Below are 226639 nucleotides of genomic sequence, written 5' to 3' on the forward strand. Positions count from 1 at the left end.
ATCGCCGAGCCGCCGACCGCGATCGAGCGCGAGCCATACGTGCCCATGCCGAATGGAATGCGGCCGGTGTCGCCGTGGACGATCTCGACGCTTTCCAGTGAGATGCCGAGCCGGTCGGCCACCACTTGCGCAAAGGTCGTTTCGTGTCCCTGGCCGTGACTATGCGAGCCCGTGAACACGGTGACCGAGCCGGTGGGATGCACGCGAATCTGACCGACTTCGAACAGGCCGGCCCGCGCGCCCAGCGCGCCCGCGATATTCGAAGGTGCGAGACCGCAGGCTTCGATGTAGCACGAATAGCCAAGGCCGCGCAGTTTGCCGTTCTTTTCGGATTCCTGTTTGCGCGCCGCGAAGCCTTTGACGTCCGCGAGTTCGAGCGAGCGGGCGAGGAGGGTATCGTAATCGCCGGTGTCGTAGGTGAGGCCGACCGGCGTCGCGTACGGAAACTCGTGGATGAAATTGCGGCGGCGAATCTCTGCCGGGTCGAGCTTCATCTCACGCGCGGCGGTTTCCACCAGCCGCTCCACCACGTACGTCGCTTCGGGGCGGCCCGCGCCGCGATAGGCATCGACGGGAACGGTGTTGGTGAAGACCGCTTTCACTTCCGCGTAGATCGCGGGCGTGGCGTACTGGCCGGCGAGCAGCGTGGCATACAGAATGGTCGGCACGCTCGACGCGAACGTGGACAGATACGCGCCCATGTTGGCGGTCGTGTGGATGCGCATGCCGAGGAATTTGCCGTCCGCGTCCATGGCCAGTTCGGCCTTGGTCACGTGATCGCGGCCATGCGCGTCCGAGACGAACGCTTCCGAGCGCTCGGCCGTCCACTTGACCGGACGGCGGATTTTCTTCGACGCCCAGGTCAGCGCGACGTCTTCGGCGTACAGGAAAATCTTCGATCCGAAGCCGCCGCCGACGTCCGGCGCGATCACGCGCAGTTTCGATTCTGGCAGCGACAGCACGAATGCCGCCATCAGCAGGCGCTCCACATGCGGATTCTGGTTCGCGACGTAGAGCGTGTAGCTGTCGTCCTGCACCGAATAGCTCGCGTTGACCGCGCGCGGTTCGATCGCATTCGGAATCAGCCGGTTGTTGACGATGTCGAGCGTGGTGACGTGCGCGGCTTTGGCGAAGGCGGCGTCGGTGGCGGCTTTGTCGCCGTGGCCCCAGTTGTAGCAGATGTTGTCGGGCACTTCGTCGTGCACGGCGGGCTGGCCGGCGTCGGCTGCATGCGCGGTGTCCACGACGGCCGGCAGCACGTCGTAGTCGACTTCGATCAATTCGGCGGCGTCTTTGGCGGCCTTGATCGAATCGGCGATCACGAGCGCGACCTGGTCGCCGACGTGACGCACTTTCGTATGCGCGATGACCGGATGCGGCGGCTCGTTCATCGGCTTACCGTCCGTGCTGTGGATCAGCCAGCCGCACGGCAGGCCGCCGACGTTGTCAGCGGCCATGTCCGTGCCGGTGAAGATCGCCACTACGCCGGGCGACTGCTTGGCCGCGGCAGTGTCGATGCTGTTGATCTTCGCGTGCGCGTACGGCGAGCGCAGAAATACCGCGTAGGTTTGCTGGGGCAGGACGATGTCGTCGGTGTACTGGCCATTGCCGGTCAGGAACCGATAGTCTTCCTTACGTTCGACGGAGGCGCCGATCAGGTGAGTTTCGGGTGCGTTCATCGTCGGCTCCTCAGGCGGTGGCCGGTGCGGTGGCCTGCGCGGTGGCATTGTCGGCGGCGTTGGCGGCGGCGGACTTCATGCTTTCGGCGCCTTCGAGCACTGCTTTGACGATGTTGTGATAGCCCGTACAGCGGCACAGATTGCCGTCGAGCTGGGCGCGTACGTCATCGCCGGTGAGATCCGGCTGGCGCTGGACGAGCGAGACCGCGCTCATCACCATGCCGGGCGTACAGAAGCCGCATTGCAGGCCGTGGCAATGTTTGAAGGCTGCCTGCATGGGATGCAGTGTGCCGTCTTTGGCGAGCCCTTCGATGGTGGTGATTTTCGCGCCGTCCGCCTGCACCGCGAGGATGTTGCAGGATTTGATCGCGCGTCCGTTCAGATGGACCGTGCACGCGCCGCATTGGGCCGTATCGCAGCCGATGTGTGTGCCGGTGAGACGCAACTGATCCCGAAGGAACTGGACTAGCAGGGTGCCAGGATCGATTGAGGCGCTGATGGGCGCGCCGTTCACCGTCAGACTGATGCTGATCGCCATGAAGTTGTCTCCTTATGGGGTGAGACCGGACCTTTTGCGGTTGGTGTTTGCCTTCGGCTGCCTGTTTTTTTGCGGTCCGATTGGGGTGTTGCGGGTTTTCTTATAGGGCTGCCGAAAAGTAAAGCACAAATTGGGCTGGGGCGCTATGAGGGGTTTTTTTTTGACTGCTGGGTGGTTGGGTTGTTGGCCTTTCCTTGGGAGTGTCTGAATTTTTGTGTGCAAGGCAGATAAAAGCCTGCCGTCTGGCAGGTCGTCAATTGCATTCTACAAATGAATCCTGGTGAAGCGATCCTCGTAGAGGATCGCGAACTGGTTCATCGCGGCCTTCCAGTCGTGAGCCGCCCGGCTCCAGTCAGCCGTGATATTACGTAACGCCAGCCACAGCAATTTGGTCGCGGCCTCGTCCGTCGGGAAGTGGCCACGTGTCTTGACGATCTTGCGTAGCTGGGCATTTACACTTTCAATGGCATTCGTAACCGGCATGATATAGCCGGTGCCTCACGGTCCCGCGCCGTGCATTTCTGGCGTATGGTGTGACCATCCGGGACAAGGGGCACCGGGGAGCACTTCGGGTGGGCAGGCCGTTGTTATACGATGAGCCGCGAGCTCGTGTTAGTAGTTGGCCGCCCCTGCGACCCGCCCGGTTGCGCTGCGAGCGCGAATCCGTAGTTGTCGTGCTGTCCCACCGGCTCCCAACATTCATCTGAATGGGAGAACGGTTATGCGAATCGTAGGACTGGATGTTTCGCGCTCCGTGGCCGAGATCGCGTATCTGGAGGACGGCGTGCTGCATGCTGGTGGCCGTGCCGGGCTCAGACGCGACGAACTGGAGCGCTTTGCCGCAAGCCTGCGCAGCACCGATCATGTGGTGCTCGAAGCGACGGGCAATACCGCCGCCATCGTCAACGTACTGCGCCCTCGCGTCGCGCGTGTCGCAATTGCGAATCCACTGCTGGTACGGCTCATCGCCGAGGCACGCGTCAAGACGGACAGGATTGATGCGGCAGTGCTGGCCCAACTGTACGCAAGCCATTTCCTGCCGGAAGTCTGGATGCCCGACGAGAGCACCCTGGCGCTACGCCGACAGGTCTCGCGCCGGTCACAACTCGTGCGGCAACGCACGAGGCTGAAGAACGAAGTTCATGCGGTGCTGGCTGCGCATCTGATCGAGCGGTGCCCCGCTACTGATCTGTTCGGCAGGAAGGGACGCGTATGGCTCACGGCCCAACCGCTGCCGATGGACGAGCGTCTGGGCGTCGAGCAACGCTTGCGGGAGCTGGACCGTCTTGGGGAGGATCTGCACGAGGTCGACAAGGCCCTGGCGCAAGCCAGTATCGGCGACGAGCGGTTGCGCAGGCTGCTGACCATCACCGGCGTCAATGCCACTGTGGCAATCGGCCTGCTGTCGGCAATCGGCGCCGTTGAACGGTTTCCCAATCCGGAGAAGCTGGTGAGCTACTTCGGGCTGAACCCGTCGGTCTATCAGTCGGGCCCAACGCCCGCCAGGCACGGTCACATCACCAAGCGGGGACGTTCGTACGCGCGAGGATTGCTCGTCGAGGCAGCCTGGGGCGCAGCACAGGCGCCCGGCCCTCTGCGCGCTTTCTTCCTGCGCGTACGCGACCGTCGCGGCCAGCAGGTCGCCATTGTCGCGACGGCACGCAAACTGGCGGTCATCGTGTGGTACGTGCTCACGCGCAATGAGCCGTTCGCCTGGGATCGTCCAGCCCTGACCGCACACAAGCTGCGCGCCCTGGAGTTGCAGTCCGGCATGCCGGCACAACATGGCTCGCGCAAAGGATCGGCTGCCGCTTACAGCCTGAAGAGCGTACGCGACCAGGAACGGGCCATAGCCGAGCAGGCCGAGCGCACCTATCAACGCCTGTTCTCACGATGGAAGCAGACGCGTCCCAACAAACGCGAGGTACCACTGGTGTGGCCGGGAACGCCGACCTCATATAAATATCAAGCAGGGGCTTGTCGATTTCATCCGTGGTGTAAATCACTTTGCGTACCGCAGGGGGAAACGCGAAGAACGGGATGACGCGATCCCAGGCGCGGCGCCAGGCCCCCACCACCGTCGGGAATCGCTTGCCCCACTCGCCCTGCTCGAACGCGTCCAGTTCGGCCTGGGCAGCCTCAGCGCTGGCCGCCGTATAAATCGGTTTGATGGCCGCAGCCAGCCCCCTTCGATCCTTCCAGCTCGCGTAGTCCAGCGAGTTGCGGATCAGGTGCACGATGCAAGTCTGCAGGGTGGTGGCCGGAAACACCGCACCCAGCGCCTCAGGCATACCCTTCAGTCCATCGGTGACCGCGATCAGGATGTCCTGCACGCCACGCACCTTCAGGTCGCTGAACACCTTCATCCAGAATTTCGCGCCTTCCGTGTTCTCGATCCACAGTCCCAGGATGTCCCGCGTGCCGTCCGGCAGGATGCCCAGCGCCAGATAGATCGCCTTGTTGCGTACCAGTCCTTCCTCGCGGATCTTGACCCGCAGCGCGTCGAAGAACACCACTGGATACATCGGCTCGAGCGGGCGTGCCTGCCAGGCCATCACCTCGTCCATCACGGCGTCAGTTACCGAGCTGATGAACTCCGGCGACACCTCGGTGCCGTACTGCTCGGCCAGAAACCCCTGGATCTCGCGCACCGTCATGCCGCGGGCGTACATCGCGATGATCTTGTCGTCAAAGCCCGTGAAGCGCCGCTCGTGCTTCGGAATCAGGATCGGAGCAAAGCTACCGTCGCGGTCGCGCGGAATCTCCAGCCGTAGCGGGCCGTCGTCGGTCAGCACCGTCTTGCCGCTCTTGCCGTTGCGCTGGTTGGTCGCGTCTTCGGGTCGCACGGCGCCTGCCGGATACCCCAGATGATGACCGAGCTCGGCACCCAGTGCCCGCTCGATCAATGCCTTCTTGAACGCGGCTGATGCGGCGTGCACCGCCTCGGCCGTCATTGGACCCTTCACGAACTGGTCAATCAGTTCCTTCGGAATGGACGGCAACGCCGTCTGGGCCTCCGTGGCCGTCTTGGGTTTGCGTGGCATACATGCTCCTTAAGCTACATGTTATGCCTTCACACAAAATCTATGACAGGCCCTTGAATTCAAGGAAAGGCCAACAACCCAACACAACAACCCACCCACAAACGCCAAGCAGACAAACCCCCATCACTTGCTCAACTTGGAATGCCTCCGCGAATACCCAAAATAAATAACCATCCCAACGAGCAACCAAACCACAAACGCCACCCACGTAACAGCCTGAAGATTAATCATCAGGAAAAGGCAAGAACCGACCGCCAACACCGGCACAACCGGCACTCCAGGACACCGAAACGCCCGCGGCAACTCGGGATGCGTCTTCCGCAAAACGAGAACCGCAATCGACACCATCGAAAACGCGGCCAACGTGCCGATATTGATCAGCTCAGCCAACACATTCAACGGCACCAGCGCCCCGATCAACCCAAAGAAAATCCCCACGAGCCACGTAGTAAAAAACGGCGTAGCAAACCGCGGATGCACCCGCGAAAGCCGCGCCGGCAACAACCCATCGCGCGACATGGCGAAAATCACCCGAGTCTGGCCATAAGCCATCACCAGAATCACCGTCAACATACCCAGCACGGCGCCGAGGTCGATAAAACCCGCAACCCACTTTTGACCCGCAACCTGCAACGCATACGACACCGGGTGCGAAATATTCGCAAACTGCGCCGACGGCACGATGCCGGTGACGACGGCGGCCACCGCCACGTACAACACCGCGCAAACGCCCAGCGACGCAATGATCCCGATCGGCAGATCGCGCTTCGGATCCTTCACCTCTTCCGCTGCGGACGACACGGAGTCGAAACCGATGAACGCGAAGAACATCACCGCCGCCGCGCCGAACACGCCGTTCCAGCCGTTCGGCATGAACGGATGCCAGTTGGCCGGCGTCACGTGAAAGACGCCCACGCCGATGACCAGCAACACCACGACCACCTTGATCGCGACCATGATGTTGTTGATCCGCGCCGACTCGCGCACGCCGAACGACAACAGCGCGGTGATCGCCATCATCACGAGGAACGCGGGCAGGTTGAAGAGCGTGTCGTGGCCAGGCAACGCGCCCGGCGCCGCCGTCAACGCAACCGGCAAGGACACGCCGAAGCCCGATAGCAACGATTGCAGATAGCCCGACCAGCCCACCGAGACAGCGGAGGTAGCGAGTCCGTATTCGAGCATCAAGTCCCAGCCGATAATCCAGGCGGCGAGTTCGCCGAGCGTCGCATACGAATACGTGTAGATCGATCCCGCCACCGGAATCGTCGAGGCAAATTCTGCGTAGGCGAGCGCGGCGAAGCCGCAGGCGATCGCCGCGATCAGGAACGAGATCATCAGCGCCGGCCCGGCCTGCACGGCGCCCGTGCCGGTCAGCACGAAAATGCCGGTGCCGATAATGGCGCCGACCCCGAGGAAGGTCAGATCGAGCGCGCCGAGCGCCTTCTTCAAACCGGCGTTCTGAGCACTTGCGGCGATCATGTGCTCGACGCTCTTCTTGCGAAACAGGGACATTGGCGGGGGTCTCCAGTAGTGCACGCGTGTTGCGCGCCGAATGTCGGGGAAACCCACGATTTTAGCGGATCGGTACTCTGCACCGTTCTGGAGCGTGCTTTTTACGGCATAGGCGCGGGGCTGAAAATCCCGGCGGATGAGATTCGGAGGGGAGGTTCGTCCGCTGCGCGGCCAATCGCAGCAAGGGTTTCGCGCGACGCGCAGGCGCTCGGGAGGGAATCGCTCTCTTGCAAGCTGGCTATGCCGGATGCGAGTTTTTCAGCACACACAGAGCAGCGCCAGCGGTGAGAGCGGTCAGCCCGCCATCGCGGGATTCAGATCGACGAGCCGATTGCTCATCACGTAGAACGTCAGTTCGGCGTTGTTGCGCAGCTTCATCTTCTCGAGCAGACGGGTGCGGTACACGCTGACCGTTTTCACCGACAGTGAGAGCGCTACGGCGATATCCGTCAGCCGCTTGCCCGACGCGAGCATGCACAGCGTCTGATATTCGCGGTCGGAGAGCTTTTCGTGCGGCATCTGCTCGCCGTCGAAGGATACGTAGTCCGCGAGCGCCTCGGCCATCGCCGGGCTCACGTATTTGCGGCCTGCCGCGACCTGCTGGATCGCGCCGATCATCTGCGCGGTGTCGACGGTTTTCGACAGATAGCCGGCGGCGCCCGCTTTCAGCGCGCGCACGGCGTACTGGTCCTCGCGGTACATCGAAAACATCAGCACGGCTACGCGCGGCGCCTTGCGCTTCAGACGCTTGAGAACTTCGACACCGTTCATGTCGGGCAGCGAAATGTCCAGCAGCACCACGTCATAGCTGAACCGGGCGACGGCGTCGAGCGCTTCGGCGCCGCTTTGCGCTTCGGTCACTTCGCGCGCCACGCCGCGGTCGAGCAGCAACTGACGGACGCCCTGGCGAACCACCGCGTGATCGTCGACGAGCAGAATGCGCAGGCTCATGAAGTCGTGCTCACGATTGCAGGGCGTGCCGGCGGGCGCGCGGCGCGTGCGCCAGCATGGCGTCCCACGCAAAGCGCGCCCGGACGATAGTTCCACGCGACTGCGTGCCGCTGCCGCCGCGCTCCGCATCGGCGCGGCGGGCGCTGACGCGCAGCGTGCCGTCGAAGGCCGCGCAGCGCGCCTGCATGCCGCTCAGGCCGAAATGGCCGCGTCGGCTGCCGGTGTCGCGCGTCACGCCGATGCCGTCGTCGGTCACGATCAGTGTGAGGTGACGGCGGCTGGTTTCGATGCGCACGTCGGCGGATTCGGCGCGCGCGTGTTTGGCAATATTGTTCAGCGCTTCCTGCGCGACGCGGAATACGGCCAGCGCGGCGTCGGCGGGCAGGCGCGTGAGGCGCACGTCGGCGGCGCAGACGAAACTCGTGCGCAATTGCGTGCGCGCGGCGAAGTCGCCGGTCCAGTGGGCCAATGCGCCGACAATGCCTGCATCGAGCGACGGCGCATGCAGTTCCGCGACAGCCTGGCGGCTGGCTTCGCACACGGCATCGAGCGAGCGGTTCGCCACGGCGAGCGCGGCGGCGCACTGCGGCGGGGCATCGGCGGGCAGCCAGGTTTCGACGCCGGCAAGCGCGAAGCGGGTGGCGGTCAGCTCGGCGCCTACGCCGTCGTGCAACTCGCGCGCCACATGGCGGCAAGCGGCTTCCTGCGCCTGGACGAGTTCGGCCGAGAGTTCGCGCACCCGGGCGCGCAACCGTTCGATTTCCTGTTGGGTCGACGAAGACGGCGCAGCGGACGCGTCGGATCCTTCACGTGCCGATGACGTGGGAAGATGGGCGGCGAACGGGACGACAGTCGACGTATCCATGACCTTCCTTCTCAGAATGCAATGCGGACGGCGAAGCGGGTACGCCCTGGCGGCGTGAAGACGAAAGAACGCATACAGGTCTCAGGCCTCCAGGTGCAAGCCGTTGCGCTTAGGGCGCAACCGGTGAATCGCTACAGTATGGCGTAACGAAATTTACATTCAGTAACATGGCGGGCGGGCCATGGCAGGCGTGTCAATTTGACTGACGATGCGCCGCGATGATATCTCATAAATAGAAAAAATGCAGTCGCACCAAGGGTTAGCGCCTTGATTTCACGCAATCCATGATGATTTGTCATGCGATTCCTGTAGGAAGAATGCTGACGCCGAATGTCGTGCTGGAGACGCTGATTTGTAACCGGCAACAAAAAAGGAGCCCGAAGGCTCCTTTCGCTGATTCCGCGGCCAGAGCCGCAAAAATCCAACCGTGGCTTCAGCCAACGAAGGCTTTTTCGACCACGTAGTGACCCGGCGCGTTGTTGCTGCCTTCCTGAAAGCCCAGGTCGTCGAGCAGCTTGCGCGTGTCGCGCAGCATATGCGGGCTGCCGCACAGCATGACGCGATCGTTTTCGAGCGAGAAGCCCGGCACGCCGAGGTCGGCGAACAGCTTTTCGGTTTCGATCAGCTCGGTGATGCGGCCGCGGTTCTGGAACGCTTCGCGCGTGACGGTGGGGTAGTACAGCAGTTTTTCCTGCACCAGCTCGCCCAGATGCTCGTGCGCCGGCAGATGATCCGTGATGTATTCCTTGTACGCCAGCTCGTCGACAAAACGGCAGGTGTGCGTGAGCACGACGCGCTCGTAACGGTCGTAAATGTCCGGATCCTTGATGATCGACATGAACGGCGCGAGGCCGGTGCCGGTGGACAGCAGCCACAGCGTCTTGCCCGGCAGCAGGTTGTCGGCCATCAGCGTGCCGACCGGCTTCTTGCCGATCAGGACTTCGTCGCCGACCTTCAGATGCTGCAAACGCGACGTGAGCGGCCCGTCCTGCACCTTGATGCTCAGGAATTCGAGGTGTTCTTCGTAGTTCGCACTCGCGAGGCTGTATGCGCGGATCAGCGGCTTGCCGTCGACTTCAAGGCCCACCATCGTGAACTGGCCGTTTTCGAAACGGAACGACGGATCGCGCGTGCAGGTGAAGCTGAAAAGCGTATCGGTCCAGTGATGGACGCTCAGGACGGTTTGTGAATTCAGGTTGCTCATGGCTTCTTGGATAGTGCGAAAACAAAGGCGGCCAGTCGTCTTGAGCCGGCCGGCACGGCAAGGGCGATGCTGCGTTAACCCATATGGGAATCAAGCGCAATCCGCTATTTTACCGCGCCTGCTGCCTGTAGCGCCGGCGCGACGGTTGAGCGTGGTCAAGCGGGTGACCGGACCCGGAAGCGTCGGCGCCGGCAGTCGGTAAAACCGGGCGCCGCGAAGTACGTTGGCATGGATGCGGCCGCGCTTCGGAAGGTACGGCGATGAGCGAAAGCCGCGCAGGGCGGCCGCCATCGGCTGTCCGGCATGCGCCGGATAGGCGCGCCGCGCGGGCAGCATTTTCAGGATGATACCGAAACCCGCCATGCGCTGCAGCATTGACCCTGCTGATAAAACTGGCAAGAGTCGCACGAACGGTGAGGAAATGGACGGTGGCGGGATGCCTGGCGTACGCGTGACGGTGTTTTCATCCGGCCCGCGCGGGTGTCGCGGGGTTGGTACACAAAGGTGGGTCAATCGTCGTTAGGCACGCCTGAGTTCCAATTGAAATAAGGCTTTCTGCAATTATCGTTTCGATTACTCCGAAGCGTGCAAGTCGGTGCCAGCGGCGATGAACCTGAACCGCCGCGCCGCCGTGCCGCACAGATCGACAAGGCCGCGTGAATGCGCCGCTCACGCCGGAGCCGCTACCCGCTTTTTCCCGCGCTGTTTCAGCACCCGGGCCTGCAACACGATCACGAGCAGCAGGAACACGCCGCGAATCACCGATTGCCAATACGCCGACAAGCTGATAAATCCCAGCCCGTTTTCGAAGTTCAACAGGTTGAACACTAGCCCCAGCAGCAATACGCCGGCAATCGTCATCCCGATCGAGCCTTCCCCGCCCGTGAGCAACGTGCCGCCGAGCACGACCGCCGAGATGGCGAACAGCTCCCAGCCGACGCCTTCGTTGGGTTGTCCCGCGCCGAACTGCGCGGCGAGGATCACGCCCGCCATGCCGGCGAGCAGGCCGCTCACCGCATAGGCCATCACGAGAGTGCGGTCGACGTTCAGGCCCATCAGCCGCGCGGCTTCCTCGCTGCCGCCGATCGCCAGCGAATGCCGCCCGAAGCGCGTACTGCGCAGCGCGAGCCAGCCGGCCAAGGCCGCCAACACTGCAACGATGCCGGGAATCGGCAGCCCGAACAGATCGCCCTGACCGAAGTTGCCGAAGTTCGATTCGGCGGAAATCGACACCGCATCGTTCTTGCCGAGCAGCAGCGCGACGCCGTGCGCGCCGAGGCTTGTCGCGAGCGTGACGATAAACGGCAGGATCTTCAGACGCGTGATAATCAGTCCGTTCAGCACGCCGACCGCGAGTCCCGCAGCGCATCCTGCCAGCACGGCGACCCAGCCGCCGTACACGCTGGTCAGCGCGGCGACGACGCTCGCCAGCGCGGCCACCGTGCCCACCGACAGATCGATGCCGCCCGTGATGATGACAAACGCCATGCCCACCGAGATGAGCGCGAACATCGAGTTGTAACGCCAGAACGACGTAATGTTGTACGCCGAGCCGAAATGCTCGTAGCGCACGAGGCCGAACACGACGAGGGCGGCCAGCGCGAGCAGGATAGGAAGATTCTTTTTCATCGCATCGAGTCCGGGAATGTCCTTGCCGCGTCAGCGCGAGCGCCGCTGCACATAAACGGCGGCGACGATAATGCCGGCCTTCACCACCAGCGCCGCCGCGTCGGGAATGCCGTGCGCAAGCAGCGTGTAGCGCAGCAACTGGATGATCAGCGCGCCGATCAGCGTGCCGCCGATATACGCTTTGCCGCCGGTGAGCGCCGTACCGCCGACGGCGACCGCCGCGATTGCATCGAGTTCGACGCCGAGCCCGACCACGTTCGCATCCGAGGACGAATTCACCGAGATCGAGATCAGTCCCGCCAGTCCCGCGAGCGCAGCGCACAGCGTGTAGGCGATCAGCTTCACGGTGGCCGTCGGCACGCCGCACAGATAGGCGGCCTTTTCGTTGCCGCCGGTGATCAGCAGATATTGACCGAACAGCGTCTTGCGCACGACCCACACGAACACGGCGACGAGCGCGAGCATCAGCAGCACCTGGAACGGCACGCCCACGACCTTGCCGAGCGCGATCCACTGGAAGGCGGGCGTGTTGAACGCCTGCAGGCTGCCGTCGGTGACGACCTGCGCGATGCCGCGGCCGGCGATGAACAGCACCAGCGTCGCGACAATCGGCTGCACGGATAACTTCGTCACCAGCAAGCCGTTGAAGACGCCGCACAACGCGGCGGCCAGTACCGGCAACACGAACGCGAGCGTAATGCCGGCGGGACCGGCAATGTTCAGGAACAGCATCGGCGCGAGCGCACCGGAGATCGCCATCGACGCGCCCACCGACAGATCGATGCCGCCCGTCGCCACCACCAGCGTCATGCCGATGCCGACGATCACGATCGTCACCACCTGCGTCATGTTGACGTTGAAGGTTTGCAGCGACCAGAAGTGCGGCGTGAAGAACAGATTGAAGAGCACCATCGCGAGCAGGACGATCACTTCGCGCTGCATGGCGAGATGGCGCCATTTGCGCACGGTCGTTGCCGGTGCGGCGCGCGGCGCGGCCGTCATCTGCTGGGCGGTCTCGCCGAGCCGTGGCTCGGTATGCAACGTTTCGGTGGGCAACTTAAGCGCCATGACGGTCGCCCTCCAGCGCGTCTGCGATGTGTGCGGCGTTTGCCGTTTGCGCGGCATCGGCCAGTTGCGAATGGCCGTCGCCGCCGTAGGCAATGGCATCCATGATCGCGGTCTCGCTCATGTCGACGCCGTTCAGTTCGGCGACCGTGCGGCCGTCGCGGATCACCACGGCGCGATCGGCCACCGCCGTCAACTCTTCCAGCTCGGAGGCGGACAGCAGCACGGCGAGGCCCGCGTCGCGCAGTTCACGCACGATCTTCGCCACGTCCGCTTTGGCGCCGACATCGATGCCGCGCGTCGGTTCGTCGAGCAGCAACAGCGATGGCTCGGCCGCCAGCCAGCGCGCCAGCAGAACCTTCTGCTGATTGCCGCCGGACAGTTCGCGGATAGGCTGATCCGGCGAGCGCAGCTTGATGCCGAGCGACGCAATGAAGCGATCGACAATCGCCTGCTGCTTCTTCACGTCGACCACGCCGTTCTTCGCCAGCGTGCGCAGACAGACGAGCGTGAGGTTGTCGCGCACCGAAAGTTCGGGGACGATGCCTTCGGCCTTGCGGTCTTCGGTGAGATAGGCGAGGCCACGCGCGATCGCGTCTTGCGGCGACTTCAGCGCGACGGTTTCACCGCCGATCGTGAGCGAGCCTCGCTCCAGCGGATCGGCGCCGAACATCAGCCGCATGGTTTCCGTGCGACCCGAGCCGAGCAGGCCGGCGAGACCCACGGCTTCGCCGGCATGTACTTCGAGCGAGACGTCGCTCACTTTCGGATGCGCGCTCAGATGTGTTGTCGCGATCATCTGCTTGCCGCGCCGCGCGAGGTTCGTTTCGCGGGCCGCGGTGTCGTCCTGGACGACGGCGGCGAGCGTGCGGCCGAGCATCGTCGTGACGAGCTGCAGTTTGTCCATCTCCGCCATCGTGCTTTGCGCGACCGTCTGGCCGTCGCGCATCACCGTCACGCGGTCGCACAACGCGTACAGTTCGTCGAGCCGGTGCGACACGAAGATCACCGCGCGGCCGTCGTCGCGCAGCTTGCGCACCACCGTGAAAAGCAGTTCCACTTCGCGTTCGTCGAGCGACGAGGTGGACTCGTCCATGATGACCATCTTCGCGTCGGACGACACCGCGCGCGCGAGCGCCACCATCTGCTGGATCGCGGTCGAATAGCGGCCGACCGGTTTCTTCACATCGATCTGCAAGCCGAACGATTCGAGCAGCGCGGCGGCGCGTTGCTGCACCGCGCGCCAATCGATCAGCCCGAAGCGGCGCGGCTCGCGGCCGAGGAAAATGTTCTCCGCCACCGAGCGGAACGGCACCAGATTGATCTCCTGATAGATCGTGCTGATGCCGGCTTCGCGCGCCTGCTTGGGCGTGCGGAAATCGACCTCGCGGCCTTCGAAGCGCACGCTGCCCGAGCCGCGCCGATAGGCGCCGGTCAGGATCTTGATCAGGGTCGATTTGCCCGCGCCGTTCTGGCCGATCAGCGCATGCACTTCGCCGGCGGCGACGCTCAGATTGGCGCCGCGCAGCGCGGGCACGCCGCCGAAGCTGATGCCGATGTCCTGCATGTCGAGCAGCGGCGAACGGGTAAGGGGAGAGTGTGGCGTCTCTTTGCCGGATTCCGTCACGGGTGTCCTCCTGATGCATGTGCTGCTTTATTTGCCGCGTGCGCGCCAGCTATGCATTGCGCGTGCGAGCCGGTGCGGCCCTTCGTTCGGGGCTCTTATGCGGGCGATGTCGCTCAATCATGGTACGCCGCATAAAAGCGAAGCGACGGTTCGTGCTGCCACGAACGCGTCGCTCCGAACCCTTCCCGTCGCCCGCCCCCCGAGGAGACCGATTCGAGGCGGGGACGTCCTGCGAGGCAGTCCCCGATCCCTATGCCTCAAACAGCGCGTGCTTCAGGGCGGGAGACTTCCTTCGGGCGCCGCCGGAGCACGCGGACGCTCCGCTACAGCATGGCGCTCAAACTTCAAGACTGCGCAGACAGCGGCGCCTCGCGATCAATAGCCGTACTGCATGTTCTGCTGCACGTTGCTCTTGTCGTAGAACTTGTCGGACACTTTGACCCACGTCGGGATTTTTTCGCCCTTCGCGTAACGCTGTGCGACGTCGCAGGCGAGCGGGCCGAAGAACGGGCTCGACTGCACGCTCGCGCCTAGTTCGCCCGCCGCGATCGCGTCCATGCCGCCCTTGGTGCCGTCGATCGTGACGATCTGGATGTCCTTGCCCGGCTGCTTGCCGGCGGCCTTGATCGCGGCAATCGCGCCGAGCGCCATTTCGTCGTTATGCGCGTAGACAGCGGTGACGTCCGGATGCGCCTGCAACAGCGTTTCCATGACCTGGCGGCCCTTGTCGCGCGCGAAGTCGCCGCTTTGCGACGCGATGATCGTCATGCCCGGATTCTTCGCGATGACTTCGTCGAAACCCTTCTTGCGATCGTTCGCGGCGGACGCGCCGGTGGTGCCTTCGAGTTCGATGATTTTCGCCTTGCCGCCCGTCGCCTTGACGAGCCAGTCAGCTGCGCGATGGCCCTGATCGATGAAGTCCGAGCCGATGAACGTGATGTAGTCGCGGCCCGCCTTGGCGACCGATTGATCGACGTCGCGGTCGACGAGAATCACCGGAATGCCGGCCTTTTTAGCTTGCAGCACGATCGGTGCAAGCGGCTTTTCTTCGCGTGGCGGGAACACCAGCAGATCGACGTGCTGCGCGATCATGTTCTGGATGTCCGACACCTGCTTGGAGTTCGAACTGTTGGCGTCGGTCATGACCAACTGCCAGCCGCATTTCGCGGCGACGTCCTTGAAGCTCTTGGTTTCCGCGAGACGCCACGGGTTGTTGCTTTCGGTCTGCGCGAAGCCGACCTTCAGCGGAGTCTTGGTGGGCAGCTTCGGCAATGCGTCGTCGGCGTGCGCGGTGGCGACGCCGAAACCGATTGCCAGAGCCAGCAGCGAACCCGCCAGCGGACGAATCTGCTGCTTGCGCGCGTGACTGCGCGACTGCGTGTTGAGCGACGCCATGTCTTCCTCCAGTACCTGGTGAGGTAGGTGTATTTGCTTTTAGTGTTGCTCCTGCCGGCCGGCGGTGTTTGCCTGACCCGACGTGCCGATTATTTCACCTGGAATTATTATCAGTCAATCACTAATAATATTAGTTATTGGCTTTTTTGCCTCGGTAATTACCCTGACCGAAGCACGTTCGACGAGCGGACCGTCGAGCTTGACCATGCGATGCCGGACCGGCGCACCGGCTGCCCGATTGTGTTCTTCCTGTAGCAGGGTTTCGACGGCCCAGCGCCCCAGTTCGTAGTTCGGCAGCACGACGGTCGAGAGCGGCGGATGCGTATGGCGGGCGATTTCCTGGTCGTCGTAGCCCAGCACCGAGACGTCTTCGGGCACGCGCAGGCCGAGTTGTTTCAGGGCTTCGATGGCGCCGATGGCGGTCAGGTCGTTGGCGCAGAAAATCGCGGTCGGCGGATTGGGCTCGCGCATCAGCGAGAGCGTCAGTTCAAAGCCGAGACCCGAACTCCAGTCGCCGTCGCGCACCATTTCCGGCGCGAAAGGCAGGTCGGCGGTGGCAAGCGCGGTGCGGTAGCCTTTCAGACGGTCTTTCGATGCATCCTGCCAGGGCTCGCCGTTGATATAGCCGATCCGCCGGTGTCCGGCCTGCAGCAGATAGTCGGTTGCCAGATGGCCGCCGGCCACTTCCGCGGGCACCACCGACGAAAACCCGCCTTCGCCCGTATAGCAATTCAGCAGCACGGTCGGCACCTGCGAGAGCGCCGCCGGCGGCGTCACCTTGCGCGTATAGACGGTCGCGTAAATCACGCCGAACACATGCGGATTCGACAGCGTGGCGTCGAGCACCTGCTTTTCGATGTCGGCGTTGCCGTGCGTCGAATAGACCGCCAGCATCTTGCCGCTCGCATAGGCCGCATCGCGCGCGCCGTCGACGTTGACGACCGGATGCGGACTGGTGGAAATCTCGTCGGCGAGGTAGACGATCAGATTGCGCTCGTCGCTCGAAGCCGATACCGGCTCTCGCAGCGACAGCCGGTAGCCGAGGTCGTGCGCGGCTTTCAGCACCTTGTTGCGGGTGGCCTCGGAGAACTTCGCGCCAGTCGCGTTGTTCAGCACGAGCGAGACTGTCGATTGCGACACGCCGGTGAGCTTGGCGATGTCGGTCATGGTCGGACGGCGTTGGGTCGATTTTTTCATTGTGCGGGCCGCGCTGCAGCGGCGCTGGAACTGGGGTATGCCGTGGGCATCGTGGTGCTGACGGTACCACTAATAATATGCGCGCGGCAACGCGCGCTAACCCGCCATTTGGGAGGTGTCTATCGACCTTCGTGCAGGGTCGGTTCGACAAATTTATTACTAATAATATTGACGGGTGCGCTTTGGCGTGCGATTCTCGGTCGCGCGGACCCAGACAGTCCGCCGGTCGTGCGCTGTGCGCGGCACGCAACAGGAGACACCGATCGATGGAGACACCGCGACGCGTTCATGCCGCCATCCGCCCGAGCTCCCGTCTTTTCTGACCATGCGCGACGTTTCCTTGAATTCGATCCGGCCGCCCGCGACCGGACTCATGTGGCTCGACGATCCCGCGATCGTCGCCACGGTCGTCACGCTTTCGGCTGGCGCGCTGCGTGTCGTGATCGCGCCCGAAGTGGGCGGCGCGCTGGCAGCTTTCTACGAAACGACGCCCGACGGTCCCTTGCACTGGCTGCGACCGGCGGCGCCGGCCGCTTTCGCCGAACGCGACCCGCTGCGCATGGCGAGTTTTCCGCTCCTTCCGTACTGCAACCGGATTCGCGACGCGCGTTTCGAATTCGACGGCGGCACCATCGACCTTGCCGGCAACGACGCGCGTTTCGCCCACGCGCTGCACGGCAATGCGTGGCGGCATCCGTGGCAAGTGGGAGCGCGCACGGAAAGCTCGGTGGAACTGCACTTCGAACACGAACCGGATTCGCGCTTGCGCGGCGACTGGCCGTTCCGTTATCGCGCTCAGCAGAGAATCGAGTTGAGCGGCGGCGCGCTCCACATCACGCTGTCCGCGCAAAACCTCGCCGCGCGGCCGATGCCGTTCGGTATGGGCCATCACCCGTACTATCCGCGCACCGCGCAAACCCGCGTGTACGCCGAAGTGGGAGCCATGTGGCATGCCGACGCCGACGTGCTGCCCACGCATCTCGGCCCGCATCCGGCGGTGGATGCGTTGCGCGAAGGCATGTCCGCCGACGCCTTCGATCTCGACAACAACTTTGCGAACTGGTCGCGCGAGGCGACCATTGCGTGGCCCGACGAACACCGTCGCCTGACGATGACCGCCGACGCGCCATTCGATCACATGGTGGTGTTCGCGCCGGCCAACGATGCGCAACTGTGCGTGGAACCGGTGACGAACACCACCGATTGCTTCAACGCGGTCGGCATGCGTGAGCATGTAGGCGGCTGCGTGTTGCAGCCGGGCGAGAAGATTGCCGCGACGGTGAAATGGACGCCGCACAAAAACTAGCGTGCAGCGCCTGTGCTTGCGTTTGCCTGCCTTTGCCTATTCGAGCCGCAAGCGGGCCATATACGGCAAGTGATCCGAGAGCCACGCGGTTTCCTGCGTCGGCTGGATCCATTCGACCGGCTGCATGCCGCGCACGAACATCTTGTCGAGCGCAAGTGCCGGTGAGAAAGCCGGAAAGGTGCGGCCCGATTCGCCAAGCAGCGTGGCCACTTCCTGCAGACCATGCTCACGGAAGAGCGGCACTGAATCGTTGCGCCAGTCGTTGAAGTCGCCGGCCAGCACGAGTGGACCTTGCGGTGCTTCCTTCGCGATCCAGTGCGCGATCCAGTTCATCTGACGCAAGCGTGCCGAGCGGGTGAGCGCAAGATGCGCGCACAGCAGCGTGACCGAGTGACCGCCAAAGGTGGCGCGCGCCACCAGTAACCCACGCTTTTCGAAGCGATGCGCGGAGATGTCCCAGCGCCCGCCGAGATCGAGCGGATGCGGCGACAGGATCGCATTGCCATGCCGCCACGACGGTTTGAAAACGTTCGGTCCGAGCGCGATTTCGAGCTCCAGCGCACGTGCGATTTCAGTGGCCTGGCAATGCCAGACATCGTTCAACGGATCGGCTAGCGGCGCGCCGAAACTGCTCGCCAGCACCGGCGCCGGCATGCGCCGCGCCATCGCTTCCTGTAAGAAATAGGCGTCCGCGTGGGTGGATTGCACCCACTGCTGCATGGCCTGCCAGGCCTGAAAGCCGAGCGGCGTGCGGCCCTTATGCAGGTTCCAGCTCACCGCAATGAAATCCTTGGGCGCTACGCTCTCGCGGATCAGTTCTTCGGGGTTTCGCATGCCGCGTTGTCCACGTGTTCTGTTTGGGGGCGTCGGTTAGTCGCGCGCTGTTGGTGTGTTCTCGTGCGTGTTCTTTGCATCGGTTCGATCAGTTTGCCGTGTTTGCACTGTCCGCGAGATTTGCGCGCACGCGGTATACCAGGTTCGGGTCTTTATCGACGATGGTCCAACTGGCCCATTGCCCCGGCGCCACCTTCAGGCCGGGATGGCTCGCGCTCACCTGGCGCGGTTGCGGCGGCAGCTTGCAGCCGGTGCCGGTTTGCCGGGCCGCGTCTTCCTCGAACGTTTCCTGTGCTTCGATCGACAACGTGACTCCGCTCGCGTCCGCCTGCAGTGGCGAGACGGTCAGCGTGCGCGCCAGATCGATGCTGCCGCCGGGCTGATCCTTGCAGCCGACGTTATGCTGCACGACCTTGTGATGCGTGTCCGTGCGCGCCTGACCAACCGTGGTGGTGCCGTCGAACGCGTCGATCTGCTGGCCGTCGCGCATGACCTGCAACTGCCATTGCACGACCTGCTGTGCCGGCCGTGGCGGTGTATTTTGTTGTGTGCCTTGTGCGCTTTGTTGTGCATTCGCAAGCAACGAAGTGCCGAGCAGCACGGCCAAGATACTGGTTTTCCACATAGAAGAAAGTCTCCGGTCACCGGATCCGGCGCCATAGTCAGAGGGCCATCTTACGCCTGATGCGCGCAACGCCTTTCTGACACTTCAAACGGGGCCGGGTTCAGCAACAATCCATTTCAGATAAGGCCCGCAATCCGCAAAAACAACCCGCTGTTAGCAGCAGAGCAGCACGACTGCTGGCTTGCACGCGAATATGTCCTCGCTACACTGGACCTGAAACGGCGCCCATCAGGTGCCTCAGCAGCAGGACTAGCCAGACGGGGTGAGCGATGACAACAGCAATGGTCAAACAGGAAATCGCCGTGGCATCTTTCAGTCGGGTGTACGACCTCGATCAGGTCGAGACCGCGCTGAACGATCTCGGTGAAGGTGCGAACGAGGCACTGCGCGCGACATACGAAAAGATGCTGAAAACCGGCAATCTGCGCTTTTGCGTGAAGCCGAACCGCATGCCGTCGATCGACGATCTGATCGACGCGCTGCCCAACTTTTCAGCGCCGCTCGACGACATCCGCAAACAGGTCGCCTTGTGTCTCGAAACAGAAGACCGCCTGGAACTGATGCCGATTCTGCTGCTCGGCGATCCCGGCATCGGCAAGACTCACTTCGCCAAGCAGTTGGCGCGCCTGCTCGGCACCGCGTATCAATATGTGGCGATGAGTTCGCTGACGGCGGGGTGGATTCTGTCGGGCGCTTCGTCGCAATGGAAAAATGCGAAGCCAGGCAAGGTGTTCGATGCGCTGGTGAACGGCAGCTATGCGAATCCGGTGATTGCCGTCGACGAAATCGACAAGGCGACGGGCGATTCGCAATACGATCCGCTCGGCGCGTTGTATGCGCTGCTCGAGCACGACACGGCGCAGACGTTCATCGACGAATTCGCCGAGATTCCGATCAATGCCGGGCACGTGATCTGGATTGCGACGGCGAACGACGAGCGCTCGATTCCCGAGCCGATCCTGAACCGGATGAACGTGTACGAGATCCCTGCGCCGGACCGCGAGGGCGCACGCCGGATCGCCCAGGCGATCTACGACGAGATCCGCTCGGCGCATAACTGGGGGCTGCGCTTTCCCGAGGTGCTCGGCGACGCCGCGCTCGATGCGTTGATGCGGGCATCTCCGCGTGAAATGCGGCGGGCGATTCTCAATGGCTTCGGCGCGGCGCGCATCGACGGGCGTGACCGGATCGAGGCCGGCGACATTCGCCTCGATTACGGAAATCGGCGAAAACCCATCGGTTTTTGAGTATTTTTGCCACTTTTTCGTAAAAAGCCGCCTCCAGGCGGTATTTCGCGAGCCAAATCGGGAATCCGTGCCGGGAACGGAGTGAATGCTACGGCAATTATTGCTGCGATTGAGTTGCCAGGAACCAAGCACTGTCACCTTCGACGGCGTACACTGATTCGGTCCGGCCGATACGTTTGAGACCTGCACAAGACCGAGTGCCCGCAGTGGTTGCCGACTGCGGGCATTTCTGTCTGTACGGCGTCATACAATTTTGCGTAGCGGTTGCGAATGGACGGGAGCGTTGGACAGCGAGCGGTGTACGGCACGCGTCAGCCGCATCCTGTCTTCATCTTGATCGGGCGAACGAGGCAGCGCGCGGCGAAGTTGGCCGCGTCAAGGGACATGGACCAAATCGAATGTGTAGTGATCGGCGCTGGCGTGGTCGGTCTCGCGGTGGCGCGCGCACTGGCGGCGCGCGGGCGCGAAGTGATCGTGCTGGAAGCGGCGGAGGCGATCGGCGTGGGCACCAGCTCGCGCAACAGCGAGGTGATTCACGCGGGCATCTACTATCCGCGCGGCTCGCTCAAAGCGGCGCTTTGCGTGCGCGGCCGCGAGATGCTCTACGAGTACTGCGTCGAGCATAAGGTGCCGCATTCGCGGTGCGGCAAACTACTGGTCGCCACCTCGCGCAACCAGATTCCTCAGCTTGAAAACATCATGGCAAAAGGCCGTGACAACGGGGTGCTCGACCTGATGCGAATCACCGGCGACCAGGCGCAAGCCCTCGAACCCGCGCTCGAGTGTGTCGAAGCGGTGTTCTCGCCGCAGACGGGCATTGTCGATAGTCATCAGTTCATGCTGGCGCTGCAGGGTGACGCCGAACGCGACGGCGCGGTGTGCGCGTTTCATGCGCCGGTGCAGGGGATCGAAGCGAGCAATGGCCGCTTCAACATCAAGGTGGGCGGTGACGCGCCGACCACGATCAGCGCCGCCTGCGTGATCAACAGCGCCGGCTTGCAGGCGAATGCACTGGCCCGCAAGATCCGCGGACTCGACGCGCGGCATGTGCCGCCGCTCTATCTCGCGCGCGGCAATTACTTCGGCATCTCCGGGCGCGCGCCATTCAGCCGCCTGATTTACCCGATGCCGAACGAAGCCGGTCTCGGCGTGCATCTGACCATCGATCTGGGCGGGCAGGCGCGTTTCGGTCCCGATGTCGAATGGGTCGATGCGATCAATTACGATGTCGATCCGCGTCGCGCGGAATCGTTTTACGCGGCGATTCGCGCCTATTGGCCCGCGCTGCCGGACAACGCATTGCAGCCCGCTTACGCGGGGATTCGTCCGAAGCTTTCCGGTCCCGGCGAACCTGCCGCCGACTTCGTGATTCAAGGTCCGGCCGCGCACGGCGTACGTGGGCTGGTGAATCTGTTCGGTATCGAGTCGCCGGGATTGACGGCGTCGCTCGCCATCGCGCAGCGCGTGTGCGAGCTGAGCGGCCGCGCGTAGTTCGCACGCGTTCACGCAGTTCCGGTAGCACTGCGAGGTCACCGCAAGTGCTCGGCTCGCGCGTAATCGATTCGCATTGCGCGCGACCTTCAGACGCGGCGCAGTACTAATTCGCTTATCTCTATCATTTGAGGCGGCACGCGCGACGGCTTCATTGATATCCTTGGGGACCGCTGTCATCAGAACGGCGATCAGTTCAATAAAACGGAGTGAGTCCCCATGAAATCATCACGTCGTACGTTTTTGATCACCAGCATTGGTGTGGCTTCCACCTTTGCTCTGTCGCGCCAGGCATTTGCCGATGCGCCGAAAGTCTCCGAATCCGATCCGACCGCGCAAGCACTCGGCTACAAGGAGGACGCGAGCAAAGTCGACAAAGCGAAATTCGCCAAGTACGCGGCAGGCCAGGACTGCGGCAACTGCAGCTTCTTCCAGGGCAAGCCGACCGACGCCTACGCTCCTTGCCCGATGTTCGCCGGCAAGCAGGTCGCGGCGAAGGGTTGGTGCAGCGCATATAACAAGAAGGCCTGATTACCCGCCAGCCGCGCGCGCAAACGGTGTTGCGCGAAACGCGCCGCAACATGGCGGTGTGCAGTCGAGAGCCCATCATGCAGGCGTCTGCCGCCCCGCGCGGCAGACGCCTTTTTGCTGCTTGAAAACCGCTTGTGCGCTCTTTACACTCCAATGCGACCTTAGCTGCCGGCGTTCTTTTTCTCACTCGCGCCGATGCGCCATTGCACCGAAACGACGCACCACAGGATACTTTTCGCAGGCTGGAGATTCGAATGACACCAGCGTCAAGGAGCCTTCATACGCGGGCGGTCGTCGCGGCTGTGATCGGCAATGCGCTCGAGTGGTACGACTTCACCGTGTTCGGCTTTCTGACGGTGGTGATCGCGCAATTGTTCTTCCCGGCCGGCAACGACTATGCGTCGCTGCTCCTCACCACCGCAACGTTCGGCGTCGCTTTCGTCATGCGGCCGATCGGCGGCATCGTATTCGGACTCTACGCGGATCGCGCGGGACGCAAAGCGGCGTTGTCGCTCGTCCTCGCGCTGATGACGCTCGGCATTCTCATGCTCGCGATCGCCCCGCCGTATTCGGCGATCGGCATCGGCGCGCCGTTGATGATCGTAGTCGGACGCCTGCTGCAGGGTTTTTCCGCCGGCGGTGAATTCGGCAGTTCGACGGCGTTGCTGATCGAAGCGGCGCCGTTCTCGAAGCGCGGCTTTTACGGCAGTTGGCAGATGGCGAGCCAGGCGGCGGCGCTGCTGCTCGGCGCGCTGGTGGGCGCATTGATTACGCGCGGCCTGTCGCCCGAAGCGCTGAAATCCTGGGGCTGGCGCGTGCCCTTCATCCTGGGTTTGATCATTGGACCGATCGGCTTTTATATCCGCCGGAATCTCGCCGACTCGGAAGCATTCCTGCTCGCGCAAAAAACCGCGCGGCGGGCGACGCTCGGCGAAGTTTTCAGAAGCCACAGTCGCGACGTGCTCTGCGGACTCGGTTCGGTGGTCGCACTCACGGTGACGATCTACGTGCTGATCAGCTATCTGCCGACTTTCGCGGTCCATCAACTGAAACTGCCTTACGCACAATCCTTTTACGCGGTGGTCGTCGGCAATCTGCTGTTGACGGTGCTTTCGCCGTTGACCGGCGCATGGTCGGACCGGATCGGGCGCAAGTGGCTGTCGCTGTGGTCGCTGGTGATCACGCTCGTGATTATCTATCCGCTGTTCATGTGGCTCGCGGCGGAGCCGAGCGTGTCGAAACTGATTCTCGTGCAGGCGCTGCTGTCGATCACGCTGTCCGGCTATTACGGCCCGTTCGGCGCGCTGATCGCGGAGCTGTTTCCGGCGAATGTGCGCTCGATTGGTTTATCGCTCGCGTACAACATCGCGGTGATGGTGTTCGGCGGTTTTGGGCCATTCATCGTGACGTGGCTCATCGACACTACCGGTTCGACGCTTGCGCCGATTTACTACGTGATGGGTGGACTGGCGCTGTCGATCCTCGCGGTGGCCTGCATTCCGGGCAAGCGCCACGCGGATCTCGACGCGCAGCGCAAACCGGCTTGAATGACGGCCGGATTGAGTTGCGCGTTGATGTTTGCCGCAGAACTTCGCCGCCGCTTCGCATCGCCGCCTTCATCGCCTTCGCCGTATTTGCTGCCTTCTGCGCCACGCGCAGCGTCTTCGTTCAGTTGCGTGCCTGCATCAACGGCGGCCGCTTGTCGAACCACGGCCGAGCCGTTTCGAGTTGCGCGGCCAGACGCAGAAGCGTGGCCTCGCCGCCCTCGCGCGCGGCAAACTGCACGCCGACCGGCAGCCCGCGCGCAGTCCAGTAAAGCGGTACCGACATCGCCGGCTGACCGCTCAGATTGAACAGTTCTGTGCAACCGGCCCACGTGAATGCCTTGTTCGACGCTTCCGCCAGTACCTTCTTCATCAGCGCTTCGAGCGGCATGGCGGTGACGGCGCGCATCTGCATGCGTTCCGCGGAGGTGGGCTGCATCTCGCCGATCTTGATTGGCGGCGCGGCCAGCGTGGCGCACAGAATCACGTCGTAGCGATTCAGCAGGTCGGTGAGTCGTGCGGTGATGCGGCGCTGTTCTTCGAGCGCGGCGGGCAGGCCACGCTCGCCGAGTTTGCGGCCCACGTGCGCCATCGCCCACGTCGAAATCTCGAATTCGGCGCGCAGCGGTTTGCGGCCGCTGATGCGTTCGGCGTTGAGCACGAGATCTTCCGCTGTCACCGACCAGAGTGTGAGAAACGCATGCCGAACCGCCGCGTAGTCGATGCCTAGCGACACCGGCTCGATGTTATGGCCGAGCGAATTGGCGAGTTGCGCGGCATCTTCGAGCGCGGCGCGCGAGTCGGCGGAAAGCGACGGCGCCAGCATCGGCTCGGTGACGTAGGCGATGTTCAGCGGCTTGCACGGCTCGCGGCTCGCGCTCAGAAACGTGCCCGGCGCGCCGAGCGGTCTGTCCGCATTGCCCGCAAGCAGATCGAGCAGCAACGCACTGTCGCGCACGCTGCGCGACACCGCGTGATCGACGCCGAGTTCACCGGCAGCCGCCGCCGCTGTCGCGCGCGGCACACGTCCACGTGAAGGTTTGAGGCCGAAGAGTCCGCAGCATGAGGCCGGAATGCGGATCGAGCCGCCGCCGTCCGACGCATGAGCGAGCGGCACGATGCCCGCGGCCACCGCCGCCGCCGCGCCACCGCTCGAACCGCCTGGCGTATGGTCGAGATTCCACGGGTTGCGGCACGCACCGAACAGTTCGGGCTCCGTATAAGGCATCTGGCCGAGCTCGGACGTGCTGGTCTTCGCGAAGATGTTGAGGCCCGCCGCTTTCGCAAGCGTGACCACGGGCGCGTCCTGAGCAGGAATGAAATGGCGGTAGTGGCGGCTACCCATTGCCATGCGCAGGCCGGCGACCGGCGCGCCGAGATCCTTGATCAGATAGGGCACGCCCGCCAGCGCGGTTTGCGCGCTTTCGCCATTCGCATTGTTTGCGCCGTTCGCCGCGCGGTTTGCGTCGTCGCGCGAAGCGCGCTGACGGGCTGCATCGTAGTCCTTCAGGACAATCGCATTGATCGCGGGATTGACGGCTTCGGTGCGTGAGATCGCGATGTCGAGCAACTCGCGCGCGCTCGCCTCGCGCTTGCGTATCAGGTCGGCGAGGCCGGTGGCGTCATGGGCGAGATAGTCTGAATGCACGACGGATGGGCCCTCGCTATCGAATGTTGGATCGGCTGATTGTCCATGCGCGCGATGAACCGTTCTGCCGGACGTCACGTCGCCCGGGCTGATCGCCACACAGGGAAGAAGACGGCGTGCCGCTGACACGCCGTCTTTGAGAGAGTAACTGAGTTATGCGCGCGAGTTACTGACGCAAGTAAAGAGCGCCGATAAAAATGCGCAATCGACGCGCGCGATCGGGCGGCGCGAATGGCCGCACAAACAGCGCGCCAATCAGAGGCGCGCGTTACAGACGCTCGCCGAGGAAGGTCAACGTGCGGCCATGCGCCAGCGCGGCGGCGCGCTGGTTATACGACGCGCGGTCCGAGCAGTTGAAGCCGTGATCGGCGTTCGGATAGATGTTGAACTCGGCGTCGGTGCGGCCGGCGAAGCGCTCCTGAATCTGTCCGACAGCCGACACCGGAATATGCGCGTCGAGTTCGCCGTAGTGGAATTGCATCGGCACCTTGATTTTCGCGGCTTCGTCGAGCTGGTTCTGGATGCCGCCGCCGTAGTAGGCCACCGCTGCGTCGAGCGTGCCTTGCGCCGCGGCCAGATAGGCGAGCCGGCCGCCGAAGCAGTAGCCGATCGCCGCGACCTTGCCGGTCACTTCCGGCATGGCACGCAACGCGGCGGCGGCTGCGCCGATGTCGGCCACGGCTTGATCGACGTTGGTCTTCTGCATCAACTCGATGCCCTTCTCGCGATCCGCGCCTTCATACGTCAATTCCACGCGCGGTTGCACACGCCAGAACACGTCCGGTGCGAGCGCGATGTAGCCGTCCTGGGCGTACTGATCCGCGACCGAGCGGATATGGCTGTTCACGCCGAAGATTTCCTGAATGATGATGACGGCCGGTCCCTTGCCGCCTTTGGGCAGCGCAAGGTAGCCGCCGAAACTGTCTTTACCGGCGGGAATGTCGATCCAGCGGGAAGTGGTGCTCATGTTGCTCTCCATTGACTCGCGCGCGGCTGCGCGAGGTCGGTCTGAATGAATGCCCGAGGCCTGAATACCTGAAGCGGGGCGGTCAGTTTGCCATCAAAAGAAACGCCTTGCAGAGCGGTCCCAAACGGGGGAAATCTCGTAAGACGATTGAAACATTCTCGATAATTCATTTCTCTGGCGCTGACTGCCTCGGTACAGTCTTGGGTATCGGCTCGTCCGTGCGACGAGCGCCTTGGCGGAAAAGGAATCCATCATGAGTGAAGTCAATTTTGTGACGCCGTTTGCCGAACGTTTCGCGCTGCGCGTGCCGGTCGTGCAGGCGCCGATGGCGGGCGGCGCGACAACGCCGGCTATGGTCGCCGCGGTATCGAACGCCGGCGGCCTCGGTTTTCTGGCGGGCGCGGCGCTCTCACCCGAGAAGATCGCGAGTGAAGTCGCGGCGATCCGCATGCTGACGGATCGTCCGTTCGGCGTGAATCTGTTCGTGCTCGAACCGGCCGCGCCGGACGACGCCACCGTGCGTACCGCGCTCGAAGCCATCGACCCGCTGCGCCGCGATCTCGGTTTGCCGCCGGGTGGGCCGCTCGCGCGCTACGCGCCGGATTTCCGCGCGCAACTGGACATGCTGATCGAACTGCGCGTACCGCTGGCCAGCTTCACGTTCGGACTGCTCCCGGCCGACGATGTCGCCCGGCTGCATGCCAACGGTCTATATGTAATAGGCACCGCCACGCACGTTGCCGAAGCTGTAGCCTGGCGCGACGTGGGCGCCGATGCGATAGCGGCGCAGGGCGCGGAGGCGGGAGCGCATCGCGGCACGTTTATCGGCGCATTCGAAGAGGCGCTGGTCGGTACGATCGCGCTCGTGCCGCAAGTCGTCGACGCGACCGGGCTGCCGGTGCTCGCCGCCGGCGGCATCATGGATGGACGCGGCATCGTCGCGGCTCTCGCGCTCGGTGCGCAAGCCGCGGTGATGGGCACCGCGTTTCTCACCTGCCAGGAGAGCGCGATACCGCAGGCATGGAAAACCCGCGTACGGTCCATGTCCGACACCTCGACCTCGGTCACGCGCGCGATCACCGGCCGCCATGCGCGCGGCATACGCAATCCGTTGATGCAGCGTTTAAGCGAGGCGCCACAGAAGATCGCGCCGTATCCCGTGCAAAATGCGTTGACGCAGGAGTTGCGGCAAACCGCGAGCCGCGCGGAAAACGGCGACTATCTTTCGCTGTGGTCAGGCCAGGGCGCGCCATTGGGCCGTGCGCGCCGCGAAGGTCTCGGTGCCGCCGAACTGATGGGCCAACTCGAACGTGAATGGCGCGAGGCAACGGCGCGCATCGCTGCGCGCGAACGCTGAGTCAGCAAGGTCCGGACGTCATCCGGACATGGTCCGGGCGCGTCTCGCGGCACCTTCGGCGCGCTTCCTTTTCAGGCACAAAGCCTATTCGGATGATTAACGGTTTAAGGCGCTAAAACCTTTAGGCCGTGCTGTTAGACGCAGGCTTCACATAGCGGAAACCCGCATGGGCTGGTGCTTTCGGGGCAATCTGTCCAGCCGCGATCGGCTCCTGTTGGATAAACGCTATTAGTGTTGATCCCACTTCCTCAAAAAAGTCCCACAAATTAATTTGATGGCCTACACTTGCGCGCAAGTACGGTTTGCCGCCTGCCACAAACAGTCCGGCGAGCGTGCTGGCCAAGTGCATGAACGATGCAACCGGCGTGGTCGTCCACGGGACTGAGCGACACGTGTTGGGGAAGCGGGGGCACAGGGCGATTACGTTGTTTTTGGGACCGAAACTGGAGACTTACATGAACATCAAGATTCAAAAGCTGTTGCCGATCAGCGCTGCGGCGATGCTGTTCGCGACGTTGGCAACAACGGCCGCAGCCGACACGGTCGTCAAGATCGGTCACGTTGCGCCGCTGACTGGCGGTATCGCTCACCTGGGTAAAGACAACGAAAACGGCGCGCGCCTGGCAGTTGAAGAAATCAACGCCAAGGGCCTGACGATCGGTGGCCAGAAGGTCACACTGCAACTGGACGCACAAGACGACGCGGCCGACCCGCGCACCGCAACGCAAGTCGCGCAGAAGCTGGTCGACGACAAGGTCGTCGCCGTGGTCGGCCACTTGAACTCGGGTACGTCGATCCCGGCTTCGAAGATCTATAGCGATGCCGGCATCGTGCAGATCTCGCCGTCGGCAACGAACCCGGCCTATACGCAGCAAGGTTTCAAGACGACGTACCGCGTCGTCGCGACCGACGCTCAACAAGGTCCGGCACTGGCTAACTACGCAGCGAAGGGTCTGAAAGTGAAGAGCGTCGCAATCGTCGACGACTCGACCGCTTACGGTCAGGGTCTGGCAAACGAATTCGAAAAGACGGCGAAATCGCTGGGCCTGAACGTGATGTCGCATGACGCGACGAACGACAAGGCTGTCGACTTCCGCGCGATTCTGACGAAGATCAAGGGCGAAAACCCGGACGCGATCATGTACGGCGGCATGGACGCCACCGGCGGCCCGTTCGCCAAGCAAGCCAAGCAGCTCGGCCTGCGCGCGAAGGTGCTGGCAGGCGACGGCGTATGTACCGACAAGCTGTCGGACCTGGCCGGCGACGCAACCGACAACATCGTCTGCTCGGAAGCCGGTATGGCGCTCGAAAAGATGGCTGGCGGCCCGGCGTTCCTCGCCAAGTATCAGAAGCGTTTCGGTCAGCCGATCCAGATCTACGCTCCGTTCACGTATGACGCTGTGTACATCATCGTCGACGCTATGAAGCGTGCTAACTCGACCGATCCGGCCAAGATCCTGGCAGCAATGCCGAGCACCGACTACAAGGGTGTGATCGGTGAAACCACGTTCGACTCGAAGGGCGACCTTCAGCACGGCGTGATCTCGCTGTACAACTACAAGGCAGGCAAGAAGACGCTGCTCGACGTAGTGAAGATGTAAAAATCGCGTGACCTGGGGCAGCGTTGGTCTGTCTTCGGTCGCATGGTTAAGAAGGCACGCGCGCCGCGAGGTTCGCGTGCCTTTTCTTTTGCCGATCTTTTTGCCGATCCGTATGTTCGGAGAGAATGCCGTGACCACTGTGACCCGTTCGTTCGACGACGCGTGGCGCCGCTGGATTGCCGAGAATCTGCTGCTCGACGCACCGCCATCCGCACTGCATCGCGCGCTGGTGGGCCACGGTTTCGATGCGGCCGATGTCAAACGGGAAATCGAAGCGGTGCTCGCGAGTCCTTATTTTCACGGTGCAGCGCGCTTGCGCAATCGTTTGCGTAAGCGCGAGTGGATTTTGTCGGTGTATGGCGAACTGAATCGCATGCGCGCGGCGAGCGGTGTGATCGAACGGCGCGAACGTTTATCGCGCGACGTGTTCTTTGAGCAGTACTACTTTCAGAACCGGCCGGTCATTATCACCGGCGCATTCGACTTCTGGCCTGCGCGTTCGCGATGGAATTGGGACTATCTTCGTGAACAATGCGGCGATTGCGAAGTGGAAGTACAGTTCGGACGCGAGTCGGATGCGAATTACGAAATCAATCAGCCCAAGCTCCGGCGCATGATGCGCTTTGCCGATTATGTCGATCTCGTCGAGCAGCGCGGCCCGACAAACGATTTTTATATGACCGCCAATAACACCTCGCGCAATCGCGCGGCGCTCGCGGCGTTATGGTCCGATGTGCCGCCAATCGACGAATATCTGGATGCCGTATCGCCCGACACTGGTTTCTTCTGGATGGGACCGGCTGGAACAAAGACGCCGTTTCATCATGACCTGACCAACAATTTCATGGCACAGGTGATCGGCCGCAAACAGATCAAGCTTGTGCCGCTGTGCGACACGCCGCATATGGCGAACCATCTGCATTGCTATTCGCGAGTGGATGGCGGTGCGATCGACTACGACAGTTTCCCGTCGATGCGGCAAGCGCAATTGATCGAATGCACGCTCGCGCCAGGCGAATTGCTGTTTCTGCCGATCGGCTGGTGGCATTACGTGGAAGGGCTCGACGCATCGGTGACGATGACGTTTACCAATTTTCTCCGCAGTAACGATTTCTCGTGTCGCTACGATACGTATCACGGACTGTGACGCGCGGGTGAATGGAGCGCTGTTTTGAAGCGTCGCGGTCGGATGCGATGCTGGTGTGAGAAGCGTCGCGAATCGGCCAGAATCGGCGCAAAGCGGAGAAAAGCGCGGAGAGAAACGAAAGAAACGCGGAGAAAAGCGCGGATAAAAAATCAACGAGCCGGTTGCCCGGCTCGCCGCCCCCTTCGACGCTTGTTTGTTCGCGCCGTTATTTGCTGTCGTTGTCTTTGTTCGTCACTTCTTTGTTGCCAGAGCACCGAGACCGCCGAGCAGGCCGCCGCCGGTCGTGCCGCCTGTTGAAGTCGCCGCACCGCTCAAGGCGCCGGTGACAGTGGTCAGCAGACCGGTGATCGGCGCAAGCGGATTGCTGCTGCCGCTACCCGATCCTGTGGCCGAGCCCAGCGCGCCCGTCAGCGACGACACGGCCGAGGTCACGGGCGCAAGCGGATTGCCGCTGCTGTTCGTCGCGCCGCTCAAGGCACCAGTGACCGAACTCACGACGCCGCTAAGCGGAGCAAGCGGACTACCCGAGCCCGTGCCCCCAAGGCCGCCGAGGCCGCCGGTCAAGCTGCTGACGACATTGGTCAACGGTGCGAGCGGGCCGCCGGCACCGCTTCCGCCCGCCAGGCCACCGCTCAAGGTACCGGGCAGCGCGGTGAGGATGCTGGTCAACGGTGCAAGCGGTGAGCCCGTGCCTGCACCGCTGCCCGGATTCAGAATGCCTGTGATGCCGCCGAGCGGATTGCCGCTGCTCGTGGCGCCCGCCGTCAACAGACCGCCTGCGGACGTAACCGTGTCGCCGAGCTTGGTGACGACGTTGCCGAGGTTCTGGCCGATCGGATTACCGGTCGCGCCGCTGAGCTTGCCGCCGGCGCTGTCGAGACCGTGACCAATCGTCGAAAGCAGACCGTTCAGCGGTGCGCCGAGACCCGTCGTGTCGCCGACGGTTTGGGTCGTCTGCGCGAGCGTGCTCGTGATCGGCGTGATCGCGGTGGCGACCGTCTGCGTGACTTGCTGGATCGGGCCGTTCGTCAACTGCGAACCGAGTTGGGTGCCCAGGCCGCTGACCGCGTTGCCGACCGTCGAGACCGTGCTGCCGAGCGGCGTGGTCAATGGGCTCAGCGGTGCGGTGGGCCCGCTGCCGAGGCTCGTCACCAGTTGACCGGCGCTGTTGACGGCCTGGCCCGCGTCGTAGACCAGGTTGCCACTGCTGCCGAGCGTCGTGCCGAGTGGATCGGTGGAATTGCCAAGCTGGCCGAGCCCGTTCGCCACGCCTGTGCCGACGGCGGTCACGCCGTTGCCGAGATTCGACACCACGTTGCCGAGCGCCGTGGTGGTCGCGGGATTCGCGCCCGGAATCGGCGTGAGTCCGATCTGGCTGCCGACGGCGGACACGGTTTGGCCGGTGGCGGTGACCACGTTGCCAGTGTTTTGCACGACGACGCCGATGGGGTTGGCGCTGGTGGGTGTCGGCGTCGGAGTGGGTGTTGGCGTCGGAGTGGGCGTCGGTGTCGGTGTCGGAGTGGGCGTCGGCGTCGGTGTTGGAGTGGGCGTCGGCGTGCCGCCGCCCGAACCGCCTCCCGAACCTGCACCCGCACCGCTTCCCGTGCCCGGCCTGGTCAGCGTGCTCCCGCAGCCTGTCAGGATGATCATCGACGTGACGCACATGGCGATCGCCGTCAGCTTGAATTTGCGATTCATGGTCCGCTCCCCCGTAGTTTTGGAAATCACTTGCTTGGGGAGCTAACTGCAAGGCCTATGCCATTTTTATCCGTACGCCGGTTGCATGGAATAAGCGTATATAAATCATAGTGTTGTCAACGCGAGCGCGAAAGCTGGCGAAACTCGTTTGAACCGACGTGTCGCGGAACACAACAGTGCGCGGCCCGCACGTAACGTAACGTCAGGCGCGGACGCTTCGCACGGACCTCGCGTGCTTCGACGCAGCAGCGGCGCGCTTGCGCGTCAGATCTTCAAACGCCGCAGCACCTTCGGGCCCGCGAGCGCGATCAACGCGGAACAGATGGCGACCACTGACAACCCGATCGGCAAACTGCTCACCTGCGTCACCGCGCCAATGATCACCGGCCCGAGCAGCAGCCCGAAGTACGCCAGGCCGGCAACGTGCGCCAGTCCTTCCGCCGCGTGAATCCCTTTGACGCTCGCCGCCGCCGCGAACAGCACCGGCATCATGTTCGCCAGACCGAGGCCCATCATCGTGAAACCGATCAGCGCCGCGACCGGATTCGGCAGCAACAGCGCGCCGACCATCCCGACGCAGGCGAGCGTGGCGCTTGCCATCACCAGTTGCGGAGCGCCGAAGCGGGCGCGCACCGCGTCGCCGGCGAAGCGCGCGGCCGCCATGCCGCCCGAGAACGCCGCGTAGGCGGCGCTCGCCAGCGCGGGCGAGGCCAGCACGACGTCACGCATATAGACAGTGGCCCAGTCGTACATCGCGCCTTCCGCGATCAGCGCGACCAGCGCCATCGCACCGAGCGCCCACAACGCCGGCGAGCGCCAGCGGTTGGCGCGCGGCGTGGCGGAGTCGGGATGATCGGCGTGCGGCACGTGCGGCAGCACGGAAGGACAGGCGGCCAGCAGAACGAGCGCGCTGACCGCTGCGGCCAGCGCGAGGTGGACCGCCGGTGCCATGCCGCGCGACAGCAGCGCGCCGCCAACCGCCGCGCCCGCCATCCCGCCGACGCTGAACATGCCGTGCAACGACGACATGATCGGCTTGCCGAGCGCTTTTTCGACGGCGCTGGCCTCGGCGTTCATCGCGACATCCAGCGTGGCCATGCCCGCGCCGAAGGTGGCCAGCACGACCAGCAGCAGCCAGTACGTCGGCACGACCAGGATCAGCGCCGCGCATACCGCCATCACGAGGCCGCCGGTCAGGCAGGCGCGGCGCGTGCCGACCCGCGCGATCCATGAAGCATTGGCCGCCATCGCGCCGATCGAGCCACCGGCTACGGCCAGCAGCGCAAAGGAGAGCATCGCCGCGTTCAGGTGGAAACGGTCGCGCACCGTCGGCACATGCACCCCCCACGACGCGTACATCATGCCGGCGATGAAGAACACCGCCATCGTGGCGATACGGGCGCGCTGCCGCGCAGTGTCGGACAGGTCGCGGTGAGCGGCGGGGAGGGCGGCGTATTCGGAAGAGCGGTCTGACACGGAGATCTCGGAGGGGACGCGGGAGAAAGCGCGTTGAAAGCGAAATTCCGATTCTAACGAAGCATGCTGTTTTATGCTGGAAGGCGGAATTCGCATATTTGCGGTTGTTCGGCTCAGCTCAGCTTGACCGGTCCGGACTCGGGCGCATCTGCCTCGGGCAGTGCGCTTGCCGCTTTTCTGTGATTCGCCGCTGATCTGTCAAGGAACACACACTTGAACATTCCCGCTCACGCCCCGCTGCATCTGTTGCACACCGCCGCCGTCGGCACGCTCGCCACTCACGCGCGGCAGCCGGAAGGCTTTCCTTATCCGTCCGTGCTGCCGTTCGCACCGGATCCGCAACATCGTCCGACGATCCTGGTGAGCCGACTGGCCGAGCATACCCATAACCTGCACGCCGACCCGCGCGCCGGTTTTCTGGCAGTCGACGCCCCCGACGGCGACGTGCTGAGCGGCCAGCGCGTCACGCTGCTCGGCACCTTCGAACCGGTCGACTCGACGCCCGAGGTCGTGCAACGCTATCTGCGCTACCACCCGGACGCGGAGCGCTATCTGGTACTCGGCGACTTCACGTTCTGGGCAATGCGGCTCGAACGGCTGCGCTATATCGGCGGTTTCGGAGCAATGGGATGGCTGGGTGGCGCAGAACTCGATCCATTGCCGCCACTCGATTTCGATGAAGAGAACGCGCTAATCGCCCAATTCACCGGCCATGCCGAAGGAATTCAGCTACTCGGAGTCGACCGATATGGCGCGGATCTGAAAGTGAACGGAATGCGAAGGCGTTTTGTCTTCGACGACGCGAAACTCAATACCGGGAACCTGCGCGCGGCGCTCGAAGATTGCATGCAGCGCTACGCTAATTAGCGCTTTTAGCGCTGTTTTGGGGAAAACACTCATGCGTAATTACGCGACAAACGGCCGTAGCGATATGTTATGGCCGTTCGTGTACAAGCTTTCATGGCATGAGATGTTGACGGCAAATGGCACCTTCAATTTTCATATTTTGAGAGATAATCTCGTAATTATTGATGCCGACTGTGTTTTTCAGCAAAATCTGAAATCAGCTATTTGAAAGGGAGCCGCGCGATACGGAGGCGGCCGGAAATTTTTTGAAACGAATTCAGATTAATTTAACATCTGCGCTTTTGTAGTTTTTCTATTTTGTGTTAATCTCGCTATCAAATTCCGAGGCATGATCACCTTCAAAGGGCAAGCTGGCTTCAGACTGGCAGTCATTTATCCAAACCACAAGGGAACCTATGTCTTCCTACAAGGAACTACTCGCACAGCGCGAGAAGCTCGAAAAGCAGATCGAAGAAGCAAAGTCGCGCGAATACGCGGAAGTGTTGAATGAGATCAAGCAGAAAATGGCCGACTACGGCATTTCACTGACCGAACTCGGCGGCGGCCGTGCCGCCAAGGGCGCTAAAGCCGCTCGTCCGCGCGCAGGTGTCGCACCGAAGTACCGCGACCCGGATAGCGGCAGCACATGGTCTGGCCGCGGTAAGCCGCCGCGCTGGATCGCAGGTCTGGATCGCGAGAAGTTTCTGATCCAGAAGTAAATGCGTTGAGCAGAGGGTAATGCTTCTGCCCATCAGTTAATACGAATAGCTTCAATCAGATGCACTTTTCTTATCGCGTCTGTCATTGCAACAGAGAACCGCGTACCGTTGAGGGCGCGGTTTTTTATTGCCGCGGCAAAACGCCACGATTTTGTCGCGCATACTCCACGAAAGTGGAACGCGAATGCTTTTCGTTTAGATAAGCAGCTGATTTAAAAAGGAATTTTTGATGTGCCCCGGGCGCGTGCCGGGATGCGCCGGGTAGAATGCACGCATTGAACTTTTCAGTCCGCTTCTAACATGCCTGCCGCCGCTGCCCAGTCCGCCGAAAAACATCGCATTGCGCGTAAAACGACTTTTGTCAGTATCGCGCTCAATGCCGTGTTGATGACGCTGCAAATCGTTATCGGCGTGTTTGCCCACTCCCAGGCATTGGTCGCCGACGGCGTCCATTCCCTCGCTGATCTCATTTCCGATTTTGTCGTGCTGATCGCCAATCGACACAGCGGGGCGAAGCCCGACGCGGATCACAATTACGGGCATAGTCGCTATGAAACCGTGGCGTCGTTATTTCTGGGTGCGCTTCTGATCTCGGTGGGCGTCGGTATGTTGTGGCGGGCCGGAACGCGCCTCGCCGATCTGCAAAACATTCCGGCCGTGCATATGAGTGCGCTCGCGGTTGCGGTGCTGGTTCTGATTTCCAAAGAGAGTCTGTTCCGCTACATGCTGCGCGAAGCGCAACGTGCGCGTTCGGCCATGTTAATCGCCAATGCCTGGCATGCGCGCTCGGACGCGGCGTCGTCGCTGGTGGTCGCAATCGGTATTGTCGGCAGCCTCGCCGGCGTGCGCCTGCTCGATCCGATTGCCGCGGCCATCGTCGGCTTCATGGTGGCGCGCATGGGATGGATGTTTGGTTGGGACGCGCTGCAAGACCTTTCCGACCGCGCGCTCGACGACGCCACCACCGCGAATATGCGCGCGTTGCTGCTCTCCACGCCCGGCGTGCGCGACGTGCATGAAGTGCGTACACGCAAGATGGGCGATTTCGCGCTCCTCGACGCGCACATTCTGGTCGATCCGCTGATTTCCGTATCGGAGGGACACTACATCGCCGAGTCTGCGCGTCTGCGCGTGCTGACGGATAGCCGCGTGCTCGATGCGTTGATTCATGTCGATCCCGAGAACGACGCGGTTGCGCACCCGCCCGTCGATTTGCCGACTCGCGAGCGAGTGACCGCGGAGGTGAACGCCGCATTGGCGCCTCACGGCATGAAGTTGGCGGCGGTCAACATCCACTACCTGAGCACGGGGTTGGATGTCGAGGTGGTGCTGCCGGATATGTCGTCGCGGGTATCGGAAAGGGACGTGCAACGGCTTGGGCGAATTGACCTGGCCGCGCTCAGGGCGCGTCTGAGGGCTCGCAGACTGGACGTGTTGCAGGAATTGGGCACGTCGTCAGCCGAAACCGCTTCGGCAATCGAGCCAAAGACCAGCATGGCTGTTGACTACACGAAGGCTACGGAACCTCACAGCGCCACCTGACGGCAGCGTCGCGCGCGCATGCTGCTGCACGGCGCGCGACAAACGACAAACGTCAGCGATCAGCGCGTCACAACGGCAACTGCGTATCGAATTTGATTTCGCGCAGCACGACGCTAGTACGAACCTGCGCGACGGCAGGAATCTTGAAGATGCGTTCGTGCAGGAAGGTGTCGTAGGCCTTGATGTCCGGCGCGACGATCTTCAGGATGTAGTCGGACTCCCCGGTCGTGCTGTAGCACTCGGTGACTTCCGGGCAGGTGGCGATTTCCCGCTCGAACTGTTCCACGCCGCCTTCGGTGTGTCGCGTCAGGTGAATATGCGCGAGGGCGCATACGTGCAGCCCGAGCTTTTCCCGATCCAGCAGCGCCGTATAGCGCTGGATCACCCCCGATTGCTCCATGTCCTTGATGCGCCGCCAGCATGGGGTACTCGACAGGCCGACCTGGTCGGAAATCTCTTGCACCGAGCGGCGTGCGTCGAGCTGCAGCAGGCGCAGGATTTTTTGAGAGAACGTATCGAGTGTCAACTGCGCCTCCGTTTGCGTCGCCGTATCAACGCATGGTAGAGGGGGCGAAAACGAAACGCAATGTAAAACGGCCTCGACGAGGGAGATTACCTAATTTGCCGGTTCCTCAGCGGGGTTTTGTCCTGTGCCGTCCCCATCTTTACCGGCCGCGAGTGTGATCGCCTGACTGGCGCGTAGATCCTTCAACATATTGCAGAAAAGCGCGCCCTGTTCGATCGCGTCATCCAGCGCGACATGCGTATGCGGATGCTCGTCGAACCAGTGTTTCGGAAAGCGCGGCTTGATGTTCTTGCGGTACGGCAGCCCGGTCATGGCGAAGGCCAGCGTCTTGATGTCGAGCGCCGACCACGAAAACGGACAGCGGCCGACAAACCGCATCATGTACCAGAACATGTATGTGAAGTCGAAGCCCGCCGGCATCGCCACGAACACCGGCTTGCCCGGCAACGCTTCGATCCAGTCGACGTACGCCGTCAACGCGGTCACGGGCGTCTGCAAATCCTTGCGGCAGGCTTCCCATGCTTCGGGCTGGGTCTTCCACCACGCTTCCTGCACGGGATGCGGCCTCGCTCCCTCGAGCAGTTCGAGATTCGCCGAGAAGGTTGCGATCAACCGCTTGTCTTCGGTGTAGGCCGCGGAGGCGAAACTGAGCATGGAATGCGGACCGGGAATCGGGCCGTCCGCTTCGACATCGGTGCTCACGTAGATTTCGCTACTCATGCCTCGACTCCATCGGCGACATACGGATTGGTGCGGCGTTCGGCGCCGAACGTGGAAGTTGGGCCGTGGCCCGGGACGAAAGTGACGTCGTCGCCGAGCGGCCAAAGTTTTTCGCGGATCGAGCGCACCAGATCCGCATGATTGCCGCGCGGAAAATCCGTGCGCCCAATCGAGCCGGCGAACAGCACGTCGCCCACCAGCGCTAGCCGATGCGCGCGGCTGAAGAACACCACATGGCCCGGCGTGTGGCCCGGACAGTGATAGACCTCGAGGATTTCGTCGCCGAAGTGCACGGCTTCGCCGTTCTGCAACCAACGGTCCGGTTCGAACGCTTCGGCGGCGGGAAAGCCGAAGCGCGTGCTTTGATCGGGCAGCTTGTCGAGCCAGAAGCGTTCGTCGGGATGCGGACCTTCGATCGGCACGCCATAGTGCGAGGCCAGCGTCTTCGCGCCGGCGCAGTGGTCGATGTGCCCGTGCGTCAGGAAAACTTTTTCGACGCTCACGTTCTGCCTCGAGATTTCGCCCTGGATGATGTCGAGATCGCCGCCCGGGTCGACGACGGCCGCGCGCCCGGTTGCCTCGCAAACGAGCAGCGAGCTGTTCTGCTGGAACGGCGTGACGGGGATCAAGGTGACTTTCATGGATGAGCGCGCCGCTGGAAAAACGTTGATTGTACCGGCCTCTCGTCCATACCCGCCGAGCTGCTGTAGCCTCGTCGCAGCGGGCTTTCCTCTGCCCATTTTTGCAGCAGGAGTGAAAATTCATCAAGGTTTTCAGTCGGTTGTCATCCCGAAATTCTGTTTTAGGTATAATGCTCTCCATGCACAGGGAACTGTGCTGCCACAAGGCGATGCGTCCCCATCAAAAATGGGCACGCGGATCGCCACTCAAGTATGGGCTGTCGCACTTATGGACAGCCATCAGGTATCGATGCATTCGATGCACACGTCTTGCCCAGCCAGGCGCCACGCGCCTGCTACGGATTAAATGCCGTGACGCTGGGTGGGGCCTACGCCGCCGTTCCTGCACGCTGAGTTTCGCGCGCAAGAACGTGTTTGCCACGTTCGATGGCGGCATGTGGGGTCTGGTCAGGCTGCCGGGGACAGGTTGCGCCAGACGTGAAAATTAACCGTGCGGTAGCGGCTAAGTGAGCCGCATCCGGGCTTTGACGTACTGCGCTCATCTGCGTGGCGCGTTGTCGTCCATTGCCGCCGGAGTCGCAGGCAACACGCTCAACTTTCGCGTGATGCGGCTCGACAATGTGATTGCACGTCTTATGAAAACTCGGTTATCCCGTGGTCTGGGGACTCTTTTTGCCTTTTTTGTGCTGGCGGGTTGCGCAACGCCTCCGGGCGCCGGCAACACGTCGGACAGCGGCGTGCCGCAGAGCACAAAAAATACGCAGGCGGGCTCCTTCGGACCGCAAGCTTTCGGTAGCGCGCCGGCCTCCGACGTGACCACCCAAGGCTCTGCGTTGGCCGATGCAAAGCCTCTCACGGATGAGGGTTCCGGCGTTTCGGACTTTCATCAGACGGGGCGCGCTTCGTGGTACGGCCGCGGCTTTCATGGCCGCCGTACCGCCAACGGCGAACGCTACGACATGCACGCGCTGACTGCGGCACATCGTACGTTGCCGCTCGGCTCCTATGTGCGCGTGACGAATCCGGCCACGTCGCGCTCGGTAGTCGTGCGCATCAACGACCGCGGCCCGTATGCGCGCGGCCGGGTGATCGATCTGTCGATGGCCGCCGCCGCCGTGCTCGACATGCGTCACGCCGGTACGGCGCGGGTCCAGATCGAAGGTCTGACGCAGCAGGAAGCACGTGCTGCTCGTGACGAAATGCTGGCATCGAACTCGGATTCGAGCGCCGAGAAGTGATGTAGCGGCGGCGGGCGCGCTTCACGTGTGCGCTTCGCGGTGCCGTGGAGGATGGTGGGCGCTCGCATCGTGTCCGCAGAAAACGCAGGGCCGCATCGCGCGGCCCTTGTTGTTTGCCTGTCAGCTTTATTCTTCGTCTTTCTTCAGCGCCAGCGCGCGTGCGTACAGCGCGTTGCGCGACGCTCCGGTGATAGCCGCCGCTACTTTGGCCGCGCTGCTCACCGTCAACTCTTCCAGCAGAATCCCCAGTAGCGCGTCGTGATCGTGTTCGCCGGCGGTTTCCGGTTGCGCGCCTTCCACTACCAGCACGAATTCGCCGCGCTGCCGGTTCGGATCGGCAGCGAGCCATGCTGGCCCTTCGGCCAGGGTGCCGCGATGCAGCGCTTCGTGTAACTTCGTCAATTCCCGTGCGACGAGCAGCTTGCGCTCGCCGCCGAATGCGTCCGCCAGCGCCTGCACCGTTTCGACGATCCGGTGCGGCGCTTCGTAGAACACCATTGCGTGAGGGTGGTTCGCGAGCGACTGCAGCGTCGCGGCGCGCGCCTTTGCTCTCGGCGGCAGGAAGCCGAGGAACGAGAACGTCGCGACCCAGTCGCCGGCCGCACTCAACGCGGTCGCGAGGGCGCTTGCGCCGGGCAACGGAATGACGGGAAAGCCGGCTTCACGGACCGCGTCGACGAGCTTCGCGCCGGGGTCCGAGATGCCGGGTGTGCCCGCATCGGAGACGTAGGCCACACGCTCGCCCGCTTGCAGATGCTCGATCAGGCGTAGCGCCGCAGCCCGCTCGTTGTGCTGATGCACCGCGACGAGCGGCTTCGAGATGCCGTAGCGCGCGAGCAGTTGGCCCGTGTTGCGGGTGTCTTCAGCTGCGATGCGGTCCACCAGTCCGAGCACATGCAGCGCGCGCAGCGTGACGTCGGCAATGTTGCCGATCGGCGTGGCCACCACATATAGCGCGGCGGTCGGATATTGCTGCCCTTGCGCGAGTTCGGAGAGAGGTGTCATGAGGCAGAAGACGCAAACAGACGGAACGAGGCCGCCATTGTGCCACGCGGTGCCGGGCGACCCAGGCGACCTTGGCGACCGGCAGACGGTGCGCGCGGTAGCGTCGATCGGCGCATTCGGCACGCCGCACAACTTTTCGGCGCCCGTTGGGTCCAAACTCGTCGGCGCGGCCTTCGAGGCGCGCGCGCAGGAATTTTTGCAGCGGCAGCGTTTGCGGTTCGTCGCGCGCAATGTGGCGTGCCGCGGCGGCGAGATCGATCTCGTGATGCGCGAGCGTGACGGCGCGCTGGTGTTCGTCGAAGTGCGGGCGCGCGCGCAGCGCCGGTACGGCGGCGCGGCGGCGAGTATCGGTTGGCGGAAGAAACAGCGCATCGTGCGTGCCGCGCAGCATTATCTGGCGACCCGTAGCTCGCAGTCGCGCGATCAGCCCGCTTGCCGGTTCGACGTGATCGCGTTCGAAGCCGGGCGGCTCGTGTGGTTGCGCGATGCGTTTCGTGCCGACGAAGTCTGACGCCATGCGCGGAGAACGCGCGTGAGTGCGATAAACTTGCGCTCGCGTGCAGGCCACGGGATAACGTCGACAACGCAGGAAGCGGCGCAATTCGTGATGGTTTTGCGCACATGCACTGCGTTGCCGGTCAGCTTCAACGGAGCGGCACGAGTTCGCAATACGACTTCACAACACGGCCGCGCATTGCGGTCCACTCGCGGTAGAAGATAGAGACTCGATGTCAGTCGAACGCATTCAACAACACTTCCGCGACAGCGCGGCAGTCAAACTCGAAGCACTCGAAACCCTGTCGATGCCGATCGCCGCTGCGATCGACACGATGTTCGCCGCGCTGGCCAACGGCAATCGCATTCTTGCGTGCGGCAACGGCGGATCGGCGGCCGACGCGCAACACTTCGCGGCCGAACTGATCGGCCGCTTCGAGCGCGAGCGGCCGGGCTTGCCGGCGATTGCGCTGAGCACCGACACGTCGGTATTGACCGCCATCGCCAACGACTATTCGTTCGAACAGATTTTTTCGAAGCAGGTCTGGGCACTCGGCCAGCCGGGTGACGTGCTGCTGGCGATCACCACGTCCGGCAATTCCGCCAACGTGCTCGCCGCGATCGAGGCCGCGCACGAGCGCGAAATGATCGCGGTCGCGCTGACCGGCAAGGGCGGCGGACGCATGCAGGACGTATTGAGCGATACCGATATTCACGTGTGCGTGCCGTCGGATCGCACCGCGCGTATCCAGGAAGTGCATTTGCTGACTATCCATTGTCTGTGCGACGGCATCGATGCCATGTTGCTGGGCGAAGACTGAGACCGATTCCGAAGGAGAGCTAGTTGATGAGCGTATTCCGCGTCAAGAAGACACTGGTGAGAACCGTGCTGGTGGTTGGGTTCGCGGCGGGGCTGTCCGCAACATTGCAGGGCTGCTTTCTCGCCGTTGCCGGCGCGGCGGGCGGCGGCGCGCTGGTGGCGACCGACCGGCGCACGCTCGGCGCGCAGACCGAAGATCGTGAGTTGCAGGTGAAGGCGCTTTCGCAGATCAGCCAGAACCTGCCCGACAACGCGCACGTGAACGTGACGGTGTTCAATCGCCGCGTACTGCTGACGGGCGAAGTAGCGGGGGATGTGTCGAAGCAGCGCGCGGAGACCATCGTGCGTGGTTTGAACAACGTCAGCACGATCGTCAACGAACTGGCGATCATGCCGGCGAGCTCGTTTTCGTCGCGCACGAATGACACTTACCTCGAGACGCGTGTGAAGACCGCATTGATCGCCGAGAAGAACATTTCGGCGAACAACTTCAAGGTCGTGGCCGAGCGGGGCTCGGTGTATCTGATGGGCCTCGTAACGATGGACGAAGGCAATCGCGGCGCGGATGTCGCGAGCCGCGTGCCGGGCGTGGTGCAGGTGGTGAAGGTGTTCCAGTACATCCAGCCGCAGGAAGCCGTGGCAGCCGCCGCTGCGGCGGGGACGGCGCCCATAGCGGCATCGCAACCGGACGCGAGCGCGGCGACTGTCGGCGCTATTCCTGATTCGTCGGTGAGTTCGCGGCCGCTGGAGCAGCAGGCGCCGGCGCCGGTCAGCAATTCGAATTCGGTACATCCGGGTAATCCGAAGGCGACGACGCCATGATGCGCGAAGTTGCTGTTGCGGTGAGCGTGCTGATGGGTGGTGTGCTGACGGGTTTGGGCGTATCGGCTGCGCGAGCTGCGGATACGCCGCGCGGGCAACTGGTCGCCAACGCGAACGCGTGCATGGGATGTCATGCGGTGGACCGCAAGCTGGTCGGTCCGTCGTTCCAGCAGATCGCCGCGAAGTACAAGGGTGACGCGCAAGCGCAGGCGAAGTTGGCGCGCAAGGTGAAAGAGGGCGGCTCCGGCGTGTGGGGCATGATTCCAATGCCGGCGCATCAGACGATGAGCGATGCGGATATCCGCACGGTGGTGGATTGGGTGCTTGCGGGTGGGGCGTCGAGGTGAGGTTTGGTGCCGCTTTTTGCTGCCTTTTGGGGCTTGGCAAAATGGAAAATGCCTGTGCTAGAATTGCTTGGATGTTGGGGGGGTAGCTCAGCTGGGAGAGCGTCGCGTTCGCAATGCGAAGGTCGGGAGTTCGATCCTCCTCCTCTCCACCACGATCACATCCGAAGTCGTCCGAGATTGTCCGAAAATCCCGCAGCCGAAAGGCTCGCGGGGTTTTTTACGTCCGGCGAAGTCTGGCTACATTCATTGACGTCTCGGGGCATGAGGGGGCACATTCGGGGGCACGTTAGATGCCCCATAGGCTGATGCCCCCACGAAGTTTTGAATGCCCCTCACTGATGTCGAGGTTCGCAGCGCGCGCCCGCGCGAAAAGGCCTACCGTCTTACTGACGGCTCGGGCATGTACTTGGAGTCTCTCCGGCAGGCGGAAAGTACTGGCGGTTCTAATACCGATTTGCAGGCAAGGAAAAGCGGCTGGCGCTGGGCGTCTATCCAGATGTGAACATGAAAGAAGCGCGTGCATGTCGCGATGAGGCTCGTAGGCTGTTGGCCAATGGCGTCGATCCGGGCATTGAGCGCAAGGTGCAGAAAGCAGCAACGGTGGAGCGCGCCGCAAACAGCTTCGAAGCCGTTGCCCGTGAGTGGTTTGCGAGGCATGCGCCGGGATGGGCAAAGACCCGCGCCGACAAGATCATTGCCCGCCTCAGAAGGACGTGTTCCCTTGGCTGGGTGGCCGGGCAATCGCGGAGATTAAAGCCCCTGAAGTATTGGCGGTACTGCACCGGGTCGAAACTCGGCGCGCGCTCGATACCGCCCATCGAGTCCACCAAAACTGCGGTCAGGTCTTTCGCTATTCCGTGGTTGCCGCGATGCGTCGGGACTACTTATCTGTTGTCTCGATATTTTTGCAAAGCACGCACTGTCGAGCGATCGGCGATTGCTTCGCCATGTCGGCTCGCCGCTCATAGAGGTGGGTGTGGCTGGTCGGATCGGAACTCGTACAGGCAGAGCCTGTGACCAGATCCTCTACCAGGGCGACCGCCTGTCACTCCTTCCAAAATGAACCATGCGCGCCCGAGCGTCATTGACTGTGTGCACCGGGGCGGATATGCACGCTGCATAATTCTCAATGCGGGGATTGGCGCGAGCGGCAGGCATCATTGGATCGCTATATCCCGATGCTGTTTAACAAATGTGTGGTTTGGTACGCGTCAAGACGCGCTATCGCCAATGCACCTGATCGGCCAGCCTGGACATGCGAGTTGCACCTCCTGCCTGTATGCTGAAAAGCCGTGGCCAGATAAGAACGGCGCACACTTCCACCCATGCGGCAATCCGCAACGACGGAGCACACATGACTCACTCTTCACGCCCGAGCATCACTCGCCTGCGCAAGACGCCGAGCCAGGCGCGCGCCGAGGAAACAGTGGAATCGATCATCGAGGCGGCTGCTCAGGTTCTGGAAGCCGAGGGGCTCGAAGGGTTCAATACGAACGCGATAGCCCGGCGCGCGGGCGTCAGCATCGGCTCGCTATACCAATACTTTCCTGGCAAGGATGCGCTGACGGTCGCGCTTATCCAGCGAGAAACCAGGCGGTTCTACGACGATGCAGCAGCCGCGCTGACTCAACGGAGCGGTAAAGCCGCGCTCGAGTATCTGATTGGCGCATCGGTGCGCCAGCAGCTACAACGACCTATGCTGGCGAAGCTACTCGACGTGCAGGAGAGCAGCCCTGCATTGCGTGGCGAGGTCGAGAAAGTGGAGTTCGACGCGTTGGTCGTGGCGATCGTCAGGCGTGTGGCACCGCGATTCGAGCATCCTGAAGTGGCCGCAGCCGATCTGCTCGCGATCGTCCAGGGCCTGACGGACGCAGCAGGCGAGCGCGGGGAGCGCGACCTTGAAAGCCTGGAACATCGCGTGCGCGCGGCCGCTTTCGGCTATCTGTCGAGGGTCGCGAGGCGCGGCAAGCATTCGGCGCGAGCGGGCGGAATGTGAGCAATCGGCGCGGCACGATCGTGCCTCCCGGCCCGTCTCGCACACCACACGGGGAACTCGCGGCGCACGATCAGGCGATCGCAATGCGAGTTGTTGAATGCGAGCTTTTACTTATATTCTGACGTCGTCGGGCAGAGGTGCCCACAGTTATTTGAAGAGAGACCGACGATGAATGATCTGATCAGCAACATGAAGCTCAACCACCTGAGCTTTCCCTCGGCAGACACGGCTGCTACCGCGCAGTTCTTTGAACAATACCTCGGCTTCACCGTGTCGGGCGTCTGGGAGAAGTCCTACATACTTAAGCGCCCCGGTTTCGACGTGGTGATCGACCATGCCAGTAACGATGTTCCGGCTTGGCCCCGGGCGTTCCATGCTGGGTTCGAACTCCCGAGCCTGAAAGCCGTGCGGGAATTATATGAACGCTTCAAGGCGGATGGCGTAGAAATGGAGACGGAAGTTTTCAACAATGGCCGCGGTTCACGCTTTTTCTGTCGGGCACCGGGTGGTGTGATGTTCGAACTGAACACGCGTGCAGACGCCGCGCCCGAGTATCGCGATTCTTTCCAGAACGGCTGACAGGGTTGCAGAACTGACTAACGCTACCGTGAATAACGCTAGCTCAACTGTCAACGCCAACACATGCTGTAGCTAACGATGTGTTGGCGTTACCTATTCGCCGAAGAGCAACTTCACCATCAATTCCGCAATGGCGTCCATATCTCTCAGGTCACCAATCCGATGGTTGATAACAAAGCCGTCGAACGCCATCCAGACAACGTGGGCGAGGAGATCGTCACGCACGATAGTTTGCCTTTCCTCCGGCAACGTCTCACGGATCAATGCAGAAATGACTGCTTCCACCCGGGCAAGAAGTGAATTCGGTTTCCCCATTTTCTCGGGCGCGCTCGCGAGCGCTTCGATCAGCGAGTTTGCGAACGAATGGTCCGCGGCCGGGATGTCATTCCAGATTCCAGTGAAGATTCGGCGCAACTTCGTGCGTGGGGTTCGCGCCATCTTCACCGCGTGTTTGAGCTTTTCGAGTTCGCGCATGAGCCAGGGCTCGTAGATCTCGTAAAGGATCAGCAGCTTTGAATCGAAATAGACGTAGAGATTAGCGACCGTCGTTCCAGAAGAACGGGCAATCTCGGTCATGGTCGTCGTCGTGTAGCCCTTGCGGCAGAACAGATCGAACGCGCCGGCTACGATCGCGTTGCGCATCTCGGGTTTTTTGACTTGAGGCACGGTGTTTTAGCTAACGGTATTTGCTATTGAAAGGTACGTCATCATACCGTGGCGCGACCGTCCCGCCAACGACAACGCCAGACAGAGCGGATTTGAACCTTCCGCGGCGCGCCGTGGCGCACGTTTCCGCGTAATTTCCCAACATTCTCGTCATCTTTGGCTGAAACGCCCGCCGTACCTAAGGCAGGGGCCATTCCGTTTTCATCGGCAATCAAAATCTGTTGACACAGCTATTTTTTTAAAAAAGAATGACATTCAGTATTTAAACGATGAGCGCGGATGCTGCGCGTCGCTGAACGAGGCCTGCATCAGGCCCCGCAACGGAGAGAATGAAGATGGAAGGCATGAACCCCGGCGAGGGCCTGACCGCCCGCTATCCCGAGATGGGCACCGGTCCGATTCCAGTCGAGCCCTACGTATCCCCTGAATATTTCGCACGCGAAAAAGAGGCGATCTTCAAGAAAACGTGGATCCACGTGGGGCGTGTTGAGGAAATTCCGAAACCGGGCGATTACTTCGTGAAGGAACTCGCCGCCTGCGATACCTCGATAATCGTCGTGCGTAACAGGCAAGGCGAGATCCGAGCGATGCACAACGTGTGCTCGCATCGATTGAACGAGATCGCGTATGAAAGCTGTGGCAGCGCGCGCAAGTTTTTCTGCAAGTTTCACGGCTGGGCCTACGATCTCGACGGCAATCTCACAGGGGTGCCCGAGGAGCAGTGCTTCTTCGATCTCGACAAGTCGCAGCACGGTCTCACCCGCGTGGCTTGCGACGTCTGGCAAGGCTTCATCTTCGTCAATATGGACCCCAACCCGGCGCTGTCGCTGGCTGGTTTCATGAAGCCGATGTTCGGCAGTATCGAAGGCTATCCATTCGACAAACTGACAGTCGGCTTCGAATGGAGCACGGTCGTCAACTGCAACTGGAAGCTCGCGCTCGATGCGTTCCAGGAGGCGTATCACGTGGCGTACGTGCATGGCCATTCGATTGCTGACGCGATCGACAAGAGCGACGGCGGCAGCATGCCGCCGCTCGACGCGCTGTGCGGCGAGTTTCATCGGCGTCTGTCGCTCGCGGGAAACCAGAAGTCGGTGTATGGCAATCCGAAGGCGCTGACTTCGGGCGGCGACGCGGCGAAAGCCGCGTTGACCGCGACCACGCGGCCCATTGCGGCCGCGGCGCTGCGCAACGGCATGGGCAACACGAAGCACGCGTTTCCCCTCGACGCCTTGCCGGCAGGCGTCAACTGGACCGGAAGCCCGAACTGGCTGTTCGACATCAACGTAGTTTTTCCGGACTTCTATTTATCGTTGCGGCCGAACTATTGCCAGGCCTACAACTTTCGCCCGATCTCGCATAACAGGACGTTTTTCGAGGCGCGAGTCTATTACCCGGAAATGAATGGCGCGGGCGGCCGCTTCTTCCTCGAATACATGAAGGTCGCGCTGCGCGACGTGCTGCTCGAAGACCTGAGTACGCTCGAGCGCACGCAGCGCGCCGCCGAGACCGGCGCCAAATCGCACATGGTGCTGCAGGACAACGAACTGCTGGTGCGCCACAACTATCACGTCGTCGAGCGGATCGTCGCCGCGGCCAACTGATTTCATCCAGGAAGCGAATCATGCAGACCCAGGTCATCGCCATGCCCATTTCGCGCAGCTCGCGCGCCGACGCGGCGCCGACGAGCTTGCCCACGCTGCCGGACGTATTCGCCGATCTCGCGCCGTTCGCGCCGGTGTGGGCGCTCGACACGGAGACGAAGCGCAACATGCAGCGCCATGCTGCGTCGATGGACGAGATCAAGGCGTTCGGCGACGCGATCCTGCCGCGCGTCGACGACATCGTTGCATATCTGAACGGTTTCGCGCTCGACGCGCTTCCGCCCGACTGCGCAGTGCTGATGCAGATGCTGCTGTCGCTTGCCGAAATCGCGCCGGCGCTCGAATTCTATGGGCAACAGGCGGTGATCGACGGATACGATCCACGCCGCTTCGTCGCGAGCGAAACCTTCGTGATGCGCCCGCCGCTGTGATGACAAGGAGAACGACGATGCCCCGATGCCAGGTTTTCACCATCGACGACGCGCTCACCGAAGTCGTGCAAGACGGCCTCTATATGAAGTCGCTGGCAGGCGAGTCGATGAGTGTCGCAGTCGTCAAATTCGTCGAGAAGGCGGGCAGCGAATTGCCGGCCAAGGCGCATAGCCACGGCGAGGAGGCCTCGCTGCAACTGCTCGGCAGCTGCACGATCTACACCGACGATCCGGCGCAGCCGGGCGCCGACGTGCGCATGGACGCGGGTGATGCGGTCGTGATTCCGGCCGGCTTGAGCCACTACGGCAGGAACCGTTTCGGCAGCGAAGGCGTCAGCATGCGGTTGAACGTCGTGAGTCCGCCGCGCCGGGAATACGGCAAGTCAGGCACCCAGGCGTATTACCCGCTCGCCGGTCGCGACGGCGATGGAGCGAAGTCGTGAGCGCCGGGTTCCAGCGTCTGCCCGCGGCCGAACGTCTGAATGGGATGACGGGGCGCACGCTCGACGTGAGCGTGCACGAACTGCGCGACGCAGCGGCACTCGCGTTTGAAGCACCCGGTCCCGGCGAGGAGATCGGCGCGGTGCTGGCAGGCCGGCTCGACGTCGAAGCCGACGACGAACGCTACACGCTCGAAGCGGGTCAGGTGATCGTGATACCGGCCGGCATGGCGCGCCGCTATGTCGCCCGCACGCCGCGCGCGACGCTGTATCGCGTGGTCGTCGCGAAAGTGCGGGAGGACGCGCAATGAGCGACGCCTCACTCGGCGCGCCGCGCGACGCGCGCATTGCGATCGTGGGTGCGGGACATGCGGGCGGGCGCGTCGCACAGCATCTGCGTGCGCTCGGCCATCGCGGCGAGATTGCGTTGATCGGCGACGAAGCGCATGCGCCGTACGAACGGCCCGCGCTGTCGAAAGAATTGCTGCTCGGCGAAAAGACGCCCGCTGATCTGACGCTCGCGCCCGCCGGGTTCTGGGAGGACAACACGCAAACGTCGGCGTGCGCGACGCCGACGCGCCGTTATCGTGCCCGTGCGCGCCGGGTATTCGCCGATCCGCTCGGTGAGCATCGTGCCATCGAACTCGACGACGCCAATTCGACGCGTGTGGACTTTGACACACTGGTGGTGGCGACGGGCGGTAAAGCGCGCATGCCGCGCATCGACGGTATCGATCAGCCGGGCGTGCACAGTCTGCGCACAATTGATGATTGCCTCGCGCTGCGCGAGGCGCTCGCCGGGGCGCGCGACATCGTGATCATCGGCGCCGGCGTGATCGGCATGGAGGTGGCAGCGGCCGCCGCGAAACTCGGCAAGCACGCGACGGTGCTCGAAACGGCCGCGCGGCCGATGGCGCGCATCCTGCCGCCGCCCGTGAGCGACTGGCTCGCCGGCGTGCATCGCGCGCACGGTGTGACGATCGAAACGGGGGTCGCCGTAACGCACATCGAGCGCACCGCCGCGCGCCGTTTTGCCGTGCACGTAGATGGCGTGAGCGGCGCGCATACCTGCGATCTCGTGCTGGTTGCGGCGGGCATCGAGTGTTCGGTGGATTTTCTCGAAGGCACGTCGATCGCGAGTGTCGACGGCATCGTGGTCGATGCGTGCTGCCGCAGTCCGGTCGCGCCGTGGTGCTATGCGGCCGGCGACATCGCGGTTGCATACAATGGCCGTTTCGGACGGATGCTGCGTCAGGAGACGTGGCGCAATGCCGAAAACCAGGCGCGCGCGGTCGCCGGATTCATCTGCGGCCGTGTCGAGCCGTTCAACGAAACGCCGTGGATGTGGACCGATCAGTTCGGTTTCAACATTCAGGTGATCGGCCGTCCCGAAGCGAACCACAGATTCGTTACGCGCGGCGATATCGGCGCGGGACCGGCGACGCTCGTCGCGCTCGACGGCGATTACGTGAGCGGCGCGGTGCTGATCGATTGCGGCCGCAACCGGCGCGCGCTCGAAGCGCTGATCGAAGCGAAAACGCCGGTCGATCGCGCGCGTCTCGCCGATGCCGCCGTCCCGCTCAAGGAGGTGGCGCGATGAACGCGTTGCTGGAACAACGCGTCGCGCGGCTCGAAGCGATCGACGCGATCCGCCGGCTGAAAGCACAGTATGCCGCGCTGGCCGACCAGAAATACACGCGCTGCTATGCGCTCCAGCCCGACCCGGTGATGCATGACGTTGCGCGGCAACAGGCCGAATGCTTCACCGAGGACGCCGTGTGGCAAGGCGGCGACGGTTTCGGTTCGGACCTGGTCGGCCGCGCGGCGATCGAGCAGTGGTTCCGCCGCTCGCCGTGGCGGTTTGCCTTGCATTACTACACGGGCGAGCGAATCGACGTGATCGATGCGGATCGCGCCGAAGCGACATGGCGCCTGTGGCAGATCGCGCTGCTCGACGACAGCGGCCGTGGCGTGCTGCTCGCGGCGATCACCGCCGAACAGTACGCGCGCGGCAGTGACGGCGCGTGGCGCATCAGTCATATGTGCTTCGAACAGTTGCACATGGTCGAGACGGGCGTGCAGCCGCTGCCGTTCGCCGCCGACTTCGCTGGCCTCGATGCGATTCGTGGCCGCACTCATCTCCTGGAGTCCGAATGAAAGAAGTCGAATCGTCGCTCGCGTTGAGCGATCCTGCGCAATGCCGCGATGACGAGGCCGGCTGCGTGCCCGCATGCGCAGCGGAGCGTGAGCTCGCGTTTCCAGTCGCGCAGAATGCGTGCCGCGTAGTCAGCAATCGCTGGGTGAACGCCGAGTACCGGCATCTGATCGTCGAGGCATCGCCCACCGCGCTCGCTGCGCGGCCGGGGCAGTTTTTTCATCTGCATTGTCCGGCCGCGCATGGCGCGATGCCATTCCTGCGGCGTCCGATGAGTGTGTACCGTGTCGATCGCGACCACGCATGTGTGGAGTTTCTATACAAGGTGCAGGGCGCGGGCACGCGCGGACTCGCGATGCTCGAACCCGGCGATACGCTCGACGCGGTGGGCCCGGTCGGCCGCGGCTTCGATGTGCCGGACGGTGCACGCCACGTGCTCCTGCTCGCGCGCGGCGTTGGACTTGCGACGCTCGCGCCGCTCGCGCGCTTCGCGGTTACGCGCGGCGCAAAAGTGACGGCGGTGCTGAGCGCGCGCGATCCGTCGCTGGTGATGTCGGCGGATTATCTGCGCGACGCGGGCGCGGACGTGATCGCCGTGACAGACGCGGAGAACACCAGCAATGTGACTCACGTCGACATGCTGCTCGAACGCATCCATGCGGAGACGCCGTTCGATTTCGTTACGACCTGCGGCTCGAACCGGTTGCTGATGCTGCTGCAGCGTTTCGCCAACACGCACGGCATAGCCGGCCAGATCGCGCTCGAACAGCACATGGGTTGCGCGCTCGGCGCGTGCTATGCGTGCGTGCGACCGTTCCGTAAAACCGACACGTCGGACGAACTGACCTATCGCCGCGTCTGTTGGGATGGACCCGTGTTTGGATTGAAGGAGACCGTGTCATGGTAGATCTCAGCGTGACGATTGGCAGCGTGACGCTCGCCAATCCCGTGATGCCGGGTTCGGGTACTTTCGCCGACGGCTTTGCGCGCGTGTTCGACCTGAATCGCCTCGGCGCGATCGTCACCAAGACGATCACGGACGACGTGCGAGAAGGCAATCCGCCGCCGCGCGTCGCCGAGTTTCGCGACGCAACGCTTTTTTCGATCGGCATTCCGAGCCGGGGCAGCGACTACTATTTGCGGGAAACCGTGCCGTTTTACAGCCGGTATCTGCCGCCGCTCATCGCCAGCATTTCTGCCGATAGCGTCGACGACTTCGGCGCGCTCGCAGCAAAACTCGCCGTGCCGGAAATCGCGGCAATCGAAGCGAACGTGTCGTGCCCGAATCTGAAGGCCGACGGCAAGGCGTTCGGCATGGACGCGCAGGCGACGCACGATGTGGTGCGCGCGATGCGCGAGCGCAGCGGGCTGCCGGTATGGGCAAAGATGACGCCGAATGCGGGCAATGTCGTCGAAGTCGCAAAGGCGGCCGAAGAGGCAGGCGCCGAAGCCATCGTCATGGGTAATGCGATGCTGGCAATGGCGATCGACACGGAAACGTTCCGCCCGAAAGTCGCGAATCTGATGGGTGGTATCACCGGGCGCGCGACGAAGCCTGTGCTTTTGCGCATGGCTTACCAGTGCGCACAGGCCGTGAAGATTCCAGTGATCGGCTGCGGCGGGATCGCCAGCGCGTCGGATGCCATCGAATATCTGCTGGCCGGCTGTACCGCGGTCCAGGTCGGCACGGAGAATTTCGTGAATCCCGGCGTGATGCCCGCGATCATCGACGAGTTGAACGGCTTCTGCGTGCGGCGTGGCATCACGCGCGTTCAGGATCTGACCGGCGCGATGCAGGCGCACGAGCCGATGTCGATGGTATGGAGGGCGTCGCTATGAGCGCGGTGATGCAGGCGGCGGACGACATGCCCCCGTGGCATGAAGTCGGTGCGCTCGAGGCGCTGTTCGCCGAACGCGCGTGTCATGGCGTGACGATAGACGGACGGCGGATCGGCCTTTTTCTCGTGGATGGCGCGGTGCATGCGATCGACGATATGTGCACGCACGGCAACGCGCTGCTGTCCGACGGCGAACTCGAAGGACACGAGATCGAATGTCCGCTGCACGCGGGGCTCTTTGACGTGCGCAACGGACGCGCGATGTGCGCGCCGCTCACGCGCGACGCAGCGGCGCACGACGTGCGCGTCGAGACGGGCAAGGTGTTCGTGCGTGTCGGGAGCGGCGCATGAGCGGCCCGGCGGATTGCGCGCGCCCGAAAATCGCGGTGATCGGCACGGGCGGTACGTTTGCGATGCACGCGCGTGGACCGTTCGACTGGATCGAGTATTCGGAAAGCGGCATCGTGCTGCCGGTCGAGGATCTGCTCGCCAGAATGGGCGATTTAGCGCCGCATCTCGCGTGTGAAGCGGCGAGTTTCCGCCGTCTTGGCAGCACGTCGATCGGACCGCGCGACTGGGTCGAACTCGCGCGGCTGATCGAAACCACGCTTGCCGGCGATCCGCAGATTCGCGGCGTGGTCGTGACTCACGGCACGGCGACGCTGGAAGAGACGGCCTGGTTTCTCGACCTGACGCTCGCCACCGATGTGCCGGTCGTTATTACGGGCGCACAGCGGCCTTTCAACACCACCGGCAGCGACGCGGCGGCGAATCTGCGGGCGGCGCTCGCGGTGGCGTCGTCGGAAGGCGCACGCGGGCTCGGCGCGCTGGTTGCGATGGACGGTCTGGTGTTCGCGGCGCGCGACGCGACCAAGGTCGCGAGTTTCGAACTCGCCGCTTTCGAAGCACCGGGCTTCGGTCCGCTCGCACGCGTCGAAGCGGACGCAAGCGTGAGCTGGCGGCGCAAACCCGTGCTGCGCAACGGCCGGCTCGGTAGGGTGCTTGCCTATGCCGAGCAGCACGGCTGGATGCTGCCGCGCGTCGACATCGCAATGTCGTATGCGGGCGCGGACGGTGCGGCGATCGACGCTTTCGTGGCAGCGGGCGCACGCGCGATCGTCAGTGCGGGCTTGCCGCCGGGACGCCCCGCCGAGCAGGAGGCGCACGCGCTGCAACGGGCGCGGGAAGCGGGCGTCCTGATCGTCCAGTCGACGCGCGCGCTGCGCGGCATGGTGCCGGAGCAGGCCTTTCTGCAGCGCGATGGCTTTCTGGCGGGCAGTGATCTGACGCCGCTGAAGCTGCGTATCCTGCTAATGGCCGCGCTGACGCAGACCGCCGACGCGCGCGAACTGCAAAGCATCGTATTCGCGCATTGATACGCCGATGCCGGTTCGATGCACGGCAGATGAAGCGTTTTTTGGCCGGCGAAAATCACGATCGGCAGGAACACACCACCATGCGGGCGCGGCGCGCGCCGTGAGCCGCACAGCAGCAGGCCCGGAAACGGCGCAGGAGCGGAATATGGAACTGGTAGGCGAGCAACTCATCAACGCGCCGCGCCCGCAGGTGTGGGCGGCGATCAACGATCCGGACATCCTGTCGCGATGCATTCCGGGTTGCGAGGAAGTCAACGCATTGTCGCCGACTGAGCGCGACGCGCGTGTGTTGCTGAAAATCGGACCGGTGCGCGCGCGTTTTAGCGGACGCATTTTGATGTCGGACATCGTCGAGCCGTCGGGCTGCAAGCTCAGCTTTGAAGGTACGGGTGGCGCGGCCGGCTTTGCGAAAGGGCACTCGGAAGTCGCGCTGACTGACGAGGGCGCGCAGACGCGGTTGCGCTACACCGTATCCGCTTCGGTGGGCGGCAAGCTCGGACAGATTGGCGGCCGGTTGATCGACGCGTCCGCACGGAAAGTCGCGGACGAGTTTTTCACCGCGCTCGACGCGGCCTTGACCTCGAGCGCAAGCGAAGGCGCAGCGCCGGGCGTGGAGTCGGCCAACGGCATGGCGCCTTTGCATCCGGCGCCGCCAGACACGCTGACCCGCACACCGGCGAGTACGCCGGCAGGCACGTTCGCCGCGAATCGCAGGCGCTATGCGGAACCCGCTTCTGCGCCCGCGCCGCGTCCGTGGACCGCGGCACTCGGCGGCGAAGCGTCGCGAGCGTTCTGGTTCTGTCTTGGCGTCGGCACGACGCTGCTCGTCCAGTATCTCGCGCGTTGACGCCGTCGCCATGAAAGCCCCAGCCTTTCGCTACGCGCGGCCCGCGACGCTCGACGAAACTTTCGCGCTGCTCGCCGAACACCGGGACGACGCGCGTCTGATCGCGGGAGGACAGACGCTGCTCGCAACACTCAACATGCGCCTTTCCGAGCCGCACATCCTCGTCGATCTGCGCGATGTGCGCGGTCTGCGCGGCATTTCGCTGCAGCGTGATCATGTGCGCATCGGTGCGCTGACCCGGCACAGCGAGATCGAGGATTCGGCGTTGATCGCGCGGCATCTGCCCTTGCTTGCGCTCGCCGCGCCGCACGTGGCGCATCGTGCGATCCGCAATCGCGGCACGATCGGCGGTTCGCTCGCGTACGCCGATCCTGCCGCCGAATGGCCGGCGTGTGCGCTTGCGCTCGGCGCGCGTTTCGTGTTGCGGAGCGCGCGCGGCGAGCGTCGCGTGGATGCGGCCGATTTTTTTGTCGATCTTTATACGACCGCGCTGCAATCCGCAGAAATCCTCACGGCATGCGAGTTCCCGCTCACGCTGGCGAGCACGCGTGTCTACTTCGACGAACTGGTGCGGCGTCACGGCGACTACGCGATCGTCGGCGTGGCCGCGTATGCGGAGATCGACGGCAATATGCTGGTGCGGCCGCGCTTCGCATTCATGGGGGCGAGCACGGTGCCAGTGCTCGCGCGCGACACGGCGGCGGCGCTCGACGGCGTGCGCGTCGACACTCCCTCTAATCTGCGCGCCGCACTCGATGCGGCCTCGGCAGCGCTCGACCGCGAGCTCGAACCGATCGCCGATCTGTACAACAGCGCGGAAACGAAGCGCCATCTCGCACGCGTGCTGCTCAAGCGCGCGTTAACGGCGCTAGCACAACCGGCGCAGCCAGGAGTCCAGAATGAACGAGTCGCATGAAGCCCACGCGGCCTGCTGGGTCACGATCGAAGTGAACGGCGTCGAGCATAAAAAATCGGTGCAGCCGCGCGTGCATCTGGTCGATTTTCTGCGCGAAAACCTCGACATGCGCACGGTGCGGGCCGGTTGTGAACATGGCGTATGCGGCTCGTGCACCGTGCGGCTCGACGGCGACATCGTGCGCGGTTGCCTCGTTCTTGCCGTGCAGGCAGATGGAGGCACCGTCGAGACGATCGATGCGGCGAGCGACCGTGGCGATCTGCTCGAACTGCAACACGCGTTTCATGCGCACAACGCCCTGCAATGCGGCTTCTGCACATCGGGAATGCTGTTCACGGCGGCGGCGCTGATCGAAGAGAAGCCGGACGCTACGCGCGCCGATGTGCGCGAATACATGTCTGGCAATTACTGCCGTTGCACTGGCTATCACGCCATCATCGACGCGATCTGTTCGGTACTCGAAGCACGCCGGCAACGCAGGGCCGAAGGATCATGCGGTCACGCGGCGCCCGTCGTCGCGGGGAGCGATGAGATCTTGCCGCACGAGGAGACGATCGATGGATCGGCATGACGACGGTTCGCTCCAACCCGGTTCGACGCAGGTCGAAGGCACGCGCGCGCGCTATATCGGCACGACGGTCAAGCGCCCGACGGCGCGCCGCCTGTTGCAGGGCCGCGGCACCTATCTCGACGATGTCGTGCTGCCGCGTATTGCGCATGTCGTCTATCTGCGCAGTCCGATGGCGCACGCACGCGTCGGCGTGATTGATACGGAAGCCGCCCGGCGCATGCCCGGCGTGATCGCGATCGTCGGCGGCGAGGAAGTTGCGGCGATCTGCAAACCGTGGGTCGCGACGCTGAAAACACTGGTCGGCATGAAGTCGGCGCCGCAATATCCGCTCGCGCGAGGCACCGTGCACTGGCAAGGCGAACCGGTACTCGCGGTGGTTGCCGAAAGCCGCCGCGAAGCGGAGGACGCGCTCGAGGCCATTTCCGTCGAGTGGCACGAACTGCCCGCGGTGACGAACGCGGAAACCGCGCTCGATCCGCAAACGCCGGTGATCCACCCCTCGCTCGGCGACAACCTGTGTTTCGAGCGCACGATCGACAACGGCGCGGTGGACGACGCATTCGCGCGCGCGGCCGTGACCGTCGAGCAGACGTTTCGCTTCAATCGCCACACCGGCATGCCGCTGGAAACGCGCGCGATTCTCGCCGATTTCGATCCCGCCGATCAGCGGCTGACGGTGCATCAGTCGCATCAGGCGCCGCACAATCTGCAGGATCTGTACGCGCATCATTTCGGCATTGACGAGAATCGCGTGCGGGTAATCTGCAAGGATGTTGGCGGCGCGTTCGGCATCAAGCTGCACACCTATCCCGACGACTTCGCGACGGTCGCGCTGTCCATTCTGCTGCGCCGTCCGGTGAAGTACGTTGCCGACCGGCTCGAATCGTTCGTCAGCGACATTCATGCGCGCGAACACGTGGTGCATGGACGCATCGCGGTGGACGCGCAAGGCCGCATTCTCGCCTTCGATATCGACGACCTTGCCGGCATCGGGCCGTATTCGGTGTATCCGCGCACCAGCGTGACAGAAGGCAATCAGGTCATCAGCGTAATCGGCGGCCCATACCGGCACGAGGCATATCGCGCGCGGCTGCGCGTGGTGTTCCAGAACAAGGTGCCGACCAGCCAGTATCGCGGCGTCGGTCTGCCGATCGCGTGCGCGGTGACCGAAGGTCTCGTCGACGAAGCGGCGCGGCGCCTCGGCATCGATACCTTCGAGATGCGCAGGCGCAACGTATTCGCCGACGTCGCGTATCCGGTGGTCGGCGCCGCGGGCATCCGCATGGAGGGCCTGTCGCATCAGCAATGTCTCGACCGGCTGGAGGCGCTGATGGATTACGGCGCGTTGCGCGCGGAACAGGCGGCGCTGCGCGAGAAGGGCGTTTTTCGCGGAATCGGCATCGCGATGCTGATCGAGATGACGAATCCGGGCGCGGCGTTCTACGGCATGGGAGGTGCACGCATTTCCGGCCAGGACGGTGCGACCGTCCGGCTCGAATCGGGCGGCGGCGTAACCTGCATGGCGGGCGTCGGCGAACAGGGGCAAGGCACCGAAACGATTCTCTCGCAGATCGTTGCGGATGCGGTCGGCGTGCCGATCGACTGTGTGCGGATCGTCACCGGCGATACCGCGGTGACACCTTATGGCGCGGGCACGTGGGCATCGCGCGGCGCCGGCATCGGCGGTGAAGCGGTGTTGCAGGCGGGGCTCGCGTTGCGCGCGAATATCCGTGCGTTTGCGGCGTCTGTTCTGGCGCGCGAGATCGACGAACTGGAAGTGGACGATGGCGCCGTGATCGACGTGCATACGCGCGAAGTGCTCAAAACGCTCGCCGATCTTGCGACAATTGCGTATTTTCGTCCTGACACGTTGCCGCTCAACACGCTGCCCGAACTGACGGTGACGCGTCAGTACACGCAGAACGGCCAGCCGTTCCTGTTCACCAACGGCGTGCAGGCTTCGTATGTCGAAGTCGATATCGAAACCGGCATGGTGAAGCTGCTCAGGCACTGGGCGGTGGCCGACTGTGGCCGCGTGATCAATCCGATGCTCGTCGACGAGCAGATGCGCGGCGGCATCGTGCAGGGGATCGGCGGCGCGATGTTCGAAGAGTGTCTGTACGACGAAGCGGGACTGCTTACCAACGGCAGTTTCGCCGACTATCTCGTACCGATGGCGGCGGAGATGCCCGACATCTTCCTTGCGCATGTCGAAACACCCACCACGACCTCGCAACTCGGCGCGAAGGGCACAGGCGAAGCGGGCACGGCCGGCGCGCCGGGCGCCGTCATGAATGCCATCAACGACGCGCTCGCGCCGCTCGGCGCCAGCGTCACATCACAGCCCGTCACGCCGCAGAAGGTGCTGCGCGCGTTGGGCATCGCCTAATACGTCTATTAAATACTGAAGTTCGTTTTTGGTGCGTGTGACATCCACCCGGATGTCGCGCGCATCGTTGCGTTCATGCGCGCTCCGACATTGTGCGGTTCGTGATTTCATTCCAATAAACTCGCATAAAAAAAGCCACATAAAGAGGCGAACCCATGCTGTACAAACCTCGATGTTGTCGTGCGAAAACACAGGTCAATTTTTATTTCTTGACATGTAAAATCTTCGAAACAAGAATGACATTCGGTTTTATAAGAAATGACGAGAGGTCTGGATGGCACTGGCGGTCTGCGCTCTTCAGACAGGCGAACGAACGCTCAACGATAACTTTCTGGGGAATGACGTATGAAACGCATCATCAAGACGACGCTTGCGACGATGGTCTCGCTGGCGATTCCCGCGCTCGCTCATGCGCAGTCGTCCGTGACGCTGTACGGCGTGATCGACGAGGGCATCACGTACGTGTCGAACGCGGGCGGCAGTCATCTCGTGAAGATGGACGACAGTTCGTTGCTAGCCGATCGCTGGGGTTTGAAGGGGCGTGAGGATCTCGGCGGCGGCCTCGCGGCGATCTTCGCTCTGGAATCGGGCTTCTCGGTGAATAACGGCGCGCTGTACGGCAGCGAGTTCGGCCGTCAGGCGTGGGTGGGTCTCGACAGCCGCTACGGTAAGTTGACGATGGGCCGCCAGTACGATTTTTCACGCGACTACATGTCGCCGTACGGTACTGACGGCTGGTGGCTTTCCGGTTACGGTGTGCACCAGGGCGCGCTCGATCGCGAGGTGTTCGGCCGCTTCAACAATTCAGTGCGCTATGAGAGCAACGACATCCGCGGTTTCCAGTTCGGCGGCATGTATTCGTTCAGCAACGCGGCCGGCAACTTCCACGACGGCAGCGGCTGGAGCGTCGGCGCGAGGTACGCGAACAGCCCGTTCTCCGCAGCGGTCACGTACACGTACCAGGCCAAACCGACAATCGATCCGTATGAACTGCTCGGCGTGAAAACGCTGATGGGTCAGACGACCGTCACGTATGCCGGCGACGCCACCACCGATCCTTACACCGGCAGCACCTTCGATCTGCAGTCGATCGGCACATTCGGTGTGGGTGCGCAGTACAAGTTTGGTCCCGCCACGGTGATCGGCAATTTCACCGATACGGTGCTGAAGGGCATTGGCGCGACGGCGGGACATTCGCCTTCACTGCTCGTGTACGAGATCGGCGCGCTGTACAGGCTCACGCCGTTCTGGACGATCGGCGCGAGCTATCAGCACAGCAAGCTCGAAGCGAACGCGTGGAACGAATACGCGGCCGCAGTCGACTTCACGATCTCCAAGCGAACCTGGATGTATCTGACCGCTGACTATCTGCGCGCGTCCGGCGGCGTCGATCCGGTGATCGGCGCGAGTTTTACGCCTTCGCGCAGCAGCAGCCAGTTGCTTACGCGGCTTGCGCTGGTGCATGAGTTCTGAGCGGTGCGTCGCCATCCGGCAGCACCGTTTCCATTCGTCCCCACGCCGGATCGGCGCCACACTCGGCGCGATCCGGTTCTCAAGAAGGTGCATTGTGAAAACACTGGCGAATCATGAATTACATATTCCGGCGCGCACCACGGGGATCGTGCTGCTGCTGTGCTGGCTCGCGATCCTCTCGGAAGGCTACGACCTTGGCGTGATGGGCACCATCATTCCGGCGCTGCTGAAAGATCCGGTCTGGCATCTGTCGCCGCTCGAAATCGGCACGATGGGCAGTGCGGCGTTGCTCGGAACGCTGATCGGCGCATACGCGTTCGGCGTGCTGAGCGATCTGGTCGGGCGCAAACGCGTGCTGATCGCATGTGTCGCACTGTTTTCGCTGTCGATGCTTGCTGCCGCCAACGCGAGCACTCCGGCGATGTTTTCGTTCGTGCGGCTGATCGGAGGTCTGGGTCTTGGCGGCGTGATTTCGGCGGCGGCGACGCTAACGGTCGAATATTCGGCGGCGAAGTCGAAGAACCTGAATTTCGCGCTGATGTATTCGGGCTATTCGCTCGGCGCGCTGGTGTCAGCTCTCGTGGGCATGGCGTTTATGGCCGCACACGGCTGGCGCGCGATCGTCGCGGTCGGCTTTCTGCCGATCGTATTCGTGCCGTTCATGATGTGGCTGTTGCCGGAATCGCTCGATTATCTCGTGGCGACCAACCGGCTCGATCAGGCTGGCAAGCTTGCGAAGCGGCTCGGCATTTCGCTCGAAGCGGTGGTTGGAAAACGGAACGGTGTCGATCATTCGCTCGCGCTGCGTGATGTGGTCGAAGCGCTCTTCAATCGCGAAACGTTCGTTACGACGATGCTTGTGTGGATCACCGAATTCATGGCGATCCTCGTGATTTACGGACTTGGCGTGTGGTTGCCGCAGATCATGCGCAAATCCGGTTACGACCTCGGATCGAGCCTGCTGTTTCTCGTGGTATTCAGCCTTGCATCGGCAATCGGCGGCGTGCTGCTCGGCCGAATCTCCGATCGCTTCGGTGCGCAAAAGACGATCGGCCTATGGTTTTTCATCGGTGCGCTCGCGATCGCCGGACTGTCGATAAAAAGCTCGTTGCTGGTCAACTACGTACTGGTTTCGCTCGCGGGATTCGGCACAGTGTCAGCGGGGTTGATCTATCTCGGCTTCATTCCGACTTTGTACCCGCTGCACGCACGCACCACGGCGACAGGCTGGGCCGTTGGGTTCGGGCGGTTTGGCGCGATGACCGGGCCATTGGTCGGCGGTGTGATCACGGGTATGAATGTCGGCGTAACCTGGGCGTTCATGATCTTCGCTGGCGCTGCCTTGATCTCGTGCCTCGCGATTCTCTGCATTCCGCGTAAGGCGCCCGCGGTGCAGCAGAGAGCATCCATCGGAGCAACGCTGAATTCGCATTAGATCGTCGCGCGCTGCGCGCATAGAGCAGATGGAGCGCCTCTTGAAACGCGGCGCCGCGACTGAATCGACTGGCAGGCGGGCACGAACCAGTTTGCTATCCTGATTGGTGATTGATTCACGCGGGCGCGCGGAAGATTATTTTATCAACCGCGTCGCCCACCAGAATGCGGACGGGCCCGTCCATACGCTCGGCGCTCGATCAGAGAAGAACGCTCAAAACCGATCCCAGCCGTCGTCCGCACCGGCCGCTACCGCCGCTACAGCCGCCGTCGCCAGCGTGGCAGCCGGCGTCGCAACAGTCGCGGAGGTTGCACGCATGACGCGCCGCACCGGCGCAACAACAGCCGGTTCGCGTCGCGGCCTCTCCTTCTGCAAAGGAGCAACAGAAGCACACGCCCCCGCCGCATCGCCATTCAGAATCTGAAAGAATGCCACGGCTTCATTCAACTGCTCGCCCTGATCTTCCATCGACCGCGAAGCCGCCGCCGCTTCTTCTACCAAAGCGGCATTCTGTTGCGTGACGTTGTCCATCTGCGTGATCGCAAGATTGACCTGCTCGATGCCGCGGCTTTGTTCACTCGACGCCGCCGCGATCTCCGACATGATGTCCGTCACCCGCGCCACCGCCTGGGTGACTTCGGCCATCGTCTTGCCTGCCTCGCCGGCGAGCGTCGAGCCGTCGCGAATCTTGTCCACGGAGGTGGCAATCAGATCCTTGATCTCCTTGGCCGCGCTCGACGAGCGCTGCGCCAGGCTTCTGACTTCGCTCGCGACCACCGCGAATCCGCGGCCCTGTTCGCCTGCGCGTGCGGCTTCGACCGCCGCGTTGAGCGCGAGAATGTTCGTCTGGAATGCAATGCCTTCGATAATGCCCGTGATGTCCGCGATCTTCGTCGAGCTCTCGCTGATATCGTGCATCGTATTCACGACCTGGCCGACCACCTCGCTGCCTTTCCGCGCGACCGACGAAGCATTCGTGGCGAGCATGCTGCCTTGCTGCGCATTGTCGGCGTTCTGCCTCACTGTGGAAGTGAGTTCTTCCATACTCGACGCCGTTTCCTGCAACGACGCTGCCTGCTGTTCGGTGCGCTGGCTCAGATCCATGTTGCCCGCGGCGATCTGGCGTGCCGCGCCGGCAATGCTCGTGCTGCTGTCGCGCACGCGTGCGACGATCGTGGTCAGCCGTTCGTTCATCTCGCGCAGCGCGCTCAGTAGCCGGCTGGTTTCGTCGCTGCCATTCACGCTGATGCGCGTGCGCAGGTCGCCTTCGGACACTGTGCGGGCTACGTCGATTGCCTGGCGCAGCGGTCTGGTGACCGCGCGCGTGATCAGCGCGCAAGCGCCGATTGCGAGTGCCACCGCAATCAGGCTGATTGCGATCAGCAGATTGCGCTGGTTCTCGTAATGTGCCGCGTATTCGTTGATCAACTGTTCCTGGCGGTTACGCGCGTAGTCGGCATATGCGTTGGTCGCGCGAATCAGCGCGGCGAGTAATGGCCGGCATTGATCGTCCATCTTGACGATCGCCTCGTCGTGCTTGCCGGTCAGCGCGAGATTGACGATGTCGGTGGCGACCGGCCCGTACAAAGCCTCCACCCGATTGATTTCGGCGACGAGGCGGCGCCCTTTCTCCGTCGCGTCGGTTGAGGTCGCAATCATGTCGTTGAGCTTCTTCAGATCGGCTTGCACATCTTCATGCGCGCGCAGCACATCGGCTTTCTCTATTTCGAGATCCTGAGGTTTGCTGACGAGCACGAGGTTACGCGCGGCGATGGCCCGCCGATCGACAGCGGTTCGTACTTGCATGACCATGTCCGCGCGTGCGTTGATGCCATGCACGAAGCTGGAAAATCCATCGGTTGAGTCGCTGAGTGCCTTTAGCGCAAGCATGGAAACCGCAACGACGATAAGAGACAGAATGCCGAAGCCGGCAATGAGTTTGGCTTTGATGGTGAGGTGCTTCGATGTCACGATTTTTTCTCCAATAACGAAACGTGAATGCGTTCGCAATGGACTCTCAGGTCCGGGTATGGGAGCGTCTAGGTGGCCGCCGTGCATTGCGGCGGGCCTGCGCGATCTACTCAATCTGGGTCCAACGTCGAACGTGGACACAAATAGGTATCCCATTTACGGAATATCGGATCGAGCCTCCCAAATACTGAGGGTGGCTCGGGTATGTCTCTATAAAGTTTGCGAAAGATGACCGGAGAATGCGTAATTTTGTGCTGAATGAATATATTTGGTCATATGGAGAAAACATCCGATTACGTTTTCATTTCATATTTCTTGGGCTGTCATATCGCGACGCGAAAGCGCACAAAAACGCTTGAACCAAAGCATTGTCAGCGTATATGATTGAGCAATCACTCATTTATGATTCGTCGTCGAACTGAACCCGCATGGCCCGCCCCAAGAGCGAAGACAAACGTAATGCCATTCTCGCTGCCGCAGCGCAGGTCATCGCCGAGCAGGGGCTGGGCGCGCCCACCTCGCGCATCGCCAAGGTGGCGGGTGTGGCGGAGGGAACGCTGTTCACATACTTCGACAACAAAGACGACTTGCTGAATGTCTTGTATCTCGACATCAAGCGCGAACTGCGCGAGGTAATGATGACGGCCTATCCGAAGCACGCCAGCGTGCGCGAGCGCGCGCAGCATGTGTGGAACCGCTTTGTCGACTGGGGCGTCGCGCAACCGCACAAGCGCCGCGCAATGGCTCAACTCGCCGTGTCGGAGCGGTTGACCGACCATACGCGCTCGACAGGCATGCAGTCGTTCGCCGACATCAACGAGATGATTCAGGCGAGCGTCGCGAGCGGAGCGTTGCGGGATCACCCGCCGGCGTTTCTGTCGGCGATCATGGGCGCACTGGCGGAAACGACCATGGACTTCATCGCTCGGGAACCGGCTAACGCCGAGCGCTACCGCCAGGCTGGTTTCGATGCGTTCTGGAATGCGATCGCGCGCCATTGAATTTTTTTGTCACGTTAATGAGTGATTACTTGCTCAACTAAACTGAAGGAGTAAACGATGGCTAAGGTCTGGTTGGTTACCGGCAGCGCCCGCGGTCTCGGGCGGGAAATTGTCGAGGCAGCGTTGCAGGCGGGCGAGCAGGTCATCGCGACGGCGCGCGATCCGCGTCAGCTGGCGGATCTCTCGGCGCGTCATGGCGAACGGGTTCGCCCGGTCGCGCTCGACGTCACCGATCCGCAGGCGGCGCGGCAAGCCGTGCAAGCGGCGCTTGACGCGTTCGGCCGGCTGGACGTGGTGGTCAACAATGCGGGCTTTGGCCACCTGGTACCGTTCGAGCAAACTTCCGAGGACGACTTCCGCTCGCAGATCGACACCAACTTCCATGGCGTCGTCAACGTGACGCGCGCGGCGCTGCCGGTGCTGCGCCAGCAGCGGGCCGGGCACATCATTCAGATTTCGTCGGTGGGCGGACGCGTCGGAATAGCGGGCTTGAGCGCGTACCAGGCGGCGAAGTGGGCAGTGGGCGGCTTCACCGAGGTGCTCCGCCAGGAGCTTGCGCCCTTCGGCGTTCATGTCACTGCGCTCGAACCGGGCGGCATGAAAACTGGCTGGGGCGATCGGGCGGCCGGCGCCACGCCGGAATTGCTGGCGGATTATGTGCCCTCGGTCGGCGCCGTGGCGGATATGCTCTCGCAGTACATCGGCCACGAAGCCAGCGATCCGGCAAGGGTCGCGCAAGTGGTGCTCAAGCTCGCGTATCACGATTCCTTGCCGGCGCATCTTTTGCTCGGCAGTGACGCATTGCACTACTGTGGCGAAGGCGACAAGGCGCGCGCGGCCGACGCGCAAGCGTGGCAGGCCGTCAGCATGTCGACGGATTTCTCCGCGCCGGCGGCGCTGCCGCCATTTCCGGCCGCCTCGGCGAAAGCTTGAGCGCGCTGTCGGGCAGCCGGGCCAGCGCCACCTTATCCAATGCAATCTAAGGAGCAACGATATGGCGAATTGGACCACGGCGGACATTCCGCGGCAGACCGGCCGCCTCGCGGTGATCACCGGCGCGACCGGCGGGCTGGGTTTCGAGACGGCGCTCGCGCTGGCCGGCGCGGGTGCAAACGTCGTGCTTACCGGGCGCAACGAGCAGAAAGCGCAAGCCGCGCTCGCGGCGATTCGCGGGCGATATCCCGCCGCGCAGATTAGCTACGCGCATCTCGATCTGGCGAGCCTCGCTTCGGTGCGCGGTTTCGCCGAGCAATTCGCCGAGGGGCACGCGGCACTCGATCTGCTGATCAACAATGCCGGCGTGATGATGCCGCCCACGCGGCAAACCACCGCGGACGGTTTCGAACTGCAATTCGGCACCAACTATCTCGGGCATTTCGCGCTGACCGAACGGCTGCTGCCACTCTTGCGCGCGGGGCGCGAGCCGCGCGTGGTCAATCTGAGCAGCCTCGCGCACAAGACCCGCGCGGCGATTCATTTCGACGACCTGCAGTGGCAGCGCAGCTACAAGCCGTGGCCCGCCTACGCACAATCGAAGTTGGCCATGCTGATGTTCGCGCTCGAACTGCAACGCCGCAGCGACGCAAACGGCTGGGGTCTGCTGAGCAACGCCGCGCATCCCGGTTATGCGCGGACCGACCTGATCGCCAATGGCCCGGGTGCCGACACGGTCCTGCAAATGCTCAACCGCGTGACGTTCGAACCACTGGCGAGCCAGTCGGCTGCGGACGGCGCGTTGCCCACGCTGTTTGCCGCAACCGCGCCCGAGGCCAGGCCTGCCGGCTATTACGGTCCGAGCGGTTTCTTCGAGTTGAAAGGCCCGCCGGGCGACGCGCAGATCGCCCCCCATGCGCAGGACAAGGCGGTCGCTGCCCGTTTGTGGGCGGTATCCGAAGCACTGACTAACGCGCGCTGGCCGGGCGCGATCGTGGAGCATGCTACATCATGAAGGTTCTTATATTCGGCGCGACCGGCATGGTCGGACAGGGCGTATTGCGCGAATGCCTGCGCGCGCCCGATGTCGAGGCGGTCCAGACCGTCGGCCGCACTCGCAGCGGGCAGCTCGACCCACGGCTCATCGAAGTGATTCAGCAGGACCTGACCGACATTCGCGCGATCGAACCATCGCTGAATGGTTTCGATGCGTGCTTCCTCTGCCTGGGTGTATCGTCGGCGGGCATGCAGGAGGCGGAGTATTCGCGCCTGACCTACGACCTGACGATGGCCGTGGCGCAGACGCTCGCCCGCCTCAATCCGCAGATGACCTTCGTCTATGTGTCCGGCTCGGGCACCGACGGCACGGAGCATGGTCGCAGCATGTGGGCACGCGTCAAGGGCCGCACCGAAAATGCATTGCGGCGGTTGCCGTTCAAGGGCGTCTATCTGTTCCGTCCGGGCGTGATCGAACCGCTGAACGGCGCGCGCTCGAAGACCCGTTCGTACCGGCTGTTCTACACGCTGGCGAAACCCTTCCTGCCGACGCTGCGTGCGCTCCTGCCGAACCAGATTCTGAGCACGGAAGACATCGGTCTCGCGATGCTGGCAGTCGCGCGCCAGGGCGCCGACAAAGCGGTGCTGGAGACCGCCGATATTCGCGCATTGAGCCGCTCTGCATCCAGACCCGTCCTCGGTCTGCACGCAGGCTGAAAGCGGGCGAAGCCATAAAAGTTTGCCCGCTGGGCAAGGCTGCGCCTCGTCGATAATTCTGTGCATCACAGCGTCTGGTAGGCTACAGGTTCACGGTACGCGCCGACCTGGATGCGGCCCTCCTGTTCACGCGCGTTGGTCCGCGCATGCCCGAACGAAAATCCATGGTGACGCGCCGACCGAACATCGTGATTGCGATCAGTATCGTGCTAGCCAGCGCGATTCTCGCGATCGCCGTGTGGGTGCTGGCGCAGATGCGCGACGACGCATTGCGGCGTGCCCAGGACTCCGTATTCAACGTGTCGCTGCTGGTCGAACGCGACGTTTCACGTAATCTGGAAATCTACGACCTTTCGCTGCGTGCGGTGCTCGACGGGCTGAAGCAGCCGGGCGTGCTCGACCTGAAGCCGGCTATGCGCCAGATGGTGCTGTTCGACGGCTCGGCAAGCGCGAAAGACATGGGTTCGATCCTCGTGACCGACGAGGCCGGCAACATCAGGTTCGACTCACAGGCCACCCCGCCGCGCCAGGTGAATCTCGCCGACCGCGATTACTTCAAGGTTCAACGGGACTCGCCCAACGTCGGCCTGTTCATCAGCCACCCGTTCATGCCGAAGGTGGCCGGCAAAGACGTCAGCATCGCGCTGAGCCGGCGGATCACGCGGCCGGACGGCCGTTTCGGCGGCGTGGTGGTCGGCACCATGCGTCTTACCTATTTCCGCAGGCTGTTCGCCGGCATGCATCTCGGCGCCGGCGGCTCGATGGCGCTGATGCTGAGCGACGGCACGATGCTGATGCGGCGTCCGTACGATCCGAAAATTATCGGTATCAATCTGACCGGCACCGTCAATTACTCGCGCTTCACCCAGCAGCCGAGCGGCGACTTCTTCGGCACGGCGGCGATCGACGGCGTCGAGCGCTGGTATGCGTTCCGCCATATCGACATGTATCCGCTGATTCTCGACGTCGCGCTGTCCACGCGTGACATCTACGCGCAATGGCGGCATCGTGCATGGATCATCGGCTCGCTGATCGCCGCGCTCGACGCGACGATCATCGCGCTGGCCGTCCTGTTCTCGCAGCAACTGCGGCATCGCCGCGCGGCTGAAGAAGAATTGCGCGTGCTGGCGCGCACCGACGGGCTGACCGGACTCTTCAACCGCCGGACTTACGAGGAGCAGGCGGAAGAAGAGTGGCGCCGCGCGCGGCGCAACGCGTGGCCGCTATCCATACTGCTGATCGACGTGGACAGTTTCAAGGGTTTCAACGACCTGTACGGTCACTCGGCGGGCGACGAAGCGCTGATCGGCGTGGCGCGCTGCATTTCGCAGAGCGTGCGGCGCCCCGGCGACACGGCGGCGCGCTATGGCGGCGAAGAGTTTGCCGTGCTGCTGCCGGATACCGACGAAGCCGGCGCAACCCGCATCGCCGGGAAGATTTGCGCCGCGGTTGAGGCTCTGCAGCTTCGCCACGTGGCGAGTTCGCATCGCGTACTGACCGTGAGCATCGGAGTTGCAACCACGCGAGGCCAGGCATTCGCCACGAGCCGCGCGCTCGTGGATGCCGCCGACGAGGCCCTCTACGAAGCCAAAGATGCCGGCCGCAATTGCGTGCTGTGCTTCAGCGCGACGACCCGCGCAACCCGTGTGATGCGTGCGACGCTGGGCGCCGCAGCCGGGCCGGGCGCTAAAGCGAACAACCCGATCTGACGCATTGAGCGGAAGTCATGTCCGCGCGCATGCAGGTATCCGCGTTTGCATGAACAACGGATCGTGCGGACGAAAAAAAACCGCTCACGCAGGGGGAGCGTGAGCGGAAAAGTCGGAGAGTTACAACATCGCATGCGCTTGCTCATGGGGATCAACGCAGCAAGCCAAGTTTAGGCTCTTGCCCCCGCTCGACATATCAGACGATTCCCAAAAAATTGGTGCGCGACTTGCGGTCCCATCGCTCTTCTGCGATCCGGCTTCACGCACTACGCGTGACTTACAACATCCTGTCCCGGTTTTTCCGAACATTTCGCGCATCAAGTCCCTGTGAAGGCCGCCGTGAATGGGGTGGGAGCGTCGCTGCGCAGCGGCAAGATCGCGAAATGTTTCGCGATGGCGCGGCGGCACGTGCGTCCCGGAGCGACTCGTGAAGGATGGTGAAATGAAGTGGTTCGACCGTATGCCTGTGTTCAGGAAACTGCAGCTCGCGTTTTTTGTCGTGATCGGTTTTTGCGGCGTGACTGCGCTGGGTATGCTGTCGTCGATGCACGACATTACCGACGCCATCTGCAATAAGCACATGAACGGCCTCTACTGGATGGAAGAGGCGAATCGCCACAAGATCGATTCCGATCCGGCCGTCGCGAATCTCGGCTACGCCGCCGACGACGCCGGCCGTCAAATTTGAAGGACAACATTGTCGGCTCGCTCAAGGAAATGCACGACGCCTACGACCCGTATCGCGCGACGATCGGGACGGGCAAGGGGCAGGAGATGTTCGCCGACGTGCTGCGCAAGTCGGCGGTATGGGAAAGCATCCGTGCATCAGCAGATCGGTCTCGAACCGATTCCAGCCGGCATCGACAACCATGAACTGGTGCGCCGCGCGATTGCGTCGAGCGAGGCGCTGCGCGATCGCATCACGACGCTGACCGACTGTCGCCGCGCACCCACGCCGCGCATTTCCCCGAACTTGCCAGGCCCAATGGCACTCCGTACACTCGCGCGTAATTCATGGGCGGCGCCTGTTCCGGCGCGGTCCACCACCATAAATAACGCCGAACACAGGAGAACCCCCGCCATGGCCGATTCCTATTTTCCCCGCTGGCGCGCGCAGCCCGCGGCTGCCGAGGGCCGCATCGTCGGCACCGACGAGCGGCTCGCGTGGCCGCAGATGTTCGCGATGGGCGTGCAACACGTCGTCGCGATGTTCGGCTCGACGGTGCTCGCGCCGTTGCTGATGGGCTTCGATCCGAACCTGTGCATCTTCATGTCGGGCATCGGCACACTGCTGTTCTTCGTGCTGGTGGGCGGGCGCGTGCCGAGCTATCTCGGTTCGAGCTTCGCGTTCATCGGTCTCGTGATCGCGGTGACGGGATACGGCGGCCACGGTCCGAACCTCAACATTCCGGTGGCGCTGGGCGGGATCATCGCGTGCGGCGTGGTGTATGCGCTCATCGGCCTGATCGTGTCGGCGGTCGGCACGCAATGGATCGAAACGCTGATGCCGCCGGTCGTGACAGGCGCGATTGTCTGCGTGATCGGTTTGAATCTGGCGCCTATTGCCGTGCATGGCGTGAGCGGCAGCAACTTCGATTCGTGGATGGCGCTCGTCACCGTGCTGTGCGTTGGCGCAGTGGCGGTGTTCGCGCGCGGCATGCTGCAGCGTCTCCTGATTCTGGTCGGCCTGCTGATGGCATATGTGATCTACGCGATCGTCACGAACGGTCTCGGCATGGGTAAGCCGATCGATTTCGCGATCGTCGCGAACGCGGCCTGGTTCGGTATGCCGCACTTCACGGCACCGGTTTTCAACATGCAGGCCATGACCCTGCTCGCGCCGATCGCGGTGATTCTGGTGGCGGAAAACCTCGGTCACATCAAGGCGGTGAGCGCGATGACGGGCCAGAACCTGGACCGCTACGTCGGCCGCGCATTTCTCGGCGACGGATTCGCGACGATCGTTTCCGGCTTCGCCGGCGGCACCGGTGTTACGACGTATGCCGAGAACATCGGCGTGATGGCCGTCACCAAGATTTATTCGACGCTGGTTTTCGTGATCGCCGCACTGATCGCGCTGGTGCTGGGCTTTTCGCCGAAGTTCGGCGCGGTGATTCAGACCATTCCGGGACCGGTGCTGGGCGGCGTGTCGATCGTCGTGTTCGGGCTGATCGCCGTGACCGGCGCGCGGATCTGGGTCGTCAACAAGGTGGACTTCTCCGATAACCGGAATCTGATCGTGGCCGCGGTCACGCTCGTGCTCGGCGCCGGTGATTTTTCGCTGAAGCTCGGCGGCTTCGGTCTGGGCGGCATCGGCACCGCGACGTTCGGCGCGATCATTCTCTATGCGCTTCTGAGAAGGAAGCCGGTGCAAGGTCCGGTGGCCTGATTTTTTCTCTCCGGTATCAAGCGGTATCGGCGGGTTCGCCGGCGGCATGGGCTTCTTCTTCGTGATGTCTCATTCGAAGCGAGCACCGGCCGCCGGGACTGCAACCCGCCAGCGCGTCATTTCCTTCGCGCCGTCAGCGCAGTCTCCGACAGATCCACTTCGCGCATGAGCTTGTTCAACGTCTCGTCGTTGATCGCCTGGCTGCTGCGCAGCGCCAGCAGCGTCTTGCGCTCGGCTCGCATGGCCGCGAGCTTCATCCTGAACTCCAGCGCGTCGGCGCGGCGTGCCAGTTCGCGGGGTTCCTGCTCTTCGTCGAGCGTGGCAAGGCGGCGCCGATAGAGATCCATCACGCGCGCGGTGACATCGGCCGCGTACGCCGAGGCGGACTCGTCCAGATCCGCGCACTCGGTGTCGTGCACCTCGTCGACGGCGCGAATCGCGGCTTGCGCGGCCATCGTACGCGCGAGCAACTCCTCGGCGGCATGCGGATCCTTGACGCGCCGCCAGCCGCTCAGCAACAGCGGCAACGCCACCACCGCCACCAGCAGCGAGAGCAGAATCACACCGGACGCAATGAAGATCGCCAGATCGCGGCCCGGCAACGGGACGCCGTCCGGCAACACCTCCGGCAACGAGAGCACGCCCGCGAGCGTCACGGCTCCGCGAACGCCGGCCACCGTCGTCACCGCGACCGTGCGCAAGCCCGGCACCGCATTCGCCATGCCCCGCTTGGTGGCGCCGCGGCTCGCGAACCAGCGCAGCAGCCACACCCACACGAAGCGCATCGCATAGAGGGCAGCAGCCACTGCCGCGATATAACCGATCAGCAGCCCGACCTGCGCGTTGCTCGTCTCGTGCGCGTCGAGCAACGCGCGGCCGAGAATGTGCGGAAACTGCAGCCCCAGCAGAATGAACACCATGCCGTTGAAGACGAACTCGATCATCGTCCACGTGCTGTTGGCGCGCACGCGCGACGACACCGGCCCGGCGTTCGCGAGGGTCGCGTAGTTCATCGTCATGCCGGCGGCGACCGCGGCCAGAATGCCCGACAACTCGAAGCGCTCGGCGATCAGATAGGCGGCGAACGGAATCAGCAGCGTCATCACGACACCGGGCGCCGGATCGCCGTCTTCAGTGAGATTCAGGAAGCGCGCCGACACGAAGCTGAACAGCCAGCTCACTGCCGCGCCTGTCGCGAGGCCGCCCACGGCGATGATCACGAAACTGATCGACGCGTCGCGCAACGAAAACACGCCGGTCAGCGCCGCGGCAATGGCGAACTTCAGCGCGACCAGTCCCGACGCGTCGTTCATCAACGCCTCGCCTTCCAGTATGTGCATGAGCCGCCCGGGAATCTTGCCCTTGCCGACTATGCCGGACAGCGCCACCGCATCGGTCGGCGACAGCACCGCGGCCAGCGCGAACGCCACCGGCAGCGAGATCGACGGCACCAGCGCATGCACGAAGTAGCCGACCACCAGCACCGTCACGAAAACCAGCCCGAGCGCGAGCATCAGGATCGAGCGGCGCGCCATGAAGAACTCGCGCTTGGGAATACGCCACCCGTCCGCGAACAGCAAAGGCGGAATGAACAGCACCATGAAAATTTCCGGATCGAAGGTGACATGCAGCCCGAGCTTCGGCCATGCGAGCAGCGCACCGATCGCGATCTGCACGAGCGGCAGCGGCAACGCGATGGGCAGGATGCGGGTGACGACGCCCGATGCGGCGACGGCGAGCAAAAGAATCAGTACGGTAAAGACAATATCCATCGGTCTATTTCTGGCGATATAACGACTTTGCTTCGGCGGGCTTCAGTGAGTTTCGACGATGCGCCCGCGCGGCGCTGACGAAGTGTAAGGCAGAAGTTTAGCCCGACGACGCGTCGCGCCATCGCCGGCCCGGCATGTGGCGCCGATCCGTGGCGCATGACTGCCTCGAACGGACCGGCGCACCTTAACGGTGCGTGTCACGCCCACAGGCGGCGCATGCTCCCGTCCGCGGGCGCAGTCTTTCGTCTAAATTTCATTGGAATGTGTGTCAGCGTGCGCATGGAGCTTGCTTAAGGTATATCGATGACGCACATTTGAGAGACGGCGCCGAGGTTGTTCGCCTCCGCGTTCGGACCGGCCCGGCTCTCGCGTGAGAGGACTGCATGACGATTGCGCAACAGGAAAGGACGGCCGGCGCGCCGCATGGCTTCGATGTCGAGATGACGTCGGGGCTCGAACGTTTTACGGTGAAGCATGGCGAGCTCACGCTCAGTAGCGTGTTCCAGCCGATTTTCAGCCTCTCGCATATGCGGGCGGTCGGCTACGAGGGCTTGCTGCGCGCGCATGACGCGCTCGATCGGCCCGTGTCGCCGCTCGACGTATTCGGCGAGGCCGCGCGCCTCGGCGAAGTGCTACAGGTGGACAGGCTCGCGCAGACTTTGCATCTGGAGAATTTCAAGGTGCTCGGCGCCGAGCGCGAATGGTTGTTCCTGAACGTGCACCCGGCGGCGCTCACCGATCCGTATCTGGCGGCCGCGTTGCTGGCCACGCTGAAGCGGCTCGACCTGTCGCCGCGGCGCATCGTGCTCGAGGTGCTGGAGCATCGCGCGGAAGATCTGGAGCGTCTCGCCGACGCTGTGCGCCAGTTTCGCGAGCGCGGCTTCCTGATCGCGCTCGACGACTTCGGCGCGGGACACTCGAACGTCGAGCGGATCTGGCAATTGAATCCCGATATCGTGAAACTCGACCGCATCATGCTGTCGCACGCGGCGCACCGCGCAGACATGGCGACGATTCTGCCCGGCCTCGTCGCGCTGCTGCACGAAGCAGGCAAGCTCGTGCTGATCGAAGGCGTGGAAACGGAGCATGAAGCGCAGATGGCGCTCGCCTGCAACGCGGACTTCGTGCAAGGCTTTTTCTTCGGCCGCCCGAATCCGGGGGCGGCCGACGCGTTGCACGCGACCACCTGCATCAGCGAACTGACCGAGCGTTACCGCGACCAGACCGAAGCACGCGAGCGCCGCAATGCCAGCCGGCTCGCGCCGTACTTGCGGGCTTTCGAGCGGGCGGCGGAACGCCTCGCGGCCGGCGAACCGCTCGAAGAGGTGTGCTGGAATTTTCTCGCCCTCGACCATGCCGCACGCTGCTTCCTGCTCGATGCGAAGGGCAAGCAGGCGGGCCGCAACGTCGTGTTGCGCGCCGATCGTGCGGCGCATGAAACGCGCTTTCTGCCGTTGGCCGACGCGCAAGGAGCGAACTGGCTGCGTCGCCCATATTTTCGCGATGCGATCAATGCGCCGGAGCGTGTCCATGTGACGCGCCCTTATCTGTCCATCAACGAGGCTTTGCCGTGCGTCACGCTTTCGGTGGCGACGCGGGTCGGCGAGCAGACCTGCGTGCTGTGCGGCGATATCGACTGGGTGGACGAAGAGCGTTATTGAGTGTGCCGCCTGACTGTCGCTCTGCGACAGTCCCTTCGGGGTGACAAAAATACCTGGGGCGGTCCGGCGTATTTTTGGGGGATCATGTCGGTTTCAACGATCTTCAGCCGTGCTTATGTCCGTTCTTCTGGAAGTCATTGCCACGACCGTTGCCGACGTGCGCCTCGCCGCGCAAGCGGGCGCCAACCGTCTCGAACTCGTCACCGCGACGGGCGAGGGCGGCCTTACGCCAAGCCTCGGCCTGATCGAGGCGGCAGTGGCGGCGGTTGAAATTCCCGTGAACGTGATCGTGCGGCCGCATAGCCGCTCGTTCGTGTACGACGCCGACGACTACGCGGTGATGTTGCGGGACGTGCGGGCGGTCAAGGCAGCGGGCGCGAACGGTGTCGTGATCGGCATGCTGGACGCTGAAGGCGGAATCGACCGCGAAGGTCTCGCCCGCGCGATCGATGCGGCTGACGGACTGGCCGTCACCTTCCATCGCGCGTTCGACGAAGCGCGTGATCTGCGCGAATCGCTCGACGTGCTGCTCGGTTTCGACGCCGTGACGAACGTGTTGACCTCGGGTGGGCGACCGTCGGCACTGCACGCGAAAGCCACGATCCGTGAACTGGTGCGGCAAGCCTCCGGTTCGCATTTGACGGTGCTGGCCGGCGCCGGTTTGACGGTCGAGGCGATCACTGGTTTTGTGAGCAGCACGCAAGTCGAAGCGGTGCATTTCGGTTCGGGCGTTCGGGTGGACGATAACGGTCTCGCGCCGGTAGACGCCGACAAGGTCGCGAGGGTCAGAGCGCTGCTGGACGCGCAGGCGTGAGCGTCCCGACGCATCGCGCGGATAAATCATCGGGCAAAGAAAATGCCGCTTCGGGAGCGATCCCGAAGCGGCATGTATGCACGCATGTCCGCGTGCGACTAACCGCGCGGCTAGTCTTGCGATAACACTACTTCGCGACGACCACCGGAATCCCGCGCAACTGTCCCGCGCCTTTCACCTCTTCCAGCGATTTGCGCACCGACTCACCCGTCGCCGCTTCGATCTGCAAGCGTGCGGCGAGATCGCGCTCGCCACGCTTCACACCCGCCAGATTCGCGAGCTTCACATGACCATAGCCGCGCACGCGGGCGTGCAGGTCCGCCAGCTTCGCCACTTCTTCGAGGTTGTCGGCATCGAGCTTCGCGAGCGCACGCTGCAACGTGGTTTCGTAATCGCCGGCGAGTTCGCGCTCCATCTTGCGCTCCAGCGTGCGGCCGAACGGATCGAGCAGCGTGCCGCGCAGACCGCGGAATTTCGCCAGCGTGCCGAGCACCGGCCACATCCATTGACCGAAGGTTTTCTTGGCCGGATTCTTGCCGGGTTCCGGGCGCGTGAGCGTGGGCGGCGCGAGATTGAACTTGATGCCGAAGTCCTTGCCGGCCACGCCTTCGAATTGCGCTTCCAGTGCTTCACGGAACGCGGCATCGGTATGCAGGCGCGCCACTTCGTATTCGTCCTTCACCGCGAGCAGGCGATAGAACGTGGTCGCCACCGCGCGCGTCACGCGCTCGCTGTTCGCATCCACGGCGGTTTCCGCGCGGCGTGCCGCATCGACCAACGCGCGATAGCGCTTCTGGTAGCTCGCGCCGCCGTAAATCTGGAGACGCCCTTCGCGATGCGCGATCAGTTCGTCGAGCGTATCGACGCGCACAGTCTGCTTCGCCTGATGCCGTGCTTGCCACAGCGATTCGAGCGCGGCCGGATCTTCGGCGGCGAGGCGGCCGATCGAAAACGCCAACTGGTTCATCGGCACCGCGACGTTGTTCAACTCGATCGCGCGCATCATCGCGCCGAACGATACCGGCACCAGACCGAGTTGCCAGGCATAACCGAGCATCAGAATGTTCGCACCGATGGTGTCGCCGAGAAAGCGCGTGGCGAGCGCCTGCGCGTCGCACGTCGACATGCGCTCCGCGCCGGCCGCGTGACGCATCTTGTCGAGCAGCGCGTCGGCGTGCAGCGTTGCGTCCGGATTCGTCACGAACGTCGCGTTCGGAATCGCGTGCGTGTTCACGACAATGCGCGTGCGGCCATGACGCACCGTTTGCAGCGCATCGGCGCTTGCGCCGACCACCATGTCGCAGGCGAGCAGCACGTCGGCCTGTTGCGTGTCGATGCGCACCTGGTTGAGCCACTCGTCGCGCGCGGCAAAACGCACGAACGAGAGCACCGAGCCGCCCTTTTGCGCGAAGCCCATGAAGTCGAGCACCGACGCGCTCTTGCCTTCCAGATGTGCCGCCATGCTGATCAACGCGCCGACCGTCACGACGCCCGTACCGCCAACGCCCGTCACCAGAATGTCGTACGGCGCGGCGTCGAGATGCGTGGCGGGAATCGGCAGCGCATCGACGCGCGCGGCAAGTGCGGCCGGATCGAACGCGGCGCCCGCCGCTTTCTTCAGCTTGCCGCCTTCCACCGTGACGAAGCTCGGGCAGAAGCCGTTCACGCACGAGTAGTCTTTGTTGCACGACGATTGATCGATGCGGCGCTTGCGGCCCAATGCGGTTTCGACCGGTTCCACCGAGAGGCAATTCGACTGCACGCCGCAATCGCCGCAGCCTTCGCAAACCTCTTCGTTGATGAAAAGACGCTTGTCCGGATCGGGGAATTCGCCTTTTTTCCGGCGCCGGCGTTTTTCCGCCGCGCAGGTTTGGTCGTAGATCAGCACGGTCACGCCGTCGGTGTCGCGCAATTGGCGCTGCACGGCATCCATTTCACTGCGATGGTGAAACGTGGTGCCCTTCGGAAAGAGGTCGTGATGGCCGTCGTACTTTTCCGGCTCGTCGCTGACCACGACGAAGCGCGACACCCCTTCGGCTTCCACCTGACGCGCGATCTGCGGCACCGAGATGCTGCCGTCCACCGGCTGGCCGCCCGTCATCGCGACGGCGTCGTTATAGAGAATCTTGTACGTGATGGTGGCTTTCGCGGCGACCGCCTGGCGGATCGCCAGAATGCCGGAATGGAAGTACGTGCCGTCGCCGAGATTCTGGAACACGTGGCGCGTTTTCGTGAACATGGAATGCGACGCCCAGTCCACGCCTTCACCGCCCATCTGGATGAGACCGGTCGTGTCGCGCTCCATCCACGACGCCATGAAGTGACAGCCGATCCCCGCATGCGCGATCGACCCTTCCGGCACTTTGGTGGACGTATTGTGCGGACAACCCGAGCAGAAGTACGGCGTGCGCTTCACGCTGTCCGCCGCGTTGGAGAGAATTTGCGGCGCGACCAGATCGACCACGCGTTCGCGGCGATCGAGCGCGGGCTTGTGCTTCGCGAGCCAGTTGGCGAACACCGGCAGAATGCGCGACGGCCGCAATTCACCGAGCGAGGACAGCAGTAGCGTGCCGTCTTCGGCATTCTTACCGACGACGATCGGCCGCGTGCCTTGCGTGCGGTTGTACAGATAGTCCTTGATCTGCTGTTCGATGACCGGGCCTTTCTCCTCGATCACCAGCACTTCGGACAGGCCGGAGACGAACGCGTCGATACGCGTCATTTCCAGCGGAAACGACAGGCCGACCTTGTAGATGCGCACACCGGCCGCCTCCAGATCGGCGACCGTCAGATCGAGGCGGCGCAGCGTTTCCATCAGGTCCAGATGCGCCTTGCCGCAGGTCACGATCCCCACGTTCGCATGCGGGCTCGGCGCGATCCATTTGTCGATGCTGTTCACGCGCGCGAAGTGGCGCACCGCGTCGAGCTTGGCATGCATGCGCGACTCGATCGTCAGGCTCGGCAGATCCGGCCAGCGATTGTGCAGGCCGCCGGCCGGCGCTTCGAAATCCTGCGGCGCGGCCCAGTCGGTGCGCAGCGCGTCGAGATCGACGGTCGAGCCCGACTCGACCGTTTCGGAGATCGCCTTGTAGCCGACCCACGCGCCGGAGAAGCGCGACAGCGCCCAGCCGTACAAACCGAATTCGAGCATGTCGGCGATGTTCGATGGATTGACGACCGGCATATGCCAGGCCATCAACGCGAAGTCGCTCTGATGCGGCATGGACGACGACACGCAGCCGTGGTCGTCGCCCGCCACCACCAGCACGCCGCCATGCGGCGACGAGCCGTAGGCGTTGCCGTGCTTGAGCGCGTCGCCGGCGCGGTCCACGCCCGGGCCTTTGCCGTACCACATCGCGAACACGCCTTCGACGGTGCGCTCCGGGTCCGATTCCACGCGCTGCGTGCCGAGTACGGCGGTGCCGCCGAGTTCTTCGTTGATGGCGGGCAAGAAGCGGATATCACTCGCCGTGAGCAGTTTCTTCGCCTTCCACAATTGCTGATCGACCATGCCGAGCGGCGAGCCGCGATAACCGCTGATGAAACCGGCGGTGTTCATTCCGCGTGCCTTATCGGCGGCGCGCTGCATGAGCACGAGGCGCACCAGCGCCTGCGTGCCGGTCAGGAAGATGCGGCCGCGCGTCGCGGTGAGGTTGTCGGACAGCTTGTAATCGGCGAGTGCGGGCGTGCCGTCGATGGGCAGGCGAGCGGTCATGGGTGAGTCTCCAATATTTGCATCCGCGCGCGGTGGTGGGGACTACAAACGTCACGCAGCGAAAGAGACTCTATTTTTTAGCGCCGATTGGAGTGGATTTTTTCTACTTCGACCCGCCGTTCACGAATAGGCGAGAAGAGCCGCACGTTTTAACGGAGTTTTGAGATAGATCTGCCGCGCCGTGGCCGTGTTGGGGTATGCCCTGGTGCGTTTCGAGCGCGTCTCGAACGTCTTATTGCGCCGGGGCCGTTGCTCTCGCTGCGGCGATCGGCGCCTCGTCGAGCGGCACGATCTCGTCGAAATGCGAGTAGTCGATATGGCTCACGCCGTCCTGCTCGCTCATGATGTCGACGAAACGGTAATGCCAGCGGATCTGATCGCACGACCACAAGTGGCGCGCCTGCATGGTTTGCGCGGTCGACTCGTCGACGCCTTCCAGCGTGAGAATCAGCGAAGTGTCGCGTTGCTTGAGCGTTTCGGCGGTTTCGCCGAACAGCGGGCTGCTTTCGTCGACGATATGCATGACCGTCCAGCCCAGCTTGAACACCGGGTGCTGATCGCGCACCAGCGTCAGATCATAGAGTTTGCGCAGCGTATAACCTTCGGCCGTGGTTTCCTGGCGCAGAAGGCGCAGCCTTGCGTGGGCTTCAGCGATCACGTTCTGACGCGCGTTGGCCGAGCGCACCATGAGCGTCATGCGGCCGTCGAGCGGCCGGATCACCGCGTGGCGGGCGAACATGATCTTGGCGTGCGGGCGGGAAAAGCGCGCGAAGATCAGGCCGGTCGCCAACGCAATGCCGGACATGCCGACGAAAATTTCCAGCGTGGCGATCCAGTGCGCGTAGACGGTTTGCGGATGCATGTCGCCGTATCCGACCGTCGCGAGCGTTTCGACGCTAAAGAAAAATGCGCCGCCGAAACCGGCGGGAAACTGATTGGCGATCGGCGCGTTGCCCAGCATGTAGAGTGCGGCGAAGGTGGTGTTGAGCAGCAGGAACAGAACCGCGAGCGAGACGAAAAACGTCGGCCAGCGAACCGCGAGCGCGCGGTGATAGAGATCCTGCCAGAGCGGTGTCGGCATGCCGTGGGCGATGATCACGCGATCGTCCAGGCGCAGTTCACGGCTGCCGCGCGGGCGGCGCGTCGGCGCGCGTGCTTCGCCGTTGCCGAAGGCGGAAGGACGGTCCGTTGGTTCTGTAGCCATCGCTGGTTCGTGGAAATGAAAACGGCCAAAGCGTAGCATGCCGCCTGGTTTGCGAAAGGTGATTTTCGGCGGGTGCGCGGGCGCATCGCGGATGTGGCTGGAAGCGCTGCTGCGGTGTGCTGTCGTGCTCACCTCCGGCCTTCTAACACCGTGTGCGCGGATCGCCGGCGCACCGACTGTGCCCGCCACGAACGGCGCTTCGTTCAGGCATGCCGACACGGCGTCATCGCGCTCGGCACCGTGCGCTCACGCAACCACGCCACGGCATACGCGCGCTTCGGCTTTACGGAAAGGCGCGCGGCCTGGGAATACCCGCACCGTGTTCGATATCGTCGACGGCCTGCTGGTGGGCCGCCGCGACCGCTTCGGTCTCGGCACCGTAGCCGTTGTCGCCGCCTACCGTCGTCCACGGTTTGACGGCCTTTTCGCGATGGCGGATTTCGTATTCCGCATCCCAGCGTGCGCCGTTGAGTTCGAGCGGGCGGACGTGAATCGAATACACGCCGTAGAGGAAGAGTTGTTCAGCCATGACCGCCTCCGGCCAGTAGATCCAGGGTGGCGCAACGCGAACGCACATGCAAACACGAAGGGCGCGGCGCCGGTCTGCCTAGAGTTCGATTTCCCCGAGGATGCGATGAGCGAGCGCCTTGGCTTCTTCGAGGGCTTCCTCCGGCGTCGACGAAGTGGCTTCGACTTCGTAGACCGTGGTTTCCTGATCGGCGGTTTCGTCGCCTTCGTCGCGCGAGAGGGTGACCACGCCCTGCCAGGTGTCTTCTTCTATTTCTCTTGTCGAGGCAATGGCCGTGTAGATGCCTTTGGTGTAGGTGATGTCGTCCATGGCGTCTCTCCGTCTTCCAAAGGTTTCGGTTTTTTCATCCTAGCACGATGATGAAGGTTCGGTTCTCCGCGCTGGCGGCGCTCCCTGCCGGTGACAATGCGCGCCGCGCAAGGCAACAGGATTACAGCAACGCGACGACTTCATCGAGCGACGGCGCGTGCGCGCCGGCATGGCGGCACGCGGCCGCACCGGCGGCCAGCGCGAACGCGAGGTGTTCGGGCCACGCCCGTTGCGGGGCGGTCATCAGGCTGAACAGCAGGCCGCCGATCGACGCGTCGCCCGCGCCGACCGTGTCGACGACCTCGACGCGCGGCGGCCGGGCCTCGATCACCATGGCGCCGTCGATCAACACGGCGGTCTCCGGTCCGCGTGTCACCAGCACGGTAGCGGCAGGATTCATGGCCCGCAGTTGTGCAAGGGCGTGGGCTTCGTCGTCGGTCTTGAAGAGCAGGCGCAGGTCTTCGTCCGATACCTTGATCAGATCCGCGAGCGCGGCCATTTTCCGCAACGTGGGTTCGTAGCCGTGCTCCATCAGGTTCCGGTAGTTCGGATCGAAACTGATTTTCACGCCTTGTGAGCGCAACTGGGCCGCGAGCGCTGCGAGCGTGTTGCCGAGCGGTTGCCGCACGAGGCTGATGCAGCCGAAGTGCGCCCACTTTACGTGGTTCGCCCAGCCCCCCGGCAGGCGCGCCGGATCGAAGGCCAGATCGGCGCTGTTTTCGCCCATGAAGAAATACGCGGGCGGATGGGTCTGATGCACGATCGCGAGCAAGGGCGGGCGTTCCACGCGCTGCATGAAGCGCATGTCGAGCCCTGCGGCGACGCTGGCGTTCCACAGTTCATCGGAGAAATTGTCGACGCCCAGCGAGCCGGCGCACGCCGTGGGCAGGCCGAGCCGCGCCACGCAGCGCGCCACGTTCCAGCCGGCGCCGCCGGGACGCGAGAGCCATTGCGAAGGGCCGGTGCGTACGAGATCGGTGAGGATGTCGCCGGCTGAGACGAAGAAAGGGAATTCGCTGTTCGCGCTGGGGTTGCTCATTTTGTCTGCTCCGCGGATTCGGATGCGGCGGCCGCGCCATCGGGCAGCGCGTGGGCCAGAACCTCGTAGCACGCGCCCATGGTGTGATAGTCGGTCTTGCCGGCCGGACTTTTTTCGTCGCTGTACTTGCGGTTGTCGCACGTGAGTATGCGATACCACGCGCCATACTTGTGATCGACGAAATGCGCCCAGCTATAGCGCCAGATCTCGTCGTACCAGTCCCAGAAGCGTTCGTTGCCGGTGCGCTTGCCGAGCAGCGCGGCCGTCGCGAAGGTCTCCGCCTGGACCCAGAAATACTTGTCGTGATCGCACACGGTGCCGTCGGGGCCGAAGCCGTAATAGAGGCCGCCGTGGTCTTCGTCCCACGCGTGCGTCATGGCGGCGTCGAACAGTTCGATGGCGCGCGGCAACAGCCACGGCAACGGACGGTAGCGCTCCAGGATCAGCAGCAGTTTCGCCCATTCGGTCTGATGCCCCGGCTGGAAACCCCACGGGCGGAAAATGTTCGAACTGTCTTCCTCGTTGTAGTGCCAGTCGACCGACCAGTCTGAATGAAAGTGCTCCCACACCAGACCCTGCGACAACTTCGCCTGACGCAGTGTGATATTCGACGCCACCCGTTCGGCGCGATCCAGATAAACGAGATGGCCAGTCGCTTCATGCGCGGCGAGCAGCGCCTCGGTGGTGTGCATGTTCGCGTTCTGCCCGCGGTACGAACTGACTCGCCATTCGGGCGATGCTTCGTCGGCATAGAGGCCCGCGGCGGCGTCCCAGAAGCGGTGCTCCATCAGTTCGAAGGTCGCGCCGATCATGGGCTTCGCTTCCTCGATGCCGGCCATCGCCGCATGCGAATAGGCGAGCAGGACGAACGCGAGGCCGTAGCAGTGGCGCGTCGCATCGAGCGTGCGCTTTTTGCCGTCATGCCATTCGAGTTCCCAGTCATAGCCTTCGTGCTGGGCGTCCCAATGCGCGTCGCGCAGGAACCGCAAACCGTGGCGCGCGTATTCGAGATGCTGCGGGTCGCCGAACTGGCGGTACGCCATCGCGTAGTTGAAGACGTAGCGGCAACTGCTCACCAGATGCCGCGTGGTCTTGTCGTAGACCGAACCGTCGTCGCGGAAGAAATGGAAAAAGCCGCCGCTCGGATCGAGCACGGTCGGCGCGTAAAAGCGCAGCGTGTCCTGCACATGCGAGAGCAGAAAGCCGCGTTCGCGAAAGCTTTCGACGGGCGGCACCGCGGCGGTGCCGTTAGTGGGGTGAAGCGGATCGGATTGCGTCATGGCGTTTTCACCAAAGTACTGGCACGGGCAATGAGATGGACGGGCAGGCGGACTTCCAGTTCGGCGGGTGCGTCTTCGAGCAGGAGCTCGACGCCGCGCCGGCCGAGCGCTTCCTTGTCCACCGAGATGGTGGACAGCGGCGGCGTGGCATGCGCGGCGGCGGGAATGTCGTCGAAACCGATGATGGCGATGTCCTCGGGCACGCGCAGACCACGCGCGAGGCACGCGCGCAGCGCGGCGAGCGCGGCGGCGTCGTTGTAGGCAAACACGGCGTCGGGGCGCGGGCCCGGCGCGTCGAGCAGTTGATGCATCGCGCGCGCGGCGCCGCTGTCGGGGTCGAGGCCTGCGTCGATGGTCACTTCCAGCGACGGGTCGAACAGCAGCCCGGCTTCGAAAAACGCGCGGCGGTAGCCGAGCGCCCGCTGCGCAATGCTGAAGTGCGCAAGCGAGCCGCCGATGAACGCGACGCGCTTGCGCTGCTGTTCGAACAGATGCCGCATGGCGAGCGTGGCGCCCGCGGCGTTGTCGAGATTCACCGAGCGCAGGCCGGGCGCCCACAGGTCGATCAGCACGAGCGGGCGCTGCATTGCTGCCAGCGTGGCCAGCGTTTCCGGTTCGACGAAACCGGCAATCGCCACCGCATCCGGCGCATGCAGGCGCATCTGCTGGATCACGTCCTCGGTCGGGCCGGCGGTCAGCACGGACGGTACGATGCCGCGCTCGCGGCAGGCGTCTTCCACGCCGTGCAGCACGTGCGAAAAGAACGGGCTCACAGCGAAATTGTTGTGCTGACGGTGCAGCAGAAAGGTGAGACGGCGGATGCGCGGGCGCAATTGCGCGGCGTCATAGCCGAGCTTGCGCGCCGCCTCGACGACGCGCTCGCGGGTGGCCTCGGAGAGGCCCGGCTGGTTCTTCAATGCGCGTGAGACGGTGCCGATCGACACGCTGGCCGCGCGGGCGACGTCGCGGATAGTTGTGGCCATCGAATCAGGCGGACGCGCATGGGCGACCGCACGGTGTTTGGGTTCGGGCGATTGTATAGTAAAACTGTGCTAAAACAGCCCGAACAACCGTCGATCGATACCCGTAAATACCCGTAAGATATGGTCTTGGCCCGAAATTTTATGTTTAGTAAAATAAGCTAAACAACCTCCTGAACCGCCTCCGTGAGCCGCATGGTTACTCTAGCGAGGCATGAGCGGCTTCGGCTTGTCCGCGCAGTAACGCCACGCTCTCGTCCGCGTCGATCAGCACGAAACCGCTCGCCTCGTGTTTCGCGCGCCGCTTGGCCAGTGCCGCAACGGAGGCGATTTCCTCGCTGGTATAGAGCGACGGTCCCTCGCCGGGCTCGACGTGCACGCAGCCGATCGCCATCGTCACGAAACCGAAGAAGGTCGGATTGCCGCGCCGGTCCTCGCCGTGAATGCCGCCGGCGAGCCGGTCGGTCGGCGCGTAAAAGCGCTGTGCGCCCTCGTTGAACACGTGGATCGCGCGCAGCACGCGTTCGCGCCAGTCCTCGCTCTGGAACAGAATCAGGAAGTCGTCGCCGCCCACGTGCCCAAGGAAGTCGCGGGTTGGGTCGCACACGTCGGCGAGCACGAGGGCGGCGAATTTCAATACCTCGTCGCCTTGCCAGTAGCCGTATTGATCGTTGAACGGCTTGAAGTGATTCAGGTCCACGTAGCACGCGTAGAAGCCGGCGTCGTTGCCGAGCAGGCGGGCAATGTGCGAACTGATCGGAATATTGCCCGGCAGGAAAGTCAGCGGATTCGCGTAGCGCGCCGCTTCGATGCGCACCTCGGTCACCGCGCGCACGAGGTTCTCGCCGGTGCCGAGGCCGGCGTATTTGCCGTTGTCGGTAATGACGAAGCCGTCGGCAAGATAGCGCTGGTCGTCGCTCGCGAGAAGCTTGGCCATTTGCTCGACTGTCATGGATTTTTCGATGACGACCGGCGACGCATTGGCGAACAGCAGGCAAGGACGCTTGCCGAACAGTTCCCGGTGATACGGCAGCGCGTAGCGGTCCATGAAGCTGCGGCGGTTGATCAGCGCGACCGGCTCGTCGTGCTCGACCACCGCGACCGCGTGCAGGTCGGGCAGACGGTTGAACAGTTCGAGCACGTCGTTGTTGGTGGCCTGGCGCGGCAACGCGGGCGCGTGCACCAGCATTTTCGCGGACGCCATACCGCCCGAAGGCGACGCGCTGCTCACCGTGCGCGTGGTTTCGGGAAACACGGCGATGTGGCCGGCGCGCAGCGCGTCGCGGGCGTCGTCGGTCACCTTGCGGGCCGGCTGCGCGTGCGGACGGCCGAAGAAAAACCCCTGCCCGCAGCCGATCCCCATGTCGCGCACCACGATCAGGTCCGCTTCGTTTTCGATGCCTTCGGCCACGAGCCGCGCACCGCTCGCGCTCGCGAAGTGCTGCATGGCGCGCACCGCTTCGAACTTGAGCGGGTCGCAGGCAATGTCGTGAATGAAGAAGCGGTCGATCTTCACGACGTCCGGTTGCAGCCGCACCCACAAGTTCATGCTGGCGTTCGCGGTGCCGTAATCGTCGAGCGCGAATTGTGCGCCGTCACTGCGCAGCGCCGCGATCACGGGCAGGAAACTGCTCACATCCGGAATCGTGCTTTGCTCCGTCAGTTCGATAACGAGCCGCTGCGGATCGACGCCGTGATGACGCAGGAGAGCATGCGTTTCGTCGCGCGCCTCGGCCAGTTGGCGGAGCGCGCCCGCGCTGAAATTCAGGAACAGCTTGCCGTCGAACTCGAGCCGCGCGAACGCTTCGATGCAGGTGCGCGCGGCGGCGCGTTCGAGTGCGATGCCGCAGCCTTCGGCGAGCGCTTGCGAAAACAGGGCGAACGGCGCCTCGAGCGGCGTGCCGGCCGGCCCGCGAATCAGACCTTCGTAGCCGAGGATCGCGCCGTCTTCGAAATCGATGATCGGCTGGAAAACGGCGGACAGATCGCGCCGGGCTATCAGTTCCTCGATGCGCGGCGCGGCGGATCGGGAGGGCGGGCTAGGTTGCATGGCAGGTGGGGTAGCGATCGACCTTTGGCTTATCGGCCGGACCCGCAGGTAATTAAGTGAACTTTTAGTGACTCGCCGCACCGGGACGGTGCGGTTGGATTTGCGTTTGTGCCGGCGGCCTTCCGTTCGCTGGATTCGCGTTGCCAGGAATTTGCCTATGCCATCCAGCCGAGGCGACAGCGGCGCCGTTTGCGCGTGAAATAACAAAAAAGCCGCGCGAGGCGGCTTTCTTCAAATGACGCTCAGGGAGGGCGCTTATGAATGTCCTGTTTGCATTGCGCGCATATTCAATGGCGCGCGACGGCGGCGGCGGGCCGCTCGCGCGAGGCGGCGTGGGTCTCGCCGCTGGTGTCGCGCGCGCCCCAGCGCTGCGCGAGCGCGGCGCACACCATCAGCTGGATCTGGTGGAACAGCATGAGCGGCAAGACCACCGCGCCCACTGCGTGCGAGGCGAAAATCACCTTGGCCATCGGCACGCCGGCCGCGAGGCTCTTTTTCGAACCGCAGAAGATGATAGTGATCTGGTCCGCACGGCTAAAGCCGAGCCGCTTGCTGACGAACATCGTCACCGCCAGAGCGAGAGCAAGCAGCACGACGCACACCACCAGCAGGCCGCCGAGCGCGGAGAGCGGAATCTGATGCCACAGGCCTTCAGTAACGGCCTCGCTGAACGCGCCGTACACCACCAGCAGGATCGAGCCCTGGTCGACGAATTTCAGCACGCCGCGATTGCGCTCGATCCACTTGCCGATCAACGGGCGCAGCAACTGCCCGGCCACGAACGGCACCAGAAGCTGCAGCACGATATTGCCCACCGTGTGCCACGGCGAAGCGCCGCCGCCGGCCGCCTGATTGGTAATGACGACACTGACGAGCGCGGGCGTGATGAAGATGCCGAGCAGGCTCGAGGCCGACGCGCTGCATACGGCAGCCGGCACGTTGCCTTTGGCAATGGACGTGAACGCGATCGACGACTGAACCGTAGACGGCAGCGTGCAGAGGAAGAGGATCCCCGCATAGAGCGCCGGCGTGACAAGTGGCGAAAGGAGCGGTTTAAGCGCGAGGCCGAGCAGCGGAAAGAGCGCGAACGTGCTGAGCAGCACTACCGCGTGCAAACGCCAGTGCGTCGCGCCCGCAACGATCGCTTCGCGTGAGAGTTTGGCGCCGTGCAGGAAAAACAGCAGGCCGACCGCCACGTTCGTCACCCAGTTGAACCCGACGGCGGCCTGGCCGTGAACCGGCAGGAAGCTGGCCAGGATCACGGTGCTGACGAGGCACAAGGTGAAGTTGTCAGGAAGCAGTTTCGGGCGAGCCATATCGGAATCTCGATTCAGTGACGCGGAAAAGCACGCGGGCCGCGTGTAGTACGTAGGCGCCGCTCCAGCTTATGGGAAACACCTATTGTTGTTGATTTCTGATTGAAAATGCAAATTCATTTACCGAATCGATTAATGAGGATTGTGCATTGTAGAGACACTTTCCGGAAAACTTGCACGGCGTTGCCGGCTGTTTTCAGTATTGGCGACGTCATCTGTTTGGTCCATGCACTTTTAACAATCCAGGTGAAAACGGGACGGTGATTCGTCATACGCAAAGCCTCGTCCGTTATCTCGCTAAGGTCTTGAAAGCAAGCGTTTTCAGGACGTTCGCGCAAGTCCTCTGTCGCAGAAAAACGTCGCAGTAACAAGGTGTTACATCCACGGGCGAGGCCTAACACTTTTTGGCTCGACACCCTTTGCCCGCACCCATAAATTACGGTTCAAAGGCCGTCGGGATGCCTCGCGTTGCGATATCGTCGCAGCGCTCATGCCAGTCCCACAACAAGTCCATCGCAGCTCGAACGGTGGGCTTCAGGCAAGTCTTCGGGCATGAGAGTCACTGGGTGGACGGGTTGTCGAGAACGAGGCACTGGGCGTTGGGCGCGGTTATCGCCGCGCTGTGCTCGTTCGCCTATGCGAAAGTGCCAGGCATGCCACACGGCAGCGGTGGCGGCTATGCGCATGGCCCCACGAATCACGCCGTACGCGGCGACATGCATCACGGTGGCCGCTACAACGGTGCAACTGCGGGATCAGCGCACACCACCATGGTGGATCGCAACGCGCGTCTGCCGCGCGGTGGAGCGAATGTCGCGGGTGGCAATTACGGCAACGGCTTCGGGATCTACAACCCGGGCATGCGCCGCGTCGCCGGACCCGCCGGTTACGCCGGCGACGGCCGCGGCGGCGTGCAGTACGCCGGCGCCATCACGCCGGTGAGTGCCGAGTCGCGTGCCGTACCGCGGCCGCCGGTCAATGCGCCGGTTCGTGCCGGCTCGATCCGGGCAGACGTCGCGCGGTATAACGAAGAACGCGGTTCGACGCGCGCCATGCAGCGCCAGGCGGACGACCCACGCCAGCCGGAAGGCTCGCCGTACCGGAATTAGGCGTGGCGCGGACATCGCGTCCGCCACGCCCGCCGAACCACTTCTCCTCGTCTCCCCGATCGCCCGACAGCGGCGCTGCGCTTCGTCGCGGCTCAAGTCTGCCCGCCAGGTGACGTTTCGACGCCACACTTTTTTGAAAACACTCGGCAGCACAGCCCCTCCCGTCGTCAAATCAGGTCGTTTCTGCGGCGGTGCGTCATTCGCTTGTCATCTTGGGCGTGATCGCACCGCCCGGCGCAGTGTCAGCAATGCTTTGCGCGGTGCGGCAGAGTTTGCGGCGACACCGCGAGCGCACTGCCGGCCGGGGCTTTTATCAGGCCGATAAACAACAAAACTAATCAGAGCGATATACCGGCAATAACCAGCGATATTTTTGTTCATAAAAATGGTCCGCAAAGATGGTCCCGCCCAGATCGGCTCGATGATCGAACGGACAACAACAATGGTTCGCGTGAGCGCCCCTTTCGCACAGCCACACCCCTTTTGACAAAGACAGGAGAACCCATGAAAACAAGCATCAGCAGTGCGCTGAAGACCACCCTCAAGGCAACCGCGTGTGCCGCTCTGCTGGCCAGTGCATCGTCTGCTTTTGCGCAATCGAGCGTGCAGCTTTACGGTCAGGTCGACGAATGGGTCGGCGCGCAGAAATTCCCGGGCGGCAAGACTTCGGTGCAAGTCTCCGGCGGCGGCATGTCGACCTCGTACTGGGGCCTGAAGGGGGCGGAGGATCTGGGCAACGGCTACAAGGCGATCTTCGCGCTGGAAGGCTTCTTCCTCGCGCAGAACGGCCAGTACGGCCGCTTCACGGGCGACACGATGTTCTCGCGTAACGCGTACGTCGGTATCGAATCGCCCTACGGCACGGTGACCGCGGGCCGTCTGACGACGCCGCTGTTCGTGTCGACGATTCTGTTCAACCCGTTCATCGACTCGTACGTTTTCTCGCCGATGGTCTATCACACGTACCTCGGCCTCGGCACGTTCCCGACCTACTCGACGGACCAGGGCGTGACGGGCGACTCCGGCTGGAGCAACGCGGTGTCGTACTCCTCGCCGAACTTCAACGGGCTGTCGGCGACGGCCATGTATGCGCTCGGCAACACGACCGAGAATGGCGCGAAGAAGTGGAGCGGCCAGGTGCTGTACTTCCACGGCCCGTTCGCGGCAACGGCTGTCTATCAGTACGTGAACTTCAACAACGTGCCGAGCGACCTCGGCAGCTTCAGCACGTCGGGCGTTCCCGGCCTGAAGAGCCAGAGCGTCGCGCAGCTCGGCCTGTCCTACGACCTGAAGTTCGTGAAGTTCTTCGGCCAGTACATGTACACGTACAACGACCAGCAGGTGACGAGCTGGCATGTGAACACGGCGCAGGGCGGCGCGTCGGTGCCGTTCGGTCCGGGCACGGTGATGGCGTCGTACGCCTATTCGCGCGACGGCGGCGGCTTCGACCAGACCCGCCAGACGGCTGCGATCGGCTACGACTATCCGCTGTCCAAGCGCACGGACATCTACGCGGCTTATCTGTACGACCACATCAGCAATCAGTCGAGCGGCAACACCTACGGCGTCGGCCTGCGCGCCAAGTTCTAAGCGTCACGGCCGCGCCGCGCGGCGCCTGTTCGCGGGCGTCGCGCACTGGCCGCATCAGCTTGATCTCCCAAGCCCGTCTTCTTCCGAAGGCGGGTTTTTTTGCTTTCTGGGCGCTGGGATTTATTCCTTCGACGCGCGTTTTGCTGACCAGCTTTTGATAAACCCGGCAAAATGCCGTCGATTGATTCCTGAAGCGAGCGATTGAGATGGATACCCTCGTCAGCATGAAAGTGTTCCGGCATGTGGTCGAAGTCGGCAGCTTCGTCGGCGCGGCCGAACGGATGGAGATGTCGGCGGCGATGGCGAGCAAGCACGTGATGCATCTCGAACAGCAGCTCGGCGCGCGGCTCCTGAACCGCACCACGCGGCGGGTCGCGCCCACCGAGGCGGGCCGCGAATACTACGAGCGTCTGAGCCAGGTGCTCGCCGAACTCGAAGAGGCCGAGCAGGTGGTCGGTGCGGCGAGCGTCGTGCCGCAGGGGCGCTTGCGGGTGTCGTCGCTGTCGGCGTTCGGTTTGAGCCATGTGATGGCCGCGGTGGCGGACTACGCCGCGCAGTATCCGCAGGTCACCGTCGATATGACACTCTCCGACCGGGTGGTCGAACTGATCGACGAAGGTTTCGATGTCGCGATCCGGGCTTCGCCGAGCGGGCTCAAGTCTTCTTCATTGATCGCGCGGCAGATCGCGACCGCGCATCTCGTGCTGTGCGCGTCGCCTGCCTATCTGAAACGGCACGGCACGCCGAAGACCGTGGCCGACCTCGCGCGTCACAACTATCTCCAGTACGCAGGCGTGTCGGCGCTCGAAATCGCGCCGGCAACCGGCGATGCCTCTTCGCGCGTGCGCCTGACGGGCAACCTGATCGTCAATCATCTCGAAGCGCAGCGTGTGATCGTGCTGCAGGGCGCGGGCATCGCGATGCTCGGCACCGAAGTGATCGGCGACGATCTGGCCGCGGGGCGCCTCGTGCCGCTGCTGGTGGACGACGTGCCGCCGCGCGAGCTGCCGATTCATGTGGTCTACGCGAGCCGCCGGCATCTGTCGGCCAAGGTGCGCTCGTTTGTCGACTTCCTCGCCGAGCGGTTCGCCAACGAGTCGCTGTGGCCGTCGCTCGAACAGATCAGGGCGTTGGCCGTGCGGTAGGCGCGGAGGACGGTCAAGCGCCGCGAACCGTTTCGCTATACTGGTTGCCAGCACCCATACGCGTAACGATCTGGGGGAGACATGACCGATCTGTCCACGCCGCAGCGCGCGGGCAGCCACAAGCTGCCCGCGGGCCGGCGACTGCGCTTTGTTACCGCGGCTGCGTTGTTCGACGGCCACGATGCGTCGATCAATATCATGCGGCGCATTCTTCAGGCAAGCGGCGTCGAGGTGATTCATCTCGGCCACAACCGCTCCGTCGATGAAGTCGCCACCGCCGCGCTGCACGAGGATGCCGACGGCGTCGCCGTGTCGAGCTACCAGGGCGGTCACAACGAATACTTCCGCTATCTGGTCGACTTGCTGCGCGCACGCGGCGGCGAGCGCATCAAGGTGTTCGGCGGCGGCGGCGGGGTGATCGTCCCTGAAGAGATTGTCGGGCTCGAACGCTATGGCGTCGAGAAGATCTATTCGCCGCAGGACGGCCAGCGGCTTGGTCTGCAAGGCATGATCGACGATATGATCGCGCGCTGCGCCGAAGGTGCGCGCGCGGCGGCGGCCACAGGGGAGAGTCCGGTCGGCGCGTGGGCGGCGGAGTTTTCGGAGCATCGTCTGCCGCGTTTTGATTCGCGCGACGATGCGGGTGTTGACGGTCAGGAGGCCGTAGCGCGCAATCCGTCGAGCGAGGCGAGTCGCGTGGCCGCGGCGGGGCGCGGCGATCATTTGGACAGAGGCGTCCGCGCGGCCAGCACGGCCAACACCGGCGGCGTAGCGGACGCAGCCAGCACAGCCAGCACAGCCAGCACAGCCAGCACAGCCGGCAGCCCCGACCCGGCATCCTTGGTTTTCCGCCGACTCGCGCAACTCATCAGCGCATTCGAAACGGCCGCCATCGACGTCAACACGCGGGACAAGCTGTCCGCTCTAGCAGAAGCAACCGCGATCCCTGTGCTCGGCATTACCGGAACCGGCGGCGCCGGCAAATCGTCGCTCACCGACGAGTTGATCCGTCGCTTTCGCCTCGACTACGGCGACGCCCTCACCATCGCCGTGCTCGCCATCGACCCGTCGCGCCGCAAGTCCGGCGGCGCGCTGCTGGGCGACCGCATCCGCATGAACGCGATCGGCGACTGGGGCGGCGGCGCGCGCGTGTACATGCGTTCGATGGCGACGCGCGAAGCATCGAGCGAAATCTCCGACTCGCTGCCCGACGCGTTGATGCTCTGCAAGGCGGCCGGCTTCGATCTGATCGTCGTCGAAACGTCCGGCATCGGCCAGGGCGACGCGGCGATCGTGCCGTTCGTCGACGAATCGCTGTATGTCATGACGCCGGAATTCGGCGCGGCCAGCCAGTTGGAGAAGATCGACATGCTCGACTTTGCCAGCTTCGTCGCGATCAACAAGTTCGATCGCAAAGGCGCGCCGGACGCGTTGCGCGATGTCGCCAAGCAGGTGCAGCGCAATCGCTCCGACTTCACGAAGTCGCCGGAAGCGATGCCGGTGTTCGGAACGATCGCCTCGCGCTTTAACGATGACGGCGTGACCGCGCTGTACCGGCACGTTGCCGAAGCGCTGCGCAAGCACGGTTTGCGTTCGGGCGGCGGCCGTCTTGCCGCGCCCGAAGGTCTGCGTTTTTCGAGCGGGCGCAACGCCATCGTGCCGCCCGCGCGCGTGCGCTATCTGGCGGATATTGCGCAGACGGTTCACGCTTATCGCGAGCGAGCCGACGCGCAAGCGCGCGTCGCGCGCGAGCGCTGGCAACTGATCGAGGCGCGCAGGATGCTCGTTGAGACGGGCGAGGCTGTCGGCGCAGACTCCGTTGTTGCCGCAAGTGCAAGCTCAGGAGCAAGCGCAAGCTCGAAGGCAGGCGCAAGCCCAGCAGCAAACACAACCGCGAACTCAAACGCTTCCGCAACCAGCGGCACTGCCACCCCAACCGACGCGCTCAACCCAACCCTCTCGCAACTCGACACGCTAATCACCCAACGCACCGCCTCGCTCGGCGAACGCGAGCGCATCCTCCTCGACACCTGGCCGCAAACCGTCGCCGCTTACTCGGGCACGGAACACGTTGTGCGCATCCGCGACCGTGAAATCCGCACCGCGCTGACCGTCACGACGCTTTCCGGCTCCGAAGTCCGCAAAGTCTCCCTGCCGAAATTCGTCGATCACGGCGAGATCTTGCGCTGGCTGATGCTCGACAATCTGCCCGGCTACTTCCCCTTCACCGCCGGCGTATTCCCGTTCCGCCGCGAAAACGAAGACCCGACCCGCATGTTCGCCGGCGAAGGCGATCCGCAACGCACCAATCGCCGCTTCAAACTGCTTTCGGAAGGCATGCCGGCCAAACGTCTGTCGACCGCGTTCGACTCGGTTACGCTCTACGGCGAAGAACCGCACGAGCGTCCCGACATCTACGGCAAAGTGGGCAATTCCGGCGTCTCCGTCGCGACGCTCGACGACATGAAGACGCTCTACGATGGCTTCGACCTCTGTGCGCCGGAAACCTCGGTCTCGATGACGATCAACGGCCCCGCGCCGACCATTCTTGCGATGTTCTTCAACGTCGCGATCGATCAGCAGATCGCGCGCACGACACAGCAGCAAGGCCGCCCGCTCACCGAAGACGAACTCGCCGCGACGCGCCGCACCGCGCTGGAAAACGTGCGCGGCACCGTGCAGGCCGATATCCTGAAGGAAGACCAAGGCCAGAACACCTGCATTTTCTCGACCGAATTCAGCCTGAAGGTGATGGGCGATATTCAGGCGTACTTCGTCGGGCATGGCGTGCGCAATTTCTATTCGGTGTCGATTTCCGGCTATCACATCGCCGAAGCCGGCGCGAACCCGATCTCTCAACTCGCGTACACGCTCGCGAACGGCTTCACCTATGTCGAGGCCTATCTCGCCCGCGGCATGTCGATCGACGGCTTCGCGCCGAATCTGTCGTTCTTCTTTTCGAACGGCATGGATCCGGAGTACACGGTGCTGGGCCGCGTCGCGCGACGCATCTGGGCCGTTGCCATGCGCGAGCGCTACGGCGCGAACGAACGCAGCCAGAAGCTCAAGTATCACGTGCAGACGTCGGGTCGCAGCCTGCACGCGCAGGAGATCGACTTCAACGATATCCGCACCACGCTGCAGGCGCTGATCGCGATCTACGACAATTGCAACTCGCTCCACACAAATGCCTTCGACGAAGCGATCACCACGCCCACCGAGGAGTCCGTGCGCCGCGCGGTGGCGATCCAGTTGATCATCAACCGTGAGTGGGGGCTCGCGAAGAATCAGAATCCGAATCAGGGCAGCTTCGTGATCGAGGAGCTGACCGACCTGGTGGAAGAGGCGGTACTGGCCGAATTCGACCGGCTGACCGAGCGAGGCGGCGTGCTCGGCGCGATGGAAACCGGCTATCAGCGCGGGCGGATTCAGGACGAGTCGATGCTCTATGAGCATCGCAAGCATGACGGGTCTTATCCGATCGTCGGCGTGAACACGTTCTTGAGCGCGCATCCGCACGAAGCGCCGCAGCCGATCGCGCTAGCCCGTTCCACCGACGATGAGAAACAAAGCCAGTTGCAACGCCTGCGCGCTTTTCAGGCGCAGCATCGCGACGCGGCGCCCGCCGCGCTCGAACGCCTGAAGCGCGCGGTGATCGACGATGAAAACGTGTTCGCGGTGCTGATGGATGTTGTGCGTGTCTGCTCGCTTGGGCAGATCACGCACGCGCTGTTTGAAGTGGGCGGGCAGTACCGCCGTAATATGTAAGCGCGGCTGCGTGGTGGTTGCTGCGGCTCTGCGTGAAGCCGGGCCGCAGTCCAAGACCGTCCAGATCAAGCGTCTCAGCTCAAGAGCCCCGAACGAGGCGCCTGCGCCGACGCGCTCCAGGCAAACGCGTAACCCCGACCGCGTCATGCCTTGGCGCACCATCTCAGCGCGCAATCCCCAGCCGCGCCTTCGCGTCGTCATATTCCTTCGACAAACGCTGCACCAGTTCGCTCACGCTCGGCACGTCGTCCATCAGGCCGACGCCCTGGCCTGCGCCCCAGATGTCTTTCCACGCCTTCGCCTTGTCGCTGCCGAAGTTCATCTTGGTCTTGTCCGATTCCGGCAGCGCGTCCGGGTCCAGCCCCGCGTTGACGATGCTTTCGCGGATGTAATTGCCGTGCACGCCGGTGAACAGGTTGGTGTAAATGATGTCCGACGCGGTGGAATTGACAATGGCCTGCTTGTAGCTGTCCACCGCATGAGCTTCTTTGGTCGCGATAAAGCGCGTGCCCATGTAGGCGAGGTCAGCGCCCATTGCCTGCGCGGCGAGAATCGAGCCGCCGTTGGCGATCGAGCCCGACAGCACGATCGGGCCGTCGAACATGCGCCGCACTTCGCCGACCAGCGCGAACGGCGAGGTCGTGCCCGCGTGGCCGCCCGCGCCGGATGCCACCAGGATCAGACCGTCGACGCCCGCTGCCAGCGCCTTTTGCGCATGGCGCAGATTGATCACGTCGTGCAGCACGATGCCGCCGTAGCTATGCACGGCGTCGACGATTTCCCGTGCCGGCGCCCGCAGGCTCGTGATGAAAATCGGCACCTTGTGTTCGACGCACACACGCACGTCGTGTTCGAGCCGCGTATTCGACTGATGGACGATCTGGTTGACCGCGATCGGCCCGATGATCGCGTCCGGGTTGGCCGCCTTGTGCTCGGCGAGCTGCGTCTGAATCTGCGTGAGCCATTCGTCGAGCAACTCGGCCGGGCGTGCATTCAGCGCGGGGAACGAGCCGACGATCCCGGCCTTACACTGAGCCAGCACGAGTTCGGGATAGCTGACGATGAACATCGGCGAGGCGACGACCGGCAGCGCAAGTTTTTGCAGAACGGCGGGCAATGCCATAGTGCGAGTCTCCTGATTTGAGCGAACCGGTGCGAGTTTGAGCGCCCGGCGATGACTGATTTTAGCGGCACATGGTTTGCAGCGCTTTCGCTGGCCGCAGCCACCCGATAATTTAAGAACGGTCGTTCGATTATAGGCGAAGCACGGCGCTCGCGTTCGGCCGCTGCGTTTGGAACAGTTGGAAGGAGTGTTCAGGTTCTATGCTTGCGTGGGCTGTCCCACCTCGCGCGGACACATTGGCCTCCTACAATGCAGTGACTCCAAATCACAAGAGAGACGTCATGGCCTTCGAGAATTTCACGCCCTTTCGCGTCGCCGTGGGCGATGTCGATATTTTCGGAGTGAAGGGCGGAGCGGGCCCGCCTCTTCTGTTGCTGCACGGTCATCCGCAGTCGCATCTGATCTGGCAGAAGTGCGCCGCGCAACTGGCCGAACATTTCACCGTCATCGCGACCGATCTGCGCGGCTACGGCGCATCGGGCAAGCCGCCGAGCGACGCCGACCATACACCGTATTCCAAACGCGTGATGGCGGCCGATCAGGTCGCCGTGATGCGTCATTTCGGTTTCGAACGTTTTCTCGTGTGCGCACACGACCGCGGCGCACGCGTGGCGCATCGAATGGCGCTCGATCATCCCGACGCCGTCGAGCGTCTGATGCTGCTCGATATCGCACCGACGCTCGCAATGTACGAGGCCACCGACCGCACCTTCGCGACGCACTACTTCCACTGGTTCTTCCTGATCCAGCCGGAGCCGCTGCCCGAGACGCTGATCGGCGCGAACCCGGCGGCCTATGTCGATGCGGTGATGGGTGGCCGTCACGCGGGTCTGGCGCCGTTCGATCCCGCCGCGCTCGAAGCCTACCGCGCGGCGCTCGCCCAACCAGGCGCCGTGCACGCGATGTGCGAGGATTACCGCGCGTCGGCGAGCATCGACCTGGAGCACGATCGTGCCGATATCGAGCGCGGTCACAAGATCGGCTGCCCGCTGCGCGTGTTGTGGGGCGACAAGGGCGTGATCGAGAAGTGCTTCGACGCGCTGGCCGAATGGCGTCATGTGGCGCGCGACGTGAGTGGCCGCGCGCTGCCTTGCGGGCATTACATACCCGAAGAAGCGTCGGACGAACTGGTCGCCGAAATGCTGTCTTTTTTCGAAGCGGCCGAGCAGTAAGTCCCGTTCGCCTGCGCCGATCATGCGCGAAGCCGCGCCCGCCGTCGTTTAGCCGAGCGGCGGCAAACGGCGCGCCACCGGCGTTGACTTGACGATGGCGGAACTGGTCTCCGCACGCTCGGCGACCTTCGTCAGAATCTCGTCAAGCTGCTCGATCGAGTGGAGGTACAGGCGGCAGATGAAACAGTCGTCGCCTGTCACCTTGTCGCATTCGACGAACTCCGGAATCCGCCGGATCACCTCTTCGACCAGATGCAACTGGCCGGGCAACGGCTTCACGCGCACGATGGCCTGCAGCGTATAGCCGAGCGCGCGTGGATCGACTTGCACCGTAAAGCGCTCGATCACGCCTTGCGCTTCGAGTCGGCGCACACGCTCCGCCGTACTCGGCGCTGACAGTCCGACCAGCCGCGCCAGTTCGCTGACCGGCTGACGGGCGTCTTCCGCGAGCGCGGCGAGTAGCGCCCGGTCCGTGTCGTCGAGCGGGGAGGGCGTTGAGGGAACAAGGCGTTTGGTCATGACGGCCTTCGATTATTAGGTTGCGTCGCGGGAATGCTTAAGTTTAGCCATGTATTCGGACCATCGGATTAATTACACTGCTCGGCATGCAGGAATCAATTCGAGGATCGAATCATGGCGTCAAATGAAATTCGCCGCGGAGCCGCGGAAATGACCCTGGCGATGCTGATGTCCGGCACCATCGGCTGGCTCGTGGTGTCGTCGCAGCAAAGCCCGTTCAATGTCGTGTTTTTCCGCTGCATTTTCGGCGGCGCGACGCTGGCGCTCGTCTGCGCGGTGCTGGGACTGTTCCGGCGCCGCCTCTTCTCGTGGAAGATGCTCGGCCTCGCCCTGCTCGGCGGGGCGGCGATCGTCATCAACTGGGTGTTGCTGTTCGCCGCGTATTCGCGTGCGTCGATCTCGATGGCCACCGCCGTCTACAACACGCAGCCGTTCATGCTGGTGGCGCTCGGCGCATTGGTGTTTCGCGAGCGCATCAGCCCGTCGGCCGTGGCCTGGCTGGTGGTCGCGTTCATCGGACTCGTGTTCGTCGTGAAGGTCGAGCCGGCGGTGCTGGCGGTGCCGGGGCAATACCTGGTCGGCGTCGCATACGCAGTGGGCGCGGCGGCGATGTATGCCGTGTCGTCGATCATTACCAAGCGGCTCAAGGGCACGCCGCCGCATCTGATCGCGTTGATCCAGGTGTCGCTCGGCGTGCTGATGCTCGCGCCGTTCGTGCGCTTCGACGCGCTGCCCACGAGCGGCGTGCAGTGGCTCGAACTGATCGTGCTAGGCGTCGTCAATACGGGTCTCATGTACGTGCTGCTATACGGGGCGATCCAGAAGTTGCCGACTTCGATGACGGGGGCACTCTCGTTCATCTATCCGGTGGTGGCGATCGTCGTCGATCGGGTTGCGTTCGGGCAAACGCTGGCATGGATTCAGGTGCTCGGCGCGGTGCTGATTCTGCTGGCCGCCGCCGGTGTCAATCTCGGCTGGCGGATCGTGCCGCAAAAGCGCCTGTCGTCGACCTGACGGGTGTTGCGCCGCTGCGGCGTGTCGCAATGCTACGGATTCCAGAGTAACTGGGTGCCCGGATTGTTCGTCAAGGCGGTCTAATACGTTGAAAGCTGTGCGACTACAGGGCTTCGTGGTGTGACGTGTATGCAGCTTTAAAAGCTGGCGTCAAACTTCTGTAGGGAAATTACCGATGCGGCCAAAAAAAACGGCACGCGTATCATGCATCTTGACGCTGATCACGTCCGACAGAATTTCCGCCGCTCGCCTGTAATGGTCGAGCGGCTTTCTTTTTGTGGCGACGGTTCGCGTATTTCAGGTGGTTCGAGTCAGCGGCGGCGCGTCACGCCGCGCGCGCGACAATGCGCTCGCCATCCACTTCCAGCGGCCCATTCCTCGCGGCCAATTCCTCGACGATGTCTTTAACCAGCGCGGGCCACTCGCCGCGCGGCTTGAGCATCGTCGCGGCGGCGCGCATCACGGCGGCGGCGTCGAGCATTTGCAGCAATGTGTCGAAGCGCATCGCGCGGACTTCGAGCAGCTTGAACACGATCAGTACCTTCAGCGCGTTCTTTGCGTTGCGGGCCGGATCGGCACGCAGCCAGGCAACTCGCGAAAACGCGCGCTCCAGCGCCTGTTCGACATTTGTGAAGGGTGCGCCGTGGCCGGGAATCACGAGGCGCACGTCGAGCTTCGCAATGGCTTCGAGCACCGCCTGTTCCTCGGCGAAACCGCTTTCGCCTTCCAGTTCCGGAAAGATCACGCCGAAGCCGTTTTCCCAGAGCGCGTCCGCGCTGATCAGGATGCGTTCGCCCGCGCAATACAGCATCAGCGAGTGTGGATCGTGGCCGGGTGCGCCGAGCACTTCCCAGTCGAGCGCGCCGAGCCGCAACTGCGCGCCGGGCGCGATCGTGCCGGTGAAGGTGAAGCGCTCGCAGGTCTGGCCGGTCGCACGAAACGTGAGGCGTGTCTCGTCCCAGTCGCGCACCGCATCGGCTTCCGAGGCGGGAATCACGGTGCGGCACGGCCACGTGGCCTGCAGCAGCGCGTTGCCGCCGCAGTGGTCCGAATGCAGATGCGTGTTGACGATCAGGTCGAGCGGCCGCGCGCCGAGCGCTTGCCGCACGAGGGCAAGCGTTTGCGGCGCATGCGTGGCGTACCCGGTATCCACAAGCGCGGCGCATGCATCGTCCAGCAGCAGCACGTTGTTCGACGAAAGCCAGCCGCGTTCGAAAACCCGAATCGATTCCGGTAGCGTGATCATGGCGAGTTGGGCGCCGCGTTTGCGTGTGTGTTCTCGGCGGCTTCAGATTTCGGCATGACGAGAATGGTCGACGAACCGGTCAACATGGTGTCGCCGCGCTGATTCACGACCGTGCCTTCAAGATGGGTCAGATCGCCGTTCAGGCTCGGCTTCCAGTAAGCGTCCTTCACACGCCAGGTGATGGTGAGCGTGTCGTTCGCGTGGACCGCTTTCTTCAGCTTGATATCGAATTCGAGACCGAGGGGTTGCGCGTAGGTCGAAAAATGCGTGGCCAGCAGCGCCATGAAATGCGCGGTCGGCTGCGTACCTGATGCGATCAGTCCGCCGAAGCGGCTTTGTGCCGCATACGCTTCGTCGTGATGCAGCGGGTTGTGGTCGTTGACCAGCGAGGCGAACGATTTCACCGATTCCGCCGACAGCTCCAGCGTCGAACTGAACGTCTCGCCGATCGTGACGATGCGCGGCGCGGCGTTCATCGCTGCACCTTCGGCGGGTTCGCGACGAGTTCCGCGTGACGTACCTCGATCGCGTCCCAGACCGCGCGCTTCGCGTCGCCGTCGAGCAGCGACCAGCCGGCGATTTCGTCGATGGTGCGCAGGCATCCTTCGCACCAGCCTGTCGACGCATCCATCCTGCACACGCTGATGCAAGGCGAGGGCACGGCGTGGTCGTCTTCGTTATCGAGGCCCGCTGTCATCGTCGTCATCGTCATCGCGTCATGCCGTCTCGCGCAGCGCCACGTCGATCACCGGCGCGCCCGTCAGCGCGATCAGCTCCTGCGCCGTCAGGTTGAACACCGCATGCGGGTGGCCCGCGGCGGCCCACAGGCTGTCGAGTTCGAGCAGATCCGCGTCGATCAGCGTGACCGGCTCGGTGGCGTGACCGATCGGACAGACACCGCCGATCGCATAGCCGGTTTTTTCGCGGACGAACTTCGCGTCCGCACGGCCGATTTCGCCGACCTGCGCGGCAACTTTCTTTTCGTCGACGCGATTCGCACCGCTCGCGACCACCAGCACCGGCGCGTCGTCTTCACGGCGGCGAAACAGGATCGACTTGGCGATTTGCGCGACAGAGCAGCCGAGTCCCGCCGCGGCTTCGGCGGAGGTTTTGCCGGTTTCCGGCAGCATCACGATCCGGCCCGCGTGACCGCGTTCGCGCAACAGCAGCGCGACGCGGCGTGCCGAGTCCGGCAGCGCGGTGAGATCGTCGGTTTCGGGAGAAGCGTGGTCCGTCATCGTTTCAGATCCTGAGTGTTGGCGTGAGTGCCGAGTGCATGCGTCGAGCCGGCGTCAGACGCAGTTCGCCGCTTCGCTGCGCGCTTTGGCGAGCAGCGCTTTACCGGCGCGCGAAACATTGGGCCGGCCGATCGAGGTCGAGATGAAATCGCCGATCGCGACGACTTGCGCGAGATCGATGCCGGTCTCGATGCCGAGGCCGTTCATCAGATACAGCACGTCTTCGGTCGCGACGTTGCCGGTCGCGCCCTTCGCATACGGACAGCCGCCGAGGCCCGCCACCGAAGCGTGATAGATCTCGATGCCTTCCAGCAGTGCCGCGTAGATATTGGCGAGTGCCTGACCATAGGTGTCGTGGAAGTGGCCCGACAGACGTTTGCGCGGAAACACCCGGGTGACCGCCTCGAACACTTCACGCGTGCGCTTGGGCGTGCCCACGCCGATCGTGTCGGCGATATCGATTTCGTCGCAGCCGAGCGCCGCGAAGCGCTCGACGACATCCGCCACCGACGCCACCGGCACTTCACCCTGATACGGACAGCCCAGCGCGCACGACACGCTGCCGCGAATCCGCACGCCGTGCTCCTTGGCCGCCTGCGCGACGGGCGCGAACCGGTCGATGCTTTCCGCGATGCTGCAGTTGATGTTCTTCTGCGAGAACGCTTCGCTGGCGGCGCCGAAAATCACGATTTCGTCGGCACGCGCGGCGAGCGCGCCTTCGAAGCCGCGCAGGTTGGGCGTCAGCACCGAGTAGATCGTGCCGGGGCGCCGTTCGATACCGGCCATCACGTCGGCGCCGTCCGCCATTTGCGGCACCCATTTCGGCGACACGAACGAAGCGGCCTCGACGTTACGGAAGCCCGCCGCCGACAACCGGTTGATCAACTCGATCTTGGTCGCGGTGGGCACGAATTCTTTTTCGTTCTGCAGTCCGTCACGCGGACCGACTTCGACGATTTTCACTTGCTGAGGTAGGGCCATGATCTGTCTCCATGCAACTTGTTGACGCCGCGCGTGGCGGCGCTTCTTCAATGGGATTGGCTGTGTTCAGTATCCGCGTTCCATATTCACCACTCCGCCAACTGTATCGCCCCGTGCGAGCGCGGTGATTTTCTGCGCGACCTGGGCGACACTTTCCGCGCGCAGCGTCAGCGCTGAGACGTGCGGCGTGATCGTGATGCGCGGCTCGCGCCAGAACGGGTGATCCGGCGGCAGCGGTTCTTCGCGGAACACGTCGAGCGTGGCGGCGGTGAGCTGGCCGCTCGCGAGCGCGTCGAGCAGATCCTGCTCGACCAGATGCCCGCCGCGCGCCACGTTGATCAGATACGCGCCGCGTGCGAGCCTGGCGAAGGTGCGTGCGTTCAGCACGTCGCCGGTATCCGGCGTATGCGGCAGCAGATTCACCAGCACTTTCACGCCGTCGAGAAATGCGTCGAATTGTGCTTCACCGGCGAACGTCTGAATGCCGTCGATCTGCCGCGGGCTGCGGCTGTAGCCGCGCACCGGCACGCCGAATGCCGCTACCGCCTGGGCGACATGCGTGCCGAGCACGCCAAGTCCCAGTACGCCGACGGTGAAGGTTTCACGCGGATGCGGCTCGAGCACTTGCCAGCGGCGCTCGTTTTGCAGCGTCTGATACTCGTCGAAACGGCGCAGATAGCGCAGCACCGCATGCGCGACGTACTCGGCCATTTGCGGCGCCATGCCGGTGTCTTCGAGGCGGATCAACTGCGCGTTGCGCGGCAACGTGCCGGGTTGCGCGTGTTCCAGCGCCAGGATCGCGTCGACGCCCGCGCCCAGATTGAAGATTGCGCGCAGATCGTCGCGTCCGGCCAGCATCTCGCGCGGCGGACGCCATACCACCGCGAAATCGGCCGGCGCGGTGTCGCCCGGCTGCCATTCACGCAGATCGGCCTCCGGCAGCGCGCGGGCGAAGTCGTTCAGCCACGCGGCGGCGTCGGCATGCGGCATGTAAAAGAGGATTTTCATACGGTCCGGAAGGCGCCTGCGAGATCGGGGCGAGTGACGGAGAAGCCACGGCGTGACCGGTGCGACAACTGCAACGCTGCGGACGACACTTGCTGCATGAGGCCTCCTCCTTTTATGGATAGGCTTCATTCTACTTTTTCGACGCGCATCGCGCGCGTTTGCGCACGGGCGTGCGGTTCCGGCGATGGATTTCCCTCCACAGGCCCATATCTGGCGGGGCTTTGCACGCGCATTGGGACGTGTATTTGGCCACGCATCGGGCCGCGTTTTTTATCCCCGGGTTTGCCCGCGTATTTTGTCCGCGCGTTTTGCCCGATAACCAAAGCACAAAAACTTGGTTCGCCCACACGGCGCCCGGCGGGACAATCATTACCCGGATTTCCGCAGCGAGGCACCCACATGCTTTCATGCACCAAATCGACATGGCCGCCACGGCTCGTCACGGTTCCCGGCCTGCACGGCAGCGAGGGCACGCACTGGCAGACCTGGCTGGAGCGGCAGTTCGCGCGCTCGCTGCGCGTCGAGCAAGCCGACTGGGACGCACCGGACCTCGCGCTGTGGTCCAGATCGTTGCGCGATCTGCTGGCGCGCGAGCGCGGGCCGTTCGTGCTGGCCGCGCATAGCTTCGGTTGCCTTGCGACCGCGTATGCATTGCAGCAGGCGTCGTATGCGAACGATGTGGTCGGTGTGCTGTTCGTGGCGCCCGCGAGTCCGCAGAAATTCGCCTTCGCCGGACCGTTCGACGCCCGGCGTCTCGGCGTGCCGTCGATCCTGATCGGCAGCGAAACCGATCCGTGGATGTCGCTCGCCGGGGCGCGCGATCTCGCGCAGCGCTTCGGCAGCGCGTTTGTGAATCTCGGCGACGCGGGGCATATCAACACCGCGGCCGGCTTCGGACCCTGGCCGCGCGCGAAGTATTTCGTCGACACCCTGGTGCATTGCGCGGCGCCGCTGCGTTTTCGCGAAGAGTCGATCGAGGCCGCACAGCACGCATTTATCTGAATGGTCGGGCCGGCGTTCGGGCAGGTGAGGCGCGCGAACGCGGCACAGACCGAGTAAGCGATCCGTTAGAATCCTGCTTCACGCTGCACGTTCGTGCGGCCACTGGTTTTCATCAACGAGAGGCGGGGACAGGATGGCAGGCAAGACGGGGACTTCGCGCTGGCTGGCAGCCGGCATGACGGCAATTACGCTCGCGCTGGCGGGCGTGTCGGCAGCGCACGCAGAGACGTCGCTGCTCAACGTGTCGTACGACGTGACGCGTGAGCTGTACAAGGACATCAACGCCGGCTTCATTGCCGCGTACAGGCAGAAGAGCGGCGAGACCGTGTCGATCCGCCAGTCGCATGGCGCGTCGAGCGCGCAGGCGCTGTCGGTGCTGCAAGGCTTGCAGGCCGACGTGGTGACGATGAACCAGCCGAACGATATCGACCTGCTCGCCGAGAAAGGTCAACTGCTGCCGGCCAACTGGCGCACGCGTCTGCCGAACGACAGCGTGCCCTACACCACGACGATGGTGTTCCTCGTGCGCAAGGGCAACCCGAAGCACATCAAGGACTGGGACGATCTCGCCAAGCCCGGCGTGCAGGTGATCATCGCCAATCCGAAGACATCGGGTAACGGGCGCTATACGTATCTGGCCGCGTGGGGTTATCGCAAGCAGCACGGCGGGACTGACGCGCAGGCACTCGACTTCGAAAAGGCGATCTTCAAAAACGTGCCGGTGCTCGACACGGGCGGCCGCGGCGCGACGACCACGTTTACGCAACGCGGTATCGGCGACGTGCTGGTGACGTTCGAAAACGAAGTGGCGCTGATGGACACGGGCGTGGGCGGGGGCAACTTCGAGGCGGTGTATCCGTCGGTGAGTTTGCTGGCGGCGCCGCCGGTTTCGATCGTCGACAAGGTGGTCGACAAGCGCGGCACGCGCAAGGAAGCGCAGGCCTACCTCGAGTACCTGTGGTCGCCGGCCGCGCAGGAGATCATCGCGCAGCACCATCTGCGTCCGCAGGACAAGGCCGTGCTTGCGAAGCATGCTGCGGAGTTCAAGGCGATCAAAACATTCACCGTCGAAGACATGTTCGGTGGCTGGCAGAAAGCACAGCAAACGCATTTCTCCGATGGCGGCACATTCGATCAGATCATCGTCGACAAGAAGTAATTTCCGGCTTCACAAGTAAAAAGGCTGCCTCGTTTTCCACGAGGCAGCCTTTTTTATTGCACGTGTTCTAGTGCGCGCGACGCTGACGCTCAGTTCGGCGCAGCGTGTTTATCACAGCCGTGCTCGCAGCCGCTTTGATCGAGCGGCATCTGTTGCGCGGCCTCGGCGCGAATGCCGAGACGTTCGAGCAGTTTGCGGTCGGCCTCGGCTTGCGGGTTGCTCGTGGTCAGCAATTGATCGCCGTAGAAAATCGAGTTCGCGCCAGCGAGGAAACACATGGCCTGCAAGGCTTCGTTCATCTGCTCGCGGCCGGCGGACAGACGCACCATTGCGCGCGGCATGGTGATACGCGCAATCGCGATCGTGCGCACGAATTCGAAAGGGTCGATCGCTTCGGTGCCGGTCAGCGGCGTGCCTTCCACCTGAACCAGATTGTTGATGGGCACCGATTCCGGATACGGATCCATGTTCGCCAGTTGCGCGATCAGACCCGCGCGCTCACGGCGCGACTCGCCCAGGCCAACAATCCCGCCGCAGCACACGTTGATGCCCGCGTCGCGCACGCGTTCGAGCGTGTCGAGGCGGTCCTGATACGTGCGCGTCGAAATGATCTGACCGTAGAACTCCGGCGACGTATCGAGATTGTGGTTGTAGTAGTCGAGGCCCGCTTCGCGCAACCCTTGCGCCTGATGCGTTTCGAGCATGCCGAGCGTCACGCAGGTTTCGAGGCCCATTGCCTTCACGCCGCGGATCATGTCCTTGATCGGTTCCAGGTGACGGTCTTTCGGATTGCGCCACGCGGCGCCCATGCAGAAACGCGTCGCGCCGTTTTCCTTGGCGACCTTCGCGGCAGCGAGCACTTCGTCGACCGGCATCAGCTTGTCGGCTTGCAGGCCCGTGTCGTGATGCACCGACTGCGGACAGTACGCGCAATCTTCCTCGCAGCCGCCGGTCTTGATCGACAGCAGCGTGGACAGTTGCACGGTGTTCGCGTCGAAATGCTCGCGATGGGTTTGCTGCGCCTGGAACATCAGGTCGTTGAACGGCAGTTCGTACAACGCGACGATGTCCGCCACGCGCCAGCGCGCGAGCTGTTTCGTGCCGGCTGCGGCGTTGTTGTTGGCGGCGGCCGTGTCGGCGGACGCCGGAGCGATGTTCAGTTGCGTCATGTCGTCAATCCTCATGGATGGATGTGATGGTGGTTCAGCGCTGCGCGTGCGTATGGCGCAGCGTCTGCAGAAGCCGGTTGATGTCGAGTTGCTCCGCCGCGAGCTCGGGCGAAGCCGGGCTCAGATGCGGCACGATGCCGAGCAGCGGTGCGTCGTATTCGCGGGCGAGATGCTCGCGGATCGACGCGATGTTTTCGTCGGGGAAGGTCATGTCCGGATCGATACGGTTGGCGACCCAGCCGGCGAGCGTGAGCCCGCGCGCGGCGATTGCTTCGGCGGTGAGCAGCGCATGGCTGATGCAGCCGAGCCGCATGCCGACCACCAGCACGACCGGCAGCTTCAGCGCGACGGCGAGATCGGCGGTGTCCTGGGTAGCGGTCAACGGCACGCGAAAACCGCCGACGCCTTCCACCACGACGATCTCCGCGCGCTTGAGAGCCTGCGCGTGACAGTCGACGATACGGTCGAGATCCAGCGTGACGTTTTCCAGCGCGGCTGCGATATGCGGCGCGGCCGGTTCCTTCAGCAGATACGGCGTGCGCATCTCGGGCGGCAGCAGGACGTTCGAGGCGGCGTCGAGTTGATCCGCGTCTTCGTTGTGCGGCACGCCGTTCAGTTCGAACGCGCCGGCGGCGATCGGCTTCATCGCGGCGGCTTGCAGGCCTTCGCGGACGAAGCCGCGCAACAGCGCCGCTGAGACGAACGTCTTGCCGATTTCCGTATCGGTGCCGGTGACGAATAAGGACAGTGCGTTTTGACTCGCGCTACTCATGCCGCCTTTGCTCCGAGTTGCTGCAAGCCCGCTTCAAGACGATCCAGGTCTGCCTGCAAGTGCGCGGCCGACAGCGAAATGCGCAAACGCGACGTGCCGGCGGGCACGGTGGGCGGACGGATCGCCGGCACCCACAGACCCGCGCGATCGAGCGTGGCCGCGATATCGAGCGTGGCATCGTTCGCGCCGATGATGAGCGGCTGCACGGCCGTATGCGAATCGACCGGTAGCCACGGCGTTGCCTTGAGCATGGCGCGCGTGCGCTCGATCAATTGCTGAAGATGCGCGCGCCGCGCATCGCCTTCCTCGCCGCCGATGATGCGCAGGCTCGCCGACACCGCATGCGCCGCGGCCGGCACCGACGCCGTGGTGAAAATGTACGGGCGCGCGCGCTGCACGAGCCATTCGATCACCGTCTCATGCGCTGCGACGAACGCGCCGGAGACGCCTGCTGCTTTGCCGAGCGTGCCGATCGAAATGAGGTTCGGCGACCGCAGCGCGGCTTGCGCGATCGCGCCGCGGCCTTGCGGGCCGAGCACGCCGAAACCGTGCGCGTCGTCGACGATCAGCCACGCGCCGTGTTGTTCCGCGAGTTCGAGCAGACGCGGCAGGGGCGCGATGTCGCCGTCCATGCTGAAGACGGTATCGGAGACGATCGCCTTGACGTCGGCGTCCGAGGCTTCGAGCATCGCGCTCAGCGCTTCCGTATCGCAGTGCGGGTAGATCTGCACGTCGGCGCGGGACAAACGCGCGCCGTCGATCAGCGACGCGTGATTCAGCGCGTCGGAGAAGAGCGTCGTGCCGCGGCCCGCGAGCGCGGTGAGCGTGGCGAGATTCGCCATGTAGCCTGTGCTGAAGTAGAGCGCGCGCGCATTCTCGACGAAGCCGCCGACGAATTCGGCGAGATCGTCTTCGAGTTGCGCATGCGCGCGCGAGTGGCCGCCGAGCAGATGCGAGCCGCCGCTGCCCGCGCCATAGCGCTGCGCGCCTTCAGCAATGGCCGCGATGAGTTGCGGATGCGCGGCGAGGCCGAGATAGTCGTTGCTGGCGAAGCCGATGATCGCGCGGCCGTCGACGGTCATGTGCGCCGCGCACGGCGTGTCGGCCGTGCGGCGGCGACGGCGCAGGCCGCGTGCGTCGATGTCCTTCAGCCCTTCGGCGAGTGTGTCGAGCAGATGCATTAGCGGGTCTCCGCGAGCGTGGCTTCGAAGGTCTCGCGCGTGCGCGAGGCGAGCAGCGCGAGTTCTTCGTCGTCGAGGATGTAAGGGGGCATCAGATACACCGTCGTGCCGATTGGGCGCAGCAGCAGTTCGCGCTGCAACGCGTTTTCGAAGAAGCGGCGCGAGAATGTTCTGGCTTGCTGAGCATCGTCGATCACGGCGTCGAACGCGAAGATCGTGCCGCACTGACGCAGATTGCGGACTTGTTCGTGCCCGGCGAGCGGTGCGAGCGCGGCTTTCAGCTTCGCGGACTTCTGCGCGTTGGCGGCGAGCACGTTGTCGGTTGCGAACAGATCGAGCGTGGCGAGTGCCGCGCGACAGGCGAGCGGATTGCCGGTGTACGAGTGCGAGTGCAGGAAGCCGCGCGCGGTGTCGTCGTGATAGAACGCTTCGAAAATTTCGTCGCGCGACAGCACGATCGAGAGCGGCAGATAGCCGCCGCTGATGCCTTTGGACAGACAGATGAAGTCCGGCCAGATGCCGGCTTGTTCGCACGCGAAGAAAGTGCCGGTGCGGCCGCAGCCCACGGCGATTTCATCGGCGATCAGATGCACGCCGTACTGATCGCACAATGCGCGCAATCCGGCGATATACGACGCGTCGTGCATGGCCATGCCGGCGGCGCACTGCACGAGCGGCTCGACGATCAGCGCGGCGATTTTCGTGGCGCGTGCTTCGAATAGCGAGCGAACGTGATCGAGCGCGTGGCGAGCGACATCGGCGGCGGTTTCGCCGGCCTCCGCGAGGCGCGCGTCCGGCGATGCCGCGACGTGCGCGTGGCGGATCAACGGGTCGTAGGCATCTTTGAAGAGCGCGACATCCGTGACGCCGAGTGCGCCGATGGTTTCGCCGTGATAGCTGTTGGCGATGCAGACGAATTCCTGCTTGTCGGCGAAACCGCGATTGCGCCACGAATGGAAGCTCATTTTCAGGGCGATTTCGACGGCGGACGCGCCGTCCGATGCGAAGAATGCGTGGCCGAGCGTGTTGCCGGTGAGCGCGCTGAGGCGCTCCGCGAGTTCGATGGCCGGTTCGTGCGTGCAGCCGGCGAGCATGGCGTGTTCGAGCGTGTCGAGCTGGTCTTTCAGTGCCGCGTTGATGCGCGAATTGGCGTGACCGAACAGGTTGACCCACCAGGAGCTGATGGCATCCAGATAGCGATGGCCGGCGCGATCGTAGAGCCACGCGCCTTGACCGCGTGCGACGGGGACGAGCGGCAGGCGTTCGTGGTGCTTCATCTGGGTGCAGGGGTGCCAGACGGCGCGCAGGCTGCGGGCGATCCAGTCTTCGGGGGCTGCTGATGGTGCTGCTGACTTTTCCAAAGGGGTACTCCAGGGTGCTTTTTTTGCCGCTGCGCGGCGTGGCTTTTTTAGGGCCATTTTTGGGCGTGCTGCGCGTCTTTTTTTGCGCTGCGCGCGGCCCTTGGCGGGCGTGCGGGGTTGAGATTAGCGGTTTATTTCGTGATGTGCACTAGGGGGCGATGTGCGTTTTTTGCCTGCGGCGCTGGGGTTGGTTGGTGTTCGATGCAGGTGGTTTCTGTTCTCGACGGAAGGTTGCTGATCGATGCAGTTGGCGACGGCAAAGTAGTTGGGTTTTACTGGCGGGAATTTGGGGGAGGGTTGGTTGTTTGCCTGTGCAGGGCTTTGTGTCTGTGTTCCTGGGGTGTTGGCCTTTCCTTGCGTTCACGGTGGTCTATTAGCGTTGCCCCTGTGCGGGGCGGCACCTACTTTCTTTGCCGCGGCAAAGAAAGTAGGCAAAGAAAGCCGCTTTACACCGCCAGTTCTTAAGCGAATCCCCTGGCTTGGAGGAGGCAGTGGTGCATCTGGAATCCGTGTTCTCGCGCATTCCGCCCCAGTGACAAGGCAGTCATACCTCCCGCCTCGCACTGCGTGCTCGCCGGAACGGTCCGCTTAAAACACCAGTGGTTCTGCGTGTGTGGTGGGGGCCGTCGGCTTCGCCTCGGCGTGGCGCCGAAAATGCCGTCGCAAGGCGACTAGTGGCTTTAAAACTGGGGATGACGCAAGGCGACTAGCGGCTTGGGAACTGTGGCCGACGCAAGAGGTGACTGGAAGTTGGAGAACTACGACCGGCGTCAGAGGGTCTGCGATTTGAGAAGCCCACTGGCGTTAGAAACGACCAATTGGTTTTAACGAACTACCGCGACGGCGCGCGGAGCGCCGCCGGAAGAATGACGGCCTTGTCACTGGGGCGGAATGTACGAGAACACAGATTCCAGATGCACCACTGGCCCCTCCCAGCCAGGGGGCCCGCTTATGAGCTGGCGGTGTGAAGCCGCTTTCTTTGCTTACTTTCTTTGCGGCATGCAAAGAAAGTAAGTGCCGCCCCGCACAGGGGCAACGCTAATAGACCACCATGAATGCAAGTAAAGGCCAACACCCAAGGAACACAAACACACAAACACACAAACGCCGAGCAGGCCCAAAAACCTTACCCCTCACTCCCGACTGGCAACATCCCGCCGCCCATCGGCGCCACCCGAATTCCCCGCTCCATCATCAGCCGTCTGCGAAGACTGCTCCCCCCAAACAACCGCATTATTCACCGCATACAACCGGCAAGGCGCCGAACTCTGCTTCTGACAATTCGCCACGGCCACCGACATCGGATCATCGCCACCTTCAGCCCAGGACCAGGCCCCCGTGTCAGACACGGCAAACGCCCGGCTAGGATACTGATGCAGGAAATTCCGATACCCATTACGCCCAGCTTCATCGACGAACGGCACGGAGTCGACCGCATCGACGGCGGCAAACCCGCTCGCCTTCGGCGTGGAAGGATCCGCCACGCGATACTGCACGCCAGTCGGCATGCCCACACGCGCAAGGAAAGCCTCGACAGCCGGCCACCACACGTGCACGCCGTCACGGTCGCCGACCAGCCGGTGCGCGTCGTTCTTGTAGTTACCGAAATCCACCATCTTCGTGCTCGCGCCATGCGCCCCATACGCGGCGTACATGCCCGCCACCAGCGGCGCGTTCCAAACCGAATCGTTATCGCCATACATCCACAGCGACGGCACCCTGGTCTTCTCGCCGTATGCGCCGAATGCGCGCGTCAGGTTGCCCTGCCAGTCGCTGCAGGCATCCTGCCGCAAACCGCCCGAGAAATTGATCAGCGCCCTCACGCCCGGCGCGGCTTCCGTGCCGTACGCCATCGTCGCCAGGCCGCCGTGTGAGGTGCCGGCCACCACGATGTGGGTAGCGTCCACGTAAGGCTGCTTCGACATGAAGTCGATCGTTGCGGCAACGTCGCCGGCCTGGCCGATGCCGTTCTTTTCAACGTCGCAACCGTCCTGCTGATAGACGCCGTCCGAGTGGCCGAAACCCTGGCGGTTCGGCGCAACCACCACGTAACCGCGGCGCACGAACTCGCGTGCGAACGGCAGCGGGTCGCTGCGTTCCTGAGTACGCGGGTCGCCGGGAATCTTGCCGTGGTTGAAAACGATCATCGGAAACGGGCCTGCGCCGTCCGGCTTGTAGATCGTCGTTTCGAGGGTGACCGTGCCGGCTGCGTCGACCGGCACGCGGATGATCTGTTCGTTAAGACCTGCGGTGGGCAGATAGACGTCGTCGTCGAGCGCAATGCGCGGCACGCGCGCGCGGGTCAACGGTCCCGCCTGGGTGTCGGCGAGCGGGTCGGCGTGCGCGAGCGCAACCGTGCAGGTAGCCGCTGCACAGATCACCGCACACTTCGTCAGAATCTTGCTGAACACCATTGACCCACCCGCCTCAAAAACTTGCCCTGAACACCGTCATGCCTGTTTGTCGAAAGTCATTTCTGACATTTGCCTTTCGGTCGGGTTTCGACAAACAAAAGCACACTCGCGCACGGAGTGCGCCAAAGGCGCACGCACGCTAATCGAGATCGCACGGGATAAACCCAAACGGCCGACGCGACCCCACGCGCCGATGATGAGCGTCACGCCTGCTGCCTGAAGCCGCCGCCGGACCCACACACTGTCTGGTGCCCGGCAGGGCGCCCTGCGCAATTTGCGGAGTCGGTATGAATCGGCTCTCGCAACGTGACGTCATGAAGCTACGGCCTCATCCTGGCACGACAATTTTGTTTTGTGCAATCAAGGAGAACCCGCGACGCAAAATTTGCCGCGCGCCGATTTGCCGCCTCCGGCCGTTCAATGCGGGGCTCGCGGGTGTTTGGCGCAACGAAGCAATCAGGCGCAGCGCGGGCGTTGTGGCATTGAGCCAACACGAAAAAATGGCCCCGCTATCAGGGCCATATGTGAGCGCGGCGTAGGGACGCGCGTCGTCGCGTAAGGGGCGGGAAGGCTTATTCGCTGACGTCGCCGTCCACGTAGCGCCAGCGGCCGTCTTCGCCGCGCACGAAGCGGCTCAGCTCGTGCAGCCGGTGCGCGCGGCCGCCCACCTTGTAACGCGCGACGAATTCGACCGTCGCGTGATGAGCATCGGTTTCGGTGAACGCCTTGATCTGCAGTCCGAGCCAACGCGGCGCATCGGAGGCTGCCGGGTCCACGTCGAGGTCGGCGGGACAGGTGTGAGCTGCCCAGGTGGCGCGCAGATAATCCGTTGCACCCACAACATACGCGCTATAGCGCGAACGCATCAGTTCAAGGGCTCGTGGCGCCGCTTCGCCGCCGTCGATATAGCGGCCGCAGCATTGCGCGAAGCGGGGCGCCCTGGCGCCGCTGCGCTGATCGGGCGCGGCGCCGCCGCAGGGACAATCGGAAGGTCGTTGTAACGGCAACAGTTGCTTATTCATCAGTCTTTCAGCCAAGACCGCGCGCGATCAGGATTTTCTGGATGTCGCTGGTGCCTTCATAGATCTGGCAGACGCGCACGTCGCGGTAGATCCGCTCGACCGGGAAGTCGCTCAGATAGCCATAGCCGCCATGAATCTGTAAGGCAGCCGAACAGATGCGCTCGGCGGCTTCGGAGGCGAACAGCTTGGCCATCGCGGCTTCGGTGAGGCAGGGTTGGCCGGCGTCTTTCAACGAGGCGGCATGCCAGATCAACTGGCGTGCAGCCTCGAGTTGCGTCGCCATGTCGGCGAGGCGGAATTGTACGGCCTGGTGCGAAAAGAGCGGAACGCCGAAGCTCTCGCGCTCCTTCGCATAGCTCAGCGCGGCTTCGAACGCGGCGCGCGCCATGCCGACGCTTTGCGCAGCGATACCGATGCGGCCGCCTTCGAGCCCCGACAGCGCGATCCGGTAGCCTTCGCCTTGCGCGCCGATCAGGTTGGCGGCCGGCACGCGGCAATCCTCGAAAATGATCTGCGCGGTATCCGACGAATGCTGGCCGAGCTTGTCTTCAACTCGCGCGACGACATAACCCTGCGTATCGGTGGGCACGATAAACGCGCTGATGCCGCGCTTGCCCGCGGCTTTGTCGGTCACGGCCATGACGATCGCGACATGGCCGTTCTTGCCGCTCGTGATGAACTGTTTGACGCCGTTCAGCACGTACGTGTCGCCCTTGCGTGTCGCGGTGGTGCGCAGCGCGGAGGCGTCGGAACCGGCTTGCGGTTCGGTGAGGCAAAAGGCGCCGAGCATTTCGCCGCGCGCCAGCGGCGTCAGCCAGTCGCGTTTCTGCGCGTCGTTGCCGTAGGTCAGCAGGATGCTGCACACCGGGCAGTTGTTGACGGAGATGGCCGTCGACGTGCCGCCGTCGCCGGCTGCGATTTCTTCGAGAATCAGCGCGAGCGCCAGCGCGTCCATGCCGGCGCCGCCGTATGTTTCGGGCACCAGCACGCCATACGCGCCGAGTTCCGCGAGCTGGCGGTGCACGTCTTTCGGAAACGTGCGTTCGCGGTCCCATGTCGCCGCATGCGGCGTGATTGCTTCACGGACGAACGTGCGCAGTGCATCGCGCACCATCAGGTGATCCTGATCAAGCACCATACGTGTGTCTCCTGTCGACCAGAGTTAGCGCTTCAGCGCTTACTCTGGTCCCATGCACTCGTTGCAGTCGACCGGAGCCGGCGCTTTACCACCAACTCCGGCCCCATACAAGCCTCTACTCACCAGTCGAGTAACGTACCGTCGTACTGATAGAAACGCCCGTTGAATGCTTCATGCGCGGCCGCCGCCTGCGCGAGCACTTCGCGCATGCCGGTAACGCTGCGCGCCGGATCGATCGCAGCCTGCGTGCCGCCCATGTCGGTGCGAACCCACCCTGGATGCAACGAAATGCACACGGCGCGCTTTGCCTCCAGCGACGCGACTTTCAGCGCATCGTTCAGCGCCGCCTTGCTCGCGCGATACAGCCAGCCGGTCGCGCCGCTCGCGTCGCCGATGCTGCCCATCTTGCTCGAAATCACCGCGAATACGCCGCCGGACTCTTCGACGAGCGGCAGCAGGATCGGCATCAACTGCATCGGTCCGCGCACATTGGTGTGCATGACGTGGTCGAAGTCTTCGGCGGTGATCGTCTCGATGCCTTCGGTGCGCGGGCCGTAGACGCCGGACACCAGGATCGCCGCATCGAGCCGCTCACCGTCGAGCTTCCAGCCGAGCGCGGCGATTTCCTCGGGCATGCTCACGTCGAGTGCGAACGTTTCCGCGCCGAGTTCGTTCAACGCGTCGAGCGCGGCGCCGTCGCGGGCGGTGGCGAGCACGCGCCAGCCGCTCTTTTTGTACTGCCGCACAAACTCCTGGCCGATGCCACGCGACGCACCGACGATCAACACAGTCTTCATCGAACACCTCAAGCCATCAAAACAGAGCGCCGCGAAAACGCGCGTTACACCAGTTCGATACCCATTGCCGTTGCTTCGCCGCCGCCGATGCACAGCGTCGCGACGCCGCGCTTGCCGCCGCGTTTCTTCAGCGCACCGATCAGCGTGACGAGAATGCGCGCGCCCGACGCGCCGATCGGGTGGCCGAGCGCACAGGCGCCGCCGTTCACGTTGACCTTCTCGTGCGGCAGATGGTGCTCCTTCATGGCCGCCATCGTCACGACGGCAAAGGCTTCGTTGACTTCATACAGATCGACTTCGTCGGCGCGCCAGCCGTTCTTCTCGAACAGCTTGCGAATCGCCCCGACCGGCGCGGTGGTGAACTTCGCCGGTTCCTGCGCGAAGGTCGAGTGGCCGACCACGCGCGCAATCGGCTGGACGCCCAGGCGCTTCGCCGTCGACTCACGCATCATGACGAGCGCGGCCGCGCCGTCGGAAATCGACGACGAGTTCGCCGCCGTCACCGTGCCGGTTTTGCTGAACGCGGGCTTGAGCGTCGGAATCTTCTCGATGTTCGCTTTGAACGGCTGTTCGTCGCGATCGATGGTGACTTCGCCCTTGCGGCTCTCCACCTTCACCGGCGCGATTTCCCAGCCGAACGAACCGTCCTCGTTCGCGCGCTTCGCACGAGCGAGCGACTCGACGGCGAACGCGTCCTGCGCTTCGCGCGTGAAGTCGAACGAAGCCGCGCATTCCTCGGCGAAGGAGCCCATCAGACGGCCTTTTTCGTAGGCGTCTTCGAGACCGTCGTAGAACATGTGGTCGATCACCTGGCCGTGGCCCATGCGCATGCCCGCCCGCGCTTTGGGCAGCAGATACGGCGCGTTCGTCATGCTTTCCATGCCGCCCGCAACGATCACGTCGACGGAACCCGCAGCGAGCATGTCGTGCGCGAACATTGCCGCGCGCATGCCGGAGCCGCACATCTTGTTCACCGTGGTGCTGCCGGTGGCGAGCGGTAAGCCGGCGCCGAGCGCGGCCTGACGCGCGGGCGCCTGGCCGAGGCCGGCGGGCAGCACGCAACCCATCACCACTTCGTCGATCTGTTCGGGCTTCAGGCCGGCGCGCTGCACGGCCGCCTGGATTGCCACCGAACCCAATTGCGGCGCGCTCAGCGTGGCGAAGTCGCCCTGGAATGCTGCCATTGGCGTGCGGGCCACGCCCACGATGACGATCGGATCAGCTTTTGTCCCGCTCATGTTTGTCTCACTCATGTTTAAGCTCCTTGATGACGCCTTCGACAATGGCCGGCACGTCGCCGAGCTGCGCCGCGTCGGCGGCCACCACGTCGTTGTCCGCGTTGTGTGCGCCGCCGGCCGACACTGCCCCCACGCACTTCTGATAGGTTGCATCGAGCGCGCCCGGCTCGCGGATCGTCATGCCGAGATTGCGCACCTTGCCGTCATGCACGCCATACGCCCAGCCGTGTACGGTCAACTCCTGGCCGCGGGCCCACGCATCGTTGACGATGGTGGTGCGGCATACGTTCATCACCTGTTCGATCGCGTTCAGTTCGACCAGACGCCGGTGACGCGCCTCGCCGAGCGGCCATTCCTCGATCAGCGCCGCATGCTTGGTACGCACGTCCTGCACGTGATGCAGCCAGTTGTCCGCGAGACCCACGCGGCGGCCGTGCAGCGCCGCGCCGACGCCCGAGCAGCCGTAGTGGCCGACCACCATGATGTGCTTGACCTTCAGCAGATCGACGGCGAACTGGATGACCGACAGACAGTTCAGATCGGTATGCACCACCACGTTGGCGATGTTTCTGTGCACGAACACTTCGCCCGGCGGCAGGCCGATGATCTGGTTCGCCGGCACGCGCGAATCGGAGCAGCCGATCCACAGATACTCGGGCGTCTGCTGATGAGCGAGACGCGAAAAATACTCAGGGTCTTCGGACAGCTTGCGGGCCACCCACGCTTCGTTGTTGTCGAACAGATGCGAGAGCGGATTGTCAGGAGGCGAAGCGTTAGTGTTCATGGTGCGTCTGAGTGGTTGCTCGACCGCTTGACCGGTCGATGTCGTTACATAAGATTAGGACGAGGCATTCAACGCTGCGAGCAGCGTATGAGTCTCATGCCGCCCGCACGCTGCGCCCGGCATCCGGCGCGGTCGATGCAGCGCCGGCGGCGTCGGCAAAGCGCTCCGGATAGCGCATGCAGAAGCGCACGCTGCCGTCGTACGGGAAAAAGTCGGCCAGTTCGCCTTTCAATAGATGATCCTTGTGCCGTTGCCATAGCGCAGGATCGAAGAAGTCCGCGTGATGCCGCATGAAGGAACGGCGCACGCGTGGGTCGCCGAGCAGAAACGTGCCGTACGTCTCCGGGAAAATGTCGTGCGGGCCGACCGAGTACCACGGCTCGCCGGACATTTCGTCTTCCTCGTTGCGTGGCGCCGGCACCGCGCGCACGTTGCAGTCGGTCAGATATTCGATTTCATCGTAGTCGTAGAACACCACGCGGCCGTGACGCGTGACGCCGAAGTTCTTGTACAGCATGTCGCCCGGAAAGATGTTCGCCTGCATCAATTCCTTGATGGCATTGCCGTATTCCTTGATGCCGTGTTCGACGTCCTCGTCGTTGCCGTTCTGCAGGAACAGATTCAGCGGCACCATGCGGCGCTCAATGTACATATGGCGAATCACCAGGCTGTCGCCGTCGTGTTCGATCAGCGACGGCACTTCTTTTTCGAGTTCACGCACCAGCGCTTCGTCGAGCCGCGAGACCGGCAACGCGACGCTCGAATATTCGAGCGTGTCGGCCATGCGGCCCAGGCGGTCGTGCCGTTTGACGAGCTGATACTTTTCCTTGATCTGCGCGCGCGTGGTTTCCTTCGGCGGCGGGAAGCTGTCTTTGATCAGCTTGAACACGTACGGAAACGACGGCAGCGTGAACACCAGCATCACGAGCCCCTTGATGCCGGGCGCAATGATGAACTGATCGCTCGAATGCGACAGGTGATGCAGCAGGTCGCGATAGAACAGATTCTTGCCCTGCTTCTGCAAGCCCACCGACGTGTAGATTTCCGCTTTCGGTTTGCCCTGCATGATGGTGCCGAGAAATTCGACGTAAGCGGACGGCACTTCCATATCCACCAGGAAGTACGAATGCGAGAAGCTGAAAATGATCAGCAACTGGTCGCGCTTGAGCAGCACCGTGTCGAGCGCGAGCACGCCCGGCTTCACATGACGCAGCGGCACCGCGAACGGCATCAGCAGATCGCCGTTGATGATCCGCCCAATGATATACGCCGACTTGTTCCGGTAGAACAGCGACGAGAGCACGTGAATCTGGAAGTTGGGCGCTTCGTCGAATACGCCGAACGCGTCCTGAATTGCCTGCATCACGCAGCCGACGTCGCGTGTCAGGTCTTCAAACGGCGGCTCCAGCTGGAAGTTCGTGACAATGCGTTCGAGCGTTGCCGCGAGCCCATCCTTGCCGGGATAGTACGCACGGTAGGTCGGCTTCGCGGCCGGTTCGTCGTTCTCGATGTACTCGGTCGAGATGGCCGGGCGCACGAAAATGAAATCGTTGTTGAAGTACGAGCGGTGCAGGATCTTGCAGCACACCGAATTGAAAAACGTCTCCGCGCATTCGGGCTGGCGGTGCGTGGTCAAAAGGCCGATGTAGTGCAGCTTGATCTGCTGCCACACTTCGTCGTCGATATTTTCCGCGTCGTATTCGTCTTCGAGCAGTTCGACGCATTCCTCGACGCGCTCGTCGTACGAGGTAATGCGATCGCGCGCGAGTTTTTGCAGACCGTGCCAGTCGGACTGCTCAAAGAGCGTCTTGGCGTGGATCGCGGCGTCGCGAAAAATCCGGTAATGCCGGTCGAATCCTTCGAGCATCGTCTGTGCGACGTCAAAGCCGATTTGCGACGACAGCAGTTTGGGGAAGTGATTCATGTCGACCGTGCATTCGTCTCATGTCGTGAAGACACCCGTGATTGTATCGCCCGGGTGGGCCCGCGACGCGTCGCGCCGCCAATGTTCATGCCGGCCTGGCTTCGCGTGTGCCGGTCTCCAGCAGCGCGCGCGCCTGGGTTTCGTATTGCGCGAGGTCTTCGAGTGTCGCGTTCAGGTCTTCCAGTTGACGCTCCAGCACTTCGCGATGACGCGCCACCGTGGCGAGGAATGCGTGCAATTGCGGCACCGTGTCCGTCGGCGACTCGTACACGTCCAGCAGATCGCGAATCTCCGACAGCGTGAAGCCGAGCCGCTTGCCGCGCAACGTGAGCTTCAGGCGCGTTCGGTCGCGGCCCGAATAGACGCGCCGCAAGCCGCTCGATCCTTCACGGCTCGGTGAGAGTAAACCCTGATCTTCGTAGAAGCGGATCGCGCGCGGCGTGACGTCGAATTCCCGCGCGAGCTCGGTGATCGTGTATTGCGTGTTCATCGGGGTATTCCGTGGCCAGGCAGAAAATCGGATTGAACGATAGAATCAACGTTTACGTTATCGTCAACTTGAGTTGAACGCAACCAGGCGCGGTACGGCCGCAGTACGGCACCGGCACGCGGCAACCACGCCGCAATCACGCCGCAATCACGCCAACCGGCATCGCACACCTCGCCATGCCGGACGGCCGACGGAGGAAGACACCCACAATGAATGCACTCGAACACCAACTCGACTACCCGTTCAACGACGCCTTGCCGGACCCGGGTCACGCAATGGAAGTCGCGCCAGGCGTGTTCTGGCTGCGCATGCCGCTGCCGTTCGCGCTGGATCACATCAACCTCTGGCTGCTGCGCGACGAAATCGACGGCCAGCAGGGCTGGACAGTGGTGGACTGCGGCATTGCTTCGGACACGATCAGGGAGAACTGGGAGAAGGTGTTCGACTCGGCGCTCGACGGCCTGCCGGTGCTGCGCGTGATCGTCACGCATTGCCATCCCGATCACATCGGACTTGCGCACTGGATCTGCACGGGCGGCGACAAAAAGCGCTGGGACGTGCGGCTGTGGACAACGCTCGGCGAATACATGCAGGCCCGCGTGATGGCGGCCGGCGAAGGCTCGAATGCGGGCGGCGAGGGCGCTGCGCGGCACTTCGCGCGGCATGGTGTGACGGACGAGGAATCGCTCGAAAAACTGCGCAGTCGCAAGAGCTATTACTCGAGTCTCGTGCCGGAGATTCCGGGCCAGTATCGCCGCCTGCGGGAAGCGGACGGTGTGAAGATCGGCGGCAAGACGTGGCGCGTGGTGACCGGTTTCGGCCATTCGCCGGAACACTGCGCGTTGTTCTGCGAAGAGACCGGCGTGCTGATCTCCGGCGACATGGTGCTGCCGCGCATTTCGACCAATGTGTCGGTGTTCGATATGGAACCGGAGGGCTCACCGCTCGCGCTGTATCTGGAGTCACTCGGCCGCTACGAGACGATGCCGGAAGATACGCTCGTGCTGCCGTCGCATGGCAAGCCGTTTCGCGGCGTGCGCACGCGTATCCGGCAATTGCGCGAGCATCACGACGCGCGTCTGGCGGAAGTGCGCGAAGCGTGCGCGGAGAAACCGCAGAGCGCGGCGGATATCGTGCCGCTCATGTTCAAGCGCCAGCTCGACATTCATCAGATGACGTTCGCTATGGGCGAAGCTTTGGCGCACCTGCATTTGCTGTGGCTTGCGGGCGAGTTGAAGCGTAAGCAGGATGCGGATGGCGTGATACGGTTTTGGCCTGCGTGATCGCGGGTGGTGCGCAGATAAAAAGCCCGGTGCTGACGCAACCGGGCTTTTTCTTGCACGTTCAAACGCAGAAACGATTACTGCACCGATACCGTCCCGAAGTTCTGCCGTCCAAACGGACTCACGTGATAGCCGCTCACGTTCGTTCGCGTGATCGCAGCCGCAGTCGGATATCCCAGCGGAATCCACAACGCCTGATCGTGAATGACCTGCTGCGCCTGTTCATACGCTTTCGCGCGCTTTGACTGATCCGGCGTCGCCTTGCCGTCCGCAATCAGCTTGTCGAGATCCTGATCGCAGAAACGCGCGAAGTTAATGCCCGACTTGACCGCGTTGCAGCTGAACAGCGGCGAGAGGTAGTTGTCGGGGTCGCCGTTGTCGCCCGCCCAGCCCATGAATAGCGAGTCATGCTGGCCTTGCTTGGCCTCCTTGATCAACTCGCCCCACTCGATCACCTTCACCTCGGCCTTCACGCCGATCTTCGCGAAGTCGGCTTGCAGCAGTTCCGCGCCGGCCTTCGGATTCGGATTCAGCACGCTGCCGTTCGGGCGCACCCAGATGGTCGTTTCGAAGCCGTTCGGATAGCCCGCGTCGGCGAGTAGTTTCTTCGCCTTTGCCGGGTCGTACGGCCACGCCTTCACGGACTTGTTGTAGCTCCACGTGTTCGGCGGATACGGGTTCACGGCCGGCGTCGCCGTGTTGTCGAACACGGTCTTCAGATACGTGGTGCGGTCGAACGCCATGTTCAGTGCCGCGCGCACCTTCTGGTTGTCGAGCGGCTTCTTCTGCGTGTTCAACGCGACGAACGCCGTCATGAAGGCGGGCGTCTGCACAATGGCGAGCGACTTGTCGCTTTTCGCTTCGGCAAGATCCTGCGGCTTCGGCGACAAGGCGATCTGGCATTCGCCTGCTTTCACCTTTTGCGCCCGCACCGTGGCGTCCGGCGTGATCGCATAGATCAGGCGGTCGATCTTCGGCTTTGGACCCCAGTAGGTCGGGTTCACGTCGTAGCGGATTACGGCGTCTTTCGTATAGCTCTTCAGTTCGAACGGACCCGTGCCGATCGGCTTCGAATTCAGGTCGGCCTGCTTGCCGGCCTTGAGCAACTGGTCGGCGTATTCAGCCGAATAGATCGAGGCGAAACCCATTGTGAGGATCGACACGAAGGTTGCGTCCGGCGCGTTCAGTTCGAACTTGACGGTGTTGTCGTCGACCTTGCTGATGGATTTGATGAGCTTCGGCAGGCCCATCGACTGCGCATGCGGGAAGCCGCTCGCGCCCGCCACCTTGTGCCACGGATTGCTGTCGTCGAGCATGCGCTCGAACGTGAAGACGACGTCGTCGGCGGTAAGCGGGCGGGTGGGCTTGAAGTAGTCCGTGCTCTGGAACTGCACGTTGGGGCGCAGGTGGAACGTGTATGTGAGGCCGTCGGCACTCACGTCCCACTTGTCGGCCAGCGCCGGCACCACTTTCTTCGCGGCCTCGTCGTACGAGACCAGCGAGTTGAAGATCACGTCGGCCGATGCATTGGTCGTGACGAGCGAATTGAACTGCACGACATCGAAGCCGTCAGGGCTCGACTCGGTACAGACGGTCAGCGGTTTGGCGAGCACGAGCGCGGGCGCCGTGAACAGTACGGCGGCTGCGAGCAGTTTGAAGCGCATAGGATCTCCCATAACGAGCGCAGTCAGGCAGTGCGTCTGGTTGTGTGGTTATGTTCCGTTGACGAGAAATGGGCGGCTGTCCGGCGTAGCCGCCTTCTTTATTGTGATACGTTTCCGGCGCTGGCGCAGGGTTGAGGGAACCGCCTACGCGCGCGTCGGCCTTCGCGAAAGCTTATCGAAGGGTGGTTGCGCCGACAACAACATAATCCGCATATTCATATGGAAGGGTTGGCCGGCCTCGCGGCGCGGAGCCTGCGTTCATGCCGCCGCGGCGCGCCGCAGCAGGTACGCGATGCCTTCGATCGCACGCACGCCGTACCACGACACCATTTCCCCATCGATCAACTCGATGCGCTTGCCGGCCAGCCGCGCATCGCGTTTCAGTGTGTCGCAATGGGTCTGCGTAAAGCGATACGGCTCGCTGGAGAGCAGGACGCGCTCGACATGGGCGAGCCACGGCGCGCTGTCGAAGTCGAGCGTCGGGTAACGTCCGGCGCCTGCCGCACCGCCTTGCACGTCAGGCAGCGTGTGCCAGTTGACGAGCCGCAGCATCGCGGAGATATAAGTATCGCGCGCCACGGTCATCCAGGGCTCGCGCCAGATCAGATACAGCACGTTTTGCGGCGTGAACGCATGCGCGGCCGCCTCGTGCAGACGGGCTTCGAGCGCTTCGCTCAGACGCTCCGCTTCCCGCGCGCGATCGAAGATCGCGCCCAGCAGCGTGTAGAGCGCCAGATTGTCCCGTGGTGTCTGCGGATGAGTCACGACGATATGCGGCACGAACCCGCGCAATTGCTCGCCGGTATCACGCTCGTTTTCGTCGATATTGACGATCAGATGGGTGGGGCGCAACGCACGAATAGCATCGAGATGCACGGCCTTGGTGCCGCCGACCTTGCGGACTTGAGGCACCTTGTCATGGGGATGCACGCAGAAACCCGTGCGGCCGACAATCTGCCGGTCCAGACCGAGCGCGAACAGCAGTTCGGTGATGCTCGGCACCAGCGAGACGATACGTGCTGCGGATCCTGCGGGTTCGTGCGCGACGCCGGCTGCATCGACCGCACCCGGTTGCATGGCTTACTCGGCCTCGGCGGCGGTGCGCGGCTTGCGCGGCGCGCGCTCGAACGCACGGTCATAGAGCCAGCGCGGCAGCACATGCAGCAGCATGGCCACGATGCGCATCTGCCAGGGGAACACCGCGAAGGCCGTTTGACGCTCGATTGCCTGCGCCACCTTCACGGCGAAACGGTCGGCATCCATCAGGAACGGCATGGTGTACGGGTTGTGCTCGGTCATGGGCGTGCGGATATAGCCGGGCGCAATGGTGACCACGCCGACGCCGTGCGGCCGCATTTCAACGCGCAACGCTTCCAGATACTTGAGCGCCGCCGATTTCGACGCGCTGTACGCGCCGGAGCCCGGCAAGCCGCGCACGCCGGCGACGCTGGCGATCCCCACCAGCGTCCCGTGTCTCGCGGCGCTCATGGCGGCGGCGAACGGCTCGAACGTGGCGACCATGCCGAAGTAATTGATATCCATCACTTCGCGGAAGGTGCGCAGATCGCCGTGGCCGGTGACCGCACCGCGGCTGATGCCGGCGTTGGCGATCACGACGTCCGGCAGGCCGTGCTGCGCGATGAATTGCGCGGCCGCCTCGGCGAGCGCTTCGGCGTCGCGAACGTCGACGGAATAGATCGAGACGGTATTCTGCGGATGGGACTGCTGGAAGGCGGCGAGGGCTTCGCCACGGCGGGCAACGAGGCCGAGAATCGCGCCGCGCCGCGCATATTCGGCGGCGAGCGCGAGGCCAATGCCGCTCGAGGCGCCGGTAATGAAAACCTTCAGCGGTGAACTCATTCCGGCGCTCGGGCTTTACATCTTCTTGGCGCGGACTTGCGCGACCAGGTAATCCAGCACCTGGATCGTGCCCGGCAGGCTGTTGGTGGCGGCGGGGCCGGTTTCATACTTGCCTTGGACTGCCAGCGTCGGCACGCCGTCGATCTTGTAGTCTTCCAGCAGTTTCTTGTCTTTCTGCAGCGCGCTTTGCGTGGAGAACGAGTTGTACGCGTCCATGTACTTCTTCGGATCGACGCCGTTCTTCGCGAGGAATTTGGCCTGATCTTCCGGCGTCAGCAGGTAGTTCTTGTTGACGTGGATTTCATTGAAGACCTTCGGCGTGAGTTGCGTGGCGAGGCCGAGCGCGTCGAGCGCGTGGTACATCCTGGAATGCGGAATGAAGTCGTCGCGGAAGGCGACCGGCACGCGCTTGAACACCACGTCCGGAGCCTGCTTCTTCACCCACGCTTCGAGGTACGGGTTGAATTCGTTGCAGTGCGGGCAGCCGTACCAGAAGAATTCGGTGACTTCGATCTTGCCGGCGGGCACGTCGGTCGGCTGCGCCGTGGGCAGCACGGTGTAGTCCTTGCCCGACACCGGCGCGGCGGGCGAAGCGTGCGCCGTGGCGGCAACGAGCCCTAGCGAGAGGAACAGAATGCTCAGCAGTTTTTTCATGTTGTGTTGACCCAGGTAGGCGTAAAGCAGTGGCGCCACGCAAATGCCCGCCACCGTCTTCAAGATTCGGCGTTGGACGGTTTCAGCCGTCCGTCGTGCTTGTGACACGCGCCGCGCGCCGATAGTTCGGCGGCGGCGCGTCCCGGCAAATCACCGTTTGTTTCTTTTTGCTTATTGTTTCGTGAAGCGGATCACCGCGGTATCCACGCCCGCGTCGGACAGACGCTGGCGGCTCGAATTCATGTCTTCGAACTTCGAGAACGGCCCGATACGCACGCGGTAGTACGTGACGCCGCCGGCATCGCGCTGCGTGACCTTCGATTCGAAGCCCTGGAAGGCGAGACGCGCGCGCTGCTGTTCGGCGTCTGCCGCGGTCTTGTACGCGCCGACTTGCAGGAAGTAGCCGGTGTTCGCGTCGCCCGCTGCCGGCGCCGCACCCGAACCGGGCCTGGCGTTGGCGGCGGTGGACGAACCACCCTTAGGCGCCGCGCCCGCCGCGGTGGCGGCCGGTGCGCTTGCGGCTTGTGGCTTCTTCACCGGTGCGGCGGCCGTGCCGTTGCCGTTGTCCTGCGCGGGCTTCGGCGCGACCGCCGTGCCGTTCGCGTTGCCGGCGTTGCCGTTGGCGGGCGGCACTTCGACGATCTGGGGCTCTTCCAGCATGCCCGACTGCGTTTGCGCGTTGGTCTGGCCCGGCGCGGTGTTCGGCGGCGCCGGCTGCGCGGCTTGCGGCACCGGCTGACCCGGCGTCTTGCCTTGCAGCGGACGGTTCGGGTCGTACTGCGGCTGGCTCGCGCCGGAATCGGACGCCGCGGGCGGCGCCACCTTCGAGACGAATGGCGTGGGCGCACGGGTGATATACAGCGCCACCACTACCGCGATCGCAAGGCCGACGATCAGGCCCAGCACGATGCCGAGAAAAGTCCCCCCGGTTTGTTTCGATTGCTTTGTTGTGCGGCGTGGTTTTGCCATCGTATGAATCACCTGCAAAAAGAATCCTGGAACGGCCGTCGATTATAACGACGGCCGCATGCATGTTGCGCCGGAGGACTTACATCTTGACGGGAGCGGAGACGCCGATCGTCGCGAGGCCGTTGGCCAGCACCTGACGCGTGGCCGCGAGCAGCGCCACGCGTGCATTGCGCTCGGCCGCATCGTCGACCAGCACGCGCTCGGCTTTGTCATTGTAGAACGAGTGGAATTCCCCGGCGAGGTCGCGCAGATAGAATGCGACCGCGTGCGGCGCGAGTTCGTCGGCGGCATGTTGCAGCATGTCCGGGAATTCGGCGAGCTTGTTCAGCAGGGCCATCGCGCGTTCGCTGGTGAGCGGCGTGACGTCCACGTCCGCCAGCGTGCTTTCGTCCGTGTTGTAGCGCGCCTTGCACTCGGCGATCACCGAGCAGATTCGCGCGTGCGCGTACTGCACGTAATGCACCGGATTCTCGTCGTTCTGTTTCAGCGCGAGGTCGATGTCGAACACGAACTCCGTGTCCGCCTTGCGCGAGGTCAGGAAAAAGCGCACGGCGTCGCGGCCGCGGCGAATCGTTTCCTCGTCGATCAGATCGACATCGACTTCCGAGCCCGGCGTCGCGCCGCCCGACCATTCGATCAGGTCGCGCACCGTCACGTAGCTGCCGGCGCGCTTGGAGATTTTCACCTCTTCGCCGTTGCGCATGACCGTGACCATTTTGTGAAGAATGTAGTCGGGATAGCCCTTCGGAATGCCGATGCCGAGACCTTGCAGGCCGGCGCGCACCCGCGCGATCGTGCCGTGGTGGTCCGAACCCTGAATGTTGATGACCTTGGTGAAGCCGCGCTCCCACTTGGCGACGTGATAGGCGACGTCCGGCACGAAGTACGTATAGGTGCCGTCGGTCTTGCGCATCACGCGGTCCTTGTCGTCGCCGTCGTCGGTGGTGCGCAGCCACAGCGCGCCTTCCTGCTCGTAGGTCTTGCCGGCGGCGATCAGCGCCGCGACAGTCTTCTCGACACGGCCTTCCTTGTACAGCGACGATTCCAGGTAGTACTGGTCGAACTTCACGCCGAACGCCTGCAAGTCCATGTCCTGCTCGCGGCGCAGATACGCCACGGCGAAACGGCGGATCGCTTCGAGATCTTCGACGTCGCGCGCGCCGGTGACCGGCTCGCCGTCGCTCGCCGCCACGGTGACGCCGTTCAGATAGTCTTTCGCGATGTCGGCGATGTACTCGCCGTTGTACGCCGAAGCCGGCCAGCCTTCGTCGCCGGGGGCGAGGCCGCGGGCGCGCGCCTGAGTGGACAGGGCGAGCGTCTGGATCTGCACGCCGGCGTCGTTGTAGTAGAACTCGCGGTGCACGTCCCAGCCCTGGCTGGCCAGCACATTCGAGAGCGCGTCGCCGAGCGCGGCCTGGCGGCCGTGGCCGACGTGCAGCGGGCCGGTTGGGTTGGCCGAGACGAACTCGATCAGCACATGCTTGCCGGCGTCGCGTTGCGAGCGGCCGAAGCGCTCTTTTTCAGCGAACACGGCGGCGATCACCGCCTGCTTGGCAGCGGCGGTGAGGCGCAGGTTGATGAAGCCGGGGCCGGCCACTTCGGCGGCTTCGACGAGGTCCCGGGCTCCCGGTTGCGCGAGCAGCGCGTCGACGATCTGTTGCGCCAGCTGGCGCGGATTGGCGCGCAGCGGTTTGGCGAGTTGCATCGCCACATTGCATGCGACGTCGCCGTGCGCGGCGACCTTCGGGCGCTCCAGCGTGATGGTGGGCGAGACGAACGCGGCTTCGGTCGCGCCTTGCGAAGCAAGCGCGACCTGCTTCACCGTGTCGGCGAGCAGTGTTTCGAGGGTATGTTTATGTGCAGGCAGCATGCTTGTTGCGAGTCCAGTGAGGCAATCCGGTGATGCGGAAGAGGCGCCGGCCGCGCGAGGCCGACCGGTTCGTCAGAAGCGTGGAAAGCGGCACGCAACCGCTACGGCGTATCCGGCGCGCCGGTTGCGCTGAGTGCGACAGCAGGCACGTTGTCTGCGGCACGCCAGACGCAGTGCGCGGCGCCCTGCCGTGGCGTTCATTGCCGCGGCTGACAGCGGTATGACGCGGGGCGCGGCCAACCGGCCCAGCCATGCTACTTGTGCTTCGCCGCGTGCGGCGCATTGCGGCACGCTTTTCCGTCCAGATGGATTTTAGCAGGTGCTAATATGTTCAATGAGATGCCCAGCAAGGGCCGTGGCCGCCACGCCTGATCGGCGAGCCAACGTAACGCGCGCTGGCGGCTGTCTTTGAGCCGCTCGCGCGCCAGTCCAACATAACGAAAAAGGGAACAGTCATGCTGATTACTTTCAAATGCCGCGCCTGCCCGGACGTGATGATGCTGGAAAATCTTGCGCAGTTTCTGGTCGGCATCGTCGGCAAGCGGCTGGGTGAACGCGGTGTCATCACTCACGACGAACTGAGCCCGGCCATCGAGAAACTCGAAGCAGCAATTTCCGTCGACAAACAGGAACGTGCCGAACACGACGGCCATTTCCACGAAGGAGAAGACGGCCACGAGCATCATGAGATTCCGCCGGGCCTCGCGCAGCGCGCGTATCCGTTCCTCGACATGTTGCGCGCGGCGCAGAAGGAAAACGCGGATATCGTCTGGGGTCTCTGATTCCGGGTTGGCCTGCCGGTGGCGCCCGGCGGTCCGAACCTTGACACACCAATGACAAAGAGCCCGCTCGTGCGGGCTCTTTGTCGTTCAGAGATTCGAACCGGCTGGCGTTGCCGTGCTGCTTACTGGCTGGCGGCGTCCGCCGGAGCGGCTGCGGGAGCCGACGCACCTTTCTTCACTTTCTTCTTCTTCGGCTTCTTGACGTGTTTCACCGTGGGCGGCGAATACGAGCTGACCGAACTGGAGCCGCCAGGGGCGGCGGTCTGGGCCAGCGCCACCGAGGCGCCCAAGGCAAGCGAAACAGCGGTCAACAACAGCGTCAGCTTCTTCATACGATTTTCTCCGTTGACGATTGCAATTAATGAGCCGACGCGTTTTGGCCGCGTCTGGCGGGGTCAAGCCGCCTCAGTCTACAAAGACGAAAATTACGTTGCCGCAAATATTCAGTCTTTCTGGCCCGATATAGTGGGTTTCCCGCCACGCCTCGCCGCCCGGTGCTTACAGCAAAGGCGCCAGGGCCCGCTCCGCGTCCGTTTTCGACAGTGACATGCGCCTCGCGTAGTCTTCCAGCTGGTCCTGGCCGATCTTGCCGACCGAGAAATAGGTGCTGTCCGGATGCGCCAGATAGAAGCCGGAGACGCTCGCTGCCGGCAGCATGGCCAGCGATTCGGTCACGCTCATGCCGATTTCGGTGGCATGCAGCACGTTGAACATATCGCGCTTCACCAGGTGATCCGGGCAGGCCGGATAGCCGGGCGCCGGGCGGATGCCGCGGTACTTTTCCGCGATCAGTTCTTCGTTGGAGAGCGTTTCGGTATTTGCATAACCCCACAGGTCGCGCCGCACGCGCGCGTGCAGTGCTTCGGCGAAGGCTTCGGCGAAACGGTCGGCGAGCGCCTTCAGCATGATTGCGCTGTAGTCGTCGTGGTCCTTTTCGAACTGCTTTTCCTTCACGTCGACGCCGAGTCCCGCCGTCACCGCGAACATGCCGATGTAGTCGGCCACGCCCGAGTCTTTCGGCGCGATGAAGTCGGCGAGCGACCGGTTCGGCCGCATCACGCCGTCCACCACCGGACGCACGCTTTGCTGGCGCAGATTGCGCCAGGTGAGCGCCACTTCCGAACGCGATTCGTCCGTGTAGATTTCGATGTCGTCGTCGTTCACCGTGTTGGCCGGCAGCAGCGCGATCACGCCGTTCGCCTGCAGCCAGCGGCCCTGGATCAGGCGCGCGAGCATCGACTTGCCGTCCGAGAACACGCGCCGCGCCGATTCGCCGACAATCTCGTCGTTCAGAATGGCCGGATAGGGGCCTGCCAGATCCCACGTCTGGAAGAACGGACCCCAGTCGATATAGGTCGCCAGCTCGGCCAGATCGAAGTTCCTGAACACGCGGCGGCCGATGAACTTCGGCTTGACCGGCTGATAGCTCGCCCAATCGACCTTGGTCTTGTTGGCGCGGGCTTCGGCCAGTGTGACCATAGGCAGCGCTTTCTTGTTGGCGTGCTGGTCGCGGATCCGGTCGTAATCCGACTTGAGTTCGTCGAGGTACTTCGCCGCGCCCTCGTCGGACAGCAGGCTCGAAGCGACGGAAACCGAACGCGACGCGTCCGGCACGTAGACCACCGGCCCTTCGTAATGCGGCGCGATCTTCACTGCGGTGTGCACGCGCGAGGTGGTGGCGCCGCCGATCAGCAGCGGAATCTTCTTGATGCGGAAGTAATCGTCGCGCTGCATTTCCGACGCGACGTACGCCATCTCTTCGAGGCTCGGCGTGATCAACCCGGAGAGCCCGATGATGTCCGCGCCTTCGACCTTCGCCTTCGCGAGAATGTCGTTGCAGGAGACCATCACGCCCATGTTGACCACTTCGAAGTTATTGCACTGAAGCACCACCGAAACAATGTTCTTGCCGATATCGTGCACGTCGCCCTTCACCGTGGCGATGACGATCTTGCCCTTCGCGCGCACGTCGGCGCCGGCTTCGGCGAGCTGCTTTTTCTCTTCCTCGATGTACGGAATCAGATGCGCGACGGCCTGCTTCATGACGCGCGCCGACTTCACCACTTGCGGCAGGAACATCTTGCCCTGACCGAACAGGTCGCCGACGATGTTCATGCCGTCCATCAACGGGCCTTCGATCACATTGATCGGACGGCCGCCTTCGGCGGCGATCTTCGCACGCACTTCCTCGGTGTCTTCGACGATGAAGTTGGTGATGCCATGCACGAGCGCATGCGACAAGCGTTTCTCGACCGGCTGGTTGCGCCACTCCAGATTCTCTTCCTTCTTCGCGGCGCCGGTCTTGAACTTGTCGGCGATTTCGAGCAGCCGGTCGGTGCCGTCTTCACGGCGGTTCAGCACGACGTCTTCCACGCGTTCGCGCAACTCCGGATCGAGGTCGGCATACACGCCGAGCTGGCCCGCGTTGACGATGCCCATGTCCATGCCCGCCTGGATCGCGTGGTAGAGGAACACGGTGTGGATCGCTTCGCGCACCGGATCATTGCCGCGGAACGAGAACGACACGTTCGACACGCCGCCGCTCACCTTCGCGTACGGCAGGTTCTGCTTGATCCAGCGCGTGGCGTTGATGAAGTCGACCGCGTAATTGTTGTGCTCCTCGATGCCGGTCGCGATCGCGAAGATGTTCGGATCGAAGATGATGTCTTCCGGCGGGAAGCCGACTTCGTTGACGAGGAAGTCATACGAGCGCTTGCAGATCTGCGTCTTGCGTTCGAACGTGTCGGCCTGGCCCTGTTCGTCGAAGGCCATCACCACGGCGGCCGCGCCGTAGCGGCGAATCAGGTTGGCGTGGTGGCGGAACGCTTCTTCGCCTTCCTTCAGCGAGATCGAGTTGACGATCGCCTTGCCTTGCACGCACTTCAGACCCGCTTCGATCACTTCCCATTTCGACGAGTCGATCATGATCGGCACGCGCGCGATATCCGGTTCCGATGCGATCAGATTCATGAAGCGCACCATCGCCGCTTTTGAATCGAGCATCGCCTCGTCCATGTTGACGTCGATGATCTGCGCGCCGTTTTCGACCTGCTGGCGCGCGACCGCGATCGCTTCGTCGAACTGGTCGTTCAGGATCATTCGCGCAAACGCCTTCGAACCGGTCACGTTGGTGCGCTCACCCACGTTGATGAAGAGCGTCCCGGACGTGACGTTGAACGGTTCGAGGCCGGAAAGGCGCAAGGTGTGATCGGTCATGGCGTATGTGCTCGATTGCTGCGATTAAGTGCGTCGTGTTCGATAGCGGACATGCGGCGGCGGCTCAGAGGCGCTGCTGGGCTCAGGCTGCGGCGCGGTATTGCGTCGGCCATTGGCGCGGCTTGACTTCGGCCAGCGCCTGCGCAATCGCCGCAATATGCTCAGGCGTCGTGCCACAGCAGCCGCCGGCTATATTCACAAGACCGGCCTGTGCGAATTCCTTCAGCAAACCAGAGGTATCCGCAGGCAGTTCGTCAAAGCCCGTATCGCTCATAGGATTCGGCAAGCCGGCGTTCGGGTAGCACGACACATACGTGTCGCAGAGCTTGGCCAGTTCGGCGATATATGGGCGCATCAAAGCCGCCCCCAGCGCGCAGTTCAAACCGAACGTGAGCGGCTTGGCGTGCCGCAGCGAGTTCCAGAAGGCTTCGACTGTCTGGCCCGACAGAATGCGGCCCGAAGCGTCGGTGACGGTGCCTGAGATCATGATCGGCAGACGCTCGCCGGTGTCTTCGAACAGTTCGTCAACTGCAAACAGCGCCGCCTTCGCATTGAGCGTGTCGAAAATCGTCTCCACGAGGAACAGATCGACGCCGCCGTCGAGCAACGCCTTGGCCTGCTCGTAGTAGGCCGCGCGCAGTTCGTCGAATGTCACGTTGCGCGCGCCCGGATCGTTCACGTCGGGGGAAATGCTCGCGGTCTTCGGCGTCGGTCCGATCGCGCCGGCGACGAAGCGCGGCTTGTCGGGCGTCGAATACTTGTCGCACGCGGCGCGCGCCAGTTTCGCCGACTCGAGATTCATCTCGACGGCGAGCGCTTCCATGCCGTAGTCCGCCTGGGCGACCGTGGTCGCGCCGAACGTGTTGGTTTCGATGATGTCCGCGCCCGCCGCCAGATACTGCTCGTGGATCTCGCTGATGATCTGCGGCTGCGTGATGGACAGCAACTCGTTGTTGCCTTTGATGTCGCGCTCGTAGTCCTTGAAGCGCTCACCTCGATAGCGGGCTTCGTCGAGCTTGTAGCGCTGGATCATCGTGCCCATTGCGCCGTCCAGGATCAGGATGCGCGACTTGAGCAGCGCGGGCAGCGCCGCGCCGCGCGTGTAGGCGGCGTCGGGACGGACTGGCGTGGCGGTTTGGGCGGGCTGGTTCATGGCGGACGAGGGCTTGCGCCGGCTTTTTCGGGAAACCTGTCATTGTAGCCGCTGCCGGACGAAACCGCCCGGCGCGCGGGCCGGGCGACTGTCCTGGATGTGCGGGCGCGCTGCATGGGAAAGGACGGGAAAATAGCGAAGCGGCGTCACAAAGAAAACGGCCCAGCGAGGCAAAAGCCTGCTGGGCCGCTTCACAATTGCCGACCGACTTGTAAAAGCCGCCGGGTTGCCCGCTAACGGGGCCTGACGGCGCGGCCGATTTATGTCGCCAAAAACGTTAAGTCAAACCCTTCGCTTAGTGAAGAATCACAGGTTGATGCATCAGGCTGTCGAACTGACCGAGGAATTCGTCCACTTCGTCCAACGACGGTTCCTCTTCGATCAGCTTCTGCACGTGCTCGCGAAAACGCGCCGCCATTGCTCCGTCGATATAGATCTCGCGTTGCATGTTCTTGTCGACGATCTCATAACCCCCTGACTTCATGGCCAGAGGACCTTCCTGCGGCGGAAACTCGACGACACAATAATTGGGGCTGTTGTAGATCATTTGCATGGCGACACTCCTTATTTCCGTTGGCTCCTGGCCAGTCCTGCACCGTAGGTGGAGCGTATGGTTTGGAATTCAAGGGGTGGGTCCGGATTGATGCTTGTAAAAGTTCCGAACCTACCGGTTAGACCGGCCTTTCAAGAAACGTTTCAAGCAGTGCAGCAAAACGGTGAGATTGCTCGACGGGGGCGAGATGAGCGGCATCCAGCAGTTCGAAACGTGCGCCTTCGATGGCGTCTGCGATCGCCTGCGTAGCAGCAGGCGGCGTGCCCGTGTCGTGGCGGCCCGCCACGGTCAATGCTGGGCATCGGATTGTTGCCAGCTTACTGCGTACGTCGAAATCGCGCAGGGCTTCGCACGCTTTGGCGTAGCCTTCTGACAACGTCTGCATCAATACGTCGCGGATTGGCTCGACGGCTTCGGGGTGCGCGGTCTGAAAGTCGGGCGTCAGCCAGCGGTTCAATGTCGCGGGCACGAGCGGCGCCATACCGTCGCGGCGGGCCGCCGCGGCACGCTGATCCCAGGTGGCGCGGGCTTCAGGCAGCGTGACGGCGCTGCTGTCGGCGATCGTCAAGGTGTCGACGCGCGTGGGGTGATCGAGCGCGAATTGCTGCGCGACCATGCCGCCCATCGACATGCCGACCAGGTGCGTACGGGGTGCATCGAGCGCGTCGAGCAGCGCGGCGAGATCGTGCGACAGATCGGCGACGCTGAAGGACTCGCCGGATATCGCGGTCTTGCCGTGGCCGCGCAGGTCGTAGCGCAATACGGTGTAGTCGTCGCGGAAATAGCCGGCGAGCTGGTCCCAAACGGACAGATCGCCACCAAGCTGGTGGACGAATGTCAGCCACGGGCCGCCGCCCTCGTTGCTCAGCACATAGCGCGTCTCGATACCGTTGATGTTCACTTGCATGCGGGCTCCTTTGAAGAGGAACGCAGTGGAAGGGACCATTCGCGCACGCCGTGACCCTGCCGGACTGCACGGCTGATCGTATATACGCAGCGCCGACGCGAACGGTTGCAGTAATGTGTTGCGAGTGCGCGTTGGCGCGGAAGTTTCGCCGATCTGATCGAGACCCCGCCCGGAGTGTGGCTTTCAGGGCTTGATGATGCCAGGCGTATCGGCGGGGCTGGTCGAATCGACTGGTGAAGAGGGCGCGGCACCGGGCGTAACTGCCGGTGAGGCCGAAGGAGACGATCCGCTCGAATTGTCAGGGGACGCCGCGCCGGCATCGCCGTTACTGTCCGGCGGGCTGCCGGCGTTCCCGGCATTGAGCTTGCCACGCCACACCAGTTCGAATTGCGTGCCGTTCGGTTCCGTCTGAACGATGCGCGCGGGCAGCCAGCCGAGCGACGGCGCGAGCCACACGTCGATGCGGCGCAAGTCGCCGTCACGGCGGGGCAGGCGCTTGAAATGGCGCGTATCGAGGAAACCCCGGTCCGTGCGGATGGTTTCGTCGCCGATCGTCTCGACCGGCCAGTTTTCGCCGCTATCGTTATCGACCACGAAGAACTGCCGCGTCACGCCGGGCTTGTAGGCGGCCGGGTCGCCGCGCACGAGGCTGGCCAACTGCATCACCATGCTGAAGCGGTCCTGCGCGCCGTCGGGCAACGGCAGTGCGGCCGGGGTGCGCGTAAAGGCGATTTTCCTGTCGGTGCGATTGAAGATCGCGATGTCTTCCGCGCGGCGGCCGCGCTTTTCGATGTACTGGTCCGGCGCGAGGCCGAATGCGTCGATACGGCCGTGGCTCGAATATACGAATGTGCCGACAAAAGGCAGCGGCACCGAGACGACCATCTCATAGCTTTGCGCGCTGCTGGTCCAGTGGATCGTGCCGGGTTGATTGCGCACGCCGTTGTAGAACGTGTCGTATTGCAGTTCGCCGGATGGCGGGATGGAGAACTTCACGCCGGGCGACGCCTGCGGCGCACTTGCGGCCGTGGGCGCGCCAGCCGTGCTCGCGGCGGCGTTGGGAGCCGCATTGGGGCTCGCTGCGTCCGGCGCGCTCGCCACGGCGTCCGATGCTGCGGCAGGCGCCGCCGGCGCGGCTTGCCTGGCCGGTTGCAGCGCCGTCAACACATGTTCGCGCGGCTTGCGCGCCACGGCCCGGCGCGCGGGCGCCGGTTCCGGCGTGGGTGACGCGGCGGCGGCCGGTTTGCGTTCGACACGTTCCGGCGTCAGCAATGCGACCTGCACGGGCACACGCTCGTCGTCCGAGGGATTGAGCGTTGCGCGATTGCGCTCGACCCATTGCGCGGCAATCCAGTGCAACACGGCCACGATCAGCAGCACCGCGATCCAGCGCCCCGCGCGCAAACCGGTGCGCCGCCCGCCGGGCGGCGTGCGATCGGAACGGCGGGCGGCGGGAGCGGAGGACATCGGCAAATGAATGTGTGGGCAAGGACAGCGTCGGGTTTGAATGCCAGCGGATGTGGGCTGCGGCGATTGGCAAAGAGGCGCGAGGCTTGATCTGCGAGGCCGGTTGCGAACCGGTTCGACCGTACTGTCGCAAGCGATGTTCCGCGTCGATGAAAAGAGAAAGAGAAAGGCCGCACGCGCGATGCGCCGCCGCGCCACGCCTTCGATGCTTTCCACCCGGCTCGTCAGCCTTTCGCGTCAGAGCCGGCGACCGCACCGCGCCCACCGTGCGCTATCACACCTGTTCGTCACGTGGCGCCGCACTATACCCCAGCTCGTACGAGAGCTTTTGCGCGCATTCGCGCAACGCCGTATCGATCTCGCCACCCCAGCGAATATCGAACGCGCCTTCATGACCGAGCGCGACGAGGCCGAGCGCCAGTTCGCCGGTCGAGTCGAACACCGGCATGGAGAACGCGTGTATGGTCGGCAGCAACATGCCTTCCACGCGCGCCGCCTGGTGCTCGCGCACTTGCGCGAGCACCCGTTCGACTTCGTCCCGCGTGCGTGGGGCGCCCGTCTGCGACGAGCGGCGCGAATCGGCCAGTTCGCGTTCGAGCATGGCGGCGGTCTTGCTCCGCGGCAGATACGCGGCGAACAGCAGGCCGGTGGCGGAACTGAGCAGGGGCATTACATCGCCGAGTTTCAGCGACGCTTTTGCCGGATAGCTCGATTCCATCCAGTGCACCATGGTCGGCCCCTGGTTGCCCCATACCGCGATGCCCACCGTGAGATCGAGCCGGTCGCGCAACTCGGACAGCGCGATGCGCGCGAGCTTGACGCCGTCCACGCGAGCAAGCCGCGCAAGTCCCAGTTGCAGGGCAAAACCGCCCAGTTCGTAGCGGCCCGACAGGGCGTCTTGCGAGACCACGCCGAGACGCAGAAAACTCACCAGATAACGGTGCGCTTTTGCCGGGCTCATGCCGGCGCGCTGGGCGAGATCGCGCAGCATCATGGCGCGCGGTTCGCGGGTCAGGACGTCGAGCAATCTGAAGCCGACTTCGATGGACTGGATGCCCGAACGCAGCTTTTCCTCGCCGGTCTCGACGCTTTCGTCGTCGGATTCGGGCGTGTCGAGCGGTTCAGTGGCGTCGGCGTCGGTGCGGATCGCGCCGGAGCGGGCAATTGGAGGCATGAGCAAGGCGCATGGAGCGCATTCAAAGGTGACGCATTTAAAGGTGATACCTGGATGAGGCAGGCGCGGGCACTTGGGCCGTGTCGATTCACCATCGTAGAATAGATTCCCTCTATCGTCACTAACACGGTTCGCTCATCTATGAAACTTGCCACGCTGAAGGACGGCACGCGCGACGGTCAGCTGATCGTCGTGTCCCGCGACCTGCACACCGCGGCCATCGCCGACGCGATCGCGCCCACGTTGCAGCGCGTGCTCGACGACTGGGCCTTCTACGCGCCGCAACTGCACGACCTGTACGACGCGCTCAATCAGGGCCGCGCGCGCAACACCTTCGCTTTCGACGCCAGGGAGTGCATGGCGCCGCTGCCGCGCGCGTTCCAGTGGGCCGACGGCTCGTCGTATGTGAACCATGTCGAACTGGTGCGGCGCGCGCGCGGCGCGGAAATGCCGCCGGAGTTCTGGACCGATCCGTTGATGTATCAAGGCGGCAGCGACGACTTCATCGGACCGAAGGACGACGTGCTGTGCGCGTCCGAAGCATTCGGCATCGACTTCGAAGCGGAAGTCGCGGTGATCACCACCGACGTGCCGATGGGCGTCACGCCCGACCAGGCGCTCAGGAGCGTGCGTCTGATCACGCTGGTCAACGACGTCTCGCTGCGCAATCTGATCCCGGCCGAACTCGCGAAAGGCTTCGGCTTTTTCCAGAGCAAGCCGGCCACGTCGTTCGCGCCGGTCGCGGTGACGCCCGACGAACTCGGCGAACACTGGCGCGACGGCCGCGTGCACCGGCCGATGATCGTCCACTGGAACAATAAGAAAGTCGGCCAGCCGGACGCCGGCACCGACATGGTGTTCCACTTCGGCCAGTTGATCGCGCACGCGGCGAAGACGCGCAACCTGCGCGCGGGCGCGATCGTGGGTTCGGGCACGGTGTCGAACAAGGACGCCAAGCGCGGCTATTGCTGTATCGCCGAGAAGCGCTGCCTCGAAACCATCGAGCACGGCGCGCCGCAAACCGAGTTCATGAAGTACGGCGACACGGTGAAGATCGAAATGTTCGACGAGGCGGGCAAGTCGATTTTCGGTTCGATCGACCAGGGCATCGCACCGCTGGACTGACGCACCGCGATCGCGCCGAACGCGGCGCCCCGGGTCGAACCCAGCGCGTGCCGGATTCGAAAGGGTTTCGCCCGATACCGCGACGAGTGCGCGCGGCTACACTGACTGCCGCGGCGGCATACCCCGGGGCTGGCTGCGGGTTCATCGCAGGAGTGCCGCGAAGCAGCGTATGAATGGCACGTGAGCCGCGCACGAGCGAGTCCATCGGCAACACATCAAAAACGAAAACCGACGTGAGGAGACAGCATGCTGCAAATCGAATCCCTTAAGCCTGGAACCGGGCGCGCCCGCGCGTCGAATCTGCGTGTGAATCATTCACGTGACCGGATCGCGCGTCGGGCCGTGGCGTTATGCGCGGCGCTCGCCAGCCTATTGCCCGGCATTGCGCTGGCGCAGGTGAAAATCGGCCTCGTGCTGTCGCTGACCGGGCCGGCCGCGTCGCTCGGCATTCCCGCGCGCGACACGGTCGCGCTGCTGCCAGGCAGATCGGTGGGCAGAGCGTCGAATACATCGTGCTCGACGACGCGTCCGATACCACGCAGGCCGTGCAGGACACCAAGAAGCTGATCTCCGAGAATCACGTCGACGCGATCATCGGTTCGTCGATCACGCCGAATTCGCTGGCGATGATCGACGTGGTCGCCGAAGGTGAAACGCCGATGATCTCGCTGGCATCGTCGGCAAAGATCATCGAGCCCGTGGATGCGAAACGCCGCTGGGTCTTCAAGACGCCACAAACCGACGCGATGATGGCGTCGGCGATCGCCGAACACGCCAGCTTGCACGGCGTCAAAACCATCGCGTTCATCGGCCAGGCCGACGCGCTCGGCGAAACCTTCTACACCGAGGTCGCGAAGTTCGCGCAACTGCATCACATCAATATGGTGGCGAGCGAGCGCTTTAATCGCACCGATCCGAGCGTAACCGGCCAGGTTCTCAAGATTCTGGCGACGCATCCCGACGCGGTGGTGGTCGGCGCGGCCGGCACGCCCGCCGCACTGCCGCCGAAGACGCTCCGGGAACGCGGCTACAAAGGGCTGATCTATCACAATCACGGGGTCGGCAATAACGACTTTCTGCGCGTGTGCGGCGCCGATTGCAACGGCACCTTCCTGCCGGCGAGTCCGGTGCTGGTCGCCGCGCAATTGCCGGCGGATCATCCGGCCAAGCGCCTCGCGCTCGATTACATCGCGCGCTTCGAAGCGGTGCGCGGCGCGGGCAGCGTCTCGGCGTTCGGCTCGTACACGTGGGACGCGGGCATGCTACTCGGCCATGCCGTGCCGGTCGCGCTGAAGGCGGCTGCGCCGGGCACGCCGGAGTTTCGCCGCGCATTGCGCGACGCGCTCGAGTCGACGCGAGGTCTTGCCGATACCAACGGCGTCGTCAACATGAGTGCCACGGATCATCTCGGGCTCGATCAACGGGCGCGTGTGATGGTCGAAATCAGGAATGCGAAGTGGGTTTATCAGCCGCGCTGAATGAAAGGGCGCATGCGCTTCTCGGGAAAACGCCGGGCTGTTTCAGGTTTTCTCGCTCCGCAGAAAGCCCTTTGGGGGCTTAGCGAAGCTCCGGGTCTGCAGGCGCTCCCGATGAACGCAGCCCGGTCCAACAGACACACCGACACCGACATACGGATTGCTGATCATGTCTCAGACACCACACGGTAACAACGCGTTTTACGCGCACTATCAATCGCTCCAGTTGCATCGCCATCCGCACGGCGTGCTCGAAGTCGTGATGAACGGCGAGGGCGCCAACAAAAGCGGACTCGCCACGGCCAACGCGCGCATGCACTTCGAGCTCGCCGAAATCTGGCGCGACATCGACCGCGATCCCGACACGCGTGTCGCGATCATTCGCGGTGAAGGCAAAGGATTTTCGGCCGGCGGCGACCTGCAACTCGTCGAAGACATGGCGACCGATTTCGACGTGCGCGCGCGCGTCTGGCGCGAGGCGCGCGATCTGGTCTACAACGTGATCAATTGCAGCAAGCCGATCGTATCGGCCATGCACGGGCCGGCGGTGGGCGCGGGGCTCGTCGCGGGCCTGCTCGCCGACATCTCGATCGCGGCGAAGACGGCGCGCATTATCGACGGTCATACGCGTCTGGGCGTGGCCGCGGGCGATCACGCGGCGATCGTCTGGCCGCTCCTGTGCGGCATGGCGAAGGCCAAGTATTACCTGATGCTGTGCGAGCCGGTGAGCGGCGAAGAGGCGGAGCGCATTGGGCTCGTGTCGCTGGCCGTCGACGAAAACGATCTGCTGCCCAAGGCTTTCGAGGTCGCGCAGAAGCTGGCCAGCGGCTCGCAAACGGCGATTCGCTGGACCAAATACGCGTTGAACAACTGGCTGCGTTCGGCGGGGCCGGCGTTCGACACGTCGCTCGCACTGGAATTCATGGGTTTTGCCGGGCCGGATGTACGCGAAGGCGTGAACTCGCTGCGCGAGCGCCGCGCGCCGGATTTCGGCGGCGCCGACCCGTGGCGCGGGCAGCCGTCCGGCGGCGGCGCAGCGGGCGGCGAGCCCTCGTGATGCTACCTCCCGCGCGGTATGATCGAATCAGACGCGCGCACAACGGCGCCCCTTTCTCACCTTATGCAGCGAGGCGACAAGCATGACTACTCCTGACACCACGCCGCCTTTCCCCGGGTTTCCCGGTTTTCCGCCCGCCGAAATGCTCGAGCGCATGTGGGGCATGATGCGCATGTCGCCGTTCGGCTCGGCTTTCTCCGGCGCGCAACCGAGCGGCGGCCTCGGACCCTCGCTCTCGATGATGTCCGACATGATGGCGCCGCTCACGAATGTCGAAGAACTCGACAAGCGCATTACCGACATGCGCGCGGTCGAACAATGGCTCAAGCTGAATCTGAGCATGTTGCAGTCCGCGATTCAGGCGCTCGAAGTGCAACGCGCGACCCTCGCGACATTGCGGGCGTTCGGCGCCTTCGCACAGTCGTCGATGGCGCAGCCCACGGCGGCATCCGCAGCGCCGAGTCCCGCGCCGGCGACGGGCTGGCCGCATCCGGCGGCGCCGACACCGGCGGCGGCCGCTTCGGCGAGCGCCGGATCATCGGCCGAAGAGCCATCCGGCGACGAAGAGCAAGCGCCCGCAACGCCGCCATTCGACGCGTCCGCGTGGTGGAATCTGCTGCAATCCCAGTTCAACCAGATCGCCCAGTTTGCGATGACGCAGCCGGCGGCTGCGGCGGGCAGCCCGGCAACGGATTCCACGCCAGGTGACGAGGCGGCTTCGGCATCCGCCGGCGAGCCGACGGGCGATGCGCGGCGGGCGCCCGCGCAAGGCTCAGAGCACACAGCCACGCGGCCGGCAGCGAAACGGGCATCGACTTCGGCGAAGCGTGCGAGCGGCACAACCAGCACGAGCAGCACGAGCAGCACGAGCGCCAGCCCGAAAGCCACGAAAAAACCTGTCTGAAGCGAGCAATGAAACACGGCGGCGCGACCCGCCGCCCTGGCGCCGGATGCCAGGACGAATTCGCGTCTGTCATGGTTTTGACCCCGATCTTCGACACACTCCGCGAATCTCGCGTTTTCTTGCGGAAGGTCAGGCAGGCACCGGAATTGCGCCTCCTACGGTGCGGGTTCCGTCAGGGCAGCGTGCTATCATTGTGTAAGCTTTATTTGGCTTTTGGGCGTGCGTTGAAAACAATCAATCCAACCGCCCTTGCTCCATTCACCGCCGGCACGACCGGCGCAGGGCTGGACGGTGCGGTTTTCATCGCAAACTGGCTCGACCTCAGGCACGGGTATCCCTCACCCACGGTTGGCCGCGCAGCGCGTAACAAACGGCTGGGCGCATGCGCAAAACGCCAGGACTTCTTTGCCGCCACGTGCATCTGGGCGGCCGATTACCGCGTAAAATTGAATGCTTGGCCGGCAAAATGGCGCGCACCTGGTGCGATCCGTTCGTCGTGAGCAAAACGTACTACATGTAGTAGTAACAGACACAGACAGTATGCGCAGAACAGGGGTGGGACTATGAACACCATGCTTTATCCGGAACTTTATAAATCGCTCGAATCCGTTCGATGGGACATGGAGAAAGACATTCCCTGGGACAAGTTCGATGCATCGCTATTGACCGACGAGCAGGCAGCGACGATCAAGATGAACGCGATCACCGAATGGTCGGCGTTGCCCGCCACGGAAATGTTTCTGCGTGACAACCACCACGACAGCGATTTTTCCGCGTTCATGAGCGTGTGGTTCTTCGAAGAACAGAAGCATTCGCTGGTGCTGATGGAATATCTGCGCCGCTTCAAACCGGAAATGTGTCCGACCGAAGAAGAACTGCACGCTGTGCGCTTCGAATTCGATCCGGCGCCGCCGCTCGAAACGCTAATGCTGCACTTCTGCGGCGAAATCCGCCTGAATCACTGGTATCGCCGTGCTGCCGAATGGCACACCGAGCCGGTCATCAAGCACATCTACGAAACCATCTCGCGCGACGAAGCCCGTCACGGCGGCGCATATCTGCGCTACATGAAGAAGGCGATGGCGCAAACCGGCGACATCGCGCGTGCCGCGTTTGCGAAGATCGGCGTGCTGATGGCATCGGCTCGCCGCACGGAAAAGCCGTTGCACCCCACCAACCTGCACGTGAACCAGGCGCTGTTCCCGCGCGACACGATTCAATCGCGTCTGCCGGATCCGGAATGGCTCGAGCGCTGGCTCGACGAACAGATCCGTTTCGACGACGGCTGGGAAAAGAAGGTGGTCGAGCGCATTCTGCACAACCTGTCGATTCTTTTCGAGCGCACGTTCAATACGGCGCAGGAACTGAACCGCTACCGCAAGGAAGTGGTTGCGCGTCTGCAGGCTGAGCAGAAGTCGGCTGAACAGCCGGCTTGATGGCCGCGAGCGCCTGACTCCGGTTCGCGGCGCTCGCCGCGAGCGGATGTAAGAGTTTGAAGAAAGGTCCGGCACGCGCGAGCTTGTCGGGCTTTTTTGCTTCATGCCGTGTATCGTGACGGCACTTCCCTGTTTCTTTCCGACTCCGTCATGGCTGCTACTTTTGAACGCAAGATCCTTACGCGCGATGCACTCGTGACGCTGCGTCCTTCGCTGAGCACGCCGGTGGTGTTTACCAACGGCGTGTTCGATATCCTGCATCGCGGGCATGTCACGTATCTCGCGGATGCCAAGGCGTTGGGCGCGTGTCTGATTGTCGGCGTGAATAGCGATGCATCGGTTCGCATGCTCGGGAAAGGCGACGACCGGCCGATCAATAACGAGGCTGACCGGATGGCCTTGCTGGCGGCACTAGAGAGCGTCGACTACGTGGTGTGCTTCGGCGAGAAAACGCCCGTCGAGTTGATTTCGGCGCTTCGGCCGGATGTGCTCGTCAAGGGCGGCGACTACGACATGGACGCGTTGCCCGAGTCGGCCATTGTGCGAAGCTGGGGCGGCAAGGCGCTGGCGATCCCCTTCGAGCATGACCGCTCGACCACGGCATTGCTGAACAAAGTCCGTACACAAGGCTAACGGCTGAATGTCGTATCAATGGCGCCACGCTTAAGGTGACGCATCGAGCCGGCTTCTAGAATCTCTCCTGCTTGCTGTGCGACGGCCGGCGTTACTGCGCCAGCGAAGATGCCGCGATCGGCGCTACCGGTGCCGGGCCGCCCACCACTGCCTGATCGGCGGCCTCGGCTGCCGTGACCGGTTGCACCTTCAACCATTCCGGATGAACCTGGCGGTTCAGATGGTTGGGCTCGCGTCCGCCGGCTGTGGGCGTCGGGCCGAATACGCCGCGCACCGCGACGAATGCCAGCATGTTGGCAAGAAACAATATGGCGATCAGCCAGCGCAGCATTGTTGGTTTTCCCCGTCCAGAAGTTGAGCCGCCGTTGTCCCGTGGTTATTCCGCCGCTATCCATGTGGTCGCGATTCAGGTTCCACGTTCCACCGCGCGCCCGGCAGCAATCAGCGCAAGACCGGACAGCACGAGCGAATCGTGGCGAGTATGCGGCACTTTCAGTGCGCTCGCCACTTCGTCTACCGCGCCGCCGCTGACCACGAGCCGCACCGGCACCTGCCACTCGTCCTGCAGATCGCGCCACATGCGCTCGACCAGGCCCGCTTGCGCCAACGTGCAACCGGCGGACAATGAGCGCGGCGTATCGGTTGCAAAGAACGGGCCGCGGCGTGCCGCGTCACGCGTACTGCCGCCGAGCAGGCCGCGGGCCGCGCTGGCGTCGAGCGTTGGCAGTTGTGCCGTGTGCTCGCCCAGCGAGCGCATCATCAAAGTCCAGCCAGGCGCGATCAGACCGCCGACAAAGCAGCCGTCCGCGCACAATGCCTCGAGCGTGGTTGCCGTGCCGAACGTCGCGATCAGGAGATGTTCGCCCGGAAACGCCGCGTGCGCGCCGATCAGGCCGGCCCAGCGGTCGCTGCCGAGCGTATGCGGCGCAGCGTAGCTGTTGGTCACGCCGCATTGCTGCGCGCAGGCGCGGATCGTCGTGAGCGGCAACTGTGGCCAGCGCGCTTCGAGCAACGCGGCAATCCGCTTCGCGACGCTTTCGCCCGCCACGTTCGACAACCATGCACCGCCCGGCGTGGGCAGGTTCAGCCAGTCCGGCTGATGCTCGCCGCCGTGCGTCAGCGCGCCGCTCGCGATCTGCGAACCGCCTGCCTGCACCAGTGCCCACTTGATGCGGCTATTGCCCGCGTCGATCAGCAAACAGGGCGCGCCGCTCGTCATGCAGCACCGTCGGCGAGACGCAGGGAGACGTCGCCGGTCGCCACAGTCTGCCGACCGCTTGGGGTATCGAGCAGCAACTGACCCTGCTCGTCGACGCCCGCTGCCACGCCGCGCATCTGCTCTTCGCCTTGTTCCAGCAATACGACTTCGCGGCCCGCGTACGCGTGCACCGCGTTCCAGCGCGCCTGGAACGGCGCGAAGCCTTCAGCGCCGAAGCGCTGCAAGGCTGGTTCGAGCGCGTTCAGCTCGGCGGCGAGTGTGTCGGTGAGATTGGCGTTGGGCAGCGCGCGCTGCAGGGCGGTCGGCATGGTGCCGCGCGCTTGCGGCGGCGTAGCGGCGTTCAGCGCGCCCACTTTGGCGGCGAGTTCGTCCGCGCCCTTGACGTTGGTGCCGATGCCGATCACCACCGCGCTGGCGTTTTCCGTGCTCCACGCCGTTTCGATCAGGATGCCGGCCAGCTTGTCGCCTTCGAGCAGGACGTCGTTCGGCCACTTCAGCGCGATCTGGCCGGGGCCGGCGACCGGCAGCGAGCGCAGCCCGTCGACCAGCGCGACGCCCACCGCGAGGCTCAGACCCGCGAGTCCTTCGAGCGGACGCGGCAGCACGCACGCCACGGAAAACAGCAGCGCATTGCCCGGCTCCGCATACCACGGACGGCCACGGCGGCCGCGCCCGGCAGTCTGCAGATACGCGACCCGCACGATCGGCCGCGGCAGCGCGCCGGCCTTGCGTGGCAGCGCCTTGACGCGGGCCATCAGGTCGGCATTGGTCGAGCCGGTTTCCTCGACGATTTCGATCGGCCAATCGTGCGCGTGCGGGCCGAACAGGGCGACGGCGCGCTCACGGTCGATGCGCCAATCGGCTTGGGTCGCAGCTACGGCAGCGGCCGGCGGGGGAGTTCTGGAAGCGTTCATGGCTCATATTGTAGCGACAGCGAAGCCGGTGAGCCCACGTGGACGGTTCATCGGCCGCGCCTTCGTTACAATGGCCCCTAATCCGATAACCAGATTCAGCGATCCTTGAACTACGACACTCCGCCCGGCCTCGAAGTCGCGGCAGGCAGCCAAGGCAAGATCGTCCGGCTCTCGGGCCAGTGGACGGCGCTAGCGCTCGCGCGCGATCGGGCTACCGGGCACGTGATTCCCCTGTTGCTGTCACTGGTCGGCGCCGAAGGCATCGGCGGGTGGGATCTCTCGCGCATCGACCGGATGGACCACGTGGGCGGCCAGGCGCTGTGGCGCGTGTGGGGCCACAAGATGCCGGCGGACACCACGCTCACCGATACGCAACGCGACATTTTCGAGCGCATCGCCCTGCTCGACACCGTGCGCGAGACGGCCGAGCCGGTGATCAAACTCGATCCGTTCACGCGGCTGGGGCTCGCGATCTTCTCGTTCTTCGAGCATCTGTACGGCGGCGTGGCCATGCTCGGGCGCGTCGTGCTCGATCTGCTGGCGATCGCGCGCAAGCCGAAGATCACGCCGTGGACCGAGATTTCCGCGAACGTCTACAACGCCGGCACGCAGGCCTTGCCGATCACGGCGCTGGTCGCGTTCCTGATCGGCATCGTGCTGAGCTATCTGTCGGCGCAGCAACTGCGGCTTTTTGGCGCAAACCAGTACATCGTCAATATTCTCGGCCTCTCGGTGATCCGCGAACTCGGACCGGTGCTCTCGGCGATTCTGGTGGCGGGCCGCTCGGGTTCGGCGATCACCGCGCAGATCGGCGTGATGCGCGTGACCGAAGAACTCGACGCCATGCGCGTAATGGGCATTCCGCATGGCCTGCGGCTGATCCTGCCGCGCGTGCTTGCGCTCGGCGTGGCGATGCCGCTGCTCGTCATGTGGACCAACATCATCGCGCTGACCGGCGGCGCGCTGGCCGCCAAGATCGTGCTCGGCATCGACATGAGCTACTTCGCGCGGGCTTTGCCGGGCGTGGTGCCGGTGGCGAATCTGTGGATCGGGCTCGGCAAGGGCGTCGTCTTCGGCATGCTGATCGCGATCGTCGGCTGTCACTTCGGTTTCCGTATCAAGGCCAATTCGCAGAGTCTCGGCGAAGGCACGACGACCTCGGTGGTCACCTCGATTACGATCGTGATTCTCGCGGACGCCGTGTTCGCGATCCTCTTTCAGAACGTGGGGCTTGGATGATCGCGCCACTTACTCAGGCCGTGCGCGGCCAGCCCGTGCCCTCGATCGCCGAACCGGTGATCGAAGTGATCGACGTGACCAAGCGCTATGGCCGCAACATCGTGCATCAGCATCTGAATCTGGAAGTGCGGCGCGGCGAGATCATGGCGATCGTCGGCGGCTCGGGTTCCGGCAAGACAACGCTGGTGCGGCAGATTCTCGGTCTCGAGCAGCCTTCGTCCGGCACCATCAAGCTGTTCGGCGAGGATCTCGCGACCATTTCGCCGGAGACCGCGCTGCTGATGCGCAGCCGCTCCGGCATGCTGTTTCAGCGCGGCGCGCTGTTCTCGTCGCTCTCGGTGTTCGACAACATCGCACAGCCGGTGCGCGAACTCGGCAAGGTGCCCGAAGACCTGTTGCGCGATATCGTGATGCTCAAGCTCGAAATGGTCGGCCTGCCGTGCAAGCATGCGTCGAAAATGCCGTCGGCGCTGTCGGGCGGCATGATCAAACGCGTGGGCATTGCCCGCGCGATCGCGCTCGAACCGGAGCTTCTCTTTCTCGACGAGCCGACCGCCGGGCTCGATCCGCAGGCGTCCGATGAATTCGTCGAGCTGATCTCCGCGCTGCACCGCGCGCTCGGCCTGACGGTGGTGATGGTCACGCACGATCTCGACACGATGATCGCGCTGTCCACCCGCGTCGCGGTGCTGGCCGATCGCAAGGTGCTGGTCGCCGCGCCGGTCGAAGAAGCGGCGGCGGTCGATCATCCTTTCATCCGCGAATATTTCCTCGGCTTGCGTGGGCGGCGCGCATTGCAGGCGTTGCCGCCGGAGCGCCGTGCGAAGCTGCCGCGCGCGGCGCTCGAGCCGGCGTCGTCCGAATTGCCGCTGTGAACCAGGGAACCTGACAATGGAAAACAAATCACATGCCTTCTGGGCGGGGCTCTTCACGATCGTTCTGCTGGCGGCAATCGCGGTGGCGGCTTTTTTGTTCAACGTCGACCGTTCCGTGCGGGTGCCGTACGATCTGATTGCGCGCACCAACGTCACGGGCCTGTATACCGACGCCGCGGTGCGCTACCGAGGGCTCGACGTCGGCAAGGTGCAGTCGATCAAATTCGATCCGGATCATCCGGGGCAGATTCTGATCCGTATCCTCGTCGACACGCACGCGCCGATTACCCATTCGACATTCGGCAGCCTGGGTTTCCAGGGCGTGACGGGCATTGCCTTCATCCAGCTGGACGACAATGGGCGCGACACGTCGCCGCTGCCGTCGTCCGCCAAACAGGTGGCGCAGTTGCCCATGCGCCCTGGCTTGCTCGATCAACTGCAGCAACGCGGCGACGTGCTGCTGCGTAAACTCGAAAAAGTCGCAAGCGACGTCGACAATCTGTTGTCGCCGGAAATGGCTGCGCAGTTGCAAGGCACGGCGGCGAGCCTTCAGAAAGCCGCGGACGGCGTCGCCACGTTGACCCAGCAATTCGCGCCGGCTGCTGGCAAGTTGCCAGGCACGATCGACCAGCTGGATCGCACGCTCGCGTCGACCAATCAGCTGATCACCGGTCTGAACCGTCCGGACGGCCCGTTCGAGACCAACCTGAACAAGGTCGGCACGGCGGCGCAGCAGGCCGGTGACGCGCTGACTTCGATGAACGGCTCGTTGCAGGAACTGTCGGCGCGGGTCGGCTACGACACCTTGCCACGCGTCAATTCGCTCGCTGAAGACGTGCGCTCCGCGGTGCGCTCGGTGGACCGCGCAGCCGATACGTTCAGCACCAGCCCGCGCAGCGTGCTGTTCGGCGCTCCGGCTGCGGCGCCCGGCCCTGGCGAAGCAGGGTTCACGTGGCCCGCCGCTCGCGCCGCCAGATGATTTCGAAGGTTTGAAGAAAGGAAGATTGTCATGTCACGCTCGATTCACCGATTGTTGTCCTCGAGCGCCGCGCTAGCGGTGCTGCTCGCATTCGGCGTGCTGGCCACGGGCTGCGCCGGCACGCCCGCGGCCATTTCGGACGTCCGCTACGATTTCGGGCCGCCGGCTCCGGCGGCGTCCGCGGGCACGTCGCCGGCCGTGAAGGTGCTGGATGTGACCGCGCCGGACGTGCTCGAGTCCGACAAGCTGATGTACCGCCTCAGCTACGCGGATGCACAGCAGACCGCGTCCTACGCGAACAGCCACTGGACCATGATGCCTTCGCAGTTGCTGACCCAGCGTCTGCGTGGCGCGCTCAGCTCGCGCGGCACGGTGCTGACGGGTGCCGACGGCGTGTCCGCGCCGGTGCTGAAGGTCGAGCTGAGCGAGTTCGAACAGGTCTTCGACAGCCGGTCCGAAAGTCATGCCGCAGTCACCGCGCGCGCCACGCTCACGCAGGGCAGCAGGGTGATCGGCCAGCGCACCTTCATCGCGCGCGCGCCGTCCAGTTCGGGGGACGCCGCCGGTGGCGCCCAGGCACTCGCCACCGCCAGCGACGATCTGGTCGCGCAGATCGGCGCGTGGCTCGGCGTGCAGGCGCTGGTCGCCGCGCAATGACCAGCTCGCAGCGCACGCAACGGAGCGCTGCATGAGCGAACGACCCTGGCTGCGCCGCCCGTCGGTGCTTGCCCGGCAGGCGCTGGTGCTCTATACCGCGCTGATCGTCTATGGTTCGTGGTATCCGTTTTCGGGCTGGCGCTCGCTCGGTCTCGGTCCGTTTGCCTATCTGTCCGATCCCATGCCGCAGTACCTGACGGCGTTCGACGTCGTCACCAACGTGCTCGGCTATATGCCGTTCGGTGCGTTGGTGGTGCTCGCGGTCTACCCGCGCTGGCGCGGCACGCTGGCGGTCGCGCTTGCCTTCGTGCTCGGCGGCCTGCTGTCCGGCGTGATGGAAGCCGTGCAAACCTATCTGCCGACGCGCGTCGCCTCAAACCTCGATCTCGCGGCCAATGCGCTCGGCGCGCTGCTCGGTGCCGCGATCATGTCGCCGGCAACGGGTGCGCTGCTCGATCGCGGTTTGTTGCGGCGCGCGCGGCTCGTGTGGTTCGAGCGTGATCGCGCCGCGCTCGCATGCCTGGTCGCAGCATGGCCGTTCGCGACGATGTATCCGGCGCCGCGCCTGTTCGGTCTCGGCAACTGGCCGCGCGCGCTATGGCTGCGTTTCGATTCGACGACGCAAGACGCCTTGCTCGCGTGGACGCCGCCGGGCTGGCACGTCGGCACCTGGCCGGCTCTCGCCGCCGCCTGGATGCCCGACGACGTTTGGGAGGCCGTGCTCACCACGCTCAACCTGTTCGCCGCGCTCGCACTGGCGTCGTTGCCGGTGCGCCGGCATGCGCCGCGCGTGCGTCTGTTGCTCCTGTTTATCTTCGTGACCTTGTGCGTGAAGGTCGGCGCGACGTTTCTGCAGTCGCAGTCCGGTCTCGCGTTCGACTGGGCCACGCCCGGCGCGCTCGCGGGGCTCGTGTGCGGCACCGCGGCCGCGCTGTTTGCGCTGCGTCTGCGGCGCCGGTCGCGCGCGGCACTGGCAGGCGGCGCGCTGACGGTCGCGCTGGTGTTCGTCAATCTGTTGCCCGTGAATCCATATTTCGACGCCGTGCTCGCCGACTGGCGGCAAGGGCGTTATCTGCACTTCAACGGTCTGGCGCACTGGCTCGCCTGGGTCTGGCCATATGCGGCTTTGGTATGGCTGGCATATGTCGTCGAGCAGGCGTGGCTCAAGCGGCGCATGGCGCGCGCGTGAAGCTGGTGTGAAGCGGGCGGGACGCGCACGTAATACGCACGCGAAACGCACGCGAGGCGCAGCCGCCATCAGCGACCACCAGTCCTGCTCGTTATAATCGTTCGCACAACAGGCGCGCCGCTGTGCATGCAGCGCCATTCTCACCCTGGCAGTTTCGGCCCCCGGACATCATGGATTCCTTCTACAAGTACCACGTCTTCTTCTGTCTCAATCAGCGCGAGCCCGGCGCCGAGCGCCCGAGCTGCGCGAACTGCAATGCGCAGGAGATGCAGGAGCATGCGAAAAAACGCGTGAAGAAACTCGGTCTCGCAGGTCCGGGCCAGGTGCGCATCAACAAGGCCGGTTGCCTCGACCGCTGCGAGCTCGGGCCGACGCTCGTCGTGTATCCGGAAGGCGTCTGGTACACGTACGTCGACGAGAGCGACATCGACGAAATCGTCGACTCGCATCTCGTGAACGGCAAGATTGTCGAGCGTCTGAAAATCGATCAATAAGCCTCGCCATGAACGCATATACGAAGAAATATCTGATCGACGGCCCGATCGGCAAGATCGAGGTCGCAGTGGATCTGCCCGACGAGACGCGCGAAAGCGGCGCCGCGCCGCGTGGCATTGCGCTGGTCGCGCATCCGCATCCGCTGTTCGGCGGCACGATGGACAACAAGGTCGCGCAGACGCTCGCGCGCACGCTCGTGCAGTTGAACTACGCGACCTATCGCTCGAATTTTCGCGGTGTCGGCGAGACGCAGGGGGAGCATGACGCGGGCATCGGCGAGCGCGACGATCTGCGCGCCGTGCTCGATCACATGCGGGCCGAACCGGGTCAGGCCGATCTGCCCCTCGTGCTGGCGGGCTTTTCGTTCGGCACGTTCGTGCTGTCGCACGTGGCCGCGAAACTGCGTGAAGAAGGTCAGGAGATCGAGCGAATGGTGTTCGTCGGCACCGCAGCGAGCCGCTGGGACGTGGCCCCCGTACCGGAGAACACGCTCGTGATTCACGGTGAAACCGACGAGACGGTTCCCATTCAATCCGTTTACGACTGGGCACGACCGCAGGAGTTGCCGGTTGTCGTGATTCCGGGGGCGGAGCATTTTCTGCATCGCAAGCTGCACGTTCTGAAGCGGATCATCGTCGACGCGTGGCGGTGAGTGGCGCGCGGCATGCGTTTTCCGAGGTACAGGTACGCACAAACGCAAATTTATCGCCGCCTCTCGCGCAAAGTTGCCGGGAGAGCACGCGTATAATGGCGACTCTTTTTTGGGCGCAGCGCCGCCCATCCGGCAGTTCGCGCGACGCGTAGTATCTTTTCGCCGCAGCGGTGCCGGATGCAGGGCGTGCTGCGCGAACCGATCGCGTGGCCGGAAGTCCAATGGGCGCCGTGCCGTTTTTACGGCCGGACGCTCGCCGACCGGCTCTTCCAAACAATGCGCCCTGCGCGCGATGTATTTTTCTGCACGAATCGACCCTATGCGTTTCTCCACCTCCGGCCGCACGTCATTCCCTTCTTCTGTTGCTTCCTTCGTTTCCCCTACGCTTGCGCGTGCCGTCACTCTCGGCATTGTGTTGCCGGCTACGCTCGCCGCCAGCACGGCGTTCGCGCAAGTGCCGCCGCCGGCGGTGAACGCGCGCTCGTGGGTGCTCGTCGACGCCACCAGCAACCAGGTGCTCGCCTCGGGCAATGCCGACGAGCGCGTGGAACCCGCATCGCTTACCAAGCTGATGACGGCGTACCTCGTCTTCGAAGCACTGCAGACGAAAAAAATCAATATGGACCAGACGGTCATGCCGAGCGAAGCCGTGCGCCGCGTGCGGACCGACGAATCGCGCATGTTCATCGAAGCGAACAAGCCGGTGACCGTGCACGATCTGGTGTACGGCATGATCGTCCAGTCGGGTAACGACGCCGCGATCGCATTGGCCGAACTGGTCGGCGGCAGCGAGTCGCAGTTCGTCAACATGATGAACACGGAAGCGCAGCGCCTCGGCATGAAGCACACGCATTTCGCCGACGTGAACGGCATGCCCGACCCGCAGCACTACACGACCGCGGGCGACCTCGCGATCCTGTCGGCGCGTCTGATTCGCGACTTCCCTGACTACTACAACATCTTCTCGGTCAAGGAATTCACGTACAACAAGATCAAGCAGCCGAACCGCAACCGCCTGCTGTGGATCGACCCGACGGTAGATGGTCTGAAGACCGGCCACACGCAAGCCGCCGGCTACTGCCTGATCGCGAGCGCGAAGCGTTCGCTGCCGGGCACGACCGACGCGTCGCGCCGCCTCGTCTCGGTCATGATGGGCGAGACCAAGGAACACGACCGCGTGCAGGACAGCCTGAAGATGCTGAACTACGGCTACAGCGCGTACGACACGGTGCGTCTGTACAAGGCGAATCAGGTGGTGGGCACGCCGCGCGTCTACAAGGGTGCGCAGGACACCGTGCAGATCGGCGTGAAGAGCGATCAGTACATCACGGTGCCGAAGGGCATGGGCGACAAGGTGAAGCCGCAGATCGAGCAGATCGATCCGCTGATCGCGCCGCTCGCGAACGGTCAGCAGGTCGGCACGGTCAAGCTGGTCGCCGACGGCAAGGTGCTGGCGCAGTTCCCGGTGGTGGCCTTGCAGGCCGTGCCGCAAGCCGGGGTGGTCGGCCGCGTGTGGGATTCGCTGATGCTCATGTTCAACAAGAAGAAGTAAGAGCCTGATTGCGATGACCGCTGTTTCCGATGTTTCGTCCGATCCGATTGTCTATCTGAACGGCGAGTTGGTGCCGTTGTCCGAAGCGCGTGTGCCGGTTCTTGACCGCGGCTTTATTTTCGGCGACGGTATTTATGAAGTCGCGCCGCTGTACGCGCACCCCGCGCATGCGGGCGGCCGTACGCCGTTCCGTTTCCAGCAGCATCTGGCGCGGCTCGCGCGCTCCGTCGACAGGATCGGCATTGTCAATCCGTTCGACGACGCCGGCTGGCGCGCGCTGATCGCGCAGGTGGTCGCGGCGAACGAGGCGGACGGCGGTTTGCGCGCCGATCAGGACGCGATTGCCTATATTCAGGTCACGCGCGGTGTCGCGAAACGCGGCCATGCGTTTCCGGCCGGCATCCAGCCGACCGTGTTCGTGATGGTCACGCCGCTGAACCTGCCGGACGCGGCGCAGCGCGCGCAAGGCGTGCGTTGCGTCACCGCTGAAGACCGCCGCTGGCTCAATTGCGACATCAAGTCGGTGTCGCTGCTGGGCAACGTGCTGATGGCGCAATACGCTGCGGAGAACGACGCGTTCGAAACGATCCAGTTTCGCGACGGCATGCTGACCGAAGGGTCGTCGTCGAACGTGTGGGTGGCGAAGAGCGGCGTGTTGTCCGCGCCGCCGCGCAGCCACAAGATTCTCGAAGGGATTCGCTACGGTCTGATCGAGGAACTGGCGGGCGAATGCGGTATCCGTTTCGAAGCGCGCGAGATTAGCGAAGCCGAACTGCGCGCGGCGGACGAGATCATTGTCAGTTCGGCAACCAAGGAAGTGCTGCCGGTCACACGGCTCGATAGCCAGCCGGTCGGCGAGGGCAAGCCGGGTGCGGTCTTTGCAGCGCTGTACGCGGCTTATCAGCGAGCCAAGGCCCAGGAAGCGCGCGAGGCGCAGCAAGGAGTAGAGAATGAGTCCCGTGAACGAATCACTGTTTGAGTTTCCTTGCGATTTCCCGATCAAGATCATGGGCAAATCGCATCCCGAGTTCGCCGAGACGATCGTCACGGTGGTCCAGCAGTTCGACAATGAAGTCGACGTTTCGCGAGTCGAGATGCGGCCTTCCAGCGGCGGCAACTACACGGGCCTGACGGTCACGGTACGCGCCACGAGCCGCGAGCAGCTCGATGACATCTACCGCGCGCTCACCGGCCACCCAATGGTGAAGGTGGTGCTGTAAAGCCTGGCCCGGCGCCTTGTTTCACGGCGTGGCGCGCAATGCGTCCGCCGCCATATCGGCGCTTGCGGCTGGCCCCACCTCGCAAGCCCGGTCGAAAAGCTGCCTGAAGCGTCCCACCTCCTCGAACACCCAGTCGCGGAATGCCCTGACACGGGCGGTTTCGAGCATCTGCGGCGGACAGATGAAGTAGTACTGCCACGGGCTCGGCCCATCCACGTCGAACAAGCGCACGAGGCGGCCTGCCGCGATTTCGTGCATGGCCAGCGAGCGGCGCGTGAGCGCGACGCCCTGGCCGTCGATGGCCGCCTGCAGCAGATTCGACGAATCCTGGTAGAGCACGCCGCGCTTCGGTTCGGGCCAGTCGGTGAGGCCTGCGGCGTCGAACCAGGGGCGCCAGAGTTCGTCGTCGGAACGCAATAGCGGAACCTTGGCCAGATCAGCGGGCGTTTTCGGCAGCTTGCCGCCATTGAAGTCCGGCGCGCAGGCGGGAAAGAAGATCTCCTCCAGCAACAACTCCGAATGTAGCCCCGAATATTTGCCGAAGCCGAAACGGATCGCCACGTCGACGTCGTCGCGCGCGAAATCGGTTAGCGCGTTGGTGGACAAGAGTTCGAGATCCCACTGCGGATGCGCCTCGATAAAGCTGCCGACGCGTGGCGTCACCCAGCGCGCCGCAAACGACGACAACATGGACACCACGAGCCGCCGCTCGCGGTCGCCCGCGCGGATCTGGCGGGTGGCGTCGGCGAGCGCCATCAGCGCGGCGCGCACATGTGTGGCGTAGCGCCGGCCGGTCTCGGTGAGCCGCACGCGCTTGCCGTCGCGCGCGAACAGCGAGACGCCGAGTTCAGCCTCCAGCGCGCGGATCTGGTGGCTGACGGCGCCGTGGGTGACGAAGAGTTCGTCGGCGGCGCGCGAGAAGCTCTCGTGACGGGCGGCGGCCTCGAATGCCTTGATCGCGTTCAGCGCGGGTAGTTGCCGAAGGTCCATGACAAAATTTCTCACATAGAGATGAAAATAGATCGTTTTGCTTAAACCCTTGCTACGCCTAGGATTGTAGTCACGAAACGATTTTTGGCGAGGGCATCATGCAAGAAATTTCCTCTAGCATCGCGTTTGAAATCCGCAGCGGCGACACGGTTCCCCTGAAGGTGGCGCGCAGCACGAGACTGGTCGTTCGCGGCGGTGCGGTATGGGTTACGCGCAGCGACGATATCGAGGACTACTGGCTGCAACCCGGTCATACGCTGCGGCTTCGGCGCGGCGAACGGCTGTGGCTGAGCGCTGAAGGCAACACGCAGGCAAGAGTGGCGTTTTCAGTGCCCACGCGTTGCGACGAGCGCGCGCTGAACTGGTTCGCCCGCATCGGCGAACGGCTGGTGGCACGTGTGCGAGGCGGTTGGCGTACCGTTTGACTGGCGCCGCCAGCGCGTTGGTTTGGCCGAATGGCGCTGCACCAAGGTCTGGCCGCGCCGCTGGCGCCACGGCGCGGCGGCGTTTGGCATTGCCGGCGCCGCCGCCGCGCCACGGCGATTTGCCCTTCCAGGCGCGGCAATGCGGCACCGACGCGATGCTTCCACGCGCCGACTCCCGGCGGGGATTCCCAGATTTCGGTAAACTGACGGGATCATGTGTGCCGCCCCGGTTTCTCCGACCCTCTTACCCGCTACGGCGCCGCTCACGCTGCGCTGGCGCGGCACCGAACCCTACGAAGCCAGTTTCGAAGCCATGCGCGCGTTCACCGACGCGCGCACCGTCGACACCCCCGACGAAATCTGGCTGGTCGAACATCCCCCCGTTTTCACGCTGGGCCAGGCGGGCAATCCCGCCCACCTGCTGGCCGCTGACAGCGGTATTCCTCTGGTCAAAGTCGACCGGGGCGGGCAGATCACGTATCACGGCCCCGGCCAGGTGGTTGCCTACCTGCTGCTCGATTTGCGCCGTCGCAAATTGATGGTGCGGGAACTGGTCACGCGGATCGAGCAAGCCGTGATCGACACGCTTGCGGCGTATAATCTCGCCGGAGAACGAAAGGCGGGTGCCCCCGGTATCTATGTGGCGCCCGGGCCGGCCGCCGGGTCGCACGCAGGCGCCAAGATCGCGGCGCTGGGTTTGAAAATCCGCAACGGCTGCAGCTATCACGGCGTGAGTCTGAACGTGAACATGGATTTGCGACCGTTTCTCGCCATCAATCCATGCGGCTACGCGGGGCTCGAAACAGTCGATATGGCAACGCTCGGCGTAACCGCCGGCTGGGACGACGTGGCCCGTACCTTTGCATCATGTCTCACCGCAAACCTCGACGGCAGTCCCGCGGCCGTCGCCCAACCACAGGCCGGTGCACTTACCGCCTGACTGGACCGAACGAATGACTGACGTTACCGCGAACCTCGCAGCTTCTCCCTCCCCTGATGCCGTGCCGGCTCCCGCTGCCTACGACGCCACCGCGAAGCAGAAGGCGCAAGCCAAGACCGCCCGTATTCCCATCAAGGTCATCCCGATCGAAAAGCTGAAGAAGCCGGACTGGATTCGCGTGAAAGCGGCCACCGGCAACTCGCGCTTCTACGAAATCAAGCAGATTCTGCGCGAGCACAATCTTCATACGGTATGTGAAGAGGCGAGTTGCCCGAACATTGGCGAATGCTTCGGCAAGGGCACCGCAACCTTCATGATCATGGGGGACAAGTGCACGCGCCGCTGCCCGTTCTGCGATGTCGGCCACGGTCGCCCGGATCCGCTCGACGCCGATGAACCGGGCAATCTCGCGCGCACAATCGCCGCGCTGAAGCTGAAGTACGTGGTGATCACCAGCGTTGACCGCGACGATCTGCGTGACGGCGGCGCGGCCCACTTCGTGGAATGTATCCGTCAGACGCGCGAGTTTTCACCGGAGACGCGCATCGAAATTCTGACGCCGGACTTCCGCGGCCGTCTGGATCGCGCGCTCGGCATTCTGAATGCCGCACCGCCCGATGTGATGAACCACAACCTCGAAACGGTGCCGCGCCTCTACAAGGAAGCGCGTCCGGGTTCGGACTATGCGCATTCGCTGAAACTGCTGAAGGACTTCAAGGCACTGCATCCTGACGTGGCCACCAAGTCCGGTCTGATGGTCGGCCTCGGCGAAACCGAAGAAGAGATTCTGCAAGTGATGCGCGATCTGCGCGAACACGACGTGGATATGCTGACGATCGGCCAGTACCTGCAGCCGTCGGAACACCATCTGCCGGTGCGCTCGTACGTGCACCCGGACACGTTCAGGATGTACGAGGAAGAAGCTTACAAGATGGGTTTCACGCACGCAGCCGTGGGCGCGATGGTTCGTTCGAGCTACCACGCCGACTTGCAGGCGCATGGAGCCGGCGTGGTCTGAGTATCTTCGCTAGCTAGCTGTCTGTCAGATTGGGAAAAGCCTGCATGTGTTGCAGGCTTTTCTCTTTTGGGCGGTCAAACATTGAGTGTTGGAATCACACGCGGTTGATCCGCACCTGCGAGTCACCGGTAATACCGTGCGAGCAGCATGCAGATCGAGGACATCGTTCCGCCGATGATGGAAAAAGGAATGGCGAGTTCGATGATGCGATAACGCAGCTCACGATTCTCCATGATGTGGTCGATCAGATTGGGCATTTGAGTTCTCCCTGTTAGACGGGCTTAAAAGTATAGCTCAGACATTTTTAAATTAGTTAGGTTAACGAATAATGAGATAGAGCGAAAGTGGCACCTATCGTTGCGGTCATGATCACTGATGTCCACATCAATCTCCGCTCCGTCCTCGACCGTGCGTATCGCAATCCCCTTCGACGACTGCCTGTAAAAGCGCGAAAAGCTCAACAGGGGAAGCAGCGCAAAAGGCGCACACACCGGCACGCCGACGTTGAAAAACAACCAGCTAAGCCGGCTAAAAAATTCGATCATAGGAATGCGAAGTTTTGCAACGCAAAGATGATCCTGCCTCGGTCGGCTAGAGTCAATTTGCCGAATGGCCAGCTTGCGCACGGGCGCCGCGAGCCGCATCATTCGCTGGAACCGTTCGACTGCCCGCAGCAACAGTCGCCGCTAACCAACCCAGCGTGAAAAGCAATGCTAAAACAGCGTGATTAGCAATCGCGGATTAATTAGAACCGGCCGCGAACAAACTGCCTATAGTCGAAAGCCTCCCGAACCTTACCTACTCAAGAGGCTTTCCGATGAACCGCTTCCGCCGTTCGCTTGCCGCGTTTGCTACGCTGCTCGCACTGTCCGCGCCGTTTGCTTCCGCGGCGCGCGCCGACACCAAAGAAGTCGTGATCGCGTATCAGGACATGGTGGTGCCGTGGCGCTACGCACAGGCCACCGGCGAAGTGGAGAAAGCCACCGGCTACAAGGTCACCTACCGCAAGCTCGGCAGCGGTGCCGACGTGATCCGCGCGCTCGCCTCCGGCTCGGTGCAACTCGGCGAAGCCGGCTCGAGCCCGATCGCGGCAGGACTGTCGCAGGGCGTCGATATTTCGCTGTTCTGGATTCTCGATAATATCAACGACGCCGAAGCGCTGGTCGCTCGCGACGGCTCCAATGTCACGAGCGTCGCCGGTCTCAAAGGCAAGAAGATCGGCGTGCCGTTCGTGTCCACCTCGCACTTTCATACGCTGGTCGCGTTGCAGAGCGCCGGTGTGAATCCGTCCGACGTCAAGATCGTCAACCTGCGCCCGCCTGAAATCGCGGCGGCGTGGGAGCGCGGCGATATCGACGCAACGTACATCTGGGATCCCGTGCTGGCCAAGGTCAAGAAGAACGGCAAGGTGCTCATCACGTCAGGGCAGGTCGCGCAGCAGACCGGCAAGGCGACCTTCGACGGATTCGTGGTTGATCGCAAGTTCGCGAGTCAGAACCCCGAGTTCGTCGCGCGTTTCGTGAAGGTGCTCGCCGCGACCGACGCGAATTATCGCGACCACACCTCCGCATGGACGGCCACGTCGCCGCAGGTCGAGGCGGTCGCCAAAGAGTCCGGCGCCAACGCGCAGGAAGTGCCGGCGAGCCTCGCGTTGTATGCGTTCCCGACGCTGGCCCAGCAGGCTTCGAACGCATGGCTTGGCGGCGGCGCGCAATCGGGCGCGGCGAAGTCGCTGGCTGCCACCGCGGCGTTTCTGAAGACGCAAGGCACGATCCAGAATGTGCTGGCCGATTACTCGACCGGCGTCGATCCGCAGTTCGTACAACGCGCGGCGCACTGAGCGTCGCGCGCTGTCTCCAGTCAGCATCACGAGGTCCGGCGATGAGCGGTCTTGAAATACGGCAATTGCAAGTCGCCTATGAAGGCACGCGCGGCGCGGCGCCGCATGTCGCGCTGGCCGATGTCGATCTGCGCATCGAGCCCGGCGAGTTTGTGGTTGCGCTGGGTGCGTCGGGTTGCGGCAAGACGACCTTGCTCAACTGCATCGCGGGCTTCATCCAGCCGACTGAAGGCGAGGTGCGGCTGAACGGCGAGCCTGTTCTCGGGCCGGGCGCGGACCGCGGTGTGGTGTTCCAGAAATATGCGTTGATGCCGTGGCTCGACGTGCTCGACAACGTCGCGCTCGGCTTGCGTTTTCAGCGCGTATCCAGGGGGGAGCGCGAGCGCATTGCGCTCGAGATGCTGAAGCTCGTCGGACTCGAGAGGCATGCGCGCTCGCGGGTCTATGCGCTGTCGGGCGGCATGCAGCAGCGCGTGGGGATCGCCCGCGCGCTGGCAAGCGATCCGCAAGTGCTGCTGATGGACGAACCGATGGGCGCGCTCGATGCCATGACACGCGAGTCGATGCAGGAACTCGTACTCGACGTCTGGGGGCGCACGCGCAAGACGGTGTTCTTCATTACGCACAGCGTCGAAGAGGCACTCTTTCTCGCGACGCGCCTCGTCGTCATGACGCCGGGTCCGGGCCGCATCGCCGATAGCTACGACTTGCCGTTCGCGCAGCGTTTTCTGCAGACGCGCGATGCGCGCGCGGTCAAGTCGTCGGCGGATTTCATCGAATGGCGCGAGCGGCTGGTGCGCCGCCTGCATGAGCGCAATCAGGAAGAGGTGGTGTCGTGACGGCTTCGCGTGAATCATTAGGCAATGTGGCGCTCGCCGAGAGGGGCAAGCGGCCACCGCGGACCGTGCGCCCCGTACGCGGCTGGCGTTTGCCCGGCGAAGGGCCGACCGCGGCACTCAGTGCGGTCTCGGTCACGACGCTCGCGGCGTTGTGGTGGCTTGCCACTCATCTGCGCTGGTTGCCGCCGCTATTTCTGCCGACGCCCGAAGCCGTATGGGCCGCGTTCATCGATGCGTGGCATGGCCGCATTCAAGGTGGCTTGCCGCTCTCCGAGCATCTCGCCTGGAGTGCGTTGCGTGTGTTCGGTGCGTTTGCGCTCGCTGCGGTCACGGCCGTGCCGGTCGGTATCCTGATGGGAGTGAGCCGGGTCGCGCGCGGCCTGCTCGATCCGCCTTTGGAGTTCTACCGGCCACTGCCGCCGCTCGCTTATCTGCCGCTGGTGGTGATCTGGTTCGGCATCGACGAAACGGCGAAGATCGTCGTGATCTATCTCGCCTGCTTTGCGCCGATTGCGATGGCCGCGCGTGCCGGCGTGCGCAGCGCGACCATCGAGCAGATTCATGCGGCGTATTCACTGGGCGGCAGTTTCTCGCAGATCGTGCGGCATGTGGTCTTGCCGGCGGCGTTGCCGGAGATTCTGACCGGCCTGCGTATCGCTATCGGTTTCGGCTGGACCACGCTGGTTGCCGCCGAAATGGTCGCGGCCACCGCGGGGCTGGGTCAGATGGTGCTGAACGCCTCGAGTTTTCTGCGCACCGACGTGGTGGTGATGGGCATCGTGCTGATCGGGCTGATCGCGTGGTTCTTCGATCTGGGCATGCGTGCGCTGGAGCGGCGGCTCGTGCCGTGGAAGGGGCGGGTGTAGCGCGGCGGCTGCCGCTCAGCTTCAGGCTCAAACGCAAGCCCGAGCCCGAGCCCAAGCAAGCTTAGGCAAACAGCTCGATCACCGGCCAGCCGCGTTCCGTGGCGACGGCGCGTAAGCGCGGATCGGGATTGGTCGCGACCGGATGGGTGACGCGCTCCAGCAAGGGGACGTCGTTGATCGAATCGCTATAGAACCAGCTCTCGTGGAAATCCTGCAGCCGATGCCCGAGCGAAGCCAGCCAACTCTCGGTGCGCGCGATCTTGCCTTCGCGGAAGGTGGGGGTGCCGACAGCAGTTCCAGTGAAGCGCGCCGATGGATCGCCGCCTTCGGTGCCGAGCTCGATTCCCAGCAGATGCTCGAAACCGAGCGCCTTGCCGATCGGCTCCGTGATGAACACGTTGGTGGCGGTGACGATGCAGCAAAGATCGTCTGCGTCCAGATGGCGTTGCACGAGTTCACGCGCGGCGGGCAGGATGGCCGGTGCAATCACCTGCTGCATGAACTGCGCGTGCCACGCGTCGAGTTGCTCGCGCGAGTGGCGGGCGAGCGGTGCCAGCGTGTAGTTCAGATAGGCAGCCATATCGAGCGTGCCGGCCACATACTGCCGGTAGTAATCGTCGATTTCCTGCGCGTGCCGCACGGCGCCTTCCACACCCAGTCCAGCAATGAAGTGGGCCCACGCCTGATCGCTGTCGAGCGGCAGCAACGTGTGATCCAGGTCGAACAGCGCAAGGTTGCGGCTCATCCAGAGTCCTTGTGTTTAAGTGGTCGTGTGGTCGAACTCCATGCATGACTGACCATGAGCCGGCACACAGCAATCCACAGCTTTGCACGAGCGTATATTTAAACGCACAAAATTACAATATGGCAAAAATGTGCAACACTACTGTCATATACGCCCCGGTGCCGGTTCGCGCGGCACGCGGTTCGGGTCATGGCAGCAGGAACGGATGCGCAGTGCCTTATGTTGATTCTCCTAAACCTTCTGGCTGGTGTGGCGCTCCTCGTGTGGGGTTCACACATTGTGCGCACCGGCATCCTGCGGGTTCTCGGCGCCGATCTGCGCAGCGTGCTGGGGCGCAGCACCAGTAGCCGCTGGCGGGCGTTCCTCTCGGGCGTCGGCGTCACGAGTCTCGTACAGAGCAGCAATGCCACCGCGGTAATCGTCACGTCGTTCGCGGCGCAAGGACTTTTACCGCTCACCAGCGGTCTCGCGATCATGCTCGGCGCAGACGTCGGCACCGCATTGATGGCGCGGGTTCTCACACTCGATCTATCCTGGTTGTCGCCGATCCTGATTCTGCTCGGCGTGCCGCTCTTTCTGTCGCGCAAGCAGACCCGTCTCGGCCAGGCCGGCCGCACGCTGATCGGCCTCGGGCTGATCCTGCTGGCGCTGCGTCTGATCGTCGAAGCCGCCCAGCCCATGATGCAAGGCGCCGGCGTGCGCGTAATGTTCGGTGCACTGACCGGCGACACCATGCTCGACGCGCTGGTCGGCGCCGCGTTTGCCATGCTGTCCTATTCGAGCCTTGCCGCCGTGCTGCTGACCGCGACGCTTGCCTCATCCGGTGTGATTTCTTTGAAGGTGGCGCTGTGCCTCGTGATCGGCGCGAATCTCGGCAGCGGCCTGCTCGCGCTCCTCGGCACCGTCGCACAGAACGCGGCGGCGCGGCGGCTCGCGTTGGGCAGTTTTGCGTTCAAACTGGCCGGCGCATTGCTGATCCTCCCGTTCGCCTCGCTGCTCGCGCGCGGATTGCCGGTGTTGATCGCGAATCCGCGTGAAGCAACCGTCGGATTTCACCTGATCTATAACGCGCTGCGTTGCTGCGCGTGCCTGTCGCTGATCGATCCGGTGGCGCGCATCTGTGTGCGTGCCTTGCCCGACCGGCCGGTGCCGAACGGCGAGCTACGGCCGCTCCACCTGGATACCGCCGCGCTGTCCACGCCTACGCTCGCGCTCGCGCACGCCGCGCGCGAGGTGCTGCGGATCGGCGACATCGTGCGCACCATGCTCGACAATGTCGCGGACCTGATCCATCACAACAATCTGGACAAGGCGCGAGAAACGGTCCGCATGGACGACGACGTCGACGAGCTTTACGCCGCGGTCAAAACCTATCTGACGCTGATCTCGCGCGAGCAGCTCGACGAAGCCGATAGCCGCCGCTGGACCGACATCATTTCGTTGACGATCAACCTGGAGCATGCGGGCGACATCATCGAGCGGATCGTGGGCGACATCGAGGAAAAGAAGATCGCTCACCGGCTGTCGTTTTCGGAGGAAGGGCTGGGTGAACTGGACGACTTGCAGGCACGCCTCGTCAGCAACCTGCAGCTCGGCCTGTCGGTGTTTCTGAACAACGACTTGCGGTGTGCCGAGCGGCTGCTGGCGGAGAAGGAGCGCTTTCGCGATCTGGAGCGCGCCTATTCATACCGCCATCTGGACCGGCTCGCCGGGCAAACCTTGCGAAGCATCGAGACCAGCGCACTGCATCTCGATCTGATCAGCGACATGAAGCGGCTCAACTCACTATTCTGCTCGACCGCCTATCCGGTGCTCGACGCAGCCGGCGCGTTGCACGACACGCGCCTGCGCAAGCGCGTGCTCGATACCATGCACGTGAAGGAATAGATCTCACGCCTCGCATCGAGGCCCGAGTACAGGCCCGAGCCCTAAGCGAGAACGATCTCTTCGAGCTTCTTTTTCAGTGACGCAAAATCGGCGGCTTCGGCCGCCTTTTTGTTGGTGACGAGCACGTCGATCCGATCGACCGGGCAGTAGGAGATACGGCTGCGCTGGCCGATCTTGCTGTAATCGGCGAGGATCACCACGCGGTCAGCGTTGGCGACCATGGCGCGCGCCACTTCGGTTTCGGCATGGTCGTAGTTGGTCGCGCCATGCCGGTGATCGACACCGACAGGCGACAGCAGCGCGAGGTCTGCGCGATAGCGCTGGATGTCGAGCACGGTGGTGGCGCCGGTGGTCGCCATGGCGCGGTCGCTGATCGAGCCGCCGAGCAGGATGACTTCGTTGGCGGCTTCGGTTTGATCGACCGCGCCGCGCATCTTCAGCGCGACGTCGATCGAATTGGTGACGACGGTGAGGTTCGCGAGTTTCGCCAGTTCTTCGGCCAGCGCGGCGGTGGTGGTGCCGGCGTCGATGAAAAGTGTCTGGCCGCTCGCGATCAACCCTGTAGCCGCTTTGGCGATGGCGGTTTTGGATTTGACGCGCATGTGCACGCGCTCGGCGATCGGCGCTTCGTCGGCGGGCTTGATCGCGCCGCCGTGCACGCGGCGCAGTTCACCGAGCGCTTCGAGGTCGAGCAGATCGCGCCGCACGGTTTCGCGCGACACCCCGAGGTCCGCCATGATCCGTTCCGTGGACACGCGTTGAAGCGTGGACAGTAACGCTCGAATTCTCTGATGACGGTCTTCCTGCCACATGCATGTTTCCTTGGATGCGTACGCGTTTATTTAGCTTGTTGTTAACTGCGACATCGTGGTCACGAATGTGTGTCCGGACGATGTCAAGCGTACTACTTTAGTCGAATTGTGTTGTATTTTTTTGGCAGCTTGCAAGTTTGTGTATTTAACTTTAGCCTTCGCAGATCGAAGCGCCACGCCTGTTTCGAACATCAAATGTTCGAAAAGGAATTGAAATGTCCGATTTCGAGCATTTTGCGGCGTTTTTTGGCAATCTGACCAGACGGTGTCGTCGCCATAATGGATCCTGGGGTCCGCTATTTGCGTGATGCCCGCGTGGTGTCGCGCTGCTCGATGACGGCACGCTTCGTCATCCTGACAATGGTGTTGCGATGTCGGGCGCGGCGGAAACACGAAGCGTATGTCCGGCTATCGCAGCGCGTACCTTAGCGCGATACTACGCGCCGGGCTCGCGCGTGAAGGGACAACCTGAGGCATGCGTGCTTCATTGACGGCCAGGGCAGCAGTAGCGGCAGGGAACGTGTCGAGAGCATAGTCAACCGCTCTATCTGAAAGGTAACGAGACGTGGGAAACGGGATTAATCGCGCTTCATCCGCAGACTGGCCTTATCCGCGACTGGCCGCGCATCGCTGCGGCGGCTCGCTGGCGCCGGAGAACACGCTCGCCGGTTTCGACGCCTGCGTGCGCTACGGCTACCGTATGGTCGAGTTCGACGCGAAGCTTTCCGCCGACAACCAACTCTTTCTGCTGCACGACGACACCCTTGAGCGCACCACTAACGGCCACGGCGCCGCCGCGGAACACACGTGGCAGCAACTGGCCGCGCTCGACGCCGGTGCATGGTACGGGCCGCAATTCGCCGGCACGCGTCTGCCGACGCTCGCCGAGGCGGCCGGGCGCTGCGCGCGCGACGGCATTGCCGCCAACATCGAGATCAAACCGTGTCCGGGCCGCGACGAGATCACCGGGACTCTGGTGGCAAGCGGCGCGCTGACGTTATGGCAAGGCCAGACACCGCCATTGCTGTCGTCGTTTTCGTTCGAGGCACTGGTCGCCGCGCGTGACGCGGCGCCGTCGTTGCAACGCGGCATGCTGTTCGACGAGGTGCCGGCGGACTGGCTGCGCGTCGTGCGTGAACTCGACTGCGTGTCGTTTCACGCGAACCATCGGTATCTGACCGAGCCGCTGATCGCCGAGATTCATGCCGCCGGCCTGCGCGTGCTCGCCTACACGGTCAACGACCCGGCGCGTGCGCAACTGCTCGCGCAATGGGGCGTCGACATGATTTGTACAGATCGCATCGATACACTGCGACACGACATGTTCTCCGCGCCGGCCAATCCGGCCTGAACATGGCGAGGGCGTGCCGGTGCAGGGGTGCACAGGCGCGCGTCCTGAAGCTCGAACTAGAAATTTTCCAAACGTAGCAATTTCGGCAGAGGATGGGGAAGACTATGAACCGCACCGTGTTAGCTCGCATACTTTCGATGTCGGCCGTTGCGGGTGTCACCGCCGCCGGCGTCAGCAGCAGCGCTTCGGCCGCGCCGCTCGATGCGCTGATTGCCGCCGCGAAGCAGGAAGGCCAACTTACCGTGATCGCGTTGCCGCACGACTGGTGCAACTACGGAGAACTGGTCGCGGGCTTTCAGAAGAAGTACGGCATCAAGGTCAATGAGCTGAATCCGGATGCGGGTTCGGGCGACGAAGTCGAAGCCATCAAGGCGAACAAGGGCAACAAGGGCCCGCAGGCCCCCGACGTGATCGACGTGGGCCTCTCGTTCGGTCCGTCCGCGAAGGCAGCAGGGCTGCTGCAGCCGTATAAGGTCGCCACGTGGAACTCGATTCCGAAAGAGTCGAAAGACGCCGACGGCTATTGGTATGGCGATTACTACGGCGTGCTCTCGTTTGAAGTCAACGCCGACATGATCGACAAGGCGCCGGCTGACTGGAGCGATCTGCTCAAGCCGGATTACAAGAATGCCGTCTCGCTGGCCGGCGATCCGCGCTCGGCCAATCAGGCGATCCAGGCCGTGTATGCCGCGGGCCTCTCGCAGAGCAAGGGCGATGCGAGCAAGGCCGGGCAGGCCGGGCTCACTTATTTCGCTAACCTGAACAAGAACGGCAACTTCGTGCCGGTGATCGGCAAGGCCGCATCGCTCGCGCAAGGCACCACGCCGATCGTCGTGCGCTGGGATTACAACGCGCTGGCTGACCGCGACACGCTGAAGGGCAATCCGAAGGTGCAGGTGGTGATTCCGAAGACGGGCGTGGTCGCCGGTGTGTACGTTCAGGCGATCAGCGCTTATGCGCCGCATCCGAACGCAGCCAAGCTGTGGATGGAATATCTGTACTCGGATGAAGGTCAGATCGGCTGGCTGAAGGGCTACTGTCACCCGATGCGCTATACCGAACTGGTGAACGGCAAGAAGGTGCCGCAAGCGTTGCTCGACAAGCTGCCGCCGCCTTCGTCGTACAAGAACGTCGTATTCCCGACGCTGTCGCAACAGGACGCGTACAAGGACACCATCACGAAGCATTGGGACGAAGCGGTCGGCGCGAACGTCAAGTAAGGCGTAACGCACAGGTCGCGGCGGCAGCGGAGCAGGCGCGCCGCGACACGAAAAACCGTCGCGTGAAGTTTTGCCGCACCGGCGCGCCGCTGCTCGTGACGAGCGCGGCGCGCCGGGTGCGTTTGCCAGATTGCCTAAGGGTGAGCTATGAGCGCTTCATCGGATGCCGGGACGGCGCAGCCGGAATTGCTGGTTCCGCCTGTACCCAGCCCAACGCCTCGCGTCGACGGTCCAGGGCGCGCGTCGCAGTTCCTCGCGTGGATCGGCGTGGTGCCGTTCTTTACCTTCGCGCTGCTGTTCCTGATTCTGCCGACCGGCTTCCTGATGGTCGGCGCATTCCAGGATTCGCAAGGCCACTTCACGCTCGCCAATTTCCGCGACCTGCTCCAGCCGACCGTGATGGACGCGTACTGGATCAGTTTCAAGGTGAGCGCAGCCTCCTCGCTCGGCGGTGCGGTGATCGGTTCGCTGCTCGCCTGGGCGGCGGTGCAGGGCAAACTGCCGGGCTGGATTCGTCCGACCTTGATGACGTTTTCCGGCGTCGCGTCGAACTTTGCCGGCGTGCCGCTCGCGTTCGCTTTCATCTGCACACTGGGCCGCGTCGGGCTCGTCACCGTGTTGCTGAAGAAATACCTCGGCTTCAATCTGTACTCGACGGGCTTCAGCATCCTGAGCTTTTCCGGTCTGACGCTGACCTATCTGTATTTCCAGATTCCCTTGATGGTGCTGATCGTCACACCCGCGCTCGACGGTCTGAAGCGCGAATGGCGCGAGGCCTGCGATTGCCTCGGCGGCACCGCGTATCAATACTGGCGCTACGTCGCGCTGCCGGTACTGTGGCCTAGCGTGCTCGGCGCCGCGCTACTGCTGTTCGCCAATTCGTTCGGTGCGGTCGCGACGGCTTATGCGCTGACCGGCAGTTCGCTGAACATCGTCACGATCCTGCTGTATGCGCAGATTCGCGGCGACGTGATGCACAACCAGAATCTCGGCTACGCGCTCGCGCTCGGCATGGTGCTCGTTACCGGCCTCTCGAACGGCGGCTACATCTGGCTGCGCTCGCGCGCTGAAAGGGGACGTCGATGAAAAGCCAATCGCGCGTGGGTGCGTGGACTGCGATGATCGTCGGTTCGCTGTACTTTCTGATTCCGCTGATCGCGACGTTCGAGTTCAGCCTGCGCATGAAACGCGGCGCGTACAGCTTCGAAGCGTATAGCGTCGTGCTCGGCGATCCGCGCTTTCAGGCCTCCTTCGGCTATTCGATCCTGATGGCGCTGCTGACGATCGTGGTCGGCGTGCTGCTGGTGGTGCCGACCGCTTACTGGGTGCAGTTGCGTTTGCCGAAGCTGCGGCCGGTGGTCGAGTTCATCACGCTGTTGCCGCTGGTGGTGCCGGCCATCGTGATCGTGTTTGGCTATCTGCGCATCTATAACAGCAGTTCGATTCTGCCGCTCACCGGCAACGAGCGCGCCACGGATCTATTGCTGGTGTTCGGCTACGTGACGCTCTCGCTGCCGTACATGTACCGCGCCGTCGATGCCGGCCTGCGCGCGGTCGACGTGCGTTCGCTCACCGAAGCGGCCGAATGTCTCGGCGCGAGCTGGCCGACCATTCTCTTCAAGGTGATCTTTCCGAATATCCGCTCGGGCATTCTGTCCGGCGCGTTTCTCACCTTTGCGGTGGTGATCGGCGAATTCACACTGGCGAGCCTGCTCGACCGTCCCGCGTTCGGTCCGTATCTGCAATTGATCGGCGCGAACCGCGCGTACGAACCGTCGGCGCTTGCGATCATCGCGTTCGTGATCACGTGGGCGTCGATGGGTTTGATCCAGGTATTCGGCTCGGCCCGCGCCATGAGCGGCCAGAAAGTGTGACCAATGAGCTTGACCGACAGGTTTGATCCAATGAGTTTGACGGACTGGGGCAGCGAAACATGGCATTCCTAGAGATCGAAAATCTGCATAAGTCCTTCGGGGCGAACACCGCGCTGCATCACTTCGACATGAAGATCGAGCGCGGCGAGTTCATTACTTTCCTCGGGCCGTCCGGCTGCGGCAAGACCACGGTGCTACGCATGATCGCCGGCTTCGAAACGCCGACGCGCGGCATCATCCGGCTGGATAACAAGGACGTTACCCACCTTCGCACGCGGCAGCGCAAGGTCGGCATGGTGTTCCAGTCGTATGCGCTGTTTCCGAACATGACGGTGGCCGAGAACATCGGCTTTGGCCTGAAGATCACGCATCGGCCGCAGGCGGAGATCAACAGCCGCGTCGAGGAGATGCTGCAGCTGATCAAGCTGCCGCAACTGGGCGGGCGTTATCCGTGGCAATTGTCGGGCGGCCAGCAGCAGCGCGTGGCGCTCGCACGGGCGCTCGCCGGCAAGCCGCAGGTGTTGCTGCTCGACGAACCGCTTTCCGCGCTCGACGCCAAGATCCGCATTTCGTTGCGTCAGGACATTCGCGCGTTGCAGCGCGAACTCGGTATCACGTCGATTTTCGTCACGCACGATCAGGAAGAGGCGCTGTCGATTTCCGACCGCATCGTCGTGATGAACGAGGGCCGTGTCGAGCAGATCGGCTCGCCCTCCGAGATCTATAACTATCCGCGCACCCGGTTCGTCGCGTCGTTCGTCGGCACGCTGAATATTCTGGCCGGACATGTGGTCGATCCGGCAACCGGCAGGATGGTGGTGGACGGTCAGGAGTTGACCACCACGCAGGAGTTGCCGTCGAACGATGCGGGCAAGAAACGCCTGCTCGCGCTGCGGCCCGAAGCGATCGTGCTGGAGCCGGCCGCGCCCGGTCGCAACACGCTGAACGCGACCGTTGAAGAAGTGAATTTCCTCGGCGCCGTGGTGCGCATCAGAACACGCGTGAAAGACGCGGTGATTTCGCTCGACGTGTTCAACGACCCGAACCGCGGTTTGCCCGAACGCGGGCAGCCGGTGTCGCTGGGTTTCTCGCACGAGAATCTGCTGGTGCTGGAAGAAGGCGGCGTTTAGAGGTTGCAGATCACGAGTCGCACTTGCTTCCGGGCAAAGGCACGCCGTAGAAAGCCCTACGGGTTATCCCGGGGCTGCAGTCGCAATGGATTCCGGATTCCCCGACGCCCCTTGTCTGGATTTCCGGAATCCCGGACGACATACGCCGTGAAGCGCTAGAAAGCCTATAAGAATCAACGCGCCGAGCCCGGCATCGAGCTGGCATCGACCTTGCAAAATAGATATCGCGGCCGCAACGGTCCGACAACTAAAGCAAGGAGACAACGATGTCCGATTTCCCTTCCCGGTATTTCTGAATTCGTCGTCTTGTCGCGGCCTAATGCCGTGCACAGGCGTGACGATTATTCGTTCGCATGATGCGCAGCGTGGCAGGCCATTGAGCTCATCCACATCGCAGGAAACATCGTGAAGAAACCTATCCACAAAGTGCTGTACGTCCAGGTGATCGCGGCGATCATCGTCGGTATCGCGCTCGGGCATTTCTACCCCGATCTCGCCGTCGACATGAAGCCGCTCGGCGACGGCTTCATCAAGCTGATCAAGATGGTGATCGGGCCGATCATCTTCTGTACGGTGGTGACAGGTATTGCCGGCATGGAGGACATGAAGAAAGTCGGCCGGGTGGGCGGCAAGGCGCTGCTGTATTTCGAAATCGTCTCGACCTTCGCACTGGTGCTCGGCCTGATCGCCACACACGTGCTGAAGCCGGGCGTCGGCTTCAACATCGATCCGGCCACGCTCGACGGCAAGGCCGTCGCCTCGTACGCTGCCAAAGCACACGGGCAGTCGAGCGTCGAGTTCCTGATGCACATCATTCCGGACACGCTCGTGTCGGCGTTCGCGCAGGGCGAGATCCTGCAGATCCTGCTGATCGCGCTGCTGTTCGGCGCGGTGCTCGCAACGGCCGGTGAGAAGGGCAAAGTCGTGACGAGCTTTATCGACGGGCTCTCGCATGTGCTGTTCGGCATCGTGCGCATCATCACGAAGCTGGCGCCGATCGGCGCGTTCGGCGCGATGGCCTTCACGATCGGCAAGTACGGTATCGGCTCGCTTCTGCCAATGCTCAAGCTGATCGGCACGTTCTATCTGACCTCGGTCGTGTTCGTGGTGGTCGTGCTCGGCATCATCGCGCGTGCGGTGGGCTTCAACATCCTGCGCTTTGTCGCGTACATCAAGGAAGAGATGCTGATCGTGCTCGGCACGAGCTCGTCCGAAGCGGCGCTCCCGCAACTGATGCTGAAACTCGAAAGGCTCGGCTGCTCGCGCTCGGTGGTGGGCCTCGTGGTGCCGACCGGTTATTCGTTCAATCTCGACGGCACCAACATCTACATGACGATGGCCGTGCTGTTCATCGCGCAGGCGACCAACACCGACCTGACGTGGACGCAGCAGCTCACGCTGCTGGCGGTCACCATGCTGACCTCGAAGGGCGCGAGCGGCGTGACGGGCGCGGGCTTCATCACGCTGGCTGCGACGCTTGCCGTGGTGCCGACCATTCCGCTGTCGGGCATGGTGCTGATTCTCGGTATCGACCGCTTCATGAGCGAATGCCGCGCGCTGACCAACATTGTCGGCAACGGCGTGGCGACGGTGGTGGTCTCGGCGTGGGAAAAGGAACTGGACCGCAGCAAGCTGAACGCCGCCTTGCGTGGCGACGTGGCGATCAAAGAGCCGGCCGGCGTTTAAGCCGCGCATCGGCAACCCGCTCCAGCGCAACCCTGACGGCCGCGGACACCAGCGTATGAAACCGGTGGCCGTGCGCCGAACCCCCGCGCCGTCGGCCGACGAAGCTTGCGCCGACGGCGCGTCGCCTTATGCCACAATAAACGATCCTCACCGATCGGATATTGCCAACGTGACGCGACGCCTGCTGATCCTCTTCGCGCTCGTCGCCGGGCTCGTGGCAGCGTGCGGGCTCACGTACAGCATCGCGTGGCAAAGCGGCATCGACCATTTGCGGCGCAACGCCGCGGTGCGAGTCGACCGTACGACGAGCGCGCTGAAGAGCACGCTCGAACGCTACGAATCGCTGCCTTATCTGCTGGCGGAACACCCTATCGTGCAGGACGTGCTGGTGAATCCCAGCGCAGCCAATGTGGCGCGCGCCAATCTTTATCTCGAAGACCTGAACCGTCACGCGCGCGCCACCGTCACGTACATCATTCCGCTCGACGGTTTTTGCGTTGCGGCGAGCAACTGGCGCGGGCCGGGCAGCTTCATCGGTGCCGGCTATCAATTCCGGCCGTATTTTCTCGATGCGGTCAGAGGCGGCGTGGGCCGCTTCTTCGGCATTGGTACGATTTCGCAGGCGCCGGGCTACTACATCTCGCAGCCGGTGCGGCGCGACGACAAGATTGTCGGCGTGGCGGTCGTCAAACTCGATCTCGAATGGTTTCAGGCCGCGGATGCGTCCGAGCCGCTCGTCGTGACCGACGACCACGGCGTGATTTTTCTGTCGTCGATGCCGGCGTGGAAATACCATACGATCCGGCCGCTGTCGGGGCCGGTCGCCGATTCGATCTACCAGGCGCGTCAATACGCGCAGCAGCCGATCGCGCCGCTGCCGGTGTCGATCGAGCGCACGCTCGAAGGCAACGCGCAGATCGTGCGCATCGGCGGCGGCCGCTATGCGCCGCGCTATCTCGCGTCGCGGCGCGGCATGGGCGAACCGGACTGGCATCTGATCACCATGTCGCCGGTCGATCCGGTCGACGCCGACGCGCGCAAGGCGACCATCGTCACAGGCTTCGGCTACGTATCGCTGGCGTTGCTCGCGTTCTATTGGAGAATGCGCCGTGCCCGCGTGCGCGAGGTGATGCGCAGCCGGGCGCTGCTGCAAAAAGCCTACGCGGAACTGAACCGGCGCGTTGCCGAGCGCACCGCGGATCTCTCTCAGGCGAACGAACAGTTGCAGAAGGAAGTGGCCGAACGCACGCGCGCCGAACAGGAGTTGCGCGCCGCGCATGATGAACTGATCCAGGCGAGCAAGCTCGCCGCGCTCGGTCAGATGGCCGCCGGCATCACGCATGAACTGAATCAGCCGCTCGCCGCGCTGCGTGGCTTCTCGGATAACACACGCGTGCTGCTCGAACGCGGCGACCAGGTGTCGGCGCGCGAAAATCTCGAAGCGATCGCGGCGCTCACTGAGCGCATGGGCAAGATCACCAATCAGCTGAAACTGTTCGTCGGACGCGCGCGGCCGCGCAGTGCGCGTGCGCCGATCGTGCGGGCGTTGCGCAACGTGGTGGCGCTGCTGCAAAAGCGCTTGCAGGGCGTCGAGATCGAATTCGCCTTGCTCGATGCGCAAAGCGGCAGCCGCATGCCGCTGAGTCTCGCCGACGACTATCCCGAACTGATCGCGCATTGCGACGATCTGCGACTGGAGCAGGTGCTGATCAATCTGCTCGGCAACGCGCTCGATGCGACCGCCGACATCGACTCGCCGCGCATTTCGATCGAGATCGAGGTCGCCGACGCGAACCTGTCGTTCGTCGTGAGCGACAACGGCCCCGGCATTGCCGACGATGTCCTGCCGCGCCTGTTCGAGCCGTTCTTCACCACCAAAGAAATGGGCCAGGGGCTGGGACTCGGGCTGGCGATATCGTCTTCGATCGCGCGCGATTGCGGCGGCTCGCTCGTGGCGCGCAACGCGCCGGGCGGCGGCGCATTATTCGTGTTGACGCTGCGCCGCGCGCGCATGCAGACGAGCCACACATCGGACCCGCTGACGGCGGGCTCCTGAATCACACGGAAAACGCCATGCTGAACCACGGCCTGCAAGTGCTGTATATCGAAGACGACGAACTGGTGCGGCGCGCCAGCGTGCAGAGTCTGCAACTGGCGGGCTTCGACGTGATCGGCCATGCGTCGGTGGAGTCCGCGGCGAAGACGATCGGCGCGGACTTCTCTGGCGTGATCGTCAGCGACATTCGCTTGCCGGGCGCAAGCGGCCTCGATCTGCTTGCGCAATGCCATGAGCGCGCGCCCGACGTACCGGTGATCCTTGTAACGGGCCACGGCGACATTTCAATGGCCGTTCAGGCCATGCGCGACGGCGCGTACGACTTCATCGAAAAGCCGTTCGCGTCCGAGCGGCTGATCGAAACCGTGCGGCGTGCGTTGGAGCGCCGCAAGCTGGTGTTGGAAAACCTCGCGTTGCGCCGTGAACTGGCGGAACAGAACTCGGTGGCGCCGCGGATCATCGGCAGGAGCCCGGCGATCGAACAGGTGCGGCGGCTGATCGCCAATATCGCGCCGACCGACGCCTCCGTGCTGATCAACGGCGACACCGGCGCGGGCAAGGAGCTGATCGCGCGCAGTCTGCATGAACTGTCGCCGCGGCGTGACAAGCCGTTTATCGCGGTGAACTGTGGCGCGCTGCCGGAGCCGATGTTCGAATCGGAAATGTTCGGCTACGAGCCGGGCGCTTTCACCGGCGCGGCGAAACGCCGGATCGGCAAGCTCGAGCATGCGTCGGGCGGCACGCTGTTTCTGGACGAGATCGAGAGCATGCCGCTCGCGTTGCAGGTCAAGCTGCTGCGCGTGCTGCAGGACGGCGTGCTGGAGCGGCTCGGTTCGAATCAGCCCATTCGGGTGAATTGCCGCGTGGTCGCCGCCGCCAAGGGCGATATGGCCGAGCACGTCGCGGACGGCTCGTTCCGGCGCGATCTGCTGTACCGGCTGAATGTGGTGACGATCGCGTTGCCGCCGCTGGGCGAGCGTCGCGAGGACATCGTGCCGCTTTTCGAACATTTCCTGCTGGACGCGGCGGTGCGTTATCAACGCCCGGCGCCGATCCTCACCGACCGTCAGCGTGCCGGCCTGATGCAGCGCGACTGGCCGGGCAACGTGCGGGAACTGCGCAATGCCGCCGACCGCTTCGTGCTCGGCGTCGCCGACGACCCCGTCATGTCGTTCGGCGACGACGGCGCGGCCGCACAGCCTTTGAAAGAGCGCGTCGAACAATTCGAGCGGGCGGTGATCGCCGAGGCGTTGGAGCAGACCGGCGGCGTGGTCGCCGTCGCGGCAGACAAGCTGCAACTCGGCAAGGCGACGCTCTACGAGAAGATCAAACGATATGGCCTCGCGGCCAAAGGGGAAGGGGAGCGGTGACGGTATGAAAACGCCGGCGTTGGGACGTGACGCCGGCGTATGCCTGAATCGGTTCGAAGCGGGGCGCAGGCGCGGCCGCGCACCGCTCAGACGGGTTTCAGCGCCTTTTCCAGCAGTTGGTCGAGCTCGGCGAATTGCGGCTCGCCGACATAGCGCTTGAGAATCCTGCCGTCCTTGTCTACCAGGAACGTGGTCGGCGTCAGCTGAACGTTGCCGAACTGCTTGGCGGCCGAGCCGTCGTCCATCGCCACCTTGAACGGCAACTGGCGAGTTTGCGTGTAGTTGGCCACGTACATGGGCGCGTCGTAGTTCATTGCCACTGCGACGAATTCCAGACCCTGGTCCTTGAAGCGGTTATAGGTCTGGACCATCTGCGGCATTTCCTTCATGCACGTATCGCAACTCGTCGCCCAGAAGTTGACGAGGTAGACCTTGCCTTTCAGGTCGGCGGTCGAGACTTTCTGGCCCGACAGCAACGTGAAGGTCGCATCGGGCACGCGCTGCTGGCCTGCAAACGCGAAATAACCGGCAACGGCGATCGCAATGGCCACGGCGGCAATGACGATGTAGCGAAGCGGATTTGCGCGCCGGGCAGCGGTGGACGGAGTGGAGCTCATGAACGGAACCTCGAGAGTCGCGCGGAACGCGCGGGACAGTGCGCCGGTTTGGGCTTTCGGCCCGATGCTGGACTGCGTCGTTATTGTAGCCCCATTCCGGCGGCGCGGCAGGAGGCGGCCCGGGAGCGGATAATAGGGCTTTAGGTTCTCGTCAGCCCGAACTTCTGTCCCCATGCTCCGAACTGTTTTTTGCTTTGATCGCTTTGGTTTCGTGAGTCGCTTCCTCGGCCGGATTCTGTTTCGCCATCCCGTGACAGGCCGGTTTTCTGTCCAGTTTGCGCCCGGCGCCGGTTCCCGGCGGTCGAAGGCGCGTGCAGCAGTGAGCACGCTGGCTTGCGCCCTGGCGTTGAGCGGCGCGCTGAGCGCATGCTCGCCGACCTTCGACTGGCGCACCATCATGAATAACGACAACGGCTATACCGTCGACTTGCCGGCAAAGCCGGGCAACGATCAGCGGGCCGTGCAGATAGACGGCAAGCCGATGCAGATGGCGATGCAGACGGCCGAAGCCGGCGATGCCGTGTTCGCGGTCGGCACGGTGATGCTGCCGGACGACAGCGAAGCCACGCAGCGCGCCGCACTCGACTTCCTGCGCACCGGCCTCGCCCGCAACGTAGGCGCCGCGCCCGATGCCCGCGCGGTGCAGATCCCGCTCGCCGCCGGCGGTCAGGTGCTCGGTCTGGAAATGAAGCTGAGCGGCGAGGCCGGCTCACAACACGAAGCTCGCACCGTCTACGCCCGGCTCGTGGCCCACGGACGGCACGTCTATCAGGCGGCCATCATTTCACCCAAGCCGATGCAGCAGGAACAGGTCGACCAGTTTTTTTCGTCGTTCCAACTGTATTGAGACCGGTATTTTTGGCCGATTCGGCGCGTAACGGGTCGCAGCGATGTTGTCATCCGGAGTGAAAGTTCCTTCGCAGGATCGCACGCTAATTACCGGTTTACGTTGAAGTTTTTCCGTTACTCACAAGACCTGTGGATAACTCTGTTGAGAACTTGGCCGAATCGGCTGGAGATGCCCATTCTATGGGCACTCTGTCAGATTCCGCTCACTCGGTGTGTTAGAAAAAAGCCAGTCAAATCAATGCCTTTTGGATGTGGGCCACCACGTACCTTTCAGATGTTTCAAAATCTGTCTGGAACGTAGGCATGTGCATAAGTCAAGTCTTGACAGCAGATTTTTCACCTCATAGCGAGCCAAAAGCGCGGCGATACTGGATCGCTTCGCCGATCTGCGCGGCACTCGGCATGGGCGTGCCGGCGAGGTCGGCGATAGTGCGCGCCACCTTGAGAACCCGGTAGTACGCGCGCGCCGACCAGCCGAAACGCTCTCCAGCTTCACGCAATAGCATCTCGCCCGCGGCGTCGGGGCGGCACACCTCGTCCACTTCGCGTCCCCCCAATTCACGGTTGGTCTTGCCCTGACGGCTCAATTGACGCTCGCGAGCGCGATTCACACGCACGGCAATGGCCGCGCTCGGCTCCCCAGTGGTTGTCGAACGGGCAGACAGTTCCGCGGGCGCGAGGGCGGGAATCTCGAGTTGGATGTCAATCCGGTCGAGTAGCGGCCCGGAAAGCTTGCGCAGGTAGCGCGCCGCGATCTCTGGTGTGCAGCGGCAGCGGCCTTGGGGATCACCGCGCCAGCCGCATGGACACGGGTTCATGGCGGCGATCAATTGGCACGCAGCCGGGAAATCCGCCTGCAGGGCGGCGCGTGAAATCGTGATGCGACCGGCTTCAAGCGGCTCACGCAGCGTCTCCAGCACATCCCGATCGAATTCGGGCAGCTCGTCGAGAAATAGCACGCCCAGATGCGCGAGCGTAATCTCACCGGGCTGCGGCGGATTGCGTCCGCCCACCAGCGCCGCCGCGCTGGACGAATGATGCGGAGCGCGAAACGGCCGCCGCCGCCACTGCGAGGGCGTGAAACCGGCCCGGCTGGCGGACAGCAAGGCGGCGGAGCTAAGCGCTTCGTCGTCGGTCATGGGTGGCAGGAGGCCGGGCAGGCGGGCGGCGAGCATCGATTTGCCCGCGCCGGGCGGCCCGACCAGCAATACGTGATGGCCGCCCGCCGCAGCGACTTCAAGTGCCCGCCGCGCGCCGCGCTGACCGATCACATCGCCCATATCCGGAACGGCGGCGCTTGCGCCGGCGGCGGGGTCCGGCGCGGCAACCGGATAGAGCCGCCCGTCAGGCGCATCCGCCAGGTGAGCGCACAGTGAGGGAAGATCGGCGGCGCCGTAGACGTCGACGCCGGGCACGAGCGCCGCTTCCGCCGCGCTCGCGGCGGGCAGGTAGAGCTGTGGAGCGGAGTGTGCGGCTGGCTCGCTTGCAGCGAGCTCGCCTGAAATTCCAGAAGATGCGCCGCCGTGAGCGACACCGCTGCGTGCCGTTCCGCAGGCCATGGCGAAAGCGCCGCGCATCGGCCTGAGCGCGCCGGTCAAAGACAGCTCGCCGGCGAATTCGCGATGCAGCAAGGACTCGGCGGGAATCTGGCCGCTCGCCGCGAGAATGCCCAAAGCGATCGGCAGATCGAAGCGGCCGGATTCCTTCGGCAAATCGGCGGGAGCGAGATTGACGGTAATGCGCCGGACGGGGAAGTCGAAATTGCAGTTCTGCAGCGCCGCTCGCACCCGCTCGCGGCTTTCGCGCACTTCCAGATCGGGCAGCCCGACGATCGAAAAAGAGGGTAATCCGTTCGCGAGGTGGACCTCGACGGTTACTTCGGGCGCGCGGCCAGCGGCCGGCGCGCGACTGCGCACCACGGCAAGCGACATGTTTTCTCCCGTCGGACGGCGCGCCGGGGCGCGCACAAGTCCCCTAAAACGCTGATGACGTCACGGCTCGCTTGCCTGTGATGCGCAGCACTGCGCGGCTAATACGCCGCGAGCAGAGGAATTACGGTGTTTGCGTGACCGGCAGCTTCTGTTCGAGCTCGGCGACACGGCGCTCGAGTTCCTCCAGGCGTGCGCGCGTACGCACCAGCACCTGGGTTTGCGTATCGAATTCCTCACGCGTGACCAGGTCGAGCTTTGAAAAGCCCTGCGACAGCATGGCTTTTACGTTGCGTTCGACATCTTTGGCCGGCGAGTTCCTGAACAGCTCGCTCATGCGGGCCTGAAAGTCGTTAAAAACGTCGTTCGGTTGTTTCATGGTGTTCCCTTGTTGCACAAAAAGTGTGCATGTTTCGTTACGTCTGTGCTTTGTCGCGCTGAATGAGCGCTGTTGGTGCATGCGCCGTTGTGTGACGCTGGCGCATGAGCCCCTTTGGTGCGCGCCCGCGCGTTCAAAACCTTCGAACACTCTAGCAACGATCCATACGCCGCGCCAGCGTGCCCCGCCCGCGCTGGCCTTCCGGCCAAGGTCGCTTGCGCCCCTTTTGCGACGCCTGCGGTGCGCAGTCTGACACAACTTGGCATGCGAGTTGCTGTTACTGCCCCGCGCGCACTGCCGGCAGCTTTTCCGGCAGCGGAACGAGACCACGCGAACGGGTTACGGGTACGCAAACGAGAGTTACGCAACGGGTTACGCAAACGGGTTACGCAACTAAGCGAGGGATTTCATGAAACTCATTACCGCAATCATCAAGCCGTTCAAGCTCGATGAGGCGCGCGAAGCCTTGTCGGCCATCGGCGTCTCGGGCATCACGGTGACTGAAGTCAAAGGCTTCGGTCGTCAGAAGGGCCACACGGAGCTGTACCGCGGCGCCGAATACGTCGTCGATTTCCTGCCGAAGGTGAAGATCGAGGCGGCTGTCTCGGACGACATCGTCGACCAGGCGATCGAGGCGCTCGAACGTGCGGCACGCACCGGCAAGATCGGCGACGGCAAGATCTTCGTCACGCCGATCGAGCAGGTGATTCGGATTCGCACCGGGGAGACCGGCGCGGACGCTCTGTAATACCAAAAGATAGCGACACAGATAGCGATAAGAGGAAACGAAAGATGCGCAAATTATTGATGTCCTTGCTGATGGCCGGTTCGCTGCTCGCGGGCGGTATCGGCGCTGCTCTCGCGGACGACGCGTCCGCTCCCGCAGCCGCCTCGGCTCCCGATGCGACGGCGAGCGCCCCGGCACCGGACGCTTCGGCAGCGCCCGCCGCCGCCGCCGCTTCGGCACCGGCCGCCGATGCATCCGCCGCACCGGCTGCCAGCGCGGCCGCCGCCGCACCTGCTGCATCGGACGCCGCGCCGGCCGCTCCGGCCGCGCCGTTCTCCGTTGATTCGTCGAAGATCAATTCCGGCGATACTGCCTGGATGCTGACTTCCACGGCGCTCGTGCTGTTCATGACGATCCCGGGTCTGGCACTGTTCTACGGCGGCATGGTCCGCAAGAAGAACGTGCTCGCGATCCTGATGCAAAGCTTCGCGATCACCTGCGTGGTGACGATCGTCTGGATCGTGATCGGCTACAGCCTCGCCTTCACGCCGGGCAGTTCGTTCATCGGCGGCTTCTCGCGCGTCTTCATGGCGGGCATGAACTACATCAAGGGCGACAAGGCCACGACGTTGACCGTCAGTCATCTGGCCCCGACGATCCCGGAAACGGTCTACTGCGTCTATCAAATGACGTTCGCGATCATCACCCCGGCACTGATCACGGGCGCGTTTGCCGACCGTATGAAGTTCTCGGCGATGCTGGTGTTCATGACGCTGTGGTCGATCATCGTTTACTCGCCGATCGCACACATGGTCTGGGAACCGACCGGCTGGCTGGCTAGCGCGGGCATCCTCGACTTCGCGGGCGGCACGGTGGTGCACATCAACGCCGGTATTGCGGCGCTGGTCTGCGCGCTGGTCCTCGGCAAGCGTATCGGCTACGGCAAGGAGGCGATGGCGCCGCACAACCTGACGCTCACGCTGATCGGTGGCGCCATGCTGTGGGTAGGCTGGTTCGGCTTCAACGCGGGTTCGGCAGTGGCGGCTGACGGCCGTGCCGGTTTCGCGATGTTCGCAACGCAAGTGGCAACTGCCGCAGCCGCACTGGCCTGGATGTTCGCTGAATGGGCCGCCAAGGGCAAGCCGTCGGTGCTCGGTATCGTTTCGGGTGCGGTGGCAGGTCTGGTGGCGATCACGCCGGCTTCGGGCTTCGTCGGTACGCTCGGCTCGCTGGTGATCGGTATCGTGGCAGGCGTGGTCTGCTTCTGGTCGGCAACGTGGCTCAAGCACAAGCTCGGTTACGACGATTCGCTCGACGCGTTCGGCGTGCACTGCATCGGCGGTATCGTGGGCGCGCTCCTGACCGGCGTGTTCGCGGTCAAGGACATTGGCGGCGCGGACGGCAGCGTCATCCTGCAAGCCAAGGGCGTGCTGACGACGCTGATCTACAGCGGCGTGGTGAGCTACATCCTGCTGAAGATCATCGACATGGTGATGGGCATCCGCGTGACGGAAGAACAGGAACGCGAAGGTCTGGACGTAAGCCTGCACGGCGAACACGTCGAATAAGCAACGTACCGCGAGCCCGCGCTCCCGGGCTCGTCGGATCAGAAATAAGCGCAGCGACTTTGGCCCGCCTTCATGGCGGGCTTTTTTCTTGCGCGCTATCTTGTAAACAGCAGTTTTCCCCGCCTATCATGGCGATAGCGAGAATGCATTCGCATCCGCTTGCGAATGGAGAAACCGTCCCCAAATGGACAAAGCATTTGCTCTACAATCTTTTTTCTCCAGTCTGCGAGTGATCAATGGTTCCGCACCTAGTTACGGCGTTAAACGGCCCGCTGCTCGATCTTGAGCGGAAGATCCTCGACGCCACGCCCGCCATCGAACGCTGGTTCCGGCTCGAATGGCAGGAGCACACGCCGCCGTTCTACTGTTCTGTCGATCTGCGCAACGCGGGCTTCAAGCTCGCGCCGGTCGACACCAATCTGTTTCCCGGCGCATTCAACAATCTGCCGCAGGAAGTGTTGCCGCTCGCCGTGCAGGCCGCGATGGCCTCGATCGAGAAGATCTGCCCCGACGCCAAGAACCTGCTGGTGATTCCCGAGCGCCACACGCGCAACGCGTTTTACCTGGAGAATGTCGCCCGTCTGGCCGCGATCATGCGCCAGGCCGGCCTGAACGTGCGGTTCGGCACGCTCGACGAAAACATCAACGGGCCGGTCACGATCGCACTTTCCGACGGCCAGAAACTCGTGCTCGAGCCGCTCGAACGTTCGCCGCGGCGCCTTGGTCTGAAGAATTTCGACCCGTGCTCGATTCTGCTGAACAACGATCTGTCAGCCGGTATCCCGCCCATACTCGAAAATCTGCACGAGCAGTATTTACTGCCGCCGCTGCACGCCGGCTGGGCCGTTCGGCGCAAATCCACGCATTTTTCCTGCTATGACGACGTCGCGAAGAAGTTCGCGAAAATGGTTGAGATCGATCCGTGGATGATCAATCCATACTTCGCGCATGTTGAGGGCGTCGATTTCCAGGAACGCACGGGCGAAGAAGCGCTGGCAGACGCAATCGACGGCGTGCTGAAGAAGATCGCCAAGAAGTATCGCGAGTACGGCATCTCCGAAAAACCGTATGTCGTCATCAAGTCGGATGCGGGCACCTATGGCATGGGTGTGATGACCGTGCACGACGCGTCGGAAGTCGCCGCGCTCACCAAGCGCGAGCGCGCCAAGATGGCGGCGACCAAAGACGGCCTGGAAGTGCACGACGTGATCGTGCAGGAAGGGGTGTACACCTTCGAGCGCATTGGCGAGGAAGTGGCCGAGCCGGTGGTGTACATGATCGACCGTTACGTGGTGGGCGGCTTCTACCGCGTACACGGCAGCCGCGAGCGCGATCAGAATCTGAACGCGCCGGGCATGCACTTCGTGCCGCTCGGCTTCGAGCATACGGCGCTGCCCGACGCGCACGCCAAACCCGGCGCAGCGCCGCCGAACCGCTTCTACATGTACGGCGTGGTGGCGCGGCTCGGGCTGCTGGCCGCATCGGTCGAACTGGAAAAGACCGATCCGGAAGCGATTCAGGTCTAAGCCCCCTGGGTGGCCGATGGCGGCATGCGTGCCGCCATCGCCATTTTCAACGACTATATTTACGATCAATGCCAAGCCCATCAGGGCGCACCGGGACCTTCATGGACATTCTTTTCATCGCCGATCCGCTCACGCAATTCAAGATCTACAAAGACTCGACCTACGCGATGATGGCCGAGGCGGCGCGCCGGGCTCACGTGGTGTACACGTGCGAGCCAAAGCATCTTGCGTGGACGGGCGGCGAGGTCGAGGCGAACGTGCAGCGCGTTGAGATCGTCGGCGACGGTGCCGATCTGCATCGCGACCTCTGGTACAACGCCGAAGCGGCCACACCGCGCTCGCTCAAGAGCTTCAGCGCGGTGGTGATGCGCAAAGACCCGCCGTTCGACATGGAATATGTCACGTCGACATGGCTGCTGGAAATGGCGGAACGCGCCGGCGCGCGCATTTTCAACAAGCCGCAGGCGATTCGCGACCACTCGGAAAAGCTCGCTATTGGCGAATTCGCGCAGTTCGTCACGCCTACGCTCGTCACGCGCGACGCGACCCGCTTGCGCGCCTTTCACGAAGAACACGGCGACGTGATCCTGAAGCCGCTCGATGGCATGGGCGGCATGGGCGTGTTCCGCGTGAAGGCAGACGGCATGAACCTCGGTTCGATCATCGAAATGCTGAGCCACGACGGCGCGCGTTCGGTGATGGCGCAGAAATTCATTCCCGAGATCAAGGAGGGCGACAAACGCATTCTGCTGATCGGCGGCGAAGCCGTGCCGTATTCGCTCGCGCGTATTCCTCAGGGTAATGAAGTGCGCGGCAATCTCGCGGCCGGCGGCCTCGGCGTGGCGCGTCCGCTGACGGAGCATGACCGCAAGATCGCCGGTACGCTGGCGCCGGTACTCGCCGCGCGCGGTTTGCTGCTGGTCGGACTGGACGCGATCGGCGACTGGCTGACCGAAGTGAACGTGACGAGTCCGACATGTTTCCGCGAGATCATGGATCAAACCGGCTTCGACGTCGCCGCCATGTTCATCGACGCGCTGGAGCGCGCGGCGGATTGATGATGCGGGCCGATATGTGCTCTTGAATGGCTGCCGTGATCCCCAAACTATGTATTAAATCCGCATCGGGCAGCACAGCGGCTTTGGCGTGAAAATGAGCCTGATACAATGCCGCTCTCGCGCGCCAAGCCGGATAGGGGACACCTGTCGGGTGTCATGACGAGGGATTGCAGGCTGATCGCGGGCTATGAGGGCGCAGATTTTTGTTTGCGCGGGCACGATCCCCGCGCGCGGCAGATCGCTCGTCGAATCATGCGTTCCGGCCCTCATGGCCTACGGCCGGCCGAGGGTGCTGACGAACCGGGCCTGGTCCCGGTCCGCGGTTGGGGCCGTTCTTTTGCAGTAAGGCTGACATGGCAGGCATTCTGATCATTGCGCACGCTCCGTTCGCCACCGCGTTGCGCGATTGCATTTCGCACATCTATGGTGGCTTGCCGGCTCGCATCGGCGTAATCGACGTTTCGCCGGATTGCGATCCCGCACAGCAGGTTGCGTTCGCGCACGCCGAGATCGAGCGTCTCAAGGAAGAAAACGGCGCGCTCGTGCTCACGGATATGTTTGGCGCCACGCCGGCGAATATCGCCGGCCGGCTCGCTTCGGTGCCGAATGTGCGCGTGCTGTGCGGCGTCAACCTGCCGATGCTGGTGCGCGCGGTCTGTTATCGCGCCACACCGCTCGACACGCTGGTCGACAAGGCGCTCGCCGGCGCTACCAAGGGCGTGCATGCAATCGGACCGGCCACGCCGGCTCCCGTCGCGCCCACGGCGGAGTCCGGCGACTGTCTGCCCGCACTGCCGCCCGACGCGGCGTCTGGCGGCGACTGTTTACCGGCCTTGCCGGCCGATGCCGACCTGACGCAGAAAGCCGACTCAGCCGGTCTGTAAGCAGATCGGCCGGTTGCCCTGGATTTCACACGCATTGCCACAGGTTTGCAGATTCACCTTTCACAACAACACTTACCCGCGCTTCGGACCATCACATGCTGCAACAGGAAACGACTATCGTGAACAAGCTGGGGCTGCACGCGCGCGCGTCGGCCAAGTTGACGCAACTCGCGGGCAACTATCAGGCGGAAATCTGGATGAGCCGTAACGGCCGCCGTATCAATGCCAAGAGCATCATGGGCGTGATGATGCTGGCTGCGGGTATCGGCAGCACGGTGCTGATCGAAACGGAAGGTGCGGACGAAAAAGAAGCGATGGACGCATTGCTGAAACTGATTGCCGATAAATTTGGCGAGGGTCAGTAAGTCAGCGCGTCCGCATTGCGATGAGCGCAAACGCCGCGGCTGTCCGCGGCGTTTTTTTTAGCGCGCGACAATGGGCAGACGAAAGCGGTAGACGAAGCGTGCGAGGGCGCGCGCGTCGACGTTTGCAGGCTGGGTTCGCGTTGCGGCAACGCAAGTCAGATGAAGGCGCGTTGCCTGGCCGCTTACGGTAATTCGTGCTGCGCTGCACACAGCCCCAGCGTACCTGCGAGGGGCGCGGAATTTATAATGGCGCAGAGTGTCTGAGAGCATTGCAGCGGTTTGCCGCGGCATCACACAACTAGAGGAGGTGCGCGTGTCCTTCACGCTGCATGGAATTCCCGTGTCACGCGGTATCGCCATCGGGCGGGCTTATCTGATCGCCCCGGCTGCACTTGACGTAGACCACTATCTGATTGAACCGGCCCAGATCGAAGGCGAGGTCGAGCGCTTTCGCGCGGCCCAGCAACACGTGCATCGCGAGCTCGACGCGTTGCGCGCCGATCTCGCCGCAGACGCACCGAGCGAGATGGGCGCGTTCATCAACGTCCACTCAATGATCCTGAACGACGCGATGCTCGTGCAGGAAACCATCGACCTGATCCGCACGCGCCGCTATAACGTCGAGTGGGCGCTGACCGAACAGCTCGAACGCCTGTCGCGCCATTTCGACGATATCGAAGACGAGTACCTGCGCGAGCGCAAAGCCGACATCGAACAGGTAGTGGAGCGCGTGCTGAAGGCGCTCGCCGGCGCTTCGGTGGCGCTGGCGGATGGCGTGCACGGCGCTTGCGACGAGATGATCGTGGTCGCGCATGACATCGCACCGGCCGACATGATGCAGTTCAAAACGCAAACGTTTCAGGGCTTCGTTACGGACCTCGGCGGCCGCACGTCGCATACGGCGATCGTCGCGCGCAGCCTGGGCATTCCGGCTGCGGTCGGCGTGCAGCACGCGAGCGCGTTGATTCGCCAGGACGACCTGATCATTGTCGACGGCGATCATGGCATTGTGATCGTCGACCCGGCGCCGATCGTGCTGGAGGAGTACTCGTACCGGCAGAGCGAGAAAGCGCTCGAGCAGCGCAAGTTGCAGCGGCTGAAGTTTTCGCCCACTCAAACGCTGTGCGGCACGCGTATCGAGTTGTGCGCGAACATCGAGTTGCCGGAAGACGCGCGCGCGGCGCTCGACGCGGGGGCGATGGGTGTCGGCCTGTTCCGCTCCGAGTTCCTGTTCATGAATCACAAGGACCGTTTGCCGGAAGAGGAGGAGCAGTTCGCCGCCTACCGTCGCGCGGTCGAATTGATGAACGGCCTGCCGGTCACGATCCGCACGATCGACGTGGGCGCCGACAAGCCGCTCGATTCGATGGGCGGGGGCGACGGTTATGAAACCACCGCGAACCCGGCCTTGGGTCTGAGAGCGATTCGCTGGAGTCTCTCCGAGCCGCAGATGTTCCTCACGCAGTTGCGCGCAATACTGCGCGCGTCGGCGTTCGGTACCGTGAAGATTCTGATTCCGATGCTCGCGCATGCGCAGGAGATCGACCAGACGCTCGATCTGATTCGCGAAGCCAAGCGTCAGCTCGACGACGCAGGCATCGCCTACGATCCGAACGTGCAGGTGGGCGCGATGATCGAGATTCCGGCCGCCGCCATTGCATTGCCGTTGTTCCTGAAGCGGCTCGATTTTCTGTCGATCGGCACCAACGATCTGATCCAGTACACGCTTGCGATCGATCGCGCGGACAACGCAGTCGCGCATCTATATGACCCGCTGCATCCCGCGGTGCTGCATCTGATCGCGTTCACGCTGCGCGAAGCGAAACGGGCGGGCGTGCCGGTGTCGGTATGCGGCGAGATGGCCGGGGATCCAGCGTTGACGCGTCTGTTGCTCGGCATGGGTCTCACCGAGTTCTCGATGCATCCGAGCCAACTGCTGCTGGTGAAGCAGGAAGTGCTGCGCGCGCATCTGAAGACGCTGGAAAAGCCGGTGGCCGATGTGTTGGCTTCGTTCGAACCGGAAGAAGTGCAGGCCGCATTGAAGCGAGTGACGCTGGCGTGAGTTGCCGGATTCACGTCTTCGAATGAGAAACGCCGCCTCACGGGCGGCGTTTCTCATTCAGCCTTGTCAGCCTCGATGCGGGAAATCAAACCGGGTGTGTCCGCCCGCACACCGGGCAATCCGGCTGACGTGCGATGCGCATGGTGTTCCATTCCATGCGCAGCGAATCGAGCATCATCAGGCGGCCAAGCAAGGGCGTGCCGATTTGGCCGATCACCTTGAGCGCTTCAGCGGCCTGCATCGAACCCACGATGCCGACTGTCGGTGCGAACACGCCCATGGTCGAACACGCGACTTCCTCGAATGGCTGGTCTTCGGGGAACACGCACGCATAGCAGGGTGACGCATCGTCGCGGAAATCGAAGGTGCTGATCTGGCCGTCGAAGCGCAACGCCGCACCCGATACGAGCGGTACACGATGCTTCACGCACGCGCGGTTGATCGCGTGGCGCGTCGCGAAGTTATCGGTGCAGTCGAGCACGACCGTGGCATGCGGTACTTGCGCGTCGAGCCACGCGTCGTCGACGCGCTCGGCTACCGCGTTCACCACGACCTCGGGATTGATTCGCGCGATCGCCTCGCGCCCGGACTCCACCTTCTTGCGTCCGACGGATGCGCTCACGTGCAGGATCTGCCGTTGCAGATTGGTCAGATCGACCGTATCGGCATCGACCAGCGTCAAGCGGCCTACGCCCGCCGCGGCCAGGTACATCGCAGCGGGCGAACCCAGACCGCCTGCGCCGACGATGATCGCGTGAGCGTCGATAAAACGTTGCTGCGCCTCGATGCCGATTTCGTCGACGAGGATGTGGCGGGAATAGCGAAGGAGTTGATCGTCGTTCATGGCGGGGCGCGTGAGTGTGCGCGCGATGAGATGCAGGTCCGATGGGCCTGCCATGCGCAGTTTCGTTATTTTAATCGCGCAGGGAGCCGGTGTTCTTGCTGCTACCGGGTATTGCAGTTGGTACGGCCGCGGCTGTCAGAACGTGCCTTCGCAGCATGTTCCGCTGCGAAGGCACGTTGGGCCCAATACTTATTTGCTCTGCGTAGCAGGCGCCGAGGCCGGACCCGATGCACCGGGCACCGGCTGCGTGGGCTTGACCGCGACCGGCGCGGATGCCGACGCCGGCGGCTTGTTCTGCGCGAGACGACGCTCGGTCAGCGACTTCGACTCCTGCACCGGCTTGCCTTCCAGCTTGTTCAGAGCCTGTTGCAGCATGAAGTCGTCGGCCGAACCGAATTCCACCGGTTTGCGCTCGCGATCCTTCTGACGCTGTTCCGGCGTCTTCTTGTCGTTTTGCTCTTCAAGCTGGCGCAACTGGTCCATGCGTTCCTGTTCGCGCTGTTCCGCTTCCTTCTTCTCGTTCGGATCCTGCGTGTTCGCAAGGTGATTCGAGTAGTCGACTTCGCGGGTGACGAGCGCGTCGTCCGGATCGCCTTCGGCGTATTGATCGACCGCGATGTCAGGACGGATACCCTTGTTCTGGATCGAACGGCCGCTCGGCGTGTAGTAGTACGCCGTGGTCAGACGCAGCGCGGTGTCTGCCGTCATGGGGCGCACGGTCTGCACCGAACCTTTGCCGAAGGTGGTCTTGCCGACGATCAGCGCACGATGCTGATCCTGCAGCGCGCCCGCGACGATTTCCGACGCCGACGCGGAGTACGCGTTGGTCAGCACGATCATCGGCACGGTCTTGAAGATCGGCGCTTCGTCCTTCAGCGGATCGCTGTCGAAGGATTGCAGGCGGTAGTTGTCGTAAGTGTCGCGATAGACCTGCTTCGAATCCGGAATCTGGCCGTTGGTGGACACCACCACCGAATTCGGCGGCAGGAACGCGCCGGCTACGCCGACCGCGCTTTGCAGCAGACCGCCGCCGTTATTGCGCAGGTCGAGCACGAGACCCTTCAGGTTCGGCTGCTGACGCGCGATGTCCTGCAGCTTCGCGGCCAGATCAGGCGTGGTGCGTTCCTGGAAGCTGGTGATGCGCACATACGCGTAACCCGGCGCGAGAATCTTCATCTTGACCGACTGGACCTTGATGATCGCGCGCGTCACGGTGAGCGGGAAGGTGCGGTCGTCGGTCTTGCGGAAGATGGTGAGCGTGACCTTGGTGCCCGGGTCGCCGCGCATCTGCTTGACCGCCTGGTCGAGCGTCATGCCGCGCACGGGTTTGTCGTTGATGCGCGTGATCAGGTCGCCCGGACGGATGCCGGCGCGGAACGCGGGCGTGTCTTCGATCGGCGAAATTACTTTGATCAGGCCGTCTTCCGACGAGATCTCGATGCCGAGACCGGCGAAGCGACCCTTGGTCTGCTCCTGCAGTTCCTCGTAATCGGTCTTGTCGAGATAAGACGAGTGCGGGTCGAGGCTCGACACCATGCCCTTGATGGCAGCGGTGAGAAGCTTTTTGTCGTCGACCGGTTCGACGTATTCATGCTTGATTTGCCCGAACACTTCGGCAAACAGCCGGAGCTGATCCAGCGGCAGCGGTGCAACGGCGCTGGAGGCGGCGCTAGCCGGTTGCTGCGCCGAAGCGGAAAGTTGCAGCGTGGCAAATGCACCGGTAGCAAGGCCCGCGGCAATCAGGCCGATATTTTTCAGGTTCTTTCGCATAGAGTCTGTTGCGGTCGGAAGCGCGTGGCAGCGTCGATAGAGATGGGGACGGACAAGTATAACTGCACACCCGCCAAGTCAGGGTGGAGCGCAGGCAATCGTGATTCGACAGCACGGGCCGGGCCTGGTTCGTGAGATTAGGCCCGCGACGCTGAAGTAATGTGCCGTAACAGCTTGATCGCGGCCGGAAAGAAGGCGCGCGTGAATGACGCGAGCCGCGCCAACCGGTATGTCTTGCCGGTCGGCGCGGCTGTTCGCCGCCATTCGCTTCGTTTCTGACGGCAACATGGCGGCGAGATGGCAAATCAGCCTGCTTTGCCCTGCTTGGCGACTGCGGCTTGCGCCCTGGCGATCGCTTCCTGGTCGCCGAGATAGTAGTGCTTGATTGGTCGCAGGTTTTCGTCGAGTTCATAGACAAGCGGCACGCCGTTCGGAATATTCAGACCGACGATGTCGTTGTCCGAAACATTGTCGAGGTATTTCACGAGGGCGCGGATCGAATTGCCGTGGGCGGCGATCAGAACCTGGCGGCCCGACTTGATGGCCGGCGCAATCGACTCGTTCCACAGGGGCAGAACGCGCGCGACCGTGTCCTTCAGGCATTCGGTGAGCGGCAACTGTTCGCGCGGCACCTTGGCGTAGCGCGGATCGTTGTAGGGCGCGCGCTCGTCCGTCGGCTCGAGAGCGGGCGGCGGCGTGTCGTAGCTGCGGCGCCAGACCAGCACCTGTTCGTCGCCGAATCTGGCGGCCGTTTCAGCCTTGTTCAGGCCCGACAGCGCGCCGTAGTGCCGTTCGTTCAGACGCCACGAATGCACCACCGGCAGGTACATCAGATCCATCTTGTCCTGCACGTGCCACAAGGTGCGGATCGCGCGCTTGAGCACCGACGTGTAGGCGATGTCGAACGTGTAGCCCGAATCCTTCAGCAGCACGCCCGCTTGCTGCGCCTCGTTGTTGCCCTGTTCGGTGAGGTCGACGTCGACCCAGCCCGTGAAGCGGTTTTCCTTGTTCCACGTCGATTCGCCGTGGCGTATGAGAACGAGTTTGTACATGAGATTGCCGGTCGGTAGTGAGGAAGCGGTAAAGCGCTGCGGGGATTCTCCGGGGGAGCGCCGCCATCGCGTCAGACGGTTATTTTATAATGGCTGGATTGCCCTTTTCGATTTCTCTCTTTTTCGGCGGATCTTCCGTGAAGTTTTTCACTGATTACACAAACCTTGTACTGATCGCGATCGTCCTCATCTCCGGTGGGTTGCTGCTGTGGCCGACGATCAGCCGGCGCGGCCGCGGCGGCCTGTCGGCCGCCGAAGCCACTCAACTGATCAACCGGCGCAATGCTGCGGTGATCGACCTGCGTCCGTCCGCCGACTTCGCCAGCGGGCATTTGCCCGCGGCGCGGCACCTTGAATTTGCGGAGTTGCAGGCGAAGGTCGCGCAACTCGTGAAGAACAAGAGCAACCCGGTGCTGCTGGTATGCCAGACCGGCCAGCAGTCGAACAAGGCAGCGCGTATCGTGCAGGATGCAGGGTATGCGGAAGTCCATGTTCTCGAAGGCGGTGTCGACGCCTGGCAGAAAGCCGGCATGCCGGTTGTGAAACAAGGAGCAGTCAAGTGAACAAAGTGATCATGTACAGCACCCAGGTGTGCCCGTATTGCCAGATGGCCGAACGTCTTTTAAAGTCGCGCGGCGTCGAGCACGTTGAAAAGGTACTGATCGACAAAGACCCGGCCCGCCGTGAAGAAATGATGACCCGGACCGGTCGCCGCACGGTGCCGCAAGTGTTCATCGGCGAGACGCATGTCGGCGGGTACGATGACCTTTCTGCGCTCGATCGCGCGGGCGGTCTGATGCCGCTGCTCGAAGCAACCGCCTGAATTCGCACGCCCACGGGCGTGTGACAAGGGCGGCTGAACACCAAGCCGGCGCGGCCTTGCCTCATCAGGGCGGCGGCGTGCCGCAACGATCTGGCGACCCATGCGAGCATGGGCCGCCGCTATGCATATCTATCAGGGAATCACTTCATCATGTCCGACGAGAATAACCAGCCGTTCTTCAACATCCAGCGTATCTATCTGAAGGACATGTCGCTCGAGCAGCCGAACTCGCCGGGCATCTTCCTCGAGCAGGAAATGCCCTCGGTCGAAGTCGAAGTCGACGTGAAGGCCGAGCGCCTCGCCGACACCGTGTTCGAAATCCTCGTCACGGGCACGGTCACCGCCAAGGTGTCGGACAAGGTTGCGTTCCTGATCGAAGCCAAGCAAGCCGGTATTTTCGATATCCGCAACATTCCCGCTGAGCAGATCGACCCGCTGGTCGGCATTGCCTGCCCGACCATTCTGTTCCCGTACCTGCGCTCGAATATCGCCGACGCGATCACCCGCGCCGGTTTCCCGCCGATCCATCTCGCCGAAATCAACTTCCAGGCGCTGTACGAGCAACGCCTCGCGCAGATGGGCGGCCAGGACAGCGCGGCGCAAAACGGCGTCACGCACTAACGTGTCGCGAGCTGTGTCGGCTATGAAGGTTGCAGTCCTTGGCGCCGGCGCATGGGGCACCGCGCTCGCCGGCCATCTGGCCGTACGGCACGACACGGTGTTGTGGGCGCGCCAGCCCGCGCTCATTGCCGATCTCCGCACTTCGCACGAAAACGCCCGCTATCTGGCGGGCGTTGCCTTGCCGCCGGCGCTTCGCTATGAAACGGATCTGAACGCGGCGCTCGACCACGCGCTCGCCGACGACGCGTTATGCGTCGTGGCAACGCCCGTGGCCGGACTGCGCGGCCTGTTTCGGGCCATGCGCGACGCGGGCAAAGTCCCGGCGCATGTGGTATGGCTGTGCAAAGGTTTTGAAGCCGATTCGCAGTTGATGCCGCATCAGGTGGTCGCGGCCGAACTGCCGGAGCACGGCAGCAACGGCGTGCTGTCCGGTCCGAGTTTCGCGCGTGAAGTCGGGCAGGGCTTGCCGGTCGCGTTGACCATTGCCAGTGCTTCGGCCGCGTGCCGCGAGCGCACGGTCGCAGCGTTCCATCACGGCGCCATGCGCATCTACACCGGCGACGACGTCGTCGGCGTGGAAGTGGGCGGCGCGGTGAAAAACGTGCTCGCCATTGCAACGGGTATCGCCGATGGACTCGGGCTCGGTCTGAACGCACGTGCGGCATTGATCACGCGCGGCCTCGCTGAAATGTCGCGTCTCGGCGTGACGCTCGGCGGACGTGCGGAAACGTTCACTGGGCTGACCGGCCTGGGCGATCTGATCCTGACCGCCACCGGCGATCTGTCGCGCAATCGCACAGTCGGCCTGCAACTCGCCGCGGGCCGCACGCTGGACGATATTCTCGGCGGCCTCGGTCACGTGGCCGAAGGCGTGCGTTGCGCGCAGGCGGTCCTTGCGATTGCCCGCGCTCATGCCATCGAGATGCCTATCACGCAGGCGGTCTGTGCCGTTCTATTCGACGGCGTGGCTCCGCGCGACGCCGTCAGCGCCCTGCTGCGGCGCGACTCCAAAGCTGAAAGATAAGCCTTGTCTTTCAGCCGTTTGGCGCGCAAAAGCGCTGAACGGCTGCCCGCTATCGCTGTCCACGTTTTTATCGACGCTACGGATCAGCGAGGTTCCCATGCTCTCGTTTCAATCGTTGCACGCTCGAAGCACGCGTGGTCGACATCACCAAACTTGCCGTGGATGCGATCGTCAATGCCGCGAATACGTCGTTATTGGGCGGAGGCGGCGTGGACGGCGCAATTCATCGCGCGGCCGGCAAGGAGTTGACCCACGAGTGCGAGGCGCTCGGCGGCTGCGCGACCGGCGACGCGAAGCTGACAGGCGGCTACCGCTTGCCGGCCAGACACGTGATTCACGCGGTCGGTCCGCGCTGGCGGGGCGGCGCGCATGGCGAGGCCGATTTACTGGCGTCCTGCTATCAGCGTTCGCTCGAGGTGGCGCGCGAGGCGCAGTGCAGGAGCATTGCGTTCCCCGCGATCAGTTGCGGCATTTACCATTTTCCCGCCGACGAGGCCGTGCGAATTGCGCTCAGTGCGGTGCTCGCCACCTTGCCGCGCACGCCGCAGATCGAACAGGTGGTGTTCGCCTGTTTCGACGATGCCATGCTCACGCGCTACGAGGCTGAATTGAAGCGCCGTCAGGCGCCGCCTTCAAAGCCGGTCTGACGCCAGGCTTCGAACACCACGACAGCGACGGTATTCGATAGGTTCAGGCTGCGGTTGCCTGGACGCATGGGCAGGCGCACGCGCTGTTCGCTGGCGAACTGGTCGAGCACCAGGTCGGGCAGGCCGCGCGTTTCGGCGCCGAACACGAACCAGTCGCCGGATTGAAACGCGCGCTCGTGAAAACGGCCCGAGCCGCGCGTAGTGAAGGCGAACATGCGCGCCGGGTCCGGCGATTCTTTGGCGATGAATGCCGGCCAGTCGGCATGCACGTTCATTTGCGCGTACTCGTGATAGTCGAGGCCGGCGCGGCGCATTCTGGCGTCGTCGAGCGGAAAGCCGAGCGGTTCGATCAGATGCAACCGGGCGCCGGTATTGGCGCACAGGCGGATCACGTTGCCGGTGTTCGGCGGGATTTCCGGTTCTACGAGAACGACATTGAACATGGTGAGCTCAGGTTGAGACTAGTTTTTCGGCGTGCGCAGCGCGACGAAGTTGGTGACCCGCCGCGCACCGGCGGCCTTGAGCGTGCGTGCCAACGCTTCGAGCGTCGCGCCGGTCGTCATCACATCGTCGACAATGCCGACGTGCAGGCCTTGCACGGATCCCGCAACCTTGAAGGCGCGGCCAACGTTCAGACGGCGGGCGTCGAGATCGAGGCGCGACTGCGGCGCGGTGTGAATCACCCGATGCAGCAAGGTGGCGTCGCTGCGCACGTGTAGCGCGCGAGCCAATGGCCTCGCGATCTGCCATGCCTGGTTATAGCCGCGCTCGATGAGGCGTTTTCTGGCAAGCGGCACGGGCGCTATCGCATCGGGCCATTCGGCAAGCTCCAGCCAGGAGTCCTGTGCAAGACGCGCAAGGCGTCGCCCGAACTCGTGCGCCAACATCAGGCGGGCGCGGAATTTCAGGCCGACCGCCAAGGTGTCGAGCGGCGCCCGGTAGTCGGCAAGGGCGAAGGTGGCGTCGAACGGCGGCGGCTCGCTGGCGCAATCTGCGCACCGGTACTGCGTGCGGGCCGCCCATCGCGTGACGGATAACGGCACCGCGCAGACGGTGCATCGCAACCGTCCTTCATTCCAGTAGGCCGCGTCGCAACCGGCGCAAATTGTCGTATGCGACAAATTGCCGCATAACGCGCACAGATTCGGCAGCGCAGCCTGTGCGACGCGCGGCCATGCGGAATGCACGGTGCGCGCAAAACGCGCGAACCGGCTGCCGGAAAACGACGAAATGGACCGGAATGGCATGACTGGACTGTCCGCGAAGGCCTTCCACGCTGAATGGAGGGAAACGAACGAGTATACTTCGGGCTCTACGCCAGTACGACACTCATGTCCCCAACTCCCGCTCAATCAAGCCGTCCGGCCTATGATTCCCAGCGCCTCCGGCGGATCTTCGACCGCCGCGCAGCGACCTTCGGGGACGTCGCGTTCCTGCCGCGCGAAATCGCGCAGCGCATGCGCGAGCGTCTCGACTACATCAAGGTCACGCCGTCGAGCGTGCTCGACGCTGGCTGTGGCATGGGCGAAGACATTCCCGCTTTGCGCGAGCGCTTTCCCGAGGCGCCGGTGTTCGGCTCCGACCTGTCGCACGGCATGCTCGCGCGCGCGCTGCAGCACGATTCCGGCGACACGAGCTGGCGGCGCTTTCTGCCGGCCACGCTCGGCAAGGCGCTCGGCGCTCGCGGACCGCGCTTCGCGCAAGCCGACTTTTCGGCGCTGCCGTTCGCGGCCGGCGCTTTCGAATTCATCTGGTCCAATCTGGCGCTGCACTGGCATTCGCGGCCCGACCTCGTGTTTCCCGAGTGGCAGCGTGTGCTGAAGGTCAACGGCCTGCTAATGTTCAGCACGCTCGGTCCCGACTCGCTCAAGGAGCTGCGCGGCGCCTATGCCGAAGTCGAGGCCGCGCACGGGGTTGCCTCGCGCAAGCATGTGATCGACTTTGTCGACATGCATGACCTCGGCGATATGCTGGTCGAAAGTGGCTTCGAGATACCCGTGATGGACCAGGAAGTCTTGACCATTACCTATAAGTCTCCCGAATCGCTGCTCGCCGACGTGCGCCGCTGGGGCGCCTATCCGTTCGAGCGCGAAGCGTCGTCGGGCGCCGCCGCGCGCAGGCTGCACAAGGCTTTGCTGACGGCCCTCGAAGCCCGCCGGCGTGCCGACGGCACGATCGCGCTGACCTTCGAAGTGATCTACGGACACGCATGGAAAGCCGTGCCGCGCACCACGGCGGAAGGTCACGGGATCGTGCGGATCGAGGACATCGGGCGAGGTTCGGCAAGGAATCGTTGAGGAATCAACGAGGCGGTAAAGACGGCATCTGTTATGTCTGAAATTAGCGCTTCAAAAGACCCGCAAAAGGTGCGTCAAAACCGCGCGGAGGCTTGTCACGCCTGGCTTGTGGGCGAATCGGGGCTTGCTTGTGGATGCTATGGATCGCGCCTATAATGCGTCAGTTTGTCGCCCGGAGTTCCCACATTTGGGGCGGCAGGCCCGAGGCACAGGGCAGCAAGATAAGATGACGCGGCGGTGGTCGCGCGGCCAGAATAGCGGTCGCAAGCAATGACCGCGCGCGGCGATTCGCGGGAGGCAGCGATGGAAGCATCAGATCTGCTGGCGGATTCAGAACCAGTTCTCAAAGACTGGACGATGAAACGCAACTGTTCGATATCGCCGCGGCAGTTCGTATGTTTCTACGTGTCGCTTGCGTTTTTCTCGCTGGCAGTTGCTTTCATGCTGGTTCTGGTCGGCGCCTGGCTGGTGTTGCCGTTCACCGGTATCGAATTGCTGGCGGTAGGCATCGCGTTTGCCATATATGCGCGTCATGCTGTGGATTACGAGCGCATCCGGTTGTTTCAGAACCGGCTTGTCATCGAGCAGGTCAGTGCCGAGCAGCTCACGCAGTTCGAGTTCAATCCGCGCTGGGTGCGGATCGAGGCGGGCGCAACGCCGCGTGACCGGATCAAACTGGTCTCGCGCGGCCAGACGATCATGATCGGGCAACATCTCGCGCAGTATCGGCGCGCGCAGTTCGCAGGCGAATTGCGTATGTGGCTCACACGTTGTTAGACGTGTTGAGAGGCGCGGCGTTCACGGGGAGCGCGAGCAACCTGCCAGCGGGGTCGAGGGTTTGAATGGAAATTTTGGGTAAGGAAGCTATGAAAACAATCAAGCGAGCCCTCATGGGCGTGCTGGCGATGAGCGGACTGCTTTTCGCCGGTGCCGCCCTGGCAGTGGGCGATGTTCCGGGCGGCCCTGCCGTCAACGAGATCAATCTCCAGCCGCCTGCGACGAAAATCGCTGAGGAGCTCTTCAGCCTCCACATGTTGATGCTGGTGCTTTGCACGGTGATTTTCGTCGGCGTGTTCGCCGTGATGTTCTATTCGATCTTTGCCCACCGCAAATCGAAAGGCCATAAGGCTTCGAATTTCCACGAAAGCACTACCGTCGAAATCATCTGGACGATCGTGCCGTTCATCATCGTCGTCCTGATGGCGCTGCCCGCCACCAAGACCGTCGTCGCGATGAAGGACACCACTAATGCCGACGTCACCATCAAGGTCACCGGCTACCAGTGGAAATGGGGCTATGACTACGTGAAGGGCCCGGGCGAAGGCATCAGCTTCCTGTCCACGCTGGCCACGCCGCGTGCGGAAACCGACGGTCGCCAGCCGATCTCCACCACATACCTGCAGGAAGTCGACAATCCGCTTGTTGTCCCGGTCGACAAGAAAATCCGCATCATCACCACCGCGAACGACGTGGTCCACTCCTGGTACGTGCCGGCTTTCGGCGTGAAGCAGGACGCGATCCCGGGTTTCGTGCGCGATACGTGGTTCAAGGCTGAGAAGGTCGGCACGTTCCGCGGCTTCTGTACCGAACTGTGCGGCAAGGAACACGCGTTCATGCCGGTGGTGGTCGAAGTGCTGTCCGCCGACGACTACGCTCAGTGGGTCGACGCGCAGAAGAAGAAAATGGCCGCCGGCCAGGACGATCCGAACAAGACCTACACAATGGCCGAGTTGATGGAACGCGGCGGCAAGGTGTACGCGGCGAACTGCGCGGTCTGCCACCAGCCGACCGGCAAGGGCGCGGGCGCATTTCCGGCGCTCGACGGCAGCAAGATCGCCAACGGCGCGATTGCCGAGCACGTCAGCCTGGTGCTGAAGGGCAAGAACGCGATGCCTTCGTGGGCGCCTACGCTGAACGACGTCGAAATCGCCTCGGTCATCACGTACGAACGTAATTCGTGGGGCAACCACACCGGCGACATTCTCCAGCCGAAGCAGGTTGCGGACGCGCGTAACGGCAAGCTGCCCGAAGGCGGCAACCATCTGGCCGATGCTGGCGCAGCAGCGAGCGGCGCCGGGGCGGCTTCGGGCGCTTCGGGTGCGGAAACGGCAGCGGCCGGTTCGGACAGCGCGGCATCGCTGGCAACGCTTCCGGCCAGCATCTACTTCGACACCGGCAAGAGCACGCTGCCGGCCGACGCGAAAGCGGCAGTCGAGGCGGCTGCGGCCTACGCGAAGGCGCATCCGGACGCGAAATTCACGCTGTCGGGCTTCACCGACGCCAGCGGCTCCGCGGACCTCAACGCGAAACTCGCGAAGAGCCGTGCAGAAGCCGTGCGCGACGCTTTGAAAGCGGCCGGCATTGCCGAAGATCATATTATTTTGAAGAAGCCGGAAACGATCACGGGCGGCAGTGACGCGAAAGAAGCCCGGCGTGTTCAGATCAGCCCGGCTGCCTGACGTGTTCATGGTCAGCACCGCAGTATTCGCTTTAGGAGATTGTCATGTCTAGCATCGGACACGATGTAGTCGCGGGCCACGAGCACGTGCACGGCGACCATGCCCACGAAACGCCGCATGGCTGGCGCCGTTGGCTGTTCGCAACCAATCACAAGGACATCGGTACGCTGTACCTGATCTTCTCGTTCACCATGTTCCTCTCCGGGGGCGTGATGGCGCTGATGATCCGTGCCGAACTGTTCGAGCCGGGCTTGCAGATCATGCGTCCCGAGTTCTTCAACCAGTTGACCACCATGCACGGCCTGATTATGGTGTTCGGCGCGATCATGCCGGCTTTCGTCGGCTTCGCGAACTGGATGGTGCCGCTGCAGATCGGCGCATCGGACATGGCTTTCGCCCGCATGAACAACTTCAGTTTCTGGCTTCTGCCGGTGGCGGCTGTTCTGCTGGTCGGTTCGTTCTTCGCACCGGGCGGCGCGACCGCCGCGGGCTGGACGCTCTACGCGCCGCTGTCCACGCAAATGGGCCCGGGCATGGACTTCGCGATTTTCGCGGTCCACCTGATGGGCGCTTCGTCGATCATGGGCGGGATCAACATCGTCGTGACGATTCTGAACATGCGCGCACCCGGCCTCACGCTGATGAAGATGCCGATGTTCGTCTGGACGTGGCTGATCACCGCGTACCTGCTGATCGCCGTGATGCCGGTTCTGGCAGGCGCGATCACCATGGTGCTGTTCGACCGTCACTTCGGCACGTCGTTCTTCAACGCGGCAGGCGGCGGCGACCCGGTCATGTACCAGCACATCTTCTGGTTCTTCGGGCACCCCGAGGTGTACATCATGATCTTGCCGGCGTTCGGGATCGTCTCGCAGGTGATTCCGGCGTTCGCGCGCAAGCCGCTGTTCGGCTATAGCTCGATGGTGTACGCAACCTCGTCGATCGCGATTCTGTCGTTCATGGTCTGGGCTCACCATATGTTCGCCACCGGCATGCCGGTGACGGGCCAACTGTTCTTCATGTACGCCACCATGCTGATCGCCGTGCCGACGGGCGTGAAGGTGTTCAACTGGGTCGCGACGATGTGGCGCGGTTCGCTGAGCTTCGAAACGCCTATGCTGTTCGCGGTCGGCTTCCTGCTGGTGTTCACGTTCGGCGGCCTGTCCGGTCTGATGCTGGCTATGGCGCCGCTCGACATCCAGTATCACGGTACTTATTTCGTGGTGGCGCACTTCCACTATGTGCTGGTGGCGGGCTCGCTCTTCGCGCTGTTCGCCGGCTGGTATTACTGGGCGCCGAAGTGGACCGGCTGGATGTACAACGAAACGCGCGGCAAGATTCACTTCTGGGCCTCGATGTTCTTCTTCAACCTCGCGTTCCTGCCCATGCACTTCGTTGGCCTCGCAGGTATGCCGCGTCGTTACGCTGACTACCCGGCACAATTCACGGACTGGAACCAGGTCATCACGATCGGCGCATTCGGCTTCGGTCTGGCGCAGGTCTACTTCCTGTTCGCGGTTGCACTGCCGGCCTACCGTGGCGGCGGCGAACTCGAAAAGGCTGGCGACAAGCCGTGGGACGGCGCAACGGGCCTCGAATGGACCGTGCCGAGCCCGGCTCCGTTCCACACGTTCGAAAACCCGCCGACCGTCGAGTAATTGGCGTACGGTGGGGGTGCCGGCTCAGGTGGCGCAGCAGTTCGCCGCCGGAGTCGGCAGCCACGAAAGTGGTGGCGGCACCCGTAGTCACGAAACGTATTCAGAAAGTCGAGCATGGCGCGCAATCCTCAAGAAAGACGTACGCCCGAGCAGATTCGCGCGGGCAACCGGCGGATCGGTTTCGTGATGTTCGTGATCGCCGCGGTCTTTTTCGCGAGCGTCATCATTCATCAGAAGTGGTTCTCCTGACGGGGCGGTTCAAGTCTGTTTGCAGGTTTGTTGAGGATTGAGATGGCGACGCAACCACCGGCTCAGGCCGACCGTTCTTTTAACCGTTCGATGCTGATCAAGCTGTTCATCGTCGCCTTGATGATGTTTGGCTTCGGCTTCGCTCTGGTGCCGATGTACCGCGCGATCTGCCAGATCACGGGCATCAACAACCTTGTGCAGCGTGATGCTACGGCGCGCGAGGCGAAGAACACGCAGGTCGACATGAGCCGCACGATTTCGATCGAATTCGATGCGAACGCGCGCGGCCCGTTGGGGTTCAAGCCGGAGCAGCGCAGTCTCGACGTGCATCCGGGCGAAGTGACGACGGTGATGTACGAGGTGAGCAACGAACAGGCGCGCACGATTCAGGCGCAAGCCATTCCGAGCTACGCGCCGAAGCAGGCAACCGAGTACTTCAGGAAGATCGAGTGTTTTTGCTTTACGCAGCAGACCTTGACGGCGAATCAGACGAAGCGGATGCCGGTGGTGTTCGTGGTGGATCCGAAGCTGCCGAAGGACGTGAAAACGATCACGTTGTCGTACACGTTTTTTGAATTGAATACGCCAGTGGCAGCGACAGCCGGAAGCGCGGCGCCCACGGCAAACACGGCGGCTACCGCCGCCAATCCCGCCTGACGGCTCGCGCCGCCGACGAAGGAAGACGAAACAAGATGAGTGACAACGGCGGCAGCCCGCGCAGAAGCAGTTTTGGCCAGTCCATGCGCGCGGTGTTCTGGTCGTTTTTCGGGGTGCGCAGGCGCCGCGATCTGGAGGCGGACGCCACGCAACTGAACCCGTTGCACGTGATCGCGGCAGCGTTGATCTGCGCGGCAATTTTTATCGTGGTGCTGATTCTGATCGTACGAGCCGTAGTAGGCTGAATCACCTCGCGCACACGTAGAATCGGGCGAAGCAGCGCCCAGGAATTAGAGAGAAGCGGTGCGGTATCGACGCGCCGCCGAAGATACAGCCGGAGATTCCGGAACAACTGGACTGAAGTGGAGAATCAAGAATGAGCGGTCAAAACGAGAGCCCGTACTATTTCGTACCGCATCCGTCGCGGCATCCGATCAGCGCCGCTGCTGGGTTGCTGGTCATGCTCGGATCGCTTGCGGCCTGGATCAACGAACATGACTGGGCGCCGATCGGCGTTGTCGCCGGTTTGTTGTGGCTGCTCTTTACGTTGTGGCACTGGTTCGGCGACGCGATCGCCGAGTCGGAAGGCGGCATGTACGGCAAGAACGTCGACAAGTCGTACCGTTGGAGCATGAGCTGGTTTATCTTCTCCGAAGTGATGTTCTTCGGTGCGTTCTTCGGCGCGCTGTTCTATGCGCGTGAAATCGCGCTGCATCAATTGGGCAGCCTGGATTACAAACTGATCTGGCCGGACTTCTCGGCAGTGTGGCCGAACAACGGTCCGGCAGCGCTGGTCTCGACCTTCAAGTCGATGCAACCGTGGCCGGTGCCGACCATCAACACCGCGCTGCTGCTTTCCTCGGGCGCGACGCTGACGGTATCGCACCACGCGCTGCGTGAGAATCATCGCAAGAAGGCGATCATCTGGTTGGCCGCAACGCTCGTGCTCGGCGTTTGCTTCCTGTTCCTGCAAGGCTTTGAATACTTCCACGCCTATAACGAACTGAATCTGACGCTGTCGTCGGGCGTGTATGGTTCGACGTTCTTCCTGTTGACGGGCTTTCACGGCTTCCACGTGTTCCTCGGCGGCACGATGCTGGCAGTCGTGCTGGTGCGCATGATCCGCGGTCACTTCACGGCGGACCATCACTTCGCATTCGAAGGCGCGGCCTGGTATTGGCACTTTGTGGACGTCGTGTGGCTCGGGCTGTACGTCGTCGTGTACTGGCTGTAACGCAGTCTGGCCTGCGCCGACCGGCAACCCGGAGAATGTGCAGGCCAATCGCGCAACGTCCTTCGGGACGCGGCGCACGAGCAGTATGCAAGACTTATGCAGCGCCGCCCTCGACCCTGTCAGGGCGGCGTTTTGTTTGGCGGCGTGGAGAGGGTTCCGCCGGGCTCAGCGCCCGTAGGGAATACCGGTCGACTGAATCCAGCCCATCCAGTGAGCGAACAGGATGAACAGGAACAGCGAGATCGACAGGCCCACCCGCGTGGCGAGCGACCAGACCATCCGCTTGGTTTTGCCCTTGTCATGCATCATGAAGTACAGCGCCGACACCATGCTGGCGATGATCAGGACGAAGGCGATGGGAACGAGAATGTGCATGGAACCAGCTGTAATCAGGAAGCGCAGAGGCAAGACGTTTATTATCGCACCGCGCGCCGGCGTTTGCCGCACGTCCCCCGTAACGCCACGAGTGGCCCCGGAGCGTGCCCGATGAAGATTCGCCTCGTGCCCGCGCTGTTGATTCTGCTGGTGATCGTCGTGACGGTGCGGCTGGGTTTCTGGCAGCGCGACCGCGCGCATCAGAAGGAAGCGCTCGAAGCGCACATCACGCAGTTCGAGAACGCGCCCGCGCAGCCGGTGAGCGCCGCGCCGGTCGAACTGAAGGACATCGAGTTTCATCGCGTGAAGGCGCGCGGCAGTTTCGTCGCGGATAAAGTCGTCTACCTCGATAATCGCCCGTATAACGACCAGCCGGGCTTTTACGTCGTGATGCCTTTTAAACTGGCCGACGGCGGCTACGTGCTGGTCAATCGCGGCTGGCTGCCGCGCAACATGAACAATCGCGAGACCATCGCGCCGTACACAACGCCGCAAGGCGAAATCGAGATCGAGGGCATTGCACGGGCGGACGCGTCGCGCGCCTTCGAGTTGGGGCAGGGCGGTTCAGCCGAGCATCAACTGATCCGCCAGAATCTGGATACTGCCGCATACGCCTCGGAAACCGGCTTTCCGTTGCAATCTTTCGTGATTCAGCAATTGAGCGACGACGGCGACAAACTGGTGCGCGACTGGCCCGCACCCACCAACGGTGTCGAGCGTAACTATGGCTACATGTTCCAGTGGTGGGGCATGGCGGCCGCGGCGCTGGTCTTCGGCCTGTATGCCGCACGCCGCGCCGCGAAGAAAGAGCACGCGCAGGGCGTATAACGCAGCACATGCGGCTTCGCGGCCAGAGCTGGGCCGCGAAGCCGCGCAATCACTGAAAGAGGTCCAGAAGTGTCGACGCAATCTCCCCGTTCGCCGCAAGCCGGCAAACCCGCAGCACCCAAAGTCATGCCCGGCCAACCCAACGGCAAAGGCTCGTGGGAGCGCGGCCGATGGATTCTGCTGCTGCTCGCGATCATCTGCGCCGCGCCGATCGCCGTGTCGTATTTCACGTACTACGTGATCAAGCCGACAGGCGGTAGCACGAGCTACGGCACCCTGGTCGAACCGCAACGCCCGATTCCCGATTCGCTCGCGGTCACGGGCGAAGACGGCAAGCCCGTCAAGTTCGCCACGCTGCGCGGCCGCTGGCTGTTGATCTCGGTAGACAACAGCACATGCGACAAGGCATGCGTCACCAAGCTCTACTTCATGCGACAAATCCGCGCAGCTCAGGGCCCGGAACGCGAGCGCGTCGTGGAAGTGTGGTTACGCACCGATGCAGGCAACGTGGCAGACGTGATACAAAAGGCCTATCCCGACACCAACATGATGATCGCCGATCCGGCGCAGGTGTCGGCGTGGCTGCCTACGGAGAACGGCACGAAAATCACCGACCACATCTACATGGTCGATCCGAACGGCAATCTGATGATGCGTTTTCCGAAAGATCCGAACCCCAGCAAGATCAAGGGCGACGTGACCAAGCTGCTCAAATGGTCGAGTATCGGCTGATACCGCAACCTAGGTAAGAGAGATGTTCGTACTGCAACTGGCCCTGATCGGCTTGTGTATCGCGTTGTTGCCGTTGTCCTACGTGTGGGTCAAGGCCGACGACAACAAATTCCGCAAGCTGGTCTGGCTCACCACCTTCCTCACGCTCGATCTGGTGATGTTCGGCGGCTTCACGCGGCTCACCGATTCGGGGCTCGGCTGTCCGGACTGGCCAGGCTGTTACGGCACTTCGTCGCCGTTCATCGCGCACGCGGCGATCACGGCCGCGCATCAGGCCATGCCGACCGGACCGGTCAGCATGACGAAGGCCTGGATCGAAATGATCCACCGTTACTTCGCAATGGCGATCGGTGTGCTGATCATCGCGCAGACCGTCATCGCCTGGACGGCGCGCGTGAAGCGGCGTCCACTGCATGTGTCGCCGTGGTGGCCGACCTCGCTGTTGCTGCTGATTCTGGTGCAAGGCGCGTTCGGCGCCTGGACCGTGACGATGAAGTTGCAACCAGTCATCGTGACGACGCACTTGCTGCTCGGCCTCGCGCTGTTGGGCACGCTCGGCTGGCTGGCCGCGCGGCAGACACCGTTGCCTGCATACGAGCCCGAAGCCGCGCGCTGGCGCGCAGCCGCGCTCGCGGGTCTGGTGCTGCTGATCGCGCAAATTGCGCTGGGCGGCTGGGTCAGCACGAACTACGCGGTGCTCGCATGCACCGATTTCCCGACCTGCAATGGCCAATGGATTCCGCCGATGGACTTCGCACACGGCTTCCACCTGTGGCGCGCGCTCGGCATGACCGGCGACGGCGACGTGATCACCCAGGACGCGCTGGTGGCGATTCACTGGACGCACCGCACGTTCGCTATCGTCGTGGTCGCTTATCTGGTGTGGCTGGCGCTGAAGCTGCGCCGCTTCGAGTCGCTGCGGCGGCCGGCCAACGGCGTGCTGCTGGTGGTGCTGATCCAGTTCATCACAGGCCTGTCGAACATCGTTCTGCAATGGCCGTTGCCCATTGCGGTGGCGCATAACGGTGGGGCCGCGATCCTGCTGCTTCTGCTCGTTATGTTAAACTTTCGGATCGCTTATAGCCGTCCCGGCCGCGCCGTGTTCCCTGCGCGCGATGCCGCGCCAGCGTGACTCCACATGGACAGCACAACACTTTCCCAAACGCCCGGTAGCCGGGTCTCCCAGTACATCGCCCTGACGAAGCCGCGCGTCACGCAACTCGCCGTGTTCTGCGCCGTCATCGGCATGTTCCTGTCAACGCCCGGCATGGTGCCTTGGACTCCGCTGATCGGCGGCACGGTCGGCATCTGGTTGCTGGCCGGCGCGGCGTTCGCCATCAATTGCCTCGTCGAACAGAAAATCGACGCGAAGATGCGCCGCACCTCGTGGCGTCCATCCGCGCGCGGCGAAATCACCACCGCACAGATTCTGCTGTTCTCGGCCGTGCTCGGCGGCCTCGGCATGTGGACGCTCTACACGTTCGCCAATCCGCTCACCATGTGGCTCACACTGGCCACGTTCGTCGGCTATGCGGTCATCTATACGCTGCTGCTCAAGCCTGCCACGCCGCAGAACATCGTGATCGGCGGCGCCTCGGGCGCCATGCCGCCGGCGCTCGGCTGGGCGGCGGTCACCGGCCATGTGCCGGGCGACGCCTGGATTCTGGTGCTGATCATCTTCGTGTGGACGCCGCCGCATTTCTGGGCGCTCGCGCTGTATCGCCGCAAAGACTACGAAAACGCCGGCCTGCCGATGCTGCCGAACACGCACGGCGAGAAGTACACGCGCCTGCATATTCTGCTGTACACGGTAATCCTGTTCGCGGTCACCATGATGCCCTTCATCTCCGGCATGAGCGGCGTGGTCTACCTCGCGGCGGCGGTGCTGCTGGGCGCCGTGTTCCTTGCTTATGCGTGGAAGATCTATCGGGAGTACTCGGACGATCTGGCGCGCAAAACTTTCCGCTATTCGATCGTCTATCTCTCGCTGCTGTTTGCGGCGCTGCTGATCGACCACTATGCGCGCGTCCTGATCGGCGCGTAATATCATGCTCAAAAACCGCTTCGCGCGTACGGCGCGTGCTGCTGTGATGGCCTGCGCGCTCGGCGGCGCTTTGCTGGTGGCGGGCTGCGGCAAGCAGCCGCCGGCGTTCCAGAATCTCGACATCACTGGCAATACGCAATTCGCGAGCAACTTCTCGTTGCCCGACACGTCCGGTCACATCCGCACAATGGCGGACTACAAAGGCAAGGTGGTGGTGCTGTTCTTCGGCTACACGCATTGCCCGGATGTTTGTCCGACCACGATGGCCGAGCTCTCACAAGCGTTGCAGCAACTCGGCCCGGAAGACGCGAAGCGCGTGCAGGTGCTGTTCGTCACCGTCGACCCCGAGCGTGATACGCCGGCCTTGCTCGCGCAATACGTACCGGCGTTCAATCCGACGTTCGTCGGTTTGCGTCCGGCCGATCAGGCGCAACTCACCAGGATCACGAAAGACTTCCGCGTCTATTACGCGAAGGTGCCGGGCAAGACACCTGACAGCTACACAATGGACCACACGGCAGCGAGCTACGTGTTCGACACGGACGGCAAGCTGCGTCTTTTCGCACGCGACGGCCAGGGCGCAACGCCGTGGGTCCACGATATCAAGCTGCTGCTCGACTGATGCACCGATCCTTGCGGGCCGTGTCACATCACGCGTCCGCTTTCAACGTCCGTCGCTTTACCACGCTCAAGCCGGAATCGGCAGATTGAATCCCGCCGCAAGCCGCGTCGTCTTGAATTCCGTCACCTCGTAGCGCGCAAGGTTTTGCTGCGCGAACGGATCGCTGGCGAGAATCTCATCCAGCTTATCGCGCTCGACCCGCACTGCCAGAATGATGCCGCCGTCGCGCGGCACTTTCGGTCCTGCGGCGACGAACACGCCTGCTTCAAACTGTCGCGCCAGAAACGCGCGATGCGCTTCCAGTGCGTCGTCGATACGATCGAGCGATGCGGTGTAGATGAGGTCGATGACGTACATGCTGTTCTCTCGAGCAGTGAAATGAGCCGCCAGAACGTGCGGCGGAGCCTTGGATTATCGGTCAGAGCATGATTCATTGCGCATGATTAACCTGCCGCACGCCGCCGGGCCATGCCGACGGTTTCCTTACAACATCTCTCAAGTCGGCCGTCCGTGGTGCCGTTATATCTCTAGCAATCGTTTGCGCGCAACGCGCAACGCGCAACGCGTGCTTGCGACCGCGAACGGAATATGACTCACACGAGAGAGACCATAACAATGAGCAGGATGAGTTTGAATCGCAAACTATGGCTGTCGCTCGCGCTCGTCTGGCTGGGCCTGCTGGGTGTCGGGCTGTGGAGCGCGGTCGAAACGCGCAGCACGATGCTGGCCGAGCGCAAGGCCGGCATGGTGAATCTGGTCGATGCGGCGCAAGGTATCGTGAGCGGCTATTACGCGCTTTCGCAAAGCGGCAGAATGAGCGAGGCCGATGTACAGCGCGAAGCGCTCGCCCGTCTCGCGGCCATGCGTTACGGCGAATCCGGCTATCTGTTCGTGATGGATTCGAAGCCGGTCGTGCTGATGCATCCCACGCTGCCACAAATGACCGGCAAGGCGGTTGGCGACTTCAAGGATCCGGACGGCAAGCTCCTGTACGTGGCGATCGTCGATGCGGCCAAGGCGAGCGGGCGCGGCTTCGCGCAGTATCGCGGACGCCTGCCGCACAGCGAAACGGCAGTGCCGAAACTCAGCTACGTGGTGCACTTCGCGCCGTGGGACTGGAACATCACGAGCGGCGTGTTCATCAAGGACATCGACACCGTCTACTACGAAACGCTGCTTGGGCACCTTGCCGTCGTGCTGGTCATTGGCGCGATCATCTCGCTGGCGATGCTGCTGATCATCCGCAACGTGCGCGCGAGTCTCGGCGGCGAGCCCGGCCAGGCGGCGCGGCTCGCGGCGAGTATTGCGCAAGGCGATCTGACCCAAGTGGTCGACGTTCGTCCGCACGACAAGACCAGCATGATGGCGGCCATGAACGATATGCAGAACCGGCTGCAGCGGACCATCGGTGAGATTCGTCGCTCGGCGGAGTCCATCGCGTCGGCTACGCAGCAGATTGCGGCGGGCAACAGCGATCTGTCACAGCGCACCGAGCAGCAGGCCGCTTCGCTGCAGGAAACGGCGGCGAGCATGGAAGAGCTCACCGCAACGGTCAAGCAGAACGCCGACAACGCGCGGCAGGCGAGCGGACTCGCGCATAACGCGTCCGAAATCGCGACGCGCGGCAACGACGTGGTGAGTCGCGTGATCGGCACGATGGGCGAGATCAATGACAGCTCGCGGCAGATTGCGGAGATCATCGGCGTGATCGAAGGCATTGCTTTTCAGACCAACATTCTTGCGTTGAACGCGGCCGTCGAAGCTGCGCGTGCCGGTGAGCAGGGGCGCGGTTTTGCCGTCGTCGCGGGCGAGGTGCGCAGCCTCGCGCAGCGCTCGGGAACGGCGGCCAAGGAGATCAAGCAGTTGATCAGCGCGTCGGTGGAGCGCGTGCACAACGGCTCGACTCTCGTGCAGCAGGCCGGCACGACGATGGGCGAGATTCTGCAAGCCGTGCAGCGCGTGACCGACATCATGGGCGAGATCGCTGCGGCATCCGAAGAACAAAGCAGCGGCATTTCGCAGGTTGGCCGCGCCGTCACGCAGATGGACGAAGTCACGCAGCAAAACGCAGCACTCGTCGAGCAGGCGGCGGCCGCGGCGGCTTCGTTGCAGGATCAGGCGGGGCGTCTGCGTGAAGCGGTGAACGCGTTTCGCGTGAATGGTGCGGAAGATGCCTCGCGGGGTTCGGCTGTGGTGGCGGCGCGCAGAGTGACGGCGACGGTGACCCAGGCGACGGTGACCCAGGCGACGGTGACTCAGGCGACGGTGACTCAGGCGACGGCAGCGCGCGACATCGGCGCGGGATCGCAATCCGCGCCGGCATTGGCGCGCGCGGAGCCTAAGCTGTCGGCGTCAGCAAGGGCATCCGGCGCGTCGGCTTCGGTCTCTGCGCCGGCCTCGGCCACGCCCGTCGCGAGCGCGAAGCCGGCCGCCGTGCCGCGCGCAGCGGCCGAGGCCGCCAAGGCCACCCAGCCCGACGACGACTGGACCGCGTTCTGACCACTGCGGACCACTGCGGAGGACCACTGCGCACCGCGTACCGCTCCTGCGCGCACGCGGTCCCGCCCGGTTCCACGCGCATAACCATATGCAATCGTCGTATTTCCCATCTCGCCGGGCGTATGAGACCATTTGCGGTCCAGTTGGCGACGCATTGCCAAAAACAATGTTTGCCGCCCACTTCCACCCGAATCTGACATCGATCAGAAATCGATGACTTGTCGATAAAGCCGTCGACAAAGCCTTCGATTAGAAACAGCGAGAATCACATGCAGCGCAGAAACATCCTCAAAGCCCTCTCGGCAGTCATCGCCGGCGCAGCGATCGTCACCAGCTTCGGTGCGCACGCCGACGACAAAGTGATCAAGGTCGGCACCATCGGCGGCCCGGATGCGCAAATCTGGGAAGTCGTCACGAAAGTGGCGAAGCGCGAAGGCCTGAACGTGAAGGTCGTCGAATTCAACGACTACGTGCAGCCGAATGCCGCGCTCGACGCGGGCGATCTCGACGCCAACAGCTTCCAGCATCAGCCGTACCTCGACAGCCAGATCAAGCAGCGCGGCTACAAGATCGTCAACGTCGGCCTCACGTACATTTCGCCGCTCGGCATCTACTCGAAGAAGCTGAAGTCGCTGAAGGATCTGCCGCAAGGCGCGAAGGTCGCGGTGCCGAACGATCCGTCGAACGAAAACCGCGCGCTGCTGTTGCTGCAAACGCAAGGCGTGATCAAGCTGAAGGCCGGCGCCGGCACGAACGGCAACAACGCGACGCCGCTCGACGTCGCCGAGAATCCGAAGAAGATCAAGCTGGTCGAACTCGACGCCGCACAATTGCCGCGCTCGCTGTCGGACGTGGACGCCGCCGCGATCAACACGAACTTCGCGTTGGCCGCCGGCCTGCAGCCGACCAAAGACGCGATCGCGCTCGAAGACGTGCATAGCCCGTACGCGAACCTGATTGCCGTGCGCACGCAGGACAAGGACAAGCCGTGGGTCAGGAAGCTGGTTGCCGCTTATCAGTCGGAAGACGTGCGCCAATTCATCAAGACGCAGTTCAAGGGTTCGGTGGTGCCTTCGTTCTAAGCCGCGACGCTTTTCTACAGATCCAGCTCCCATCGCTCGATCGTCAGGTTCTTGCCGAAACGGCGCTCAGCCGCCGCGCCGGCAAGCCTGAAGCCGGCGCGCTCGCACAGACGCCGCGGTTGTCCCAGCGAGGCAGCCGTGGTTAGCGTGAGCTTCGTGTAGCCCGCGCGCTTCGCGAAGCGCGTGCATTCGCTTAGCAACTGTGTGCCAATGCCCAGACGCTGCACGTCCGGTTCGACCCATAGAAGCCGCACGCCCGCCACCGTCGTCGACACACCGACGACGCACACCGAGCCGACCACCACGCCTTCCTGATCGGCCACCCAGCACATCTCCCGTACCGGATCGTTGCGTTGCGCGTAATCGGCGACGATTCGCGCGAGCAATCCTTCAAACGACTGATCCCAGCCGTATTGCGCGGCGAACCACTGCGCCTGCCGATGCACGAGCCAGCCGCATTCGCCTGCGCGCGGCTGGCGCAGTATCACGAGTTCGTGCGTGGGCCCGGTTCCGAGCAGCCGCTCGATCACCTTCATCGCAGCGATCAGCTGATCCTGGGAGAGGGGCGAGAGGCCGGCGAGCAACATCGACACCTCCTCGATCGCCGCGTTATCGAGCGGCACGTAGGCAGCGTGGCCATTGTCCGTGAGGGCGATCAGCGACTGGCGCGCGTCCGTCTCGGACGGGCGGCGCGTGATCAGATTGCGTCGTTCGAAGCTGGTCAACAGGCGGCTGAGATAACCGCTGTCGAGGCCGAGAGCGCGCCCGAGCACCGAGGCGGTTTGCGCACGCCCCCGGTGGAGTTCGTGCAGCACGCGCACCTCTGTCAGTGAGAACGCGCTCTTTGCCAGATGCTCGTGGAGTGCGCCAATGTGCTGGGCGTAGAAGCGGTTGAAATGGCGGACGGCCTGAGCGCGCCGCAGCGCCTCGGAATCGGTCAAATGCTGCTCCCCGGGGGAATTTTTGTGGCTTGCTACCCAGCACTATATTGGAACGCCCTCCTTTGCAAAAGCCGTCCCAGCAAGGGATTGCTTGAACTGGTACTAAAAAGGTATCGATGGCGGCTCTGGTTCTGGCAGGGTGAGGAGCATGTTTGCACCGCCTGGTCGCCTTCCGAGCGACGAGTACGGGTAAATCCTGGGCCCCGAAAACCTCTCTCCAACCCTTGCAAATACCCCTTCGAGCCTTATCCGGCAAGGCTTTGCGCGCTACCGTACCAACATGGAACCAATCGATTGACTGGTATTATGTTGGTTATATAATGGGCTCTCATTTTTCGTAGGCCTACCTTTTCGCGACGGCCGCCGGAGTCCCATGGAAACTCGCTGGTCCGCACTGATGCCTGACGCCCGCAACGTCACGCCGCTCTATTTGCAGCTCGCGCGCAATCTTGCGACAGCGATTCATTGCGGCGTGTGGTCGGCGGGTGAAGCGCTGCCCTCGGAGCGCACGCTTTCGGACGCGATCGGCGTGTCGCGCATCACGGCGCGCAAGGCGATCGAGTTGCTGGTCGAGCAAGGGCTGATCCGGCGCGCGCGTGGCGCGGGCAGTTTCATCACGCCGCGCGTCGAAGACCCGCTCTCGCGGCTCACCGGTTTCACGAAGAAGATGCAGCAGCGCGGTTTCCGGCCGGATTCGGTATGGCTCGAGCGCGATATCCGCGCCGCCAACCGTGACGAACTGGTGCATCTCGGGCTGTCGCCCGGCGCGGCGGTGGCGAGTCTGCGGCGGCTGCGGCGCGCGGACGGCATCGTCATGGCGGTCGAGCATTCGGCGCTGCCGGCGGCGATCGTGCCCGACCCGCAAGCCATCGGCGATTCGCTTTACAGCTATCTCGAACACCGTGGCGCGGCTGTCGTGCGCGCGTTGCAGCACTTTCGCGCGGTCAACGCTTCGAGCGAGATCGCCGCATTGATGGATATCGAACCGCGCTCGGCGCTGCTGGTCATTACCCGTATCGGCTATAGCGCCGATCAGCGCGCAATCGAGTTGACCGACACGTATTGCCGCGACGATTACTACGACTTTGTCGCTGAATTGCGCACCTGATCTGCTCGACGAGGCAGCGCGCGAAGCCGGCAACTCAAGGTGCGCAGCCGCCCTCAGGCGCCATTCAGTCACGCCCCGTATCACGCCTCACCAGAGAGAATCATGCTGACCGGAAACATACTCACCACCGATGGGTGGATTCACGGCACGCTCGAATACGAAAACGGCCGCATCACGGCGCTCGCTGGCGACCGAGCCGATCCGTCGACCAACGACGCGCCGTACATCCTGCCCGGCTTCATCGATTTGCACGTGCATGGCGGCGGCGGTTCCGACGTGATGGAAGGCAACAACGCGATCGAAACCATCACTCGCACGCATGCACGTTACGGCACGACGAGCCTGCTCGCCACCACCATGACCGCGCCGCGCGACGAACTGATGAGCGTCGTTGCGGGCCTCGGCCACAACGCGCGGATCCGCACGCCGGGCGGCGCGCGCGTGCTCGGCGTGCATCTGGAAGGGCCGTATATCAATCCCGGCAAGCTCGGCGCGCAACCGGACGCAGCGGTTTCGGCGGTGATGGACGAAGTGCTGAAGTATCTGTCCATCGCGCCGATTCGCGTGGTCACGCTCGCGCCGGAGATTGCCGGCCACATGGAGATCATCTCCGAGATGGCGGCGCGCGGCGTGCGTGTGCAACTGGGTCATTCGCTCGGCACCTACGACGACGCCGTCGCCGCGCTCAAGCACGGCGCCTGCGGCTTCACGCACCTGTTCAACGCGATGTCGCCGCTGCACCATCGCAATCCCGGTCTCGTCGGCGCGGCGCTCGCGCACGCCGAGTTTGCGGAAATCATTCCCGATCTGCTGCACGTCCATCCGGGTGCGATCCGCGCGGCATTGCGCGCGATTCCGCGTCTCTACGTGGTCACGGACAGCACCTCGGCCACCGGCATGCCCGACGGCGAATACCGCCTCGGCAGCCAGCATGTGACGAAGTGCCTCGGCGGCGTGCGTCTCGCCGACGGCACGCTCGCCGGCAGCACCCTGACGATGGATCAGGCGCTGCGCAATCTTGTATCGATCGGCTTGCCGATCGCCGATGTATCGAACCGTTTGTCGCGCTACGCCGCCGACTACCTGGGCATCGAGGACCGCGGCCGCATCGCGCGCGGCGCATGGGCAGACGTGGTCGTGTTCGATCGTGAACTGGCGTTGAGCGCGACTTACGTCGAAGGAGAAGCAATTGTCGAATATGCTTAAAGAGGCGCTGGCATCCGCTGAAACGGTCGCCGCGCAACTCACGGATACCTCGCGCGTCGAGGCGTTGGCGGCGAAGCTCGCCGAAGAGCCGCGTCATGTCGCGCTGACGGTCGCGCGCGGCAGCTCCGATCACGCCGCGAGTTACTTCGCCAGCCTGACGATGAGCCGCCTCGGCGTGCCGGTCGCCTCGCTGCCGATGTCGGTCGCCACGCTGCAACAGGCGCCGTTGCAGGTGCGCGATCAGCTCGCGCTGGCCTTCTCGCAATCGGGCAAGAGCCCGGACCTCGTCGGCACAATGGAAGCGTTGCGCAAAGCGGGCGCGTTGACCGTCGCCGCCGTGAACGTGTCGGGCTCACCCCTGGCCGACGCGTGTGAATTCGAGTTGCCGCTCGTCGCCGGTCCGGAACTGAGCGTCGCGGCTACGAAGAGCTATATCGCGATGCTGTCGATTTCCGCGCAACTCGTCGCGCATTGGCAGAACGACGCCGAACTGCTCGCGGCGTTGAAGACGCTGCCCGAAGCACTGCGGGCAGCGGGCAAGCTCGACTGGTCGAATGCCGTGGAGGAATTGCGCGGCGTGGAGCGCATGATCGTGATCGGCCGTGGTCTGGGTCTTGCGATCGCGCAGGAAGCCGCGCTGAAACTGAAGGAAACCTCCGGCATTCAGGCCGAAGCGTTTTCGAGCGCGGAAGTGCGCCACGGTCCAATGGAACTGATCGACCGCGACTACCCTCTGCTGGTCTTCGCACCGCGTGGACCCGAGCAAGCCGGCTTGCTGCAACTCGCGCGCGACATGAAGGCACGCGGCGCCCGTGTTCTGCTCGCGGCGCCGGCCGAGGTGCCGGAAGCCACGCTACCACTCGCTACCACCGCTCATGCGGCGCTCGATCCGATCGCCGCCATTCTGTCCTTTTACGTGATGGCCGCCGGCCTTGCCGCCGCGCGCGGGCGCAATCCCGATGCGCCGCGCCATCTCAACAAAGTCACCGAAACTCACTGACGAGAAATCAGATGCGACGTGTCGAGGAGTCCCGCTTGATGAGCCATTCTGAAGGCCATATCGTTTTACTCGCGCCCATGACCGGTCCGGTCGTGCCGCTCGCGAACGTGCCCGACCCTGTATTTTCGGGCGGTATGTTCGGTGACGGCATCGGCATCGATCCGCTCGAGGGACGGCTCGTCGCGCCCTGCGACGGTACCGTCACGCATCTCGCGCGCACCGGTCACGCGGTGACGCTGGCTACTGCCGAAGGCGCCGAGATTCTGCTGCACATCGGTATCGATACAGTCGCCCTGAACGGCAAGGGTTTTGCGCCGATGGTCGCGCAAGGCGCCCATGTGCGCGCCGGTCAGGTGCTGATCGAGTTCGACCAGGATCAGGTCGCGTTGAACGCGCCGAGCCTCGTATCGGTGGTCGCGATCGCCAACTCCGATGCGTTCGAAATCGTCGAGCGCGTGCAAGGCGGCCTGCTGAAGGCGGGTGAAACGCCGCTGCTGGTGCTGCGCGCGCGCGATGGTGCGGCTGCCGAGGCTTCGCGTCAGGCAAGTGCGACGAACGTCGCGGAAGAAGCGCGTCAGCAAGTCACACTGGTTCATGCAGGTGGTCTGCATGCACGTCCGGCGGCGCGTGCCCGTGAAGCGGCGCGTGGTTTCGACGCACGCGTGGAAGTGCGTTACGAAGGGCGCAAGGCGGCGATCGAAAGCGTGGTCGGTTTGCTGGGACTCGGCGCAGGTGAAGGCGCGACGGTCGAATTGCTCGGCGTCGGTCCGCAAGCCAGGGCCGCGATCGAAGCCATTGCTCACGAATTGACGCGTGAAGCACATGGTGAAGCGGAAGAAAAACCCGCGCGTGAAAGTTCGCCGGCGCCGCAGGCCGTGGGGCATGCGGCAGGCGAAGCGCCCGCCCCGAATACGCTTGCCGGCGTCTGCGCCGCGCCGGGCGTCGCGGTCGGCAAGCTGGTGCGCTGGGACGACGCGGACATCGATCCGCCGGAGAAGGCGGCCGGCACGTCGGCTGCGGAGAGCCGGTTGCTCGACAAGGCGATTGCCACCGTCGATGCGGACCTCGGCACGACCGTGCGTGACGCATCGCAACGCGGCGCGGTCGGCGAAGCGGGCATTTTCGCGGTGCACCGCGTGCTGCTCGAAGATCCCACGCTGCTCGACGCCGCGCGCGATCTGATCAGCCTCGGCAAGAGCGCCGGCTTTGCATGGCGTGAAGCGATCCGTGCGCAGATCGCCATCCTTGCGAAAATCGAAGACGCGTTGCTCGCGGAACGTGCCGCCGATCTGCGCGACATCGAAAAGCGCGTGCTGCGCTCGCTCGGTTATACGAACGCCGCGCCGCGCGCGTTGCCGGAAGAAGCGGTGCTTGCAGCGGAAGAGTTCACGCCGTCCGATCTTTCAACGCTGGATCGCTCGCGCGTTACCGCGGTGGTGATGGCGCGTGGCGGCGCGACCTCGCACGCGGCGATTCTCGCGCGTCAGGCGGGCATTCCCGCGCTGGTGGCAGTCGGCGACGCGCTGCATGCAATCCCTGAAGGCACGCAAGTGGTGGTGAACGCCACCAACGGCCGCCTCGAATTCGCACCGACCGAGCTCGACGTCGAACGCGCACGTCTGGAGCGCACGCGTCTTGCCGGTGTGCGCGAAGCCAATCGCCGCACCTCGCAGCAGGCGGCCGTCACGTCCGACGGCCGCGCAATCGAAGTGGCCGCGAACATCGCCACGCTCGACGACGCGAAAACCGCCGTCGAAAACGGCGCCGATTCCGTTGGCCTGCTGCGCACCGAACTGCTGTTCATTCACCGCGCCGCCGCGCCGACCACGGACGAACATCGTCAGAGCTACCAGGCAATCGTCGACGCGTTGAGCGGCCGCACCGCGATCATCCGCACGCTGGATGTCGGCGCGGACAAGGAAGTGGATTATCTGACGCTGCCGCCCGAACCGAATCCCGCGCTCGGCTTGCGCGGCATCCGCCTCGCGCAAGTGCGCCCGGATCTGCTCGACGATCAGTTGCGCGGTCTGCTCGCGGTGCGTCCGCTCGGTGCCGTGCGCATTCTGCTGCCGATGGTGACCGATGTCGGCGAATTGATCCGCATCCGCAAGCGTATCGACGAATTCGCGCGCGAGTCGGGCCGCACGGAGCCGATCGAAGTCGGCGTGATGATCGAAGTGCCATCGGCGGCGCTGCTTGCCGATCAACTGGCGCAACACGCTGATTTCCTCTCGATCGGCACTAACGATCTGACGCAATACACGCTCGCGATGGACCGTTGCCAGGCCGACCTCGCCGCGCAGGCGGACGGTTTGCATCCGGCGGTGCTGCGCCTGATCGCGGCCACGGTGCAAGGTGCCGGCAAGCACGGCAAATGGGTCGGTGTGTGCGGCGCGCTGGCGGGCGATCCGCTCGCCATGCCGCTGCTCGTCGGCCTCGGCGTGACCGAGCTTTCGGTGGATCCGGTCTCGGTGCCGGGCATCAAGGCGAGGGTGCGCAACCTCGATTATCAACTGTGCCGTCAACGCGCCCAGGATGCCCTGGCGCTCGAATCGGCGCAGGCGGTAAGAGCAGTAAGCCGCGAAACCTGGCCTTTGGACTGAACTCCACACGGTCCGCAGCCAGCTTCGCCCGGTCATCAACCGGAGCTACAAGACTCGACAACAACGTTCGATAACGACGTTCGATAACGACGTTCGATAACGACGTTCAACAAAGAGACAAGGATTGGAGGTATCAATGGATGGGAATCCGTTTCTGAAGATTCAGCGGCTGGGACGCGCGCTGATGCTGCCGATCGCGGTGCTGCCGGTTGCCGGCCTGCTGCTGCGACTCGGCCAACCCGATGTTTTCAACATCAAGATGATCGCCGACGCCGGCGGCGCGATCTTCGACAACCTGCCGCTTCTCTTCGCGATCGGCGTGGCAGTCGGCTTCGCGAAAGACAACAACGGCGTGGCGGGTCTCGCGGGCGCGATCGGTTATCTGGTCGAAGTCGCGGTGATGAAGGACATCAACGACAAGCTCAACATGGGCGTGTTGTCCGGGATCGTGGCGGGTATCGTCGCGGGCTTGCTGTACAACAAATACAAGGACATCAAGCTGCCCGACTACCTCGCGTTCTTCGGAGGGAAACGCTTCGTGCCGATTGTCACGGGGGTGGTCTGCCTCGCGCTCGGCATCGTGTTCGGCTATGTGTGGCAACCGGTGCAGGCCGTGATCGATACGGCCGGCCACTGGCTGACCACCGCCGGTGCGCTCGGCGCGTTCGTGTTCGGCGTGCTGAACCGTTTGCTGCTCGTCACGGGTTTGCATCACATCCTCAATTCGCTGACGTGGTTTGTGTTCGGCACGTTCACGCCGCCGGGCGGCGCTGCCGTGACGGGCGACCTGCATCGCTTCTTTGCGGGCGACCCGACTGCGGGCACCTTCATGACAGGCTTCTTCCCGGTCATGATGTTCGGCCTGCCGGCTGCCTGTCTCGCGATGTTCCACGAAGCGCCGAAGGAACGCCGCGCGGTGGTCGGCGGCCTGCTGTTCTCGATGGCGCTGACGTCGTTCCTGACGGGCGTGACCGAGCCGATCGAATTCAGCTTCATGTTCCTCGCACCGGTGCTGTATGTGATCCACGCGTTGTTGACGGGCCTTTCGCTCGCGATCTGTTCCGCGCTCGGCATTCACCTCGGCTTCACATTCTCCGCCGGCGCAATCGACTACGTGCTGAACTATGGCCTGTCGACGAGGGGCTGGTGGGCGATCCCGATCGGTCTCGTCTATATGGTGGTGTACTACGGCCTGTTCCGCTTCTTCATCCGCAAATTCAACATGGCGACGCCGGGCCGCGAACCCGCCGCAGCCGACGAACAGGTCGATTCGTTCACCGCGGGCGGTTTTGTTTCGCCGGTCGCCAGCGCAGCTGTGCCGCGTGCGCAGCGTTATATCGCCGCACTGGGCGGCGCGTCGAATCTGTCGGTGGTGGATGCGTGCACGACGCGTTTGCGTCTGTCGGTGGTCGATTCGAACAAGGTCTCCGAAAGCGAACTGAAGACGATTGGTGCGCGCGGTGTGCTCAAGCGCGGTTCGACCAACGTGCAGGTGATCATCGGGCCGGAGGCGGATATCATCGCGGACGAAATCCGCACGGTGATCGCGCAAGGTGGCGGCGATACAGTGAAGCCGATGGCTGCTGTTCCTGCTGCTGCGGCCGCGCCGGCCGCAGCAGCGGGTGATCAAGCTCAAGACGGTCCGCTCGATCCTGAACCACTGCGCTGGCTTGCCGTATTCGGCGGCGCAGGCAACATCGTGTCGCTGGATGCGGTGGCGGCAACGCGTCTGCGAGTGGTTGTGCGCGATCCGTCGGCGGTCGATCGGCAACGTCTGGCGACGCTCGATACGGCATGGGTCTCGGCGGACACGTTCCATATCGTTGTCGGCGACGCGGCGCAGCGCTACGCTGAAAAGCTGGCGGTGCGTTTGTCGCCGGTTACGGGCGCTGGTGCGGCGCCGCAGCCCGCGTAATCTTTTCGACGCTTCGAGCCGCGCAGACTTTGGTCTACTGAGCGGTTCGCGAGCTGCGAGATTCGAAAGGCCTCCGGGGAAATTCCGGGGGCTTTATTTTCTGCCCACGCCAGATACGAATGCATGGCGGTGCGACGCAGTAGCGCAGAGACAGTCATTTTTCAAAACAATTGGGTAAGCTAACTAATGAGATTCGGATGCCTTGTCATGCCGGCAGGGTGTTTCGTTCGTGCTCAGGAGTGGCTCATGTCAATGCGTTTTGCGATCTGTCTCATCTTTCTTCTACCGGTTGGCTCCGCCTACGCCGGCCAGTTCAGTGTCCAATGCGCGTATTCGCATACGCTGCCGGACGACGCAATCATCTATCCAGGTCAGCCCGGCAGGGCTATGGTGCACGACTTTTTCGGTAACACAGGTGCCGATGCGTACAGTACGTACTACTCCCTGAATGACAATAAGGTCACCACCTGCAACGCAGCGGCGGATCTTTCATCGTACTGGGTTCCCCAGTTAAACCGCGCGTCGGGAATTGTCGTGCCGGGCTATCAGAAGACCTACTATAAGAACGATCAACCGGTGGTTGCACTGCAGACGATTCCAGCGGGGCTGGAAATGCTGGCGGGCGATCACCACTCGTCGTCGCCCAAGCCGCAGATCAACTATCTGTGCCGCGGCGGTTCCTACACGCAAATCGCGCCGACCCGTTGCCCGGTCGTAACGGACAGTAGCGGCACATACGCGCAACTCGATATCTCGGTCCATTTTCCGGATTGTTGGGACGGACGGACCCTGGTGCCGAACATGGCCAGCCACATCATGAATATGGCCTACCGGCAGTCCGACGGGAAATGTCCGGCTGCTTATCCCGTCAAGATTCCGGAATTGCAACTCAACGTTGCGTACGACCTGGGTCAGGATCCTGACCTTTCCACCGCGCAACTGTCGATGGACCCGATTCTCGTGAATGGCACGTGGGTGCCGCAATGGGGAAGCCTATATACCGCGCATGCCGACTTCATCAACGCATGGAAGACCGATTCTCTGCAGTATGCCGTCGACAATTGTTCCAATGCGGATAATGCGTGCAGCAATAACATCCCGACGTACTACTCGAAGGCTAGCGCCGATGCATGGATGGACAGCGGCGGCGTTGCGCACGCGAGCGGCAGCACGATGATTTCGGACGCGGGAAGTATGGTGTTGATTAAATTCCCAACGCCTGCAAACCTGAAGGACTATCCTTATACCAACTCGTATTTACAGACCCTTGCGCAGAATGTCACGGATACGAGTGCGGTGATGCTGGATATCTACGCTGCCTCCACGAACTGGGACGACACCGCGAACCTGCCAACGGCAGCGGCCTGCAACACGCACCAGCGAATCGGCGGCATCTACCTGGACAACGCGCTGCAGCCGCGCAACAACGACATCACACCGTATGTTGCATCGCAAGTCGCTGCGGGATCGTCGCAGATCGGCGTGTGCATTCGCAACGCAACCGGCAGGACCGTGCAGATTTCTTCTCGCGACGGAACACGAACACCTGCGCTGTTCATGAAGTAATTCGGGCGGCGTGAGAGCAGGTGGGCACCGTATCCGGTCGAGTCGTGAGCAAAAAAATCGGCGCCTCGAAATTTCAGAGGCGCCAATTTTTTGCTCACCGGCGCGCGGCCGGTAGAAGGCGCATCAATGCGTCTTATGCTTGCCTGCTTCCTGCGGCCGGCGCGATTCGAACCACATCACGTTGATGATGCCGAACGCCAACGCCACGCCGATTCCGAGAATCCAACTGAAATACCACATCACAAACTCCTGTTAAGCGTATTGCCGGTCAATACATCGAATGGTGATTTTCTTCGAGCGCCGCGGCCGTCACCTTGCCGCGCATCACGCGATACACCCAGCTCGTGTAGATCAGGATGAGCGGCAGGAACACGATCACGGCGATCAGCATGATCTGCAGCGTCATGCGGCTCGAGGTCGAGTCCCACACGGTGAGGCTGCTGCGGCCGTCGAGTGAGGAGGGCATGATGAACGGGAACATCGAGAAGCCCGCCGTGAGGATCACACCGATAATCATCAGCGAGGTCGCCAGAAAGGCGCTCTTCTCGAAACGCGAGCGTGCGAGTAGCGTGGCCAGCACGCCGCCCACCAGACCGGCCACCGGCGCGGCCACCATCCACGGATAGGTCGCGTAGTTGGTCAGCCACAGGCCGGGTGCGCCGATCACGCTCTTCAGCAGCGGATTGGCGACCGTGTCGAGCGGCGCGGCGTCGACCAGCTGATAGCCGCCGATCATCGTGGCGATCAGCGCACCGGCAATCAGGAACAGCACCACGGCCGCGAACGAAGCGATCCGCAGCGCGAGCGAAGCGCGCTCGGCCACAATGTCGTCCGCTTTCATCTTCACGAAGGCGGCGCCATGCGCGGCCAGCATCGACACGCTGACGAGCCCGCACAGCACCGCGAACGGGTTGAGCAGCGCGAAGAAACCGCCGTGATAGGTCACGCGCAGGTCGGTATCGAACGAGAACGGCACGCCTTGCAGCAGGTTGCCGAACGCGACGCCGAACACCAGGGCCGGCACGAAGCCGCCGACGAACAGTGCCCAGTCCCACGCGCTGCGCCAGCGCGGATCTTCACGCTTGCTGCGGTAGTCGAAGCCGACCGGCCGGAAGAACAGCGAGAACAGCACCAGCAGCATGGCGAAATAGAAGCCGGAGAACGACGCCGCGTACACCAGCGGCCACGCGGCGAACATCGCGCCGCCCGCGGTGATGAGCCAGACCTGATTGCCTTCCCAGGTCGCGCCCACCGTGTTGACGACGATGCGCCGCTCGGCGTCCGTCTTGCCGATGAACGGCAGCAGGATCGCCGCGCCCATGTCGAAGCCGTCGGTGAGCGCGAAGCCGATCAGCAGTACGCCGATCAGCACCCACCAGATCAGTTTGAGGGTTGCATAATCCATGATGATCTTTTCCCTTGAATCTCGGTGTCGGCGAATCAGGCGACCGTGCTGGTCGGCAGCGGCCGGTTGCCCAGCGGCCGATCCGGTGACGGTTGTTCGTGGTGATAGCGGCCCGTATGCAGCGACGAGGGACCGAGCCGCGCGTACTTGAACATCAGCATGATTTCGATGATGAACAGCGCCGTGTAGAACACCACGAAGCCGCCGATACTCAGATACAGGTCGCCCGCGGTCAGACTCGAGGCCGACAGGCTGGTGGGCAGAATGCCCGCGATGGTCCACGGCTGGCGGCCCACTTCAGCGACGATCCAGCCGAATTCAGCCGCGAGCCAGGGCAGCGGAATCGCCCACAGCGCCCAGCGCAGGAACCAGCGGCGCTTCTCCAGCAACAGCGAGCGCTGCGCGCAGAACCAGAAGGCGAGCACGAAGGTCGCGAGGAACAGGATGCCGAGGCCCACCATCAGGCGGAACGAGAAGAACACAGGCGCCACGGGCGGGATCGTTTTCTTCGCGGCCTGGGTGATCTGGTCGGGCGTGGCGTCGGTGACGTTCGCGGTGAACTGCTTGAGCATCAGGCCGTAGCCGAGATCCTGCTTGTGCGCGTCGAAGGCGGCTTTGGCTTCGTCGGTGACGTCGCCCTGTTTGAGCTTCTGCAGCGCGGCGTAGGCCAGCATGCCGTTGCGGATGCGCGCCTCGTTGCGCACCATGAGCTCTTTCAGGCCGACCACGGGTTCGTCGAGCGAGCGCGTGGCGATCAGGCCGAGCGCGTAGGGAACCCGGATCGCGTAGTCGGTGCGCTCCTCCTTCTGGTTCGGAATCCCGATGATCGTGAACGGGGCCGGCGCGGGGGCGGTTTCCCATTCGGATTCGATCGCGGCGAGCTTGACCTGCTGGACTTCGCCGGTGCGGTAGCCGGATTCGTCGCCGAGTACGATCACGCACAGCGTGGACGCAAGACCGAAACCGGCGGCAATCGCGAACGAGCGCAGCGCGAATTCGGTGTCGCGGCGCTTGAGCAGATACCACGACGACACGCCGAGCACGAACATCGAGGCCGTTACATAGCCGGCGGAGACGGTGTGCACGAACTTGACCTGCGCGACCGGATTGAGCAGCACGGAGAAGATGCTGTCGAGCTCCATGCGCATGGTCTGGTAGTTGAAGGTCGCGCCGACTGGATTGTTCATCCAGCCGTTGGCTACCAGAATCCACAGGGCCGAGAGGTTCGAGCCGAGCGCGACGAGGAACGTGACGGACACGTGCTGGACCTTCGAGAGACGCTTCCAGCCGAAGAAGAACAGGCCGACGAAGGTCGATTCGAGGAAGAACGCCATCAGGCCTTCGACGGCGAGCGGCACGCCGAAAATGTCGCCCACATAGTGCGAGTAATACGACCAGTTGGTGCCGAACTGGAATTCGAGCGTGAGACCGGTGGTCACGCCCATGGCAAAGTTGATGCCGAAGAGCTTGCCCCAGAACTGGGTCATGTCCTTGTAGATCTGCTTGCCGGTCATCACGTAGACCGATTCCATGATGACGAGCAGCCAGGACAGGCCGAGCGTGAGCGGGACGAACAGGAAGTGATAAAGCGCCGTGATGGCGAACTGGAGGCGCGACAGTTCTACGACTTCGCTAACGGGCATGTTGATCACCTTGGGACGGATGCGGGGCAGGCACGGACAGCAGCGCCTGCGCGACTTGCTCAGGCGGGAGCGACATGTGCTCTGCCTGCGGATGATTGAAGAAGGTGTACTTGAGCACCATCAGCAATGCGAACTTGATGGCGAGGACGATGGCGATATCCCGCGCCAGCGTGGGTCCGCGCA

General features: G+C 63.4%; 207 protein-coding genes, 1 tRNA gene and 6 pseudogenes (2 of these 214 only partly in view). 123 read left to right on the forward strand and 91 right to left on the reverse strand.

Annotation, left to right across the window (positions count from 1 at the left end; all coding sequences use genetic code 11):
• The 3 genes and pseudogenes from PDMSB3_RS00815 to PDMSB3_RS00825 all read right to left on the reverse strand — a co-directional run.
• Positions 1 to 1679, reverse strand: the 5' portion of a protein-coding gene (locus PDMSB3_RS00815) for a xanthine dehydrogenase family protein molybdopterin-binding subunit (protein WP_007179655.1). It extends 703 nt beyond the left edge of the window; the window shows 1679 of its 2382 coding nt (coding positions 1–1679); its start codon is at positions 1677 to 1679; its stop codon lies beyond the left edge, outside the window.
• Between the two features lie 10 nt (positions 1680 to 1689).
• Positions 1690 to 2217, reverse strand: a complete 528-nt coding sequence (locus tag PDMSB3_RS00820) for a (2Fe-2S)-binding protein (protein ID WP_007179654.1) — start codon at positions 2215 to 2217, stop codon at positions 1690 to 1692.
• Between the two features lie 264 nt (positions 2218 to 2481).
• Positions 2482 to 2703 (reverse strand): annotated as a pseudogene (locus tag PDMSB3_RS00825) (transposase); the annotation flags it as partial.
• A 235-nt stretch (positions 2704 to 2938) separates the two neighbouring features.
• On the opposite strand from PDMSB3_RS00825, the pseudogene PDMSB3_RS00830 reads away from it, so the two are divergent.
• A pseudogene (locus PDMSB3_RS00830) lies at positions 2939 to 4159 on the forward strand (IS110 family RNA-guided transposase); the annotation flags it as partial.
• 39 nt (positions 4160 to 4198) lie between these two features.
• On the opposite strand, the pseudogene PDMSB3_RS00835 reads toward PDMSB3_RS00830, so the two are convergent.
• The 11 genes and pseudogenes from PDMSB3_RS00835 to PDMSB3_RS00885 form a co-directional block, all read right to left on the reverse strand.
• A pseudogene (locus tag PDMSB3_RS00835) lies at positions 4199 to 5261 on the reverse strand (IS256 family transposase); the annotation flags it as partial.
• 123 nt (positions 5262 to 5384) lie between these two features.
• On the reverse strand, positions 5385 to 6776 hold the full coding sequence (locus tag PDMSB3_RS00840; protein WP_165184274.1) for an amino acid permease: 1392 nt from the start codon (positions 6774 to 6776) through the stop codon (positions 5385 to 5387).
• Positions 6777 to 7070: 294 nt separating this feature from the next.
• The gene (gene rqpR / locus PDMSB3_RS00845; RefSeq protein ID WP_007179651.1) at positions 7071 to 7727 is read right to left on the reverse strand and encodes a response regulator transcription factor RqpR; all 657 of its coding nucleotides are present in this window, start codon (positions 7725 to 7727) and stop codon (positions 7071 to 7073) included.
• A gap of 10 nt (positions 7728 to 7737) precedes the next feature.
• Positions 7738 to 8592: a sensor histidine kinase gene (locus tag PDMSB3_RS00850; protein WP_007179650.1), complete on the reverse strand. Its 855-nt coding sequence runs from the start codon at positions 8590 to 8592 to the stop codon at positions 7738 to 7740.
• Between the two features lie 433 nt (positions 8593 to 9025).
• On the reverse strand, positions 9026 to 9796 hold the full coding sequence (locus tag PDMSB3_RS00855) for a ferredoxin--NADP reductase (protein WP_007179649.1): 771 nt from the start codon (positions 9794 to 9796) through the stop codon (positions 9026 to 9028).
• Between the two features lie 90 nt (positions 9797 to 9886).
• Complete coding sequence (locus PDMSB3_RS00860) at positions 9887 to 10171, reverse strand: hypothetical protein (RefSeq protein WP_007179648.1); 285 nt, start codon at positions 10169 to 10171, stop codon at positions 9887 to 9889.
• 294 nt (positions 10172 to 10465) lie between these two features.
• Positions 10466 to 11425: an ABC transporter permease gene (locus PDMSB3_RS00865; RefSeq protein ID WP_007179647.1), complete on the reverse strand. Its 960-nt coding sequence runs from the start codon at positions 11423 to 11425 to the stop codon at positions 10466 to 10468.
• Between the two features lie 30 nt (positions 11426 to 11455).
• Positions 11456 to 12427, reverse strand: coding sequence for an ABC transporter permease (locus PDMSB3_RS00870; RefSeq protein WP_165187303.1), 972 nt, complete (start codon positions 12425 to 12427; stop codon positions 11456 to 11458).
• 55 nt (positions 12428 to 12482) lie between these two features.
• Positions 12483 to 14057 (reverse strand): sugar ABC transporter ATP-binding protein, encoded by a 1575-nt coding sequence (locus tag PDMSB3_RS00875; protein WP_232064236.1) that lies wholly within the window; start codon positions 14055 to 14057, stop codon positions 12483 to 12485.
• A gap of 435 nt (positions 14058 to 14492) precedes the next feature.
• Positions 14493 to 15512 (reverse strand): ABC transporter substrate-binding protein, encoded by a 1020-nt coding sequence (locus PDMSB3_RS00880; RefSeq protein WP_007179644.1) that lies wholly within the window; start codon positions 15510 to 15512, stop codon positions 14493 to 14495.
• Between the two features lie 114 nt (positions 15513 to 15626).
• Positions 15627 to 16679 carry a LacI family DNA-binding transcriptional regulator gene (locus PDMSB3_RS00885; protein ID WP_007179643.1) on the reverse strand — a complete coding sequence of 351 codons (1053 nt, stop codon included), beginning with the start codon at positions 16677 to 16679 and terminating at the stop codon, positions 15627 to 15629.
• Between the two features lie 355 nt (positions 16680 to 17034).
• On the opposite strand from PDMSB3_RS00885, the gene PDMSB3_RS00890 reads away from it, so the two are divergent.
• Positions 17035 to 18015 (forward strand): aldose 1-epimerase, encoded by a 981-nt coding sequence (locus PDMSB3_RS00890; RefSeq protein ID WP_007179642.1) that lies wholly within the window; start codon positions 17035 to 17037, stop codon positions 18013 to 18015.
• Positions 18016 to 18051: 36 nt separating this feature from the next.
• On the opposite strand, the gene PDMSB3_RS00895 is transcribed toward PDMSB3_RS00890, so the two are convergent.
• Entirely contained in the window at positions 18052 to 18849 is a 798-nt protein-coding gene (locus tag PDMSB3_RS00895; RefSeq protein ID WP_007179641.1) for an endonuclease/exonuclease/phosphatase family protein, read from the reverse strand.
• An 88-nt stretch (positions 18850 to 18937) separates the two neighbouring features.
• Positions 18938 to 19474, reverse strand: a complete 537-nt coding sequence (locus PDMSB3_RS00900) for a hypothetical protein (protein WP_007179640.1) — start codon at positions 19472 to 19474, stop codon at positions 18938 to 18940.
• 269 nt (positions 19475 to 19743) lie between these two features.
• Between PDMSB3_RS00900 and PDMSB3_RS00905 the strand changes: the two genes are divergently transcribed.
• The 4 genes from PDMSB3_RS00905 (at position 19744) to PDMSB3_RS00920 (ending at position 24290) form a co-directional block, all read left to right on the forward strand.
• The gene (locus tag PDMSB3_RS00905) at positions 19744 to 20721 is read left to right on the forward strand and encodes an AAA family ATPase (protein WP_035517750.1); all 978 of its coding nucleotides are present in this window, start codon (positions 19744 to 19746) and stop codon (positions 20719 to 20721) included.
• Between the two features lie 384 nt (positions 20722 to 21105).
• Positions 21106 to 22212: an NAD(P)/FAD-dependent oxidoreductase gene (locus PDMSB3_RS00910; RefSeq protein WP_035518437.1), complete on the forward strand. Its 1107-nt coding sequence runs from the start codon at positions 21106 to 21108 to the stop codon at positions 22210 to 22212.
• Between the two features lie 219 nt (positions 22213 to 22431).
• On the forward strand, positions 22432 to 22743 hold the full coding sequence (locus PDMSB3_RS00915) for a high-potential iron-sulfur protein (RefSeq protein WP_007179637.1): 312 nt from the start codon (positions 22432 to 22434) through the stop codon (positions 22741 to 22743).
• Positions 22744 to 22997: 254 nt separating this feature from the next.
• Positions 22998 to 24290 (forward strand): MFS transporter, encoded by a 1293-nt coding sequence (locus tag PDMSB3_RS00920; protein ID WP_007179636.1) that lies wholly within the window; start codon positions 22998 to 23000, stop codon positions 24288 to 24290.
• A 121-nt stretch (positions 24291 to 24411) separates the two neighbouring features.
• On the opposite strand, the gene PDMSB3_RS00925 is transcribed toward PDMSB3_RS00920, so the two are convergent.
• Both PDMSB3_RS00925 and PDMSB3_RS00930 read right to left on the reverse strand, forming a co-directional pair.
• Complete coding sequence (locus PDMSB3_RS00925; protein WP_007179635.1) at positions 24412 to 25935, reverse strand: amidase; 1524 nt, start codon at positions 25933 to 25935, stop codon at positions 24412 to 24414.
• A 268-nt stretch (positions 25936 to 26203) separates the two neighbouring features.
• Entirely contained in the window at positions 26204 to 26902 is a 699-nt protein-coding gene (locus PDMSB3_RS00930) for a dienelactone hydrolase family protein (protein ID WP_165184276.1), read from the reverse strand.
• 253 nt (positions 26903 to 27155) lie between these two features.
• On the opposite strand from PDMSB3_RS00930, the gene PDMSB3_RS00935 reads away from it, so the two are divergent.
• The 3 genes from PDMSB3_RS00935 (at position 27156) to PDMSB3_RS00945 (ending at position 31007) form a co-directional block, all read left to right on the forward strand.
• Positions 27156 to 28259, forward strand: a complete 1104-nt coding sequence (locus PDMSB3_RS00935) for an NAD(P)H-dependent flavin oxidoreductase (RefSeq protein ID WP_007179633.1) — start codon at positions 27156 to 27158, stop codon at positions 28257 to 28259.
• Between the two features lie 455 nt (positions 28260 to 28714).
• Positions 28715 to 29860, forward strand: a complete 1146-nt coding sequence (locus tag PDMSB3_RS00940) for a branched-chain amino acid ABC transporter substrate-binding protein (protein ID WP_165184279.1) — start codon at positions 28715 to 28717, stop codon at positions 29858 to 29860.
• Positions 29861 to 29972: 112 nt separating this feature from the next.
• Complete coding sequence (locus tag PDMSB3_RS00945) at positions 29973 to 31007, forward strand: cupin-like domain-containing protein (RefSeq protein ID WP_165187305.1); 1035 nt, start codon at positions 29973 to 29975, stop codon at positions 31005 to 31007.
• Between the two features lie 231 nt (positions 31008 to 31238).
• Here PDMSB3_RS00945 and PDMSB3_RS00950 read toward each other — a convergent pair whose 3' ends face one another.
• Positions 31239 to 32705, reverse strand: coding sequence for a collagen-like triple helix repeat-containing protein (locus tag PDMSB3_RS00950; RefSeq protein WP_165184281.1), 1467 nt, complete (start codon positions 32703 to 32705; stop codon positions 31239 to 31241).
• A 264-nt stretch (positions 32706 to 32969) separates the two neighbouring features.
• Positions 32970 to 34181 (reverse strand): MFS transporter, encoded by a 1212-nt coding sequence (locus tag PDMSB3_RS00955; protein WP_165184284.1) that lies wholly within the window; start codon positions 34179 to 34181, stop codon positions 32970 to 32972.
• A 213-nt stretch (positions 34182 to 34394) separates the two neighbouring features.
• On the opposite strand from PDMSB3_RS00955, the gene PDMSB3_RS00960 reads away from it, so the two are divergent.
• The 3 genes from PDMSB3_RS00960 (at position 34395) to PDMSB3_RS00970 (ending at position 37288) form a co-directional block, all read left to right on the forward strand.
• Positions 34395 to 35048: a HugZ family pyridoxamine 5'-phosphate oxidase gene (locus PDMSB3_RS00960; RefSeq protein WP_007179628.1), complete on the forward strand. Its 654-nt coding sequence runs from the start codon at positions 34395 to 34397 to the stop codon at positions 35046 to 35048.
• Between the two features lie 395 nt (positions 35049 to 35443).
• Positions 35444 to 35746 carry an H-NS histone family protein gene (locus tag PDMSB3_RS00965; RefSeq protein ID WP_007179626.1) on the forward strand — a complete coding sequence of 101 codons (303 nt, stop codon included), beginning with the start codon at positions 35444 to 35446 and terminating at the stop codon, positions 35744 to 35746.
• 300 nt (positions 35747 to 36046) lie between these two features.
• Entirely contained in the window at positions 36047 to 37288 is a 1242-nt protein-coding gene (locus PDMSB3_RS00970; RefSeq protein WP_007179625.1) for a cation diffusion facilitator family transporter, read from the forward strand.
• 67 nt (positions 37289 to 37355) lie between these two features.
• Here PDMSB3_RS00970 and PDMSB3_RS00975 read toward each other — a convergent pair whose 3' ends face one another.
• The 3 genes from PDMSB3_RS00975 to PDMSB3_RS00985 all read right to left on the reverse strand — a co-directional run bounded on the left by PDMSB3_RS00975 (position 37356) and on the right by PDMSB3_RS00985 (position 39175).
• A complete protein-coding gene (locus PDMSB3_RS00975; protein ID WP_006050474.1) occupies positions 37356 to 37814 on the reverse strand; it encodes an Lrp/AsnC family transcriptional regulator in 459 nt (152 codons plus the stop codon).
• Positions 37815 to 37904: 90 nt separating this feature from the next.
• The gene (locus PDMSB3_RS00980) at positions 37905 to 38534 is read right to left on the reverse strand and encodes a 3'-5' exonuclease family protein (protein ID WP_007179624.1); all 630 of its coding nucleotides are present in this window, start codon (positions 38532 to 38534) and stop codon (positions 37905 to 37907) included.
• Positions 38531 to 39175 carry an MBL fold metallo-hydrolase gene (locus tag PDMSB3_RS00985; RefSeq protein WP_165184286.1) on the reverse strand — a complete coding sequence of 215 codons (645 nt, stop codon included), beginning with the start codon at positions 39173 to 39175 and terminating at the stop codon, positions 38531 to 38533. The genes PDMSB3_RS00980 and PDMSB3_RS00985 overlap by 4 nt, the downstream gene beginning before the upstream one ends.
• 635 nt (positions 39176 to 39810) lie before the next feature.
• Here PDMSB3_RS00985 and PDMSB3_RS00990 point away from each other — a divergent pair.
• Complete coding sequence (locus PDMSB3_RS00990; protein WP_405044908.1) at positions 39811 to 40413, forward strand: septal ring lytic transglycosylase RlpA family protein; 603 nt, start codon at positions 39811 to 39813, stop codon at positions 40411 to 40413.
• A gap of 126 nt (positions 40414 to 40539) precedes the next feature.
• On the opposite strand, the gene rsmI is transcribed toward PDMSB3_RS00990, so the two are convergent.
• Complete coding sequence (gene rsmI / locus PDMSB3_RS00995) at positions 40540 to 41418, reverse strand: 16S rRNA (cytidine(1402)-2'-O)-methyltransferase (RefSeq protein ID WP_007179621.1); 879 nt, start codon at positions 41416 to 41418, stop codon at positions 40540 to 40542.
• On the opposite strand from rsmI, the gene PDMSB3_RS01000 reads away from it, so the two are divergent.
• The 8 genes and pseudogenes from PDMSB3_RS01000 to PDMSB3_RS01035 all read left to right on the forward strand — a co-directional run bounded on the left by PDMSB3_RS01000 (position 41417) and on the right by PDMSB3_RS01035 (position 46477).
• Complete coding sequence (locus tag PDMSB3_RS01000; protein ID WP_232064085.1) at positions 41417 to 41929, forward strand: YraN family protein; 513 nt, start codon at positions 41417 to 41419, stop codon at positions 41927 to 41929. The two genes, rsmI and PDMSB3_RS01000, sit on opposite strands and share 2 nt — an antisense overlap.
• 217 nt (positions 41930 to 42146) lie before the next feature.
• Complete coding sequence (locus PDMSB3_RS01005; RefSeq protein WP_007179619.1) at positions 42147 to 42734, forward strand: phosphoheptose isomerase; 588 nt, start codon at positions 42147 to 42149, stop codon at positions 42732 to 42734.
• A 26-nt stretch (positions 42735 to 42760) separates the two neighbouring features.
• Complete coding sequence (locus tag PDMSB3_RS01010; protein ID WP_007179618.1) at positions 42761 to 43555, forward strand: BON domain-containing protein; 795 nt, start codon at positions 42761 to 42763, stop codon at positions 43553 to 43555.
• Positions 43555 to 43902 carry a c-type cytochrome gene (locus tag PDMSB3_RS01015; protein WP_035518433.1) on the forward strand — a complete coding sequence of 116 codons (348 nt, stop codon included), beginning with the start codon at positions 43555 to 43557 and terminating at the stop codon, positions 43900 to 43902. Before PDMSB3_RS01010 ends, PDMSB3_RS01015 begins: the two co-directional genes overlap by 1 nt.
• Positions 43903 to 43978: 76 nt before the next feature.
• Positions 43979 to 44054 (forward strand) — tRNA-Ala (locus PDMSB3_RS01020).
• Positions 44055 to 44227: 173 nt separating this feature from the next.
• A pseudogene (locus PDMSB3_RS01025) lies at positions 44228 to 44762 on the forward strand (tyrosine-type recombinase/integrase); the annotation flags it as partial.
• A 494-nt stretch (positions 44763 to 45256) separates the two neighbouring features.
• Positions 45257 to 45898, forward strand: a complete 642-nt coding sequence (locus PDMSB3_RS01030) for a TetR/AcrR family transcriptional regulator (RefSeq protein WP_165187308.1) — start codon at positions 45257 to 45259, stop codon at positions 45896 to 45898.
• A gap of 168 nt (positions 45899 to 46066) precedes the next feature.
• Complete coding sequence (locus tag PDMSB3_RS01035) at positions 46067 to 46477, forward strand: VOC family protein (protein ID WP_007179615.1); 411 nt, start codon at positions 46067 to 46069, stop codon at positions 46475 to 46477.
• A 93-nt stretch (positions 46478 to 46570) separates the two neighbouring features.
• Here the strand turns inward: PDMSB3_RS01035 and PDMSB3_RS01040 are convergent, their stop codons facing one another.
• Positions 46571 to 47143 (reverse strand): TetR/AcrR family transcriptional regulator, encoded by a 573-nt coding sequence (locus tag PDMSB3_RS01040; protein WP_007179614.1) that lies wholly within the window; start codon positions 47141 to 47143, stop codon positions 46571 to 46573.
• A 335-nt stretch (positions 47144 to 47478) separates the two neighbouring features.
• Between PDMSB3_RS01040 and PDMSB3_RS01045 the strand changes: the two genes are divergently transcribed.
• From PDMSB3_RS01045 to PDMSB3_RS01120, 16 genes are all read left to right on the forward strand, one after another.
• On the forward strand, positions 47479 to 48747 hold the full coding sequence (locus tag PDMSB3_RS01045) for an aromatic ring-hydroxylating oxygenase subunit alpha (protein ID WP_007179613.1): 1269 nt from the start codon (positions 47479 to 47481) through the stop codon (positions 48745 to 48747).
• Between the two features lie 20 nt (positions 48748 to 48767).
• Positions 48768 to 49178 (forward strand): hypothetical protein, encoded by a 411-nt coding sequence (locus PDMSB3_RS01050; protein ID WP_007179612.1) that lies wholly within the window; start codon positions 48768 to 48770, stop codon positions 49176 to 49178.
• 17 nt (positions 49179 to 49195) lie between these two features.
• Positions 49196 to 49621, forward strand: coding sequence for a cupin domain-containing protein (locus tag PDMSB3_RS01055; RefSeq protein ID WP_007179611.1), 426 nt, complete (start codon positions 49196 to 49198; stop codon positions 49619 to 49621).
• On the forward strand, positions 49618 to 49929 hold the full coding sequence (locus PDMSB3_RS01060; RefSeq protein WP_007179610.1) for a cupin domain-containing protein: 312 nt from the start codon (positions 49618 to 49620) through the stop codon (positions 49927 to 49929). Before PDMSB3_RS01055 ends, PDMSB3_RS01060 begins: the two co-directional genes overlap by 4 nt.
• Positions 49926 to 51218, forward strand: a complete 1293-nt coding sequence (locus tag PDMSB3_RS01065; RefSeq protein ID WP_007179609.1) for an NAD(P)/FAD-dependent oxidoreductase — start codon at positions 49926 to 49928, stop codon at positions 51216 to 51218. Before PDMSB3_RS01060 ends, PDMSB3_RS01065 begins: the two co-directional genes overlap by 4 nt.
• Complete coding sequence (locus PDMSB3_RS01070; protein WP_165184288.1) at positions 51215 to 51775, forward strand: nuclear transport factor 2 family protein; 561 nt, start codon at positions 51215 to 51217, stop codon at positions 51773 to 51775. Before PDMSB3_RS01065 ends, PDMSB3_RS01070 begins: the two co-directional genes overlap by 4 nt.
• The gene (locus PDMSB3_RS01075) at positions 51772 to 52680 is read left to right on the forward strand and encodes a dihydroorotate dehydrogenase electron transfer subunit (RefSeq protein ID WP_165184291.1); all 909 of its coding nucleotides are present in this window, start codon (positions 51772 to 51774) and stop codon (positions 52678 to 52680) included. Before PDMSB3_RS01070 ends, PDMSB3_RS01075 begins: the two co-directional genes overlap by 4 nt.
• Positions 52674 to 53612 (forward strand): dihydroorotate dehydrogenase, encoded by a 939-nt coding sequence (locus PDMSB3_RS01080; protein ID WP_007179606.1) that lies wholly within the window; start codon positions 52674 to 52676, stop codon positions 53610 to 53612. The genes PDMSB3_RS01075 and PDMSB3_RS01080 overlap by 7 nt, the downstream gene beginning before the upstream one ends.
• Complete coding sequence (locus tag PDMSB3_RS01085) at positions 53609 to 53962, forward strand: non-heme iron oxygenase ferredoxin subunit (protein WP_007179605.1); 354 nt, start codon at positions 53609 to 53611, stop codon at positions 53960 to 53962. The genes PDMSB3_RS01080 and PDMSB3_RS01085 overlap by 4 nt, the downstream gene beginning before the upstream one ends.
• A complete protein-coding gene (locus PDMSB3_RS01090; RefSeq protein WP_007179604.1) occupies positions 53959 to 54987 on the forward strand; it encodes an asparaginase in 1029 nt (342 codons plus the stop codon). The genes PDMSB3_RS01085 and PDMSB3_RS01090 overlap by 4 nt, the downstream gene beginning before the upstream one ends.
• Before the next feature lie 145 nt (positions 54988 to 55132).
• Positions 55133 to 55834, forward strand: coding sequence for a CoxG family protein (locus PDMSB3_RS01095; RefSeq protein ID WP_007179603.1), 702 nt, complete (start codon positions 55133 to 55135; stop codon positions 55832 to 55834).
• A 10-nt stretch (positions 55835 to 55844) separates the two neighbouring features.
• Positions 55845 to 56750, forward strand: a complete 906-nt coding sequence (locus PDMSB3_RS01100; RefSeq protein ID WP_007179602.1) for an FAD binding domain-containing protein — start codon at positions 55845 to 55847, stop codon at positions 56748 to 56750.
• Positions 56734 to 57321 (forward strand): (2Fe-2S)-binding protein, encoded by a 588-nt coding sequence (locus PDMSB3_RS01105; protein WP_007179601.1) that lies wholly within the window; start codon positions 56734 to 56736, stop codon positions 57319 to 57321. The genes PDMSB3_RS01100 and PDMSB3_RS01105 overlap by 17 nt, the downstream gene beginning before the upstream one ends.
• Positions 57308 to 59710 (forward strand): xanthine dehydrogenase family protein molybdopterin-binding subunit, encoded by a 2403-nt coding sequence (locus tag PDMSB3_RS01110; RefSeq protein ID WP_007179600.1) that lies wholly within the window; start codon positions 57308 to 57310, stop codon positions 59708 to 59710. The genes PDMSB3_RS01105 and PDMSB3_RS01110 overlap by 14 nt, the downstream gene beginning before the upstream one ends.
• A 345-nt stretch (positions 59711 to 60055) precedes the next feature.
• Entirely contained in the window at positions 60056 to 61183 is a 1128-nt protein-coding gene (locus PDMSB3_RS01115; protein ID WP_007179598.1) for a porin, read from the forward strand.
• 94 nt (positions 61184 to 61277) lie between these two features.
• On the forward strand, positions 61278 to 62618 hold the full coding sequence (locus PDMSB3_RS01120) for an MFS transporter (protein ID WP_035517744.1): 1341 nt from the start codon (positions 61278 to 61280) through the stop codon (positions 62616 to 62618).
• A gap of 213 nt (positions 62619 to 62831) precedes the next feature.
• Here PDMSB3_RS01120 and PDMSB3_RS01125 read toward each other — a convergent pair whose 3' ends face one another.
• Positions 62832 to 64589 (reverse strand): methyl-accepting chemotaxis protein, encoded by a 1758-nt coding sequence (locus PDMSB3_RS01125; RefSeq protein ID WP_007179596.1) that lies wholly within the window; start codon positions 64587 to 64589, stop codon positions 62832 to 62834.
• A 428-nt stretch (positions 64590 to 65017) separates the two neighbouring features.
• Here PDMSB3_RS01125 and PDMSB3_RS01130 point away from each other — a divergent pair, with 428 nt between their 5' ends.
• From PDMSB3_RS01130 to PDMSB3_RS01160, 8 genes are all read left to right on the forward strand, one after another.
• Complete coding sequence (locus PDMSB3_RS01130; RefSeq protein WP_165184294.1) at positions 65018 to 65590, forward strand: TetR/AcrR family transcriptional regulator; 573 nt, start codon at positions 65018 to 65020, stop codon at positions 65588 to 65590.
• 57 nt (positions 65591 to 65647) lie between these two features.
• A complete protein-coding gene (locus PDMSB3_RS01135; protein ID WP_007179594.1) occupies positions 65648 to 66523 on the forward strand; it encodes an SDR family NAD(P)-dependent oxidoreductase in 876 nt (291 codons plus the stop codon).
• Positions 66524 to 66584: 61 nt separating this feature from the next.
• Positions 66585 to 67538, forward strand: coding sequence for an SDR family oxidoreductase (locus tag PDMSB3_RS01140; RefSeq protein ID WP_007179593.1), 954 nt, complete (start codon positions 66585 to 66587; stop codon positions 67536 to 67538).
• Positions 67535 to 68236, forward strand: a complete 702-nt coding sequence (locus PDMSB3_RS01145; protein ID WP_165184296.1) for an NAD-dependent epimerase/dehydratase family protein — start codon at positions 67535 to 67537, stop codon at positions 68234 to 68236. The genes PDMSB3_RS01140 and PDMSB3_RS01145 overlap by 4 nt, the downstream gene beginning before the upstream one ends.
• A 164-nt stretch (positions 68237 to 68400) precedes the next feature.
• Positions 68401 to 69945, forward strand: coding sequence for a sensor domain-containing diguanylate cyclase (locus PDMSB3_RS01150; protein WP_165184298.1), 1545 nt, complete (start codon positions 68401 to 68403; stop codon positions 69943 to 69945).
• A 442-nt stretch (positions 69946 to 70387) separates the two neighbouring features.
• Positions 70388 to 70633, forward strand: coding sequence for a hypothetical protein (locus tag PDMSB3_RS37720; protein WP_035517741.1), 246 nt, complete (start codon positions 70388 to 70390; stop codon positions 70631 to 70633).
• Positions 70630 to 70818: a hypothetical protein gene (locus PDMSB3_RS37725; RefSeq protein WP_232064088.1), complete on the forward strand. Its 189-nt coding sequence runs from the start codon at positions 70630 to 70632 to the stop codon at positions 70816 to 70818. Before PDMSB3_RS37720 ends, PDMSB3_RS37725 begins: the two co-directional genes overlap by 4 nt.
• 208 nt (positions 70819 to 71026) lie before the next feature.
• A complete protein-coding gene (locus PDMSB3_RS01160) occupies positions 71027 to 72334 on the forward strand; it encodes a solute carrier family 23 protein (RefSeq protein ID WP_165187311.1) in 1308 nt (435 codons plus the stop codon).
• A 116-nt stretch (positions 72335 to 72450) separates the two neighbouring features.
• On the opposite strand, the gene PDMSB3_RS01165 is transcribed toward PDMSB3_RS01160, so the two are convergent.
• Positions 72451 to 74106, reverse strand: coding sequence for a Na+/H+ antiporter (locus tag PDMSB3_RS01165; protein WP_165184301.1), 1656 nt, complete (start codon positions 74104 to 74106; stop codon positions 72451 to 72453).
• A gap of 383 nt (positions 74107 to 74489) precedes the next feature.
• Here PDMSB3_RS01165 and PDMSB3_RS01170 point away from each other — a divergent pair, with 383 nt between their 5' ends.
• Both PDMSB3_RS01170 and PDMSB3_RS01175 read left to right on the forward strand, forming a co-directional pair.
• Positions 74490 to 75767 (forward strand): sensor domain-containing phosphodiesterase, encoded by a 1278-nt coding sequence (locus tag PDMSB3_RS01170; protein WP_007179588.1) that lies wholly within the window; start codon positions 74490 to 74492, stop codon positions 75765 to 75767.
• Positions 75768 to 75882: 115 nt separating this feature from the next.
• Complete coding sequence (locus PDMSB3_RS01175; RefSeq protein WP_165184303.1) at positions 75883 to 76581, forward strand: copper homeostasis protein CutC; 699 nt, start codon at positions 75883 to 75885, stop codon at positions 76579 to 76581.
• 127 nt (positions 76582 to 76708) lie between these two features.
• Here the strand turns inward: PDMSB3_RS01175 and PDMSB3_RS01180 are convergent, their stop codons facing one another.
• The 9 genes from PDMSB3_RS01180 to PDMSB3_RS01220 all read right to left on the reverse strand — a co-directional run bounded on the left by PDMSB3_RS01180 (position 76709) and on the right by PDMSB3_RS01220 (position 89003).
• A complete protein-coding gene (locus PDMSB3_RS01180; RefSeq protein ID WP_165184305.1) occupies positions 76709 to 80296 on the reverse strand; it encodes an indolepyruvate ferredoxin oxidoreductase family protein in 3588 nt (1195 codons plus the stop codon).
• Positions 80297 to 80528: 232 nt separating this feature from the next.
• On the reverse strand, positions 80529 to 81500 hold the full coding sequence (locus tag PDMSB3_RS01185) for an ion channel (RefSeq protein ID WP_007179585.1): 972 nt from the start codon (positions 81498 to 81500) through the stop codon (positions 80529 to 80531).
• 283 nt (positions 81501 to 81783) lie between these two features.
• Positions 81784 to 82029: a hypothetical protein gene (locus PDMSB3_RS01190; protein WP_007179584.1), complete on the reverse strand. Its 246-nt coding sequence runs from the start codon at positions 82027 to 82029 to the stop codon at positions 81784 to 81786.
• A gap of 78 nt (positions 82030 to 82107) precedes the next feature.
• Positions 82108 to 82338: a hypothetical protein gene (locus tag PDMSB3_RS01195; protein WP_007179583.1), complete on the reverse strand. Its 231-nt coding sequence runs from the start codon at positions 82336 to 82338 to the stop codon at positions 82108 to 82110.
• A 121-nt stretch (positions 82339 to 82459) separates the two neighbouring features.
• Positions 82460 to 83377, reverse strand: a complete 918-nt coding sequence (locus PDMSB3_RS01200) for a carbohydrate kinase family protein (protein WP_165184308.1) — start codon at positions 83375 to 83377, stop codon at positions 82460 to 82462.
• The gene (locus PDMSB3_RS01205) at positions 83374 to 84657 is read right to left on the reverse strand and encodes an AGE family epimerase/isomerase (protein WP_007179581.1); all 1284 of its coding nucleotides are present in this window, start codon (positions 84655 to 84657) and stop codon (positions 83374 to 83376) included. The genes PDMSB3_RS01200 and PDMSB3_RS01205 overlap by 4 nt, the downstream gene beginning before the upstream one ends.
• Positions 84654 to 85640 carry a LacI family DNA-binding transcriptional regulator gene (locus PDMSB3_RS01210; protein ID WP_007179580.1) on the reverse strand — a complete coding sequence of 329 codons (987 nt, stop codon included), beginning with the start codon at positions 85638 to 85640 and terminating at the stop codon, positions 84654 to 84656. The genes PDMSB3_RS01205 and PDMSB3_RS01210 overlap by 4 nt, the downstream gene beginning before the upstream one ends.
• Before the next feature lie 196 nt (positions 85641 to 85836).
• Positions 85837 to 87687: an EAL domain-containing protein gene (locus PDMSB3_RS01215; protein ID WP_007179578.1), complete on the reverse strand. Its 1851-nt coding sequence runs from the start codon at positions 87685 to 87687 to the stop codon at positions 85837 to 85839.
• A gap of 287 nt (positions 87688 to 87974) precedes the next feature.
• A complete protein-coding gene (locus tag PDMSB3_RS01220) occupies positions 87975 to 89003 on the reverse strand; it encodes a bile acid:sodium symporter family protein (RefSeq protein WP_007179577.1) in 1029 nt (342 codons plus the stop codon).
• A gap of 566 nt (positions 89004 to 89569) precedes the next feature.
• Here PDMSB3_RS01220 and PDMSB3_RS01225 point away from each other — a divergent pair.
• The 4 genes from PDMSB3_RS01225 (at position 89570) to PDMSB3_RS01240 (ending at position 96615) form a co-directional block, all read left to right on the forward strand.
• Positions 89570 to 90112 carry a hypothetical protein gene (locus PDMSB3_RS01225; protein ID WP_035517738.1) on the forward strand — a complete coding sequence of 181 codons (543 nt, stop codon included), beginning with the start codon at positions 89570 to 89572 and terminating at the stop codon, positions 90110 to 90112.
• Positions 90113 to 90616: 504 nt separating this feature from the next.
• A complete protein-coding gene (locus PDMSB3_RS01230) occupies positions 90617 to 91702 on the forward strand; it encodes a porin (protein WP_007179575.1) in 1086 nt (361 codons plus the stop codon).
• Between the two features lie 206 nt (positions 91703 to 91908).
• The gene (locus PDMSB3_RS01235; protein ID WP_007179574.1) at positions 91909 to 92847 is read left to right on the forward strand and encodes a LysR family transcriptional regulator; all 939 of its coding nucleotides are present in this window, start codon (positions 91909 to 91911) and stop codon (positions 92845 to 92847) included.
• A gap of 81 nt (positions 92848 to 92928) precedes the next feature.
• Entirely contained in the window at positions 92929 to 96615 is a 3687-nt protein-coding gene (locus PDMSB3_RS01240) for a methylmalonyl-CoA mutase family protein (protein ID WP_165184310.1), read from the forward strand.
• A gap of 163 nt (positions 96616 to 96778) precedes the next feature.
• Here the strand turns inward: PDMSB3_RS01240 and PDMSB3_RS01245 are convergent, their stop codons facing one another.
• Entirely contained in the window at positions 96779 to 97738 is a 960-nt protein-coding gene (locus PDMSB3_RS01245; RefSeq protein ID WP_007179572.1) for an NAD(P)H-dependent flavin oxidoreductase, read from the reverse strand.
• Positions 97739 to 98019: 281 nt separating this feature from the next.
• On the opposite strand from PDMSB3_RS01245, the gene PDMSB3_RS01250 reads away from it, so the two are divergent.
• Positions 98020 to 98910 (forward strand): alpha/beta fold hydrolase, encoded by an 891-nt coding sequence (locus PDMSB3_RS01250; RefSeq protein ID WP_007179571.1) that lies wholly within the window; start codon positions 98020 to 98022, stop codon positions 98908 to 98910.
• 48 nt (positions 98911 to 98958) lie between these two features.
• Here the strand turns inward: PDMSB3_RS01250 and PDMSB3_RS01255 are convergent, their stop codons facing one another.
• Positions 98959 to 99429 carry an Lrp/AsnC family transcriptional regulator gene (locus PDMSB3_RS01255; RefSeq protein ID WP_007179570.1) on the reverse strand — a complete coding sequence of 157 codons (471 nt, stop codon included), beginning with the start codon at positions 99427 to 99429 and terminating at the stop codon, positions 98959 to 98961.
• Positions 99430 to 99543: 114 nt separating this feature from the next.
• On the opposite strand from PDMSB3_RS01255, the gene PDMSB3_RS01260 reads away from it, so the two are divergent.
• Complete coding sequence (locus tag PDMSB3_RS01260) at positions 99544 to 100443, forward strand: DMT family transporter (protein ID WP_007179569.1); 900 nt, start codon at positions 99544 to 99546, stop codon at positions 100441 to 100443.
• A gap of 325 nt (positions 100444 to 100768) precedes the next feature.
• On the opposite strand, the gene PDMSB3_RS01265 is transcribed toward PDMSB3_RS01260, so the two are convergent.
• The 6 genes from PDMSB3_RS01265 to PDMSB3_RS01290 form a co-directional block, all read right to left on the reverse strand.
• Positions 100769 to 101689, reverse strand: coding sequence for an MBL fold metallo-hydrolase (locus PDMSB3_RS01265; RefSeq protein WP_007179568.1), 921 nt, complete (start codon positions 101687 to 101689; stop codon positions 100769 to 100771).
• On the reverse strand, positions 101686 to 102165 hold the full coding sequence (locus tag PDMSB3_RS01270; RefSeq protein ID WP_007179567.1) for a MaoC family dehydratase: 480 nt from the start codon (positions 102163 to 102165) through the stop codon (positions 101686 to 101688). Before PDMSB3_RS01270 ends, PDMSB3_RS01265 begins: the two co-directional genes overlap by 4 nt.
• Complete coding sequence (locus tag PDMSB3_RS01275) at positions 102162 to 102401, reverse strand: DUF1289 domain-containing protein (protein ID WP_007179566.1); 240 nt, start codon at positions 102399 to 102401, stop codon at positions 102162 to 102164. Before PDMSB3_RS01275 ends, PDMSB3_RS01270 begins: the two co-directional genes overlap by 4 nt.
• 4 nt (positions 102402 to 102405) lie before the next feature.
• Positions 102406 to 102927, reverse strand: coding sequence for a YbaK/EbsC family protein (locus PDMSB3_RS01280; protein WP_007179565.1), 522 nt, complete (start codon positions 102925 to 102927; stop codon positions 102406 to 102408).
• A 54-nt stretch (positions 102928 to 102981) separates the two neighbouring features.
• Positions 102982 to 103908, reverse strand: a complete 927-nt coding sequence (locus tag PDMSB3_RS01285) for a hydroxymethylglutaryl-CoA lyase (protein WP_007179564.1) — start codon at positions 103906 to 103908, stop codon at positions 102982 to 102984.
• Positions 103909 to 103974: 66 nt separating this feature from the next.
• Complete coding sequence (locus tag PDMSB3_RS01290) at positions 103975 to 104916, reverse strand: 2-hydroxyacid dehydrogenase (protein WP_007179563.1); 942 nt, start codon at positions 104914 to 104916, stop codon at positions 103975 to 103977.
• A 399-nt stretch (positions 104917 to 105315) separates the two neighbouring features.
• Here PDMSB3_RS01290 and PDMSB3_RS01295 point away from each other — a divergent pair, with 399 nt between their 5' ends.
• Positions 105316 to 105918: an RBBP9/YdeN family alpha/beta hydrolase gene (locus PDMSB3_RS01295; RefSeq protein ID WP_165184313.1), complete on the forward strand. Its 603-nt coding sequence runs from the start codon at positions 105316 to 105318 to the stop codon at positions 105916 to 105918.
• Positions 105919 to 106051: 133 nt separating this feature from the next.
• The gene (locus PDMSB3_RS01300) at positions 106052 to 107077 is read left to right on the forward strand and encodes a sulfate ABC transporter substrate-binding protein (RefSeq protein ID WP_165184315.1); all 1026 of its coding nucleotides are present in this window, start codon (positions 106052 to 106054) and stop codon (positions 107075 to 107077) included.
• Positions 107078 to 107166: 89 nt separating this feature from the next.
• Here the strand turns inward: PDMSB3_RS01300 and bioB are convergent, their stop codons facing one another.
• The 12 genes from bioB to PDMSB3_RS01360 form a co-directional block, all read right to left on the reverse strand.
• The gene (bioB, locus tag PDMSB3_RS01305) at positions 107167 to 108246 is read right to left on the reverse strand and encodes a biotin synthase BioB (protein WP_007179559.1); all 1080 of its coding nucleotides are present in this window, start codon (positions 108244 to 108246) and stop codon (positions 107167 to 107169) included.
• A 34-nt stretch (positions 108247 to 108280) separates the two neighbouring features.
• Positions 108281 to 109018 carry a dethiobiotin synthase gene (gene bioD, locus PDMSB3_RS01310; protein ID WP_007179558.1) on the reverse strand — a complete coding sequence of 246 codons (738 nt, stop codon included), beginning with the start codon at positions 109016 to 109018 and terminating at the stop codon, positions 108281 to 108283.
• Positions 109015 to 110199 carry an 8-amino-7-oxononanoate synthase gene (gene bioF, locus PDMSB3_RS01315; RefSeq protein ID WP_165184318.1) on the reverse strand — a complete coding sequence of 395 codons (1185 nt, stop codon included), beginning with the start codon at positions 110197 to 110199 and terminating at the stop codon, positions 109015 to 109017. The genes bioD and bioF overlap by 4 nt, the downstream gene beginning before the upstream one ends.
• Positions 110199 to 111560 (reverse strand): adenosylmethionine--8-amino-7-oxononanoate transaminase, encoded by a 1362-nt coding sequence (gene bioA, locus PDMSB3_RS01320; RefSeq protein WP_165184320.1) that lies wholly within the window; start codon positions 111558 to 111560, stop codon positions 110199 to 110201. Before bioA ends, bioF begins: the two co-directional genes overlap by 1 nt.
• Positions 111561 to 112693: 1133 nt before the next feature.
• On the reverse strand, positions 112694 to 113974 hold the full coding sequence (locus PDMSB3_RS01325) for a dienelactone hydrolase family protein (RefSeq protein WP_165184323.1): 1281 nt from the start codon (positions 113972 to 113974) through the stop codon (positions 112694 to 112696).
• Positions 113975 to 114546: 572 nt separating this feature from the next.
• Entirely contained in the window at positions 114547 to 114996 is a 450-nt protein-coding gene (locus PDMSB3_RS01330; RefSeq protein WP_007179551.1) for a YchJ family protein, read from the reverse strand.
• 7 nt (positions 114997 to 115003) lie between these two features.
• Complete coding sequence (locus PDMSB3_RS01335) at positions 115004 to 116134, reverse strand: acyl-CoA dehydrogenase family protein (RefSeq protein WP_007179550.1); 1131 nt, start codon at positions 116132 to 116134, stop codon at positions 115004 to 115006.
• Positions 116135 to 116253: 119 nt separating this feature from the next.
• Positions 116254 to 116931, reverse strand: a complete 678-nt coding sequence (locus PDMSB3_RS01340) for an SDR family oxidoreductase (RefSeq protein WP_165184325.1) — start codon at positions 116929 to 116931, stop codon at positions 116254 to 116256.
• A gap of 44 nt (positions 116932 to 116975) precedes the next feature.
• Complete coding sequence (locus PDMSB3_RS01345; RefSeq protein WP_007179548.1) at positions 116976 to 118184, reverse strand: acetyl-CoA C-acetyltransferase; 1209 nt, start codon at positions 118182 to 118184, stop codon at positions 116976 to 116978.
• The gene (gene can / locus PDMSB3_RS01350; protein WP_007179547.1) at positions 118177 to 118953 is read right to left on the reverse strand and encodes a carbonate dehydratase; all 777 of its coding nucleotides are present in this window, start codon (positions 118951 to 118953) and stop codon (positions 118177 to 118179) included. The genes PDMSB3_RS01345 and can overlap by 8 nt, the downstream gene beginning before the upstream one ends.
• A gap of 94 nt (positions 118954 to 119047) precedes the next feature.
• Entirely contained in the window at positions 119048 to 120877 is a 1830-nt protein-coding gene (aceK, locus tag PDMSB3_RS01355; RefSeq protein ID WP_007179546.1) for a bifunctional isocitrate dehydrogenase kinase/phosphatase, read from the reverse strand.
• A gap of 85 nt (positions 120878 to 120962) precedes the next feature.
• Complete coding sequence (locus PDMSB3_RS01360) at positions 120963 to 121367, reverse strand: MerR family transcriptional regulator (RefSeq protein ID WP_007179545.1); 405 nt, start codon at positions 121365 to 121367, stop codon at positions 120963 to 120965.
• A gap of 209 nt (positions 121368 to 121576) precedes the next feature.
• On the opposite strand from PDMSB3_RS01360, the gene PDMSB3_RS01365 reads away from it, so the two are divergent.
• Positions 121577 to 122650 carry an MBL fold metallo-hydrolase gene (locus PDMSB3_RS01365; protein WP_165184328.1) on the forward strand — a complete coding sequence of 358 codons (1074 nt, stop codon included), beginning with the start codon at positions 121577 to 121579 and terminating at the stop codon, positions 122648 to 122650.
• A gap of 77 nt (positions 122651 to 122727) precedes the next feature.
• Here PDMSB3_RS01365 and PDMSB3_RS01370 read toward each other — a convergent pair whose 3' ends face one another.
• The 6 genes from PDMSB3_RS01370 to argS all read right to left on the reverse strand — a co-directional run bounded on the left by PDMSB3_RS01370 (position 122728) and on the right by argS (position 129667).
• The gene (locus tag PDMSB3_RS01370; RefSeq protein WP_007179543.1) at positions 122728 to 124314 is read right to left on the reverse strand and encodes an ABC transporter substrate-binding protein; all 1587 of its coding nucleotides are present in this window, start codon (positions 124312 to 124314) and stop codon (positions 122728 to 122730) included.
• 258 nt (positions 124315 to 124572) lie between these two features.
• The gene (locus tag PDMSB3_RS01375; protein WP_007179542.1) at positions 124573 to 125391 is read right to left on the reverse strand and encodes a cobalamin-binding protein; all 819 of its coding nucleotides are present in this window, start codon (positions 125389 to 125391) and stop codon (positions 124573 to 124575) included.
• Positions 125392 to 125394: 3 nt separating this feature from the next.
• Positions 125395 to 126174 carry an SDR family oxidoreductase gene (locus PDMSB3_RS01380; protein WP_007179541.1) on the reverse strand — a complete coding sequence of 260 codons (780 nt, stop codon included), beginning with the start codon at positions 126172 to 126174 and terminating at the stop codon, positions 125395 to 125397.
• Between the two features lie 15 nt (positions 126175 to 126189).
• Positions 126190 to 126828 carry a thiol:disulfide interchange protein DsbA/DsbL gene (locus PDMSB3_RS01385; protein ID WP_035518424.1) on the reverse strand — a complete coding sequence of 213 codons (639 nt, stop codon included), beginning with the start codon at positions 126826 to 126828 and terminating at the stop codon, positions 126190 to 126192.
• A 171-nt stretch (positions 126829 to 126999) separates the two neighbouring features.
• On the reverse strand, positions 127000 to 127815 hold the full coding sequence (locus PDMSB3_RS01390; RefSeq protein WP_007179539.1) for an SPOR domain-containing protein: 816 nt from the start codon (positions 127813 to 127815) through the stop codon (positions 127000 to 127002).
• A 61-nt stretch (positions 127816 to 127876) separates the two neighbouring features.
• A complete protein-coding gene (argS, locus tag PDMSB3_RS01395; RefSeq protein ID WP_007179538.1) occupies positions 127877 to 129667 on the reverse strand; it encodes an arginine--tRNA ligase in 1791 nt (596 codons plus the stop codon).
• A gap of 455 nt (positions 129668 to 130122) precedes the next feature.
• Here argS and PDMSB3_RS01400 point away from each other — a divergent pair, with 455 nt between their 5' ends.
• Positions 130123 to 130449, forward strand: a complete 327-nt coding sequence (locus tag PDMSB3_RS01400; protein ID WP_007179537.1) for a DUF1840 domain-containing protein — start codon at positions 130123 to 130125, stop codon at positions 130447 to 130449.
• Between the two features lie 122 nt (positions 130450 to 130571).
• On the opposite strand, the gene PDMSB3_RS01405 is transcribed toward PDMSB3_RS01400, so the two are convergent.
• The 7 genes from PDMSB3_RS01405 to PDMSB3_RS01435 form a co-directional block, all read right to left on the reverse strand.
• Positions 130572 to 130781, reverse strand: coding sequence for an acid-shock protein (locus PDMSB3_RS01405; protein ID WP_165184330.1), 210 nt, complete (start codon positions 130779 to 130781; stop codon positions 130572 to 130574).
• 166 nt (positions 130782 to 130947) lie between these two features.
• Positions 130948 to 133665, reverse strand: a complete 2718-nt coding sequence (metH, locus tag PDMSB3_RS01410; RefSeq protein WP_007179535.1) for a methionine synthase — start codon at positions 133663 to 133665, stop codon at positions 130948 to 130950.
• Positions 133666 to 133747: 82 nt separating this feature from the next.
• Positions 133748 to 134818 (reverse strand): homocysteine S-methyltransferase family protein, encoded by a 1071-nt coding sequence (locus PDMSB3_RS01415; protein ID WP_165184333.1) that lies wholly within the window; start codon positions 134816 to 134818, stop codon positions 133748 to 133750.
• A 295-nt stretch (positions 134819 to 135113) separates the two neighbouring features.
• Positions 135114 to 135371, reverse strand: a complete 258-nt coding sequence (locus tag PDMSB3_RS01420) for a BTH_I0359 family protein (RefSeq protein WP_007179533.1) — start codon at positions 135369 to 135371, stop codon at positions 135114 to 135116.
• Positions 135372 to 135489: 118 nt separating this feature from the next.
• On the reverse strand, positions 135490 to 136278 hold the full coding sequence (locus PDMSB3_RS01425) for an alpha/beta fold hydrolase (protein ID WP_165184336.1): 789 nt from the start codon (positions 136276 to 136278) through the stop codon (positions 135490 to 135492).
• A 183-nt stretch (positions 136279 to 136461) separates the two neighbouring features.
• Positions 136462 to 137745 (reverse strand): DUF3108 domain-containing protein, encoded by a 1284-nt coding sequence (locus PDMSB3_RS01430; RefSeq protein WP_165184338.1) that lies wholly within the window; start codon positions 137743 to 137745, stop codon positions 136462 to 136464.
• A 274-nt stretch (positions 137746 to 138019) separates the two neighbouring features.
• Positions 138020 to 138919, reverse strand: coding sequence for an IclR family transcriptional regulator (locus PDMSB3_RS01435; protein WP_007179530.1), 900 nt, complete (start codon positions 138917 to 138919; stop codon positions 138020 to 138022).
• A gap of 141 nt (positions 138920 to 139060) precedes the next feature.
• Between PDMSB3_RS01435 and PDMSB3_RS01440 the strand changes: the two genes are divergently transcribed.
• From PDMSB3_RS01440 to rfaE2, 7 genes and pseudogenes are all read left to right on the forward strand, one after another.
• Positions 139061 to 140044 (forward strand): fumarylacetoacetate hydrolase family protein, encoded by a 984-nt coding sequence (locus tag PDMSB3_RS01440; RefSeq protein WP_007179529.1) that lies wholly within the window; start codon positions 139061 to 139063, stop codon positions 140042 to 140044.
• A 246-nt stretch (positions 140045 to 140290) separates the two neighbouring features.
• A pseudogene (locus tag PDMSB3_RS01445) lies at positions 140291 to 141522 on the forward strand (ABC transporter substrate-binding protein).
• Positions 141523 to 141688: 166 nt separating this feature from the next.
• Positions 141689 to 142576: an enoyl-CoA hydratase/isomerase family protein gene (locus tag PDMSB3_RS01450; RefSeq protein ID WP_007179527.1), complete on the forward strand. Its 888-nt coding sequence runs from the start codon at positions 141689 to 141691 to the stop codon at positions 142574 to 142576.
• A gap of 82 nt (positions 142577 to 142658) precedes the next feature.
• Positions 142659 to 143480 (forward strand): PhaM family polyhydroxyalkanoate granule multifunctional regulatory protein, encoded by an 822-nt coding sequence (locus tag PDMSB3_RS01455; protein WP_007179526.1) that lies wholly within the window; start codon positions 142659 to 142661, stop codon positions 143478 to 143480.
• A gap of 8 nt (positions 143481 to 143488) precedes the next feature.
• Positions 143489 to 143980 carry a hypothetical protein gene (locus PDMSB3_RS01460; protein WP_035517734.1) on the forward strand — a complete coding sequence of 164 codons (492 nt, stop codon included), beginning with the start codon at positions 143489 to 143491 and terminating at the stop codon, positions 143978 to 143980.
• A gap of 63 nt (positions 143981 to 144043) precedes the next feature.
• Positions 144044 to 144916: a ferritin family protein gene (locus PDMSB3_RS01465; protein ID WP_007179525.1), complete on the forward strand. Its 873-nt coding sequence runs from the start codon at positions 144044 to 144046 to the stop codon at positions 144914 to 144916.
• A gap of 150 nt (positions 144917 to 145066) precedes the next feature.
• Positions 145067 to 145549, forward strand: coding sequence for a D-glycero-beta-D-manno-heptose 1-phosphate adenylyltransferase (gene rfaE2, locus PDMSB3_RS01470; protein ID WP_007179524.1), 483 nt, complete (start codon positions 145067 to 145069; stop codon positions 145547 to 145549).
• 91 nt (positions 145550 to 145640) lie between these two features.
• Here the strand turns inward: rfaE2 and PDMSB3_RS01475 are convergent, their stop codons facing one another.
• From PDMSB3_RS01475 to PDMSB3_RS01485, 3 genes are all read right to left on the reverse strand, one after another.
• On the reverse strand, positions 145641 to 145880 hold the full coding sequence (locus tag PDMSB3_RS01475) for a hypothetical protein (protein ID WP_007179523.1): 240 nt from the start codon (positions 145878 to 145880) through the stop codon (positions 145641 to 145643).
• 75 nt (positions 145881 to 145955) lie between these two features.
• Positions 145956 to 146768: a type III pantothenate kinase gene (locus PDMSB3_RS01480; protein ID WP_007179522.1), complete on the reverse strand. Its 813-nt coding sequence runs from the start codon at positions 146766 to 146768 to the stop codon at positions 145956 to 145958.
• Positions 146765 to 147682, reverse strand: a complete 918-nt coding sequence (locus PDMSB3_RS01485) for a biotin--[acetyl-CoA-carboxylase] ligase (protein ID WP_007179521.1) — start codon at positions 147680 to 147682, stop codon at positions 146765 to 146767. The genes PDMSB3_RS01480 and PDMSB3_RS01485 overlap by 4 nt, the downstream gene beginning before the upstream one ends.
• 105 nt (positions 147683 to 147787) lie before the next feature.
• Between PDMSB3_RS01485 and PDMSB3_RS01490 the strand changes: the two genes are divergently transcribed.
• The 10 genes from PDMSB3_RS01490 to PDMSB3_RS01535 all read left to right on the forward strand — a co-directional run bounded on the left by PDMSB3_RS01490 (position 147788) and on the right by PDMSB3_RS01535 (position 156540).
• The gene (locus PDMSB3_RS01490; protein WP_007179520.1) at positions 147788 to 148921 is read left to right on the forward strand and encodes an MlaE family ABC transporter permease; all 1134 of its coding nucleotides are present in this window, start codon (positions 147788 to 147790) and stop codon (positions 148919 to 148921) included.
• Positions 148918 to 149796, forward strand: coding sequence for an ABC transporter ATP-binding protein (locus PDMSB3_RS01495; RefSeq protein WP_165184341.1), 879 nt, complete (start codon positions 148918 to 148920; stop codon positions 149794 to 149796). Before PDMSB3_RS01490 ends, PDMSB3_RS01495 begins: the two co-directional genes overlap by 4 nt.
• A 16-nt stretch (positions 149797 to 149812) precedes the next feature.
• Positions 149813 to 150775 carry an MlaD family protein gene (locus PDMSB3_RS01500; protein WP_165184343.1) on the forward strand — a complete coding sequence of 321 codons (963 nt, stop codon included), beginning with the start codon at positions 149813 to 149815 and terminating at the stop codon, positions 150773 to 150775.
• 30 nt (positions 150776 to 150805) lie between these two features.
• Positions 150806 to 151432 (forward strand): ABC-type transport auxiliary lipoprotein family protein, encoded by a 627-nt coding sequence (locus tag PDMSB3_RS01505; protein ID WP_165184346.1) that lies wholly within the window; start codon positions 150806 to 150808, stop codon positions 151430 to 151432.
• A gap of 31 nt (positions 151433 to 151463) precedes the next feature.
• Positions 151464 to 152621, forward strand: coding sequence for a VanZ family protein (locus PDMSB3_RS01510; protein WP_007179516.1), 1158 nt, complete (start codon positions 151464 to 151466; stop codon positions 152619 to 152621).
• Between the two features lie 170 nt (positions 152622 to 152791).
• A complete protein-coding gene (locus tag PDMSB3_RS01515) occupies positions 152792 to 153115 on the forward strand; it encodes a (2Fe-2S) ferredoxin domain-containing protein (protein ID WP_007179515.1) in 324 nt (107 codons plus the stop codon).
• A gap of 8 nt (positions 153116 to 153123) precedes the next feature.
• On the forward strand, positions 153124 to 153768 hold the full coding sequence (locus tag PDMSB3_RS01520) for an alpha/beta hydrolase (protein WP_007179514.1): 645 nt from the start codon (positions 153124 to 153126) through the stop codon (positions 153766 to 153768).
• A gap of 319 nt (positions 153769 to 154087) precedes the next feature.
• Complete coding sequence (locus PDMSB3_RS01525) at positions 154088 to 155320, forward strand: D-alanyl-D-alanine carboxypeptidase family protein (RefSeq protein WP_007179513.1); 1233 nt, start codon at positions 154088 to 154090, stop codon at positions 155318 to 155320.
• Between the two features lie 13 nt (positions 155321 to 155333).
• Positions 155334 to 156299: a D-amino acid aminotransferase gene (locus tag PDMSB3_RS01530; protein ID WP_007179512.1), complete on the forward strand. Its 966-nt coding sequence runs from the start codon at positions 155334 to 155336 to the stop codon at positions 156297 to 156299.
• Positions 156271 to 156540 (forward strand): DUF493 family protein, encoded by a 270-nt coding sequence (locus tag PDMSB3_RS01535; protein WP_007179511.1) that lies wholly within the window; start codon positions 156271 to 156273, stop codon positions 156538 to 156540. The genes PDMSB3_RS01530 and PDMSB3_RS01535 overlap by 29 nt, the downstream gene beginning before the upstream one ends.
• A 21-nt stretch (positions 156541 to 156561) precedes the next feature.
• Here PDMSB3_RS01535 and PDMSB3_RS01540 read toward each other — a convergent pair whose 3' ends face one another.
• Positions 156562 to 157530, reverse strand: a complete 969-nt coding sequence (locus PDMSB3_RS01540) for a transcriptional regulator GcvA (RefSeq protein ID WP_007179510.1) — start codon at positions 157528 to 157530, stop codon at positions 156562 to 156564.
• A gap of 98 nt (positions 157531 to 157628) precedes the next feature.
• Between PDMSB3_RS01540 and PDMSB3_RS01545 the strand changes: the two genes are divergently transcribed.
• The 3 genes from PDMSB3_RS01545 to lipA all read left to right on the forward strand — a co-directional run bounded on the left by PDMSB3_RS01545 (position 157629) and on the right by lipA (position 159913).
• Positions 157629 to 157955: a DUF2917 domain-containing protein gene (locus PDMSB3_RS01545; RefSeq protein WP_165184348.1), complete on the forward strand. Its 327-nt coding sequence runs from the start codon at positions 157629 to 157631 to the stop codon at positions 157953 to 157955.
• A 214-nt stretch (positions 157956 to 158169) separates the two neighbouring features.
• Positions 158170 to 158895, forward strand: coding sequence for a lipoyl(octanoyl) transferase LipB (gene lipB / locus PDMSB3_RS01550; RefSeq protein ID WP_165184351.1), 726 nt, complete (start codon positions 158170 to 158172; stop codon positions 158893 to 158895).
• A gap of 13 nt (positions 158896 to 158908) precedes the next feature.
• Entirely contained in the window at positions 158909 to 159913 is a 1005-nt protein-coding gene (lipA, locus tag PDMSB3_RS01555) for a lipoyl synthase (RefSeq protein WP_007179507.1), read from the forward strand.
• A 122-nt stretch (positions 159914 to 160035) separates the two neighbouring features.
• Here the strand turns inward: lipA and PDMSB3_RS38155 are convergent, their stop codons facing one another.
• The gene (locus tag PDMSB3_RS38155; protein WP_007179506.1) at positions 160036 to 160170 is read right to left on the reverse strand and encodes a hypothetical protein; all 135 of its coding nucleotides are present in this window, start codon (positions 160168 to 160170) and stop codon (positions 160036 to 160038) included.
• Positions 160171 to 160730: 560 nt separating this feature from the next.
• Between PDMSB3_RS38155 and tauA the strand changes: the two genes are divergently transcribed.
• From tauA to PDMSB3_RS01570, 3 genes are read left to right on the forward strand one after another with little or no spacing between them, the layout of a single operon-like run.
• On the forward strand, positions 160731 to 161753 hold the full coding sequence (gene tauA / locus PDMSB3_RS01560) for a taurine ABC transporter substrate-binding protein (protein ID WP_007179504.1): 1023 nt from the start codon (positions 160731 to 160733) through the stop codon (positions 161751 to 161753).
• 41 nt (positions 161754 to 161794) lie between these two features.
• Positions 161795 to 162592, forward strand: coding sequence for a taurine ABC transporter ATP-binding protein (locus PDMSB3_RS01565; protein ID WP_165184354.1), 798 nt, complete (start codon positions 161795 to 161797; stop codon positions 162590 to 162592).
• Entirely contained in the window at positions 162589 to 163458 is an 870-nt protein-coding gene (locus PDMSB3_RS01570; RefSeq protein ID WP_165184357.1) for an ABC transporter permease subunit, read from the forward strand. The genes PDMSB3_RS01565 and PDMSB3_RS01570 overlap by 4 nt, the downstream gene beginning before the upstream one ends.
• A gap of 61 nt (positions 163459 to 163519) precedes the next feature.
• On the opposite strand, the gene PDMSB3_RS01575 is transcribed toward PDMSB3_RS01570, so the two are convergent.
• Positions 163520 to 164203, reverse strand: a complete 684-nt coding sequence (locus PDMSB3_RS01575; protein WP_007179501.1) for an HAD family hydrolase — start codon at positions 164201 to 164203, stop codon at positions 163520 to 163522.
• A 219-nt stretch (positions 164204 to 164422) separates the two neighbouring features.
• On the opposite strand from PDMSB3_RS01575, the gene PDMSB3_RS01580 reads away from it, so the two are divergent.
• Complete coding sequence (locus PDMSB3_RS01580) at positions 164423 to 166090, forward strand: Na/Pi cotransporter family protein (RefSeq protein WP_007179500.1); 1668 nt, start codon at positions 164423 to 164425, stop codon at positions 166088 to 166090.
• Positions 166091 to 166131: 41 nt separating this feature from the next.
• Here PDMSB3_RS01580 and PDMSB3_RS01585 read toward each other — a convergent pair whose 3' ends face one another.
• On the reverse strand, positions 166132 to 166902 hold the full coding sequence (locus PDMSB3_RS01585; protein ID WP_007179499.1) for a DeoR/GlpR family DNA-binding transcription regulator: 771 nt from the start codon (positions 166900 to 166902) through the stop codon (positions 166132 to 166134).
• A gap of 565 nt (positions 166903 to 167467) precedes the next feature.
• On the opposite strand from PDMSB3_RS01585, the gene ugpQ reads away from it, so the two are divergent.
• From ugpQ to PDMSB3_RS01625, 8 genes are all read left to right on the forward strand, one after another.
• Complete coding sequence (ugpQ, locus tag PDMSB3_RS01590; protein WP_007179498.1) at positions 167468 to 168253, forward strand: glycerophosphodiester phosphodiesterase; 786 nt, start codon at positions 167468 to 167470, stop codon at positions 168251 to 168253.
• 104 nt (positions 168254 to 168357) lie between these two features.
• A complete protein-coding gene (locus PDMSB3_RS01595) occupies positions 168358 to 169473 on the forward strand; it encodes an ABC transporter substrate-binding protein (RefSeq protein ID WP_007179497.1) in 1116 nt (371 codons plus the stop codon).
• Positions 169474 to 169620: 147 nt separating this feature from the next.
• The gene (locus tag PDMSB3_RS01600; RefSeq protein ID WP_007179496.1) at positions 169621 to 170559 is read left to right on the forward strand and encodes an ABC transporter permease; all 939 of its coding nucleotides are present in this window, start codon (positions 169621 to 169623) and stop codon (positions 170557 to 170559) included.
• Entirely contained in the window at positions 170556 to 171347 is a 792-nt protein-coding gene (locus PDMSB3_RS01605; protein WP_007179495.1) for an ABC transporter permease, read from the forward strand. Before PDMSB3_RS01600 ends, PDMSB3_RS01605 begins: the two co-directional genes overlap by 4 nt.
• 59 nt (positions 171348 to 171406) lie before the next feature.
• Positions 171407 to 172477, forward strand: a complete 1071-nt coding sequence (locus PDMSB3_RS01610) for an ABC transporter ATP-binding protein (protein ID WP_007179494.1) — start codon at positions 171407 to 171409, stop codon at positions 172475 to 172477.
• 405 nt (positions 172478 to 172882) lie between these two features.
• Positions 172883 to 174163 (forward strand): dicarboxylate/amino acid:cation symporter, encoded by a 1281-nt coding sequence (locus tag PDMSB3_RS01615; protein ID WP_007179493.1) that lies wholly within the window; start codon positions 172883 to 172885, stop codon positions 174161 to 174163.
• A 55-nt stretch (positions 174164 to 174218) separates the two neighbouring features.
• Positions 174219 to 176219 carry a sensor histidine kinase gene (locus tag PDMSB3_RS01620; protein ID WP_007179492.1) on the forward strand — a complete coding sequence of 667 codons (2001 nt, stop codon included), beginning with the start codon at positions 174219 to 174221 and terminating at the stop codon, positions 176217 to 176219.
• Positions 176220 to 176236: 17 nt separating this feature from the next.
• Entirely contained in the window at positions 176237 to 177589 is a 1353-nt protein-coding gene (locus tag PDMSB3_RS01625; RefSeq protein ID WP_007179491.1) for a sigma-54-dependent transcriptional regulator, read from the forward strand.
• An 86-nt stretch (positions 177590 to 177675) separates the two neighbouring features.
• Here PDMSB3_RS01625 and PDMSB3_RS01630 read toward each other — a convergent pair whose 3' ends face one another.
• Positions 177676 to 178206, reverse strand: coding sequence for a TlpA disulfide reductase family protein (locus PDMSB3_RS01630; RefSeq protein WP_007179490.1), 531 nt, complete (start codon positions 178204 to 178206; stop codon positions 177676 to 177678).
• Between the two features lie 172 nt (positions 178207 to 178378).
• Between PDMSB3_RS01630 and PDMSB3_RS01635 the strand changes: the two genes are divergently transcribed.
• Positions 178379 to 179053: a hypothetical protein gene (locus tag PDMSB3_RS01635; RefSeq protein ID WP_007179489.1), complete on the forward strand. Its 675-nt coding sequence runs from the start codon at positions 178379 to 178381 to the stop codon at positions 179051 to 179053.
• 343 nt (positions 179054 to 179396) lie between these two features.
• On the opposite strand, the gene PDMSB3_RS01640 is transcribed toward PDMSB3_RS01635, so the two are convergent.
• On the reverse strand, positions 179397 to 180986 hold the full coding sequence (locus PDMSB3_RS01640; RefSeq protein ID WP_165184359.1) for a YifB family Mg chelatase-like AAA ATPase: 1590 nt from the start codon (positions 180984 to 180986) through the stop codon (positions 179397 to 179399).
• 121 nt (positions 180987 to 181107) lie between these two features.
• Entirely contained in the window at positions 181108 to 181362 is a 255-nt protein-coding gene (locus PDMSB3_RS01645) for an accessory factor UbiK family protein (RefSeq protein ID WP_007179477.1), read from the reverse strand.
• 409 nt (positions 181363 to 181771) lie between these two features.
• Here PDMSB3_RS01645 and PDMSB3_RS01650 point away from each other — a divergent pair, with 409 nt between their 5' ends.
• The 7 genes from PDMSB3_RS01650 (at position 181772) to ptsP (PDMSB3_RS01680) (ending at position 189552) form a co-directional block, all read left to right on the forward strand.
• Positions 181772 to 182110 carry a P-II family nitrogen regulator gene (locus tag PDMSB3_RS01650; RefSeq protein WP_006048089.1) on the forward strand — a complete coding sequence of 113 codons (339 nt, stop codon included), beginning with the start codon at positions 181772 to 181774 and terminating at the stop codon, positions 182108 to 182110.
• Positions 182111 to 182154: 44 nt separating this feature from the next.
• Positions 182155 to 183657, forward strand: coding sequence for an ammonium transporter (locus PDMSB3_RS01655; protein ID WP_007179476.1), 1503 nt, complete (start codon positions 182155 to 182157; stop codon positions 183655 to 183657).
• Between the two features lie 236 nt (positions 183658 to 183893).
• A complete protein-coding gene (gshA, locus tag PDMSB3_RS01660; RefSeq protein WP_007179475.1) occupies positions 183894 to 185183 on the forward strand; it encodes a glutamate--cysteine ligase in 1290 nt (429 codons plus the stop codon).
• A gap of 101 nt (positions 185184 to 185284) precedes the next feature.
• Positions 185285 to 186241 carry a glutathione synthase gene (gene gshB / locus PDMSB3_RS01665; protein WP_007179474.1) on the forward strand — a complete coding sequence of 319 codons (957 nt, stop codon included), beginning with the start codon at positions 185285 to 185287 and terminating at the stop codon, positions 186239 to 186241.
• Positions 186242 to 186594: 353 nt separating this feature from the next.
• Positions 186595 to 187125, forward strand: a complete 531-nt coding sequence (locus PDMSB3_RS01670) for a PTS sugar transporter subunit IIA (protein WP_007179473.1) — start codon at positions 186595 to 186597, stop codon at positions 187123 to 187125.
• A gap of 95 nt (positions 187126 to 187220) precedes the next feature.
• A complete protein-coding gene (locus PDMSB3_RS01675) occupies positions 187221 to 187490 on the forward strand; it encodes an HPr family phosphocarrier protein (protein ID WP_007179472.1) in 270 nt (89 codons plus the stop codon).
• Between the two features lie 313 nt (positions 187491 to 187803).
• Complete coding sequence (gene ptsP, locus PDMSB3_RS01680; protein WP_007179471.1) at positions 187804 to 189552, forward strand: phosphoenolpyruvate--protein phosphotransferase; 1749 nt, start codon at positions 187804 to 187806, stop codon at positions 189550 to 189552.
• Between the two features lie 85 nt (positions 189553 to 189637).
• On the opposite strand, the gene PDMSB3_RS01685 is transcribed toward ptsP (PDMSB3_RS01680), so the two are convergent.
• The 3 genes from PDMSB3_RS01685 to gpmA form a co-directional block, all read right to left on the reverse strand.
• Positions 189638 to 190396 (reverse strand): HesA/MoeB/ThiF family protein, encoded by a 759-nt coding sequence (locus PDMSB3_RS01685; protein ID WP_035518417.1) that lies wholly within the window; start codon positions 190394 to 190396, stop codon positions 189638 to 189640.
• Positions 190397 to 190585: 189 nt separating this feature from the next.
• Positions 190586 to 192166 (reverse strand): S41 family peptidase, encoded by a 1581-nt coding sequence (locus PDMSB3_RS01690; protein ID WP_165184362.1) that lies wholly within the window; start codon positions 192164 to 192166, stop codon positions 190586 to 190588.
• 305 nt (positions 192167 to 192471) lie between these two features.
• Positions 192472 to 193218 (reverse strand): 2,3-diphosphoglycerate-dependent phosphoglycerate mutase, encoded by a 747-nt coding sequence (gene gpmA / locus PDMSB3_RS01695; RefSeq protein WP_007179468.1) that lies wholly within the window; start codon positions 193216 to 193218, stop codon positions 192472 to 192474.
• A gap of 137 nt (positions 193219 to 193355) precedes the next feature.
• On the opposite strand from gpmA, the gene PDMSB3_RS01700 reads away from it, so the two are divergent.
• The 5 genes and pseudogenes from PDMSB3_RS01700 to PDMSB3_RS01720 form a co-directional block, all read left to right on the forward strand.
• Positions 193356 to 193781: a rhodanese-like domain-containing protein gene (locus PDMSB3_RS01700; RefSeq protein ID WP_007179467.1), complete on the forward strand. Its 426-nt coding sequence runs from the start codon at positions 193356 to 193358 to the stop codon at positions 193779 to 193781.
• Positions 193778 to 194041, forward strand: coding sequence for a glutaredoxin 3 (gene grxC / locus PDMSB3_RS01705; protein WP_007179466.1), 264 nt, complete (start codon positions 193778 to 193780; stop codon positions 194039 to 194041). Before PDMSB3_RS01700 ends, grxC begins: the two co-directional genes overlap by 4 nt.
• Positions 194042 to 194191: 150 nt before the next feature.
• Positions 194192 to 194662: a protein-export chaperone SecB gene (secB, locus tag PDMSB3_RS01710; RefSeq protein WP_165184364.1), complete on the forward strand. Its 471-nt coding sequence runs from the start codon at positions 194192 to 194194 to the stop codon at positions 194660 to 194662.
• Between the two features lie 22 nt (positions 194663 to 194684).
• A complete protein-coding gene (locus tag PDMSB3_RS01715; RefSeq protein ID WP_165184367.1) occupies positions 194685 to 195686 on the forward strand; it encodes an NAD(P)H-dependent glycerol-3-phosphate dehydrogenase in 1002 nt (333 codons plus the stop codon).
• A 116-nt stretch (positions 195687 to 195802) separates the two neighbouring features.
• Positions 195803 to 196333: pseudogene (locus PDMSB3_RS01720) on the forward strand (O-acetyl-ADP-ribose deacetylase); the annotation flags it as partial.
• Here the strand turns inward: PDMSB3_RS01720 and trmL are convergent.
• Both trmL and PDMSB3_RS01730 read right to left on the reverse strand, forming a co-directional pair.
• Complete coding sequence (trmL, locus tag PDMSB3_RS01725) at positions 196306 to 196776, reverse strand: tRNA (uridine(34)/cytosine(34)/5-carboxymethylaminomethyluridine(34)-2'-O)-methyltransferase TrmL (protein WP_007179462.1); 471 nt, start codon at positions 196774 to 196776, stop codon at positions 196306 to 196308. The pseudogene PDMSB3_RS01720 and the gene trmL sit on opposite strands and share 28 nt — an antisense overlap.
• Before the next feature lie 18 nt (positions 196777 to 196794).
• Positions 196795 to 197580, reverse strand: a complete 786-nt coding sequence (locus PDMSB3_RS01730; RefSeq protein WP_165184372.1) for a ComF family protein — start codon at positions 197578 to 197580, stop codon at positions 196795 to 196797.
• An 84-nt stretch (positions 197581 to 197664) separates the two neighbouring features.
• Here PDMSB3_RS01730 and PDMSB3_RS01735 point away from each other — a divergent pair, with 84 nt between their 5' ends.
• The 8 genes from PDMSB3_RS01735 to PDMSB3_RS01765 all read left to right on the forward strand — a co-directional run bounded on the left by PDMSB3_RS01735 (position 197665) and on the right by PDMSB3_RS01765 (position 204887).
• Entirely contained in the window at positions 197665 to 198630 is a 966-nt protein-coding gene (locus PDMSB3_RS01735; RefSeq protein WP_165184374.1) for a methyltransferase domain-containing protein, read from the forward strand.
• A 303-nt stretch (positions 198631 to 198933) separates the two neighbouring features.
• Positions 198934 to 199407 (forward strand): DUF2244 domain-containing protein, encoded by a 474-nt coding sequence (locus PDMSB3_RS01740; RefSeq protein ID WP_007179459.1) that lies wholly within the window; start codon positions 198934 to 198936, stop codon positions 199405 to 199407.
• Between the two features lie 65 nt (positions 199408 to 199472).
• On the forward strand, positions 199473 to 201089 hold the full coding sequence (coxB, locus tag PDMSB3_RS01745) for a cytochrome c oxidase subunit II (protein WP_007179458.1): 1617 nt from the start codon (positions 199473 to 199475) through the stop codon (positions 201087 to 201089).
• A gap of 44 nt (positions 201090 to 201133) precedes the next feature.
• Positions 201134 to 202747 carry a cytochrome c oxidase subunit I gene (gene ctaD, locus PDMSB3_RS01750; RefSeq protein ID WP_007179457.1) on the forward strand — a complete coding sequence of 538 codons (1614 nt, stop codon included), beginning with the start codon at positions 201134 to 201136 and terminating at the stop codon, positions 202745 to 202747.
• A 114-nt stretch (positions 202748 to 202861) separates the two neighbouring features.
• Positions 202862 to 202996: a cytochrome oxidase small assembly protein gene (locus tag PDMSB3_RS37730; protein ID WP_007179456.1), complete on the forward strand. Its 135-nt coding sequence runs from the start codon at positions 202862 to 202864 to the stop codon at positions 202994 to 202996.
• 42 nt (positions 202997 to 203038) lie between these two features.
• Positions 203039 to 203653, forward strand: coding sequence for a cytochrome c oxidase assembly protein (locus PDMSB3_RS01755; protein WP_007179455.1), 615 nt, complete (start codon positions 203039 to 203041; stop codon positions 203651 to 203653).
• A gap of 35 nt (positions 203654 to 203688) precedes the next feature.
• Positions 203689 to 203898: a DUF2970 domain-containing protein gene (locus tag PDMSB3_RS01760; protein WP_007179454.1), complete on the forward strand. Its 210-nt coding sequence runs from the start codon at positions 203689 to 203691 to the stop codon at positions 203896 to 203898.
• Between the two features lie 131 nt (positions 203899 to 204029).
• Entirely contained in the window at positions 204030 to 204887 is an 858-nt protein-coding gene (locus tag PDMSB3_RS01765) for a cytochrome c oxidase subunit 3 (protein WP_007179453.1), read from the forward strand.
• Between the two features lie 165 nt (positions 204888 to 205052).
• Here PDMSB3_RS01765 and PDMSB3_RS01770 read toward each other — a convergent pair whose 3' ends face one another.
• A complete protein-coding gene (locus tag PDMSB3_RS01770; RefSeq protein WP_007179452.1) occupies positions 205053 to 205262 on the reverse strand; it encodes a twin transmembrane helix small protein in 210 nt (69 codons plus the stop codon).
• A gap of 111 nt (positions 205263 to 205373) precedes the next feature.
• Here PDMSB3_RS01770 and PDMSB3_RS01775 point away from each other — a divergent pair, with 111 nt between their 5' ends.
• The 5 genes from PDMSB3_RS01775 to PDMSB3_RS01795 all read left to right on the forward strand — a co-directional run bounded on the left by PDMSB3_RS01775 (position 205374) and on the right by PDMSB3_RS01795 (position 209488).
• Positions 205374 to 206090 carry an SURF1 family protein gene (locus PDMSB3_RS01775; protein WP_165184376.1) on the forward strand — a complete coding sequence of 239 codons (717 nt, stop codon included), beginning with the start codon at positions 205374 to 205376 and terminating at the stop codon, positions 206088 to 206090.
• A 69-nt stretch (positions 206091 to 206159) separates the two neighbouring features.
• Positions 206160 to 206822 carry an SCO family protein gene (locus tag PDMSB3_RS01780; RefSeq protein WP_007179450.1) on the forward strand — a complete coding sequence of 221 codons (663 nt, stop codon included), beginning with the start codon at positions 206160 to 206162 and terminating at the stop codon, positions 206820 to 206822.
• Between the two features lie 22 nt (positions 206823 to 206844).
• Positions 206845 to 207954, forward strand: a complete 1110-nt coding sequence (locus PDMSB3_RS01785; RefSeq protein ID WP_007179449.1) for a COX15/CtaA family protein — start codon at positions 206845 to 206847, stop codon at positions 207952 to 207954.
• Between the two features lie 6 nt (positions 207955 to 207960).
• Positions 207961 to 208866, forward strand: a complete 906-nt coding sequence (gene cyoE, locus PDMSB3_RS01790) for a heme o synthase (RefSeq protein ID WP_007179448.1) — start codon at positions 207961 to 207963, stop codon at positions 208864 to 208866.
• Between the two features lie 4 nt (positions 208867 to 208870).
• Positions 208871 to 209488, forward strand: coding sequence for an SCO family protein (locus PDMSB3_RS01795; protein ID WP_007179447.1), 618 nt, complete (start codon positions 208871 to 208873; stop codon positions 209486 to 209488).
• A 66-nt stretch (positions 209489 to 209554) separates the two neighbouring features.
• On the opposite strand, the gene PDMSB3_RS01800 is transcribed toward PDMSB3_RS01795, so the two are convergent.
• Positions 209555 to 209845: a YciI family protein gene (locus PDMSB3_RS01800; RefSeq protein WP_007179446.1), complete on the reverse strand. Its 291-nt coding sequence runs from the start codon at positions 209843 to 209845 to the stop codon at positions 209555 to 209557.
• Positions 209846 to 210103: 258 nt separating this feature from the next.
• Between PDMSB3_RS01800 and PDMSB3_RS01805 the strand changes: the two genes are divergently transcribed.
• Entirely contained in the window at positions 210104 to 211987 is a 1884-nt protein-coding gene (locus PDMSB3_RS01805) for a methyl-accepting chemotaxis protein (protein ID WP_007179445.1), read from the forward strand.
• Positions 211988 to 212256: 269 nt separating this feature from the next.
• Positions 212257 to 213069, forward strand: coding sequence for a MetQ/NlpA family ABC transporter substrate-binding protein (locus PDMSB3_RS01810; protein WP_007179444.1), 813 nt, complete (start codon positions 212257 to 212259; stop codon positions 213067 to 213069).
• A gap of 14 nt (positions 213070 to 213083) precedes the next feature.
• On the opposite strand, the gene PDMSB3_RS01815 is transcribed toward PDMSB3_RS01810, so the two are convergent.
• Positions 213084 to 214010 carry a bifunctional helix-turn-helix transcriptional regulator/GNAT family N-acetyltransferase gene (locus tag PDMSB3_RS01815; RefSeq protein ID WP_007179443.1) on the reverse strand — a complete coding sequence of 309 codons (927 nt, stop codon included), beginning with the start codon at positions 214008 to 214010 and terminating at the stop codon, positions 213084 to 213086.
• Between the two features lie 373 nt (positions 214011 to 214383).
• Between PDMSB3_RS01815 and PDMSB3_RS01820 the strand changes: the two genes are divergently transcribed.
• The 6 genes from PDMSB3_RS01820 to PDMSB3_RS01845 all read left to right on the forward strand — a co-directional run bounded on the left by PDMSB3_RS01820 (position 214384) and on the right by PDMSB3_RS01845 (position 223408).
• A complete protein-coding gene (locus tag PDMSB3_RS01820; protein ID WP_007179442.1) occupies positions 214384 to 215118 on the forward strand; it encodes a GntR family transcriptional regulator in 735 nt (244 codons plus the stop codon).
• 102 nt (positions 215119 to 215220) lie between these two features.
• Positions 215221 to 216324, forward strand: a complete 1104-nt coding sequence (gene nagA / locus PDMSB3_RS01825; protein ID WP_165184379.1) for an N-acetylglucosamine-6-phosphate deacetylase — start codon at positions 215221 to 215223, stop codon at positions 216322 to 216324.
• Positions 216317 to 217324 carry an SIS domain-containing protein gene (locus PDMSB3_RS01830; RefSeq protein WP_035517724.1) on the forward strand — a complete coding sequence of 336 codons (1008 nt, stop codon included), beginning with the start codon at positions 216317 to 216319 and terminating at the stop codon, positions 217322 to 217324. Before nagA ends, PDMSB3_RS01830 begins: the two co-directional genes overlap by 8 nt.
• Positions 217325 to 217362: 38 nt before the next feature.
• Positions 217363 to 219927: a phosphoenolpyruvate--protein phosphotransferase gene (gene ptsP / locus PDMSB3_RS01835; protein ID WP_197740199.1), complete on the forward strand. Its 2565-nt coding sequence runs from the start codon at positions 217363 to 217365 to the stop codon at positions 219925 to 219927.
• Positions 219928 to 220063: 136 nt separating this feature from the next.
• Positions 220064 to 221842 carry an N-acetylglucosamine-specific PTS transporter subunit IIBC gene (gene nagE, locus PDMSB3_RS01840; RefSeq protein WP_007179438.1) on the forward strand — a complete coding sequence of 593 codons (1779 nt, stop codon included), beginning with the start codon at positions 220064 to 220066 and terminating at the stop codon, positions 221840 to 221842.
• 246 nt (positions 221843 to 222088) lie between these two features.
• A complete protein-coding gene (locus PDMSB3_RS01845) occupies positions 222089 to 223408 on the forward strand; it encodes a DUF1996 domain-containing protein (protein ID WP_007179437.1) in 1320 nt (439 codons plus the stop codon).
• Positions 223409 to 223531: 123 nt separating this feature from the next.
• Here the strand turns inward: PDMSB3_RS01845 and cydX are convergent, their stop codons facing one another.
• The 4 genes in view from cydX to cydP are tightly spaced (at most 35 nt apart) and all read right to left on the reverse strand, a layout consistent with a single transcriptional unit that may run on beyond the window.
• Complete coding sequence (cydX, locus tag PDMSB3_RS01850) at positions 223532 to 223648, reverse strand: cytochrome bd-I oxidase subunit CydX (protein ID WP_007179436.1); 117 nt, start codon at positions 223646 to 223648, stop codon at positions 223532 to 223534.
• A gap of 28 nt (positions 223649 to 223676) precedes the next feature.
• Positions 223677 to 224813, reverse strand: a complete 1137-nt coding sequence (gene cydB / locus PDMSB3_RS01855) for a cytochrome d ubiquinol oxidase subunit II (RefSeq protein ID WP_007179435.1) — start codon at positions 224811 to 224813, stop codon at positions 223677 to 223679.
• 35 nt (positions 224814 to 224848) lie between these two features.
• Complete coding sequence (locus PDMSB3_RS01860) at positions 224849 to 226456, reverse strand: cytochrome ubiquinol oxidase subunit I (protein ID WP_007179434.1); 1608 nt, start codon at positions 226454 to 226456, stop codon at positions 224849 to 224851.
• A protein-coding gene (cydP, locus tag PDMSB3_RS01865; protein ID WP_007179433.1) for a cytochrome oxidase putative small subunit CydP crosses the window boundary here: on the reverse strand, positions 226446 to 226639 show its 3' portion. It continues 67 nt past the right edge of the window; 194 of the gene's 261 nt are visible here — the last part of the coding sequence; the start codon falls outside the window, past its right edge; the stop codon is at positions 226446 to 226448. The genes PDMSB3_RS01860 and cydP overlap by 11 nt, the downstream gene beginning before the upstream one ends.

This window comes from Paraburkholderia dioscoreae (genome assembly GCF_902459535.1).
Classification (GTDB): domain Bacteria; phylum Pseudomonadota; class Gammaproteobacteria; order Burkholderiales; family Burkholderiaceae; genus Paraburkholderia; species Paraburkholderia dioscoreae.

What these genes read in the sequence shown, in the direction of transcription:
- PDMSB3_RS00820 (WP_007179654.1), bottom strand. Translation starts at nt 2,217, where the DNA reads ATGGCGATCAGCATCAGTCTGACGGTGAACGGCGCGCCCATCAGCGCC.
- PDMSB3_RS00840 (WP_165184274.1), bottom strand. Translation starts at nt 6,776, where the DNA reads ATGTCCCTGTTTCGCAAGAAGAGCGTCGAGCACATGATCGCCGCAAGT.
- rqpR (WP_007179651.1), bottom strand. Translation starts at nt 7,727, where the DNA reads ATGAGCCTGCGCATTCTGCTCGTCGACGATCACGCGGTGGTTCGCCAG.
- PDMSB3_RS00850 (WP_007179650.1), bottom strand. Translation starts at nt 8,592, where the DNA reads ATGGATACGTCGACTGTCGTCCCGTTCGCCGCCCATCTTCCCACGTCA.
- PDMSB3_RS00855 (WP_007179649.1), bottom strand. Translation starts at nt 9,796, where the DNA reads ATGAGCAACCTGAATTCACAAACCGTCCTGAGCGTCCATCACTGGACC.
- PDMSB3_RS00860 (WP_007179648.1), bottom strand. Translation starts at nt 10,171, where the DNA reads ATGCTGCAGCGCATGGCGGGTTTCGGTATCATCCTGAAAATGCTGCCC.
- PDMSB3_RS00865 (WP_007179647.1), bottom strand. Translation starts at nt 11,425, where the DNA reads ATGAAAAAGAATCTTCCTATCCTGCTCGCGCTGGCCGCCCTCGTCGTG.
- PDMSB3_RS00870 (WP_165187303.1), bottom strand. Translation starts at nt 12,427, where the DNA reads ATGACGGCCGCGCCGCGCGCCGCACCGGCAACGACCGTGCGCAAATGG.
- PDMSB3_RS00875 (WP_232064236.1), bottom strand. Translation starts at nt 14,057, where the DNA reads ATGCAGGACATCGGCATCAGCTTCGGCGGCGTGCCCGCGCTGCGCGGC.
- PDMSB3_RS00880 (WP_007179644.1), bottom strand. Translation starts at nt 15,512, where the DNA reads ATGGCGTCGCTCAACACGCAGTCGCGCAGTCACGCGCGCAAGCAGCAG.
- PDMSB3_RS00885 (WP_007179643.1), bottom strand. Translation starts at nt 16,679, where the DNA reads ATGACCGACATCGCCAAGCTCACCGGCGTGTCGCAATCGACAGTCTCG.
- PDMSB3_RS00890 (WP_007179642.1), top strand. Translation starts at nt 17,035, where the DNA reads ATGCGCGACGTTTCCTTGAATTCGATCCGGCCGCCCGCGACCGGACTC.
- PDMSB3_RS00895 (WP_007179641.1), bottom strand. Translation starts at nt 18,849, where the DNA reads ATGCGAAACCCCGAAGAACTGATCCGCGAGAGCGTAGCGCCCAAGGAT.
- PDMSB3_RS00900 (WP_007179640.1), bottom strand. Translation starts at nt 19,474, where the DNA reads ATGTGGAAAACCAGTATCTTGGCCGTGCTGCTCGGCACTTCGTTGCTT.
- PDMSB3_RS00905 (WP_035517750.1), top strand. Translation starts at nt 19,744, where the DNA reads ATGACAACAGCAATGGTCAAACAGGAAATCGCCGTGGCATCTTTCAGT.
- PDMSB3_RS00910 (WP_035518437.1), top strand. Translation starts at nt 21,106, where the DNA reads ATGGACCAAATCGAATGTGTAGTGATCGGCGCTGGCGTGGTCGGTCTC.
- PDMSB3_RS00915 (WP_007179637.1), top strand. Translation starts at nt 22,432, where the DNA reads ATGAAATCATCACGTCGTACGTTTTTGATCACCAGCATTGGTGTGGCT.
- PDMSB3_RS00920 (WP_007179636.1), top strand. Translation starts at nt 22,998, where the DNA reads ATGACACCAGCGTCAAGGAGCCTTCATACGCGGGCGGTCGTCGCGGCT.
- PDMSB3_RS00930 (WP_165184276.1), bottom strand. Translation starts at nt 26,902, where the DNA reads ATGAGCACCACTTCCCGCTGGATCGACATTCCCGCCGGTAAAGACAGT.
- PDMSB3_RS00935 (WP_007179633.1), top strand. Translation starts at nt 27,156, where the DNA reads ATGAGTGAAGTCAATTTTGTGACGCCGTTTGCCGAACGTTTCGCGCTG.
- PDMSB3_RS00940 (WP_165184279.1), top strand. Translation starts at nt 28,715, where the DNA reads ATGAACATCAAGATTCAAAAGCTGTTGCCGATCAGCGCTGCGGCGATG.
- PDMSB3_RS00945 (WP_165187305.1), top strand. Translation starts at nt 29,973, where the DNA reads ATGTTCGGAGAGAATGCCGTGACCACTGTGACCCGTTCGTTCGACGAC.
- PDMSB3_RS00950 (WP_165184281.1), bottom strand. Translation starts at nt 32,705, where the DNA reads ATGAATCGCAAATTCAAGCTGACGGCGATCGCCATGTGCGTCACGTCG.
- PDMSB3_RS00965 (WP_007179626.1), top strand. Translation starts at nt 35,444, where the DNA reads ATGTCTTCCTACAAGGAACTACTCGCACAGCGCGAGAAGCTCGAAAAG.
- PDMSB3_RS00970 (WP_007179625.1), top strand. Translation starts at nt 36,047, where the DNA reads ATGCCTGCCGCCGCTGCCCAGTCCGCCGAAAAACATCGCATTGCGCGT.
- PDMSB3_RS00980 (WP_007179624.1), bottom strand. Translation starts at nt 38,534, where the DNA reads ATGAGTAGCGAAATCTACGTGAGCACCGATGTCGAAGCGGACGGCCCG.
- PDMSB3_RS00985 (WP_165184286.1), bottom strand. Translation starts at nt 39,175, where the DNA reads ATGAAAGTCACCTTGATCCCCGTCACGCCGTTCCAGCAGAACAGCTCG.
- PDMSB3_RS00990 (WP_405044908.1), top strand. Translation starts at nt 39,811, where the DNA reads ATGAAAACTCGGTTATCCCGTGGTCTGGGGACTCTTTTTGCCTTTTTT.
- PDMSB3_RS01000 (WP_232064085.1), top strand. Translation starts at nt 41,417, where the DNA reads ATGAGGCAGAAGACGCAAACAGACGGAACGAGGCCGCCATTGTGCCAC.
- rsmI (WP_007179621.1), bottom strand. Translation starts at nt 41,418, where the DNA reads ATGACACCTCTCTCCGAACTCGCGCAAGGGCAGCAATATCCGACCGCC.
- PDMSB3_RS01005 (WP_007179619.1), top strand. Translation starts at nt 42,147, where the DNA reads ATGTCAGTCGAACGCATTCAACAACACTTCCGCGACAGCGCGGCAGTC.
- PDMSB3_RS01010 (WP_007179618.1), top strand. Translation starts at nt 42,761, where the DNA reads ATGAGCGTATTCCGCGTCAAGAAGACACTGGTGAGAACCGTGCTGGTG.
- PDMSB3_RS01015 (WP_035518433.1), top strand. Translation starts at nt 43,555, where the DNA reads ATGCGCGAAGTTGCTGTTGCGGTGAGCGTGCTGATGGGTGGTGTGCTG.
- PDMSB3_RS01030 (WP_165187308.1), top strand. Translation starts at nt 45,257, where the DNA reads ATGACTCACTCTTCACGCCCGAGCATCACTCGCCTGCGCAAGACGCCG.
- PDMSB3_RS01035 (WP_007179615.1), top strand. Translation starts at nt 46,067, where the DNA reads ATGAATGATCTGATCAGCAACATGAAGCTCAACCACCTGAGCTTTCCC.
- PDMSB3_RS01045 (WP_007179613.1), top strand. Translation starts at nt 47,479, where the DNA reads ATGGAAGGCATGAACCCCGGCGAGGGCCTGACCGCCCGCTATCCCGAG.
- PDMSB3_RS01050 (WP_007179612.1), top strand. Translation starts at nt 48,768, where the DNA reads ATGCAGACCCAGGTCATCGCCATGCCCATTTCGCGCAGCTCGCGCGCC.
- PDMSB3_RS01055 (WP_007179611.1), top strand. Translation starts at nt 49,196, where the DNA reads ATGCCCCGATGCCAGGTTTTCACCATCGACGACGCGCTCACCGAAGTC.
- PDMSB3_RS01065 (WP_007179609.1), top strand. Translation starts at nt 49,926, where the DNA reads ATGAGCGACGCCTCACTCGGCGCGCCGCGCGACGCGCGCATTGCGATC.
- PDMSB3_RS01070 (WP_165184288.1), top strand. Translation starts at nt 51,215, where the DNA reads ATGAACGCGTTGCTGGAACAACGCGTCGCGCGGCTCGAAGCGATCGAC.
- PDMSB3_RS01075 (WP_165184291.1), top strand. Translation starts at nt 51,772, where the DNA reads ATGAAAGAAGTCGAATCGTCGCTCGCGTTGAGCGATCCTGCGCAATGC.
- PDMSB3_RS01080 (WP_007179606.1), top strand. Translation starts at nt 52,674, where the DNA reads ATGGTAGATCTCAGCGTGACGATTGGCAGCGTGACGCTCGCCAATCCC.
- PDMSB3_RS01085 (WP_007179605.1), top strand. Translation starts at nt 53,609, where the DNA reads ATGAGCGCGGTGATGCAGGCGGCGGACGACATGCCCCCGTGGCATGAA.
- PDMSB3_RS01090 (WP_007179604.1), top strand. Translation starts at nt 53,959, where the DNA reads ATGAGCGGCCCGGCGGATTGCGCGCGCCCGAAAATCGCGGTGATCGGC.
- PDMSB3_RS01095 (WP_007179603.1), top strand. Translation starts at nt 55,133, where the DNA reads ATGGAACTGGTAGGCGAGCAACTCATCAACGCGCCGCGCCCGCAGGTG.
- PDMSB3_RS01100 (WP_007179602.1), top strand. Translation starts at nt 55,845, where the DNA reads ATGAAAGCCCCAGCCTTTCGCTACGCGCGGCCCGCGACGCTCGACGAA.
- PDMSB3_RS01105 (WP_007179601.1), top strand. Translation starts at nt 56,734, where the DNA reads ATGAACGAGTCGCATGAAGCCCACGCGGCCTGCTGGGTCACGATCGAA.
- PDMSB3_RS01110 (WP_007179600.1), top strand. Translation starts at nt 57,308, where the DNA reads ATGGATCGGCATGACGACGGTTCGCTCCAACCCGGTTCGACGCAGGTC.
- PDMSB3_RS01115 (WP_007179598.1), top strand. Translation starts at nt 60,056, where the DNA reads ATGAAACGCATCATCAAGACGACGCTTGCGACGATGGTCTCGCTGGCG.
- PDMSB3_RS01130 (WP_165184294.1), top strand. Translation starts at nt 65,018, where the DNA reads ATGGCCCGCCCCAAGAGCGAAGACAAACGTAATGCCATTCTCGCTGCC.
- PDMSB3_RS01135 (WP_007179594.1), top strand. Translation starts at nt 65,648, where the DNA reads ATGGCTAAGGTCTGGTTGGTTACCGGCAGCGCCCGCGGTCTCGGGCGG.
- PDMSB3_RS01140 (WP_007179593.1), top strand. Translation starts at nt 66,585, where the DNA reads ATGGCGAATTGGACCACGGCGGACATTCCGCGGCAGACCGGCCGCCTC.
- PDMSB3_RS01145 (WP_165184296.1), top strand. Translation starts at nt 67,535, where the DNA reads ATGAAGGTTCTTATATTCGGCGCGACCGGCATGGTCGGACAGGGCGTA.
- PDMSB3_RS01150 (WP_165184298.1), top strand. Translation starts at nt 68,401, where the DNA reads ATGGTGACGCGCCGACCGAACATCGTGATTGCGATCAGTATCGTGCTA.
- PDMSB3_RS37720 (WP_035517741.1), top strand. Translation starts at nt 70,388, where the DNA reads ATGAAGTGGTTCGACCGTATGCCTGTGTTCAGGAAACTGCAGCTCGCG.
- PDMSB3_RS01160 (WP_165187311.1), top strand. Translation starts at nt 71,027, where the DNA reads ATGGCCGATTCCTATTTTCCCCGCTGGCGCGCGCAGCCCGCGGCTGCC.
- PDMSB3_RS01165 (WP_165184301.1), bottom strand. Translation starts at nt 74,106, where the DNA reads ATGGATATTGTCTTTACCGTACTGATTCTTTTGCTCGCCGTCGCCGCA.
- PDMSB3_RS01170 (WP_007179588.1), top strand. Translation starts at nt 74,490, where the DNA reads ATGACGATTGCGCAACAGGAAAGGACGGCCGGCGCGCCGCATGGCTTC.
- PDMSB3_RS01175 (WP_165184303.1), top strand. Translation starts at nt 75,883, where the DNA reads ATGTCCGTTCTTCTGGAAGTCATTGCCACGACCGTTGCCGACGTGCGC.
- PDMSB3_RS01180 (WP_165184305.1), bottom strand. Translation starts at nt 80,296, where the DNA reads ATGACCGCTCGCCTGCCCATCGACGGCACGCCCGCACTCGCCGATTAC.
- PDMSB3_RS01185 (WP_007179585.1), bottom strand. Translation starts at nt 81,500, where the DNA reads ATGGCTACAGAACCAACGGACCGTCCTTCCGCCTTCGGCAACGGCGAA.
- PDMSB3_RS01190 (WP_007179584.1), bottom strand. Translation starts at nt 82,029, where the DNA reads ATGGCTGAACAACTCTTCCTCTACGGCGTGTATTCGATTCACGTCCGC.
- PDMSB3_RS01195 (WP_007179583.1), bottom strand. Translation starts at nt 82,338, where the DNA reads ATGGACGACATCACCTACACCAAAGGCATCTACACGGCCATTGCCTCG.
- PDMSB3_RS01200 (WP_165184308.1), bottom strand. Translation starts at nt 83,377, where the DNA reads ATGAGCAACCCCAGCGCGAACAGCGAATTCCCTTTCTTCGTCTCAGCC.
- PDMSB3_RS01205 (WP_007179581.1), bottom strand. Translation starts at nt 84,657, where the DNA reads ATGACGCAATCCGATCCGCTTCACCCCACTAACGGCACCGCCGCGGTG.
- PDMSB3_RS01210 (WP_007179580.1), bottom strand. Translation starts at nt 85,640, where the DNA reads ATGGCCACAACTATCCGCGACGTCGCCCGCGCGGCCAGCGTGTCGATC.
- PDMSB3_RS01215 (WP_007179578.1), bottom strand. Translation starts at nt 87,687, where the DNA reads ATGCAACCTAGCCCGCCCTCCCGATCCGCCGCGCCGCGCATCGAGGAA.
- PDMSB3_RS01220 (WP_007179577.1), bottom strand. Translation starts at nt 89,003, where the DNA reads ATGGCTCGCCCGAAACTGCTTCCTGACAACTTCACCTTGTGCCTCGTC.
- PDMSB3_RS01230 (WP_007179575.1), top strand. Translation starts at nt 90,617, where the DNA reads ATGAAAACAAGCATCAGCAGTGCGCTGAAGACCACCCTCAAGGCAACC.
- PDMSB3_RS01235 (WP_007179574.1), top strand. Translation starts at nt 91,909, where the DNA reads ATGGATACCCTCGTCAGCATGAAAGTGTTCCGGCATGTGGTCGAAGTC.
- PDMSB3_RS01240 (WP_165184310.1), top strand. Translation starts at nt 92,929, where the DNA reads ATGACCGATCTGTCCACGCCGCAGCGCGCGGGCAGCCACAAGCTGCCC.
- PDMSB3_RS01245 (WP_007179572.1), bottom strand. Translation starts at nt 97,738, where the DNA reads ATGGCATTGCCCGCCGTTCTGCAAAAACTTGCGCTGCCGGTCGTCGCC.
- PDMSB3_RS01250 (WP_007179571.1), top strand. Translation starts at nt 98,020, where the DNA reads ATGGCCTTCGAGAATTTCACGCCCTTTCGCGTCGCCGTGGGCGATGTC.
- PDMSB3_RS01255 (WP_007179570.1), bottom strand. Translation starts at nt 99,429, where the DNA reads ATGACCAAACGCCTTGTTCCCTCAACGCCCTCCCCGCTCGACGACACG.
- PDMSB3_RS01260 (WP_007179569.1), top strand. Translation starts at nt 99,544, where the DNA reads ATGGCGTCAAATGAAATTCGCCGCGGAGCCGCGGAAATGACCCTGGCG.
- PDMSB3_RS01265 (WP_007179568.1), bottom strand. Translation starts at nt 101,689, where the DNA reads ATGATCACGCTACCGGAATCGATTCGGGTTTTCGAACGCGGCTGGCTT.
- PDMSB3_RS01270 (WP_007179567.1), bottom strand. Translation starts at nt 102,165, where the DNA reads ATGAACGCCGCGCCGCGCATCGTCACGATCGGCGAGACGTTCAGTTCG.
- PDMSB3_RS01275 (WP_007179566.1), bottom strand. Translation starts at nt 102,401, where the DNA reads ATGACGATGACGACGATGACAGCGGGCCTCGATAACGAAGACGACCAC.
- PDMSB3_RS01280 (WP_007179565.1), bottom strand. Translation starts at nt 102,927, where the DNA reads ATGACGGACCACGCTTCTCCCGAAACCGACGATCTCACCGCGCTGCCG.
- PDMSB3_RS01285 (WP_007179564.1), bottom strand. Translation starts at nt 103,908, where the DNA reads ATGGCCCTACCTCAGCAAGTGAAAATCGTCGAAGTCGGTCCGCGTGAC.
- PDMSB3_RS01290 (WP_007179563.1), bottom strand. Translation starts at nt 104,916, where the DNA reads ATGAAAATCCTCTTTTACATGCCGCATGCCGACGCCGCCGCGTGGCTG.
- PDMSB3_RS01295 (WP_165184313.1), top strand. Translation starts at nt 105,316, where the DNA reads ATGCTTTCATGCACCAAATCGACATGGCCGCCACGGCTCGTCACGGTT.
- PDMSB3_RS01300 (WP_165184315.1), top strand. Translation starts at nt 106,052, where the DNA reads ATGGCAGGCAAGACGGGGACTTCGCGCTGGCTGGCAGCCGGCATGACG.
- bioB (WP_007179559.1), bottom strand. Translation starts at nt 108,246, where the DNA reads ATGACGCAACTGAACATCGCTCCGGCGTCCGCCGACACGGCCGCCGCC.
- bioD (WP_007179558.1), bottom strand. Translation starts at nt 109,018, where the DNA reads ATGAGTAGCGCGAGTCAAAACGCACTGTCCTTATTCGTCACCGGCACC.
- bioF (WP_165184318.1), bottom strand. Translation starts at nt 110,199, where the DNA reads ATGCATCTGCTCGACACACTCGCCGAAGGGCTGAAGGACATCGACGCA.
- PDMSB3_RS01325 (WP_165184323.1), bottom strand. Translation starts at nt 113,974, where the DNA reads ATGGTGTTCAGCAAGATTCTGACGAAGTGTGCGGTGATCTGTGCAGCG.
- PDMSB3_RS01330 (WP_007179551.1), bottom strand. Translation starts at nt 114,996, where the DNA reads ATGAATAAGCAACTGTTGCCGTTACAACGACCTTCCGATTGTCCCTGC.
- PDMSB3_RS01335 (WP_007179550.1), bottom strand. Translation starts at nt 116,134, where the DNA reads ATGGTGCTTGATCAGGATCACCTGATGGTGCGCGATGCACTGCGCACG.
- PDMSB3_RS01340 (WP_165184325.1), bottom strand. Translation starts at nt 116,931, where the DNA reads ATGAAGACTGTGTTGATCGTCGGTGCGTCGCGTGGCATCGGCCAGGAG.
- PDMSB3_RS01345 (WP_007179548.1), bottom strand. Translation starts at nt 118,184, where the DNA reads ATGAGTGAGACAAACATGAGCGGGACAAAAGCTGATCCGATCGTCATC.
- can (WP_007179547.1), bottom strand. Translation starts at nt 118,953, where the DNA reads ATGAACACTAACGCTTCGCCTCCTGACAATCCGCTCTCGCATCTGTTC.
- aceK (WP_007179546.1), bottom strand. Translation starts at nt 120,877, where the DNA reads ATGAATCACTTCCCCAAACTGCTGTCGTCGCAAATCGGCTTTGACGTC.
- PDMSB3_RS01360 (WP_007179545.1), bottom strand. Translation starts at nt 121,367, where the DNA reads ATGAACACGCAATACACGATCACCGAGCTCGCGCGGGAATTCGACGTC.
- PDMSB3_RS01365 (WP_165184328.1), top strand. Translation starts at nt 121,577, where the DNA reads ATGAATGCACTCGAACACCAACTCGACTACCCGTTCAACGACGCCTTG.
- PDMSB3_RS01370 (WP_007179543.1), bottom strand. Translation starts at nt 124,314, where the DNA reads ATGCGCTTCAAACTGCTCGCAGCCGCCGTACTGTTCACGGCGCCCGCG.
- PDMSB3_RS01375 (WP_007179542.1), bottom strand. Translation starts at nt 125,391, where the DNA reads ATGCAACCGGGTGCGGTCGATGCAGCCGGCGTCGCGCACGAACCCGCA.
- PDMSB3_RS01380 (WP_007179541.1), bottom strand. Translation starts at nt 126,174, where the DNA reads ATGAGTTCACCGCTGAAGGTTTTCATTACCGGCGCCTCGAGCGGCATT.
- PDMSB3_RS01385 (WP_035518424.1), bottom strand. Translation starts at nt 126,828, where the DNA reads ATGAAAAAACTGCTGAGCATTCTGTTCCTCTCGCTAGGGCTCGTTGCC.
- argS (WP_007179538.1), bottom strand. Translation starts at nt 129,667, where the DNA reads ATGCTGCCTGCACATAAACATACCCTCGAAACACTGCTCGCCGACACG.
- PDMSB3_RS01400 (WP_007179537.1), top strand. Translation starts at nt 130,123, where the DNA reads ATGCTGATTACTTTCAAATGCCGCGCCTGCCCGGACGTGATGATGCTG.
- PDMSB3_RS01405 (WP_165184330.1), bottom strand. Translation starts at nt 130,781, where the DNA reads ATGAAGAAGCTGACGCTGTTGTTGACCGCTGTTTCGCTTGCCTTGGGC.
- metH (WP_007179535.1), bottom strand. Translation starts at nt 133,665, where the DNA reads ATGACCGATCACACCTTGCGCCTTTCCGGCCTCGAACCGTTCAACGTC.
- PDMSB3_RS01415 (WP_165184333.1), bottom strand. Translation starts at nt 134,818, where the DNA reads ATGAACCAGCCCGCCCAAACCGCCACGCCAGTCCGTCCCGACGCCGCC.
- PDMSB3_RS01420 (WP_007179533.1), bottom strand. Translation starts at nt 135,371, where the DNA reads ATGCAAATGATCTACAACAGCCCCAATTATTGTGTCGTCGAGTTTCCG.
- PDMSB3_RS01425 (WP_165184336.1), bottom strand. Translation starts at nt 136,278, where the DNA reads ATGCAAGTGAACATCAACGGTATCGAGACGCGCTATGTGCTGAGCAAC.
- PDMSB3_RS01430 (WP_165184338.1), bottom strand. Translation starts at nt 137,745, where the DNA reads ATGTCCTCCGCTCCCGCCGCCCGCCGTTCCGATCGCACGCCGCCCGGC.
- PDMSB3_RS01435 (WP_007179530.1), bottom strand. Translation starts at nt 138,919, where the DNA reads ATGCCTCCAATTGCCCGCTCCGGCGCGATCCGCACCGACGCCGACGCC.
- PDMSB3_RS01440 (WP_007179529.1), top strand. Translation starts at nt 139,061, where the DNA reads ATGAAACTTGCCACGCTGAAGGACGGCACGCGCGACGGTCAGCTGATC.
- PDMSB3_RS01450 (WP_007179527.1), top strand. Translation starts at nt 141,689, where the DNA reads ATGTCTCAGACACCACACGGTAACAACGCGTTTTACGCGCACTATCAA.
- PDMSB3_RS01455 (WP_007179526.1), top strand. Translation starts at nt 142,659, where the DNA reads ATGACTACTCCTGACACCACGCCGCCTTTCCCCGGGTTTCCCGGTTTT.
- PDMSB3_RS01460 (WP_035517734.1), top strand. Translation starts at nt 143,489, where the DNA reads ATGAAACACGGCGGCGCGACCCGCCGCCCTGGCGCCGGATGCCAGGAC.
- PDMSB3_RS01465 (WP_007179525.1), top strand. Translation starts at nt 144,044, where the DNA reads ATGAACACCATGCTTTATCCGGAACTTTATAAATCGCTCGAATCCGTT.
- rfaE2 (WP_007179524.1), top strand. Translation starts at nt 145,067, where the DNA reads ATGGCTGCTACTTTTGAACGCAAGATCCTTACGCGCGATGCACTCGTG.
- PDMSB3_RS01475 (WP_007179523.1), bottom strand. Translation starts at nt 145,880, where the DNA reads ATGCTGCGCTGGCTGATCGCCATATTGTTTCTTGCCAACATGCTGGCA.
- PDMSB3_RS01480 (WP_007179522.1), bottom strand. Translation starts at nt 146,768, where the DNA reads ATGACGAGCGGCGCGCCCTGTTTGCTGATCGACGCGGGCAATAGCCGC.
- PDMSB3_RS01485 (WP_007179521.1), bottom strand. Translation starts at nt 147,682, where the DNA reads ATGAACGCTTCCAGAACTCCCCCGCCGGCCGCTGCCGTAGCTGCGACC.
- PDMSB3_RS01495 (WP_165184341.1), top strand. Translation starts at nt 148,918, where the DNA reads ATGATCGCGCCACTTACTCAGGCCGTGCGCGGCCAGCCCGTGCCCTCG.
- PDMSB3_RS01500 (WP_165184343.1), top strand. Translation starts at nt 149,813, where the DNA reads ATGGAAAACAAATCACATGCCTTCTGGGCGGGGCTCTTCACGATCGTT.
- PDMSB3_RS01505 (WP_165184346.1), top strand. Translation starts at nt 150,806, where the DNA reads ATGTCACGCTCGATTCACCGATTGTTGTCCTCGAGCGCCGCGCTAGCG.
- PDMSB3_RS01510 (WP_007179516.1), top strand. Translation starts at nt 151,464, where the DNA reads ATGAGCGAACGACCCTGGCTGCGCCGCCCGTCGGTGCTTGCCCGGCAG.
- PDMSB3_RS01515 (WP_007179515.1), top strand. Translation starts at nt 152,792, where the DNA reads ATGGATTCCTTCTACAAGTACCACGTCTTCTTCTGTCTCAATCAGCGC.
- PDMSB3_RS01520 (WP_007179514.1), top strand. Translation starts at nt 153,124, where the DNA reads ATGAACGCATATACGAAGAAATATCTGATCGACGGCCCGATCGGCAAG.
- PDMSB3_RS01525 (WP_007179513.1), top strand. Translation starts at nt 154,088, where the DNA reads ATGCGTTTCTCCACCTCCGGCCGCACGTCATTCCCTTCTTCTGTTGCT.
- PDMSB3_RS01530 (WP_007179512.1), top strand. Translation starts at nt 155,334, where the DNA reads ATGACCGCTGTTTCCGATGTTTCGTCCGATCCGATTGTCTATCTGAAC.
- PDMSB3_RS01535 (WP_007179511.1), top strand. Translation starts at nt 156,271, where the DNA reads ATGAGTCCCGTGAACGAATCACTGTTTGAGTTTCCTTGCGATTTCCCG.
- PDMSB3_RS01540 (WP_007179510.1), bottom strand. Translation starts at nt 157,530, where the DNA reads ATGGACCTTCGGCAACTACCCGCGCTGAACGCGATCAAGGCATTCGAG.
- PDMSB3_RS01545 (WP_165184348.1), top strand. Translation starts at nt 157,629, where the DNA reads ATGCAAGAAATTTCCTCTAGCATCGCGTTTGAAATCCGCAGCGGCGAC.
- lipB (WP_165184351.1), top strand. Translation starts at nt 158,170, where the DNA reads ATGTGTGCCGCCCCGGTTTCTCCGACCCTCTTACCCGCTACGGCGCCG.
- lipA (WP_007179507.1), top strand. Translation starts at nt 158,909, where the DNA reads ATGACTGACGTTACCGCGAACCTCGCAGCTTCTCCCTCCCCTGATGCC.
- PDMSB3_RS38155 (WP_007179506.1), bottom strand. Translation starts at nt 160,170, where the DNA reads ATGCCCAATCTGATCGACCACATCATGGAGAATCGTGAGCTGCGTTAT.
- tauA (WP_007179504.1), top strand. Translation starts at nt 160,731, where the DNA reads ATGAACCGCTTCCGCCGTTCGCTTGCCGCGTTTGCTACGCTGCTCGCA.
- PDMSB3_RS01565 (WP_165184354.1), top strand. Translation starts at nt 161,795, where the DNA reads ATGAGCGGTCTTGAAATACGGCAATTGCAAGTCGCCTATGAAGGCACG.
- PDMSB3_RS01575 (WP_007179501.1), bottom strand. Translation starts at nt 164,203, where the DNA reads ATGAGCCGCAACCTTGCGCTGTTCGACCTGGATCACACGTTGCTGCCG.
- PDMSB3_RS01580 (WP_007179500.1), top strand. Translation starts at nt 164,423, where the DNA reads ATGTTGATTCTCCTAAACCTTCTGGCTGGTGTGGCGCTCCTCGTGTGG.
- PDMSB3_RS01585 (WP_007179499.1), bottom strand. Translation starts at nt 166,902, where the DNA reads ATGTGGCAGGAAGACCGTCATCAGAGAATTCGAGCGTTACTGTCCACG.
- PDMSB3_RS01595 (WP_007179497.1), top strand. Translation starts at nt 168,358, where the DNA reads ATGAACCGCACCGTGTTAGCTCGCATACTTTCGATGTCGGCCGTTGCG.
- PDMSB3_RS01600 (WP_007179496.1), top strand. Translation starts at nt 169,621, where the DNA reads ATGAGCGCTTCATCGGATGCCGGGACGGCGCAGCCGGAATTGCTGGTT.
- PDMSB3_RS01605 (WP_007179495.1), top strand. Translation starts at nt 170,556, where the DNA reads ATGAAAAGCCAATCGCGCGTGGGTGCGTGGACTGCGATGATCGTCGGT.
- PDMSB3_RS01610 (WP_007179494.1), top strand. Translation starts at nt 171,407, where the DNA reads ATGGCATTCCTAGAGATCGAAAATCTGCATAAGTCCTTCGGGGCGAAC.
- PDMSB3_RS01620 (WP_007179492.1), top strand. Translation starts at nt 174,219, where the DNA reads ATGAAACCGGTGGCCGTGCGCCGAACCCCCGCGCCGTCGGCCGACGAA.
- PDMSB3_RS01625 (WP_007179491.1), top strand. Translation starts at nt 176,237, where the DNA reads ATGCTGAACCACGGCCTGCAAGTGCTGTATATCGAAGACGACGAACTG.
- PDMSB3_RS01630 (WP_007179490.1), bottom strand. Translation starts at nt 178,206, where the DNA reads ATGAGCTCCACTCCGTCCACCGCTGCCCGGCGCGCAAATCCGCTTCGC.
- PDMSB3_RS01635 (WP_007179489.1), top strand. Translation starts at nt 178,379, where the DNA reads ATGCTCCGAACTGTTTTTTGCTTTGATCGCTTTGGTTTCGTGAGTCGC.
- PDMSB3_RS01640 (WP_165184359.1), bottom strand. Translation starts at nt 180,986, where the DNA reads ATGTCGCTTGCCGTGGTGCGCAGTCGCGCGCCGGCCGCTGGCCGCGCG.
- PDMSB3_RS01645 (WP_007179477.1), bottom strand. Translation starts at nt 181,362, where the DNA reads ATGAAACAACCGAACGACGTTTTTAACGACTTTCAGGCCCGCATGAGC.
- PDMSB3_RS01650 (WP_006048089.1), top strand. Translation starts at nt 181,772, where the DNA reads ATGAAACTCATTACCGCAATCATCAAGCCGTTCAAGCTCGATGAGGCG.
- PDMSB3_RS01655 (WP_007179476.1), top strand. Translation starts at nt 182,155, where the DNA reads ATGCGCAAATTATTGATGTCCTTGCTGATGGCCGGTTCGCTGCTCGCG.
- gshA (WP_007179475.1), top strand. Translation starts at nt 183,894, where the DNA reads ATGGTTCCGCACCTAGTTACGGCGTTAAACGGCCCGCTGCTCGATCTT.
- gshB (WP_007179474.1), top strand. Translation starts at nt 185,285, where the DNA reads ATGGACATTCTTTTCATCGCCGATCCGCTCACGCAATTCAAGATCTAC.
- PDMSB3_RS01670 (WP_007179473.1), top strand. Translation starts at nt 186,595, where the DNA reads ATGGCAGGCATTCTGATCATTGCGCACGCTCCGTTCGCCACCGCGTTG.
- PDMSB3_RS01675 (WP_007179472.1), top strand. Translation starts at nt 187,221, where the DNA reads ATGCTGCAACAGGAAACGACTATCGTGAACAAGCTGGGGCTGCACGCG.
- PDMSB3_RS01685 (WP_035518417.1), bottom strand. Translation starts at nt 190,396, where the DNA reads ATGAACGACGATCAACTCCTTCGCTATTCCCGCCACATCCTCGTCGAC.
- PDMSB3_RS01690 (WP_165184362.1), bottom strand. Translation starts at nt 192,166, where the DNA reads ATGCGAAAGAACCTGAAAAATATCGGCCTGATTGCCGCGGGCCTTGCT.
- gpmA (WP_007179468.1), bottom strand. Translation starts at nt 193,218, where the DNA reads ATGTACAAACTCGTTCTCATACGCCACGGCGAATCGACGTGGAACAAG.
- secB (WP_165184364.1), top strand. Translation starts at nt 194,192, where the DNA reads ATGTCCGACGAGAATAACCAGCCGTTCTTCAACATCCAGCGTATCTAT.
- PDMSB3_RS01715 (WP_165184367.1), top strand. Translation starts at nt 194,685, where the DNA reads ATGAAGGTTGCAGTCCTTGGCGCCGGCGCATGGGGCACCGCGCTCGCC.
- trmL (WP_007179462.1), bottom strand. Translation starts at nt 196,776, where the DNA reads ATGTTCAATGTCGTTCTCGTAGAACCGGAAATCCCGCCGAACACCGGC.
- PDMSB3_RS01730 (WP_165184372.1), bottom strand. Translation starts at nt 197,580, where the DNA reads ATGCCATTCCGGTCCATTTCGTCGTTTTCCGGCAGCCGGTTCGCGCGT.
- PDMSB3_RS01735 (WP_165184374.1), top strand. Translation starts at nt 197,665, where the DNA reads ATGTCCCCAACTCCCGCTCAATCAAGCCGTCCGGCCTATGATTCCCAG.
- PDMSB3_RS01740 (WP_007179459.1), top strand. Translation starts at nt 198,934, where the DNA reads ATGGAAGCATCAGATCTGCTGGCGGATTCAGAACCAGTTCTCAAAGAC.
- coxB (WP_007179458.1), top strand. Translation starts at nt 199,473, where the DNA reads ATGGAAATTTTGGGTAAGGAAGCTATGAAAACAATCAAGCGAGCCCTC.
- ctaD (WP_007179457.1), top strand. Translation starts at nt 201,134, where the DNA reads ATGTCTAGCATCGGACACGATGTAGTCGCGGGCCACGAGCACGTGCAC.
- PDMSB3_RS37730 (WP_007179456.1), top strand. Translation starts at nt 202,862, where the DNA reads ATGGCGCGCAATCCTCAAGAAAGACGTACGCCCGAGCAGATTCGCGCG.
- PDMSB3_RS01755 (WP_007179455.1), top strand. Translation starts at nt 203,039, where the DNA reads ATGGCGACGCAACCACCGGCTCAGGCCGACCGTTCTTTTAACCGTTCG.
- PDMSB3_RS01760 (WP_007179454.1), top strand. Translation starts at nt 203,689, where the DNA reads ATGAGTGACAACGGCGGCAGCCCGCGCAGAAGCAGTTTTGGCCAGTCC.
- PDMSB3_RS01765 (WP_007179453.1), top strand. Translation starts at nt 204,030, where the DNA reads ATGAGCGGTCAAAACGAGAGCCCGTACTATTTCGTACCGCATCCGTCG.
- PDMSB3_RS01770 (WP_007179452.1), bottom strand. Translation starts at nt 205,262, where the DNA reads ATGCACATTCTCGTTCCCATCGCCTTCGTCCTGATCATCGCCAGCATG.
- PDMSB3_RS01775 (WP_165184376.1), top strand. Translation starts at nt 205,374, where the DNA reads ATGAAGATTCGCCTCGTGCCCGCGCTGTTGATTCTGCTGGTGATCGTC.
- PDMSB3_RS01785 (WP_007179449.1), top strand. Translation starts at nt 206,845, where the DNA reads ATGTTCGTACTGCAACTGGCCCTGATCGGCTTGTGTATCGCGTTGTTG.
- cyoE (WP_007179448.1), top strand. Translation starts at nt 207,961, where the DNA reads ATGGACAGCACAACACTTTCCCAAACGCCCGGTAGCCGGGTCTCCCAG.
- PDMSB3_RS01795 (WP_007179447.1), top strand. Translation starts at nt 208,871, where the DNA reads ATGCTCAAAAACCGCTTCGCGCGTACGGCGCGTGCTGCTGTGATGGCC.
- PDMSB3_RS01800 (WP_007179446.1), bottom strand. Translation starts at nt 209,845, where the DNA reads ATGTACGTCATCGACCTCATCTACACCGCATCGCTCGATCGTATCGAC.
- PDMSB3_RS01805 (WP_007179445.1), top strand. Translation starts at nt 210,104, where the DNA reads ATGAGCAGGATGAGTTTGAATCGCAAACTATGGCTGTCGCTCGCGCTC.
- PDMSB3_RS01810 (WP_007179444.1), top strand. Translation starts at nt 212,257, where the DNA reads ATGCAGCGCAGAAACATCCTCAAAGCCCTCTCGGCAGTCATCGCCGGC.
- PDMSB3_RS01820 (WP_007179442.1), top strand. Translation starts at nt 214,384, where the DNA reads ATGGAAACTCGCTGGTCCGCACTGATGCCTGACGCCCGCAACGTCACG.
- nagA (WP_165184379.1), top strand. Translation starts at nt 215,221, where the DNA reads ATGCTGACCGGAAACATACTCACCACCGATGGGTGGATTCACGGCACG.
- PDMSB3_RS01830 (WP_035517724.1), top strand. Translation starts at nt 216,317, where the DNA reads ATGCTTAAAGAGGCGCTGGCATCCGCTGAAACGGTCGCCGCGCAACTC.
- ptsP (WP_197740199.1), top strand. Translation starts at nt 217,363, where the DNA reads ATGAGCCATTCTGAAGGCCATATCGTTTTACTCGCGCCCATGACCGGT.
- nagE (WP_007179438.1), top strand. Translation starts at nt 220,064, where the DNA reads ATGGATGGGAATCCGTTTCTGAAGATTCAGCGGCTGGGACGCGCGCTG.
- PDMSB3_RS01845 (WP_007179437.1), top strand. Translation starts at nt 222,089, where the DNA reads ATGTCAATGCGTTTTGCGATCTGTCTCATCTTTCTTCTACCGGTTGGC.
- cydX (WP_007179436.1), bottom strand. Translation starts at nt 223,648, where the DNA reads ATGTGGTATTTCAGTTGGATTCTCGGAATCGGCGTGGCGTTGGCGTTC.
- cydB (WP_007179435.1), bottom strand. Translation starts at nt 224,813, where the DNA reads ATGGATTATGCAACCCTCAAACTGATCTGGTGGGTGCTGATCGGCGTA.
- PDMSB3_RS01860 (WP_007179434.1), bottom strand. Translation starts at nt 226,456, where the DNA reads ATGCCCGTTAGCGAAGTCGTAGAACTGTCGCGCCTCCAGTTCGCCATC.